The organism is Streptomyces zinciresistens K42 (assembly GCF_000225525.1).
GTDB lineage: Bacteria > Actinomycetota > Actinomycetes > Streptomycetales > Streptomycetaceae > Streptomyces > Streptomyces zinciresistens.
In genome coordinates, this window is record NZ_AGBF01000001.1 from 54,910 (window position 1) to 266,418 (window position 211,509).

Sequence of the window (211,509 nt, forward strand, 5' to 3'; positions counted from 1 at the left end):
CGAGTTCCTGGCTTCCGCTGTCGAGCGCGTAGGCGGCGCGCAGGTGCGCGGGCGTGGGCACGATGCGGGGCCACAGGGCTCTGAGTCCGGCTTCCAGGGGCGGCGAGGTCAGTCCGGCGGCGGCCGTGACTGCGGCGGCGAGGGGAAGGTGGCCGGTCCCAGTCACGGCGAGGACGAGCAGAAACGTGGTGCTGACCAGGGTGCTCGCGACGAGGGGGCGGGTCTGTCCCGTCCGGTCGGCGAGTCGGCCCAGCAGCGGCTGGCCGATCGCGACACCGGCCCCGTACAGGGCGGCCAGGGCGGCGCCGGTGCTGTAGCCCAGCCCGTCGGCTCGGGCAGCGAGCAGGATGGCGACGGGCGCCATGCCGTGCGGAAGCCGCCCGGTCAGGGTCGCGGTGAGCAGCCGTGAGCAGTGCGGCAGGCGCAGCACGGACGACCAGGACACGGTCGTGGCCGCCGCTGCGGTGGCGGGTGCGGTCAGGGTGCTCGTCACCGGCTACCCGCCGAGCGGTGGAGGTACGGATGGGCCCAGGGGCCGTGGATGGCGCTGGCCGGCAGGGCCACCATGCGCAGGTCGTCGCCGAGCGTGGCGTGGAACTGGGCGAGGTCGTCGGCGGACGCCGGCGGGTGCGGGGCTCGGGCGGCGGCGGCGTGGAGGGCGGCCTGTGCCTGCTCGTCGAGGCCCAGGCCGACGCCGCACCAGCGCACGGCGAGTACGCCGTCGCCGGTGCGCTCGGGGGGCATCTGTTCCTCGGCCGCGTTGGCCCACAGCGGCATGGGGTCGAGGACCACCAGGGGGAAGGGCAGGCCCAGGCCGTGGCAGGCGGACTGGACCGGCGTGCCGGGCGCGGCCGGTGCGGGGAGAAGGGGTGGTGGCGTCATGCGGGGCTCCCGTACAGGCCGAGGTTTTCGGCGGCGCGGATCACTTGGTGGTCTTGGTTGATGGCGCGGCTGTCGTCAGCCACGAGGAGGAGCCATCCGGCGATCCGGCCCGCATGTACGGGTGCGGTGGCGGTGAGCTCGGTGGTGGCGGCCACGGTCGGCAGGGTGGTGATGGTGCGCAGCAGTGCTTCGTCCAGGAAGCCGTCGTGCCGGGGCAGCAGGGCGACCTTGGTGACATGGGTGCGCCGGGGCTGGAGGGTTTCGTGGCGTCGGCCGGTGGCCAGCAGCAGGGCGGTGTCGCGGATGGGGTCGTGGTCGGTGGCCCGGCGCAGTACGTCGGAGGCGAAGTCGTCGTAGGGGTCGGTGCGCAGGGACAGCAGGGCCGGTCCGCGGTCGGGGATGTAGGTGACCGTGGCGTGGGCGGAGCCGTAGCGCACGCCCAGGGCGGTGAGGGCCCGCATCGTGTACAGGGCGAGGGCGCGGGCCAGCAGCCCGTGGCGGCTCAGCAGATCGGATCGGCAGACCAGTTGGTCGGCGGTGCGGATCTCGGACCAGATCGCGGTGATGGTGTGGTCGGGAGTGCCGTCGGGTCCGGGTCCGGTCAGGGTGTGGATGCGGTACTGCGTGCCGGCGAGGCCTTCGCGAAGCACGAGGGGTTGGCCGGTGGTGGTCTGGATGCGGGCCCAGGCGTGGCGGAGGTCGTCGGCGGTGCGGCAGAGGTAGGCGGGGTGCGGGTGCGAGGGGTCGGGGTGCTGGACGACGAGGTCGTTGATCTGGGTGAAGGCGGCCCAGGTGAGGGCGTCGGACAGACGCGGGGTGCGGATGCTGCGCGGGGCGGTGATGCCGGCGTCGAGGAGTGCGGCGCTGGTGAAGGCGATGTCGCGCCGGATGTCCGCGGTGTCGGGGGCGTTGCCGGGCAGGCGGAGGCGGTCGGCGAGGCGGTCGGCGAGTTCGGTGCCGGCGGCTGATCCGGCGATGACGGCCTGGACGCCGAGCTGCTGCAGCTGCGCCGCGGTGCGACGCAGGCTGCCGCGGTGCGTGATGTGCCGGAGGTAGCCGTCGCCCGGCGAAGTGGCGGCGGGCGTGGTGACGGCGACGGAGGCCCAGCCGTGCCGGGCCAGCACGGGCAGGTACCGGTCGCCGGGGCCGGCCGGGGCGATGATGGCGGCCGTGCCGCTTCTGAGTGCGGGCGGGGCCGCCGCGGGAAGAGGGGCGGCGAGGGCCATGATGCGGGGCTCCTGAGATGGGTCGGGGCGGGCGGGTCAGGCGACGCAGGCGGTGGTGGCGGTGTCGGCCTGGATGTGGATGCCGCTTCGGTCTTCGGCCGTCTGGAGTCGGTGAAGGCAGGTGTCGGGATCAGGGCCGGTGACGACTGCGAGGGCGGTCCGGTCGCGCACGGTGGCGCGGGGCGGGGCAGTGACGTAGCTGCCGGGTGCGGCGGTCCACTCGAAGCGGTCGAGCCAGGAGGCGAAGAGTCCGGTGTGCACGGCCGTGACGTGGCCGGTGACGGCCGGGTAGAGGAAGCGGACGGCAGCGCTTTGACTCTGGCTGGGGAGCAGTTCGGGGTCGGCGCCGACGGCGAGGTCGGCGGCGATCTGCGGCAGGTTGAGGCCGGTGGCCAGGAGGACCAGGTGCGGGATGAGATCGCCGCCGAGGCGGGCGTTGATCTCGACGATGCGCGGCCCCTGCCGGGTAAGGCGCATTTCGACGTGGAGCACGCCGTTGGAGATGCCGACGGTGGTGAGGGCGTCCAGGGCGACTTCCCGGATCCGGGAGTCGGCCAGGAGAGGATCGGTGGCGTCGACGAGGTGGCCGGTCTCCAGGAAGGCGGGCTCGTCACCGAGGAACTTGCGGGTGATCGCCGCGATGTGCACGTTGCCGTGGCCCAGGGCGATGCACTCGACGCTGATCTCGGGGCCGTCCAGGTACTCCTCGATGAGCACGCCGGAGGTTCCGGCGTGCTCCAGGCCGAACAGGCTGGCTGATTTGGCGCGGTGGAAGGCGGCGCGGACCTGTTCGGGGGTATCCGCGCGGTGGACGCCGGCACTGCCGCCCATGGAGCGCGGCTTGAGCACGACCGGCCCGCCGAGCAGTACGGCGTACTCGACGGCGGTCTCGGCGTCGGCCACGAGGTAGGAACGGGCGGAGGGGACGTGGGCGGCCGCGAGCAGGGAGCGGGTGAGGTACTTGTCCCGGCAGGCCTCCACGGCGGCCGGGGTGTTGCCGGGAAGTGCGAAGTGCTGGGCGAGGCGCGCCGCGAGCACGACGTGGTTTTCCGTGTAGGTGAGCACTCCGGCGACGCCGCGATCGACATCGAGGTCGGCTACGGCCTTGGTGACGGCTTCGCCGTTGGACAGGTCGGCGGTGATGGAGACGTCGACGTGCTCCTCGGCCCAGGCGGGCGGCTGGTTGTCGATGAGCGCGACGGGGTGGTGGGCGGCGATGTGCTTCAGTCCGTAGCCGCGGAAGGTGCGGTTGCCGGCGCCCAGGACGACGAGCAGCGGTGATCGTGAGGAGTGTGGTGTGACGGGCACGGGGGTGTCCTGACGTGGTGGGTGGAGACGGGGGCAGTGGCCGGACTCGGTGGCCGGCCGGCAGCGGGCCGGGTAGTGGTCGTTGAAGACGCGGCAGCTCGGGCTGCAGTCGGGGGCCGGGTCACGGTTCAGACGGAGAACCGGTGGTGGTCGTCCTGAGTCGTGCGGGAGGGCGCGCCGGCGGGGTGGTCATGCCTTGTTCCAGGCGCGGAGCACGTGCTGGTTGAGGCCGGTGTGCAGGGCGCCGAGGCGGCTGATGAGGTGGGGGTTGGGTCGTGTGAGGTAGACCGCGGAGGTCAGGGCGACCGGGAGCATCCCGAGGCGTGCCTTGTAGGCGTAGTTGCCGCGGCCGGCGTCGAGAACGCTCGCCCCGGTGGCGATGGCGTACTGGACGCTCTCGTACATCAGCCAGCCGTAGGTGTGCAGGTCGCTCTCGCGGGCCTGGTGGATGGCGGGGGCCCACAGGTAGAGCGCCGAGCCGTAACGGAAGGCGAAGAAGCCGCCCGCGAGGGTGCCGTCGGCGTGCTCGGCGAGCAGTCCCACGGCGCCGGGGACGCGGGTGAGCGGGGTGAGCATGTCGGTGCCGTACAGGGCCGGCCCGTGGCGTTCGCTGGTCGCGCGGGCCTGGGCTGTGAACTGCGGCAGATACGGCAGGAGCTCGGTGCCACGGGCGACCTTGAGGGTGAGGCCTGCGTCGGTGCCCCGTTGGTGCTGTCGGCGGAATTTTCGGCCGGCCTCGCTCGACGAGGGGAAGTTCGCGATGAACTCCTCGACCGAGGAGCCGACGCGGGCGCGGTGGGCCCAGGACAGGACGACCTCGGCATCGGGGGTGCGGGCCTCGCGCCACAGGCTGCGCTCGGCGGGCGGGATGTTCGCGATGACCAGGGCCTCGGTCCCCAGTTCCCGGGCGAGGTGGCGGCCTCGGTCGACGGTTTCGGCGAGCACGGGCACGGGCGCGCCGGGCAGTCCCCCGTATTCGCCGTAGATCGAGGGTCCGTACAGGACGTCGGCCTCGAAGGTGGGGCGGGTGACGCCGGCGTCACCCTCCATGGCGCGCCACAGCGGGCTGTCGCTGACCTGGTAGAAGGACATGCGGTGCTGGCGCGTGCCGTCCTGGAGGAAGAGGTGGTGACGGCCGCGGACGAGTTCGGTGCGCACCGTCTGCCAGGCAGCGGCCCATTCTCGGCTGTGGAAGGGAGTGGCGGCGCGGTGCACGGCGGGAAGGGCGGCCACCGAGGAGTGCCAGGAGCTTTTCACGGTGCGGGCGTTGGGGCGCAGGGCGGTCAGGGTCATGAGGGTTCTCCGGGCGGTTCAGGACGCGGCGGGCGCGGGGATGCGGGGTGTGCCGAGGGCCGGGCGGCGGGTGAGGCCGATGAGCGGCAGACCGATGGCGGCTCCGAGCGCTCCGGCGGCGAGGGTGGTCAGGGCGGCGAGGCTGTCGCCGCCCGAGGTGAGGGAGGCCGCTGCGAGGACGGGGGCGATGATCACGGCGACGGCGAGCGTGGAGCCCCAGATGCCGGCGTACAGGCCGCGGGCCTCGGGGGGTGAGATCTTGGTGACGATGTCGTTGGCGGCGATGAAGAAGACGATCTCGCCGGGGACAGCGGCCGCCACGGCGATGCTGTAGCCCGCGGTGGTGTCGGCGAGGCCTGCGCCGCCCATGCCGGCGCCCAGCAGGAGGGAGCTGACGGCGAGCAGGCCGGTGGTCGGCTGGGGTCCGTCGCAGCGGCGGCGCAGCCACGGGTTGAGCAGTGGGGTGAGCACGACGACGGCAGCGGCGTTGGCGACCTGTGTCCATCCGTAGGCGTCGGCGGAGAGCCCGTCGTCCTCCATCAGCAGCGGCAGCGCGGTGAACATACCTGCGGCGCAGGTCAGGGCGGCCACGCTGGCCAGCCACAACAGCCACAGGCGTGTGTCACGGACGGCCGACTGCAGCGGACTCCGATCGGCGGAGGTGCCGGGGACAGCGGCGGTTGGGCTGTCGTCGTCGAGGTAGTGGCGGGCGAGCAATGCGCAGGCAGCGCATGCGGCTGCGTTGAACCAGAACAGCGCCGGGAAGCCGAGCTGCCCGGCCAGGAGGCCCCCGGCTGCGCCCGTGATCGCCGCGCCGATGTTCACCGCCCCGTGGCGCCAACCGTTGACCGCGGCGCGCTGCCCGTCGTCGGTGATGAGGTCCGCGATGGCGGCGGAGACGACCGGCCTCGGCGAGTCGTACACAATGCCGGCGATCAGGGCTCCGGCGCACACGGCGGCGAACGCATGCGCCTGGGCCATCACGGGCAGGCAGACGGCGGCCGTGAGCATGGCCGCCACGAGGGTGCGGCGCCGGCCGAGCCGGTCGGCGGCCCAGCCGGTGAGCAGCTGGCCGACGAGCCAGCCGATGCCGAAGACCGCGAGGGCCTGGCCGACGGCCTGGGTGCTGTAGCCCAGGTCCTTGAGGTGGTAGCTGAGGAAGGGATACGCGAAGCCGAAGCCGCGCGCGACCAAGGTGATGACGAGCAGCGCCCAGATCGCTGGCGGCCAGTGCCGCGGTCCGGACGGTTCGGGGTCCTTGGTGGTGGTGATGGGCAGGGTGGTGGCTGACACAGACGCTCCGGGGCAGGGCTGGGGCGAGACGTTCCTGGTGGGGCGGCCGGCGTCAGCTGGTTCGGGCGCCGGACGGGAGGGTGGGGCGGGCGGGGGCGTCGCCGTGGGCGGACGACGCCCCCGCGGGCAGCCGGCCCGTGCCGGTGCCGGAAGGGCACGGGGTGTCGCCCCAGGGGGATGGGAGCGAGGGGCCGGGCTGCGCCTGATGCCGGACCGTCGGGAGCAGTCCCGTTCGGCCGGGCTGTTCTGTGCGGTTACACCGTCGGGGAGGCGCTGAAGTAGGTGTTGCGGTAGCCCTTGCCGTCGTTGTTCCAGTCCAGCTGGATGAAGCCGTCGGCCAGGTACCGGCCCGAGCCGGCCTTGTACTTGATCGTCCCGGTGGTGTAGCTGCCGTTGCCGGCGGTGTTGCCGTGCTCGAGCTTGTACTCGAGACCGGTGTAGTTCGCCCACTTCACGACCGGGTCGGGTCCGGAGACGGACTTCTTGATCTGGAGGTGAAAGCGAGCGGCGTCGAGTACGTCGGTCTGGTTGACGTAGGAGACGGGCCCTTCGAAGTTCACCTTGGCGTAGGCGTAGATGTAGCCGCCGGCGCGCTTGGCGCAGAGCTTGACGTCGAAGTTGTAGTTGTCGGCCCACGGTCCGGAATAGGCCGGATTGTCGACCGAGGCGCTGCTCGTCTTGCAGCGGTAGTCCGCGGCGGATGCCGTGGTGGCGGTGGCGAGCGTCGTGCCGGATATGACGGCCGCGGTGATCAGCGTGGCTGCCATGGTCCGCTTGGAGCTGGGCATGACGGTGCATTCCTCCGTGCAGGTGTGAGCGGGAAGTTGCCGCTGGTGAAGGCCAGGGAACGGGGCTGCTTCAGGTGCCGGCCGGGGGCGAACAAGGCGCTCCGGCCCATGGGGGCGGCCGGTTACACGGTCGGGGAGGCGGTGAAGTGGATCGGGGCCTTGTAGTCCTTGCCGTCGCCCGACCAGTCGAGCTGGATGTAGCCGTCGGCGAGGTAGCTGGCGGCGGTGGCCTTGGTCTTGATCGTCCCCGTCTGGTACGAGCCGTTGCCCGTGGCGCTGCTGTTCTCGAGCGCGCGCTCGAGACCGGTGTAGTTGGCGTACGCCACGACCGGGTCGGTGCCGCGGACGCTCTTCTTGGTCTGGAGGTGGAACCTGGCCTTGTTGAAGGTGAAGTGGTTGTTCGTGCCGGAGGAGTAGGGGCCGTCCCAGTAGACGGTGGCCGTGGTGTAGATGTAGCCGCCGGATCGCTTGGCGCACAGCTTGACGTCGAACGACCAGTTGTCGGAGTCGGGGCCGTTGTACGACGGGTCGTCGAACGTGGGGCTGCTGCTGGTCTTGCAGTGGTAGCTCGCCGCCGCCGAGGCCGTGGTGGCGGTGGCGAGCGTGGTGCCGACGACGGCGCCGGCGGCGAGCAGGGTGACAGCGGTGCGCTTGAACGCGGGCATGCGGATGTTTCCTTCGGATCGGGAGAGGACGCCGGGCCGCGCGGGGGCCAGGCCGGTGACAGGGCGGACAGCGGTCGCGGGTCAGCCGCCCAGCTGGTAGAGGCCGTCGCTGCGCACCCATCCGCGGGTGCCCTTGGAGAGCCCGGACTTCGACCGCTTGGAGAGCTCGGTGTAGTCCCAGTTGCCTCGGCTGCACAGCAGCTTGACGGTGTCCCCGCGGTAGAGGAGGCCCCGGCTGGCGTAGCCGGTGGACGGGCCGGTGCGCAGGTTCCAGCCGTTCTTCGAGATCGTGCCGGTTTCGCCGTGGGACCAGTTCACGGTGCACTTGGAGTGCTCGCCGACGGCGTGGGCGGCGGGGGCGGCGGTGACGGCGAGCCCTCCGGTCACGGCGAGGGCGAGGGCGGCGGAGGCGGTCAGACGTGCGGGAGCGCGGAGTCGCATGGAAGTCCTTACGTCAAGGAATTGGGCAGGTCGGTGCCGGCGGCGGATGTGCCCAGAGCAGGTATGGGTGTCCGGCGCGGCGGGACTGCGGGAGCCGTGGGCGGCATCGGGCACTCGCGGGGGCCGCGGCGACGGGGATGAAGCCGCCGGGGCGGAGCGTGATGCGCGCGGCCAAGGAGGCGCGAAGGTAACGGGCGCCGAGCGGCGAGCGTCGAGGTATGTGCGGCGCGGCAGGAGCAGCTGCTGGGAGGCCGCCTAGCTCCTGCCGCGCGCCACTTCGCTCGGGGGAAGTGGATCCTTCTTCCCCGGGCGGGGGCCGGCCGCGGATCTGGTAATCCGTGGCTGGCTCGGACGCGCCGTCGGGCGTCGGCGGGTGCTAAGCGCCGGGCCCGGCTGCGCCGAGGTCCTGGATGCGGTCCGACTCCGTCTGGGAGAGGCGGCCGCGGGGAGCCGTCACCGCGGTGCGCGGTGTCGGCCGGTTCGTCAGATACCTGGTGATCATGCTGTTCGCCCCGATGACTCAGGGGGCCTTGATGCCAGGACGAAAGCCAGTGGACGCGCTGTTGCAGCGGGCCGTGCTGGTCTATCCTGAGCTCCGCTGACGTGCGCTAACACGTCGGCGAAAGACCCCAGTGGTTCCTCAGATCTGCTGGTGGTGACTCTGCCGAAGAGTCGTTTTGCACAGGCCCGGTGCTCGGGCCTGGTAGTGCACTGGCGAGTGCGGGTGTCCGGCGGGGTGGCTCCACCCACTCCCCCGGCGCCCGCCTCCTGGTGGTCGCGACGGCTGTTGCCCCGTTCGCACCGCGCCTGCTCGCCGCAGGCGTTCTGCCTTCCCCGTCTTCCGAATCCGCCACCCGGCAGCGCTCCCCTGTGCGAGAGCGTCCGGCCTGGTATGCGCCGTCGTGCCCGGCTACTGCCGTGCCCTACCCCGGAAGCTGGGTCTGGCTGGGCTTGCACGGGCAACGTTATGCATATGCCGAATGCACCACCATTACGCACATGCACAAACTGACCGGCATGTCCTATAGGTTGTGCACCACATCGGGCGATCACGGCCTTGAGGTGCACATTCCATAGCGATCCCCTATCGGGCATGCACACCGGTCGCACCAGTGGCGAGAAGGGGCTCTTGACATGCAGAGAGCACCAAAGAGTCCCAACCCCTTTATTAGATGCATTAATTGACGATTCGGACTTTGGCACCTCGGGGCGTACGGGGCGGCTACTGCGGTACACAGCACGGAAGTTGACGCTGCACGGCGGCAGCGAGCGGCGCTGCGTGGAGGATCGCCGGAGAGCGTCGCCAGGGCACCAGGACATTTCTCCGGGCGGGATCTGTCCTGTTCCGCCTCGCCCCGATGGCCGGGGCCGGGTAGGCGATGCGTGGGGCCTTCGGCCGGGGTGGCCGTGAAGCGCGGCAGCACCAACCGCGTGCACCGAGGCACCTGCCGGCCTCGAAGTATTACTGCGGCTCTTGCTGGAGCAGGGACGGAGGACGGTGCGGTATTGCACACCGCGGCGGGATCTGCTCACCGTCGCGAAGGCCGGCGGCGTGCACCGCTCTGCGCTGGGCCCGCGCTGCGGGGCCTTCATGGAGAGAGCCGTCATGGCCGGGCCGAGGCGGCCGGGAGCGACCTCGTCAGGCGGCCGCGCACAGCTGCCGTCCGATGTCGCGGATGTTGGGCTCGCCCGTCACGATGTTCAGGGCGAACTGCAGGTCACGCATGCCGTTCAGTGATGACAGGTCGCGGGCCATGTGCGTTTCCAGAGCCCTGAGGTGAGTGCGGACGGTGACCTCGGACAGGCCCAGGGCGCGCGCAGTCGGTTCCAGGTGAGCGTCGAAGGTGAGCCAGGCCGCGGCTGTGGCGAGCAGGTTGCGGCGGTCTTCGCGGGCGGCGCTCAGCAGCGTCTCGGCCCAGGCCCGGATCTGGGGCGCGGCGAGCAACTGGTGCAGTGTGGGGACTTGGCCGCCGCGCAGGGCTGTCTCGGGAGGTTCCCGGTGGGTGACGAGCTCGAGCGCCAGGCCGACCGCGATCCGGTCCCCGATGGTGGTGAAGTCCATGTCGAGCAGCTGCGCGGCCCGGGCGACCCGGCGGGTGACGGTGTTGCGGTGCAGGTCCAGGCGCCGGGCTGCGACGGTGTAGGGGTAGGCCAGAGCGGTGGGCAGAGTCTCGCGCATCTGCTCCCACTGGACGTCGGACTCCATCAGGGGGTGCAGAAGTTGACGGGCCCAGCGCTGTGCGTCGTGCTGGCACAGCAGGCTGACCAGGTCGGTGTGCTGTACGGACAGGGCTACGGAGTCGGGCTGGTGGAGGGCGAACCGCTGGGCGGTTCCTGCCTCGTTGAGGGCCTCGCCGAGCAGGGACATGGAGTAGACGCCGCTGCCGCCCAGTGAGGAGACCGGTCCGGGTGCGGAGACCAGGCGGATGAGTTCCCCCGGCACGTTCTCGTCGGGCTCGCTTTCACGGACGGGCTGGATGACGACGACTCGGTTGCGCTCGCGCGGGTCTGCGACGGCCAGGGCGCGGCCGGCGGTGGCGGTCTCGCACAGGCGCACAGCGGTGTCCCGGTGGGCAGGTTCGGTCGTGACGACGAACAGACGGGCGGTCTCGGTGTCGAGCAGGCCTGGTGCCATTTGCTCCATGACCCGGCGTGCCTTGTCGACCTCGCCGTCCAGGAGCAGCTGGACGGCGGCGGTACGGACGGCACGAGAGGCGTCGGCCGCCACGTGGTACTCGCGGCGGGCCTGGTCGACGAGCCCGAGGAGCTTGGCGGCGTGCCGCAGCAGGCGTATCTCGGCCTCGTCGAACGGGGTGCGGCGTGCGACGGCGAGGACGGTGTCCGCGCCCGAGGTCGGGGCCAGTGAGATGAGCTGGGTGTGCGGGGCCGAGGGGCTTTCGGGGGCGCCACCTTCGACGGACTGACGGATGATCGCCTGGGCGAGATGCTCGGCCGCGGTGGGGGGCGAGGCAGCCAGGACTCGGTCCGGCTCGCTGACGAGGACCTGGACGTCGAGGGCACGTGCGAGCCACGACGCGATGCGCTGCATGGCCTTCGGATCGGCAAGTTGCGCAGGCAACTGCTGCACCAGGGCGTTGAGTTGGCTGGCCCGCCGCTCGGCGATGGCGAGGCGCGCCTGCTGGATCGAGGTGTGCACGTCCGCCCAGCGGTCCGCGGAGGCGGTAGTCATCAGCAGCGGGATCTCGAGCAGGTCCGACATGTCGCGCAGGGACTGAGGGAAGGGCTGGGACACGCCTTCGGCCACGGTGACGACGAGCCCGACACATCCGTCGAGGGACATCTGCCGGAGCACCTCTTCGATCGCGACCGCGATGCGGCCCCGGATCCGGAACGGCATCGCGCCGGCCACGAAGATCAAGGCGCCCGCGTCCAGGCGGCGGGGCGCCCCGTTTTCCAGCAGTTCGTCCAGGCGCAGGATGGTCAGCCCGGTGATGCGCTCGCCGTGGTGGGGCACGGTGTTCCGCGGCCAAACGAACGTGAGTTCGAGGTCGGGGTGCTGTGTGGGCAACGAGCCAAGGGTCGGCATGTGCTCTCCTCGTTGCGGGCCCGTCGGCGGGCCGGCCCTGACAGGAAGTGGGAAGTGATCGGGTCCTTCGGGTGCGGCGTCCAGGAGTGAGCCGGGCGCGGGTCAGTGCCCCATGCCCGCACCACCGTCGACGGGGATGACGGCACCGGTGATGTAGGAGGCGCCGGGCGAGGCCAGGAAGGCGACGGTGGCGGCGATCTCTTCGGGCGCGGCCATGCGGCCCAGCGGGATCTGCTCGACAAGGGCGGCACGCTTGCCCTCGTCGAGCTGGCGCACCATGTCGGTGTCGGTGAGGCCCGGGGCGACGACGTTGACGGTGATGCCCCGCGAGCCGTACTCGCGGGCAAGGGACCGGGCGAGGCCGATCAGTCCGGCCTTGGAGGCGGCGTAGTTGCTCTGCCCTGCCTCGCCGCGCAGGGCGACGGCGGAGGCGATGAGGATGATGCGGCCGCCCTTGTTGCGCAGCATGCCCTTCAGGGCGCGCCGCGCGGCGCGGGCCGGTCCCAGCAGATTCGTGTCGACGACCGAGGTGAGGTCGGCGTCGTCCATGCGCATCAGGAGCCCGTCCCGGGTGATGCCGGCGTTGGCGACGAGTACCTCGACGGGGCCGTGCGCCTCTTCGACCTCCTTGAAGGCCCGGTCGACCTGTGCGGTGTCGGTCACATCACACTGCACGGCGAGAACGCCGTCGGGTGCCTCACCGGTGCGGTGGGTGATGGCCACCCGGTCGTTCTGCTCGGCGAATCGGCGGGCTATGGCCAGCCCGATGCCGCGGTTGCCACCGGTGATAAGTACCGAACGGCTCATATCGTCCCACTTCCCCGTGCCCGAGTTGGTCTGTCGGCCCGCCCCTGGGCCGATCACTCGGCAGATCTCGAACTAATGAACGTGATGCTGCCAGCCAGCCACTTGTATGGTTACTGGCGCGTAGCGGGTCTTGCTGCAGGTCACCGGATACGCCCCGGGAGAGGGACCCCGGTGGCGGCCCGTCTGCAGCCCCCTGCGGAGTACAGGCATGCCGATCCGGTCCGGAGAGAAGGGAGTCTGGCGATGGCACATGGCGTCCAGCCGTTGCGGGCGACCGATCTGCCGCGCTCTTCGCTCTCCATCCGTGCGTCCATGAGGACGTCGTACCCCCTGCCCCGTTCGCGGAAGGAGGGCCCTTGCCGCTCTACCGATCTTTGCGGACCGGCAAGGGCTGATCTACGGCATTTTTTTTGCACAAATTCATGTCCCTCGCAGACCCGGGCGCGTTGCCGGCATCCTCAGGGAGGACATGTGGCGAAGAAGACGAGGAAGCGTGAACATCCTCTGGGACTGCTGCTGGCGCCGAAGCGGCGCTTGATAACTCCGGAATCGGTGGGGCTTCCCAAGCGAGCCAAGGGCCGTCCGGGCCCCAAGGCCGAAGGGCTCACGCAAGCCCACATGGACATCCTGCTCAACCGTGCGGACCGGACGTACAACCGGCTCGAGAGCGGCCGCTGGCCCAACCCTCCGGAGGAGTATCTCGTCGCAGTCGGCCGGCTGCTGAAGCTCACGCCGGACGAGTACCACCTGCTGTGGCTGCACACCCGCGGGCACCGGCCCGCCCACCCTCTCTATCCGGAGGCCGGCGTGCGAGCGGCCGAACTGTGGCAGGAGGCGTGCGACGGGCAACGCCACATGATGTACGTCACGGACCTCGCCTGGAATGTGATCGCGCACAACCCCGCCTTCGCGGCCATGTTCGTGGGCGGCAAGGCGCCGCAGAACACGGCCCGTTGGATGCTCCTGACCGAGGAGGCGCGCACCACGCTGATGGACTGGGAGACCAGCTGGGCTCCGTCACTGTCGTCCCAGTTGCAGGCCGCGCTTGCCGAGAACGCTCACAGCGAGGACCTGCGCGCCATCGACGCCGACGTGCGGGCCGACCCCGTTGCGGGCCCGATCTACACCGCGCCGGGCAGCCCGTCGATAGCGCCTGACGGCGTGGTGCGCCGGCTGAACCACCCCTTGTACGGGCCGGGCATCGCGAAGATGGTCGCCTCGGCGCCGTACGCCTCCCCGCACGCGAGGGCGATCATCGTGATCTTCCATCCTGACGACGAAAGAGCGAATGCCTCAATAACAGGCGAAATAGGTCACACCGGCTAGACCGTCCCCGGTGGCGTGTGCTCTTCTTCACAACGCAGCGATTCGCGGACCCGCACTGATCACAATGCGCACATGCATATCCCAACTGCCCTTGCCGAGATCGATCCTTGTGTCTCCGCGTGGCTCCCTGAATTCCCCGGAACGTGGGGAATGGCGAACTGTGTTCTCGTTGCCTCCGACGAGGGGGCGCTGCTTGTGGACACGCCCTATACGGCAGAACTGACGAGAACCCTGACGGCGGCAGCACATCGCGTGCTGCCGCCGTCTGCTGCGATATCGACGGTCGTCAACACGCACGCCAACGGCGACCACAGCTACGGCAACAGTCTGTTCCCCGACGCGGAAATCGTCTCGACCGCCGCCAACCTCGAGCACCTGTGCGCCGAGCCGGCGCCCGAGCAGATGCAGACGCTGCTGGACCGGTGCCAGGCGGACGATCCGTTCCAGCGTTACCTGCTGGCCCACTTCGGACGCTACGACTACCGCGGGCTGCGCCTGACCCCGCCCACCCGCACCTTCAGCGAAAGGCTCACTCTCCAGGTCGGTTCCACGTCCGTCGAACTGATCGAGGTCGGGCCCGCGCACACGGTCGGCGACCTGATCGTGCACATCCCGGACAGCGGCGTGGTGTGCGCCGGCGATGTGGTCTTCGTCGGGGACGTTCCGGTCCACTGGGCGGGTCCGCTCGGCGGTGTTCTGGACGCCTGCCAGCAGATCCTCGACCTCGCCCCGCAGGTCGTTGTCCCCGGGCACGGTCCCCTCATCGGCCCGGCCGAAGTCCGCAGCTACATGGAGTTCGTCGGTGAGGTGCGCGACCGCATCCACTCGCTGCATGCCAGGGGACTCCCGGTACAGGAGACCGCCCAGGTGCTTCTGCGCGAGCACCGGCGGGCGGACCTGGGCCTGACCGAGCGGCTGGCCGTGCTCGCCATCACGGAGTACCGCCACCTCGACCAGGCGACGGCCCCGTTCCCGCTCGTCGACATGCTCAGCACGGCGGTACGTCTGGCTCCGGGATGCGTCCCGACCTCCATTCCCGAGCGTCACACCCTGCTCACCGATTTCGGCTCGCGCACCTGACCTGCGCCCGCCCCCTTATCCTTCCCGGAGCTTTCATGCCACCCGCGTACGTCAGCCGTCCGACCATCGCGCTGCCGCCGCATCAGGTCACCACCGACGAGATCTGCGAAGACATCCAGCGCGCCCATCCGACCCTCCCCCGTCTCGGCGTCATGCTGCGCTACGCCCGCCGCACTCAGGTCGCCACCCGCCGCTTCACCCGTCCCCTCGCCCACCGGGCGATCTCGGGCAACGCCCCCATCGCCGAACGCAACGAGATCGCGTTCACCGACGCGGCCGGCCTCGCCGTTCAGGCAGCCCGCCAGTCTCTGCAGGCCGCCCGTCTCACTGCGGCTGACGTCGACTGCGTGGTCACCTCGCACACCACCTCCTGGACGGTGCCGGGGCTGGACGTCCATCTCATCGAAGAGCTGGGACTGCGCCCCGACGTGCGCCGGATCCCGATGAGCACGCTGGGCTGCGTCGGCGGCGCCCACGCCCTGGCCCGTGCCGCCGAACACGTCGCGGCCCACCCCGGGAACACGGTCCTCGTCGTCGTCGCCGAGATGCTGAGCACCGTCTACTCCCATCAGGACACCAGCACCGAGTCCATGATCTACAAAACGCTCTTCGGCGACTCCGGCGGCGCGTGCCTGGTCACGAGCGAGCCCCTGGGGCCGGGCCTGCGCATCGACAGCGTGTGGGAGTACGTCCTGCCGGGCAGCCGGCAGCGCTACTCGGGCCGCTTGGACGCGCACGGGCTGCACTTCGACTCCGAGCGGTCGGCCACCGAGGCCGTCAGCGACATCATGCCGGCCCTGCACGGCCACCTGTCCGAACAGCGGTTGGAACAGGTCGAGTTCACCGTGCTGCACCCAGGAGGCCCGAGGATCATCGAAGACGCCGAGCGAGGCCTCGGCATCGATCAGGAGCCAGGCCTGGAGGACAAGGCCAAGGTGACCCGCCACACCTGGTCCACGATGCGCGAGGACGGCAACCTCGGCGGCGTAGGCGTCCTGTCCGTGCTCTCCCGCACCCACGACGACCCTCCTGCCGACGGCGCCCGCGGCCTGCTCCTCGGTGTCGGCCCGGGCTTCGCCGCCACCGCCGCCACCGCCACCTGGCGGACCTGAGCCCACACCGGCCCGCTCCGAGCCCCACCGCTCGCGACGGGGTCGCCCCACAGGCCCCGTCCCTCAACGCCCGACCGGCTCCGGCTCAACCGAGTCCGCGGCCCACAGCCTCCACACGCCGCGCATATGGTCACGCCCGCGCATCCGTGGGCCGCCGGGAGAATCGTCCCAGCTCCAGGCAACTATCCGGTGGCTGCCGGAATCTGTGCCAGCTACGGCTGCCCGTGGTGAACGGTCGCGCGAGATAGGGCGGTTTGGGCGATATGGAACACTAGCGCGGCGGAGACAGTCCGGCCTTGTGTCGGTGCCCGGGAAGAGGGGCGCCGCGGTGGCAGACCGGGAGTTGCCGCCACGGTGCAAGCACACCCACGGCAGCTTGCGTCGCCGCGCCGGCCAGGCCGCGGGGCCCCTGTCGCCGGGAAGGTTGAGTGTGATGTTCCAGGGCGAGCGGCTCGCCGGCCGGTATGTGCTGCGCGAGGTTCTCGGCGCTGGTGGGATGGGCACGGTGTACCGGGCCGTCGACGAGCGGCTGGAGCGCGAGGTCGCCGTCAAGGTCGTTGCTCTGTCCGCGGCACCCGCGGCCCAGCGGCTCCGCTTCGAGCGCGAGGCTCGGGCGATGGGGCGGCTGCGCAGCGCGCACGTAGTAGCCGTGCACGATGTCGGCGAGGACCTCGTCGGCGGACACCGGATCGGTTTCCTGGTACTGGACCTGCTCCCGGGCGTGCCGCTGAGCACCGTGCTGGCCGGCGGCCTGCCTGCGGTGGAGGACGTGGTGGGGTGGGGACTGCAGCTGTGCCGAGGACTGCGCGACGCCCATGCTGCCGGGGTCGTGCACCGGGACGTGAAACCGGCCAACGTGATGCTGTCGCCCGAGGGCACGGTCGTGCTTGTCGACTTCGGGATTGCCCGGCTCGACGCTGGCATGCAGACGGTCACGGTGATGGGCACGCCCGCGTACATGGCGCCCGAGCAGCTGCGGGCTGGTGCGATCGATGGCCGGTGCGACCTGTATGCACTGGGGTGCCTGCTGTATGAACTGCTCGCCGGGCAGCCGCCGTTCGGGCGGGGCAGGGTGCGGGCCGAGGGTTCGGAGCCTGTGCCGTTGCGGCGAGTGCGGCCGGGGGTGCCGTCCGCGCTCGAGGAGCTGGTGCTGGACCTGCTGCGCGTAGATCCTGCCCGGCGTCCGGATGCGGTGACCGTCGAGCATCGCCTGGCCGCGGCCCTGGAGCCGGTTCCTCAGGTCGCGGCGGTGACGGAGACCGCCATGTGGGAGATGGTGACGCAGACGGTGCCACGCCGCGGGAGCGCCGCGGCACCACCCGCCGTCCCCTTGCCCCGGCCTGCTGCCCCCTCGCCGGGTCCAGCCTCTTCAGCCGCCGCACCACTGCGGCCTGCCGGGCCTGCGCGCGGGATGGGCGGAGGGTGGTCGGCGCTTTCGGGAGCGGCCGGGCTGTGGGGGCAGTTGTCGCTGTTCACCGGGATGCCCGGGTGGGTGGCGGCGGCTCTGGCCGCGGTAGTGGGCGTGACTCTGTGGGCGCTGTGCGGGCCGCATGCCGAGGAGGAGGCCGCCTCGGGCGGAACCGTGCTGATGGCTCTGGCGGCAGACGGCGTGCTGGGCCTGTACCTGGCGTTCTGGTCGCCGGCGCCGTGGTGGGTCGCGCTGACCGTCATGGTGGTCGCGGGCCCGGTGCTGCTCGGCGGGTGCACGCTGATCGGCAGGCTGATCTCCAGGCTGATCGCCGGCCAGCGGGCGCAGGTGGAAGCCGGCGTCACGGCGGGCATGGCCAACGCGGCGGTGCTGGTTGTACTCACGGGGCAGTTGCCGGTGGCCGCAACCGTGACGATGGGAATCGGGGTCTGGCTGCTGATCGCACTTGTCGCCGCGGCCCCGGGACTGCTGCCGCAGCCCGAACGACGAGCTGGACGAAGCAAGGCGGCTTGGCTGTAGAGGCGGCCGCGAGGCCGCGGCGAGGAGTACGACCCGCGAAAAGCACCGCGCCGGCTGCCGGCGATGGAGGTGGCGAAGCGGTATCCGCCGGCCCGAGCATGTGCTCTCTTCCGCCCAGAATCCGCCAAGTACCCAGCGGCAGATGCCCGGCCAAGGAATGCGTGTCGGGAGGTACGGGGTCAGATGGGGGACGCCATCGTGCGCTGCGCGTAATCGCGCAGGCCCGGCAAATCGGGGCGCAGCTCGGCGACCCGGCCGGTCAGCGCGCGCACCGAGGGCCGGCGGGCCTCCAGCGGAGCGGCAAGTTCGACGAGGCGCAGTTGAGCGAAGGCGCCCGCCGTGTCGCCGGCGTCGAGCAGGGCGCGGGCGGTGTCGGTGGCAGCGCGGGCGCGGCGCTCGGCGGTGGGCAGACGGTCGGGGCGCAGTAGGCGGCTGTGGGCCAGAGCGGTGTCGAGGTCGCCGAGGTGGCGGTGGATCCCAATGCGGTACAGGGTGCACTGGCCAGCGGTCAGCTCCCGGAGGCGGCCGTCGGTGTGCGGGCGGCGGTCGAGACGGTGGGCGATCTGCTCGGCCTGGGCAGCGAAGTCGCAGGCGGCGGCAGCCCGCTGAGCCTGGGCGGCGGTATAGGCGGCGGTGAGCGCCGTCATGCCTGCCGCCTCCAGCTCGACGACTGTGGGACGGAGGGCGGACGTCAGGTGGGTGTGCGCCTCGTGAAGCAGGAGCAAGGCTTCGTCGGTGCGGCCGGTGCGGCGCAGCGGGGTCGCAGCCGCACGGGCGGCGGCGGCGAGCACCACCGGGTTGCCGGAGCGGCGGGCGGCCGCGCCGGCTTGTTTCGCATAGACACCGGCGGCCGCGGTACGGCCCTGCTTGACGGCGAGCTGGGAGGCAAGCACCCACACATCGGCCGCCCGGACGGCACCGGCTGTGCTCTGCTCGATGCTGGGCTCGGCGGCGGCCAGGAGCGAGGGCAGCGTCTCGTCAAGCCGCGTATAGGCGCTGGCGGTGAACAGTCGGCGGGCCGCGGCGACGTCGGCGGCGGACAGCCGCGGCGCCGGAGCTGCCACTGCCGACACCGGGGCGGTGAAGAAGCCGGTCCCCAGGGCGACTCCCGCTGCCAGCATGCTCCGTCGCTTCACACCGGACCCCTCTCGTCCTTTGTCGCCGTCGACGGCCGACCGCGGCGTCGTCATGACGCTACGGCCAGCGAGACGGTCCGAGAAGGGCGCACGAGTCGGCCGTGCGCGCCCCGTCGAGCCTGTGCGGGGATGGGCGGGGCCAGCCGTGACTAGTCGGTCGGCTCCTCATTGAGCGCTCGCCGCGTCCGGGGCCGAGACCTACTCGGGCAGCAGGATCACGGCAGCGAGGGCTTCGGAAGTGAGGGGAATCTGTTCGAGGAGGCACTCGCCGCGGTCGTCCTTCCCCCGCGGTGTCCCACGGGCCGGCACTGTCGACTCCGGACCTATTGTTCCGGGATTCCGCGACTCGCTGGCCGCCCGGGGGCCGCACCTGCATGCTCGTCGGCAATCACATTTCCGGGGAGGCAACCAGTGCTGCAGATCGACCAGCGTGAAGCGCTCGCACGCTACGAGCAGGAACTTGTCGAGGAGCAGCGCCGCCGGAAGGAGAGGGAACGGGAGCTGTGGGAGCGGATCACCGCCGCGACGCCGTTCGACCTGACTGTGCGGACGGACACCCACTCCAATCTGGACGCCCCCCTTCGGCACGCCGCAGCAGCCATCGACCTGCTCACCGGCGCCCGCCGACAGCACCCGGCCGGGCGGGCGCTCTGCGAAGGCATCACCCACACGAACCTCATGGCCCTGAGCGAACCCGTCGACGCCCACGCGACGTGCCACCGCTGCGTCCACGCCGCAGCGGTGGCCCGACCCTCCGACGGGCCCGAACCACCGACCAAGAAGGAGCGCCAGGAGCTCGAGAGAGTCGAGGCCGGAGCCGTGTTCACCGTCGAGCACCCCCAGGGGCGCGAGATACGGGACACCAGCGAGCAGAGCCGGAGCCCCGGCGGAGACTATGGTCGGAAGGTGACCGCCGTGATGAAGCGGTTGCACGCCCGAGGCTGGGTCATGAGTGACGCCGAGACAACCGATTCCCCGTGGGGCGGCCGCGGTTGGCGGTGGAACCTGACGAGTCTCGGAGCTGCCGCACTCGCCATCCCCGCCGTGCCTCGGTGGGTGGAAGCTGCGCCGAGCGCGCCCACCGCAGCATGAGGTTCCCATACCCCGCTGACACGCGGGTCGGGTGGCGGTCGACGAGCTCGAGGACGATGCTGCGGATCGCGGGATGGTCCCGTACTTCTCCCGGGTCGGCCAGCCTGGTATGCGACCAGCAGGCTGCGAGCGGTCTACTCGCGCCGGCCCAGCGCGGTGATGCGACAGGCAGCAGCTCGAACAGCAGTTAGCAGCTTGCGGCACAGGGCGGTGGCCGGCGCGGCGGTTACGGCGCTCGCGCCGGGCCACACCGGCTTCCGCATCTGGGTGCGTGCCAAGCGCCCCGTAGAGTGCCGACGTGACTCCCAACGTGTCCCGTATCCAGCGCCTGGCTGGATTCTTGGAAGACGAGTGCCGCCGACGTGGGGTTGACCTTGTTCCCGGACAGGCCGGTCACGTGCTGCGCCATCAGGCCCGGGTGGTGGCTGCCGCACTGCACATCAGCGAATCGTGGGCCCTGCGTTCCTACCTTGATGAGGACGCGGTGCGGGGGCTGGCGGCGAATCTGGTCCGTGAGGTGAATGCCGCTCGCCCTGTACGGGAGCTGGTGCTGGACGTCTTGGCGAAGGTCGGCGGCTGGGCGAGGGACGATCGCCGGGCACGCGATTGCGCCCACCCGCAGAGGCCGGCGGAGGGCCCTGAACTGGGACCGGCGATCGTCGCGGACCTGCGGGCACTGGCGTCGGTGGCGGCACAGCAGATGGCGTGGGATCTGTACACGGACGCCGTGCGCCTCGGAGACCAGCCCTACGCCTACTACGCCGACGAGCGGGACGGTGTGCTTCTGCGGCTGCCGCGGGTGTGCGACGGGATGGATGCCAGCTGGCGGCTGCGGTTCGCCGGGATTCTTGAGCAGGTGGCCCAGCAGCTTCGAGCCGGCACCGAATTCGTCCCGGTCTGCCACGCCTCGACGGTGGCGCTCGCTCTCGCGGTGTCCGCGGCTCCCGAGCTGATGGACGACATGGTCGACTCGGAGGCTGCGGAGTCCGTAGGGCTTGGCGAAGGTTGGTCACCTCGGAGTGCGGACCTGCAGATCGGTAGAGCGCTGAGGGCGATCGCCTGGAACAGTCCGGCGTTGATCGCCTACGACCCGGAGATGACCTACAGCCTGGAGCCCTCCACCGATGGCATTCACGGCCGCGATGACCTTCGCCCCGAGGCCTGGTTCACGCCGTTCACCGATCTCGTGCCGGGGCCGCCATCACCTCCTGATTGGGTGGTCGATGTCCTGGACGGCGGGCTTCCTGCCCGCGAAGACCCGCCGCCTTTCGGCGCAGACGAGGCGGAGCGTGCGGTGCTGGCCGACCTGGCGACCGGCATCGTCGAGCGGGAGGCCGCATGGGGGCGCCACTGCGACAACGCCGGTGGCGTGGAGGAGGAACCGGTAGAAGCCGTCGTCCTGCTGCGCCCACAGCAGCTGGATTACATGACGCGGAAGAGGGCCCGGTCGGAACAGCAGGCTCTGATTGTCGAGCAGAACGGGCGGCTCGTGGAGTCTGCCGCCGTGCGCTACCAGGTCGAGCACGACCTGGACGACGACCGCGACATGTTCGACCCGCTGTGGTCGCCTGCGGAGCAGGACGCGGCACCGCTGTGGGCGATCACGCTCACGCTGGAGGACTTCTCCGGCACGGCAGCGCTGCTGGAGCGGCTGCCGCGCCAGTGCCTCGGCAGCCCGTATGACGGCGGAAACGACTGGCAGTTCGCTTCCTCCGCCCAGATGGCCGACCGGATCGCGGGCGCCGCCTTCTCCCGGCCGGTCGAAGGCGTCATCGTGCACGCGCCGGTGAGTCACGGAGACAACATCCACGCGGCGCAGGCCTGGGGGTTGGTCGTCACCCGCGGCGGCCACACCTTCTGCACAGCCTGCGCTCCGGGGGAAGTCGAGGCGGCCCATCGCGGCCTGATCACCGCGCTGACGCACGCACTGCCGCGGTCCTGAGGGGCACGAGTTGCGTTCGGCGCAATTCGCGCCGTCGCGTTGCATCACTTCTGGCGCCCGCGGCCGTACGACGCGCCACGGGTTCGCCCCGGTCCAGGAGTCGCCGTACGGGGCGTGTGCCCGAGCCGCTTAGCCCGCGGCGCCCGGTGCTGTCAACTCCTCTTTTTCTTGCGGCAGTCGGCGCTCTACGCTCGCGAGGTGACGTATATGACCTGGTCGGACCTGCTGCGGCGGGGAACGGCGGACCCCACCTTGACGTTCGCCCGCGCCAAGTGGACGCAGGCGGGCAAATTCGTGTGGGTACAACCCCGGGCCACGGTCACGGCCCCGACCGGGGGCCAGTACCCGCTCTGCGCCACCGTGTACTTCAAGGACGTCGACGACGTCGTCAAGCCGTACTTTCCGAGCATGGACGGGATGACCGAGGCCGACGACTGGTATGTGGGGGTCTCCGGCCGGCCGCCCGAGTAGCCCCTCAAGCCGCCTGCCCCTCACCGGTGCCGCGCGAGCAAGACGCCAAAGGGCCGGACAGCACGGGTCACGTCTCACTAGTCTCGAAGGATGGTTCTCCACCAGCCCGAGCCCTTGTGGTGCTGCCCGCTGGGCCTGGTCATGGGGGCGGCGTACGAGCGTGCGCGGGCCCGCTACGACGCCGCGGAACAGGCCGGGCGCGACCAGGACGTTCAGGCGGCTTATGCCGCCATGCTGGTCGCCTTGGTTAACTGGTGCGAGCACCAGATCGACGCGCACGACACGGACCCCGGGCCCGTCGAGCAGTGCCCGGACTGCACGCGCTTCGAGGAGGCCGCGCCCGTACAGACGGGATCTGCTGAGTCGCCGATGACTGCGGAGGAGTGGGCGTACGAGCGCCGCGTGCACCAGATCGCGCACCGCCTCGGCCCCCGGGTCGTGACGCCCGTGGGGACCGTCGCCACCGAGCCACCGGGGTCTGCGGCGCTGCGGCGGCACAGCCGGAGGTGAGTGAGTTGTCGACGGCAGCGTGAAACGGGACGGGGAACCCTGGCCGTAATGCCCCAGTCCCTTCGCCATGGTCCGCCCGGTATTCGCCTAGTCTGCCTGGCGGCCATTCACCCGTTCGGGTGTATTCGCCGGTGGAGTGCCGGTCGACGGTGGGCCCTGCGCCCTCATTGTGCCCGCGGCCAAGGCGCGCCACAGGAGGATCAGGAAGGACTCGCCTCTGCTGTAAGGGCGGGGCGTTCGTCGTATTCTCGGCTGCCCGTCGGGGTGAGCTGCACGAGGGTCCGGTCTGGATTCATGGCCAGGAGTCCTAGGTAGGCGTAGTCCAGCAGGACCCACGAGACCACCTCGTCGAATTCGATTCGCTCATCGGCGCGCTCCCCGCTGCCCTGGGTCTGCTCGATGGCGCTGGTGCCAGGTGTGGTCGTGTTCCAGAGCATGCCGGCCAGTTCGGAGACGACGAGGGACGTCTGCCGGTTGCGGGACAGTTCTGTCCACAGGGCGGCGAGGCGAACACGTCCGAGATCGGGGTGTTCGGCTTCAGGGGCTAGCGCTGCTTGAGCGGAGTGGTGGGCGTTCGCTACGAGGAGGCGGCGGACACCTTCCGCAGTAGCTGCTTGCTGAGCGTACTTTTTGACCGGGATCAGGCGGCCCCGCTGGGTGCGCAGCAGCCCGGCGTCCACGGCCTCGGTCAGCAGGCTCTGAACGCCGGGGAGGTTGCGTGAGGAGGAGAGGCGACGCTGGCCGGCACCCCCATGTAGGTCGTCGCCGGTTCCGAGCAGTTTCACGAGTTCGAGGCCGTCAGCCACGCGGAGCTGGCCGGTGGTGGTCAGAGTGCGTCCGTTGCCGACCCATTGAACGAGCCGGTGGATGGCCGTGGCCCACGGAGAGATGTCGCCTTCGGTCACCGCGCTCATGATTTCCTCTCGCTGCTGGAGTCGTGCGTACGCGACTCGTTGATCTCGTTGGTCAGGTTGCCTGTTACGTTGAGCGCAATTCGCGGGCGGCGCGGCGAGGTTGCTTTCAGGGCAGTCTCGGCGGTCTTGCCGTGAGCGCCACTGCGGGGTCGGGCTCGGCGAACTGGAAATTCTGTACATCGTTCGGGATTTCCAGCCGGTGCCGTGCGACCGGGGCGCCGGTCAGCGGGGCACCGTGAACGGCTGGGCCGGAAGAAGCGGGCGCTGGTAGGCGGTGGGAAGGGCGGTGGCCTTCTCGGCGAGATCGTGGCGGCTGAAGCTGCGTTCGCCTTGCCCGAACCCGGAGGGGTCCAGACCGACGACAAGATCGTCGCCCTCGCAGCGGACGATGGTGCCGCGGTCGTGTCCGAGGACCAGACGGGTCCCGACGTCCCACTGGTCCGGTGCGGGCCGGCGGGCCGCCGCGTCGGTACGCAGGCGGGTGCCGGTGGTGATCGGGCGGTGAAGGTCGGTGGTCAGGTCGCCCCACCACAGCAGGTGCTGGATCACGGCCCGCACCATGGGCTGGGGCATCTTTTCGTGGGTGAGGCTCTTCTCGACTGCGTGGATGGGCAATTCCGCGTCGGCGCACAGGGAGAGGGTGGGTTCGATCAAAGCCTGCTGGACCGGGTGCATGGGCCGGCAGAAGCCCCCCAGGGCCTTGATGTTGGTGTAGTGCTGTGCGTCCTTGGGGCCCGTCCACCACTCGTAGGTCCAGCCCCGGGCGTTGACGACTTCCTCGGCCCAGTCCAGCACCCGCTCCGAGGGGCACAGCTCGCCGGCCGTCGGAGAGCTGTCGATGAGGGTGATCGTGCCGTCGCTGCTGATCAGCATCAGGTCGGGAATGTAGCCCGCTTTGCCGGGGCCTTGTTCGGCGCGGAGTTTGAACGGCTGGCCGATCATGGACCGCACGGTGGGGTCGAAGTCCGCCAGTTCCATGCGTTCCCAGATACCGTCCGTGGCCACCGGATTCTGGCCGGTGCTGATCGCGGCATAGATCCCGAGGTCGAGTTGCTCGCCGCGGTAGGTGAGGTGGCGCCGCCAGGGTTGTGCGCGGACCAGGTCGTGGACGTCGACGTCGGTGACGGGCATCCACTGTGCCGGTCGCCCTTCCTCGAACCGCAGTCCGATCTCTACGCCATCGAGCAGTTGGTGGGCCCTCGTTCGTGTCACCGTTTCATGCTGGCAGAGCCGGTTTTGCGCTGCGTGGTGCTTTGCCGAATCCACGGTGCAGGGCTCTGCCCTTTCTCGGCCTACGCACGCAGAAGGTGCTTTCAGCGGCCCTAGAATCCGGGCATGAACGCCGAGACCGCCCACACCATCAATCCGTCGGCCGAGGAGGCGTGGCGCCTGGTCGGCCACTACCTGCACCGGCTGTCGCATGAGCTCCCCGAGCAGTGGCGGCTACGCGATCATGAGGCGTCGCAGTGCCGCGAGCGGGTGTGGTCGCTGCCCACCGAGAACGGGAACGACGCGCAGGTCGCGTTGTGGCTGCGGCTGTCCGACACCGAGGTGCCCTGTGACGATCCCGGGTGCGCGGCGCGCGAGATGTACCTGACGAGCGACGGCAGCGACAGTGTGCCGACGTCCGGCCCGCTGCCAGCGTTCGCCCGGCGCGACGGATTCGGCTACTTCGAGTACCGCACGCATCCGCACCACAACGGGTGGGCCTGCAACATCGACCCGGTCTCGGTGACATGGATGTCGACGGCGCTGGCCCTGTACGGCGGGTACATGCGCATCAACTGGTTCGACATGGGCGGCGCGGACTCGATGGCAGCGGGGCACTCCCTGTGGGAGGTCTCCGCCCACCAGGTCCGTGAGATCAGCCGCTGGACGGCCATCGCCGGGCCCGACGGCGTCCACGACGAGGGGCCGACCAACCCGGGCACCACGCCCGTCCTCCCACTCCCGCCCGAGGTCGAAGTCAAGCTCAAGGCAGCCGCGGAAGCCCGCCGCTGACGCGTCCCCGGCGGGCGGGAGCGGGCATGTCGAATGGGAGATGCGCGACATCCGGCCTGAGGTGGTGTTCCCGGCCGCGGTGGCGACCGCGGATTTGCGAGACCCGCGATTCGCCACTGCCGTCCCCGCGACCGTGGCGGAGGCGCTCGTCCATGCCCGCCTGACGAGCGAACATGCGGTCACCTACGCCGAGCGCGGGCCACAGACGAGGTCCGGTGGGAGAACGAGCGCCCTCTGGCAGTCAGCACGCCCACTACACCGCGGCGCGTGCTCGCGGGCATGTGCGCGGACAGCGCTCGTGAGCATGTGCAACCCGGCCGCAGAGCCTGGTGCTGCGATGGATACTGCCGGGGTGCTGAACGATCTGAAGAGCGCCCTGGCCGCGCTGGAGGCCCACCGACCTGGCTCTCTGCTCGGCCTGCGCGAGACGCAGTGGCTCGACGCGAAGAGCGGCCCGTACCAGCTGGCGGACCCCAGGGCGGTCGAGGAGCTCACGAAGGACGTCTCGGCGTTCGCCAACGGGGGCGGCGGGGTCATCATCGTCGGCATCGCCACCCGCCTCGAGCACGACGAAGAGGTCCTGGACCACATCGTCGGCCTCGACCCGACCGCGGTGAACGTGGACCAGATCCGCAAGCTGATCCGCCAGCGGATCACCCCCGCTCCCCGCGGCGTGCGCGTCGGATGGTCTGGTGCCGACGGCGAGCGGGTGCTGTTCATCGAGGTCCCCGCGCAGGCTGCCGACACGCTCTTCGTCCTGCCGGCCCCGGTGGGAAAACCCGGTGCACCGCGCCAGGACACCGTCGCGGTGCCGATGCGGGACGGCGACAGCACGCACTGGCTGCCCCGGGCCGAGATTCAGCAGCTGCTCTCCGCCGGCATCCGCGCCTCAGGCATGCCCACCGCCCAAGCCCTCACCGAGCTTGTACGGCAGGCCGTTTCCGAAGCCGGACCCGGTGCTGGGCTGCGCGTCGGCCAAGGGCTGCCCGACCGTGAGCGGGAGATGAGGGCGGCCTACGAGCAGCTCGCCGACGCGGGGCTGGGGGAGCCGACCGGGGAGGCGTGGGCGCAGGGCGCGGCCGCGCTGCAGGATCTGCGGCACGAGGTCGACGGCGAACCAGGCTGGGTGCTGTGCCTGGTGCCGGGGCGTCCCCCGGTCGCCGTCGCCGAGCCGGTCTGGCAGGCGATCGTCGAAACCGGCCGGCGGGCTCCCGGCGGTCAGGATCCGCTTGCGGCCGTCGGCTTCCCCCGCGCTCCCGCGGGCACGAACGCTCCGTGGGTGATCCCGGCCGACGCCCTGCGCGTGGACCTCGACGGCGGAGCGTGGGGTCCGGGCCTCTTGGCGTGCTCGGGGCGTGGCGTGTGGCGGTGGCAGCCACTCCCCCGCTTCAGCCTGAACCAGGGCCGCTCTGCCGACATCGGCACTGCCGGCCAGACGCCGGCGCTACGCCTGCGGGCGCTGGTGAACCTGCCCTGGGCCGAGGTGAGCACGCTGGAGATCAGCAAGTCCCGGCGTACGCAGCTGGAGCAGATGCTTCCGCACAGTGCGCTGGCGGGTGCGGTGACCCTGCTGTCCCGCCGTCGGGGCGCCGAGCTGCCCGCCGCTCTCTGGGAGCGGGGGCCTTTCGGCAACTCGGGCCGGTCGGCCGGATACACGTGCTCGATCGCCGGGCCCGACGGCGGCGCGGCTGTGAAGGCCTCCGTCATGCTCGCGCTGCCCACCACGATGGAGTCCACCGTCGTCGCCTGCGCGGACGTCCTGATCGAGAGCGCGGAGGCGTGGGCGGCCGCCATCGGACCCGGATGGGACACGCAGTTGGGTCTCGACGAGATCCAGGCCGTGCTGCTCGCCGCATGGGAGACGGCCGCCGAGCTGCTGCCCGAGGCCGTGGGCGACCCGGCCGCGCTGTCGTGGGCCGCCCCTCCCACGACCGAGCTGCGGATCACGTGCGAACAGCCCGATGACAACGGCGTCCGGCCAGCCCTGGACACGCTCGTCGACCTGAAGCCGCTCGGTCCGAACGACGGCGGCTCCAGGTCGCAGCTGGCCGTCGCCATCACCGCGGCGCCGGCCATGGACCGCGCCGAGCGGCAGCGTCTGCTGCGGGAGGCACTGGTGCACATGGCCCACGCGTTCGGGTACGTCGACGCCGAGGTGGATCTGCTGTAGAGAGGAAGCCTCGGCCTGGTCTGCCAAGGGTTGTGGCGGATCCGTCCGTCGAATCAGCTGGCTGGGCCGGCCAGCCACAGCACCGGGGCGCGGCCGGTGTCCTGGGCCTTGGCGGGCGGCCAGTCGGCCGCGGGCTCGGCTCCGGCCACGACGGCCGCGTCGAACGGTGTCGTGCGATCGGAGGCCAACCAGTCGGCCGCCGCCACCCAGAAGGCGTTCTTCTGCGCGACCAACCGAGCCGCCTCGTCGACGGCACTGCCCGGTGAAATGTCCGGGAGCGTCTCCGTGCCGAGGACCGTGTCGATCCCTGCCTGGACAGACAGCACGGTTCGTCGGGCGGCCTCCGTCACGGTGCCGCCTTCCAAATGCAGGGGCTGGACGGGGATTCGGTCGAGGGCGGCGGTGGGGGCGACGTCCGGGGCGATGCGCAATTCGGCGCGCTGCTCTCGTTCGTCCCACTCGAGGTGGAGGAAGGCGCCCAAGGCGCCGTTGGGTGCCTCGGAGACGACGTAGAGGCCGTGGAGGGGCCAGCGCTGGGGCAGATCTGCGGGCATCCGGTCGCCCGCCTTCCTCAGCTCGAGGATCGTGGCGTCGTGGATGTTGACCATGTGGCGTCCTGCGGCTCGCCATGCTCCGATCGCTTGCAGTCTGGCTGCATCGCCTGCGGCCAGAGCGGCGAGTCCCGGTCCGGTGGCGCCGGGGGCTCGGGTGGTGCGGTGGGGGTAGTGGTCGGTAAGGACCTGCTGAACGTGGGTCACAGGGAGCCAGCACCAGGTCGGGATGGTGTCGCCGACGGTGTCGCGCGCCTGGTCCAGGCGGTCGAAGACGCCGGGGAACTGTCGCTCGGCCTGCCTCTCGAGCTTTTCCAGCCGTGATGCGGCGGCCCGGTACATTTTGGGCACCCATCGGAACTGTTCGGCCAGTTCGCCGTCTCGGCGCTTGGCAAAGTTCTTGGCGTAGGTGTCGCGATCCATCACTGCCCTCGTGCTCGTGGCTGGGCGACGCCGACAACTGCGCCGCCCCGCCACTGTGCCGTACGCCGCTGACACTGGTGGTGGCTTTCCGCCAGGTCGCGGCTGTCAGCCGGAGGCCGGGTATTCGGCTCGCAGGTCGGCGATCAGCTGGGCTCGTTGCACGGGGAGCGGGTGCTCGAACCCGCGCCGCCCTCGGGCTGGGCCGAACTGCGCGACAGGGCCGATCAGGAGGCTGCCCGGCTGGACCAGGAGGCAATGCGGCGGCGGGCGGATCATCCAGTGCCGGTCCCTGCGGTTGCTGGGGATAGCGGCCGGCACTCCGTCGTGGTGGATGATTCCCCGCCCGCAGAGGTCACAGCGACGGTGACTTCCTAGGATGAACGGATGACTCGCTTCAGCGTGGACCTCCCGGTCCCCTCGATCGACGGCGAGTGGGCTCCTGAAGCGGCAGCCGCTCTGGTCGGCACACGGTGGCCTCTCAAGGCAACCCTCGTCGAAGGCCAGGTGGTGAGCATCCCCGCGCGCGTGGTCGCTGCGCAGACGTCCCCGGACGGAGTGACGATGCGGCTGGACCTGGAGACGGATGTCTTGATGGAGGGCAACTTCTCCGTCAGCAACATCAGCGTGGACGACGACTGACGCTGCCGTGCCCCCGTCCTTTGAGCCACGTGGCACCGGGCGGCGCACATGCCGCGCAGTCTTCCTCTCCGGTACGAGCGCGCCGTAGGCGGTCGGAGCCCGGTACGTGGGCTGGCTCCGGCAGGGCTATCCCGCGTGCGGGGCCGCACGTTGGCGCGGTCCGGCGCCAGGGGGTCTGTTCGTTCGGGTGACGCTTGTGGCACCACGGCGCGGGCAGGCGACGTCTGACCGTAGGGTGCCTTGCATGCCCGACCTGACCGAACAGCAGACGAGTGAGCTGAGGGCGGCTGCCGCGGCCGCGGCCGTGCTCCCGTCCCAGCAGGCGGTGATTCCGGTGGTGTGCCGGATGGCCTCCGTGGACCCGGTGACCGGGCGGAAGGAGAACACCGCGTCGCTGCTGAAGCTCGTGCGGGGCGGTGAGGCGGACATGCGGGCCGCATTCGAGGTGGCCGGCCGGATGCTGGCCGGTGATGCCCGGCCTGATGGTCAGGTCGTACCCGTCGGAAGTGCCGCCGGTGATCCGATGATGACGCTGGCGTGCGACGTCATCCGGATGGGCATGCGCGGGGAGCCGGAGCGTGCATGGGCCCAACTCGAGCAGCAGCATCCCGCCCGGCGGGCGGCGGTCTTCTCCATTCTGATCTCCTTCCTCAACTACCACTTCGCCGGGCTCGACCCGCTCGCCCTGGCGGCTGCGGAGTAGGTCTTGCCGTGCGCGCGGCCGGCTCGGTCCGGGGATCCGCCGGGCGGACGCATGCCCGTGCGGGGCGGCCGAGGGTCGGCTGTGCTGAGGCTGTGGACTTTCCGGTGCAGGTGGCTGAGGCGGAGATGGCGAGCGAGCTGCCCGCCGGGGCGGGCTGGGCGTTCGAGTGGAAGTTCGACGGTGACCGGGTGGTCTTGTGGCGCGGGGCTTCGGGGGTGCGGTTGCAGTCGCGCAGCGGGCGGGATGTGACGGCGGCGTGGCCGGATCTGGCGGCGGCCGGGATGGCTCTGCGGCCGGGCACGGTGCTGGACGGCGAGTGTGTGATCTGGCGGGGCGGCCGGGTGGATTTCGGTGCGGTGCGCTCGCGGGCGTCGTCCTCGCCTGCGCGGGCGGCCGAGCTGGCCGAGCGGCTGCCGGCGTCGCTGCCGGTCTGGGACGTCCTGATGCATCCGGAGCTCGGGGACGTGCGGGGGCGGCCGTGGCGGGAGCGGCGGGCGCTGCTGGTGGATCTGGTGGCGGAGCTGGACGGGCCGCCGATCCAGGCCGTGCCGGTGACCGAGGACGCGTCCACGGCGCGGGAGTGGATCACCGCGCTGCAGCCACGCGGCATCGAGGGCGTGGTGTGTAAGCGGGTGGGATCGCCGTACCGGCCGGGCCGGATCTGGGTCAAGGTCCGGGCCGCGGTGCCGGCGGACGCGGTGATCGTCGGGTATGCGGGGCCGGTGACGCGGCCGCGGACGGTCGCACTGCGGCTGCCGAGCGGCGCGGTGCGGTTCTCGCGGCCGCTGACGGCGGCGTTGTCGGCCGAGGTCGCCGCGCACGTCCGGCGGACGGGCGGGGCGCGCGGCCGCCGGGTTCTCGACGGGGTGCCCTACAGCGGGTGCGCGGAACTCGCCGCTGAAGTGGAGGCGGGCACCACACGGCATCCGACGGTGACGGTGCGCCGGGTCCGCCCCGACCTCCTGTGACGCGCCCCGCGTGAGATTTGGCCCCGAAATCGAACACCTGATCTACTGAGGGGCATGCGCAACCAGCCGATCCCTGATGATCTTGTACGTACTCAGGTGGAGTGGATGTGCGCGTATCAGGCACTTGCGCACGGCGAGGGGTCCTACGCCGCGCTGCGGCGCCGGCTGGTCACGCTGTCCGCGCGCGTGGACGCGCATCCGTACTGGGAGGGCCGCACTCCTCCCGCGGGCGCTCGTGCGCAGGTGCGCCGGCTGGCCCGTGAGCGGGTGAGCCCGCCGGACGGGTTCCGGTCGTGAGGCGACGAGGACTGCCGGGGCGGCGCCGCTGTCGGTGCCGCGGGGTTGCCGGCGCTGATCCGCGTGAGACGTCTGGCCTGACCTGGAGCATTCGTCCGCTGCGTCGCCTCGGCCGGGGTGCTTGCGTCCGGGCTGTCGAGCTGGCGGGTTCAGCGGGTTCGGGCTCGGCCGAAGAGCAGCCGGTCGGTGGCGAGTGTGGCGTCCAGGTAGGCGTCGATCCGCGCGGCGTCGGCGGTCTGCGGCAGCGGATCCAGTCCCAGAAGCAGGACCGCCTCTGCGTTGCGTGCGACCAGTTCGGTCCAGGGCCGGCGGGTGGACAGCCGGAGCCGGCGGGAGACCCCGGGCACGTGCAGCAGCACCTGGTCGCCGACGATCTGCAGGCAGCGCTCCAGTTCCGGAACGACCTCCCGGGCGCCGGTCAGGCCTCCCAGGCTGGCGGACAGCCGCCGCATCCCGGCCTCGGCCGTCTCGGCGGTGCCCGAGCCGGTCAGGGCGGGAGCGCGGGTGATCAGGATGTGCGCGGTCTCATGCCCGTCCGGGCGGGTGTCGGCCCAGGTCCAGGTGGCAAGGGACACCAGCAGCCGCAGATCAGGGGCGGGCGGCGTGAGCAGGACTGTCATGCTGTCGTGCCTCCCGCGGCCTTGAAGCAGCACCAGACGATCTTTCCGGTCGGGGTGCGGTCCTGAACTCCCCAGCCGTCGGCGAGCGCGGCCACGAGGATCAGGCCGCGTCCGGAGGTGTCGGTGTCGGCGGCCTGCCGGGCCTTGGGGTGCCGGCGGCGGCTGTCGTGTACTTCCATGCGCACGGTTTCCTCCTGGGCGTCGAGCCTGACCAGGAAGCCGTGTCCGGGAACGGTGCCGTGGACCATGGCGTTGGTGGCGAGCTCGGAGACGCAGAGCCGGATGTCTTCGACACGGTCCGGCAGGCCCCAGTCGGTCAGGGCCTCGGAGGTGAAGGATCTTGCCAGGCTGATCGACTCGGGGCGGGCCTCGAAGAATTGTTGGGTCGTCAGGGCCATCGTGGTCCTCGTGACTCGGCGTCCAGGACGCGGGTGGTGCCAGGTTGGCGGTGGCGGACGGGACCGGTGCGGGCGGCGGCGTGGTGGGTGGTCCGGGGCTTGCGGACCAGCAGCAGCCGTGAGCCGGCCGCCTCGATCCGGCGCCTGCGTTCGGCGGCTATGGCCTTCGGTCCCAGGTGCGACATGGCCGGGGCGATCACGCCGTAGACGTCCGGCAGCGCGAGCACGTCCAGCAGCCCGGTGAACGCCGCCGACGCGGCGCCCGCCGCCGTGTCCCGGTCGGTGAAGACGCCCGACAGCTGCAGTTCGTGGCTGCGGCAGTACTCGGCGAGCGAGCCCACCAGTGCCTCCTGCCGTGCCGGGGAGACCCGCACCAGCCGCAGAAGGCCGTACACGACCGGGCCGTTGACCTGGCGCTGCTCGGTGAGGGGTTCCATGCTGGGGACCATCCAGAAGGCTCGACAGAGAAGTGACGCTCTGAGCGTGGCCGCTGTCCAACTCGTCGCCAACCACCCGTCGTTCTACTTCCGTTCCACTTCCGTCCCGCCGGCTGCACGGACCGTGCTTCGATGACGGGTGGAAGGGAGTGACGACGCGTGGCGACGGTGCACCACTGGACCGGCCTGGAGGCCAAGGCCCTGCGGGGCGCTCTGCGCCTGAGCGTGCGGGCCTTCGCCATGCAGCTCGGCCTGGCCGTCGCGACCGTGTCCAAGTGGGAGAGCAAGCTCGCCGACACCGCGCCCCGTCCCGACACCCAGGCCATCCTGGACACCGCCCTCAGCCGCGCGGACGCCGCCGTCCACCTGCGCTTCGAGACGATCCTGTCCGAGATGACCAGCACCGGGCCGAGCGCCGGCCGGCCTCGCGTCACCGCTTCTGGTCCCAGAGCCTGGGAGTACGAGAGCTGGGCCGACGACCTCGACCGCGTCGTGGTCGCCCTGTCCCGGCAGAACTTCACCTTCGCCGACAGCCTCCTGAACCGGTGGCTCACCCGGTTCCAGGCGTCCGAGCTGGACGAGAAGGGCCTGTATCTCTTCGCCCGGTCCACCGCTCTGCTCGGCGACCTCAAACGCGACCAGGGCGCCGTCCTCGGCCCGCTCTCCGCCCGCCGCTCCTACGCCGACGCCCGCGCCATCTTCTCCCAGCTCGACATCCCCCGCCGCGTCGCCCAGCTCGACCTGTCCCTCGCGGTCGTCACCGAGATGTCCGGCAAGCTGGAGCTCGCCGCCCGCCACTACGAAACCCTCGCCGTCGACGACCGGCTCTCCCGCCGCGACCGCGCCCGCGCGAGGCTGTGGGTGGGCACCTCACTGAGCAAGGACGGCCAGCACGACTACGCGACCCGCGTCATGCAGGCCGCCACCCGCGACTTCGAAGACCTGACCGAACCGGACGACTGGTCGGTCGCCCACCAGAAACTCGCCCTGGCCCGCCGCGGCGCCGGCGACCTCACCCAGGCCCTGCACTTCATCGACATCGCCCGCAGCAGCGGCACCACCGAGTCACCGATGCAACGCGTGCGACTGGACACCGCCCATGGCCACATCCTGCTCTCCGATCCGGCGACCCGGGATGATGGACACCTCGTCCTCGACCAGGCCGCCAGGCAGGCCGCGCAGTACGGACTCGTGCACCAACTGCGCAGCATCGAGGGCATCAGGGCCATGAGCGAGGGGCCAACCGGCCCCCGGCAACGGTGACCAGGGAGAACACACGCGTGAGCAACGACCAGCAGGCCATCACCGAGGACCAGTGGCGCCGGGCCAAGCTGATCTGGGACTACCACCAGATGCACCACGAGCTGCGGCCCGCCGACGCGGCGATCGGACTGGGCAGCCACGACCTCGGCGTCGCCACGCACTCCGCCGAGCTGTACCGCGCCGGTCTCTTCCCCACCCTGGTGTTCACCGGCGGCAACAGCCCCACCACCGCCAACGTCTTCCCCCGCGGCGAGGCCGTCCACTTCCGCGAGCACGCCATCGAGCTCGGCGTCCCCGCCGAGGCGATCCTGCTCGAGCCGAACGCGGCGAACACCGGGCAGAACATCACCCTCTCCCGCGAGGTCCTCGCCGCCGCCGGCATCCGCCCCGCAACGGTGCTGCTGGTCTCCAAGCCCTACATGGAACGACGGTCGTTCGCGACCGCCCGCAAGCTGTGGCCCGACGTCGACATCCGGTGCGCGTCGGAGCCGCTGGAGTTCGACGACTACCTGAAGTCCATCGGCGACGAGAAGCTCGTGCTGGACATGCTCGTCGGCGACCTCCAGCGGGTCATCGAGTACCCGAAGCGCGGCTTCGCCATCGCCCAGGAGGTCCCGGAGGACGTGCATGCCGCGTACGAGTCCCTCATCCGCCACGGCTTCACCAGCCGCCTCATCTCGTGAGCTGCCCGCGCTGGGCGGGCTGTGCGCGATCCATCAGCCGAACATCTTTCCCCGGCTGAGCACGCTGGCCAAGCTGTTCGCGGCGGATACCTGGATCGCCCTGGACGACGTCCAGTTCACCCGCCGCGACTACCAGCACCGGGCCCGTCTCGCCGACCTCGACGACCCGGCCCGCCAGCGCTGGCTGACCATCCCCACCCGCCTGCCCAGCGGCCGCTCCACCCTCATCCGGGACGCGCTGATCGACGATCCAGTTCTCGCACGCCGCAGGACCGAAGGCCTACTGCGCCAGCACTACGGGAACAGCCCCCACTGGCCGGCCCTCGCCCAGGCCCTGGACCCGGTGCTGGGCGCCTTCGCCACCGAACGGACCGCGGACGTCGCCGAGACGTCCACCCGTCTCCTGCTTGACCTGCTCGGCTGGCGCGGGCAGATCCTGACCAGCAGCGATCTGCCCGCCCGGCCGGGCCGCTCCCAGCGGCTCGCCGACCTGGCCGCCGCGACCGGTGCCCGCACGTACCTGTGCGGGACGGGCGGCATGACCTACCTCGACCCCGCGCCGTTCGAGGCACAGGACATCGCCGTCCTCCCGTTCCGGCCGCCGGCGACCGGGATCTGGTCCACCGGCCGACGGGTCAGCGCCCTGTGGGCGCTGGCGGCGCTCGGTCCGCAGGCCGTGGCCGCCCGCTGCCGCGCACTCGCCGCGGCGCCCGACCATGCTGGAGGCCTGACCCGGCCGCTCCCCTGATCCGAGGCGCGCGGTCCGAGGTGCCGGAGCGTCACCGGCCCCGTCTTTCGCCTGATCCTGCCGGGGCGGCGTGGTGCCGGGCCGCAGCGGCGGTGATCACCAGCCGTCCGCCGGATGCCGGGATGCGGCCGAGTGCGCAGAGGAGCGCAGCCTTGCCGATGCCGCCGCCGAGGGCGTTCACGCAGCGAGGTCTGCGGGCGCGGGCGTCGGGCGGGCCGGACTCCTTCAGCTCGGCAGCGGAGCTGTCCCTCACTCCGTCTCGGGGAGGAGCCTGGTTCCCCCCGCAAACATGACGTTGAGCAGCCGTTTGCCCTCAAGTCCAGCAGCCGAGATCGCCTCTTGTTCTGCATGGTCCAGATCGGCATACGGAACGTGGTCACGGACGACCACGATCTGAGGGTCCAGCCCTTCAAGGCGGAGTTCGTCCAGCCACTCCCGTATGCGTGGGGAGGGGTGCTTGCGATGGCCGCCAAGGCGTACTCCCAGGGGCTGGACACTCTGGCCGATGTACCGCGTCTCATCGGTCCTCGGGTCCACCAACGCGTACACCCTGCCGGTGCCAAAAGGAGGCCTCGTCCATCGCATAAGACGATCCTGGTCTCTGCTGTGCGAGCGTGCATGTGGTGTGGGGTGAAGGAGGATTCCGCACACTCGGCCAGCTGGTGGTGCTCCTGTCAGATCGGGCTCCGGATGCCTCTCCGGTGCGCAAGGATGGGCAGGGCGGTGACGGTCCCGCAGTCCCGCGCTTCTCCTCGTCCGATCTGATGGAGCTGCACCAGTGGAGATCAGTCCGCGCGACGTCATCGCCTCGACTCTGGCCGGGGAAGTGGACATGTACGTCGACCTGTCCAGCGCGCCCCGGGCAATGCACCGCGATCTGAAGCCCTGGCATGTCGGGTTCGAGGGATGCCACAACGTGGTGGTCGTCGCCGATCCTGGTGACCTCGGCGATGACCCGTCGCTGGAGAGGTTGATCGGGGAGCTCCTTCCCGCGCCAGTACGGACCGTCGAGCGCGTCGGCTGGCGAGTGGAGAAGGGCTTCATCGTCTCTCCCCTGCCGATGGACCCCGAGCTGGGGCTTGTCGTGCCCGAAGAAGACGATGAGCCGTATAGGTGACGTTGTTGTCGTGGTCCTGCTTGGCGTCGCGTACGAGCCGAACGCTCGCGTGGGCCGGGTCTCCGCCGGCGCGGGACGAGGGAAGATCGCCGCGGGCCGGGCCATCGTGCAGCCGGGGGCGGCCCGGTCCAGCGGGGCTGCCAGTGTGGACAGCATGACTGCCGTTCCTGTTCGAGAAGCTGCTCGGGTCATCGTTCTCGATGACGACCAGCGTGTGCTGCTGCTGCGGTATGACGAGAATGATGGTTTTTGGGCAACTCCTGGCGGCGCTGTGACGAGAGGCGAGACCTATGCGGCTGCCGCGGTACGCGAGCTCGGCGAAGAGCTCGGCGTCGCCAAGGAGGCCGTCACCGTGGAGGCGCAGCTCGCGCAGCGCAGCCGGGAGCACATGGTCGGCGGCCGCACGATCCGCCAGGTCGAGCGCTACTTCCCTGCTCGTCTGACGGCCGGCGACATCAACCCGGACCGCGCCACGCAGCGGGACAACATCCGAGATCACCGCTGGTGGCCGCTGGACGAACTGCGTGCCACCCGTGAAACGGTCTATCCCCGTGGCCTTGCCGCTGTGGTCGAGAAGTTCCTCGAACACGGCGTTCCGGAACGTCCGGTGGTCCTGGAGTGAGCGCGGGACACCAACACTGACTTTTCCGTGGCAGGGGCGCGACGACCGTTCATGGGCTGGGTAGGGGAAGAGAGGCGAACAGGTGTCTGCGCCGCCTCCTGCCGGTGCGGAGGCGATGGTTCGTGGTGACGAGCGGGCGCCGTGGCGGGGCGGTAGTCCTTCTCGCTACCGTCAGCGGATGACCTTTGATGATGAGCCTGCCGCCAACTTACGACCGAGCGAGGCGCCGACCAGCGTGATCGTCAGCGCGCTGCGCTGGGAGATTCTGAACGAGTGGGTCCTGTACCTGAACGACGACAGGCACCCGGACAAGACGGCCGAGATGTCGTACGTCTGGGGCTTCATCAAGCGGGACTTCGGCGGCGACGCGCTGCGGTGCCTGTGGAGCAAGCGCGAGACCGCGTACCCCATGTTCGCCGAGGCGGTGTGGTTGCTGCATCGCGAGTTCAGCGAAGGCGCCGGGCCGGAGCATCACCCTCTGTTCGCCGGCCTTCCGCCGATCCCTGCTGAAATCCTGTTCCAGAAGCTCGCGAGCTCGTCCGCAGTGGCCTTCCGGGACCGGGAACTGACCGAGGCCCAGATGCTCGAGATCCTCCGCAGGGCACCGAAGGACTACGCGGCGATGCGGTAGATGCGGCCCCGAACGCCGGCGGCTCCGCTCCGGGTATGCCCGATGGGCGGGGCCGTCAGGGACTGAACGGATCACGCTGGTGCGCGGGGGGTCACGCGGGGCGTATCGCGGCCGGTTGTTGAGGCTGGCCGGACCGAGGCATGGGTCCGGTCGTCGCACGTCAGGGCTACCACGGGCCTGACTCCTTCAGGTGGACTTTCCCTGATTTCGTCAGGTTTCGCGGTTTCGGGGTCGATACTGGCCCGGCCGGGTGTGCGAGCGAGGAGGGCCGGTGGCGGTCCAGCGTGAACTGGCGGACTACGGCACGGCGTTCTGGCCGTCTGATCCGCCGCGCGGCGCCACGGTGTCGTTCTGGCGGCCGCACTCGTCGATGGGCAGACCCGAGGACCTGAAGGTCCCGCACACCGCGCTGCTGCAGGAGCAGGTCCCGGTGATCCGGATGCGGGGGTCCTTGTGCCGCGGCAGCGTGCGGGGGTGGACGCTGCCGGTGCTGGACGCGCTGCCGGTGCTGGTCAGTGCGCGGCGCCGTGAGCGGGGGCACGAGTCGACGGTGTTCTGGGGTGCGGCGGCGATGTTCGCACTGGATCTGGTGGCGCGCGGCCGGCTGCTGCCCGGGCTGTCGCCGGGCGGCTACGACGCCTGGGTGGCGGGGCCGTTGTCGGCCGAGGACGAGGCGGTGCTCCAGGCCTTGGTGCAGGCGATGCCTGCTACCGCGCATACACCGGCGCCGGCCGCCAGCGGGCTTGGCCTGCTGGAGCCGGCGCACACCGTGCGGTCGTTCCTCGACGCGGTCGCCGACGCGATGGTGCGCTCCCCCGCTTCCGCGCCGCTCGTCCCCGGCCCGTACACCGACACCGCCGTCCATCATGTGCCGCATCTGGCGGTGTGGACCCGGGACGTGGCCGCGGCCCGGGAAGGGAGGACTCCGCTGTCGCTGCGGGTCGACCTGGACTGGCCGGGCGACGGCAACGACGTCGATCCTGGCCCGGCCGTGGGCGGCTGCGGCTGCGACCTCGAGGGTGGTGACGGTCTCAACGAGTTCGGCCTGGCCGGGGTGCCGGTGGTGCTGCAGGTCCACGACCAGGACGATCCGACCGTGGTCCGCGACGCGGACCAGCTGTGGCGTTCTGCGCCGCCGTCGGTGCCCTGGGTCAGGGGTGTGGAGGCGGCCCGGGCCGAGGTCCGCGAGGTCCTTGAGCGCGGAGCCCGCGCCTGGCCTCCGCTGCGCCGGCTGGCCCGCGGGCGAGTGCCCGACAAGCTGCTGTGCGACGCGGAGGAACTGCGGGCGCTGATGGGCGAGGCCGTTCCGCTGCTGGCGGACGCGGGCATCGCGGTGCACTGGCCCAAGGCCGTCATCAGCGAACTCACCTCCCGGGCCGCGCTCGCACCCCGCCCGCGGCCCTCCACGGCCCGGGGGCCGCTGCTGAGCCTGGGCCAGCTGCTGTCCTTCCGGTACCAGCTCTGCCTGGGCGGCAAGGACCTGTCCGAGCAGGAAATGGACCAGCTCGCCCGTGCGCAGCGTCCGCTGGTGCGCCTTCGGGATCAGTGGGTCCTGCTGGACGCGTCGATGCTGCGGCGTCTGCGCCGCCGGGAGCTGGGCCCGCTGACCGGTGACGAGGCCCTGGCCGCTGCACTGACCGGCAGCGTCGACCTCGACGGCCACGACGTTCCTGTCACCGTGCACGGCTGGCTCGCGGACGCGCACTCCCTGCTCACCGCTCCCCATCCGGGTCCGGACGACGTGATCGTGCCCGCGGCTCTGAAGGCCACGCTGCGCCCCTACCAGCGGACGGGTCTGGCCTGGCTGGAACGGCTCACGTCGGCGGGCATCGGGGCCTGCCTGGCCGACGACATGGGCCTGGGCAAGACGATCACCCTCATTGCGCTGCACCTGCGCCGGCAGGAGCAGCCGCACCTGGCCGGCCCGACCCTGGTCGTCGCACCGGCCACGTTGTTGGGCACGTGGGCCGGGGAGGCCGCGAAGTTCGCCCCGGACACGCCCATCCGCCGCTACCACGGTCCCGGGCGCAGCCTCGAACTCCTCCAACGCGACGCGATCGTCGTCACCACCTACGCCACCTTGCGCCAGGACCGCGAACTCCTCGCCGCTGTCGGCTGGTCGCTGATGGCCGCGGACGAGGCCCAGCACATGAAGAACCCCTACTCCTCCACCACCAAGGCGCTGTCCGCCATCGGCGCCCGAGCCCGCGTCGCGCTGACCGGGACGCCCGTCGAGAACAACCTCTCCGAGCTGTGGTCCATCCTCGACTGGGCCGTGCCCGGCCTGTTCGGTCCACTCAAACGCTTCCGCAGCCGCTACGGACGCCCGATCGAGTCGGGCAGCGATCCCCGCGCCGCCGAGCGGCTGGCCGCCGTCGTACGTCCTTTCCTGCTGCGGCGGCGTAAGAGCGATCCGGGCGTCGCTCCCGAGCTCCCGCCGAAAACCGTCAGCGATCACACTGTGGCGCTCACCCGGGAGCAGGCCGGCCTGTATGAGGCGGTCGTCCGCGAGACCCTCGACAAGATCAGCGACAGCAAGGGCGTCAAGCGCCGGAGTCTGATCCTCTCCCTGCTGACCGCCCTCAAGCAGATCTGCAACCACCCCGCCCACTACGGCAAGGAAGACCCCGGATCCGCCCGCCTCCCGGGCCGCTCGGGCAAACTCGCCCTTCTCGACGACCTGTTGGACGTCATCCTCGCCGAGGAGCAGTCCGTCCTCGTCTTCAGCCAGTACGCAGCCATGGCCCGCCTGCTCCAGCACCACCTGGCCCGCCGCGGCGTCCCCGCCCTCTTCCTCCACGGCGCCACCCCGGTGCACCAACGCGACGCCATGGTCACCGACTTCCAGTCCGGTGACGTCCCGGTCTTCCTGCTCTCCCTCAAGGCCGCCGGCACCGGCCTCACCCTGACCCGCGCCGAGCACGTCATCCACTTCGACCGCTGGTGGAACCCCGCCGTCGAAGACCAGGCCAGCGACCGCGCCCACCGCATCGGCCAGACCCGTCCCGTCCAGATCCACCGGCTCACCGCCGAGGGCACCCTCGAGGAGTCGATCCACACCATGCTCCACGCCAAACGAGCCCTCGCCGAGACGGTTCTCGCCCACGGACCAGCCGCCCTGACCAAACTGTCCGACACCGAACTCGCCGACCTCGTGAAGCTCCGATGACCCCCTTCTACGGTCCTGCCCACGTCTTCCGCACCAGCACGCCCCTCGACCCGCAAGGCCCCCACTCCCCCGCCGGCCACGCCTGGACCGCCGCCGTCGAAGAACTCGCCGACACCCCCGCGGCCCGGGCCCGCCTCACCCGCGGCCGCACCCACGCCCGCCAAGGCGCCGTCCGCCACCTCACCGTCCGCCCCGGCGAAATCTCAGCCGCCCTCCAAGACGGGGCCCTGGAGCGCATCGTCACCGTCCGCATCACCCCCCTCGCCCCCACTGCCTGGACCACCCTGCGCGCCCTATCCGACGACCGGACCCACCTCTACCCGGCCCAGACCGCCCAACAGGTCCTCCACGACCTCAACACCGCCGCCCGGAACAGCGGCATCCACCTGTACCCCTCCGCCAGCACAGTCACCGCCCACTGCCCCTGCCGCCACACCCACGCCCTGTGCAAGCACACCGCCGCCGTGCTCCACCACTACGCCCACTGCCTCGACACCGAGCCCTTGAACCTCCTCCTGCTCCGCGGCCTGGAACCCACAGCCTTCTTCAACTCCGCCAACACGCCGCCCTGCAGCTCACGCTCCCCCGCTGCGCCGGTCGTCGACGCGCACGCCGTCTACACCCGATCCGGGCCTCCGGCACACCTTCCTGCGCCACCTCCGCCGCATCACGCCACGACGACGAAGTGGCGCAGATTCCCTGGCCCTGAAGGCCTCAACCCCGCGGCCGCGATCCTCCTCGTCAACGAGGCCGGCCAACGAGCCCACACGCTGCTCCACGGCCGACGGTCAGCGGGACGAAACGCCCGCTGACCGTCGGCACAGCAAGGGCAGCCGGGGCTTCACCGAACCGGTTCGGCCCGTGATAAGGCGGGACGAGCCGGCACGCGAAGCCTCCCCGGCCACAGGCCCCCTGGCGCTCAGGTCCTGGCGGCGAGGAAGTCGCGAGCGCCGCGCAGCGGGATCCGTAGCTTGCGCTGGGTAGCACGGCTGTCGAGACGAACGTCGAGAGCACCGGGAAGCGCCGTGTCAGCCCGCAGGCCCGGAACCAGCCGAGAGGCGTCGAGCCCGTCACGCCGGGCAATGAGCAGCCCAAGCTCGTGCCGGCTGACCGCGTGCGCACCTCCGAGATGATGCACACCACGCTCGTCAGAAGCGGCAAGTTCCAGCAGGGCCGCCGCCAGATCGCCAACGTGGACGGGACAGCGAAAGTCGTCGGTGAACAGCACGCCGCTCCGACGGCCGGCCACGAGGTCGTGAACGAGGCGGACGTGTTCAGAGCCGATGCCCCCGATGATGAGCGAGGTCCGGGCGATGACCGCGTCGGGCGTCAGGTAGCGGACGCTAGTCTCGGCCGCGGCCTTCGCTGCGCCGTATGGGCTGACCGGGTCGGGATAGCAGATCTCGTCGTAGAGGCCACCACGAGTGCCAGAGAAGACTGCGTCACTACTGACGTGAACCAACCGACAGCCGTACCTCGCCGCTGCCAGTGCCAGACGCGCCGGCCCCTCGGCCGTGACCTCCCAATCCGCCCCTCCGCTGGTCGCATTGATAATCACGCTCGGCACAGCCTCGGCGACCACCGCGTCCGCACGATCGGGGTCGCGCAGGTCCAGGGCGTGCCATGTGACAGGGGAACTACCCGGCCTGGTCGCGTAGGTGGCCGCGACGGCCCGACCGCCGGCCGCCGCCTGGCGCACCAACTCAGCTCCGAGAAACCCGCTGCCACCGACAATCAGGACCGTCATGTTACGTAACCGTAGACGGCCGGGCCGCATTGCGGAGGCGGTTGCAGATGCCTGCGCCTGGCGGCATTTGCTGAGCTGGTTCAGCTCGGCAACCATCACACCCTGCCGCCCTGACTGCGTGCACCGCAGACGACAGCGAGATGTGCTCCGGTGGCGACCTTCGAGGGTGTCGCACCCGTCCGCTGCTCGGTCATCCCTTGCAGAGCTGCATGTTCGAGCGCCGGTGAATGTGTAAGTGAATAAAGATTGCGCCTTTGTGAAGGCCCCATTGCGCGGTCAGCAGTGCGGATCCTGGCACATCGCCGCCTACTGCAGGATGAAGAACGACGCACCAGCCGAGCCCCGACAGACTCGAGTCTGAGTCGACACCCGCCCTGACCTGCACTTTCACAGAATCACAATCTTTATTCACTTACACATTCACCCAGCAGGAACCATTTGAACCTACCCGCCAGCAGAGGGGGAGGTCGGCGAGGAGGGGGGCCGCGCGGTCCGGGGAGTCCAGCATGGAACTTCGAAGCGAAGGAGCCTGCGCCGCCACCCCTCTAACGGTGCGTGACACGCGTGACCGTCTCCGTGTACCGTGCCCGATGCAACCGAAGGGGTACATGCACGATGAGGACGCTTTCTTCACGAGCACCGACGTGTGCACCCTGACGCATCAGAGATCAGTGGAGGAGCCTTGGACGAGTCCTTGGATGCACCCGTACAGAGGACACTTGATGACCTACTGGAGCTCGTGAGCTTCACGGACTTGAAGAGTCGTCTGGAGGTAGTGCGACGCTTCCCGGCTCATTACGAAGATGAGCACGATGAGATGCTGGCCGAGGTGGTGCGCCAGATTCGCCCCTACCTTCGGAACGTCATCGGGGTCACCATCGGCAAGGGAGGGCAGGGGAAGACGACCCTCTCTGCGAACATGGCAGGCATGCTCGCTGCAGAGCAGGAGAAGCTTGCGGAGCAGGGAAAGAAGGCACTGCCGATCCTGCATCTCGAGCTCGACCTTCAAGGCGACGGCCTCTCTCACGACTTCGGCCTTGCCCGCTCCAAGTTCAACGACAGGGGTGCGGCCCTCGCAAGTGCTGTCACCAATGACGGGCCCCTCCACGTCATCAAGACTGATCGCCAGTTCCTGCATGTTGTCCCTGCCGGCGCCAACAACGCGCGGATCACTGATGCACTAGGGGCACTTGTTGCCACGCACGGGCGGGCTGCCCACCTCTTGCTCGCTCTCCTGTTGGCTCAGATCAGCCATCTGTACCGCTGGATCGTCATCGACTTCTCGCCTGGCGATCGGAGTCTGCAGCAACTCGGCCTGGCCGCGGCGACGCACCTCACTGCTCCGTTGATGGACTCAGACAACGCGTCCGTCAGCGGTCTTGCGAACCTCGCTGTGTTGGCCAAGAGCACCCGTAAGACCAACCCTGAACTCGGCGTGGCGGCCATGTGCTTCCTGGGCTTCAGGAAGGTACAGGGGAAGCCCACCAGCGACCTGACCATCGTCTGGCAGAAGCTCGGCAGGGCTCTCCAGCAGTACAACGTCTCACCCGATGTCATCCTCGAGGACTATGTTCGCGAAGGCCGCGTACTAGCTAAAGAGGCTCGCAACTCCGGCATGCTCGCCCACGAGTTCGCTAGGGCGGCCGCTGGTCAGTGGATTGACCCGCGAACAGGAGAGGTCGCGGAGCGTCCCAGGGATGAGAACGGACGCCTCATTGACGCCAAGCGGGCCATTGAGCTCGCAAACGACCACGCAGCCATGGCTCGCGCGGTAATCACCAGGGTCCGTGCCCGTAACCAGCAGCTGAAGGAGGCCACCGCATGAGCAGCGGGCCCAGCAAGGATTCGGCCAAGAAGGGCTCAGGGAGGTCACGAGGAGGTTCCGCGGCGCAAGGCAAGGGAGCATCCAACCTGAAGATGCCCGACCTCGACTTCGGCGGCTTCGGTGACGTCGACGAAGACGAAGAGCTGACACCGGGTCTGCCCGCAGACGTCTTCGGGGCGGCACCTGTAGCGTCCTCACCGGCTGTCGAGAGCCCGGTCGAGTCGCAACCTCCGCTGGTACCCCACCAGCCCGTCGAAGAGCCGGGGTCTGCCCCCCAAACTCCCGCTGAGCAGGAACTCAAGGCGGCAGCTGTCCCCCCGGCCAGCACCGAGATCCCTGCCGACACCCTTCTCGCGGCTCCGGCGGAAGCTGATGTTCGCAGCGAGCTGCAGGCAAGCACGCCCGAGGGCGCTGGCCCAACCACCCAGCCTCCGGTTGCCGAGCCCATCCCGAGCCGGTCAGCTCCGGAAGCAGCTCCGCCCGTCGATTCAATCCCGACGTCGGCCGCCGTGGCGCGTCGAGAGTCGACGCATGCCGTTGCCAGTTGGGGTGCATCCACCGGTCTGCCGGCGCGACGACCGCGTCGCAACAGCTCTAAGCCCTTCACGGCTGACCAGCGGCAAGAGAATCGCGAACAGAGCATGCGGGAACTGTTCGAGAAGGCTCCGCGTTATGCATCCCTTCTGAATACGTACGCGGTGGTGAAGAAGAACGATTCGAAGCCGCGGAACATTCAGCTGTACGGCCTTACGTTTGAGCGAACCGCCACTCAGATCGCCATCGATACGGCGGTCATGGCTCGAGTCACGCCGCGTATGCCGACGCCCCGGCTCATCGCGGGACACTATGTGGACACTGCGCTTCAGGGGGCGCTCTCCGCGCTCAATCCCGCAGAGGCTGACGCGGAACGCATCGAGGACGAGAAGGATGTCGTCTTCGCGTTGGCGGACCGGGCCATCGCCTATCGGAACTACATTGCCGATGACGAGTACGCGTCCCAGCTGCGGCACAGCCGAACCATCTGTCCCCTGACCGAGTCTGGGGACGCGCTCCTGACACGGCTGATGACGCTGCTGCGGACCATGCCGTCTGTGAAGGTCCAGCCCTTCGAGATCGTGAGTGTGGCGGTCTCGGACCTCCTTGACGGCATGGCCCAGGAGCAGGACGCCTTCGAAGGATTCCTCGCGCGCAGCGTGGCAACGAGTATCCAGTAGCCGACGTGGGCATCCGGGCGCGAAAGGTTGTGGCGCCCTCGTAACCGCCGTGGGTTTGATCGCTAGCCGGGGCCCGGCCTCTTCTCTGTGAGGGGCCGGGCCCCGGCGCGAGGTAGGTGGAGCCGTCGGCGTTGCACGGCGGCTGTGGGTGAGTGCGAGGGGCGGCCTGCCAATGGCAGCACCTGTGGCTTCAGAGCGGCGCCGACTGGCTTGGTTCACAAGCCCCGGCGCGGGCCAGTGTCGATGGTGGCCGCGCGGCCTGCCGAGACTTGCCTCTTGAGGGCCTGGCCAGCCGCCATGTACGCCCGCTAAGCGCGACGTGCAACACGCTGTGGCTTGCAGCAGGGCAGAAGCAGCAGCCGTGCAGTTACCCAATTACTATGGTCAGAGCGGCACGCAGCGGCTCCGTTACGTTAAGTGACGCTTTCCTTTAATCAGGTGCCAATCGCGTTAAAGGAAAGCGCCCCGAAGGGGGCCCACAGCCCTTCATGGTCGATCGGCAGATTCGACCCCGAGGTCCGGAAAAGACCACTTCGTGTATGTAAGGCGTCTCTCGGCCCCGTTGATGAGGTCGAGTACATCACTGGCCAGGAAGGCTCGCGTGCCCCGTTCGGCGTCTTTCACCTGGACGATGCCAGCACCTGCCAGCTCCTCCAACGCCTTGGACGCGGAGACAAACGATGTCTTGAGCAACGATCCGGCCGCGCGAGCCGTGAGGACCGGGACACCCGGAAGCTGTTCCATCAGCCGCACCACTGCCGCACCCTTCCGCGGGTGAGGCCTCAGTCCACAGCTCTCCCGATAGTTCGCAAGGCGGGCCTGCCACAGGTCCCTCATTTGGCCAAGCTCATCTGTGAAGCGTCGCGCCTCAGCGACGGCGTCACGCGTGGCCGCCAAGAACACTCGGATCCAAGCCTCCGTTCCGTCCATCGCTGCAGCGCTGTCTGCGCTCCCGTTGTATCGGTACGCCTCCAGGCCGGCAATGTACTCACGAGCATGCGCGAGGAGAGACATCGAGATTGGCAGCACGTGCCCTACAGCCAAACCCTGACGTGCAAGCACGGTGTGGATCAAGGCACGCCCCGTCCTCCCGTTACCGTCCGTGTACGGGTGAATGGTCTCGAATTGAGCATGCACGAGCGCAGCTTGAACTAGGGGCAGCGGCTGATCCTCCGAGATGAACGCCGCGAGGTCCTCCATGAGTGGGCCTACCAGTTCCGGGGCGGGCGGAACGTACTCCGCCCCATGAGGGCCGTACGCGTTGCCCCCAACCCAGTTCTGAACCTCACGGAGCTTGCCGGCCAAGTCGTGCTGTTCGGTCTCTACCATGAGGGCGGCCTGCAAACCGTTGATGTCATCAACAGTCACGCATGGGGTGCTGGTCAGTGCTGTGACGGCCTTACGCAGAGCAAGGACGTTGTTCACCACCTCCCGCGCACTATCCCCGATTCCGGCCCGCGGTTCATCGCCGGCCTTGGTCGCGAGCATCAGCTCAAGATGTGCGATCGCCCGGGCCGATGCGACAACGCCTTCGATCCGCGATGAGGCAACTGCCTCAGACCGCAGAAGGAACCGCGCGAGAGACTCGAGGTGGGGGCTGGTGGGCGCTGAGTCGTTGAACTCTCGAACCAGCTGGTCGACCTCAGAGACTTCTGCCGCGAGTTCCGCCGAGAGACGGACCTGCCGCCCGCGGAGGTAGTCAGGTGTATACGCAGCGTAAGCGCGGGGTTGCTGTTCGCTGACGCCAGGGGCGAGGCCAGGCTGTGATTGCCAGCGCCGCTCCGTAAACCTTGCCACCAGACACGCTCCAAAGGTTCAACCTCGGGCCGATCCATTTAAGGATAGTCTGTGCCCGTGATGTTTGGTTTGATGCTAGAGGACGGTGCAGTCGGCGCGGCTTCCGCGCTGGCTGCCATGCCCTCTCCATCTGGCCCGGTGTCACACGCCTCTCGACTTGTGGAAGCGCAGCCACGCCTTCACAGCACCAACAGGGAGATCCCAGCCAGGGTCACCCAACGAGAGCGCGAAAAAGGCGACCCGCAGGTCGCCTCGTGGGGCGACTCAGCCAAGTCGCCCATCGCCACTGCTCGGGGTGCCACCCCGAGTCTCCACATGTCCATCACATCAGCCCGACGTTGTCGGCCGACTTGCCGATCCACGGAGCCACCCGTGTTCGGCGAGGGGAGGAAACACTAACGACTTGACCTGACCCAGCCGTCCATGACGGTTACAAACCTCACCCCCGCTGACCAGGCAATTTGATGTCCTAGGCCGAGCGGTCGGTCGTTTTGTGCCTTCATCCCTGTGTTGTTCTGGAGCAGATCATAGCCGCCAGCCGCAGGGCTAGTCCCGTATTGCCAAAAAGAGACTCATGCGAGTCTCCGCCGGACTACGCCCAAACCACACCAAAAAGGCCGCACGAGCCTGATCGAGGCACGCCCGCTGATCGCTGGCCGTTGACCTTGTCCAGCGAATCTGCGGCACCTGCGCTTCGCCAACCGCTGCTGCTCCGAGACAGCATGCGGCAGCGACTCTCGGCCGCCGTTGCGAGCTTGCTTTCAGACCAGTCGCTTCACCGACGTCCTGCGGCTGAGGCCCTGGCAGCTGTAGTGCTGTTGGCGAAGTCACCAGCGGGGGGGTCGCGGCTGGAGCTGTCGGCGGGTGAGCTGGCCCGGTGGCTAGGTGTGTCGGAGTCGCTAGTTGATCACCGGGTCTTGCCGGGCCTGCGTCATTCCGGCGCGGTATCGACCGAAGTGGTGACAAGAACCGTGGACCGGGTACGGCGAGTGGCCGGCCTGCGTTGGGAACTGTTGCCGCTGACGGCCGCGCACTCTCGTCGGGGTCATCCGCTGGGGCTGGAGAAGCGTGAGTTGGCCGTTCTGCTGTCGTTGTGCGAGGCGCTGTTCGCGCCGGGATGGGCGCCGGTGGGCAAGCCCGCGACGCCGGCTGGTCTGCTCGGCGAGCGACGGGGTCGGGGTGCGGCGCGTGAACGGCTGGCTCTGTTGCGGCTTGTGCTAGCGGCGCGGCCTAACGGCCGGGTGCGGCTTGTTGGCGGGGCTGTGGCGAGAGGGTTCGACCGTGCTGATGCGACGGTTGCCCGGTTGCTGGGGTGTTCGCTGGCGGAGGCGGCTCAGGTGGTGGACGGGATGGTTCGCCAGGGACTGCTGGAGGTTCCTGGCCGGGGGGTGCCTGGGGCTCGGGTGAAGTTGGTGGTCCCGGCGGTCGCGGCCGCGTACGGGCGCGAGCCTGCGAAGACGGTGCGGGCGGTGCCCGGCGGCAATTCAGGCGGGGAGACGCCGGAGGACGAGGTATTCCCCGGTGAGGTGCGGTGCTGCGTGCACTGCACGGAACTTGTCGACGAGCCGGATCCCGGGGAGCCGGGGGAGGGGTGGGTCCAGGAGAGGTTCTTCGAGGTCCTGGACGGCGGTCAGCTTGAGGAGACTGGTGCACTCAGGGGTCAGGAGAGCGCCGAGGGCTCGGAATTTGAGCCCAAGGTTGCGGTTGACCTGCGGAAACGTGAGACCTTGGCGGCATCGGAAGACAAGCTTGGCGGTGCACTGCACCACGCCGACCACGCTCTGGTGGTTGCTCAGGGTGGTTCTGGTGCGGCTTCATCTCGCTTTTCCGGCGAAGCCGCATCGGGGTCCTCAACGTTGCCGGGACGCGCGGGCGAGCGCGAGGACCAGCCGGACACGGTCGTCGACGCGGCTGATGCATGCGGTGGGTCCGGTAGCCCGCTGCGCGGGGAACAGCACCAGAAGGTCGGCGGCCAGACCGGTCAGGGAGTAGTGCCTCCGGCGGCTGGCCGAGGAGCGCCGTTGCGGTGGTCATTGCCGCGGGGGCTGGAGCGGGTGCTGGCGCCGGTGCACTTCGAGTGGGCCCGCATCGGGCGTTCCGGCGGACGGTCCCGTGTCCGGGCGGCGGTAGCAGCCGAGTTGCGTCGCGTCGGCGGAGTCGTCGGGCCGGAGCGGGCCGCGGTGGTGCTGGCCGAGCGGCTCGAGAGGAGGCTGTTTGCCCAGCAGGGTCAGCCGGTGCGAGATCCGGTCGGCTGGTTCCTGGGCCGAGGGCTGCCGCAGCGGGCCGAGTGCTACGCGACCTCCTGCGACGACGGGGTGCGGATGGACACCGGGCTGGTGTGCTCCAGCTGCGAGCTGCTGATCGGCGACCGGAGGGCCTTGCGTCGGCAGGTCGCGCGCGCCATCACCGAGGCAGAGCCCCATCTGTCTCCCGAGGAGTTCCGGGCGAAGGTGGAACGGCGGCTGAGCCAGGAGGTCGCGCGGCAAGCGGCTGAGGCTGCCGTCCGTCGGGAGCGGGCCGTGGTGGAGCGGGCGCGGCGCGAGGAGGCGTGGGCCCGCCACCGTGAGGAGCTGGCGGAGGCCGAGGCGGTGTTGGCGGCGCGCCCGTGCGAGGTGTGCGGGGTGCCGGAGGCCGGCGGGCTGTGCCTGGTGTGCTCGCAGGTGCGTACGGCCCGTCAGGCCCTGGAGCGCGCCGCCGAGATCGCGGCCGCGGTCGGTGGCCCCGTTCGCGACCTGGGTGAGGTGGCCGGTCGGCTGGCCTGCTGCCGGGCCCGGCTCGAGGATGCGGCCCACCGGGCGGAGCAGCGGGCGCGCGAGCAGGGGATGCCGGAAGCTGTGGTGGCCTGGGAAGTCCGGGAGAGGGCCGAGGCGTTGCTGCGCGAGGAACGCGAACGCGCCCTCGCCGTCCTGGCGGTCTCGGCGGAGGCGCAGGCGGAGGCCGAGCGGGTGAGGGCGATCGAGCGGGCCCGGCGGCGTGACGAGCAGCAGGCTGTGGCCGCCGGAGAGGTAGCCCGTCGGCGGTGCGCGGAGGCGCTGCTTACGCAGCAGCTCGGTCACGTGCGCACCGTCGTCCAGGCGCCGAACCCGGAGCCGATCGGCGGCTGGCAGGAGCGGCTGGTCGCGTTGGCGCAGCGTCCCCTTGTTGGTGAGACCGGGATGCTGCCGCAGTGCGCCAGCGAGAGCCGGAAGGCGGTGAGCGCGGCGTGAGCCAGGTGCTGGGCCGTGCTTCGGTTTGGAACGCGGGCGCCGGAAGTCCCTGTTCTGGGACTCGACGAGGGTCTGTGGTGTTGGGTGAGCGGTGCATGGACGGCCGCGGTGTTTCGGAGCGGTCCCGCAGTCGGCGGGTGCCGGGGAAGGTGGGCGAGGTGAGTGCGGGCGAGGTCGAACCGGTGCGAGTCGCGCGGTGGTTCGCGGGGCGCGGGTATCCGGTCTTCCCGCTGGCGCCGGGCCGGAAGACGCCGATCCGGGGCTGTCGCCGGTGCAGCCAGCACAGCGCCGAGTACGTTCCGCACCCGGCACAGGAGTGCGCGTGCCTGGCGCGGGGCGGGTTGTGCCACGGCTTCTACGCCGCGACCCTGGACCCGGACTTGATCGAGCGCTGGTGGACGGTGGGCGACCGTGGGGTCGCGGTGGCGACCGGTTCCGCCGACCTCGTCATCGTCGACGTCGACCGCCACAGCAGCACCCCACCGCAGCAGGCCGACCAGCTGCTGCCCGGAGTCGACCTGACACCCGCCCAGATCACTCAGGTGAAGGACGGGGTCGACGTGCTCCGCCTGCTCGCCCAGAGCCGGGACCAGCCCGACCCGAGCAAGGGCGAGCTGACCATGACGGTGCGCACCCCGAGCGGGGGCCTACACCTGTGGTTCCGGGCCCCGGCCCGCACCGCGTGGCGCGGGTCGGCCGGCAGCGATCACCACGGCCCGGTGCTGGGCTGGCAGTTGGACGTACGGGCCCGCGGCGGCTACATCGTGGCACCGGGAACGCACACCGCGGCCGGCACGTACCGGGTGGTGGGGGAGCGCCGGGAGCCGGTGCTGCTGCCGAGCTGGCTCGCCGGTGAGCTGACCCGCACCGGTCACCTCCTGCCCGGCGCGGCCGACGAGCCGGAAGAACCAACGGTACCCAACCGGGCCCGGGCCGCGGCGCTCGCGGCCCGGCGGAGGAGTGGCGGCGGCGGATCGTCGGAGCCGGGGCGGTGGGCGGAGCGGACGGCCGCTACCGTGCTGGACGCGGTCGCCGACTGCGGCCGCGTCCCCGAGGGCGCGGGCTGGTCCGGCGTTCTCAACCGGGCCGCGTTCACCCTCGGCGGCCTGGTCGCCGGCGGCCACATAACCGAGGAGGCGGCGCGCACGGCGCTGCTCGACGCCGCCCTTCGCGCCCGGCCGGCCAAGCAGGCCGCGGCCTTGGGCATCATCCGATCCGGTCTGGCCGCGGGCACGCGGCAGGCCCTGCACCCGAGAGACGAACGATGACGACCACCGATGCGGCCGCGGCCGGGGAGACCGCACCCACCGTGCCGGCCAGCCGCGCGCCCGGCCCCGACACACCGACGGCGGCGCTGCCCGCGTCCGGGCCCAGCGCGGCGGAGCCGGAACTGCTGATCCCGCGGTCCCTGACCGACCGGGGCAACGCCGCGCTGTTCCAGCGGCTGTACGGCGAGGACTTCCGCTACGTGCCCGGCATCGGCTGGTACCGGTGGGCCGGCTACCGGTGGGCGATCGACCTGGAGGCCCGCGCGGTCTCCGAGGCGGCCTTCGAGCTCGGCGAGAACCTCGCCACCCGCGACCCCCAGGAACGCTTCACTCGCCAGCAGCTGCGCCGGCACATCAACCGGACCCTCAACGATCAGGGCAACCAGGCGTTGATCCGGGTCGCGAAGAAGATGCCCGCCTTCCACCTGCCGGCCGACAAACTCGACGCCGACCCGTACGCGCTCTGCACGCCGGACGGCGTGGTCGATCTGCGCACTGGCGTGCTCCGCCCGGCGCACCCTAGCCAGTTCCACACCCGGGCCGCACTGTGCGCGCCGCGCGCGATGCCGACCCCGCTGTGGGACAAATTCCTCACCGACACCTTCGGGCCCGGCCCGAAAGGCGCGGCCCTGGCCGGCTACATGCAGCGCGTCATGGGCTACACGATCACCGGCCTCACCTCCGCGCAGATCCTCCCCTTCCTCCACGGCCAGGGCGGCAACGGCAAGAGCGTGCTCGCCGCCGTCGTGCAACGCCTCCTCGGCGACTACGCCGACACCGCCCCGCACGACTTCCTCATGGCCAAGCCCTACTCCGACCACCCCACCGAACTCGCCGACCTCCAGGGCCGACGGCTGATCGTGTGCAGCGAACTCAACCCCGGAGCCCGCTTCGACCAGGCCCGCATGACCCTGCTCACCGGCAGCGACCGCATCAAGGCGCGCAAGGTCCGCCAGGACTTCTTCAGCTTCTGGCCCACCCACACCCTCTGGCTGCTCGGAAACCACCGCCCCGCGGTCCCCGCCGGCGGCCGCGGATTCTGGCGCCGCCTGCGCCTCGTCCCGTTCGAGTACACCGTCAGCCGCGTCATCACCGACCTCGACGTCCACCTCGTCGAAGCCGAGGGCCCTGGCATCCTCCACTGGATCATCCAGGGCACCCTGAAGTACCTCAACGGCGACGACCCACACCTGAAGAACTCTGACGCCGTCACCGCCGCCACCCGCGACTACGCCCAGGCCGAGGACACCTTCGGCCGCTTTCTGTCCGACTGCTGCAAACTCGGCGACCCCTCCGCCCTGCGCACCGAACAGCGCACCCTGCGCCTCGCCTACGAAGCATGGTGCGAGGACGAAGGCGTCGACCCCATCAAGCCCCGCCACTTCGGCGAGAAGGTCCGCCTGGCCATCCACCACCCACCCGGCACCAACCTGCCCACCTCCAACGGCCGCAAGATCTACAAGGGCATCGAGATCATCAACCCGCCCGCCGGCCTCCAGGGACCGTCATGACCGGGCCCACCGACCACGACGAGAACAGTCCCTGCCCACGAAAGGCCAGGTCACACCCCATGAACCCCCGCGTCCAGGGACCAACAGAGACCAACTTCCGCAATGTATCCCCCGCGCAAAACGACGACACCACACCAGCCCCCCACACTTGCGGAAAACAGTCCCTCTCCGTCCCTCACCCCCGCCCCGAAGCAGGTCTGACCTGCGAAAACACGGCAGGTACCGACGCAGGTACTCACCAGGGACCGAACGCCATCACGAGTCCCGCCGCACCCACCACACGCCTGCGCCCCGAGCAGCTGGCCGCCGAGACCGAGATCGTCTGGACCGTGCCGATCGACGACCTCGACTACGTCCGCGAGAGCCTGGACATCACCAAACGCCGCTCCGGAAAGCCCCCGTACCACCAGCCCGGCCGCCTCGTCGGATACGCCAACCTCGCCCCTGACACCACCGCCACCCGCGACTCCGGCCGCTACGACCGCCGCACCTTCTGGCTCCTCCCGCGCGACCGCAGCGAATCCGACGACTCGCCCTACACCACCTACGCACCCCTCGAAGCAGTCGACCCCCGCACCGTCGCCCCCGGTCGCCCAGGCCGCCTTACCCGCCGAGCTCTGGGAGGTCCCGTACTGGAACCAGGCCATTCCCCTGCGCCAGATCCCGGCTCGGCCTCCGGCGAGCTTGCGCAGTCGTCGCCAGAGCCAGAGGGCCAGGCAGCAGCGTCCCCAGCCGAACGGGAGAAGACCGCCCCGAGCCCCCCAGGGCCTGGTCTGGGCGAGGAACAAGGCGCTGTGCGGCGCCCACGACACGAAGCAACGGCCGAGGGCTCTGACCTCGCTGAGGAACGGCGCCCATGAAACTTCGGCTGCGTACGCACCCGCCATCGATGTGGTCGGCGTACTACCGTCAGCTCGGAGAGATTACGCGCAGCGTGCACACGGTCCGCGGTCGGAACTTCGGGCCGGTAGCCGGACCCACGTACCGGACGTGGAGCGAGGCGATCACCGCCTCCCTGGACACCATCGCCGTCGACCTGGAGGCTGCCGGTCTCGACGCCGACGATGTACGCACGGTCGCCGCAGCAGCAGCCCGCCACCACACTGTCCTCGACGAGACCCAACCTCGCTTGCTCACAGGGGACTTGTGGCTCCCCAACACCCTGCTCCGCAACGATGCACGGGAACCGACCATTACCGACGTGCACGACCTGGACAGGACCTGGTGGGGCGATCCCGCCAGCGACTGGACCATCCGCATGATCAAGACCAAGCCCGATCAGCGACAGGAGTTCTGGGAGAGCTACGGACGCCCGGACCAGTCCGACGCGGCCATCTGGCGCTCGACGATCTACGAAGCCCGCCACCTCGGCAGCGTCCGCCTCGAACGCCACCGCCTCGGCAATCGGGACGGTGTGCAGAACACCTATGCGTCGATGGCGGCACTCTCTGCCATCGTTGCCTGACTCCCGGCTAGCTTGTGTAGGCCCTCCTGGCACAGGTAGACCGGGCCGGTATCCAACGCATAGAGCAAGGAGACCTTGGCATGACCGGCGGACACGATGTCGAAGTACCGCTGGGGGGTGGGCGAATCACCCACGGTGTCGTCCGGGTCGGGGACACCGTGCGCCGACCTGCCTCACGGTCGTCGCCGTTCGTTGCGGAACTGCTGAGGCACCTTGAGCTGCATGGCTTTGCCGGTGCGCCGCGCTACCTGGGCGTCGACGAGGCCGGACGTGACATGTTCAGCTACCTGCCCGGCCACGTGCCGGCCAAGTTCCAGCAGTGGACCGACGCCCAGGTGACCGCAGCCGGCGCACTGCTGCGCTCCCTGCACGGCGCGACCCGCAGCAGCAGGCTCGCAGGACCACATCCGGTCGTCTGCCACCACGATCCTGGACCGAACAACATGGTCTTCCAGGACGGCACGCCGGTGGCCTTCATCGACTTCGACACTGCTGCGCCCGGGGATCCCCTTGAGGATGTCGGGTACGCAGCCTGGACTTGGTGTATCACCTCCAAGGTGACAGCTCCGCCTGTGTCCGAACAGGCTCACCAGGTGAGGGTGCTGGCCGATGGATACGGACTCGGAACCCGCGAGCGCCGGCGCCTCGTCGACGCGATCCTGGAACGGCAGAACCGCAACGCCCGGTTCTGGGCCGAGCGGGTTTCTGGGCCTTCCGAGCTCCGTGTCGAGGCGGAGGTGATTGCCGCGCGCGTCGAGTGGAGCCGCCGCGAGCACGGCTTCGTCACCGCGCACCGTTCCATGTTCGAGCACGCCTTGCAGTGACCTGCCCCGAGCTGGGGTGCGCGGTTGTCAGAGTGTCCGCCGGCGGGACGCTAGGCTGCCGCAGCATGGATGGTGGCCCGCCCCACGTGGACCCCAAGTCGGATCACGGTCTGTGCGGGATCTGCCCCGCACTGCGGCACCCACGCGAGGGCTTCGTCATCTTTGACCGGCCGTGCCGCGAAGCGTCCTTCAACCCCGTCGACGGCCACCGGTACACCGCGGCCGGTGAGCCGGCCTGCGTGCACCCCGACAAGATCGGCCTCGACGCCGACCGCACTGCAGCAACGACCGAACTGTCCCTGACCGCCACGCCGACAGACATTCACACGCGGATGGCGGCCATGGCCCCGACGAGGGAGGAAGCCGAGCGCACCCTCGAGCGGCTGACGCGATGCCGGTCCACCCCTGCTACAGCGCCTCGCTACGTTCTGGTGCACCTACGATCGAGTGCCATGTGGTCCGTGCCGGACCGTCGAAGATGTCTTCATGCCCTGGGTGAGAGCTGCGCCAGCGAGCGACCTTCGCACGAATGCGGGGTTCCGCGTAGGCTTCATCAGGGTGATCCATGAGGTGTCGAACGCGCGCTCGGGCGCGCATGATGTCAGTGTCCTCCAAAGCACAGGCACCGAGGGCGGCTCGCTCGTCGGAACTTAAGGAAGGTCTCCCGTAAATCCCGCTCGCAAGGCGTGTTGCGGTGGCGCGGTCCGCTGAGATCTGCATTTCGTACCAGGGGCGAAGCTCCTGGAGCGTCCAGCGATGATAGCGGCCGGCAAACTCGTTGGGACTCTCCCCCGTGAGGTCCTGCTGGGTTACCCATTGCGCGGTCCGTAGCGCCAGCGCAGTGCCTTGGCCAAGGGTCGGGTTGGTGTGGATCAGCGTGTCACCGACGCCGACGACTCCTGTCACCACTGGACCCGATGCGTCGGCCAACGGTCTCCATCTGTTGTGCAGCCCGCCCATGGCAAGGACGGGGGAGAGAGGTACGGGCCGGTTGGTGAGCCAGGCGTTCATGGCGGGAAACGTCCGGGCTGCGGCTTCGAACGTGCGCGGATCACTGAGGGCGCCTCTGGTTGGGTCTGCGCACGAGAGCACAAAGGAGAGGGCGAAGATCTCGTTGTCGGAGGGGAAGACACCGCCGATGGCGAACGGGGAGGCAGAGCCGTTTCTCACGCCGCTTCCGGGCCGAGGCGCTCCCACGGCGAATCGGTACCAGCGGCAGTAATAGGCGATGCCGGTCGGGCTGCTCTCGGTCAGGGGCGCTCGGCAACCCGCGCCGGTCAGCCAGCCGGGCACGGGGGAGCGCCGGCCAGCGCAGTCCAGAACCAGGTCCGCCGGGTGATGGCCCTGCTGTGAATGAACGCCGGTGACGTGCGGAAGGTTGCGGGTTGAGTCGACGGCGAGCCCTGTGGCCCCATGGCCGACGAGTAGGACTGCTGTGCGTTCGTTCATCAGCGCACGTCGCAGAGCAACCTCCAAAACCAGTCGCCTCGCCTGGATGGTGACCAGGCGCTCATCTCCCGGACAGTACGGAGGGTGCTGGGTGAAGCAGTCGAACTCGTGGCGCTCACGGGCTCCGAGGGCGAGCATGTCTGCATACACGTCGGGGGCCTCGCGCAGCAGGACGTCGCGGACGGGCCCCAGCAGGCCGTGTGGCTGGACTGCCTGAGGGACTCGAGGGCGACGCCAGGCCAGGAAGTCGTCCTCAAGGTTCGCGCTCAGGTGGTGGCCGTCCTGTTCCAGGACGATGACGTGATGTCCCCGCCTGGACAGGAACAGGGCGGAGGCGAGCCCGCTGATGCTGCCTCCGATGACCACGACGCGCGCCATCTCGCCTCTCTACGCCTGTGATGATGCTCCCTCTCATCCTCCGTCGGGATCTTGGCCGAAGCACGGTGGCTGGTTTATAGGGGTGACCGGGTGGACACGTTCAGTGCGGTACGATCCCGTATGGCGTAATGGAAGTTAGCGCCTGTGCAGCACCGTGCGAATTTCGGGTCCGTAGTGCCTTCGCTGCCGATTCGGCCGCGCGTGCGAGCACTGCCCCGCCGGGTGCGCCCGCTCTCAATCTCCGAAGCGGATTCTTCCGATAGTGCGCTACCGGCTGGCGTCGATCCGCAATGACCGCATGAGTCTCGCCGATTTACCGCGATCGGTTTGCAGGCTCCTTTCTGGAGACGACGTGAAAATCCTCCCCGAGATCTCTCGTACGCTGAGCGAGTACCTCCTCATTCCGGGCCTGACCACAGAAGACTGCACGCCGGACAATGTGGATCTCGGGGCGCCGTTGGTGCGTCACCGGGTCGGCGAGGAGTCGGCTATCCGGGTCGCCACCCCCATGGTGAGCGCCATCATGCAGGCGGTGTCGTCACCGACGTTGGCAGTGGCCTTGGCGCAGGTCGGTGGGTTGTCGTTCATCCACCAGAACCAGCAGATCGAGGACCAGGCCGCGGATGTATTGGCGGTGAAGCGGCACAAGGCTGGCTTCCGGACGAGCGACGTCACCGTCGCACCGCTGACTCCTCTCGGTGAGGTCGCCCAGCAGTTGGCCGCGACCGAGCAGGGCGTGGCCGTCGTGACGGAGAGCGGCAAAGCGGACGGCGAGTTCCTGGGCATCATCAGCCTCGACGACTTCCACCTGGAGCGTCACGGAGCCTCCGAGACCGTCAGCAACCGGATGCGAGGGCGTGACGAGCTGGTCACCGCGTCGGCCTCGGTCTCACTCTCCGACGCAAACGAATTGATCTGGCAGCACCACCTGGATGTCCTGCCGGTGCTTGAAGACGGTCGGGTCGTCTCCTTGGTCCTCAAGAAGGACTACCAGGCTCACAAGACATATCACCGTGCGACCGTGGACAATGAAAAGCGTCTGCGGGTGGGAGCCGGGATCAATTCCCGGGACTTCAAGGATCGTATTCCCGCGCTGGTGGAAGCCGGTGCGGATGTGCTGTGCCTGGACTCCTCCGACGGCTATTCCGAATACCAGGCGAAGACTCTCGAATTCGCCCAGGAGCAGTATGGGGACGACGTTTTCGTCGGCGCGGGGAATGTCGTCGACGGGCGGGCTTTCCGCTACCTCGCTGACGCGGGTGCGGCCTTCGTGAAGGTTGGAATCGGCGGCGGGGCCATCTGCACCACCCGGGAACAGAAGGGCATCGGTCGCGGGCAGGCCTCAGCGCTGCTCGACGTGGTCGAGACGCGCGACGCCTACGCCCAGGAGACCGGCGTGTACGTGCCTCTGTGCTGCGACGGCGGCCTGCTCAACGACTCCCACATGGCGATGGCGCTGGCGATGGGGTCGGACTTCATCATGCTGGGCCGCTATTTCGCCCGGCTCGACGAGAGCCCGTCACGCAAGCTGCAGATCGGCGGCCAGTGGTACAAGGAGTACTGGGGTGAGGGCTCGCAGCGCGCACAGAACGCGGCACGCTACGGCCAGCGCGGCCAGATGGTCTTCGAAGAAGGCGTCGACGGCTACGTTCCCTACGCCGGCAGCCTGTACGACAACGTGGAGCGGACCCGCGCGAAGCTGACCTCCACGATGATCAGCTGCGGGGCGACGAACCTGCGCGACTTCCACCGGGACGCGGTGCTGGTTCCCGTGTCCGCGGAGTCGTTCAAGCAGACCGGCGCGGAGATCCAGGTACGCCGACCCGCCATCGATGCGGCAGAGTGACTGACCGTCCAGGCAGCCGCCTGGACAGCGCGGCCCCGAGCGTGCCGGATGACCGTCGGTACGCGCGGGGCCGTGTGGAGCGACTGGGCTGTACACGCCGCTTGAATGTTGGCGCGGGCGGCAGGCTGAGGCTGGACGATCCCTCTGCTGGTGCTGCCGGGTCAGCCCAGTTGGCTGCGCACCCAGGAGAAGAAGGCGTCCCCGACGGCGGGCTCTTGGTCGGGGAAGCTGCCGAATCCGGTACTCCATTCATCAAGGACGGGCCCTGAATCGGTCAGCAGCCAGTCGACCGAGAGGCACGCTGCCTGAAGACTCGTCGCGATCCTGAGGCACTGCTCTTCTACGTCGTCCCAACCGCGTACGACACTGCCGACTCCTCCCTGGCTGACGTTGGTCATGTAGGCGCCTGCTCCGGTGGACCGATGCAGTGCCGCGATGATCTCCCCCTCCACCAGGTAGACGCGAGTGTCGGCAGTGTGAGGGAGATAGGGCTGCACGAGGTATCCGACACCGGCCTGGGCGACCATGTCGATGGCGGAGGAGAGCTGCTGGAAGGTGTCGATCTTCTGTACCGCGAACCCCATGCCCATTTCCCGGGGTTTGAGGATGTAGGGGCCTCGGCCCAGGCGGTCTTCGACGAGGGGCAGCACGGATCGTGCGTGGCGGCCGTAAGGAACAGCGATGGTCTCAGGGGTGGGAACTCCGAGTGTTGCTGCGCGCTGAGCGATGGCGAGTTTGTCCGTCGCCAGGTACTCGGGTCCGTCCATGGAGCGGTTCAGTAGCAAGGAGTCGCTCTCCTGAATGGTTCGGTAGATCGCCTTGAGGAAATGCGATGCCTGGGGATCCCAGCTGAAATCGTCCACCTGGAAGCACTGTCTTGTGCTCAGCAGGTCTTCGTCTTGGTACCAGAGTGTGGGGCGGTCGGTCGATGCCGGTACCAGCTCATGGACGGGGATGAGCCTCAAGGTGAAGCCGGCGCGCTCGGCGGCCCCGGCGAGGGTTGGCTTCTTCCGGTTGAGGATCTTGTCTGCGAGGCCGGGAAGGAAGTCGTCAGGCCGGTATACAAGGTTGACGGTTTTTACCAGTTTCGACATGGCGCTCTCTGTCGGCATTCAGATCCGCTGGACGGGGATCTCTGGTGAGGTCTGATGAAGGGCGCTGGCATTTGTGGAGACTGAATGCTCGGGATCAGTTCTGCGTGTCGGCCGTCGAGCAGCGCGGTGCGGCGGAACATGCAGCCGGTAGCGGCCAGGGCATCGGGGCGCTGTTTCGTAGATGGCCCCTGCCGTGCGGTCAAGGCGGAAGGGCGCCGCGGCGGCTGTCCGCAAGGGGGCCGGGCAAGCGGATCGGACGTGCACTTTCTCGGCGCAGGCGGTTGGGAGCTGTCAGGCGGGCGCCGGGGTGCGGGCGGTGGCGCGGAGCTTGTGATGCCAGCGCCACAGCGTGAGCAGCGGCCACAGCGTTTCTGGGCCGGCGGACGCCGCGTCGGTGGGGATGGTGAACAGGCGGCTGACCAGCGGGTCGTTGTGGAGTTCGGCGCGATGTTCGGTGACCAGCGCGGCTAGTGCTGCCTGGACGGTGCGCATGTCCGGGAAGGGGAAGACGGCCTTGGGCCGGCGGAGGAGGGCGGGGGGAAGGCGGCGGCGCATGGCTGCGGCGAGGTGCAGCTTGCCGCGGCGTGCGGGCGCGTCGATGTGGGTGGCGAAGGGCTGGGTGAAGGCCCACTCGACGAGCGGATGGTCCAGGAACGGGAAGCGTGCTTCGACGCTGGCACGCATGCCGAGGAAGTCTTCGAACTGCACGACGCGGGTGAGCTGAGTGGTGAACAGCAGGCGGTGGGCGCGTTCGACCGGGTCGCCAGGCAGCGAGGCGTGCAGGTCGAGGACTTCCTGGTGGGCACGGTCACGAAGTGCGAGTGCGTGGTGGGACAGACCGGGGATCTGGCGGGAGGCAGCAAACGTGCGTGCGGTGTCGTACGCGGGGTGCCGGACGTCGACGAGGTGACGGATCGTTGAGGGGCGGCCGACGTAGCCGCCCATGATCTCGTCGGCGCCCTGGCCGTTGAGGACGACGCGCAGCCCGAGGTCGTGGACGGTCCGGTAGTTGCGCCAGATCGCCAGGTGCCGGGGGTCGTCGCCGATCGCGGCCAGATCGCAGATCGCGTCCAGGTCCTCCAATGTGGGCGTGATCGGCTGGGCGACGACGTGGTGGAGGATCCGGCCGTTGAAGCGGTCGGCGAGCAGACGGCTGTGCCGCAGGTCGTCGTCGGCTTCCGGTGACGGGGGTGTGGTGTAGGTGGTGGTGATGCAGGGCAGGGGAGTGTGCTGGGCCGCCAGGGCGGTGATGGCGGAGGAGTCCAGGCCGCCGCTGAGGAACGCGGCCACCGTCACGTCGCCCATCAGCATCCCGCTCACGCTGTCCTCCAGGAGCCGGCTGAACTCCTCTTGTCGCGTAGCTCGGTTGGCGCTGCGTCGCCCGGCTGTGGGGGAGTGGTGCTGGTGGGGGAGGGTCCAGTACGTGCGGGTGTGCGGCCGCGCGCCCGGTCGCAGGGTCATCACGGTGGCGGGCGGCAGCGCCAGGACTCGGTCGATGGGCGTGCGTGCGGGGTCGGCGGGCAGGGTGGTGGAACACAGCAGCTGCCGGGTGAGGGCGTCTAGGTCGGGACGGCGCGGAACGTGTCCGCTGGCCAGGAGCGCTTCGATCTCCGAGGCGAAGATCACGAACCCGTGACCGTGGTGGTAGTACAGCGGCTTGATGCCGATGCGGTCGCGCACCAGCGTCAACTGGCGGGCGCGGGCGTCGAAGACGGCGAAGGCGTACATGCCGCGGAGCTTGTCGAGGGCGCCGACACCCCAGTGTTGCCAGGCCCGCAACACCACCTCGGTGTCGGTGTGGGAGGTGAAGCGGTAGTGGGCGGCGAGTTCGGCGCGCAGCGCGGGGGCGTTGTAGGCCTCGCCGTTGTAGACGATGGTCAGGTGGTCGCGGGTCATCGGCTGCGCGCCCGCCTCGCCGAGGCCGGTCACGGCCAGCCGGCGGTGACCGAGGATCACGCCGTCGCCCTCCCACAGTCCCTCTCCGTGCGGGCCGCGGTGCGCGAGGGCCTGGGTCATTCGCTGCACCGCCGCCGACCATGTCCGGGCCCTGGCTGGTGGGTGCGCGGTGAGGTGGAAGACGCCGGCGATGCCGCAGCCGGAGAACCTCACCGATCCGCTCATGACGGCCTCCGAGCACTGTCGCGGTACACGGCGGCCAGGTGGGGCAGGGCGTCGCCGCGGAGCATGCTGCGGTGGTCGCCGGGCACGACGCTGCGCGCGACGGTGCGGCCGTGATCCAGCCATCCGTCGAGGTGGTGTCCGCCCGTCGAGTTGGGCTGGACCAGGTGCAGGTGCTCCACGGTGCCGTGCGGCTGCCAGGTGGCCAGGGCGCGGTTGTGGCGCAGCAGGACGGGAAGGCGCTGCATGGCGAAGGCGTCGGCGGACTCCGCCAGGGAGAGACGGTCGGTGAGGATGGCGTACTGCGTCTCCGGATGGGCGTCGGTGGCAGCGGCGATGGCCGCCTGGATCTGCTCGATGCTGCGGTCGGGCAGCAGCGCGGCTACGTGCCCGGCCAGCACCCCCACCCTTCCTTCGGTGCTGGGACGGGGCGGGGGCGGGTCGAGCAGCACGAGCTTGTCGACCCGTTCGCCGGCGTCCTCCAGCGCGCGGGCCATGGCGAAGGCGACCGCGGCGCCGAAGGAGTAGCCGGTGAGCGTGTACGGGCCGGTCGGCTGCACCCGCCTCAGGCGCTCCACGTACTGGGCGGCCAGGGCGTCGATGGTGGTGGCCGCGTGGGGGCCGGTGTTGGCAGGCAGGCCGTAGCAGTCCCACCCGGCCGTGTTCAGGGTTTCGGCCAGCGGCCGGTAGCAGTCCACCCGGCCGTCGACGGGGTGCACCAGGAAGTGCGGCCGAGCCACGTCACCGGCCAGTGCGGGAGCGAGCGGGACCACGCGCGCGGCTTCCTCCAGCGCGCCCAGCATCCTGGCGGCGGCTTGCTCGGCCGTGCCGGGCGGCAGCAGATGCGGGTCGACGGAGAAGCGCACGCCCAGCACGCCGTCGGTGATGTTTGCGTTGACGTGCACGGCGGTGGGCAGCACGTTGCCCGCGCCGATCCCCTCACCCGCCGCCATGGGAGCTCTGTTGGACGTACCGCCGGAGTGCGTGTGGCCGAGGTAGTTGAAGGTGACCTCCGGCATGACGGTCTCGGCCAGCAGTGTCCCGAGCGGTGAGGCAGGGGCGAGGTAGCGGGCAGCGGCGAACCCGGCGCCCTGGCGCGGCACCTTCTCCAACTGCCGGGTGAACGCCCGCGCGGTGTCCACCAGCCCCCGCTCCAGGCGGCCGGGGACGAGATGCACGGGGTAGATGCTGGTCAGCCAGCCCACGATCTGGTCCGCGGCCGCAACATCGTGCCGGCCGTGGCCTTCGACGAACACGTACAGGCCGTCTCCGCGGGAGAGCGGAGCCAGGGCGTAGTGCAGGGCGGCCAGCAGCAGCCCCGGTACGGAGGCGCCCTCACGCTGGGCGGTCTCGAGGAGATAGGCGGTGGCGTGGCCGGACAGGCCGCCGGTGTGGTGGTCGAGCTTGCCGTACGGGACCCGCTCGCCCCCGCCGTCACACAGGCGCGGCGTACGGGAGCCCGCCAGGGCCTCCCAGTAGGCAGCCTCCTCGTCCTCGGGCGGGCGGGCGACGACGTCGTCGCTGATGCCCGGCGCGACGGGCAAAGCTCCGGTGCCGCGGCTGCAGGCGGTATTGAGGTCGCGGGCCAGGACCTCCCAGGAGACCGCGTCGGTGATCAGGTGGTGGGCGACCAGGTGCAGCCAGCGGCGCCCGTGCGCGGGGTCGGTGAACAGCACGGCCCGCCACAGCGGCCCGCGCACGAGGTCGAGGCCGCGGTGGGAGCGGTCGAGGATCTCCGGGTCGGGGCCGGTGGCGCCCGGCTGCACCAGGTGCTCCTCCAGTACGGCCGGGCCCGTCGACTCCAGCAGGACGGCGCTCCAGGTGCCGTCCGGGCGGCGGGCGAACCGGGTCCGGAAGGCGTCGTGGCGGGCCAGCACCGCATCCAGCACGTCCCGGAGGTCTTCCGGACGTATCGGCGCATCGTCGGGGAGGGGGAAGAGGCGGGCTTGGTTGAAGTGGTCCGGCTCGGCGAAGCACTGCGCGAAGAACCAGGCCTGTGCCCCGGCCAGCGGCAGGACGGTCCCTCCCGGGCGGCGCTCCAGTCCCCCATCTTCGGTGGGGGCGGCCTCAAGGCGGGCGGCCAGCGCCCGGGGCGTGGCGGCCTGCAGCAGATCGGCCACCGTCACCGGCAGGCCGTTCTCGCGCAGGCAGCCGGTGGCCCGGATGGCCATGAGCGAGTCCCCGCCGAGCGCGAACCACTCCTCATCCAGCCCCAGTTTCTCGCGGCCGAGGATCCGGCTCCACACCGCGAGCACCGTGCGCTGCACGCCGCTGAGCCCGTCACCCTCCGCGCCATCCGTCTCCCCGTCTTCCAAGCCCGGGGGTTGGGGGGCGGGCAGGGCGGCGCGGTCGACCTTGCCGGCCGCCGTCAGCGGCAGCGCCTCCAGGGCCACGACGTCGGCCGGCACCATGGCCGTGGGCAGCCGCTCGGCCGCCCAGGCCCGCACCTCGGCCGCGAATCCGGGCGTGGCGGCCGGGGCGGCGAGATAGGCGATCAGCCGGCCGGCCGGATCCGCCGTGTGATCGGAGATCACACAGGCATCGGTGACGGCCGGATGCGCGGCCAGGCAGCGCTGGACCTCGCCGAGCTCGATCCGGAACCCGCGGATCTTCACCTGGTCGTCCACGCGGCCCACGAGGTCGAACTGCCCGCTGGGCAGCAGCCGTCCGACATCGCCCGTCCGGTACAGACGCACCCCGGTCAGCGGCCCGGCGTGCGGGGTGACGAACCGCTCGGCGGTGAGCTCGGGCTGGTTCAGGTATCCGGCGGCCACTGCGGGCCCGGCCACGCACAGCTCCCCGCGCGCGCCGATCGGCACCAGCCGCAGGTCCGGGTCGAGGACGTACAGCTGGTAGCCCGCCAGCGGTCGGCCGACCGTCACCCGCCCGCCGTCGGTGGGCTGTTGGGGGGAGTGGAGGCGGGCGGCCGCGCACCACACGGTTGCCTCGGTGGGCCCGTACTCATTGTCCAGGACCACGCCCGGCAGCTGGGCGGCGTGGGCTTCGACGAGTTCGCGGGTGCAGCGCTCTCCGCCGATCGCGACGGTGGCGAGCGCCGGGGCCCAGCCGTCCGGCAGAGCGGCCAGGAAGTGCCGGTAGAAGGAGGCCACGAAGTTGACGCGGGTGATGGCGTGGGTGTCGATCAGGCGGCGGACGGCGGCGGGGTCCCGGACATCGTCCCGTGTGTCGGGGAAGACCAGGGTGCCGCCCGTCCACAGGGTCCAGAAGATCATCGAGGCGGCGACGTCGAACTGCAGCGGCAGCGTCACCAGCGTATGCGCCGGCTCGGCGCCGGTGAAGGCGGTGCGTGCGGTGAGCGCGGTGACGGCGCCCGCGTGCGTGGCGACGACGGCCTTCGGGCGGCCGGTCGAGCCGGACGTGTACACCAGGTAGGCGGTGTCGCTGGCCTGCACGTCGGGACGGCGCAGCGGGGCAGGCGCGGGTGGGGCAGGCGCGGGTGGGGCAGGCTCCTCTTCGGCCACCACCAGGGGGTGTCCGGGGGCGAGGTCGCGGACGCGTGGGGCGGTGCGGGGCGTGCAGATGACGGCCGTCGGCTGGGCGTCGGCGAGGATCGCGGCGGCCCGCTCCGCCGGCTCGGCGGGATCCAGGCAGACGTAGGCGGCGCCGCGCCGCAGAACGGCCAGGAGCGCGGCGACGTGCTCCGGGCCGGGCCCGCAGGCCACCGCGACGCGGCCGCCGGGGTCCACCCCCAGGGCGTCGAGCTGGGCTTCGAGCGTGGTCGCGGCGTGGTCGAGGCCGGTGTAGGTCAGCGTGCGGCCGCCCTGCACCACGGCCGCCGCCTGCGGACACTGCTCGATGCGCGCGCCGACCCCTTCGTGCAGTGTCGCCGGGCACGAGGCGGTGGCGGGTCCGGCGGCCAGGTCGAGAATGCCAGCCGCCTGCGTGGGATCGAGCGCCTCCAGCGCGGTGGCGGGCTGTTGCCACGCCTGCGGGTCGGTGAGGGTGTGCAGGATGCGGACGAAGCAGTCCAGCAGGTGCTGGGCGGTCTGCGGGGTGAACAGGTCCCGGTTGTACTCCCACAGCACCTCCACACCGTCATGCCCGGACGTGGAGCCGGGGCCGGGAGGGCGGGGGACGCAGACGACGTTGATGTCGTTCTTCGCCGACCCGTTGTGGTCGATGTGCAGCTGACCGCGCACCCCGGCCGCGTCGAAGACGGGGCGGGGACTGTCGTGGAAGGCGAACATGACCTGGAACAGCGGGTTTCGGGCCGGATCCCGGCGGACGCCGAGGTCCTTGATGATCTCGGTCAGCGGGAACTCTTGGTGGTCCTGCGCGCCGAGCAGGACGTCCATCGCGTGGGCGGCCGCTGCCGCGATGGTGTCGCCCTCACGGATCTGCAGCCGCAGCGGAAGGGCGTTGACGAACATGCCCAGCAGATGTTCGGTGTGCTGCTCGCGCCGGTTGGCCAGCGCCGAGCCGATCACCAGGTCGCTGTCGCCGGTGTGGGAGCGCACCAGCAGAGTGAACGCGGTCAGGAACGCCGCGAACCGGGTCGCGCCGTACGGGGCGGCGAGCGCGTCGATGGCGTCGACCGTCGCGGCCGGGACGTCGGCGCGCACGCAGGCGCCGTTGAAGGTCTGCCGGGCCGGACGCGGGAAGTCCTCCGCGAACGTCACCCCCTGTTCCGGGGCGCCCTGGAGGGTGCGCTGCCAGTACGCGCGCTGGCATGCGTAGTCCCCGGTCGAAGTCCAGGCGTGCTGCCAGGCAGCGAAGTCGCGGTACTGCACCGGAAGATCGGGCAGCTGCGGTGGCCGGCCCGCGGCGAAGGCGGCGTAGGCATCACGGATCTCGCCCAGCAGCCGCACCGCCGACCAGCCGTCGTGCACGAAGTGGTGCTCGGCCTGGAACAGCGTCCACCGCTCGGCGCCGAGGCGGTACAACGTCCAGCGCACCAAAGGCAGCTGGCCGACGTCGAAGATCTGCTGACTGGTGTCGGTGACGTACCGCGCGAGGGCCTCTTCACGGTCCGGCTCGGGCAGGGCGGTGAGGTCGACCGTCTCCAGGCGCACCCGCCACGGCGCGTGGACAGTCTGCACCGGGCCGGGTGGGCGGTCGTGGAAGGTGCTGCGCAGGATCTCGTGCCTTTCCACGATCAGTGACAGCGCCGCCTCGAGCGCCGCCGTATCGAGCGGGCCGTGAAGGTGCAGGGAGCACTGGGTGTTGTAGGCGAGGGAGTCGGGGGCGAGCTGGCCCAGAAACCAGATCTGCCGCTGTTGGGCGCTCAGCGGTGTCCCGTCAGGGTCGTGGGACGCGGCCACGAGCGGGGGCCTGCCGGTGGGCTGGGCGGTGCGCACCTGGTGGGCGATCTGCCGGATCGTGGGCTGGGCGAACAGGGCGCTGACGGGCACGTCGACGCCGAACTCGGCGGTGATGCGGGCGGAGAGCCGGATCAGGACCAGGGAGCTGGCCCCCAGCTGCCGCAGGTCGCACGTCACCCCGGGAGCCCGCCCGCCGAGGAGCTCGGCCGCTGCCGCTGTCAGCGCGCGCTCGATCTCGTCCGCCGGACCGTCACCGTCGCGCCCGCTCCCGGTGCCCGCCGGGGCGGACGGGGCAGGCAGAGCACGTTCGTCGATCTTCCCGGCCGCCGTGCGCGGCAGTTCCTCCAGCACCACCCACGCACTGGGCACCATCGCCGACGGCAGCCGCTCGGCGGCGAAGCCGCCCACCACCGCGGTGTCGGGCGGCGGGCCGTCCGCCCGCGGGGTGAGATAGGCGGCCAGGACCGAGCCCGCCACCGGGTCGCGGCGGGCGGTCACGTGGGCGAGGCCCACGTGCGGGTGGGACATGAGGACGGACTCGACGTGGGCCGGTTCGATCCGCTGCCCCTGGACCTTGAGCTGCCGGTCGACGCGCCCGGCGAAGACGAACCCGACGCCGTCTTCGGTGAGTTCGACCAGGTCGCCGGTGCGGTAGGCGCGTGCGCCGTCATCCAGGGTGACGAACCGCTCGGCGGTGAGCTCGGGCTGTGTGAGGTAGCCGATCGCCAGCTGCGCGCCGGTGATGTACAGCTCCCCGCGTTGGCCGGGCTCGCCGACCGGTTGGGCGTCGGCGTCCAGGAGCCGGTAACCCGTCCCGGAGACCGGGCGGCCGATCGTCAGCGGCGCGCGCTGGCCGGCGCCGTCCCACACACAGGCGCCGCTGCTCCACACCGCCGTCTCGGTGGGCCCGTACTCGTTGTACAGCTCCACTTCCGGCAGGAGCGCGGCGTGCCGGTCGATCACGCTCTCGCCCCACCGCTCGCTGCCGATCATCACCCGCCGCAGCCCGGCCGGTGGGCCTCCAAGGGGCTGGAGGCAGTCGAGGAGGACGGGGTAGAGGGAGGAGAGGTAGACCAGGTCGGTGATTGCCTCGTCGTGGAGGAGCCGGGCGGTGGCGGGCACATCCCGCAGCCCGGCCGGGGCGATGACCAGGGTGGCGCCCGACAGCAGCGTCCAGAACAGGGTCCCGGTGTACACGTCGACGGCCGGGGAGTGCAGCAGCGGCACCCGGCCCGGGGTGCCGTAGGCGTCGATGCGGGCCGCGGTGGAGTGCAGCAGGGCCGTGTGTGGCAGCAGCACGCCCTTGGGCCGGCCGGTGGAGCCGGAGGTGAACACCGTGTACGCCGGATCCGCGGCGCGCGCCGCCGCACCGTGCTGGGGGGTGCTGCGGTCGCGGCCGCGGGCGGCCAAGTCGTCGATGTCCAGCACGGCGTTGGACAGGCAATCGTTCTGTCGGCTGCTGGCGATCAGGGCGTGGGGGCGGGCGTAGGTGAGCACGTCGGCCAGGTAGCCGTCGGGGGCGGCCGGGTCCAGCGGAAGGTAGGGGCAGCCGATGGCGAGCGTGGCCAGGATGGCGGCGACGGCGTCCGCGCCCGGTTCCAGCGCCACCGCGACCAGCCTGTCGCGGCCGGGCGGAGCCGGCAGGGAGGACAGGCCGGCGACGATCTCCTCGGTCCGGCGGGCGAGCTGCCGGTAGGTCACCGACGTCCCGCGGTCACGGACCGCCACCCGGTCCGGGTGAAGGCGGCAGACCTGTGCGAACGCGGCCGTCAGGTTCGGTGCCTGCCGCACGGTGGTCGCGCTGATGGTCACGGGGATGCCTCCGAGGCGGCGATGGATGCGTGGATGCGCTCGAGGTCGGCGGCGGGGAGCTGGCCGTCGAGGTGGTGCAGCAGGTGCTTGAGGTACTGGGTCCGCTGATCGGGTGGGGTGTCGGGGCGGTCCAGGAACAGCACGTCGTGGCGGGTCAGCGCGCGCACGGCGAACATCGGCACCGGGCAGCGCATCACCTCAAGGTCCGGATTGCGCACGCTGGTCACGGTGCTCAGCGGATGGAACTCGCCGATCATCAGGCCGCGCGCCACGAAGTCCATCCGCAGCCGGGCGTGCCCGTCGTCGATGAACTCCGTCGCCGCCTCGGGCGGCAGGCCGGGAAAGAACGCAAGTAACGCGCCAGCCCGGAAGGACTCCGAGTCGGGGAACAGCTCCTGGTAGAGACCGGCCAGGGCATGGCCTGTATCTACTGCCTCGTCCAGAGAGCCCGTGCCGGTGCGGACGGCCACCAGATGGACGAGGTTGCGGCGCAGCGCCGGGGAGAGGCGCGGGCAGATCGCGCCGGGCCGGCCGAGGCGAGGGTGCGGCTGGGTGACGAATTCATCCAGCCACTCCATCGCCTGGCCGTACGCCGGGTAGCGGTCGTACAGGGACGGTGCGCCTTCGGTGTCGGTCAGTGATCCGGGCTCGAACGGGTAGCCCACAGGGTGCGGGCGCACGGCAACTCACCTCTCAGGACAGCGCAGACAGGCGTGGGTGGTGCCGGGCCGCCGCCATCAGCGGGGCGGCCCGGCAGGGTAGGAGCGGGTTCTCCGCGGCAGTGGCGCCGCTCAGAGGTGGGGTCAGGCCGGGCAGGCGGCGAGCTCCCGGCCGGTGGTCTGCGTGGAGGTGAAGCCGTCCGGGCCGACAGGCCGGTCGCCCAGCAGCGTGACCCGGTGCATCACCCGGGGCTCGCCGGTGTGGGCGAAGTCGCCGACCCCCAGATGGGCGGTGGAGCGGTTGTCCCAGAACGCGACGCTCCCCGGCTCCCAGCTGAAACGCACCGTGTATTCGGGTCGGGTGACCTCCTGGAACAGCAGCTCCAGCAGGTGCCGGCTCTCCACCGGGCTCAGATCGACGATCCGGCGGACCCGGGCGGGGTTGACGAAGAGCGCCTTGCGTCCGGTCTCGGGATGCACCCGCACCACCGGGTGGACAGCCACCAGCGGCTCGCTGTTGACCCTCTCCAGGATCTGCCGGTCCGTCTCGTCGTACGGGCTCATGTCGTACGCGGCGAAGAAGGTGTGCTCCGCGCGCAGACCGTCCACGAACTGCTGCAGATCCTGCGGCAGTCCTTCGTAGGCGGCCTCCAGATTGGTCCACTGGGTGTCGCCGCCGTGCGAGGGCACCGTCTCGGCGCGCAGGACCGAGCCCGCCGGCGGATTGACCGCGTGGGACATGTCCGTGTGCCAGGCGCCGATGCCGTGATGCAGGCGGGAGCGGTAGTGCTCCTCGTAGTCCAGCCCGTAGGCGTCGAGGTCGATCTGCGGGGAGATCGTCAGGATCTGCGGGAAGTCGTCGAGCGCCCCGCCGCTCTGCGGCCGGGCCCGTCCGGTCAGCTCCCCGAACCGCGCCGTGAACGCCACCTGCGCGGCGTGGTCGAGGCGCTCCTGGCCGCGGAAGAACAGGACCTTGTGCTCCAGCAGCGCCGCCCGGATCGCGGCGACGACCGGCTCCGGCATGGGAGCGGCCAGGTCCACGTCACTGACGAGGGCGCCGATGTGCCCGGCGACCCGGGCAACCGTGAGTGTTTCCGTGGTGGTGGTCATGCGCGGACTCCCTCGCGGACGGGCAGGGCGGCGAACGGCTTGCCTGCGATGGCACGGGACGGCTCGCCGTCCGGGCCGACCGGGATGTCGCCCAGCAGCGTGACCCGGAAGAGCGTGCGCTTCTCCCCGGGCGGCGCGTCGGCCGGGCCCAGGTGGGCGGTGGAGCGGTTGTCCCAGAACGCGACGTCGCCCGCGCTCCAGCGCCAGCGGACTGTGAACTCCGGCCGGGTGATCTGCTCGTAAAACAACGCCAGCAGCGCGCGGCTCTGCGCCGGGGTGAAGCCGCAGATCCGGTTGGTGGAGGCGGGGTTGACGAACAGCGCCCGGCGTCCGGTCTCCGGGTGCACCCGCACCACCGGGTGCTCGGACACCAGCGGGTGCTCCTGGGCCAGCTTCAGCACATCGGCGTCCAGCAGGTCGTGCAGCAGCATCTGGCAGCCGGCGAAGAACGCATGCTCCGCCCGCAGTCCGTCGGCCAGCGTGCGCACCGGCTCCGACAGGCGGGCGTAGGCGGCCTCCAGATCCGTCCACTGCGTGTCCCCGCCGAACGCCGTGACCGTCTCCGCCCGCAGGATGGACGCGGCCGGCGGGTTCACCGCGGGGGTCAGGTCGGTGTGCCAGCCCGCGGTGTAGTCCAGCCACCGCTGCCGGTAGTGCTCCTCGAAGTCCACTCCGTAACGCGGGTCGACCGCCTCGGCGTCGATTTCGAGGATCTCCGGGAAACCGTCCGGAGCGGCGCCCGAGTGCGGGGCCGGGCGGCGGGTCAGCTCCCCGAACTGCCGGGCGAGCGCCACGTGCTCGGCGTGCCCGAACCGCTGGCCCGGGAAGAACACCACTTTGTACTTCAGGACCGCCGCCCAGATCTTGCGGCGGACGGGATCGTCCAGAGTCCGCGACAGGTCGACACCGGTGATCTGCGCACCGATGTGACCGGCCAGCGGCGTAACGGTCAGCGTGGACAGCGTGCCAGGAGGATGCACCTCGTGACCCTTTCGGAGATCGGGGCCCAGCCCATCACCTGTCCGTGCCGGACGGCGGCCAGGTGGCGCTGCAGCCCGGGAGGTTCGCTCGGGCCCCGGCAGCACATCGCACGCGGCTGTAGCGGATCCAGACTCGGAAGTGTCGCGGTTCGTCGCGGAATGCGCGCGACATCGCGTCGCGCACTGTCGCGAATCAACGCTTCGCATCCACAGGCAAGTTCGGTCTCGATACGGTGTGGGCCACCACCGTTGCGCCACTCGCACCGGAGAGGAATCCAGAGGTGACCCACCCTCGGCGGCGCCGAAAAAAGTCCCCCAACGCAGCCTTACAAGGCTGGATCAAACGGTCCGGAAGGAGCCTCGGCGAACTGGCCCTTGAGGTAAAGAGCGACCTGCTGATCATGGGCTATATCGATGTCACTCCGCCGCACCGCACCCGCATCGGCCACTGGGCCAGTGACGGCGAGATGCCCAGAGACCCCCGGATTTCGGAGGCCGTCGCCCATACCCTCACGCGCCTGTGCGGCCTCGCTCAGGCTCTGACCCCCGCGGATCTGGGTATGAACCCCAGCGCGGCATCCGGTCGCGGCTCTGACCATCCCGCGTCGCCTGTCGCGACGCCCGGCGAAGCAGGTGATGATCCCACGAAGCGACGGACCGCCCTCGCACTGATCGGCGGCACGGCCCTGGCTCCGCTCATGACGCCGGGCGCCGCCAGCGCAGACACCGCCCGCGCCTACACCCACCACGCCACCCTCACCCAGCTCGACCCCACCGGCCTCGCGGAACTCGAGAACACCGTCGACCGCTTAGGCACCACCTACTCTTCCAAACCGCCGCGGGAACTGTGGCCCATGGCCGCCCGCCAGCGGCACCACGTCTTCACCCTCCAGCACGAGCACCGGCACTCCCTGCGCGAAGCACGCGAACTGGCCCGCCACGCCGGCATGCTCTCGGTGATCCTCGCCTGGATCGCACACGACCTTGGCCAAGGCGACCTCGTCCAGGCCTACTGCGACGATGCCTGGACACAGAGCGAGCAGTCGGGCGTTCTTGAGGTCGGCGCCTGGGCCGAAGACGTTCGCAGCACCCATGCCCTGTACGACAACCGGCCCCTGGACGCCCTCGTGGCAGCAACCCGGGGCATGGCCGTCGCCCCCCGCAACGGCAACGCTGCCATACGGCTATCCGCCCAGGTCGCCCGCGCCTACGCCCGGCTCGGCAAGGCAGATGACTTCGAGCAAGCCGCCGTCCGCGCCCACAACCACCAGCAGCGGCTGCCGCTCCACGGGGCAGGGCTGTTCGCCGTGGACGCAGTGCGGATCACCTCCTACGACGCCTCCAGTTACGTCTGGCTCGGCCACGCCCCTCGGGCGCGCGCCGCCGCCGAGGAGGCCATCGGCCACTACCGGGCCTTCCCGGGCCCCTTTCAGGCCCCGACGCGCCTGGCGATCGCCCAACTGGACCTGGCTCAGGCACACTCGGCGCTCGGCGAGCCGGACGCCGCCATCGCCATGGCCCGCGAAGCCCTCGCCAGCGGCCGCCTAGTCGACTCCGTCCGGGGCCGCGCCCAGCAACTCGATCGCACCCTGCAGCGGCGCTACCCCCAGCATTCCGCCGTCGCCGAGTTCGGAGAGGAACTGCACGTCCTCCTCGCAGCGTGAACGAAAGGATCACCAACCGGACGTCACGTACGGGCGCACATCGACCGCGTGCATGCCCGCGGCCCGCGCCGCCGCCAGCCCCTCCTCCGCATCCTCGACCACGAGGCAACGCTGCGGCGCCACCTGAAGCCGCCGCGCCGCCTCCAAAAACAAGTCCGGCGCAGGCTTGCCCCGGTCTGCGTCCTCCCGGGTCACCACGGTGTCGAACAGATGAGCCAGCCCCGTGGCGGCGATGCCCGCCCGCACGACAACACCCCCGCCCCCGGACGCCACGGCGCAGGCCAGACCACGCGCACGTGCGCTCTCGACCCACCCGACGACCGTCTCGAATGCCCTCAGGGACGGCAACTCTTGAATGATCATTTCGCCGCAGCGGTCAAGGACGTCGGCCAGCGGCACCGCGACACCCAGTTCCTCCAACAGGCCGTCCACGGAGGTCCCGAGCCGCTCGCGGTACCAGTCCTCGCGTAAGTCGACAGAGTGCGTTTTGAGCGCTCCTGCCAAACTTCGGTAGTTCAGGGGCTGAGAATCGACCAAGGTGCCGTCCCAATCCATGATCAACGCCTCATACCCGTCTAGATCCAGATCCATGAACGAACCCTTCCCATAAGCACGCCGAGCGACCCACAAGCCCGGCCACGTTATGCCCAACTGGCAATGAGCGGCAGGCACCACAGATACGGGTTCAGACCCGCTGCCGCACTGAACCCTCGCGGACTGCGTGCGCGGAGGCGCCACGCACGGGGCGGCCTGCGGGACGCCCTCGTCAGGATGTCTGCGCCTGCGCGGGCGTGGGGTCCAGGGAGTCGAGGAGCTGGCCGAAGGTGATCTTCTCGTCGTGGTAGTCGAAGGTCATGGCGGCGGCGAGAGCCTCCCACCGGTCGGTGCTGCGGCCGCAGTGGTCCAGCAGGATCTTCAGGGCGACGTCGGGTTCGTTGTGGGCGAGGACCTCGTCGGCGGGGATCTGGCGCAGGTGCTCCAGGGTGCGGTAGCGGGACTTCACCACGGCGCGGTAGACCTCGGAGCGGGAGAGGATTTCACCGGTGGCGGGGGAGTCGAGCCAGGACTGCAGGACGGCCGCGGGGTGGGGGTGCTTGCCGAGTTCGTCGTCGTGCACCAGCCGCACCACACCGTCGTCCTCGTCTTCGGGCACCGGGACGGCGGCCGCCGCGGCCAGGAACCAGTCGGGGCCGCCGGCCTTCTCTGCGATCCAGGCCAGTTCGGCGGGATGCAGCCCGTTCAGGACGTCCGCGACGGCGGCGTGCGGTGTGTGCGGGTTGGCGGCGAGGACGGTCAGTGCCTGGACCCGACGGTGCTCGGAGTGGCGTTCCAGGAGCCGGGCCGGGCGGTCGCGGTCCGGGTCGACGTTGTCGAGGACGCGGATCAGGGTCCGGCTCGGCTTGGGGGAGACGACGGCCGGCGGATCCAGCCGGGCGAGCTGGGCGCAGGCCCCGGCGAGGTGGTCGGGGTTGGCGCTGAGGAGGGCCAGGTCCTCGGCGAGGCGCAGGACGCGGCCGTCGAACTCGTAGTCGCCCTCCTGCTTGTCGGACCAGGTGAGCAGCTGGCCGCGGGTGACGAGCGCGTCGGCGGCCGCGTGCAGCTGGTCGGCGGCGAGGTCGGCCAGGCGCGGGTTGGTGTGGACGCGGTGTGCGATGTGGTGCAGGGTCCGGCGGGCGGTCACCTGCGGGTTGGGCAGGTCAGCCAGTTCGGGCAGGCACAAGGCCGGAAGGCAGGCGCGCAGCAGGTCCTCGCTGAGAGCGGGCGCCGGGTCGGCGGGGACGTCCTCGCAGTCGGGGTCGGCGGTGCGGAGCCGGGCGTCCTCGAGGGCCTGCGTCTCGGCCTGGTCCAGCAGCAGGTGCTGGACAGCCGCCCCGAGCACGGGGTGCGCGGTGAGCTGCGCCCACCGCTCGGGGCAGCGGGTCAGCATCGCCCAGCCGTCGCGGCCGCTCAGCTCCAGCGACCAGTCCTTCGAGTGCGCGGAGACGGCCTCCCAGCCCTCTTCGGGCTCCGGGTGGAGCAGGTACGCGGCGAGCGGGGTGAGGCAGGCTTCCAGGACGGCGTCGAACAGTTCTGGCGGCACGGGCGGGGCCGGAGCGGCGGCCTTGGTGCGGGTGTAACGGTCGGGGTCCCAGTCCCGGACGACCTGCTCCACCTCATGCTGGGGGAGGCGGGGCAGGAGCGCGATCGCCGCCTCGACCTGGTGAGGGTGCCGTGCCAGCGCGGAGATCAGCCCGGCCCAGGCCCGGCGGCGGTGCCGCAGGATGGCGGGCACGTCGGCGGCGGTCACGGTGCCGTCGGCCGCCAGGGCGGTGAGCGTCTTCTCGTCGGCGTGCACCAGGAGCCGGCCGCGCACACGCTTGGCAGAGGTCCGGGCCAGCAGCGCGGGCAGCGCTTCCTTGAGGGCTTCCTCCCGCCACCGGTCGGCCTTCGCGTCGAAGCCGTCCGGCGTCGTCGCCGGAGTGCACAGGGCTTCGATCACCGTCTTGAGCGCTTCTTTGGGGAGGTCCTCGCTCGTCGCGAGCTCCCGCCACAGCGGGTACGTACGGGGGTTGACCATCCTCGGATCCCCTCCACTCCTGACCCGGCGTCACTGCCTGGTCGCCATCCGTGGAACGACCGTACGGCGCACCCGGGCCCGAGCGGGGGGGCGATCCACGAAGTCGCCTCGCCTCCATGCGCTGCGCCCGGTGTCTGCGAGGGCGCGGCAGGTCAGGGATGAGCGCGCGAGTTCCAACGGCCCGGCTAACCCTCGACTCGCTGGAGCGTGCCGTTTGTCCCGGGCGCGTACTCGCGATGGCTGTTCTTCTCGATCTTGCGGGTGACCTCGTGGGCCAGGTCGACGTTCTGCATCTGGGCGAGGGCGACGTGGTACAAGAACACGTCGGCCAGTTCCTCGCCGGCGTCGGGCAGGCCCTTGCGCCAAGCCGTGAAGGCCTCGCCAACCTCAGCGTTGAGCAGGCCGAACTCAAGTGCGATGTCAGTGGTGTTGAAGCCCTTGGTGAGCTTGTTCTCCCAGGCAAGCTTCTGGGCTTCGGCGATGTCCGCGGGGTCCCCTTGACGGTGCTGTGCGACTTCTGGGGAACCTTAGCGAGGCACAGGGCCCTGATGTGGGTAGACGGACGGAGTTCAGCCAGTGGACCGCCCCGCTGCGAATGGTCCGACGCCCGCCCTCCCTTCCGCTCGGAAGAGGTGCGGGTCGCCGGGCCTGCATGGAGCCAGAGCGAGAAGAGATGCCATGAGTGGTCCCGCACACGGTTTCACCGCGGTGGATACACAGCCCGCACCGGCGACATGGGTAGGCGTACTGGACCGCCTGGACAGCGAGCCGTTCTACGCCGACTACAAGAAGCGCCTCCATGAACTCCTCCGCCCGAGCGCCGGCGAGAGGCTCCTCGAAGTCGGGGCCGGGACCGGTGAAGCCGCCCGCGCGGCAGAAGACCGCTACGCGGTTGACGTGGTCGCCGTCGACCGGTCCGTCACCATGGCCGGCGAGTGCCGGGCCCGGGGCACCTCCCGGGTTCTCACGGCGGACGCGCACCGGCTTCCGTTCCGCACCGGACGCTTCTCGGGAGCGTGGGCCGACCGCGTTCTCCAGCACGTCGACGACCCCCACGCGGTACTCGACGAGATGATTCGCGTCGTGCGCCCCGGTGGACGCATTGCGCTCGCCGACGCCGACTACGACACCCAGGTCCTCGACATCAGTGACCAGGACCTCGCACGCCGTGTTCTGCGTTTCCGCGCCGACCACATGCTGCGCCACGGAACTCTCGCCCACCGACACGCGGGACTCCTTGCCGACCGGCGCCTCACCGACATCACCGTGGAGCCCCGCACACTTGTCGTACGGGATCCCCGGGCGGCCGACCGCGTGATGGGGCTCCGGACGTGGGCGCACACCGCCGCGGACCACGGGCACCTTGAGGTCGATGAGGCCGACCGGTTCGTCGCCCTGTTCGACGAGGCAGTCAGCCGGGGCAAGTTCCTCTACGCCGTCACGTTCTTCCTCACCGGTGCAACCCGCCCAGACACGCATGCGCCTGCAGCCACCTGACCGACTCGCGCTGGGGACCGGTCGGCGACGGGTGGGTCTGGCATCCTGACCTTCATGGTCACCACTCGCCTGCACTGGTCAGACCTTCCGGCGAAGACGCGGGCCGCGATCGAGGCGACGACCGGCCCCATCCACCAGGCCGAGACCGTGTCGGGCGGGTACAACAGCGAGATCGCCGTACGGCTCGACACCGCCCGTGGAACGCTCTTCGTCAAGGGGCTGCGCAGCGATCACCCGCGCGCCTGGACCCAGGGCCGAGAAGCCGCGGTCGCCCCGCACACCGGCGGCCTGGCTCCGAGCCTGCTGTGGCGGGTGAGAGAGACTGGCTGGGATCTCCTCGGCTTCGAGTTCGTCGCCGACGGGCGTCATGCCGACTACTCGGCCGGCTCGCCCGACCCTCTGCTCCTGGCCGACGCCCTCACGCGGCTCGCCGAGACGTCCGTGCCGGACATCGAGCTGAAACGCGCCGAGAAGCGCTGGGCCGCCTACATCCCCGAACCGCGGCACCGCGCCGCGCTGGCCGGCGAGCACCTCGCCCACACGGACTTCAACCCGGAGAACGTGCTGATCGCCCACGAGCGGGCCGTGATGGTCGACTGGGCCTGGGCGACCCGCGCGGCACCCTGGCTCGACCCGGCCCTCGCCTGTATCTGGCTCATCGCCACCGGAAAGCAGACCCCCGCCCAGGCCGAGCAGTGGGCTGCGCGGATGCCGGCCTGGCACATGGCCCCCCGCGACGCACTGAACGCCTTCGCACAGGCCAACGCGAGGCTCTGGACCGAGATCGCCGACGAGAACCCCGGACCCTGGTCCGCTTCACTGAGGGACGCGGCCGGACGCTACGCCGCCTTCCGCAGCACGACATGAGCCACGGAGTGATGAGTGGCCCCGACCGGGGCCGACCGCGACAGGCGCCCCGGCCACGTGAGGAGCCCGACCTCGGTGCTCGACCCGCTCACGGCGTCCGTCGGCGAGCGCATCATCCCTTCGAGCGCTCTCGCGGGAGACTCAGCGCCAACTCCCCGCGCGGGCCTAGAGTTGTCGCGTCCGCGACGCGCCCACCCGGGAGGAGGTCCCGTTGCATCACCGGTACCGCCCTGCCGCCGCTCCCACCGTGCCGTGCGCCCGGGTCTCTTCCTCATGAACTCGCCCCGCACCCCGCAGTCCTTACGGATCCTGTGGCTCGGCACCTCGATCATGGAACACCGCCAGGCCCACAGTCCCCGTCTGACCGACCCTGCCACCCTCGCCCAGGTCGGCGAGACGGTCCGGATCACGGAGCACCGCTCCACCGGCTACGTCCACCACGTCCACCTGGCGCTCCAGCTCGCCCACCCCCGCGTCTCCTTCATCTGCGACAACCGCGGACAGGGCGGCGCCACCTCCCGTGACCTCGCCACGGCCGCCCACGCACTGCCACCGCACCCGCGCTACGACCTTGCGGTCTACGGATGCGGCATCAACGACGTCTGGCGCGCCCACCAGGGGCGCACGGCCGAGGCCGTGTCCATCCAGGAGTACGCCGAGCATTACGCCGCCACCCTCGCCGTCCTGACCGGGCGAGCCCGCCGCGTCCTGTGCGTCTCCGAGACCCCGTTCGGTCCGGTCGGCTCCCCGGGCAGCGTCGACTCCATGAACGGCGATCTCGACCGCTACAACCAGGCCGCCGCCCGGACCGCCGCTGCCGCCGGAATCCCGTATATCGACGTCTGGGCACCGTTCACCCAGGTCGCCCGCGAATTCGCGCACCAGTCAGGGCGGGAGCAGGCGACGCTGTGGAGCGACGGGGTCCACCTCTCCGACCTCGGCGTCACTCTCCTCACGCAACACGTGGCAGCGCACCTGCGCGACGAGCGTGTCATCGAGCAGCTCCTGCGGGCACCAGTCGACCCCAGCGAAGGACGGTGACTCCCCGTGCACGGGCGGACGTTGATCACGGTCCTGGCGGCCACCACCGCCACAGCCTTCGCCTCCCCTTTCCCGGGGACCGCCGCACCCGGCCGGATGGAGCAGGCCGTCCTCGGCTCGCTGCTTGTTGCCCGCCTGCGCGACGCCTTGCTCGGGGGCGGCCCCGGCGGAGCCGCCGCCCCAGTCGCTCGCCGGACCCTTCGCTGGCGCGCTCGCCGACTTCGATGCCTGCCGCTACGCCCGAGTCACCGTCAGCCTGCCCCTCCTGGTCCGCGCCGGCCACGTGCTCGCCCTCAGTGGAAGGGACACCGACCAGTACGCGCTGCCGGCCAAGGTCTACCTGCTGGCCACCCGCATGCTCGTCAAACTCGACGAAACCCCCCTCGGCTGGATCGCCGCCGACCGCGCCCGCCAGTTCGCGAACGCGGCCGACGATGCCCTCGCGGTCGCTGAAGCCGCCCGCCAGGCGGCCGTGCTGGCGAGGAGGGCCGGTCGGCACAACGAGGCGCTGTCCCTCCCGCCGCGGACCAGCCCGACTTGCGCCGCGTCGGCCGGGCCGGCACCTCGCTGCGCGGCCTCCTGGTCCAGAGCGCCTCGTACACGCTCGCGCGCCGCGGTGACCGTGTGCAGCTGACAGCTGTCCTGCCGGACTCAGGGCTCGGACAACCTGCCCGGCACGCCGGTCTGCGCGCTCGCACGGTGGTCGGACGAACGCGCGGGCTCTCCCAGCAGGAACCCCGCGATGGGCTACTTGCCCTTCCGCTTACGCTTCGAAGAGCGCTTGGGCTGGTTGCGCACCACGTTGCTGCGGTCCGGCCGGGGAGGGGTGCGCTGCGGGGTTGTTCCTGCCCGGAGGACCGTCTTGATTCGGGCGTCGAGGGCTTGCCGCTGTTCCGGAGTGGTGGCGTCCGCCGGGCACTCCAGGAGGTGCTGTGCTGCGATGGCGACGACATCGTGTTCCCAGACCGTGCGTTCGCGGGGATCGCGCGGGAGCGGGTAGTCGGGTCCGTAGAGCTGTTCGAGGAAGGCAAGCGCCTCCTCGTCGCTGACGGTGATGATCTCGCGATCGGGGACGCGCAGGGCTTTGGCCTCACTCTCACGGATCTCGTTGAGCAAGTTGAGGCGGGTGCGCTCCTTGGGGAGCGGGAGCCGGCGGTTCTGGGTCAAGCCGGCGGCCATCGCGGCGAACGCCACGAGCCCGGCAGGACTGTTCGCGACGGCCTGGTTGAAGTCGACCCCCGGCTCGCCGGCACCCCTGAGCGCTGTGACCAGTTCGCGCGCGGCTTGTTTGTACTCGTTCGGGGCGTATCGGTCGATCAGGGGGGCGGCGCCGTCGGCGGCTTCACGGTTGGTGATGTGAACGCCTGCCATCTCGCCCAGGCGCAGAAGCTGGTTCGCGAAATCCAGAGCTTGCTGGTTGGGGAACTCGAAGCGGAACTGCGGGGGTGGCGTGCGGCCGGGATCGTCGTCCCAGGTGGCGACCCGGTCGATGACCGCAGCGAGTGTCTCGGCGTCACGGTCGATGTAGGCGAGAATCGCGCGACGGGAGAACGCGTACATGCGACCAGTGCGCTCGACGACGTCTGCGGGCAGCTCGTCCATGATGGCGCTGACCGCGCTGCGCAGCGCCTCGTCTTCCTTCGTTTCGCCACGGGCGGCACGCCGTGCCGTCCGTCGGGAGGGAAGGGTACGAACGGCGGCGATGGCCATGGCGAGCTCGAAGCACAGCATGCTCTGGTTGTCGGGCTCCTGATCACGGAACTCGGCGACGGCGTTCTCGATCTGGCGCTCGTCGCCGGTGTGGACGGCCTGCACGGCGCGCAGCCAGAGCCCGACGGGGTAGTGGGGGAGCCCGGGGTCGAGGGGAGCGTCCATTTCGTCCAGGAACGCGGTGGACATCATCGAGGCGGCGACCTTAGGCCAGGTGTGCCACAGGTTGACGCCATGCCCGTCGTCGACCAGGCGCGCGATCCTGTCCGAGGCCAGGTTCGACACGGTGGTGTTCCGGGCGTTCTCGGTCAGCGCGCCCACGATCCATGTGGCGCCGGCGACCCACCCGGCCTCCGTGCCGCCCGCGCACCTGCGGTGGAGTGCGGCCGCATCGAGCAGTTCGTCTAGCCCGCCGACCAGCCGGATCAGCGGGGACACCGCGGTCGCCAGTTGGGCGAGGAGCTTGGCGCGGCCGTCCGGACCCAGTTCAGTGGCACACCGCCGGGCGGCCTGCTCCAGCAGGCCCACGGCGCCCTGGTCGGCGGTCGCGGCGAGTTCGGCGCCGAGCTTCGCCCACGGCTCGTCGGCGTCAGGGTGCTTCGAGAACAGGGGGACCGAGGTATTGGTGCCAGCGGCGTTGACCTGGGCCCAGGCCGCGAGGATCTGCGCGCTGCGCTCGGCGTCGTACACCACGCCTCCGCTCGCCGCCACGAGCGCGTCCGCTGACCACAGGGCCGCGTCCTCCATGAGCGTCTCGGTCAGGCGCCGTTGTTCGGCCTGTTCAATCAGCATGCGAGCCATGCCCCCCACGTCGTGCCTCGCGCTGACCTCCAGAGCGGGGTGCGCGAGCGGTGATCTCGATGCTCCAGCGTTTCAGTCCCGCCGTGATCGCGGCAAGGCGGCGGGCGGAGTATCAGGGCGCAACGCCGTGAAGGGCCTGGGTGATGATGCCGAGCGTGGTCCAGTCGACCGCCGGGGCCTCGGGATGCAGGAGGTGAGCGACGCGTGCCACTTCGACGTGCGTGCGTTCGGTCTCCTCGGCGTTGCCGTGGCCGGCCTGGTCGGCGCGGAGTTCGTCGATCTCGGTGTCGCTGAGTTCGACGGCGTAGACAGCCTGGACATGGACGGAAACGGTGCCCGCCGACTGGCGGACTCCCACCGCGTGCAGACGGCTGGGGTCCAGGCGCAGTCCGGTCTCTTCCGCGAACTCGTCCGCGGCCACCTGCCGTGGGTCGCCGGTCTTCGGCGCGGAGCCGCCGGGAAGTTCACGGATGAAGCCATCCGCTGTGCGGGCGGGAGAGCGGAACTCCCGGACCAGAACGACTTCGCTGTCCAGCCACTGCGCAGCGGGACGGAAAGCGACGACGGTCGAGAGGTCCGGGCGGCCGAGCACAACTTCGTTGGACTTCTCGCGCTGTTCGGCCGCTACCCACACGCGCGCCGCGTACGCCCAGAACAGCACGTGAGCCCGCGCCGGGCCCACACGGAACGTCCAGGCGATCCGGCCGCCGAGCAGCTGGTTACCCGCTTCTTCCTGTGCGGCCAGCCATGCGCGGAAAGAGGAGGTGCGCCACAGCAGCAGCGGCACGTCGCGCTGTCCGGCGATGCGGGCGGCGCCGGGGCCGATGCGGTCCAGAGCGAGGGCGACCGTCTTGGCCAACGTGTCCGCGACGGGCGCCTTCAGGTCGTCGGCGAGTGCCTGGAGAAGGCGCACGTGCACGGCGTGCTCCGGGCAGCCCAGGACGGCGCGGCCGCCGTCCATGTCCTCCCCGAACTCGACGTTCGTGGACAGGCCCGGCAGCGTGTCCATCGCGCGCGGCACCCAGTACAGGATCTCGTCGGCACGCCCTCGGTTGTCGCGTTCCCAGTCGAGCTGCCCCGTGAAGTCGCTGCCGCGTGCCCCGTCCCGGGCCTCGGGGACGAACACCACGAGCGTGCCGGGCTGCCTCCACTGCATGGTGATCTCACGGAGAGCTTCGGGCCGCCACGAGGGGACCTCGGCGGTCCGCGGAGACGGGCCCGCGAGGAAGATGCTGGCCACGTACGTCTCGGGGGGCTCCTCGTCGGCGAAGACGGGCTGGACGTCGCTGGCTGCGGGCATGCTTGTCGTCACTGTCTGTCCTTCATGTCATCCGCGTCTTCCGAGTGTCGGCAGGCCGCCTGACACCGCTCGCACGCTGCGCCCCCTGCGGGCCGACCGCTTCGCGAGCAGCAACTGGCGGGCCAGCGTGCCCCAGTGGGCGGCCTCGTCATCCCGACCCGACGCCCTCCGCAGCGCTCCGGCCGCAAGCATCGCCGCCCGCGTCCGCCCGTACAAGGTGTCGGCCACCGAGGAGACCGCGCCGCGGACCCGGACCGCGCCGGGCGCGCCCCGCGCGCACAGCACCAGCCGCCGGTCCGGGTCTTCCTCGTCCAGGTGCGCGGCGTACAGGCCGGCCCGGCTGCTGCCCAGGGCGATTCTCCCGAGCAGTATCAGCAGTGCGGCGTCGCACGGCAGTAGTACCTCTTCGGGCCGGGCCCCGCGGGCAGGAGCGAGCGCGACCAGGACGGCGTGTTCGTCCTCCCGGCGGACCCACATCTGGAGGGTGGGCCAGGTGGCGCCGGGGGAGAGCGCGGGATGGCGGGGGAGCGCGTCCACGAGTCGGCCTCCGAGGTCACGGGTGGGTCTGCGGCGGGGTGACGGACCTGGGCGCCCGGTCAGAGCAGGAGTCCGGTGTGTTGCTCACTGAGACCGCCCGGAGCCGGTTCCGCCTACGTGGCCACGCGGCGTCTGTCCGCGGAATGCCGCAGCGGCGGCGGGACATGCTCCAGCAGCTCCCACAGCGGACGGCCGGAAGCCCACTGGGCGAGGAGGTTCCGGCCGACCAGGTGGACGCCGAGCATCCGGGCCTGGGGGACGGCCTTGCTGGTGAACTTCCCGTTGGTCACGATCACGGCGTACGTGGCCTTATGGACCTCACCGGCCGCGCCCTTCAGCTCCCGGACAACGCGGACATCGACGGCGTCGCCGCGGGTGCCGTCGCGTCGGTGCTTGCACTGCACCGCCCAGATCCGGCGATCGAGGTCGACGGCACGGACATCGCACACGTCGTCGTTGGCCCCGCCGACGCGCTCCGCTGCCAGGCCGTCGCGCCGCAACAGGTCCCGTACGGCGAACTCGAACTCCTCGTGGCCGAGTCCGTCGAGCTCCTCGAGCGATGTCTCCCGATGAGGGCTGTCCCCGCGGGCGGCGTTCCACTTGTCGCGGTCGACACGCTGCTGCATCCACACGGCGTACGTGAGGAGGATGGGCACGCCGGCGAGGTCGACCGCCTCCGGGTACGGGGAGGGCCACCAGCCAGTCCACCGGCCGGCGAGCAGACCGAGCGCACACACCGTCAGCGCGACCAGGCACCATCCCGATCCGAGGTACACCGCCCGCCACACCACCATCCGGACGTGCTGCACGCGATCGACCGTCCCACGCTGCTTCACCGGGCCTTGCCGAACCATCCGGGCCCGGCGCATGGAGCAGGCGCGGAGATCGCGGAGCCAGTCGTGCGGGTGACGAAGGGACGGCCACCGCCGCCCAAGGCGTCCGTCTGGTCCCGGCGCTGCTGGGCGACGCGGTGCCCGTACCCGGGTTCGGTTGCGGACGCGTTGCTCCATGGGCGATCCCCCTCCCGTTGCGGACACGGCATCCGCACGAGGAATGACAGCATGCGGCACTGACAGGACGTCATGAACGGGCATTCCCAACGATCGGATTCGGCCAGCCGCCCCCGCTCAGGACGGTGACGGCCCGAGCGTTTCGCGGCAGCCGGGTCAGGTCGCCGGACGGCTTCCGGCCGGTGTGGCGACGGCTTGCGGCCGGGTGCGGCAGCTGTCGCACAGGCAGCGCATCCATGTGAAGGCGCCGTCGCCGCGGAAGCGGATGCGGCCCGGGGCGCCGCAGTCCTCGCAGGTGTGTTCAGAAGCGATCGTGGCGACATCGGTGAGCGCGGCGGTACGGTCGGCGAACTCGCCGTCGAACTCACCGTCCACAAAGCGATCGGCAACGGTGATGCGGAGGCCGCCGAGCTTCGTGGTGAACTCCTCGATCCTGTAGTCGGGGTCGAGAGCGGTCAGATCGTGGTGGAGCTGGTCGAGCAGGGCGGCCCAGCCGGGCCCGACGGTGGAGGCCCAGGCGGGGATCTGCCGCTCTGCGGTGCGGTCGGGGTCCGTCGTCATGCCCACGATGGTCGCCTACGGCACTGACAATCGGGCCTGGCAGCCGGGACAAGCGACGGGCTGCGCACGCGATCTGCCAAGGGCTCTCGCGGGGGCGTACGGCTCGGGCCTTCGTCGGGCATTGGCCCTCGTGGAAGGCCACGGCGCGGGTACCGTTCCGGTAGAGGCTGCGTTCCAGGAGGGTTGGTCGAGGATGCCGTACGAGATCGAGGAGCAGGAGGCGATCGGCCGCAGGATCAAGCGGCAGAGGCTCAATCTCGGTATGACGCAGGCCGATCTCGCCGCCGCGGTCGGCAAGACCCAGGGCTGGGTCTCCAAGGTCGAGGCAGGCAAGATCGAACTCGACAGCGCCGGCCTGATCAACCAGATCGCGGCCGCGCTGCACTGCCACCCCAACGTGCTGCTGGAGCGGCCGTACGTCGGAACGATCGGCGAGAACCAGTGGCAGGCCGCGGCCGCGTCCATCGTGCGCGAGCTGCGCCGCTACGACCTCACCCCGGTCTTCGACGGCACCCCGCGCTCGTCCGCCGAGCTCTGGCAGGACATGACCCGGCTGCACCGCCTGCGCGACGCCGCGGCGAACATCGCGATCCTCAAGGCCCTGCCCGACCTGTTCCGCGAATCCCGGGCACTGGCCGAGGTCTCCTCGGGGCACGAGCGCGAGGAAGCGTTCGCCGTGTACGCGGTCTGCTGCAAGTTCGCCCACACCGCCGCCCACGCCCTCGGTCACCCCGAACTCATCGCCATGGCCTGCGAGCGGGCCGCATGGTCCGCGCACCTCTCCGGCGACCCGCTCATGCCCGCCGTGGCCGACTGGATGCGGGTGTGGGACATGTGGGCGACAGCCGACTGGCAGGACTCGATCGCCCTGTCCGACAAGGCGCTGCACAGCGTGCAGCGCGAGTACGACCGCGGCGACCCGCTGGCGCTGCGCGTATGGGGCACACTCCAGCTGCGGGCCGCTGTCTCCTGCGCCCGCGGCGGCAACACGGCCGAAGCCGAGGACCGCCTGCGCCACGCTCGCGCGGCCAGCGACCGGATGGACGCGCTGGCCGGCCCGCCCGTCTACGACCGGCACTCGCTGACCTTCTCCACCGGCAACGTCCAGATCCACCGAGTCAGTGTCGCCCTCGAAGCGGGCGACCAGACGAAGGCACTCGACCTCAACCGCCGTGCCAACCCCGCCCACTTGGCGCCGCTGCCCAAGTCCCGCCGCGGTCACCACCACATGGACCTGGCACGGGCGTGGCTCTGGGACGGCAACCGGGACCAGGCGCTCACCGAGCTGGAGGAGGCCGAGCGCATCGCCCCGCAGCTCGTACGCAACCACCCCATCGCCCGAGCCACCCTCCGCAAGATCGTCTACGCCGAACGCGTCGCCACGCGCGAGAAGCTGAGGGGCATGTCCAGCCGTTTTCACCTCGATGACCAGGCGGTATTCCCCTGATTCATATTCGCCGGTAACCGCGCCCCTACCGTCAGTTGCATGACGGGAAGTCGCACACCCCAACAGGCGCTCCCTACTGTGGAGTTACCTGAGAGTCGACCGACGTGGACTCCTCTGCTCGGCGACCTCGCCCACGACTCCGCGGCCCGCCGCACCGGCGTCGTGGTGGCCCTGCCCGAGGACACCGGCGCCAACGTGTACCACCTGTGCCCGGAGGGCGGCGGCGACCCGTGGCCGGCCTTGCGGGACAACCTCGCGCCGTGCACGGACGATGCCGAGGACGGGTTCTTCCTCGACGAGGCGGCCAGGCCGCCCAGCGGGTTCGCCTCGGGCGAGGACGGTGCGCCGTGAGCAGGCACCCGGTGTCCGCCGTCGCCGCCCGTCTGCGGGTGAATGCCCTCGGCGGGGACAGTGCCCTCACGGCTCTCTGGGTCGCGCTGCACGTTCCCGCCGCGCTGCTGCTCGGCCACGTCCTGACTGACCACGCGACCGTGGCTGCGACTGCGCCGCCGGGGTCCGCCGCGATGGCCGACGACACCGCTCCACCCGAATGAGCTCCGGCCCTGGCCGCCGGTGAGGCGTCCGCCTGGCATCCCCCGAGGCCGACGGGCGCCCGCTCCTCCCGGCGCAGGGCCGGCACCAACGTCCGCCCAGCACGCCCCCAGCAGAAGGACATACGACGCCCCGAGAAGCAGGAGTTCCTGTGGCCGATCACCGTGCACTGGCTCGACGGCACCCCCGTGGACACCAGCCTCATCACCCCGGACGCGTTCGCGGTCCTCGCCGTGCAGATCGACCGGGCGAGGGAACATCTGAGCGGACCGAGCAGCTCCCGGGAGGGCCGGTGACGACCATCGTGGACGCCGCCGACCTGTCCGACTTCTGCTCCGCCCAGATACAGGACGCCGCGTTCTCGCTGTGGCCGGGCCAGGCGACGGTCCTCGGGGCGCTCGCGCCGAGCGTCACGGGGTACGTCCAGCAGATCGAGGTGGCCGGCCGACCCCTGTTCGCCAAGTACAGCCTGCTCGGTGCCTCGCTCGTTTCGGTGATGCGCGGCTCCTGCGGCAGCTGGGAGAAGGTGGCGGCGGAGCAGACCGCGTACGCCGCCTCGCCCACGGCGCTGCTCCAGCGGGAAGCCGCCCAGCTCGACGCCCTGGCCGCGGGCGGCCTGGCCGTCGCGCGGGCGGCCGGATGCGCCGGCGGGGTGCTGTTCACCGAGCCGATCACTGGGCCGACACTGGCCGACCTGGTCTTCAAATCACCCGAGCGGACCGGCGAGTTACTCGGCCGGACGCTGAGGTCCCTGGAGGTTCTCCAGCGTCCCATCGTGGCTGAGCAGGCCGACCGGGCCGCGATCAACGAGCGCGGCATCGACGCGACGTTCCGCCGCAAGTTCCACGGAATCTCCGGCCGGACCTACCTCGATCAGCTCGGCACAGCCCGCCTGGAGGAGCGGACCCAGCACGCGGTCGCGATCGTCGTGCGACAGGTCATCGCGAGGCTTCTGCGGCTCCGCCTCGCTCCCGCGCTCGGGCCCGCCCAGGTCCTGTACGGCGACCTCAAGCCCGAGCACGTGTTCTTCCCCGACGGCCCCGACGGGCCTCCGGTGTTCATCGACCCGGGCCTGCAGCGCGGGCCGGCGCACGCGGATGCCGCCAAGCTCGTCTCCCGCACCGTTCTCTGCCTGATCGCAATGCCCCCGCCGGACGGGACGACGGCGACCCTCGCGGGCATCGACGGCTTCGTCCAGGAACAGCTGCGGCCGATGCGTCGTGCCATGGGCGGGCTGTACCTGCGGAAGCTGCTGGTGACGTGGCTGATGGACACCACCAACATCATGACGACCTACCTGTCCGCCCCGGCCGGTCTGCCGCTTCCCGAGCACGCCGGGGCCGTCATCGAACGCGTCGAGGCGGTGTGCACGCTGCTGGACCGGGTCAGTGCCCTGCTGATGGCCGACGCCGATCCCGCGGCTTCCTGGCGCCTGGCCCTGAGCCACGCGGCGAAGGCAGGACGCGATGAGCGGGTTCACGGTCGGGCTGATCGGCGCCGGCGCGGTCGGGCAGAGCGTGGCCGCGCTCCTGGTCCGGGAACGCTGGTGCGCCCGCCTCATGATCGCCTCCCGCACCCAGGAGTCCGCGACCGGGCTTGTCACCGATCTTGAGGACATGCGGGAGATCACCCGGTCCTCCGTACGAGCGGAGATCGCCCCGGTCGCCGCGATGCCCGCGGCCGACGCCATCGTCGTGTGCCCGCGCGCCTCGTTCACGAACACTGCCACCAGCGACATCCGGATGGCGGGACTGGCCGCCAACGCCCCGTTGATCCGCTCCCTGGCACAGGAAGTAGCCGGGTTTGGTGGGCACGTCATCGTGGTGACCAACCCGGTCGACGTCCTGGCCCGCGTCTTCGCGACCACGGTCGGCCCGGCCGCGCGGGTGTACGGCATCGGGTCCAGTGCCGACTCGGCCCGCTACCGGCTCGCCCTCGCCGCCCACCACCGGGTCCCGCCCGCCGCCGTACGCGGTTGGGTGATCGGCGAGCACGGCGACGGCGCGGTCATCTGTGCCTCGACCACCACGGTCAACGGCCGCACGGCCGAAGTGCCGTCGGAGTACGTCCGGGCCCAGCTGGCGGCACGGCCGCGCCAGATCAACGCCGGGATCGGCCGCACCCGCTGCGGTCCGGCCGGCGCCGTGCTCGGCGCGCTGCGCAAGACGCTCGGCATCAGCGACGGCACCGAAGTGCTCTCCGTTAACCACGACGGCGTGTGGCTCGGAATCCCGTTGCAGTTCTCCGCGGGCCGCCCGACTGTGGCCCTGCCCGACCTCGATCCTGATGAACAGCGGCAGTTCACCGCCGCCCGTACCAAGCTCGACTCCGCCTATCAGCAGACCCGTCAAGGAGCGACCGCGTGCTGAGCGCCACCCGAATCCACGCCGACGAGGCGACCGTCACGGTCGTCAGCGACACCAAGGACATCACCGACTGGGCCCTGCGCTACTTCGGCGGCTGGTGGAACGCCACCGCCGTGAACGCCCCGGCCGCGCCCGGCGGCAGCATCGCCGAGGGCGGTGCCCTGCTCCTGGCCGACGTCGACAGCGACCGTCTGATGGACACCGAGACCCTGGTCGGCGACTACGAGCACGATGAAGTCGACTACGCGAACGCCCGCACTCTGGTCGCCCGGCACGAGGACGGCGTGATCTACGCGATCCAGCCCGCCGAACGCCTCGCCTACCACTACGACCCGGCCACCAGTCGGCTTGTCATCGTCGGCGCCCACGCGGAGCCGGTCGCCGTCGCCGCGTCCCGTCTGGCCCGCGAACTCATCAGAGGCCAGCTGCTGCGTGCCGGGTTCCACATCCTGCACGCTTCCTGCGTCGCCCGCGACGGCCGCGCGCTCCTCACCTTCGGGCCCAAGGGCGCCGGCAAGACCACCACGGCCCTCCTGCTCGCCCGCGAGGGGTACGACCTCCTTGCCAACGACCGGGTGTTCATCCGTCCCGAGGACGGAGGACTGCGGATCCTGCCGTGGCCGTCGGCCGCCGCGATCGGCTTCGGCCTGCTCGAGTCCACCGGCCTGTACGAACCGCTGCGCGCCCGAGTCCTGGACGGCGAGCAGATGCACCCCACCCAGGACCAGCGCGTCACCGACGCCCTGCACGCCGGCAGCACCAAGCCGATCTGGAACGCCAAGGGCAAGGAACTCAAGCCGCAGTTCTTCCCCGACCAGCTCTCCTCGATCCTCGGCATGACGCTCGCGCCCCAGGCCCGCGCCACCGCGCTGCTCTTCCCCCGCGTCGAGACGGACGCTGAGCCCCAGCTCGTCCCGGCGCCGCGCGCGCTGGAGGAAGAGGACTTCTTCACCAGCAAGACCGAGGACCGCTACCCGGACATCTTCCGCCTCGCGCCCGACAAGGTGGCCCCGGCCACCGACCTCGCGGACCGGCTCGCCCTGCTGCCGCGCCGCGCCCTGGTCCTGACCCACGACAGCCGCGCCAGCGCCGAGCTGCTCGCCAAGACCGCCGAGGGCCTGCTGTCCGAGTAGAAGCGCCACAAATCAGGCCGTCCCCCTTCCTGAGAAGGGGCGGCCGGCCCACCGTGAAACACAACCGAAGGGAACGGCTCGTGACGATCGCACCCGAGGCCCCCACCAAGCCCCTTGTCCCCACCTTCCTCGAGTTGGAGATCACCCGTCGCTGTCAGCTGACGTGTCCCTCGCTCTGCTTCGTCCAGGCGGGCCCGACCCAGGGGCACGGCGTCATGTCCGCCGCCGATTGGAAGCGGATCATCACCGAGGCCGCCGCACTCGGCGTCAAGAAGATCCAGCTGATCGGCGGGGAAGCCACGCTCCACCCGGGCTTCGTCGAGATCGTGGAACACGCCCTCGGCGAAGGGCTCAAGGTGGAGGTGTTTTCCAACCTGTTCCGCGTCCGCCGTGACCACTGGACGCTCTTCGAGCGGCCCGGTGTCTCCCTGGCGACGTCCTACTACGCCGACACGGACGAGGGACACGACGAAGTCACGGGGCGCGAGGGCTCCCACGCCGAGACCCGCGCGAACATCATCGAGGCGCACCGCCGCGGGATCCGCATTCGGGTCGGCATCGTGGACGTGCTGGACGGCCAGCGTGTCGAACAGGCCCGCGCAGAGCTGGAAGGACTCGGCATCACGGAGGTGCACGTCGACCGAGTCCGAGCCGTCGGCAACGCGGTCAAGGGCGAGGGTCTGCCGTCCACGTCCGAGCTGTGCGGCCGGTGCGCCACCGGCACGGCCGCCGTGCTCGCGGACGGCACCGTCACGCCCTGCGTGCTCGCCCGGTTCTTGCCCGCCGGACAGGTCCAAGACGCCACACTGGAGCGGGTGTTCACCTCTCCGCAGTGGCAGCAGGTCGCCGCGAGCATCCCGGCCGCCCGCATGGACCCGTGTGGTCCGGACTGCGGTCCCAACGACGACAGTCAGGGCGGCGGCGGAACCTGTGGCCCCGCTGACGACAGCGTCATCCCGAACTCTGCGGGCTGAAAGGCAGGACCCTTTGAAGGACTGGGAAGCGGCAGCAGAGCAGTTGGCCGTCAAGACCGTGGTGAGGGCCGAGTCGCGCTGGTTCAAGCCGCTGGCCACCACACCGAGGCACGTGTTCGTGCCCCGGTGGTGGACCAGGGCCACCGCTGGCGGTGAGCCGGTGTGGGAGTTGCGCGACGGCGCGAGCGACACCGATGCGTGGCTGCGGGACGCCTACGCCGACACCACGCTCGTCACCCGCATCGGTCCCCACCATGCCGACCACGCCCAGGCGGGCCAGCCCCTGACCCGGAGCCGAGAGCGGCGGTCCACGTCATCCTCCACGCTGCCCTCTCTGGTGCTGATGATGTACCGGGCCGCGTTCATCACCGACACCTCCCGGCTCCTGGTGACCTGCGGGAGCGGCTACGGCACCGCTCTGGCCTGCGCTCGCCTCCGCGAGGAGCTGGTCACCAGCGTGGACGTCGATCCGTATCTCGTTCAGGCGGCACGCAAGCGGCTGGCCGAGGCCGGCCATCATCCGCGTGTCGAAGTCTGCGATCTGACCGGCGCCCTGCCTGAGGGCACCTACGACCGGATCATCTCCACCGTCGCCGTGCCCACGGTGCCCGTCTCGTGGCTGGAGGCGCTCGCTCCCGACGGGCGGCTGGTGACCACCATCGCCGACACCGGGCTGGTCATCGTCGCGGACAAGACCCCCGACGGCGGCGCCGTCGGACACGTCAAACTCGAGGCCGCCGGGTTCATGTCCGCGCGTCACGGCGAGGACTACGACGACACCTTCCCGGAGAACCCGCCGCTGTGGCAGACCGTCCAGCACGCCGACGGCGAGAGCATCACCACCGGCCGCTACCCGCTGACGTACGTACCCGACACCTGGGACCTACGCTCCACCCTCGAACTCGAAATGCCCGGCATCGACCACCGCCAACACACCGCGCACGACGGCACCCGCACCATCTACATGCTTCACGCCGACGGCTCCTGGGCCCGCGCCACAGCTACCGGACGCAAGGACTCCCCGACCGTGCACCAGGGCGGGCCCCGCCGGCTGTGGGACCAACTCGACCGCATCCGCACCTGGCTCGTCGTCGACGGCGACCTCCCCATCCACGGCGCCAAGGTGACCATCACCCCCGACGGAGCGGCCACGTTCTCCCGGAGGGGCTGGTCGTCCACCATCATCGGCGCAACCAGCATGCTCAACCCGTAGAGCCTTCCGGCAAATCCAGCGGCGCGTACGCCGAGGTTCGCCAAGGCAACCTCGGCCGCACGTCGGCTTGCCGACCGCGGCTCCATAGGGTGGATCAGCACGGGACGACGCCTTGTCGTCCACGTCCTGGACGCGAGAGGGATGACCCATGACAACCGCTGAGCCGCCGTCGGCCGAGACGTCATCCCAGAGCGTGTGGGAGTGCTCCCTGGTCTGGGCGGACCTGCTGATCGGACTCCACGTGGAATCGCTGGAGCAGGATCGCCACGGCCAACTCTTCAAGTTCTCCGAGGAGGAGACCGCCCTGTACGCCGGGGCGGACCGGCCCCTGGTGTCCTTCCTGATCGCGGCGGCCCTGCACGAGCGGATCCTGGGACTGGACCTGTCCTTCCCCGACGCGGTGTTCGTGCCGATCGCTGCTCCGCACGAGGAGGGCGTAACCGGCACGCTGCGACGGTCGGCGTACAACGCGCTCGAGCTCAGCCCCGACATCGAAGACCAAGGGGGCTCCTCGCGGGCGCTGTTGATGCGCGTCGCCCTGGCTTCCCATCCTGATGACCGGCTGCTGTGGGACCGGGTCCGAACGACCGCCCTCACCGTCGTGGACACCATTGCCCGGAGAACCCATGCGCGGCACACCGGGCCTCGCCATCCCGACGCCCAGCCTGATGGCCCGTACTGGGAGCGCGGCAGCACGATCGGGGACGTCCTTCTCACCGAGCAGCATGGTCGTGAACTTGACCGACTCGCCGAGTTCTGGGGCGACGATCACTGAGCGGCGGGGACAGGTTCCTCGGGTTTCAGGTCCTCGGCCCGAATGATCACCCGCTCGCCGTGCGGGCCCGGGGCCTCAATCCTGATGTCACCTTCCACGGTGGACATCACTGTGCGCCGCGCCTCCACCTGCCCCGGGATCGTGAGGACCACCTCGTACCCAGGGGGAGGCCCTGGCATCACAGTGCGGTTCTCGTCGTCCATCAGCCAGGCCGGAGCGACGACCTCACCGTTCCGTCCCTCGTCCTCGCCGCCGATTACCTGTACCCGCGTGCGTGGCGCCAAGCCTGCCGGCCGCTCGGCGGCAAGCGCCGCCCGCGCAGCCGAACCGGCCCAGAGCGTCACCACGTCGACTGCAGGAAGCGGCGAACCGCGGCCGATGCCGCGCGGCATCCCGTCGCTGTTGGCCAGCGAGGGCTCCTTCGGCCACGGGCGGGTCAGCCAAGCCCACTCGGCGCGAGTCTCCTCTGCTGCCAACCTCAACTCGTCGCCGAGCTCGTACACCATCGCGGGCCCCTGGGCGAGGTGCCACAGCACGCTCCCGATGTCCACTTCTTCAACGGGGCGTTCCTGCCGCTTGGCCAGGCCCGAGAGAGCCACCGCGAGCACGCCGCGAATCGCACGCCCATCCCACGAGTCCGCCGGATGATGTCCGAGTGCCGCGATCTCGTCGGCGCGTTGAACCGCCTGTGCCCAGGCCACGGGACGCTCCTCAGTCATGCTGCGAGCCTCCATACGGTCTCGAACGAGTAACGCTTATCGGCGACTTGTGAGACACGCAGGGAAGCGGGCCACCGCACGCGATCAAGTCCGAACCCACCGCTCTGATGAGACAGCGAGGGTCGTGAGACACCCGAACTGTTCATAACCAGGGCGGGGTCCGGCAGAGCCTCCGCGATCCCGCGGCTCATCCCTTCCCACCGCGGCTCTGGCAGGGGTCCGTCCGCCGCGTTGCGTCCCCGCTGCATCAGGGCCTCCCAGGGCGGGGGCGGCACGTTGCGGCGCCGAATGGGGGCTTCGGGGCCCCACGGCCGGTTCAGCCACCGCCATCGCGCGAGCAGCGGATCCGACAGCTCGTCAACCGGTGTGGTGAGGGCCTGGCCTGCATCCGGGAACGTGTCTTCCACGAGGTGGATGACGTGCTCGTCGTCCCACAGCCACCACAGGACTTTCGACCACGGCACCTCGTTGACCGGCGTCTCGTGGCGCACGTGCAGCGCGTACAGGACCACCACCGTGATGATGTCGCGGATGGCGACGTCGTCCCAGCAGTCTTCGTTCATCCCGCCGGGCCGCTCGCGGTCGGCGACCACCGTCGCGCGGCTCACCGCAGCCTCCCAGGTGCTGGGTGACGTGGTCGTCTCTGCGGTCACCTTCTCCTCCGGTCTTCTCGGGTCGGCGGCGCCGTGAGGCCAGGTCTCAGAAACGGATGTTGTAGACGGAATGCGGGCCCAGGACTGCGGTGAGGCCCACCAGCAGAGCGGGCTGTTGCTTGTCGCTGTAGGAGTCGACGTGTACGTCGGTGCGCAGATGCTGCCACATCCGGGCGACCGGGTCGTCGCCCGCATTGAGGTCGTGGCCGAGGGCCTGAAGCCGCGCGCCCCAGCGGCGCGTCGTCTCGGCAGCCGCGTCGGCTGTGACGCCCGTGCCCTCGAGCCCCATCAGGGCGAGGACCTCGTCCCGGCTGATCTGCTCGACGCTGTTCTCCCCCTCGCGGGCCAGGAGGTAGAGGGCGAGAGTGAGGGCGGCGCAGCCGTCGCTCAGCCTTCCGTCGCGCACCTGGTACTGCTCGAAGCGGCTGCCGGCGACCTCGACCGTGCGCTCCCACGCGTCCTGCAACACCTGCGGCCCGCCTTCGTCCCGCCACAGCTGCAGCCGGTCCGGGACAGGCTGGCGGCTCGGCGCCCACCGGTCACTCTCCTGCTTCAGGTCGGCCAGGAACGCGTGGACCGCCCGCGCCAGCCGCTGGCCGTCGTCGCTGTCCCGGACCGCGGGGGCCGAGAGCGCGTAGGTGATCTCGAGGAGGAGGAGTGTGAGGGCGTTACCGCCGTGCCGCTCGGGCAGCCGCGGGCGCAGGCCCGCTGCCAGGGCCTGTGCGAGATCGTCCTGCTCCAGGTCGATCGCCTCGGCGAGCGCGACCGTATCGGACTCGGGACCCAGATAGGAACGGAAGGAGCGACGGTTCTGCTCACGCTCTTGGAGTTCAGCGAGCGGGGGCATGAGCCGGCGGGCGGCGTAGGCGGGGTCGGCTTCGCACAGGATGAGCCTCTGGAGGAGGCAGTGGCCCAGGTCGTCCGGGGCCCCGTCGACGGGGGACATGATCGTGACGCCGCAGCTGCAGTGCAGCGTGAGCGGGTCGCCCCAGCGCCCCTCGACCAGGAAGGACTCCTGGTTCTTGCAGGCCGGGCAGGCGAACTGCTCCAGGCCCGTCTCGTGGTCGTAGGGAGGGGTGCCGCTGATGGAGGAGTCCTCGGAGATGCTCTCGTTCCACCGGGCGATGCCGGCGTCCCACCGTGTCAGCAGGATCCGGTCGACGTTGATGTGCCAGACGTGATCATCGGGGTAGCCCTCGGGGGCGCCTTCGGTCGGCCGGTCCTCGCGGTAGCCGATCCGGGGCAGTACGACACGGCGTCCTTCTCCCAGCGCACCCGGAGCAGGGGTGGACACCGGGGTCTGGCTGCCGCCGCTGATCGCCTCCAGCCGGTGCTCAACGGTGCACTCGTGGCCGCTCTCACGCAGCCCGTACGGGCAGTGCTCGACATGCAGCGCAAGCAGGTGCCGGGCGTGACTGCACAGGTCGGCAAGGAAGGCACGGTCGCGGCGGGCGAGCCGCTTGATCGGCGCGATGAAGGGGTCCGTCTCCGGCGGTGCCACGAAAACGCGCAGAATCTCCTCGGACCGCTCCGGGTCCTTCAGTACCGGCAGCGCGCGGGTGAAGACGAGTTCCCGGATCCTGTCGGTCGTGACTTCGTCGGTGCGGGCCTGATGGTGGAGGACCGCGCCGAGGAGTAGTGCCACCGCGTCGGCGCCGGTGCCTCTCAGCCCGGCCTCACGCTGGCCGAACTGGTACTGCTGCCACGCCTCGGTCAGCTCCCGCTCGGCCATCGGCGCCGCCTGGGACGACCAGCCGATCACCACCGCACCGACTTGGCAGCACAGCTCGGCCAGCGTCTCCGTCTCATCCAGGCCCTCCACAAGGGGGAGATGGCCCATCAACGCGTCGAGCGCGTCTTCGGCCGCAGCCCGCCGCTCCGCGGGCGTCATCTGCTCGCACAGCTCGACCAGCGGCTCACCGGCGGTCACGGCCCGCACCAGGCGCTTCAACTCGGGGGAGGAGGCGCTCAACCTGTCGTCGCCATCGGTCATGTAGCCGGGCAGCTCGCCGCGATACACGCGCAAAGCCGTCAGCCGGGAGAACGTCACCAGCCGCACGAGGCAGCCCGTGTCGGCGGCGACCTCATCCAGATGCTCGGCCACGCACTCGCAGTTCTTGAGCACGGCGCCCATCAACGCGCCGAGAGCCTCCTCGTTGACCGCCCGCCCTTCGGAATCCGTGTCCGTCGCAACCCTGGGCAATTCCACCGACCCGTGCTGGTGCGTGCCCATCGGGCCCCCTCCTTCGCCCGCCCCGCCCGGAATGCGGATGCACGGCCTTCTCTCGTCTCAGCAGATCACAGCGTAGGCGCCGCCCGCAGGCCCTTCCAGCCGTCAACGACGGTTCAGGAAAGGACAGATGAACCACGGTCGGCGCCATGCCCAGCATCCCCATCATCAGCCATACTCAGCCCACGACATCCGCACACAATCTGCCCGTCGTCCAGAACCTCGAGCACCCCCCGCATGAAGGCGCAGCTCCGCGGCGAGAAACCCCGTGTGACCCACGCGGCTCCACGCACACTCATCAGTGACGCGGCAGATACACGAGAGCGTAAACCGCTCCATTCGGGGCGCTGTTACCGTCCTGGTCTGACGTGAATTCGCGGAACGCACCCGGAGCGATGCGGCACCGCCCGCGGGGCCGTGAACTGTAGGGGGAGGAGCCGGAGGTGCTGACCAGAACCGGTCGCGCGTGGCAGATATCCGTACTGGCGGCCTGCGGGATCGTCCTGACCGCGGTGCTCGCCGGAACCGGGCTGTCCCTCCGCCTCGCGGCGGCGGTGGGTCTCGTGCTGCTGGCGCTGCTGTGGGCCACCGCCCACGTCGTCACCGACCTGGAGCTTGCCTACCCGGTCACCCGGCGCGGCCGCCTGCGAGCAGCTGCCGCGCGCAGTGAGCCCCTCCTCGCGTTCACCGGTGCGGCCCTCGCGGCGCGCAACGCCGCCGGCCGCGCCTGGCACACGGCCCACACCGGTGAGGCCGACCGTCACCAGAAGGCCCGGTCCGATCTCGCGCTGGCCTTGACGGCCCTCGACGAAGAGCTGCCCCGCGTCCAGGGCCTCGGCTTGCCGAAGGCCACGGAGGCAGCCAACCGACTGAACACCGAGCTGCACGCGCTCGGCGCCGGATGCACCCTGTCGGCACTCCAGAACGACCAGGACCGCCTCGCCGCCCAAAACGTGATCGGCACCCACCTCGATGTCCTCCTCGACCTCACCGAGGAGGCCCAGTCGATCCGCCCCTAAAGCCCCGGCGCCGGCCGACGCACGCGGGGGATGCCGGCCGACAGGACATGACGGACCGAGGCGGGGGCCCACCCTAAGTTCCGACGACGAAAGGACGACACACGACGTGCCTGACCTTCCTGAACCCGAAATGGCCACCGTGCGCATCCCGAAGGCCGCCCAGGAGGCGTTCGCGGCAGCCGTCGCCGCCGAGGTCGTCGCGACCTTCAAGGACGACAGTGGCCTGGACTGGTACTACCCCTGGGGGACGCGCGAGGTCGACCACCTCGAGGTCGCCCTCCTGCCCGGCGGCGACGAGGTCATGCTGCGGATGTCCTCCGACCGGGCCGCGACCATCGTCTGCCCGATCGAGCGCTGGTACGAGCTGGTCGGCCGGATGACTCCGCCCGGGCAGGGCCCGCAGGAGGCGTGACCCGGCGTACGCTGCACAGGCGACGGACATCAGGAGGGGGCGGCGACGATGGGCTGGCGGCTCGGCAAACGACGCGGTGGGGACATACGGCAGGCAGCCCACCGTGCTCAGTGGGCCATCGCGGTCAACACCGGCTACATGGCCTGGACGTCGGCGTGGAGCAAACAACCCCGACCGTTCCAGACCGACCCCGCTGGCACCCCCCACACCATCACCGGCCCGCTGCTCGCGCACAGCCAGGAGATCGACGAGGCGCTGGGCGCCTTCCTCGCGTGTACCCCGTCCCCAGAGGTCAGTGAACTCGTGGACCGCACGCGGCGCTTGCTGAAGCCGCTCCTCGATCTGCAACCGTCCTGGACCGCACACCTCGCCTCCCGCCAGGAGGGCCGCCGGCTCTCCGCGGAGGAGCGGGAGAGCGCGCTGGGCATGGATCTCGACTTCGGCGGCTTTCTCCTCAAGGGCTGGCCGCACGAGGAGACCGCGATCAGCGCGGCCCTCGCCGTCGCGCCGCATCTCGATCAGGTGCACGACGCCCTCGTCCCCTACTCAGGCCGGAACTGGACAGCCCCGGTGAACCGTTGACCCCCCGCCCCCTCCTGGGCTGGATGATGGAGACAGGGGATACCCCACGCGGCTTCCCACCCGTGATCGGCGGAAGCCGGGCGGACATCGACCTGCCGCAGCGGGTCGGCGAACTACAGGAGGCGTTGCGGTGCAGCTGGAGCAACAGTCCGGTCGGCTCTGGGGCGGCGGCGTCGCCGCCCGCATCGACGCTCGCATCACCGCGGACCCAGGAGATGCAGAGACGGAGTCCGCGCCGGTCTTCCACCTGAGCCGGCATGACCCAGCTCCCGCGCCCGACCCGGACGACACGCTGCTGACCATGTTCCTCACCGCCGTCGACACCGGCACGTCCGAGGACCGGAGCAGGACTGCCGCTTTCGAGCGCTGGGCACTGACGTCGTCGGCGGTCGCCGTACGTGTTCGCGGGGACGAGGCGCCGGAACTCGTCGTGGACCGGATGATGGCAAGCGTAAGCCTGGTCGCGGTGAACACCGCAGGCGCCCTGATCGACGGGCGGACTTGTCGTGTGGGGCTGCGCTCGTCGATCTTCGGGGGGCGGTACAGCCGAGACGGCGTTCTTCTCACCATGACGAGCGAGACGCCCGACGCGCCGGTGGAGCTGTTTCCGTCGCTGCTGTACGCCTGGCTGTCGTGGTGGCGTCAGCGCGACAGGGCGCGGCATGCCCCGCAGGCCCCGCCGCCTCCGCGGCGCGACAGCGCTGACATCAACGACTTCGCGGGGGAGGTCGCCGCGTGGATCGAGCGGGCCGCAGAGGTGAACCGGTCGCGCCCTGCTCCCAAGGCCAACGTGCCGCTGCCGCCGGAGCGCCTTGACCTGATCGAGGACGGGCACCGCTACACCGTGCACCTGAGGGACTTCGAACTCACCACCTGGCCGGACCTGCCTCCCGCGCCGGACCGCGGGCTGTAATTCAGCGACGGGTGCCGGGACACGCAGCACGCTGCCCATGGCAGCGCAGTGCCCACTCTTCGCAGCCCTCGGACCGTTGCTCCGTTGCTGGCCGCCGATCAGCCAGGAAGAATACGGTCCGTTGCTGATCAGTGCGGATCGTGCGCAGATTCCGGTCTGTGGGTGGGGATGACGTCAGGGAAGTTGTGGACGCATCGGGCCGAGACAGTCGAGTCCGGATAACTTGGTAATCCGAGGTCCGGTGTGCCGATAGCGTGAGCCGGTGGACGACGATCTCTTGCAGCAGATAGAGAAGGCCCGATTCCCCTCTTCGTGGGTTGGCAGCATTGCCTGGGCACAGGCCCTGATCCGGTGGCATTTCATCCTCTCGGCCAACGCCTGGGCCGAGGCTGAAGAGGACCTCGGTGCCGACCAGGACGAGCTGACCTCGGTCGTCACCGCGGTGCTGGCGGCCGCGCTGCACGCGACGGCGATCAAAGAGGGACTGGATGCTCCGGATGGTGCCCGCCTGCTCCAGGTTCCACTCCAGCCGATGATCGAACTCGTCACCCATCCGGACCGGGACGTCCTGCGACAGGCTGTCCCCGAGGACAACGTCATCTGGCCACAGGCGCCTGAACTCCTCGAGGTCATCCTCACTCCCAAGGACCCGGACGGGCTCGCTGTGCAAGGTGCGGTGACCGCGCTGACAAACCGCGTGATCCGGACTCATGCGTCACACGGTGAGACGGTCGGTGAGCGACTGCGCACCATCCCCGATCTGCAGCAGGCGATTGAGCGCCTCGAGTCTCTTCCGTATCCGGTGAACGAAAGCGGTGTACCGGCCCTGGCGCAGCCAGTGGGCGGCCTCTCGCTCGATGCCCACCGTCGGGCGGCCGAATCTCTCAAGGCACACCATCGGGTTCAGCAGATCATCGGGGATATGCATCCGGCCCTGAGCCGTGAACTGCTGCTGGTGCGCGCCGCGTTGCTCGACCGGATCGTCCTCGCGTTCGCCGACTATGCCTCTGCCGAGCAGCAGGACAACGCCCGCGCCACAGCGACCGCTCTGCGGGAGCACGATGCGAGAAGCGGCCTATGGCGCGGAGATGTCCCGCCCATGGACAGCCGGTGGGACGACGTCCCGCAGCGGTATGTCCGTCAGGAGTTCCTCGCCTACCTGTCCCGCACCACGGCCGGTCGGCAGACCCCCGCGCGCTCCGGGCACGTGACCTCCGTCCACCTGATCGAGGTCCCCGCGCATCACACCCTGCCGGCGCAGTTCAGGAACCACCCCTGCGGGCGGGGCCGGCACCGGCATGATTACCGCATCCGGATTGAGGTCGTCGCCCCGCTCGACGTGCTCACTGAGGATGCCTCGGCGCGGCTGCGCACGACGGCTGCTGCTCTGGAGCGCGCGGAAGGTCCGCTGTGGGACAAGGACCTGGAACGGCTGGACGGAGGCGTGGAGGCCGGAACGGACGAGCGGTGGCTGGCCGGGTGGGTCCACCAGTGGGTGGACGCTCAGCTCCCCCCGGGCCTAGGGGAGCACCTTCTGGTCGAGGTCGAGGCCATCGACCTGGCGTCGATCCCGGCTGTGCACCTCGGCAAGGCACGGTAGGTCCTCGCCTTCGGGACACTGGTCCGCTCTGTGAAGGGAAGCGGCTGCTCAAGATCAGCCAATTATCCGGGCCCACCGTTCGAGGGGGACAGTGTCGCGGACCGGGGATCAGCGGCACACGGCGGACACCCGCCTGACCGACGGCTCGTGCAGCTACCGGATCGGATCGACGGTGACGGACAACGAGTGACCGGTGGGCAGCAGTGCCCGATAGCGGCGGCCGGGCCGGTGCCAGCGGGACTCCGTGTCGGGGATCAGGCCCTCGAGCAGGCTGTGCGCCGCGTGATCGTTTTCGGTTATCACGTGCACAGTGTGGGAGCGGCTTTGGTCGGTGACCACCAGTTCGTCCATATGAGATTCCGTCGTCCCGGCCCACGCGGTCAGCGCTCTCAGCGCGCCTGCCGTCTCCTGGGTGGTCGTCGTGCGCTCTGGGAGAGCCGGCATTCCGGGGACATGGGGAGCCGCGTTCGTGACGGCGACGACGAGGGTGTCTTCCCACCGCCCGCGGGCCGACGCGCCGTAGCGGCCCATCAGGACCTCACCCACCTTGGGCACTGCGTGCACACGGGCCGCGATCTGGTCCACCGCCATCCGCTGGTCAGCCAGCGGCAGCTGATTCGGCGTTTCAAGAATGACGTATGGGCCCCCGTCCCCGTCGCAGGTGAAGGTGATGGACAGCGGCGGCAACGACCCGACGTCGTCCAAGAGCCGCGCCACGTCCTCCAGTTGCCGCACAAGATCCCGCATACGAACAGCATCCCGTAAGCGGTGGAGCCTGTCACACCGCGGCGATCGCATACCTATGCTTCCGCACACTCGACGGGCGCCGCTGGATGCGTAGTTGGCCTACAGTCGCAAGGAGGAGACCACCGGCGGGTGCCACTCAGCGGGATCAACGGCAGCACATTGCCGTGATAGCCCGTGGCGGAGCCCCGGGCCACGGCCGGTTCACGGCTGTGAGGGCGGCTGGTACGTGGCGATCGCCCGGTCGAAGACCTCGGCGACGCGCTCACGTTGTGCCGCTGGGCCCACGACGAAGATGACGTGGTAGCGGCCGCTGATGATGGCGGCCTGGTTGCGGGCGTAGAGCACGGTCCCTCGGGCGTCGGCGTACGTGTACCGGCCCTCGGCCAGCGCCTGGTCCGTCCCGATCTCGACGCGCCGGACACCGTCTGCGGTGCAGGCGGGGTCGGCTCGGTAGGCGGCGAGTTCCGGTTCTGCTTTCTGGTAGTCGAGCGGGTCCGGGTGGTCGTCGACGGTGTCGCGGCCGGGTACGACGATCAGGGTGAGGTCGTCGCGGGTGAAGCGGACGCGGGACTGAAGGGGCTCGGCGTGGCGCTTCCACCCGGTCCCGACGGCGAGCTGGAAGCCGGCCGGGTCGTCACGGGCCGAGTCGGCGGGCGGCTGGCCCGAGGGAGGGGCGGAGGCGGCGGGTGGGCCTGTGGGATGTGCCGCAGTGGGCGCCTTCGTGGCCGGGGTGTCCGGGGCACCGGCTTGGCCTGTCCGGGGCAGGGCGGCGAGAGCTACGTAGACCGTCGCGCCCAGGGCCAGGGGGACAGCGGTGGCGATAAGGAGAGTGCGTCCCCGTAGGCGCGGCACCGTCCGTGTACGACGGTGCCGCCCCGGCCGCACGGCCACCGGCCCGGCGGGGCGGCGACGGACCAGGTGGCCGCGGAAACGCAGCACCGGCAGGCGGCTGGCCGGCTCTTCGGCCGGCTCACTGGGAGGCGCGGGTTCACGGGCGGCACGCAGCAGGGACACCAACCAGCGGTCGGTTTCGTCGATGGACAGCCGCTGCGCGGGGTCCTGACGGAGCAGGGACTCGATGACGGCACGCAGTTCCCCGCAGTCCTCGGCAAAGGCGGGCGGGTCCGCGCACACAAGGTCGACGAGCTCCTCAACATCTTCTTCCGGGTAGGGCGGGTGGCCTTGGAGCGCGCGGAAGAGGAGGACGCCGAGCGCCCACAGGTCGACACCCGGCCCGAGTGGCGGCGCGAGCTGCCACGCTTCGGTGACGGGCGCGGCTTGTTCGGGCGCCCACCGTTCGGTGACGGCACCGATGCGCACCATTCGCGCGTCTAGAGCCCGGCGCGCCTCGAGCGCCGTGACCGGACCGGGAAAGTCGTCCGCCGCGTCGCAGGGAGCCGGTGGCGGGTCGGCGCGGTCCCGGCTGGCCGTGGCCGGATGATCGGCAGGGCGGGAGGGGCGGGCTGCTGCCTGGCGCTGGGCGTCGGCGCGTAGCGCGGCCGACCCGCCACCGCCGCGTGCGGGTGTGAACCCAGCCGGCAGCCGCCCCGGCCAGGGCAGCTGCGTCTGAAAACCGGGCTCGGGGGAGGATTCGGGCCGGTGGAGGGGGGTGCGCCGAGCGGTCTCGTCGTCGTGTGGGTGCGGGAGCGGCCGGGGCCGGTGCCCGCACAGGGCCTCCTCGGCGACGCTCTGCGCGAGGCCGTCGATGAGGACGCCGCCGTCGTCGCCGATGAACACGGTGTCCGCCGTGATGTTGCGGTGGAGCCAGCCGCGCGCGTGAAGGTGCCGGAGTGCGCGCAGAATCTCGCGCGCGATCTCGGCGGCCCGCAGCGGGGTCAGTGCCGCACGCCGAAGAAGGACCGACATCGGGCGCGCGGGTACGCGCTCGCTGACGATCCACAACGTCTCGCCCTCGATCAGCACGTCGAAGACCTGGGCGAGATGGGGATGGTCGGGCAGCCGGGTGAGGGCACGCACCGCCTCGTATGCGGTGCGCACAGGCTCCTCCGCCTGCGGGCCGTCTGGCGAAGTATCGGTCGGGGCGTTCACCAGCGGGTCGGTGGTGAGCGTCTCGGGGAGGACGACGCGGGTCAGTGTCACCTCGTGCCCGCTGAGCATGTCCACACCGTGCATGACGGGCGCATCGGCTATCTCCGGCTGGCGCTCCACGGAGAGGCGGTACCGCCCGCCGAGCATGCGCGTCGAGTCGTCGTTCATCGTCGTCCTTCTCGGCCCTCGGCGCTGCCGCCGCCACGCCCATTGAGGGGGCAGCGGCAGCATCGGGCGCCGCCTTCATCGGCTGGCGCCGAGGTCCTCGTCGTGGTGCACCAGCGGTCGCTTCTCGCGCCCGGCCACGATCTCCGCGGCGGCGAAGACCGTGGTGATCTGATAGGTCACCGCCTGGGCCACCGGCACCGGCTCTGGCCGCAAAGCCGCCTGCGCTCGGCGGCACCACGCGCCGAACTCGTTCTCCACCGCCTCGTGTTCGCTGCGCAGGGCAGCGTTGCGGGGCTGGCTGGCGCAGCGGTCCCGGAGGTGGCGCAGCAGCATGCCGGCGGCGCGCAGCGGCACCGTCAGCGTGAGCGGCTGATCCGCGGCCAGGGCGGGGTGCTGCTGCACCTGCCCGATCATGTACGCCATGATCGCGGCCTGGTCACGCACGGCCGCGGTGAAGATGCTCTCTTTGCCGCAGTCGGCCGCCAGCACCCGGTGCAGCGCGTCGTTGACGGCGGTACGGGCCTGGTCCAGGACGGCGATGCTCTCATCCGCGGGCAGGGTGAGCGGGCACGTACGCCACATCGGCACCTCGGGGAAAATGCCCAGGGCGCTGTGCCGGGCGGCGTAGTGGGCGCTGCTCATGCCGGTGGGTTCCCATGCGGCGTCGGGCGGGGCCGGCTGGGGGCGGGGGAGAACGAACACGCCGTGGCCGGGGCTGTCCCAGCCGGCGCAGTCGCTCGGCGCGGAGGCGACGGGCAGCGCGCTGCGGTCGGCCGCGGCGGCGAGCACGCCCACGAGCTGTGGTTCTCCGGGCGTGATCATGTAGTGGCAGTGGTCCCAGTTGCCGCTGTGCAGGGAGACGAGCAGGCGGGGGCGCACGCTGTCGATGACCGTCATCATGGCCCGCGTCTCGGGCAGCGGGGCGGTGAAGTGCTCGGTGGGAAACGTCCATTCGGGCTGGTCCGCTCCGGCCGGCCGGTAGAGCCCGCGGTGGTAGGACTCCATGGTCGGCGGCCACGACGTCCACCATGCTTCGTTGAGCGCGGACCCGTCGGGATCGGTGCACGGTATGAAGTGCCAGGTGTATCTCTCGCGGGTCTCGGCATGCCTGCTGACGTACCTGGCGAGGGCCTCGATGGTGGCCAGGCCGAACGGCTCGTCCGGGTGCGGGGCGCCGAGGAGAAGCACATCGACGGGCCCGCCCTGGACGGTGAACAGATCCACCGGCCGGCCGGAACGGGAGCGGCCGACGGTCCGCAGATGGCACAGCTGCGGATGCGCGGCGCTCACCGCGCGCAGCCGCACGCCGAGCTCTTCCAGCGTGGGCGGTCGATCACCGATGAGATGAGTCGCGGGATGAAGATCCACGAACAACCTTTCCTCGTAGCTGAGCGGGGTGAGACGGAGGGCAGGGTCAGCCGCTGGTGATCGCCCCGAGTGCGGTGCGGATCTGCTGGTCGTGGTGCTGAGCGGCTCCCAGAAGGGAGGTGACCAGGGCGCTGTCGGCAAGGGTCGAGCGCGCCAGGTCGGCAGCCTCCTCTTGGTGGCCGACCTGGTGCAGGAGCACCGCGAGGTCGGCCTGCGCCCGTAGGGTGTGCGGGTGCTCGGGCCCCAGCGTTCCGGCACGGTCGGCGGCCAGTTCGCGGACGACGGCGAGGGCCTCGTCGTAGCGCTCCTGCTCCCGCAACAGCCGCGCCAGCAGATGCCGTGAGGCCAAGGTGGTGCGGTGCCGGACACCGAGCACCCGGGCCAGATCACCGGCCACCGCCCGCAGGACCTCCTCGGTGTCCGGTGCCCCGGTGCGCTGGAGCACCCAGGCCAGGGCCAGCCGCGCGGCCAGGGCTTCCTCGTGCGTCGCCGGCAGTCCCGTCTCAGCGCGATGGACAGCCTCACGGGCCAGCGTCTCTGCCTCCTCCCACCGACCCTGTTCACCGACGGCCTCGGCCAGGCGCGCCATCGCCCCGACCGTCCCGGCCGCCACCGGGCCCGCGAGCTCTTCCCGGCCCTGCACAACTTCCCGCAGCCGGGCTTCCCCGTCGGCCCACCGCCCTTGGCCGTAGCAGACCAGGGCATGATCGTGCAGCGCGGCCAAGTACGGCAGCGTGCCCTGCGCGCCGGACTGCTCCATCACGCTCACCACATGCGCGTACAGAGCGTCCGCGCGTTCGAAGTCTCCGTCGCGGAAGGCGAGTCCGGCCCGCGCCTGAAGGCGCTCCAGGAGACTCCCGCGCCCGCTGTCGCGCTCGGGTGTTGCTGCGCCCGGGGGCGTGGCGGCCCAGGCGGGGCCGGGCGAGCGGCGCAGACGGACGTAGGTGCGGTCGTCGAAGCTGACCGCGCCGGGCTTGACCCCCTTCGTGCCGGGGTTCATGCCGATGCGCAGCGGGTCCTGGGCAATCGCTGCCTGCAGCTCGGCCTCGGCCGTCGTCAGCGTCGCCGCTGGCGACAGGAAGCCGTCACTGGCCAGCACGATCTCCTCCACCTGGTCATCGAACGGAATGACCTCCACGAAGTCGGCCGGCACCGGGGTGCCGTCGAGGACGCCGTAGCCGTACGGGCCCGGCCGGTTGGCCAGCCTGCCCTGTTCCTTCAGGACCGGCAGGATGACCTCGCGGCCCGGGTCCTGCGCCGCGATCTCCTCCTCGGAGCGGCCGCCGGCGATCATGCAGTGCGTGTACGCGGCCCGCGTGCCGGCCAGGACGTCGTCGATCCGCTTCGTCGCGGGCAGGCGGGTCCACGTCGCGCCGCGCCGCAGGGCCACGTGGACATCGCCGACCCGCCAGATGAGACGGAGGGCGGGCACCACAACGGCTGCGGCCGCACTGGGGGCGACCGGGTCATCGGCCGGAACGTTCCACTGCGTTCGCAGCTTGGCCAGTGCCGTGGTGATCTGGTCCACCGCCCGGTCGGGCGCAGTGTCCGCAGCCATGCGGGCGAGGGTGTCGCGGACACATCGGGCGGCACGCGCGCCGCCGGTCAGCCCTCCGTAGTCCCGTCCGCTCTTGTCCGTGGCACCGTCGACCACGGCCACCAGCCCACCGTCCGCGACGAGCAGTTCGTCCTCGTTCGCAGCAGCCCCCTTGGGGACCGTGACGCGCTCGATCACCTCCCAGGCTCCGCCGCCGGGCTCCGGCCCTGAGGCCGGCCGGGGCGCCGGCACCGTCATGCCGGACACGGGGAGGGGGAGCAGGAGGGTGTTGGTGAAGGCGACCGCGCCGTGCCGGGCGTAGAAGTCGTGCGCGGTGTTGCCGTCGATGACGCTGATCCGCAGAGTCGTGGCGCCGTGGGCCCGGCAGTGGTCGTCGACCGCCTGGAGCAGCCGGCGTCCCAGGCCGCGTCCCCGGGCGTCGGCGGTTATGACCAGGGTCTCCAGGACGCCGACACGGTCGCCGAGTTTCCACGATCCGGCTGCCGCAATGACCCGTACGAAGGCGTACCCGAGGAGCTGGTCGTGGTCGCGGACGGTGAGGATCTTCGCGTGGGGCTCGTCCAGCCAGGCGCGGTACTCCGCGCGCCGGATCTGCCATGACTCTTCCGCCGAGCGCACCTCGCCGAGGTCGCCGAGGTGAGGCGCACTGGCCGCATGGTGGTCCAGCAGCTCGCCCCACAGCGGCGCGAGCGCATCGAGATCATCAGAGGGGTGCTCAGCGAGCACAACGGTCGTCGCAGGTATCGGTGATGGCGGCATCGCAGTCCTTGTGGTGGGAGGGGTGCCGGGGGCGCGGCGCACTGGCGCCGCGCCCCCGGCGGGTGGTCAAGCGTTCAGGGGGATCACGGCGACGGAGTTCCAGGAGATCTCCCACGCCGTCTTGCCGTTGTCGCGTGGCCGCTCGTCGAAGCCGACCTCGAGCAGGTGCACCTGACTGACGTGGAAGGGGACGTGGCTGGGGGAGATGCGGCGCAGCGCGCTCTGCAGCGGATCGCTGTTGGCCGTGTCCCAGCTGTATCCGAGGGACATGTGGTGGCGGCCTCCGTCGTGCTGGATCACGTCGGGCCCGCGGGCTTCGATCAACGCATCCTGCACGTGTCCCTTGAGGTCGATCAGCGGCTCGTCGGGCGCGAGGTCCAGCAGGGCTCCGGCCTTGTTGGCGATCGGCGAGCCCGCGGTGATCTGGAAGGGCGCCAGGTCACCGATGTGCTTGTGCAGGGCTTCGACGAGGTCCTGACGTTCGGCCGCGCTGATCCGGTCTGCGGTGGTGTCCGCGATCATCTCCACGGTTGTGTGCAGCAGCCCGCCCGTGAGGAGGGTGATCGGATACGGTGCCATCGCCTCGTGACACGATGCGGTGAGCTGGGCGAGCTCGCGGTCCACCGTGAGGTCGGGTAGCAGGTAGACGTGCAGGACCTTCAGCCCGTCGGACCAGGCGCCACCCCGGAACTGCGGCGTGAACTTCTTCACGATGTGGTCTCCTTACTCAACGCCGCCGTATCAAGGGTGGCTTCACGGGCGCGGGCGCCCGGACCGATTCGCCGATGGTGTTCTTGGGCCCAGACCGGCGCCGGGTCGTTCATGCCGTCGGCCCGAGGTCGATGCACGCCAGGGCCTTGTCGTCGGACACCTTGTAGCGGGGGTGCTTGACGCCGCTCGGGTCGTCGTCGTGCTCGTAGGCGTGGATGGCGTCGACGACCTGCTGGGGTCCGATCGCGGTGCAGGCGTCGGCGAACGCAGCCCAGGACCAGAGCCCGTAGGACTCGATTCCGGCCAGGGCGCCGTCGGTCATGACCCACATGCGCTTGAGGTCCGAGACGGGCCAGGACCGCACCACGGCGTGGCGGGCGGCCGCCGGCGTGGCCTCGGCCACCCAGTACGCCAGCGGGTCACCGACCTGGTTGATGTGCTGCATCTGGTGCTCCCGCAACTGCTGCAGCACCCGGCGGTGTTCGGGCGCGGTGAACCCGCCCCCGGCGCGCAGTTGCTCGGCCATGACGTCCCGGTGGGGGGAGAGCCGGACGAGAGTCTCCAGGCGCTCGTCGCGCAGCACTTCGAAGCCGTCGCGCTGCTCGACGACCACGGGCGTGTCGCAGAGTACGAGTGCGTCGACCATGTGGTCGTGGGGGCGGTGGCGCACGATCGCCGCGGTGGCAGCCGGCGAGGCGCCCGGGACCAGGCCGTGCTCGCCGGCCACAGTGGTGAGGGCCTCGTGGAGCGTGGTGCGCAGGTCAAGGTGCTGGGCGCGCTCGTGTACCGCGATGACCTCCTCGCCGAGGGTCTGGGCGTACCAGCCGCCGCGGGGGGCGTCATCGCTGAGGGTGGAAACGCCGTCGAGGACGACCACCAGGGTGGCGTCGGTATTGACGAGGATGCGGTCCTCGGACGGGCGGCCGCCGCCGCAGACCTCTCCGGTTGTTATCTGCACAGGAGTGCCTTCCATCGTGTGCGTAAGGAATGTCGGGGGCATCGGCGCGCACCGGTGCGCGCCGACGGGAGATGGCTACGCCTGGGCGCCGCCTGCGCCGAGCGGCACTTCGGCGATCACCGTCCACGTGTACCTCTCGCGCCAGGTCTGCTCCTGGTCGACGAGGACGGCTCGGGTCACCGTCATCCGGGGGCGCGGCGGGCGGAGCTTGACCAGGGCCCGGGTCAGGTCGTCGTGATCCCACTGGGCGCCGCTGTAGGCCAGGCTCAGGTGAGGCCAGAACCGCTCGGGGGCCTTGGGCATCGTGTCCACGCCGACCACGTCCTCGGTCGCGCGCCGCAGAGCCCAGTACAGCTCGGAGATCCGCTCCTCGGGATAGATCGCCGGCACGACGCCGTTGTGGATCGCCTGCGCCGGTCCGATCTCGATCTCGAACGGCTCGATCCCCGCCAGTGCCGGCCGCGCGGCATCCGCCACCGCGGCCGCCGCCTCGGCCGTCAGCGGGCCGACGGACTGGAGCGTCGCGTGCAGCCACTCCACCGGAACCGGGCTCAACTCCGGGTGCTGAGACAGGAGGTCGGCGTGCCGACGGACGAAGTCATGCACGGCCGGCTGGTCCTCGAACGTCAGGTGCCAGTGTGCCCGCCTCTCCCCCTTGGGCCAATGGTGGGTCTCCCAGAAGTCCCGCATTACGCCTCCCCGGAGATCCTGGACGGGTCGATCTCGCAGATCACTGGCAGGTGATCCGAGGCTTCCCTCGCGGCCGGACTCGTGTGCGTGCTGTAGCTGACCAGCGCCGGCACGACGGGCCGGGTGGTGTACACCAGGTCGATACGGCGCGCACCCCACGGGTCAGGGTCGCCGCGCCCGTCCTCCCAGTGCCCGACCGTCGCCTGCCACGGCACCTTCAGGTGAGCGGCGGCGTCCACCATGAACCCGCGCCGCAGAAGCACCTCGCTTTGGCGGCGGTCGGCCAGCTGCTCCTTGCCGATCGTCCCTTCCAGCAGCTGGTACTCCAGGTCGTCGTGGTCATGGTCGAGATAGGGCTCGGGGTCGTAGAACTGTTCGCCTTCCGGCTCGTCGACCTTCGCCGCCGACAGGGCGTTGAAGTCCCCCAGCACCAGGCCGGGCTTGGCGCCGCCGGTGGTGCGGAAGACGCTCTTGATGCGGAATGCCTCGTCCCGCCGCCAGTTCCCGCGGAACGGGTCGCCGTGGTACGAGGCGACCGTGACCGGCTCGGCGGCCCCGATATCGAACCGCGCCGTCGTGAACCCGTGCCAGAAGTCCGGCGCCCCGTAGGGGCGGAAGCCCCCCGCGACCGGCTTGACGGTGCTGGGGTTCCACAGCAGCGCCGTGTACCAGCCGCGCGCCAGGTTGTTGGCCATCGCGGTGGGGCCCGGCGTGCCGTCCGCGTGCACGGTGGTGGCGCTCAGCCCGGTCTCGGCGGCGAGCTGCTGAATGACCGTTGACGCCTCGGTCGCCCATTCGGCGGACGGCCGGGTCTCGTCGACGATCACTTCCTGGAGAGCCAGGATGTCCGGGGCGATCTCGCCGATGGCGGTCACGCGCGCTTTCCACGACGCGGTGTCGATGGTGTCGCGGCCGAGCTTGTAGGCGTTGAGGTTGGCAAGACGTATCGTCCGCACGAAGTCCCCTCCCGTTATCGGTTGTTGAGTTGGCTGCTGGATCCGGGCGAGCTAGCGCCGCGGGCGGGGCGCGTGACGGAGTGAACGGCGCGCTCATGCGTGCGTGGCGCGCAATTCGGTGACCGGGCCCGGCGCCGCGTGAGGGATACCCCACCTCTCGTGCGCCCAGCGGGCGGCGAGCTCCGCCTGCCGGTAGCCGGTCTCACCCCAGCCCAGGAGCGCGGCCGCCTGGTCGGGAGTGGCGAGGAGCCGGGCGAAGGTACGGCCGGTGGCCGGATCCACCCCGCCCGGGCCCACGTCCGTGACGGGGGCGGCCAGGCGGAGGCGCGCGCACGGCCCGATACCGCCGTAGACCTCCCCGGTCGCGTCATAGACCCAGCCCAGCCGCACGATGTCGTCGCCGATGGTCACCTGGGCTTCCTCGAACGACTCACGCTTCAAAGCCGCCTCGGGCGAATCATCCGTGCTTTCGATGGTTCCTCCCGGAAGGGCAGGGAGCCGGTTCGCGGGATCCACGACGAGGACCACGCGGCCGTCCGGCACGAACAGCCACCCCCACGCCTGCTTCACCTGCATGGCGTCCGGCACCGGTTCCGGGTGCCAGGGCCATGCCCGGCCGGCCCGCGGCCGTACGTACACCTCGTGGCGGTCCAGCGCCGGCGCCTCCCCGACGTGCCGGCCGCTTTCCAGGTGCGCGGTCGTGCCGGACAGGCGGGCGCGCAGCGCGGCGAGCATGATCTGCGCGTCGACCGGGATCATCCGCTCGTGGGCCTGCGTGGAGTCGACGAACTCGAAGCCCAGCAGCTCATCGGCGGGTACGCGCAGCGCCGCGATCTCCTCCTCGGTGAGGGTGCCGCCGTCCAGGACGTAGCGGACCTCACCGGGCACGATCTTCCCGGCATCGATGTCCGGATGATCCGGGGGAAGCCAGTGCACGGCCAGCAGCCGGCCCGGCGTCCGCTCCACGCCGAGCTCTTCGCCGACCTCCCGCACCCACGCCTGCGCGGCGCTCTCCCCGGGCTCGGCGCCACCACCGGGCAGCAGCCACTGCTCACGGTAGGTGGGCTGGACCAGAAGGATGCGCCCGAGCGGATCGGTGAACAGGGCCGCGGCGCTGAGCCAGACCGCGTGCCGGGAACGTGAGTACTCGGCGTGCGACATCAGCCGCGGGGCGGGAAGAGCGGCGGGACTTGTGTCGTGTGAGGCGTCCATCAAGGGCTCCTTCTGTGCGGATCACGCGGGGCGGTCCGCTGGCGTGGCGCCCCCGGAGGAGGGCGGCGGTCCGGTGCACCGACCGGTGACGGGATCAGGGCGCAAGGTGCGTCAGGCCGGGGGAGTGGGCCAGGCTGATGCGGGTGTAGTACTCGGTGCCGATGACACGGTGACGGACCTCTTCCGGGAGCCGAGACAAGATTCCCGGCAATGGCCGCTCCCGCTCTACCTGGCTGCGATGCGCAAGGATCGCGGCCCATTTGCGGGCCAGCCACGGCCGTACGTCCACCGTCGCGCTGACGTGCTGGTCGGGGACGCTCAGCACCGACTTGCCGACCTGGTGCAGCAGTTCGCCGAGGTCTGCGGTGCCCGAGTCGGGATGGGTCGCAAGGTAGAGGGCGGACGGCTGCCACGGCGGGCCTGCATCCGGGTATCGCCGGGCGAGCCCGGCGGCGGCCACCGCGAGCAGGGCCATCTGGTGGGTGTACCGATGGTCGGGGTGGCCGGTCAGCTGCCCGTAGGCGTCGTGCGTGACGACGACGTCGGGCCTCACCTGCCGGATGTGGGCGACGAGCTCACCGACGGCGTTCTCCAGGGGCACATCGCACCACCGCGGGCGCCCGGGAGCGGACTCGGGAACGCGGTGGTCGGCGTAGCCGAGCATGCGCGGCGCCTCGCCCAGCCCCAGGGCTGTCAGGGAGTCGGCGAGCTCGCCGGCGCGCGGGCTGTCCGCCGCCCAGGTGGCGGTGACGACGGCCGCGCGGGCGCCCCCTTCGGCGTGCTGAGCCAGGACACCCCCGCACATGAGTGCCTCGTCGTCAGGGTGCGCGAGCACAGCAAGCAGGTTCGGCAACACACCTGGCTCCTTTCGTCGTTGCGCCGCGGCAGGCCGGCTCATGCGGAGCCCCCGAATGGGGTTTCGGGAATCAGCGGCAGCAGGGAGCGAACGTCGCGCAGCAGGTTGCATTCGGAGAACGTGCGCTTCAGATCCAGCACCGGTGTGCCCGAGCGGTTCTCCACCCGGACGGTGACCGTCACCTCACCGAGGCCGTCGCGGGGCCCGTCCTCGGCCGCGAACTGCCGGTACAGACGGGCTTCCTCGGCGCTGGTGGGGAGGGAGCGTTCTCCGGCATATGCGCAGGGCTGCCCGCCGTGGGGTTCTTGAAGTCGGGAGTGGATGTGCCCGAACGTCATGCTGTTGGAGATGTGCGCGCGGGGCGCGTGGTCCTCGACGAGCACGGTGTGTTCGCGGGACCGTCCGGAGGGCACCTCCATGCGGATCGACAGCAAGAAGTACGGGCGGCCGTTGGGGCCGACCGGCGCATGCTGGCGTAATTGCAGCGGCCAGTGCGCTATCCCGCTCCTGACCGCGGGCAAGGGCGCACCCTTGCGCGGGCGGAAGCGCAATACGTTCGGCGGGTACTCGGCGTCGTTCATCCAGTTGTCCTTGCAGGCCCCCGACAGCGGGGAGCCGGTTGGTCGCCGCCTCCGCGCCGGCGCGGAGCGACGATTCCGCCATGTGCCGCGGGCAGAAGGGGTCTGCTGATGTGGCTCATCTGAGGGCGTCACGCAGGACCCCCTCCACCTCGGGCAGCCGGTCCAGCAGCATCAGCGCGGCCTCGTGCCGCGCCCGCCCGTACGCCTCGAGCGGCGCGTCGACGGCAGCCGGGTCGTCCAAGGGCTCGGCCAGCGGGTACGTCGAGGCCAGCGTGTAGGCACAGCCCACAGTCACGCTGCAGAGCAGGTCGTCCAGGGGTAGGCCCGGGTACTCGTCCCGGTAGGCGGCCAGGAGCGCGGGCAGCCCGGTGAGCCACTCGTCGCCGAGGAGAACCGTCCGCGGATCGCACCCGATCCGGGCCACCTCCCACGCGAGGTAGCGCGGCCGCGGCGGCTGGAAGTCCACCACGGCCGCCACCTTGTCCCCGCGCAGCAGCAGATTCGGGGCGGCGAGGTCCCCATGGACGACTTGCTCCGTCAGCGCGGGCAACCCGTCCAGGATGACTGCGACGCGATCGAGTAGGGCCAAGCGCTGCCGGGCGGCGTCCAGGGCCCACTCCTCGAACGGGCTGAGTCGGCCACGGCGGCCGTACTCGCTGACCAGCCGTTCGAACCGCGCCCGTGCCCGCTTCAGGTCGCATACCCCGGCACCATCCCGCAGCCGCGGAACGGCCGCGGGATGGGTGCCGAGATGGCGGTGCAGCCGTCCCAGAACCGTCCCGACCGCCGGCCACCGTGCACCGGCAAGTCCGCCTTCAGCGGTCTCGGAATCGGCCACGTACTCCCACAGGGACATCGGCAGCCGGCCCACCTCCTCGACCAGGGCGCCCTCGCGGGTGGGATGCACAGCGGGCACCGGCACCCCGCCGCTGCGCGCGAAGGCGGCGAGCTCCACCGCTTGTCGCTCCCGCTCCACGGAGGCGTGGTCGAGGTAGACCTTGGCGAAGTACCGGCGCCCCGACCGGGTGGTCACCATGTAGTTCCAGGTCGCGGTGCCGACTGGGATCTGGGTCACCTCAGCCGGGTGCACGCCGTACGCCAGGATCAGCGTCCCGGCGACGGCGGTGATCATCTGCTCTGCGACTCTCATGCTGACGTCGTGTCCGGCTGCGGGGCGCGGGGGTCGGGGGCCAGAGCGATGGCCATCCACGGCACCGCCTCCTTGCTGTGCGAATGACCGACGGGATCGGTGCCGCTGCGGTCGTCGAGGCTGAAGCCGGTCACCATGACCATGTCCGAGCCGTCGGCGACCGAGACGAGCTGGCTCCCACAGCGAGGGCAGAAGCCGCGGTGCAAGGTCGGCCAGCTCGGATACCAGGTCGGCTCGCCGCCCGGCCCGACCCACTTCAGGCTGTCCCTGCGGAATCCGACCCACAGGACGGCGGGCCCGCCGGAGATGCGCGTCTCGTGCCGGCACGAGCACAGATGCGGGTCGTCCGGATCGCCCGTCACCTCGTACCTCGTGTGGCCGCACTCGCAGCGCCCGGTTCGCACCTTGGACGTCGGTTCAGTCGCGCTGGCTGCCGATGCCGCATCACTGTCGGAGCGGTCGCCCGAGTCGGCGGGGCCGGTGGGGTGGTCGGGTCCGGGCGGGTGGGGTGCGGTGGACATGGTCTCCTCGTTCGGTGTCGTTGGCCGGGGTGAATGGCGCACGGTCGGGCTCCGGGTTGGTCAGGGAGCGGGTACGGGGGTGCCGGTCAGGTGCTCGGCCCGGCGGGCGATGAGCGGGGCGAGAACCGGGTGGACGCCCCTGTGGCACGTCTGCAGGAGCTGGCCGAGCGCGACGAGTTCCCCGGCCCGGCCGGCAGCCGTGTCAAGGACGTGGGCGAACTCGCGGCGAATCCGCGCCGCGGTCACGGGGGCGGCAAGGGAGTAGGCGTGCAGCAGGCCCACGTCATAACCGACGGGCAGGCGGCCCCAGTTCTCCCAGTCGAAGATCAGTAAGGGGGACTTCGTGAGATTCGCCCAGTGCAGATCACCGTGGCCGGTGGTGTAGTCGTGAACCTGAATCGGGTCGATGCCGAGGAATCGGCGGAAGTTGGTGTCGACCCACCGCTGCCGTACCGACTCCCGATCCGTTGGCACGGTGGCGAGCATGTTCAGAGCGGCGCGCAGATCCGCCCACCAGGCGTCGGGGAGAGACACGTCCCCGACGAGCGCGGGGGTGCCGTCAGCGAGCGGGCGCGCGCTGATGTATTCGGTGAGCTCGGCACGGTAGGCGTGCTCGTCGGCGCTCCAGTCGACCAAACCCCGAAGCCGGGGCCGGGGCACCGGCCGGGGGACTGCCGTGTCCGCGAGCGCCGTGCCCTCCCACAGCCGTCCCCCGGCCTTGTCCACCGCGGCGGCGACAACCCGCAGCCAGCAGTCCCCGGCCCGGCGTCCCAGGGTGCGGCCCTGCCACCCCCACACCTCCGGCCCCGACACCGGCACCTGGAACTGGCGCGCGGCAGCCGCGTGCGCGCGCCGCATCCGTTCCCTGTCGTCGTGCTCCGTCGGCGCGGCGAACACCACCTCGCGTACTGCCGGTTCCACCGTCACACCCCCTCCGCCGCCACGGCGATCCCCGGGCGCTCAACGGGGCGGGGGAGCAGCGCGTCACGCCCCGGCCACCGGAACACCAGGCGGCAGTGCTCCTTGTCCAGGACCTCCCCGGCGGGCAGCAGATCGTCAGGCGTCCCGGCCGGGTAGACCGTCAAGGCGGGATCAGCGTGCTTGCTGTTGTCGTCGGCGCGCACATGGCGGTCCCAGGCCCGGACCGTGACCGCCAGCTGCTCGGCCAGTCGCGGGCCCTGCTCGCCGAACGCGCGGACCACCCACTCCCACTTCTTGTCCTCGCGGCGCTCGCCGTCCTGGATCTGGACATGGGTGAGGTAGGCGAGCGAAGCGCCGCCGACGATTGCGGGTACGTCACGGCCCTTCACGATGCCGGTCACGTCCTGGTCCGGGTCCCGGTGGGCGGCCAGTCGGCAGAAGCCGGGCAGCGTGGTGGCCGCGTACAGCTGCAGGGAGCCGAAGAAGGCTCCCGCCCCCATGGTCACGCCGGTGGCGACCTCATGCCGCGTCCCCTGCAGCGCCTCCTCCAGGCCGTCGGTGTCAGCGGCGGTGCCGTGCTCGAAGCGAAGCGTCAGCCCGCCGTCGAGCAGGGAGACAACCGGAATGGTGCGGGCCTGCTGCCCCTGGTCGCGGACGAACCCGCAGTACGTGAAGTGCCGGGCCTCCAGCACTGGCCCGCGCCGCTCGAAGGCGATCGCCCGGGTGTAGCCGCCGATCTCCAGCGGCAGAACCAGGCGTCCGCCCTCGGCCAGCTGCTTCCACCAGGCCGGGGCGATGTCCCAGCAGTTGTAGGTGACCACGCTGGCGTCGAAGCCGCCGCGGGGCACGAGGCGGGCGGGTGCGCCGAGGGCCGCGTCGGCTTCGACGACGGTGACGCGGCCGCTGCCGGCCTCAGCAAGGGCACGGCGGGTGCGGCGCACGACCCATGGGTCGATGTCGGCGGTGATCACGAGTCCGTCGGGCGCGGTGACCTGGGCGATCAACTCGGCGTTGTAGCCGCCGGATCCCGCCTCGAACACGATCGCGCCCGGCGTCAGGCACAGAGCCTCGATCATGTCGGCCTGGAGCCACGCCGCGGACACCGAGCTGATCGGCGCTCCGGTCTCATCGCGCCGGGTGATCACGGCCCGGTCGCCGCCGTCGTACGCGTCTGCGAGGCTCGCCTCCGGGGCGAAGCGGTGACGCGGCACGGTTCGCAGCGCATCACGGACCGGCTCGGACGGGGCCCAGCCGCCGTCGATCACCTGCTTGGCCATCGCGCGGCGCAGCCGGGGCGCCGCGGCCGGCTCACCCGGTACGGTCGGCTGCTCGACGGCGAGCGGGTAGGAGACCACGGGCGGCAGGTCGGGGATCACTCCGGGCCACACGGCATCCAGAGACTGGGCGGCGGGGACGAACACTGCACCGATGCAGGCAAGGGCGTGCAGGTCGACGAACTCCCAGCGGGCGAACTTGTCCGGCTCCGGATTGGCGAGGGTGCCGGACCAGTTGGTGATGCGGACGACTGCCGTCAGCCGCGGGACGTCGCTGGCGGCGTCGGCGAGCATCGTCACCACATACGCGTTCTCGGCGTCGGCGGTGAGCCCGGTCTCCTCGGCGAGTTCGCGCACCGCGGCCGCCTCGAACGACTCCGATCCGTCACTCTTCCCGCCCGGCAATTCCCACATTTCCCGGTGCGAGCGGCCGAGCAGGACTCGGCCGGCTTCGTCGGTGACGACCGCGAGGGCGCCCGTCACGGCCAGACCAGTGGGCGGTCGCTGCCGCTCCACCGCCCGGGTGCCGGTGTGGCAGGGGCCGCGCAGGACCAGGACGGCGAGCTGGTCCGCCTCCAACCGCTCGACCGTCTCCCACCCCTCGGTGAGCAGACCGATCTCGTCCTCATCGAGAGCGATCCTGCGGCGCTCCTCAGGCGTGTGCTCGACCACTGGGGTGATCACGACGAGGGCGCCGCCGGGCCGCAGCCGCTCACCGAGCGCGTGCACGGCACTCATCCGGTTGGCCAGGAAGGGATACATCAAGCGCAGCGTGACCAGGTCGTACCCGTCCTCGTGCAGCGGTTCCGGGTCGTCGCGTTCAAGGTCCAGACACAGCCAGCGCACCCCCTCGACCGCGGCGTGCTCCGCCCGGGCCCGCTCGAGGGCGCCTTCGGCGAAGTCCAGGGCGTCCACGGTGTAGCCGAGCGAGGCCAGGAACACCGCCAACTCGCCGGTGCCGCAGCCGGCATCGAGGGCCCGGCCGCCGGCAGGGGCGGGCGCGTGCTCGGCGAGCAGGGCCTTCTCCTTGTCCCCGAGCTGTCGGAAGCCGTTCCCATCGGCGTAGTGCTTGGACCATTCGGTCCGCGTGTATCCCACAGATCCCTCTCCTGGTACGTCAACGGCGGGTAGTGCCGTGCTGCCGCGGCAGCACAAGGGGCCCGTACAGAGCGAACGGTTGTTTAGTGGTGAATGCCCAATATCGGTCGCCGTAGGACCAATGCCAGTATTCCGTCGGGTAGTTGACCAGTCCGGCCGCGGACAGCGCGGCCTTGAGGGTGCCCCGGTTCGTACGGGCCTGGTCGCTGAGACCGACGGCGTCGGTGTAGCAGGCGCCCGCCGACTCCTCCGGCGACGCATTGACTCGGACACCCATGTCCAGCTCGCGGCCCTGGTGGTCGACGAGCGTCACGTCGACGGCCGCACCGGCGGAGTGCGGCGCGATCTCCGGAGGCGACACGAAGCGGCTGGCGGCCTCCCGGATCGTGGCGGCCTGCCAGTCGGGATGGGTGCGGGCCAGCTCGTCGGAGTACTCCTCGAAGTACCGCCGCTGCAACGCCGGCGGCCGATACCCCTCGACAAAGAGCAGTTCCACCCCGGCGGGCAGCAGTGACTGGGCATGCAGCAGCCGGGTCAGCACCCCCTGTCGCACGTGGGCGAAGGCCCCGGCCGCGTCCTGCTTGCGGGCATCGACCTTCAGACCGTGCGCCCGCACGTCCACGAGCTCCTCGCCGCAGTCCGTGAAGGGGATCGCGGCGATCCTCCGGTCGGACATCAGCACAATGCTGCTCACTTCGTCCCCCAGTCCCAGGCGTCGAAATAGGCGGCCACACCGGTGCGGCGGGCCTCGGCCACGGCGCTCAGCCGGGCGAAGTCGCGAGGCGGCATCAGCGCCTCCCACTCGGCCAGGGGAAGCACGCGCGCCTCGTCGTGCTCACGCGGATCCAGCGCGATGCCGCGGATCTGCTCCGACGTGAGGCGGCCGCCGTCGAAGACCAGGCCGAGCGTGCTGTAGGGCCACTCGGCACCAGGCAGCCCGTACACCGTCGCCAGCAGACGCGGCGGACCGGACACCGTCAGCCCGGTCTCCTCCCGGCACTCACGCACCGCCGTGCCAAAAGGCCTCTCCCCGGGATCCATCGTGCCGCCCACCAGCTGCCACGGGTGCACGGGCGAGTAGACGGAATGCAACTGCAGGGGCCGGTCGTCCTCGTCGGTGAAGTACAGGCACGCGAAACAGGTCGCCTTCAGCACCGTCTCGGCATAGACCTCGGGCGGCATCCACCCGGAACCCTCGCCACCCTCACCGCCCTCCGGCAGACCGCGGCCGACTGCCTGCTCGTCCTTGGCGGCCGGCGCTTTTAGGCGCGTCATCCGCATCAGCGCCGCACTGCTGGCGAACCCCAGGTCGCGGTACAGCGGGGCGGCCTCCTCGCTGGCGTGGAGCTCGAACAGCGTGACATGTTCGGCATGGAGCTGCTCGAGGAGCGCGGTCACCACCGCCCGGGCGTAGCCGCGGCGCCGGAAGCCCGGGCGTGTGGCGACGGCGTGCACGCGCGAGGCCAGCCCCTTGGGATAGGCGGGCGCCGGGAGCACGGGATGGATCAGGCCGAGGGCGCAGGCGGCCATCGAACCATCCGGGGCGTCGATGACGAACGCCCGCGCGTCCCCGCCCGCGGTCAGCCGCGGCGCCAGCTGGGCCGTGCACCGCCGGATCCACTCCTCGCTCAATGGCTCGGACAGGATGTACTCGGAGCGCATCCGCACGATGCCCTCGGCATCGGCCGGCGCCGCCGCGCGGACCGGCGCCTGCTGCACGGCGCCCGGCACCCCGATGGTGAGTGCGGGCGAATTGTCGCGGCTCATGAAGGTTCTCCCGCAGGCGAGTTGGCTTCGTGCTCGGCGCGCAGGCGGGCCAGCGTCCGGTGGCCCCGCTCGACCAGCTCCGGATCGCCGTGGGCGGCACCGAACTGGATGCCGCTCACCGCATCGAGCGCCGTGTCGATGACCAGGCGGGCTTCCTCGGCAGCCGTCAGGGGCCTGCCGTACCCGGCCATGAACGCCTCATACAGGTCAGGCCGGTTGGCCCAGGCGTCGGACAGACGGACCAGGTCGCGCACCGCGGGACCCGGTTCGCTCCGCTCCAGATCGATCACGGCCACGCTGTCCTCGGAGTCCTCGGAGTCATGGGGGGTGTCGGCGTCGTCGTGCAGGATGTTGCGGAGCTGGAAGTCGCCGTGGGTCTCCACCCACTCCAGTGGCGCCAGGTCCTCGGCCTGGCGGACCAGCTCACGAACGAACTCCTCATCACCCGGGACGAGATGAGGGCGCGCCGCTTCCAGGTGCCGGTCGGCCTTGGCGACGGCCGGGCCGCTGCCTGCGGGAGCCGGCCGCGGAGGCGAGGCCTCATGGATACGGCGCGCCAGCACACCAATCTGGCGGAAGACCTCCCGCTCCCGAGCCGGGACGAGGATCCTGCCGTGCAGGGGCCGGCCGGGCAGCGCGGTGATCACGACGGCCCGCAGTTCCCCGTCGGCGGCCACCAGCCGGGGCGCGGCCGAACCCAGAGATCCGGCCCAGGTCCGCAGCGCCCGGACCTCCCGGTCATGGAACTTGTCGTTCTGATGGGCTTTCACGTACCAGGTGCCGCCGGCGGCACCCCGCACACGCCAGACGCGGCTGTTCTCCCTTGTCCATGAGGTGTCGGTCCACTCACTGATCCGGCCCACCGCGCGCTGCGCGAAGGCCTCGAGCGCAGCATCGGGACGGGTGCCGCGGTCCGGGCCGGTCGCGTCCGGGACCAGGCGCAGACGGTCAGCGCCGGGGTCGTAGGCGATGGCGTCACCGGACATTTGGAAGTGCACGGCGATCCTGGCACCGGCCCGGTAGGCGTCCAGGCCGGCACGGCAGTACGCCACCATCCCGTGCGGCAGTGCGTCCAGCCGCGCCCACATCATCGCGTCGCACACGTCCTGCTCGGCGACGTGCGGCTCCCCGAGCCAGTTGCGGACTTCGAAGAAGTAGCCGGTACGCGAGGTGCCGCCTGGGCTGCGGTGGTGCACGACGACGGCTCCCCGTACGTTGGCCGGGGCGATGACGACGCCGGTCTCCTCCCGTGCCTCACGCACCAGAGCGTCGACGACGTCTTCGTGCGGGCCGTCCAGGTGCCCGGACGGCAGGTGCCACAGCCCGGCCGCATACACCTGCCCGGCCCGCCGCGACAGCAAGACCTCCAGCCCCTGTGCTGCCTCGCGCAGCAGCATCAGATGAACGTCCACCGGTTCGGTGTGCCGCTGCCCCGGGTTCACCGCGCTCCTCCGCCGCGCCGGGCGAGGAGGACCGTGAAGACGGCGTGCTCCGTGAGGGATCCACCGCAGGCGTGGGAGTCGAGCAGCGTCCGGGCCTCGTCCTCGAAGGCGGCGTGCCGCTCACCGAAGAGCTCCGGGCTCGCGAAGGACGTGCTGCGCAGGTAGCCGATCACGTCCTTCGGCGCCCAGGCACGGTCCACGGAGTAGGGGTGCTCGGTGACGTCATTCCACGCCGATGCGGCGAGGTCCTCCTCGTACGAGCGGTCAGGCTCACGGTAGGCGGCATCGGTGCCGGCCCGGCGCTCGGCGCCCAGGTAGTGCTGGATGAGTTCGCGCAGAGCCCGGGTCCAGTCCGCCTCGTAGGTCCACAGGCTGCCGTCTCCCATGATCGCGACGGCAGCGTCCGGTGCGGCCACCTGGTCCGCCATCGCCAGCACCGCTGGACGGTCCATCCAGTGGAACGCCCCGCAGCAGGTGATCAGGTCCGGGGCGTGCGCCTCGGCTCCGGGCAGCGGTGCGTACGCGTCGGCCGCGGCGTGGACGAGGCGGAGGGTGCAGCGGCCGAGAACCGGCGCGAGAGCGTCCTGGGCCTGGTCCAGCATCTGCTGGCTGACGTCGACCGCCTCGATGTGCGCCAACCCGGGTGCGGCGGACAGGAGCGCTCGGGGCACCTGCCCGGTGCCTGTGCCCAGGTCCAGGAGGGCCGGGTTCGGCCGGCCCTGCAGTACGCCGGCCAGCAGTTCGGCCGCGGCCGTCGGAACACCGGGCCGGTAGCGCTCGTAGTCGGGGGCCGCAGCCCCGAACAGGGCTGGCTGCTCCGGCGTGCGGCCTGGAGAGGACGTGTGGGGACCGGTCACGAGGCAACTCCTTGAGCAGCTGGGCGGGGGACTGGCAGGTGCCAGGTCAAGCCGCCGCACGGCGACGTGACGCGCTGCCCGCCGTCCGGGGCGATGACGAGGCCGTAGCGGTCGGGCGAGCCTGCCGCCCGCCATCGAACGGCGAGGTCTTGGATTTCCTTCCAGATGTCGCGCGGCCCTTGGATGGTCACGTTCCACCGCGTCGCGCCGGTCGGCTCGACCCGCAGCCAGGATCCGCAGCCGGGCGCCCCGATCACCAGGTGGTCGGCGCCGAAGTCTCGCACTAGCCCGCCGAGTAGGTGGTCGGCCGCGAGCCACAGGCCCCGGTCGCTGTCGGCCGGCGGGCTCAGCTTGCTCCGCTGCGTCCAGGTGCCCGGCTCGGCGGCGATACGCTGCCGGAACTCCTCGCTGAGCCAGATCCTCTCCAGATCACGGCCGGCCTGGTGGGCAAACTCCACGGCCCGCAGCTCCGCCCGGATCTGCCCGTCGGCGGTGCGCTCGACGATCGCAAGGGCGGGCCACGACGGGGAGGCTGTGGTCACATGCGCCAGCAGCCGCCCCCCGGGCGCGAGCTGCGCGACCAGGGCGGGCGGTACGTGATCGACCGTGTACGAGATGAGAATCCTGTCGAACATCCGCCCTGGCACGCCCTGTTCACCAGCGCCACACACCACCTCGGGCCGGAAGCCGAGGTCGCCAAGCCGCAGCGTGGCCGCTTCGACGAGGTGCTGGTCCCGGTCGAGGGTGACCACTCCCTGGTCGCCGCACACCTGGCAGGCCACTGCGGCCGTCACCCCCGCGCCCGTGCCGACGTCCAGCACCCGCTGACCGGGGCGCAGATCCAGCTCCTCCAAGAGCGTGGTGGTCAGGCTCATCAGCGTGGCCGCCGACGTGATCGACGCGCCCGACCGCGAGCCGCGTACTCGTTCCACCAGCCGTTCCCCGTTGTGCTGGACGAGCACGCTGGCCCCGCCGTACAGAATCCCGAGCAGCTCGGGCCGGTCTTGCGGCTCCGCCCAGTCCAACAGGTCCCAACGGCCCGGCCTTTCCTCCCGGGCGTTGCGACGCACGTAGGCCTGCGGCATCAGTCGCTCACGAGGAAGCACCAGCAGCGCATCGCGCACGGGCCCCGCGCCCAGCGCGCCTTCCGCTTCGAGACGGGTGACCATCGTCGCCCGCGCGGCCGCTGTGTCCACGGCCGCGTCCCCATCGGCTGGCTGCGCCTCCTGCCTTGCGCCCGGGCCGGACTGTGCCGGGCTCGTGTCCAGGGTGCTCACCGCCTACTCGCCCCATCCCGTCTCCGAGTACAGACGCCCGGCGACAATCCCTTCGATCGCCACTCGGCTGTACGGCACCACGGCGGCGGGAAGATCCGTCGGGTCCCACCACCGCCACTCCACGCACCGGTCGGGCTCCAGGAGCCTCGGGGTGCCAGACCAGGAGTGGGCTCTGAACACGAGTCCGATGCGCGGCCGCGCAGTCGGCGAGTCGCTGTGGTGGATTACGTGTACGAGCTCGACGCTGTCGGGATCGACGAGCAGACCTGCCTCTTCCTCCGCCTCTCTGACCAGGCATCTGATCGCGGCCTCTCGCTCACAGTGCCCGGCCAGGAAGTGCCACTCGTTCGCCCCGAACTTGGAGTCGGGGTGTCGCAGACCCAGCAGGATCTGTCCGTGCGAGTTCTGGAGGTAGAGGTGGACTCCGATGATGTGGAGTTCGGTCCCTTCGGGCGCCTCGTCACACGGCCGACCAGCGGCGGACGGAGCGTCGCGTTCCTGAGGATGCCCGTCCGGCGCGGTGTCGACGACCGTCCGGACGTGGGTGCGGGTGGGCGGCACGCTGGTTCCTTACCTTCTCGGGGAGGCTGGGGGGGGAGGCTTCTGTCCAGGTCGGCGGACCGTAGACACCTGGACACGGGTGAGACGGTCATCGGGCTCGTCAGCCGTCCGCCGGGGGGGACGGGCAAAGGGTGGCGTCATGTGTCCGCGATCTTGGTGGCCTGGTAGCCGGCGGCCTGAAGGGCGAACATCGCGGCGTACTCGCCCTTGAGGGTGAGCAGCTCCTGGTGTGTGCCGGACTCGATGATCTTGCCGTTGTCGAAGACGTAGATGTGGTCGCAGTCGATGACGGACGCGAGCCGGTGCGAGATGAGCACGGTGATCCGGTCGGGGCGGCGCTTGCCGCGCAGTACCGTCTGGTAGACGGCGTGTTCAGCACGCGGGTCCATGCTGGCCGTGGGCTCGTCCAGCAGCAGCACCGGAGCATCCTTGTATTCGCCGCGGCCCACCGCGACCTTCGCCCACATGCCCGCTGACAGCTCTTGGCCGCCGCGGAAGCGCTTGGACAGCGTGGCGGACCAGGTGCCCGGAAGGCCGGCGATGACCTGGTCGGCCCCGGAAGCGACAACGGCGTCGAGGACGCGCTGAGGTTCCGCCCTGGTCAGGGTCCCTCTGGAGACAGTGATGTTGGACAGGGCGGAGAAGGGGTACCGGGTCGGATCTTGCAGGACCGAGGCGACCTGGGCCTGTAGGGATTCCGTGTCGTAGTGCGTTGTGGGCACGTCGTCCCATCGGATCTCGCCGTCCGTGGGGTCGTACAGGCCGGCCAGCAGTTTCGAGCAGGTGCTCTTTCCTGATCCGTTGGCTCCGACGAAGGCGACCGTCTGCCCGGCGTGCAGAGTCAGGCTGATCCCGGCGAGAGCGGGTGTGTCCTTGCCGGGGTAGGTGTAGTGCACGTCCTCGAGGGTGATGGTCGTGATGGTGTCGGGGGCCGCGACGCCGGTTCGGCGCGGCAGCAGGCTTCGGCAGCGTTGCTGATGTTCCAGCAGGTCTCCCACCCACAGGCTGGTCTCGTACAGCAGGTGGGCGACGTCCACAACGCGGGTCATGGACGAGCGGGCACTCTGCAGTGCCAGGACGGCGCCCGCGCCGGCGGCCAGCGGCAGCCAGCCGTGGATCAGCATCAGGCCGAGAACCACGTAGGTGATGCCGGTGCCGATTCCCCCGGCGCTCCTGCCGATCAGGGACATGCGGGCCTCGGCGAGGTTCAACCGGATGTCCTCGGCGGTGATCTGCTCGGTGAGCCGGGCGTGCTCGTCCAGCAGTGCCCGCTGGGCGGTGTGGGAGCGCAATTCGGCTGCCGTGTCGCGGTCCAGCATCAGCCACGAGAACACGTCGGTGCGCCGGGACATCTCGTTGAAGCGGCGGAAGCTGTGGAACCGGGCCTTCGCCGACTTCACCGCGGCCGCGCCGACGGGCAGGACGGACAGCGGCAGCAGGAGCAACAGCAGCGGATGCAGGACAGCAAGGACGCTCGCGGTGCCGACGAGTACGAGCGCGGCAGCGGCGAGCGTCACGACGTGACCGACGATCTGCCGTGCGTAGTGCAGCCCTTGGTTGCGGGCTCGGTAGCACTCGTCCTGCCAGGTCGGACTGTCGACCGCCTCGAGCTTCACATGTGAGGTGAGGCGGTAGAAGTCGCGCTCCAGGGCGGCCCGGATCAGAGGAGTTAGCTTCCCCTGCGCGACCGTGACTCCGTACTCGAGCGCCGCGCGCAGGGACAACAGGACGACAACGAGCAGCAGTTGTGGTGCAGCCGCGCGCACCCGGTCTGGGGTGGGGCCATCGGCGAAGATGTGCTGCGCCACCCCCACCGTGGCGACGAGCCCGAAGGCGGACAGGACGGCCGAGGCGGTCTGCAGCAACACCAGGGCGACGGTTGCCGTCCGGTTCGCCCGCCAGGCGAAGCCGCCGACCTGCCGCACGGTGCGGGGCAGCTCGCCCAGGATCTGCCACACGCTGGCACGGGCGGCCGCGCCCTGGTGCAGCAGCCACCAGGCCTCGACCATCTCCTCCTCGTCCCCGTTCTGCACGATGCTGGACGTCGTGGCGGGCGGTGGTGGGAGGACTTCGGCGCGCGGGCGCGGCACCTCGGCCGCTGCCTCGCCGTTTTCGACCTCGGTCTGTTCACTCATCGCCGCCTCCCGACGGATTCGCCTGCCGCGGCGCCAGCCGGCACCGGAAGCGACGTGCAGGGCGCCGTCCGCGGGCGCGCTGCGCACGATCTCCTTCTCAAGGCCAGCGGCCACGTCCCGGCGTGCTGCCGTGTGGAGCGGGGCACCGGCCGGGGGCGAGGGGAGGGGGTATCGAGGCCGGGAGCGGAAGATTCGGGGGCGTGCATGGTGAGGACTGCCTCCAGCAGGTGACGGTACGGGGCGCGGCGTCGGAACGGGCGGGGGCGCTCCTTGCTGCGGACGGGCCGAACGGACAGGTCAGAGCAGTCGGGCACTCACCCGCTCGAGGATGGTCACCGCCCGGGCGATCTCGGCACCGTCGTTGTTGCGGTGCGCCCACTGCAGGTCGTCGAGGGCGGCCAGCACCGAGTAGGCGTCCAGGGCACGGGCCTCGTCAGCGGAGAAATCGCGGCCGTACCCCGCTTGGCACGCGGTCTGGAGATGAGGTTGCGATGGCCATGTGTCGGCGGCCAGCCACACGAAGTCCTCGACCGCTATGCCGCTGCCGGACTCCTCGAAGTCGAAGAGCCCGAGGGCTCGCGCCGCCCCGTCCCACTGCCAGTTCCTGGCCTGGAAGTCACCGTGGCGAAATCCGAGCGGCAGGTAGGGAGCGAGTAGCCGCAGTACCTGTCCGGCCCGCTCAATCCCGCTCCTGTGCCGGTCGGACAGGAGATGAGTGATCTTCGGTACATGGGCGGCCGCCGCCTCCACCTTTTCGTCGACGTCCGCGATCGCGCGGGCGCGGGCCGCGGGATGGGGGCGCTCCAGCTCGTGCCAACGCCGCAGCAGGCCGCCGGCGAGCGAATGCACCGTCCGCTCCTGCCCCGTCCGCAGTTTCAGCCCCAGAACCCGGGAGCCCGGCAGCGCCGACGTCATGATCACGCCCAAGCGGGGATCGGTGTCGAGCAGCCGCGGCGCCCGGCCCGCGCCGAGCGCTGCCGCAGCATGCCGGTAGGCATACACCTCACGCTGGTAGCGGAGCGCGTTCCGGCTCACCTTGACGTACACGGAGTGCGTCCGCAGGTGCACGCGCCACACCCGCGAGCTGGACCGGCGCGGCCAGGGCGCGTCGGCGATAAACTCCACACCGGGCACCTTGCGCTTCACCCAGAGGTCCACCTCGGGCGGCATCACCGTGTTTCCGCTCACCGGCCTGCCTCCAGGCGCACGCCTGCCGGAGGAGCCGGGTTGACGGGGCAACGGCCGCGTTCGAATACCTGGCTGCGCATCCGGTGATCGGGTCTGCACTGCATCGCACCCCTTCATGTCGAACGAATGAGTGGAACACCGGGGGAAACGACCCCCTCCGGTGTGGCGTCACGGCCAATTCCGGGCGATCTGTCGCACTGGACTTCGATTCGCGTGGTCTGGCCGTGACGGGGCAAGGGCGGCCTGTGCCGCAGCCGTCGAACAATCACCCTCGCGGTGGTCGTGTCATCCGATTCGGCGATGGCGTCCGCAGGCCGCCTTGTGCCCCGTCCTTGCCGAGCCGTCAGTGCGCCGCGGCGAAGGGGGCTCTCAGGGCGTCGATCAGCGCGTCGGCGTCCAGGCACACACGCACGATGTGGTGGTCGGACAGATCGAGGGGGACCTCGATCACATCGACCGACACGACGGCCGGCAGCAGCTCCGGCGTGGCGTACACGCGGTCGATCCGCGAGTCCGGCCCGTGCGTGTCACAGGCGTTGACTGTCCGCGCCACCGCGCCTGCATCCCCGGCCAGGGCTCGATGCCGGGCAACGTCCTGCAGACCAGCGGTGCGCAGCGCTTCGTCCGGGCGCGTATCCATCCGCCGGACACCGTCCGCGCCGACGTAGGACCGGTGCAGGCGATGCGGCTGGTCCCGGATTGCTTCCAGTTCCGGCAGAACCGGATCACCGGGAATTCCCGGGACCGGGTAAGAGTTGTTGTCACCTCCCATGAGCGCAGGCAGGGTGACGGAAGGACCGTCGGGAATCTGCCACTTCTTGTCGGCCCATGTGCTGAGCCACTCTATCTCGGCAAGCCGATGGGCCGTGCTGGCGTAGTTGAGGTGATAGGACACCGCAACAAGGGGGAGTGCTCGCTCTCCGGCAGGGGTGTACCGCAAGGTCAGTGCGGTCGGCGGCAGCACGTACGGAAAACTGGTGGACCATTCACGCATGGGCGTGAATTCGGTGCTCGCGAAGATGGCCGTACAACTGGAGGCTCCGAGCCAGCCTCGCATTCCGAGCAGGTTCTCGGCCTCGGACATGACCTGCTTGCCGTCCTGCCCTGCATCCCACATCTCCTGCCGAAACACCAGGTCCGGGCTCAGGCGAGCGAGCAGCTGATAACCGTCGCGGCGTCGCGCCGGATCCTTCTTCCCATTGTTCTCAAAATTCCAGCTCAGAGCAGTGATGGCGTTCATGGTCCCCCTCTGTTGAGGTCTCGCTTGGCAGGGCAGGAATCAGTTTTCGGGGAGCCTTGTTCGGCGGATGCCTCCGCGCTTGCGGAAGGTCACCCCGGCTTCCTCCAGGAGCTTGTGTATGAATCCGTAGGAGCGGCCGGAGGCGGCCATGAGGGTGCGGATGCTGGCGTTGTTGTTGTAGTGCTTGGCGAGTTCAGCCGCGTATTCCACGCGTGCTTCTCCGACAAGGCGTGTCTTGGGAGCGAGTGGCGTGAGCGCCATGGTGGGTTGCCTTTCGGTGGCATAGGGACGGAGGCTGCGGGATTCTGCATGGCAGGCCGGGCACAGGAGAGCTTTCCCGAGACTCAGGCGACGAGCTCTCCTGCGGCCAGGGGCTCGAAGGTCCGGCGCAGTGCTTCGACGAGCGCCGGCCGGGATAGGACCACCTCCAGGGCGTGGTGGTCGCTGACGCCGGTCATGTCGATCACGTTGACGTCCTCGACGGCCTGCACGGTCCAGGCGTCCATGTAGCCACGGTCGATGCGCCGACCGCCGCCCTGGCCTATGGCACGGTGCCCGGCGGTCGCGTTCAGGGCCTCCGGCTTGTCGTTGCGGCGGGCGGCGAAGCGAGCGGGGTCGTGCATGCCGCAGTCCGTCATCAACTCGTCCAGGAACGTACAGCTCTTCCACGTCCCGTCGGACTGCCTGCGGGCTCGGTGCCGCCGGTGCACGAGGTCGGTGATGTCCGGTGAGGCCCAGTCGATCTCGGGTACGACCTCGCCGGTCGGCACCGGGTACTCGTTGGTGTCACCGAACAGCCAGCATCCGGCCCGGGAGCGGTCCGGGTCGCGGCCGTGCTGGGCTTTGACCTTGTCGACGAGGGCTGTCAGTTCCTCATACTCCCGCTCCCGGCCCTGGGGGGAGCAGAACGAGCCGTGGAAGGAGGCGGTGACGATCGGTGTCTCGGGCACGTCCGGCAGGCCGATGACCACGTTGGTGGGCGGAGTGCGCCAGATGAAGCGGTGCTCGTAGTCGGCGTGGATGGTGAACGTGCTCTCCCGGACGAGCAGACCGGTCGGGTTGCGGCCCTGCCCCATCGGGGCACGGAAACCCCGCATGCCCAGGGAGCGTTGGGCGGCGTCCCACCGCCGGGTCGCGGCGGCGATGTCCTCGGTGCTCGAGCGGGGCCCGGTCTGGGAGTACGTCAGCTCGGTGACCGCCAGCCAGTCCGGCCTCCTGGGCGCGAGGATTCCCTCGTACGCCTGGCGCCACCGTTCCGGTAACACACCAGGGGAGGGTTCCGGCCCGCCGTCGTGCTCAAGGTTGACCAGCATCAGACGCAGTTCGTCAGCGTGCGATGTCGTCATCGAAGCCCTTTCGCTGCATGCGGCGCACGGCCCCGGCTCGCCATGGCCTGGTAGGCCTGCCGCGGGCGCGGCGCGTGGCCGCCTCGTGAGATGGATGCAAGGTGTGCACGGTCATGAGCGGTGTACCTCCCGCGGGTCGGGGAGGTGCCGCGTGGCCGCCGAGCCCAGATGACTCGGGTCCCAGGGAAAGAGGACGGCGGCGCTTGTCTTCCAGACCGACCAGTCCGGCCTGGGTTCACAGGCACGGTGGGATACCAGAACGGCTGTCTCGACGCGTCCGCCTTGGGCGAGTCCTCTCTCCAACTCGTCGACAACGCGCCGCAATTCGGGAGAGCGGTCGCTGTCGCAGACCACCAGGATCCGGTCGGACCAGCTCTGGTCCGGCAGTTCGCCAACCGGATGGAACGGGACCCGATGATGGGCGGCCAGGGTTTCCGCCGGGGTCAGCGCGCCCGAGGGACCGGGCACCCCGATCACGCAGGTGATGGAGCCGCCGGCACTGGTGGCCGCGGCAAGCAAGTCCAGCGCATCGAGCACCTGCTGCACGGTCAACCGGTACGGAGGAGAGGGAGCCAAGAGCGTCTGAAGACGCTGCGCGGAGTACCCCGGGGCGGGCAGGGCGCACCCCGGTGGCTCAGTGAGAAACGTCGGCTCTGCCCTCACCGTGCCACCTCCTTCCGCGCAGCCACGGGGATGCGCACCGCTGCGGCCGCAGCAGCGAAGGCGTCCCGGGCTTCGCGCAGGCGGGCGAGGCTGGCTTTGGGGCTGAGGGCGTTGTTCAACGCGGCCTCCAAGAACCGATGCCGTGCTGCGCCGTGGTTGTGCCCGGTGGAGTAGATCGCGCCTTGGACCTCCTGCACGTAAAGGCGCTGCCGGGTCAGGAAGAGCTCGCTCAGGGTGCCGAGGGGAAGAACGAGGGGCGCGGCCAACGGGACGATGAGCATGCGAATGGAGCCGTCTGTGGCGGCCTCGAGGACGTGAGTGAGCTGGTTGCGCATGAGGACGGGGCCGCCGATGGCACGCATCAGGACGGACTCGTCCAGCAGGACGGTCATGGTCTTGCCGCAGTGGGCCGGAAGGCGGCGGGCCGCGGCTTCCGCCCTGCTCGGCGGGTGTCCGCCGTGCTGGACGGAGCGCCACACGGCGGCGTAGGCCGGAATCTGGAGGAAGCCGGGGATGAACCAGGCGCTGTAAGTGACGAGCGCGTGGGCGGCACGTTCACAGGCGCTCAGCCGCGACAGCCACCCCGGCCCTCCATCGTAGGTGACTTCCTGCCCCCGGGCTGCGTCGTCGAGGAGCCGCATCAGGACCTGAGCATGATGGGGTGCGGTGACGCCGTAGGCCTTCAGCAGCGCATCGACCATCACCTCGTCCGGACACAGATTCCCGGTCTCGATCTCGCGCGCGGTCGCACAGGGCTCGCTGAGAATGTCGGCGGTGCGGCTCAGCGGCAGGCCTTGCTCCTGGCGCAGCGTGCGCAGGTAGGTCCCCGTGACCAGTGCCCCGGCCGGCGCGAGATCCTCGGGCGTGCTCACGCCGCGGCCCCGGCGGTGCGGCATGGCGCGATGATCCGTCCGTCAGGCAGAAGTTCGCCAGTGTCTTCGAAACGAACAATGCCGTTGCACAACAGGCTCCAGCCCTGTTCCGGATGGGAGGCCACGATGTGGGCCGTGTCGCGTTCGGGGGTGTTGGCCGCAGGGCAGGGCGGCTGGTGCAGGCACATCTGTCGACGTCCTTGTCGTCTATCGGATAGGCAGGCTGGTGGTGCGCCGATCCCGTCGATGGGGAGCGGGCGGCGGAGGTGTGCGGCCGTCGAGGGCGGCACGGAGGTCGTCCGGTCGGGTCGTGCCGCGGCCGGGCAGGACGACCCAGCGGACATCGCGGCCGGTGGTGATGAAGGCCGGCGGGACCGAGATGATCGTGCCGGGGCGCAGCAGGCGGCTCCCGCGAACCTCCCAGGAGCCGGGCGCCACAGCGCCGGGCTCCAGGAGGAAGAACCAGGTCCGCGTGTCGCTGTTGGCGAGGACCGGGCCGGAGTGGGAGCCAAGGATCTCGTGGGCGCTCGCGGCGCTGTCCGCGCCGGCCCGCACCGCGTCGAAGTACTGCCCGCACGGCAATCCGAGGGTTTGGACCCGGGGCACCCACGCTGGCTCCAGTGTGCTGTCGGCCCAGCCCCACGCGTTGTCGAACATCCTCGTGCCCCCTTTACATCAGGCCGCCGCGCCGGTGTTGCCGGCTTGGGCGGTGGTGAGGACGACGGGCAGTTCGCGGTAGTCGTTGCCGATGAACGACGGCTGCGGGAGCAGGCCGTCCTCGTCGGTGGCGAGCCGCAGGCGGGGGAAGCGGGCAAAGAGCGCCGGCAGGGCGACGCGGGCTTCGAGCCGGGCGAGGGGCGCGCCGAGGCAGAAGTGGATGCCGTGGCCGAAGGCGAGGTGCTGCCGATCGTCGCGGTCGATGTCGAAGTGATCGGGCTGGGGGTTGGTCTTCGGGTCGCGTCCGTGCGCGCCGAAGCCGATCAGGATGAGGTCGCCCTGGCGGATCGTGACGCCCTCGCCGAGGTCGATGTCGGCCGTGGCGTAGCGCAGCGGCAGGTGCATGATCGGGGGGTGTTTGCGCAGCGTCTCCTCGGTGACGTCGTCCCAGCGTGTGGGGTCGGCGATCGCGGCGGCGAGCTGGTCGGGGTGGGCGAGCAGTTCGACGACCGCGTGGTTGATAAGGGAGACGGCGGTCTCCGAGCCCGCCCCGATCATGAGGATGAGGGTGCTGACGAGTTCGTCCTCGCTGAGCCGGTCGCCATGGGCTTCGTGGGTGGCCAGCAGGATGCTGGTCATGTCGTCGCCCGGGGTGGCCCGCTTGGTGGCGATCAGAGTGCGCATCGCGGCGAACATGTCGTCGCGGATCTGGGCGGCCGTCTCGTCGGAGGCGCTGGTGTCCAGCACGGCGTCGATGACCCGCAGCATCTCGGGCCGCTGCTCGTCCGGCACGCCGAAGAGGTCGCAAATCACCCGGGTGGGAACCGGGTAGGAGAAGACGGCCCGCAGGTTGACGGGCTGGTCCGGCTCCAGGGCCTCCATGGCGTCCAGGAGGCTGGTGACGATCGCCTCTACCGCGGGACGCATCGCCTCGATCCGGCGGGCGGTGAACGCACGGCCCACGAGGTCCTTCAGGCGCTTGTGGTCGGCGCCGTCGCTGGTGAACATGCTGACGACGTCGACCCAGGCGGCCAGCCACGGTATGGCGAAGGGCCGGTAGCCGGGCCAGCTCTTGCGGGCGTCCTTGGAGACCCGCGGGTCCACGAGCAGCGTCCGTGCGATGTCGCCGCGGGTGACGGACCAGGCGGTCAGGTTGCTGGGCATGGTGACGCGGACTGCGGGGCCCTGGGCGCGCAGCTGGTCGGCCTGCGCGTACAGGTGTCGTCCGGTGGTGTCGAGGGTGATCGGCGAGCTGGTCACGCGGTACCTCCTGCGGATGTGGTGGCGGTGAGGACATCGGCGGGCTGCTTGCGGAAGCTGACGTTCAGCGAGACGGGGCACTGGTGGAACGGGCCCGGCCGGTTGGGGACGTCGGGGTCGGTGAGGTCGAGGTCCCAGAGGCGGTCCAGGATCGTCTCGATGGCGGTCTGGGCGATGACGCTGGCCTGGCCGTCGGCCGGGCAGCGGTGCGGGCCGGCCGACCAGGCCAGGTGCGAGCGGTTGTCGTAGCCGAGGCCGGGCGGCAGCGCGGGGTCGGTGCCGGTGGCCGCGTGACTGATGAGGACCGGCTCGCCTTCGGGGATGGCGACGCCGTGCAGCATGGTGGCGTGACGGGCGAAGTGGGCGCTGAAGTTTGCCATCGGGCTGCGGGTCCACAGCACCTTCTCCATGGCGCGTCGGACGGTGACGGTGCCGCCGGCGAGGTCGCCGGCGTAGGTGTCGTCCTCCAGGAGCAGGCCCAGGCCGGAGGCGATCCACGCCGCAGTGGGGATGGTGCCGGCGCCGACGAAGCAGAAGAGCTGGTGGACCATCTCCTCATAGGTGAGGCGGGCGGGATGGGCGAGCATCCAGGACGTGAAGTCGGCACCGGGCCGCTGCTTCTTCGTCTGGATGAGCTCGAAGAGGATCCGCGCGAAGTCCTCCGCCGCCTGCGCGGCCGCAGCACCGGCGCTGATGATGCCCTGGCATGCGGTGACCATCCGCCCGGCCAGCTGGGTCGGGCAGCCGAGGATGTCGGCGAAGATCAGCAGCGGCAGGGTGTCGGCGAAGTCGACCATCAGGTCGGCGTGCCCGCGGGGGGCGATCCGGTCGATGAGCCAGTTGGCGTGGGCCTGGGTGGTCTCGCGCAGCATGTGGACGTCGACGCGGGCCAGGCACTCCTCCAGGGCGATGCGCAGCCGCTCATGGCGCTGCCCGTCGGCGTACAGCAGGCTGGGGCGGAAGGCCATGAGGGCCAGGACCGGGCTGTCCGGCGGGACCCGGCCGTTGTTGAGCGCGGCCCAGCGGCGGCTGTCCTTGCTGTAGGTGGTCGTGTCGTTGAGCAGGGTGATCGCGGCCCGGTGGCTGGTGACGACCAGGGCGTACACGTTCTCCGCGATCTCGGCCCAGCCGACGGGACCGGCGGCCCGCAGTTCGGCGTAGGCGTCCTGGGGCCGCAGTGCGAAGGCGTCGCCGAACAGGCGAGGCGGGCGCGGGGAAGCAGTCATCGGGCGGGCTCCAGGCGGGGGTGGGTGAGGATGTCGGTGACCAGGGCGATCAGGCCTTCTTTCGCCGAGTGGCGGAAGCGGGCGTCCAGCCACACCAGCGGGCGGTCGTCGGCCATGGTCAGGGAGTCGCGGATCTCGGCGTCGCTGTAGCGGGGGGCGCCTTCCTCTGCGAAGTGGTTGATCGCGACGGTGTACGGCAGGCCGGCGGACTCCAGCAGGTCGATCGCGTCGAAGCTCTCTTCGATGCGGCGGGTGTCGACGAGGACGAGGCCGCCCAGAGCGCCGTCGAGCAGGGAGCGGACCATGCGGTGGAAGCGCGGCTGGCCCGGGGCACCGAAGAGGTAGAGCACGATGTCCTCGGCCAGCGTGACGCGCCCGAAGTCCATCGCGACGGTGGTGGTGGTCTTGTCCTTCATGCCGCCGAGGTCGTCAATGAGTTCCCCGGCCTTGGTCATCTGCTCTTCGGTGCGCATGGGGCGGATTTCCGAGACCGCACCAACCAGGGTGGTCTTGCCCACCGCGAACGGACCGAGGACGACCACCTTGACTGAGCGGGCCCCGGCCGACACATAGCGGTCAGAGCTTCTGTAGTCCATCCAAAACCCTTCTCAGGAAGTCCTCATCGTGCTGCTCCGCAGCGGGAACGAACGGTGCACGGGCGACCAGGTGACCGCTGTCGACGAGACCGGAGACGACGACCTTGGTGACAGCCCCGGGCAGTTCGAGGTGGACGGCGACCTCGGACACGGCCAGGACGCCGGGAAGGCACAGGTCCATCACCCGGTACGCCTGTGCACCCAGGCCGGCCAGTGGCACATTGGGGTCGGCGATCAGCAGGGTGGCCTCGTCCAGCGTGGTGCGCGAGGGTGTGGCGCGGCCGCCCGTGGCGGTGTAGGACCGCACCATTCCGCGCCGCTGGCGCCCGTGCGCGGTCATACGGTGCTGCTCCGCTCGCGGGCGCCGAGCACCGGGCGCAAGCCCTGGATCATCTTCAGCGTGGCCGTGATGGCGAGTGAGGCCTCCTTGCTGAGCGCGTCGCCTCGCACGGAGACACCGACTCCGGTGCGCTCGCCCGCCGCGAACAGCAGCACGGTGGCGTCCTTCAGATCGCTGACGACGTGCCGCATGACCAAGGAGCTCTTGTTCTGGTCGGGGTAACCACAGAACGCGCCGAGGTCGGCCTGCAGAGACTTGACGCCGGAGAGGGCGGCTGCCGTGCGCTCGGCGTCGTCGCGTGACAGGTCGTCCGACTTGGCGATCACCAGTCCGTCGCTGGAGAACAGGACTGCGTTCATGACGCCCGGCTCGTCGCACAGTCGGTTCAGGGCCCAGGTCATGTCGGTGGAGTCGGCGGTGTGCTGATCGGCGGTGGTCACTGTCACAGTCCTTCGGGTTCGGTATCGGTGGCCTCATAGCCCGTGCGGAAGGCCTGGTGCAGGCTGTCGAAGCCCGCGGTCAGGGCATCAGGGTCGGCGGAATCGGTCAGCGCCTCTTGGGTGGGCCCCTGAGGCGCGGGCATCAGGTGTTGTGGCGTGCGTTTGGGCAGGCCCGAGACTGTGGTTCGCGACGCCGGGCGCGTCGTGGCCTCCGCCGGCGCAGACGCGGAAGGTCCGGGTGCTGGGGCCGCGAGCGCTGCAAGGGGTGCGCTGGGCGCGACCGGTGCATGTTCGGGCTCTGCCGTCCTCGGGGGCTCGCCCATCAGGGCGCTGGGGACCAGGAGTGCGGCCTTGACCCCACCGCTCGCAGAGGGGGCACCCACGTCGACGCGGAACTTGTAGTCGTAGGAGAGACGCCCGATGACGGCGAACCCGAGCTTGCGCTCGTCCTCGAGGCCCGCCGCGTCCAGCAGAACCTTGTGGGACAGAAGCCGTTCGGCGTGGGCGAGTTGGTACGGGTTCATGCCCAGGCCCGTGTCCTCCACGACGATGCGATAGCCGGCCTGGACCCGCTGAACGTAGACCGTCACCTCGTCGCTGGAGTAGGTGGTCGCGTTGATCATCAGCTCGGCGAGGGCGACAGCGATGGGCTCGACGACCCGGCCCTCGACATACTGCTCGCCGACGTCGGGCAGGTAGGTGTAGTTCACCCGGTCGTACGGGCCGATGCGTCCGCGCGCGCTCTCGATGATCTCGCGGAAGGTGGCGTTCGCCCGCTGAGTGCCGGGCCATGAACCGGCGAGAATCCGCAGGCGCTGGACCATGTGCAGGGCTCGCGTAGCGAAGTGGTCGATCTCGATCAGGCTCTGGTGGTAGGTGCTGGCTTGCGAGTGCTTGCCCAGCTCCTCGTCGATCTTCATCTGCAGCTTGGTCAGGAAGGTCTGGACTTCGTCCGCGGTTCCGCGGACGCCGGCCCGGGCCGAGCGGCCGATGCCCTCATGGGTCACGGCCACGGCCTCGCGCACCATCTCCACGACCGCCTGGTGGAGCTTGTCGAACTCGGTACCGGACAACATCTCGCTGGCCAGGCCGGGGACCAAGACACCCGGGTGTCGCCGGGCCTCCGCATCGACCACCGCCGGCAAACGCTGCTCCACCAGATGGTGGAACTCTTCACGGAGGGCCTCGTACCAGCTCCAGTTCGTGGTGAGCTGCTCCTGCAGCGCCTCTTGCTCGGCGGCCGCCTGCCGTCGGACCTCGCCCACTTTCTGGTCCGTCGCCGCGTCGGCCTTGGTGGCGCGCTCCTCCGCAGCCAGGCGGTCCCGGATTGCCTGACGCTTACCGCGGGTCTGGAGGACGAGCGCGCCGGAGACAGCGGTGAGTCCACCACCAAGCGCTATCTCGGCCACAACGTGCGGGAAGAGATTCATGACAGTCCTTCAGGTGCGGGGGCATGGCGGGTGCAGAAGCCGCGGTGGCACGGCTGGCGGGCACCGTGCGGGAGGAAGGTCGCCGGGACGGGCCTCACCGAGCGCTGCGGCCACGGGGGGAGGCCTTCACGCTCGGGGGTGCGCACCCGCCCCGGCGACCGGTCTAGGGGGAGATGCCGCCGATGACGTCCGCAACGCCCTGGACGGCTTCGCTGATGGTCGGGGCCAGTGTGGAGTCGTGCAGGTAGAACCCAAGCAGCACGGCGGCCACCGCGTGCGAGGGCCTGAGCCCTGACTTCCTGACGAGCAGCACCACGACGACGCCGAGGACGACCACGAGCGGCAGAGTGAGAAACACGCGGATCCTTCCTCACGCGGCCACCATCCTCAACTGGGCACGGCTGGCGCTGAGTTGCTGGTGGAGGCTGCCGGGCGAGGTGGTGGGAAACGACGTCTCGTACGGCAGTAACCAGAACCGACGGGGACACCGGGACCATCCCGACCCGTACGCCGCGCCGCAGACCCAAGAGTCCCGCAAGCACTGGGAATGCGCGGCGCCCCAGCGGTGGCTGGTGCCGGCCTCCACGGGGATGAACATGGATCCGTGGGCCGGGCAGCAGAGCACCGGACCTACGGGCTCACCCTCGGAACGCAGTGCCTCGAGTGCGGGCATCCCCACGCGCAGCGCGGTGACAACGACGTCAACGCCCGTAGCAGCTTCCGCTCGCGGCCGGGGGCTTTCCGCGAACTGGACGTGCCAGGGAAGGCGAGTGGCCAGGATCATCGGAACTCCATCAGCGGCAACGTGGACGGTTCGACAGGCGGAATGATCGTGAATCCAGCGTGATGCGTTTCGCGTGCCACCGATACGCCAAACTGCCGCCACTTCTTCGCCACTTCGCAGTCGCGGACAGTGATCGACGGACTCAGGAGGCCAGAACAGACGGCGCGAATCGGACGATCTCTCCTCGTGGGCTCTGCAGCTGCGCATAAGGGCGACGGTGTCGCCACTTGTTCGCCACTTCCCAGCTTCCTCTTGACGCAGCGGCGGAACTCCGGTAGTGAGCGGCTTCCGTGTCCTGCCTCACCTACCTGGCTCCCCCTCACAGTGGGCGTTGGAGCGAAAGGGGTGCGGCTGTTCATGACACCGTCCCGGCGGACAAGACGGGGGCCGGATCGATGCGATTTGGGCGGGTGGACACGGGCCCCGTCATCAACACCACACGGAGGATGGCCAAGTGGCTGAAGCCCTGAGGGAAGTTCCCCAACTGGCGTCTGGCGCGCAGGTCGTACTCCTCGGCGAGCAGGCCCACCTCGTTGCGCAGTGAAAGCAGACGCTCGCGGACCGCGGCGGCCTCCTCATGGCGGCCAATCCTGTCGAGCGACTCGGCCAGCCAGCCGGTGCAGATCACGAAGTAGCCCTCGTCGCCGGCCAACCCGTCAACGCCGGCGCCTTCGCCCTCGGTCCGGTACCGCAGCACCAGCCCACCGGTGGTGCTCAGTTCGTTCTGAACCGCCTCGACCGTGCCAATGACCCGTTTGTCCTCTGCGGGCAGGAAACCGCTGAGTATGGCGTGCAGGAGCGACGCGTCGAGCGTGCTCCCCCCGTAGTACTGGGTGAAGGTGTTCCGCTCGGCGTTGTACCCGTTCTCACACACCTCACGGTGGATCGTCTCGCGCAGCGCCTTCCACCGCTCGAGCGGGCCGGTGGCGTAGCCGAGTTCGATGAGCCGGACGGCCCGGGCTACGGCGACCCACGCCATGATGGCGGAGTGCGTGAACCGGCGGCGCGGCCCACGAATCTCCCAGATGCCCATGTCAGGCTGGTCCCAGAGCGTCTCCAGCTCCGTGACGAGCTCCACGATGATGGCGGCGATGCCGGGCGCCTCGTCCGGGCAGGCGAGTGCGATCTCGTAGAGCGCGTCGGCGACCTCGCCGTAGACATCGATCTGGAGCTGGCCAGCTGCATCGTTGCCGATCCGGACCGGCGCCGAGCCCTCGTATCCAGGGAGCCAGGGCAGTACCTTCTCGCGCAGGTCGGATTCGCCGCCGATCCCGTACATGATCTGCCGACGGCCTGGGGTGCCGGCGCAGGCACGCACCAGCCAGTCTTTCCAGGCGAGAGCCTCGGCCAGGTACCCAAAGCGCGCGAGGATACTGGCGATGAACGCGTCGTCACGCAGCCATGCGTAGCGGTAGTCCCAGTTGCGGACGCCGCCGAGCTCCTCCGGCAGTGACGTGGTCGGCGCGGCCACGATCGCCCCGGTCGGGCTGTAGATGAGAGCCGCAAGGGTCAGCAGGGAGCGGACTGCCGTAACCCGGTCCGGGCCGGTGTAGGTGCAGCGAGCCACCCACGCCTCCCAGTGGTCGAGGGTGTGCTTCAGCAGGGCATCGGGGGACGGATGCGGCGGAGGGCTATCGGCGCCCTCCCGCCACGAGAGCGCGAACGAGACCTGCTCTCCTTCGACGACGGTGAAGTCGGTGTGAATGTCGCCGGCGTTGACCTGGACGGGCCTGGTGGTGTCGAGCCAGAGCCGCCCATCGCCGTCCCCACCGGGCACGACGGCGAGACGTTTGTCGTCGATACGTTCGAGCCGGGGGACGGTGCGCCCATATCCGGGCCGGGCCCGAAGCAGCGAGAGCATCGTGACCTGCCCCTGCATCCCGGTCACAATGCGGACGACCTGCGGCGCTTCGTCGCCCGGGACCATGAAATCGGTGACCTTCACCGTGCCGGACTCGGTGGTCCACTCCGTTTCCAGGACCATCGTGTCACCCACGTACCGGCGGACCGCGACGGGCGCGGAGACGCCATTCGGGAGGATGGCGGGAGCGATCTGCCAAAAGCCGTGCTCGGAGGTGCCGAGGAGACGGGTGAAGACAGCAGCCGAGTCGAACCGCGGCAGGCACAACCAGTCGATGCTGCCATCCAGGCGGACCAGAGCAGAGCCCCTCTGGTCGCCGAGCAGGCTGTAGTCCTCGATCCGCCCCGCACTGCCGTCCACCCCTGGTGCTCCGGTGGCCACACACAGGCGGAGACCCCCGGGCTCGCTCCGGTTCACGAGCAGCCCGTCGGCAAGAAGCGGCCGGCACACCCGCGCCATCCGACGCGCGCCGAGGCCATGCCGATGGGCGAGCAGCCCGACGGGCAGTGGTGTGCCAGCCCGGTAGCGCCCGGAGCGGATTCCGTCACGGATCTCCCGCACGAACTTCCTGTCCTTCGGGTGCGCCTCGTTCGGGCGCAGGCGCCGAGTCGCCCCGCGGCGCGGTACGGCGATCTCGCCGTCCGCGTCCAGCTCACGCAGCACAGCTCGGGTCACCTTCACTGACTGGCCTATACGGTGCGCCAGTTCCTCAACAGGTGGCAGCGCCTTGCCGTACGGGTGCTCCCTGACGAAGCCCCGTAGCGCGGCGCACGCCTCGTTCAGGCCCTTTTGCGCGGTGGCGGGCGTCACGCGGCCACCGCCTGGGCGCGAGCGGTGCCTTCGAAAGCGACCCGCCGCAACGCGGTGGGGTCCTTCGCCAGTAAGGCCGCCGTCTGCACGACGGCAGCAACCGCCGACCGGCGGCGGCGCAGAGCATGGAACACGGTCACTCCGAGGGGACGTGGGTTGCGACGGTGGGGGCCGGTGGTCACCGCGGTCGTCAGGCAACGACGGACCGGGCGCGTCTTCCGCACGGCTGTTCCAGCACCGGGATGGGCGCGCTGGCCCTCTCGCCACCCGGCCGGGAAGCGAGCACGCGCACCGAACGGTGAGCTGCGCGCCGGCGGTGAATCGCAAGCCCCTGCCAGCGCGTGGCCTCCCCGCCCAGAAGTGCGCGGGGAGGCCACGTGCTGGTCCATCTCCACGATGACGGTGATCTCTTCGCATCGGTACGCCAAACCGTCGCCACTTCTTCGCCACTTGGGCGGGGGACAGCCTCAAGCCGGACTCTCATTTGTCATGTTTTGCCGTTCTTTCCTGGAGTGGAATTCCGTGTCGCGGGGCGCGAAGTGGCGAAGAAGTGGCGACGGTTTGGCGTACCGATGCCGCTCGTCTTCCGCCACCGTTGAGGCAGGCCGCGATCGTGGCCACGCCCCAGGGCGTCTCGAACACGAGGAGACGAGGGTGCCCTCAACAACCGCCGAGCTGATCCGTGACCGGAGCCTCGGAGAGCTGGTGAGACACAGCAACGTCGAACTCGCCGGCCTCGACGCCCCGCAGCGCGTGGCCCGCGCGGCAGTCCACGACGCGCTGGATGGCGATGCCGATGACGCCTTGCTGGACGACCTGGACATCGTCGCCAGCGAGGTCGTCACCAATGCCCTGAAGCACACACCTGGAGCGGTCCGGATGCGCCTGGAGATCTACGAGCGGGGCGTGGCCATGGGCGTGATCGACCGCGGCGCCGACTTCGACGCGCTCACCGTGGCCCCGGCCAACGAAGACCCCGCGGCGCTCATCGAGGCCACCAGCGGCCGCGGTCTGCTCATCGTCAGCTGCCTCACCCGGTGCCTGAAAGTGGAGCCGGCCACCGACGGAAAGATGGTCACTGCCATCCTCGACCGTCCGGCAGGTGCGCGGTGACGGGCGAACACACCCTCACACCTCGGCACCTCGGCCGAGGCCTGAGGGCTCATCCGCTGGGCGTCAACACCGGATCCATAGGCATGACGGATGAGCGAGAACTGGGAAACCCCTCCAACGACGGCCGACTGCTCGACGGCCTACGCCGTGCGGTGGAGCTCGGCGCCAACCTCCTGGACACGGCCGACTCCTACGGAGCAGGCCGAGCGGAACGGATACTCGAACGGATCCTGCGCGAGTACCGCAATGAACGTCTGATCGTGAGCAGCAAGGTCGGACGCATCCGCGGATCCGCACCGCACGCCTACGCCGACCGCAACATCCACCGACAGTTCCAGCAGACCCGCGACAACCTGTACGTCGACCAGGTCGACATCTACACCCTCGACTCCTGGGACTTCGGCCCCCAGGACCGTTACCTGGGCGGCGCCATCGACCAGGTGCGCACATTGCAGGAACTGGGAGACATCAAGGCCATCGGCATGCGCGGCCCGTACATCCACTACGGAGCGACACTCGCCGAGCGCAGCGCGTGCGCGGAGCGCTTTCTCTACCTCTTCCGTCTCATCAAGCCGGATGTCATCTGGACCCGGTTCAACGCCCTCACGCCGGTGATCTCCCTGGAAGGCGAAGACCTGTTCGGCTTCACCGCCCGCCACAGAGTCGGCGTCATCCTCGCCGCGCCGCTGGCCCATGGACTGCTCACTGGCAAGACACTGCCCAGCGCCATGCCCCGTCTCGGTCCCTCTGGCTCAGCGCCGAGCGGCCGCGCCTTGTCCCCGCGGGCGCTAGAGGCCATCTCTGCCGGCCTCCGCACACTCCGCGACCACTTCGGCGACGCGCCCGGCGTCTTGACCCGGCTCGCTCTGCGGTCATGTCTGCAGAAGGCCGACCACGGCGCAGCAGTCGTCGGCTTCACACACGAGGACCAGATCACCGAGAACTTCCGCTGCCTCGGCCCACCCCTCACGTCCACCGAGCTCGCCCTGGTCGACGAGGTCTACGCCCAGATCCGCACAGGGATAGAGGGATCGACCGAGGGACAAGGCGCGCGCAGGGCCAGGGTCTGACCCCGCCGCGCGCACCAGCCCCCAGCGCCCACCCCGCATTGAGGAGGACGACGACCATGAAACAGGCCCCGGACGGGACCTTCACCATCAGCAAGCGATTCGCTTTCGACGCTGCGCACCAGCTCACCAGCCTCGGGCCGGACCACGTGTGCGCCCGCCTGCACGGGCACGGCTACCGCGTCGAAGCGGTCCTGTCCTGCACCGAGGACGAACTCGTACCACCGGGATTCGTCGTCGACTTCAAGGACCTCGAGCCGCTCGCGCGGTACATCAAGGACACGCTCGACCACCGAAACCTGAACGAGGTGCTCGACTTCGAGCCGACCTCGGAACTGCTCGCCCGCCATCTCGCCCACTGGTTCCTCACCCACTTCACTCCCGCCGTCGCGGAGCGGTTGATCCAGATGCGCGTCAGCGAGACCGAGAAGACCTGGGCCACCTACACCCCGAACCGGAGGACGGCGTGACTGCCAACCTGCTGCTGGACACGGACCACGAGTTCGAGCTGATCATCGCCTACACCTTCGGCGACACCCAGCCCACCTTCCAGGGCGAGGGCCCGAGCGCCGGCACGCCCGCCGTCTTCATCCGCCTGTCGCGCTGCAACCTCACCTGTGGCTACTGCGACACCAAGGAGACCTGGGACTGGGCCAACTACGACATCAAGAAGGAGTCCCACAAGCGCACCGTCGACGACCTCGCTGCCTGGGCCCTCGCTCAGGATGTCGAGCTGGTCGTGATCACCGGCGGTGAACCGCTGCTGCAGCAGAAGAAGCTCGTCCCCCTCGTCCAGCGCCTCCTCGCCGGCGGCAAGCGCATCGAGTTCGAGACGAACGGGACCATCGCCCCCCTCTCGGAACTCCTTATCGACGGCGTGCAGTTCAACGTCTCGCCCAAGCTCGCCAACTCCGACGTCGCCGAGCACAAGCGCATCGTCCCGGTGGCGCTGCGCGCCTTCGCCGCGAGCGGTCAGGCGATCTTCAAGTTCGTCACCCGCACCGTCGACGAGCTCGACGAGATCGCCTCCTACGCCGAGCAGTTCGGGCTCGCCCCGATCTATGTCATGCCGGAGGGCACCACCGCGGAGGGGCTCGTGGCCACGACCCGTCTGCTGGCCGACCACGTCCCCGCCCGCGGCTGGCACTTCACCCAGCGGATGCACATCTTCGCCTTCGGCGACAAGCGCGCCCGCTGACCCGACTGCCTTCCCCCTTCGGAGGACTCACGTGACCCAGCCCCTCACCCGTACCGAGAGTGCGCCCGTGCAGCGCGTCTTCGAGCACAAACGCATCTGGAACCTGGACCAGGAGGCCTTCCAGACGGCCGCCGCTCTGATCGCCGCCCACGAGCCCCGCCCCGACGCCGTAATTGGCATCGCCCGCGGCGGCGTCCCGCTCGCCCGGGAACTGGCGACGCACTTCGGCGTCGAGGCCATCGAGATCACCGCCCGGCACAACACCACCGACGACCTCTACCTGGAGGCCACCGGCCGCGTGCAGCTGCCCACCACGACCGCCGATGCCCTCGGCCGACTGGCGTCCGGGCAGCGGCTCCTGGTCGCCGACGACATTTGCGGCACCGGCGCCACCTTCAAGGCCGTCCTGCCCTTCCTCACCGAGCGCCTCGCCCCCGGCCAGCTGCGCAGCGCTGTGCTGTGCCGCAGCCGGGCGGCCGACTTCATCCCCGACACCTGGGTGTGGGACACCCTCGACTGGGTCCTCTTCCCCTGGAACGAGCCGACCGACCAGCACACCGAAGACCTTGCGGCGCCCGCCGCCGTGCGGACGAAGGAGTCGCTGTGAGCACGATCGCGTTCTGCCTGCTCACCTACCGGCCCGACCACCCCTCGGGCATCGAGCGAAGTATCGCCGCCCTCGTCGAGGGCGTACGCCGGCTCGGCCACACCCCCCTCATCCTGGCGGCCGGCCCCGCCTCGCCCAGCGACGTCGCCGAGCCGGGCATGGTCCGGTTGGACTCGGTCCGCCTCCCCCGTCCCGCCCTCAACGACGACGTCCTGCGGGCCCTCGCCGACCCGCAGCCGGTCATCGAGGAAGTGCGCGGCATCCTCGCCCGCCACCAGGTGGACGCGGTGTGCTGGGCGGACACCTTGTGGGGCCTGGGCTACCTGAACCCGGTGCCGGACGGCGTCCGCTCTGCCCTCATGGTTCACAAGATCCGCCGCAGCAGCGAGGACCGCTGGCAGCAAGCCCTGGCCGCCGTCGACGTGGTGTGCCCGGCCAGCGACTACCTCGCCGCGGAAGGCGCGCAGGCCGGCCTGGACACCAGCCGCTGGGTGACCGTCCCCAACGCGCTGCTCACCGACCCCGCACCCGTGCCCGCGGACCAGCGCGAAGCGTTGCGAGCCGCCGGACCCATTCGCATCGCCTCCCGCGTGGAGCCTGCCAAGGGCCTGGCCGAGCTCCTCAAGGCCATGCCCGCCGACTGGGGGCGGCCGATTGAACTCGTACTGGCTGAAGCCGACTTCGAGTTCTTCCCCGGCATGCAGCGCGACGTCATCGCCGCCTGCAAGGAACAGCAGGCCGCCCGGCCCGAGCTGATCCGCATCCTGCCCGCGCTCGGCTGGCGCGAGGTCCCGCAGTTCCTCGCCGGAGCCGCCGCAACCGTCATTTCCTCCACCGAACCCGAAACCTTCTGCCACACCGCCGCCGAAGCCCTCTCCGTCGGCACACCCGTGATCACCTTCGACTTCGGCAACGTGCCGGGCATGGCGGGCCCCGCCGGCCGCGCCGTCCCCCTCGAGAACGGCGCGGACGCCCTGTGGAAGGCCCTGCGCGCCCTGCTGACCAGCCCCGACGACTACCGGGCCGCCAGCCAGTCCGCCCCCGACCGTGTCGCCGCCTTCAACCCGGCCGCAGCCGCCCGGACGCTGCTGGCCGCACTGCAGATCTGACGCGATCAGTCTCCGCCTTGCCGCACGGGCGCGCCGTGCGGTCCCGTCGCTCCCTTCCCACGGACAAGAGGAGGGCCTTCATGTTCGGCCTGAAACCCGGTGACCGCGCCCTCGTGGTCAGCACCCATCTCGACGACGAGACCCTCGGCCTCGGCGGCACCATCGCCAAGCTGACCGAGCACGGCGTCGACGTCGATGTCCTCGCCGTCGCCTGCACCACCGCGCCCATGTACGGCGGCAGCTCCGACGCCGGCACCCGCCGCGCCGAGTTCGACGCCGCCTGCTCCGTCCTCGGCGTCCACCAGCACCACGTGGCCTGGGTCGACACCGACCGCGCCGCCCATCCCGGAACGTACCTGCCCGAGTTGGTCGCCCTTATCGAATCCGGGCCCGGCCCGTGCCTGCACACCAGTCGGCCGCACGTCCTGTTCATCCCCACCGTCGACGCCCACCACCAGGACCACCAGGCCGTCCACACCGCCGCGCTCGCCGCGGCCCGGCCCGGCGCCGCGGACATACGGTGGATTCCGCCTCTCGTCCTCGGCTACGACGGACCCGAGGACCGGTCCTGGCGCGCCGCCGACGAACCGCGGACCGTCGTGGTGGACACCAGCACCGCCTGGCCGACCAAGGAGAAGGCGCTGCTCTGCTACACCAGCCAGCTCCGCGAGGCCCCGCACCCGCGCAGTACCGCCAAGATCCGCGCGCTCGACGAAGCGGCTGGCGCCACGATCGGCACGGAGACCGCCGAGCGGTTCCTTCCCTACCGGATGGCCTTCTGATGACCGCCCGCACCGACGTACTGGTCGCCCACCAGCCCGCGTACCTTCCGTGGCCCGGTTACTTCTCCCGCCTGCTCGACGTCGACCGGCTCATCCTGCTCGACCACGTGCAGTACACCGAGCGCGGCTGGCAGAACCGCAACTTCGTCCGCAATGCCCGCGGTGAGCGGGTGCGCCTCACGGTGCCGGTCACGGGCCGGTTCGGGCAGCCGATCCGCGCGGCCCGCATCGCCGACGACCGCTGGCGCGCCCGCCACTGGCGCACCCTCACTGAGTGCTACCAGCACGCCCGCTACTGGCCGCAGTGGGAAGGGCCGCTGCGCGCGGTCTACGGCCGCTCCTGGACGCACCTGGCCGACCTGAACCAGGAGCTGATCCGGCTCCTCCTCGACGCGTTCGGGCTGGAGATCGAACTGGTCCGCTCCTCCGCCCTCACCCCTGCTGGGGCGAAGACGGACATGCTCATCAACCTGTGCACGAACACCGGCACCCGCGTGCTGCGGGCGGGCACCGGCGCTGCCGAATACCTCGACGCCGGCCTCCTCGCGCAGGCCGGGATCGGCGTCGAGGTCGCCACCTACAGCAGCCCTCCGTACGACCAGGGACGCGGGCCCTTCACTCCCGGCCTCTCCGCCCTGGACCTGCTGCTGCACCAAGGGCCCCAGGCGCGCGCAGTCCTCACCGACAGCGCCCACCTGCGGCCGTGGGCCCCGGAGATGGCGGTGCTCGGATGACCGCAACCGACACCCGCCTCCCCACCACCGACGGCATCGACCTCGGCGAGGTCGAGGCGCTCTACCGCAAGCTCCTGGTCGCGCTCGGCCAGGACGTCGACAGCGAAGGCCTGCGCGACACCCCCGCTCGAGTCGCCCGCTTCTGGAAGGACTTCCTCCAGCACGACCCCGGCACCACCGACACCGCCTTCACACACCAGGAATCCGGCGGCCAGTACGTCGTCGTCAGCGGCATCCGGGCCTGGAGCCTGTGCCAGCATCATCTCCTCCCGTTCCGGCTGGATGTCCACATCGGCTACGTGCCGGCCGGGCGGGTCCTGGGCCTGTCGAAACTGCCGCGGATCGTCCAGACCTACGCCCACCGGCTGCAACTCCAGGAGGCGCTGACCGCGCAGGTCGCTCACGAAGTCGCCGCGCTTTCGGGCAGCGGCGACGTGGGAGTGTGGTCGGTCGGTGAGCACCTGTGCATGGCCATGCGTGGCGTCCGCGACCAGGCCGCCCGCACGACGACAGCCTGTCTGCTCGGCCGGCTCGAGAGCGACGACCGACTCGCCGAACGGCTGCGCACCGCCGCCTTCCTCCCTCTGGGGGCGCGATGAGCAGGCAAATCGCGCTGGTGAACGTCGAGGGCACCAACGGGGTCGGCAAGACCCACCTCAGCCGCCAGGCCGCAGAGCGCCTCGGTCCCCGTTGCGTCCCGCTGGTCGAACTACCCGACGCCCCGCCCGCCGGATTGCCCGGCCAGGTGATCGCCGCACTGCACCAGGACGGCGACCTCTTCCTGCGCACCGGCCACCCGCGCACCGAGACCCTGCTCCTCATGGGACTGCAGGTCCACCGCTTCGAGAGCCTGGGCCCGGTGACACCGGGACAGGTCGTCCTGGAGGACCGCGGCCCGCACTCCGTGGCCATCTACCAGGCCGCCGTGCTCGCCGAGACGGAACAGCACTCCGACGAACAGGCCCTGACCACCGCCTGGCACATCCTGTCGACGATCGAATCCTGGCGCCCGCAACCCACCGCCACGATCTTGCTGTTCGACGACCCTCGCCGCTGCCTCCAGCGATTCGAGCAACGCATCGGCCGTACCGCCACCGCCAGCGAGCGCTCCCTGATGGCCCGGGCCGACCGGCTCTACCGTCTGCTCGCCCACACCCAGCAGGGCCAGTACTACGTCCTTGACCGCCAACAGGTCGACGAGCCGCACGCCGTCGCCTTCATCACCGATGTGTGCCAGCGCGCCGCGGCCGCCGCCACGCCGAAAGGAGCTGTCCCGTGCCCGACCGGAACGTGACCGTACTGTGGGCGTTGCGCTCATGGTGCGCCTCCCACAAGTGCCTGCCGTGCTACTTCAACTGGCCCGAGAACGCCACGCTCCAGGCCCTGCCGCGGTCCGGCGTGCTGGACCATCAGTCGCCGGACGACGTCCCCACCCAGCAGCTGTTCGCCTTCGCCCGCACCCTGGGCGACTCGCCTGTCCGCCGCGTCTTCCTCGCCGGCGGCGAGCCGTTGCTGTGGGCCCCGGCCCTGAAGCTGATCGAGATCCTCAAGACCCAGAGAATCGAGGTCGTGGTGTGCACCAGCGGCCCGGCCCTGAACAAGCCGGGCATGGCCGAGCGGCTGGTCGACCTCGGCGTGGACGCGTTCTCGGTCTCGCTGGACTCCACCGACGCCGAGTACAACGACCGCTGGCGCCCGCCGCGCAAGCCCGGCTTCGGCTGGGAGGGCGTCGTCAACGGCATCCGTACCGTCCTGACGGCACGCGGTGACCGGCCGCAGCCCCGAGTCGGCATCTACAGCATGATCACCAAGCTCAACCTGGACGCCATCACCACGGTGCCCCGTCTGGCCGCCGAGCTGGGCTGCGACTACTTCGTCGCCCAGCCCGTCTCGCTGCCCGCCGACCACAATCTCCACGACGAGCTCGTGCTCACCGAGACGGACATTCCGCGCCTGCGCCGGGAGTTCGGGCAGCTCTACGCCTCCGGCCTGCCGCTGACCCTGCCTTCCGTCGACTACCCCGGCCAGTTCGTCTCGGCCGTCCAAGAGTCGACCGGCCTGGTCCGCGACTGCTTCGGCGGCAACGACCTGTTCTTCGTCGAACCCGACGGCTCGGTATGGGACTGCCCCTCCGCGCTGCGCATTGCCCAGACCCCGCCCCAGCGGCGCCGCAACATCCGGGAGACCACCGCGGCGGACGCGTTCCGCCCGGCGGGCTGCGCGGACTGCGCGCTGTTCAGCGTGGACTGCGTCAACATGTGGCCCCTCATGGGATTCGACCGTGTCGTGGACCCCGCACCCGCCGGGAGCACATCATGAACGCCGGAGTCGATCCCGCGCTGATGCAGGCCCTGGAACAGGTTCTGGCCCGCATGCCCGACCCGGCCGGGCGCCGCGAGGCCGAAGCGCTGGAGAGCGAACTGGCGTCCGTCTTCGGCGCGCGGCACGCCGTTGTCGTGGCCTCGGGCACTTCGGCGCTGCACACCGCGGTCGTGGCCTGCGGCATTGGCCCCGGCGACGAGGTCCTCATGCCTGCCACCACCGTGATCATGACCGTCGAGGCCGTCGCCGCGACGGGCGCCACGCCCGTCTTCGTCGACTCCGCCCCAGGCGGAGGCGGCATCGACCTCAAGGACCTGTCCGCCAAGAGGACCCGCGCCACACGGGCGATCCTCCCTGTCCACCTCGCCGGCCGCACCGACGGCATCCACGAACTGGCCGCGTACGCCCAGGCGACCGGACTACGCCTGATCGAGGACGCGTGCCAGGCGCAAGGCAGCCGCACCCGCGGCCGCCAGGCCGGCACGATCGGCCACATCGGCTGCTTCTCCCTCAAAGACGGAAAGATCATCTCCAGCGGAGAGGGCGGATACCTCCTCACCGACGATCCGGAACTCGCCGCGCGCGCCGCCGCCTTCCGCACCCACTGGCACACCCCGGCCCCCGAGGCTCCGGCCGGCAGCCGACTGGGGCTCGGCCTCCGGCTCGCCGAGCCGCTGGCCGCCATCGCCCGCCACCAGCTCGCCGCGTTCGATGACGCGCTCGCCCGCCGCCGACACCAATGCAGGATGCTGCACGAACTCGTCGACGACACGCCCGGCCTCGTCCCGAACCATCCCCCGGACGAGCAGGAACCCAACGGCTACAGCGCCCTGTGGCACCTCACCCTCGACCGCCCGCGGGCGTTCAGCGCGCGCCTTGCCGAACAGGGGGTGACCAACAGCGTCGGCACCTTCGGTCTGCGCACCGCCCCCGAGCATCCGGCATGCCGCGAGCTTGGCCAGAATCCGTGTCCGAACGCAGCCCGTGCGGTAGACCGGCTCCTGGCCGTGCCCTTCACCGCCCGCATGGACGAGGAAGACCTCCACCAGATCGCGGCCACGATCCGCCGGGAGGCCGCACAGTGGACATCCTGACCCGCCTGCACTGCACCTTCGTCGTGATCGACTTCGAGGCCCTGACGCCCGCGGGCCGGCCCGCCGAGCCCACCGAGGTCGCCGCGATGGCGCTCGTCGTGCGGGACGGCAAGCTGGTGGAGGACGGCCGCTTCGAGTCGCTGATTCAGCCGCCGGCCGACGTGCCGGTGACCTCCCGCGACATGAGCCACGGGATCACCGAGGCGGCGCTGCGGTCCGCCCCGACCGCTGCCGCAGTGCTCGGCGAGCTGGACGGGTTGCTGTCGACACCCCCCTACCGGCTGGTGGCGCAGCACGCTTCGACTGAGGCCGGGCTCATCGCCCGACAGGGGGAGCACTGCCCCACCCTGGCCACGACGCCGCTCGTGGACACGGTGAGGATGGCCCGGAAGACCGTCCGCGGCATGTCCTCGTACGGGCTGGACGAGCTGCTGCGCTACTACGGCATCCCCAAGCCCGTGCAGCGGCACCGGGCCATGCCGGACGTGGAGGTGACCGCCGAGGTCTTCCGGTTGCTGCTGGAGGAGGGAGCGGCCGCGGGCCACTGGTCGACGCTTCTGGAACTCGACGCGGCCGCCGGTCTTCAACCGCGTCCCAAACCGGCTACGGAAGCCACCGTTCAGGACACGCTGTTCGGGCCCGACGGCGGGTAGCTCAGATGCAGTTAGCCCCGACGACGTCATCGATCCGTCCGAAGAGCTCCTTGGCCTGCAGCCGGGAGTCCTCGGCGATGCTCGGCGCCTCGGCCAGTTCCTGCTCGGTGAACCAGCGGACCTCATGGACCGGCTGCCGCGACGGCGTGGTGTCGTCCACTACGGCCACGAAGACGTGGTCGACGTGCCGGTGCGGCGCGCGCGTGTGGTTGTCGGCGCCGGCCCGCATCTCGCACACGTACCACGGCGCGATGACCTGCGTGTGCGGGAAACCGGCGGGCAGTGGCAGCGCCGGCCCTGGCAGCAGCCGGGCGGTCAGGCCGGTCTCCTCGTCCACCTCACGCACCGCCGCCTCGGCGGCGCTCTCGTCGCTCTCCACGTGTCCGCCGGCGGGAAGCCACTCCTCCAGACGCGGATGCCACACCAGCGCGCAGCGCCACACCCCTTTCTGGCCACGGTTGAAGACGAACACGCTCGCGGTGGATTCCTTGACGACCATCAGCGCACATCCCTCGGCTCGACAGGCACTTCCCGGCCCAACGGGGCACGGCCGCCCCAGGCCCGCATCGAGCCTCCCACAGCACCCAGGGCCACCACCGCAGATTCGCGCCACATCACCCGCGCCTTCGCCGATCCGACCCCCAGCCCCCGGGAGGACCCCCATGGAACCCGTCTGGAACGGGATGCTGACCTGCGACTACGAGCGCAGCCGCCCCGCGAGCACGCTGCTGGAGTGGGATCTTTACACCACGTCGCTCATAGCCTGGCCGAGGGTGCTCCTGGAGGATCCGACCCCGTACGGGCGGCTGCGGCGGCCGGGCATCGTCGACATCGACGAACCCGTACACCTTCGGCTCGTCGCCGCCTTGGAGAAGTTCCTGTCCGACCCCGATCGCGTCCGGGACCTGGCCGATCGCACGGCCCTCCACCGGGAGCAGACCGCCAGCGCACTGGACCAGGCCGAACAAGCCCTGAGCGACCGGGACGTGAAGGCAGCGGACGAAGCCATCGGGCGGGGGACGGCGGCGTTCTTGAAGGTCATGTCCGCCCACATCGTCAACTGGCTGCTGCCCGAGCAGCAGTGGGAGGACCTCCTGAGCCAGGTGCTGTCCAGCCGGGCCCGCGCCCGAGACTGCACGCTCGCCCTGGCCACCCCGAACCGCACCGGCCACCTGCTGCAGGCGCACCGTCTCCTCCTGGAAGCCGCCGCCAGCATCCGTGACGGACGTCCCCTTGCCCTGGCCGCGGCCGACGTCAGCGCCCGGGCCGGAACTCTGTACGGGGCGGGCTCACCGGCAGCTGCCGCCATGCCCCTTGAGGACCCCGACCGCGCCGCCGACCTGCTGCGAACCCTGTCGGCCAGCGCAGACCCCGAATCCGAGCTGGCATCCCTCACCGGCTCCCTGGACCGTTCTGCCGCCGTACGCGAGGCATGGGAGACCGCGGCGCTGCTGGCTGCCGGCGGCCGGCCCGGCCAGCTCGCCGCGGTGCGCGCCCTGAGCACCGCCCTCGCCTGGGCCGCCGACAGCGAGGAACGGCGCAAGGAGTTGCGCCACAGCTACCTGTCGCTGGTGCGCCGCTGGTGCACGGCCAGAGAGCACGATGCCACCCGCGTCACCACACCCGACTTGCTCGCCCTGGGAGACGGCCGATGACCCCCACCCCCCTGCTCCCCCTCGACCAGGCCCACAATGCGGCGCGCGTCGGCGGGAAGGCCGCCGCCCTGGCCCGGCTGCTCCGCCAAGGTCTGCCGGTTCCCGAGGGCCTGGTGGTCCCGGTCGGTACACCGGAGAGCGCGGTGCCGATCCTTGTGGACCACATCCTGGCCTGGGCGGAGGGGCGCGCCCCGTACGGCCTGATCGCCCGGTCCTCCGCCGTCGCCGAGGACGGCGCCGCCGTCTCGTTCGCCGGGATGTACGCCTCACGCTTCACCCCCGCCCGCTCCGGCCCGCTGCACGCTGCGATTACCGAGGTCCGCTCCTCCGCACTGCAGCCGACGGCGCAGGCCTACGCGCGGGCCCACGGCATCACCGCAGCTCTCGGGATGGCCGTGGTCATCCAGCCCGCGCTGCGCCCCACTGCCTCCGGCGTACTGGCAGCCGAGGTGCTCGCCGGCCGGTGCGTCCGCTGGAGGATCGAGGCCGTCCGCGGCCTGGCCGAACCACTCGTCAGCGGCACCCAGACCGGCGAGGTCCACTCCGGCCTGCGTCACACCGCCCACCCTGTCCAGCCCGCCGAGCAGCGGATCATCCTCATGCCGGGTGCCCCCGACGAGCTGCGGCTGCCACCGGGGGAGTGGACGACGATCACCGGCGTCAACCAGGACGAGACACTCGCGAAGATCAAGACGTCACAGGAAGGCGTCCTGCACCTCCACGCGCCGACGCCATGGGCGGCTGATCCCGTGCTGAGCGAGGAACACCGCCTGACCCTCCTGGACAGCGCCGTTGTCGCGGCAGCCGCGTTGAGCCTCGAACGTATCGACCTGGAGTGGGCCTTCACCGCCGACGGCACCCTGCACCTGGTGCAAGCACGCCCGCTCACCCGCCCCCTCCACGAAGCCCGCGCAACCGGTCGGCACTGTGAGGACGGCTGGACCGGCATCCCTGCTGTCGCGGGCACCGCAGCGGGGCCGGCTGTTCGCATCGGCGAGGGCACAGCCCTGACCGGTGCCGTGCTGATCTGCGGCGCGCTCGGTCCCGAGGCGGCCGGCGCCCTGCTGGAGCAGCCCGCCGCAGTCGTCTCCACCACGGGGGGACCGCTCTCCCATACCGCGATCATCGCCCGCGAGCTCGGCATTCCCTGCGTCACCAACGTCAAGGCCGCGACCGCGATCCCCTCGGCGCGCCTGATCGAGGTCAACGGAACTGAAGGCACCGTGCGGCCCGTCGCGGGCATTCCGGAGCAACGGACCGAGCGCGCCCGCCTGGACGGAGCGGCCGTCGTGCTCCAGCGCCTGCCGACCACCGCCGCGCACGACGGGCGTGCCGCTACCCTCCTGCTGCACTCACCGGCAGAGCATCACCCTGTGCTCCCCACCCTCACGGCGTCGGCCGAGCACGGGACGGTGGGGGTGCTGATCGTGGACGAGGACGTCGCCACTCCAGAGCTGCCGGGGTTCCAGGTGATTCGTTTGAAGTCCCTCGGACGCCTGCTGTGGCCGGTGGACGGCGGAGACGTGCCGGAGACTCTTGTGACCGTCGACCCGAACGGCCGGGTCCTCCACAGCCGAGGCCTCCATGACTGATCTCCTGGGCGACACCGCCGGCCTCATCGTGGACTGGGACGGCACGGTCGTCGACAACGGCCGGCGGCGTCTCGACGCGCTGCGCCAAGCGCTCGTGCCGTACGGACTCACGGTCGAGGAGGACTGGTACACGGTGCATGCCGGGCTGCCGGTACGCGACCTCCTGCGGGTCCTGGCCGGCGAGCGCGAGCTCCCGGTCGAAGAGGTCGTCCACGCCAGCCGGCAACGCCTGCTGAACGGGCCCCCGCCTGCAGTGATCACGGCGACCCTGGAACTGCTCGAGCAGGCCCGTGCACGCAGGATCCCCCGGGCCGTCGCGTCCAGCGCGGCCGCAGTCCTGGTGCACACCGGGATCGAGCGCCTGGGACTGAACGGGCTCCTTCCGATCGTGGTCACTGCCGAGTCCGTGGCGCGCGGCAAACCCGCTCCCGACGTCTACCTGGAAGCGGCGCGACAGCTGGGCGTGGCGCCCTCGCACTGCCTGGCGGTGGACGACGCATCCGACGGCATCGCCGCGGCCCGATCAGCGGGCATGCGGCTGCTCACCGTGAGCGGCACCACTCTGGTTCCGGTCACATGAGCCACCGCGAAGGATCACTGCGCACCTGGTGCGGCTCCCTCGGCAGCCGAGGCCAATCCCGTTGGGCGCAGCGGAAGCGTGCGGATGGTCTCCCACCGGTAGGTCCTTTCCTGGCGGCGGAGCTTCACCAGGTCCACTGACGAGACATCGAGAGCTACCGGGGGAAGCGAGCGCAGTTGCGACACCACGTCGACGACCGGCGCTGCCGGGCGCTCGGCGTTGTTGTAGGCCACTCCCAGATGCGGCCGGAAGGTGCTGGTCGGCTTGCCGCCGGGCACGCCGGCTTGAGCACCGAGCGCGCTGAGCGCAGCGTGGAGGCCGACGAGCGGTCTCCACGGGGTGAGGCTGAAGCGGACGGCACCGCGGCTGCCGGCAAGGGGATGAGCCAGAATGCGGAACTCACCTACGGACAAGTGCTCCGCCATGGAGATCAGGTGCTCGAGCTGGGGATGTGACACTCCTTCCGTGGCACCGATCCGGAGCAGGGTGACGTGCAGGCCGTCGGCGGGCACCAGGTCCATGCTGAGATGCTCGAGCGCGCCCTGGCAGTGCTCCGTGCGTCGCACCAGGGCGGTCGCGTCGGCGAAGGTGAGCATCCAGTAGTAGGCCTGCTGCCGTTCCGACCATCCCGGGCGATCCCAGTGGTTCTTCATGCGGTCGACAGCTTGGAAGGCCCGCCAGTCGTGCTCGACAATCACGCGGGAGTCGTCGAGGTCGGCGGGGGGTGCGCAGGGGAAGGCCCTGGTGTCGACGGCCAGCTCGGGCGCCACGGATCTCCTAGATATGTCAGGGCGCGATCTGAGCGCGCGAGCCGACCACGATCATTCCGGCCTGCGGCTGTGACCGCCACGTCCGCAGCTCCTCGGCATAGTCCCCCACATCGGGTTCGTCATGCCACCGCTCGGCGCATTGGTAGAGCTCGTTCGCGCGTTCCCACACAGACCTGATGGGCGCGGTGGTTCCGGACCTGAGGGCTCGCCGGCCCAACGCCATGGCCTGCTCGACCTCGGGAGATGGCTGCTGCAGTAGGGCCGTTGCCGTATCGAGCCCTACCAGGGCGCGGCTCCAGTCGGAGTCGGAGTGTGCGATCAGCTCGTCGATCTGCTCCGCGTGCGTCAGGACCTCGGCTGTGTCGCCGAGCGAGAGGCGTGTGGTGATGGCGTTGGCCAAGGTGCGAGCCATGGAGTACGGCTCGAAGCTGATGCACGACGTGAGGCCGCCGGGCAGGGCGGCTTGCCGGTCGGAGAGCTCCAGGGCCTGGCCGATCGCCTGCTCGGCGCCACGCCGATCGTCGAGTCGGGCGAGCGCGCGGGAGCGCCCGTTGACGAGCAGCCGGATCGCCTGCGGGTCGTCCGGGGCGAGAGCGATTCCGGCCAGGGCTGCGTCGTCGGCTTCCGCGTACCGCTTCTGGTAGTACAGCCCCAGAGAGCGGGTCCCGCTCGCCCACATCTCCATGGGGACGTCGCCGACCTCGCGTGCCAGGGACTCCGCCTCCGAGCAGTACGCGTTCACCAGGTCATAGGTCGCACCAGCGTTGACGGCCATGTACCCCAGAAGCCCGGCGGCTTGGGAAGCGAGGCGGAAGAGTTCCGTACGGACCCGCGGGGGCTGCTGGCCGGCCAGGACGCCGTGCAGCATTTCGCGCACGACTCGGGCTTCGCCCGCCAGCTGCTGTGGCCCCTGCGCTTCGTAGCGGTCGATGATGCCCGAGATGGACCGTCTCACCATGACCAGGACCGGGTCGTCCGCGTTGGAGCTGGTCAGCTTGTGCGTCTGGGCGACGACGGCCAGCGGGTCGTCGAAGCCGAGGCTGGCCGCCGATGCACTGGCGAGGTCAGCGCTGGCCCGCAGCGAGACCAGCGCCCCAGGTTCCACGGGCTCGAAGAGCCGCTCGGGGGCCATGTTGAACATGTGGCGGAGTACGAGATAGGCGTCCCGCCGGGGTGTGCTTTTGATCGAGCCGCGGCGGCCCATATACCGGTCGAAACTGCTGCGGGACACTTCGACGCGGGCGAGCCGGGGATCGTTCTCCTTCTCGGCGGCGCGCGCAGCGGCTTTGGCGAAGTGGATACAGAACTTCTCGTACGAATCCCACTGGTTCTCCTGGACCAGGAGCGCGAACCGCGTGGTGGTCGTGCTGGTCACCGGGCTCCCCCCTCGGGTTCGGTGCGGACGGTCGGCTGCTGCTCTTGTGCCGGAGTACGGCCTGGGTTCCAGAGCGGCTGCCCGTTCTGGAGGTATCGGGGGATGCTCTCCCCCAAGGCAGCCAGGGCCTGCTCCGCTCGGCGCCGCTGACGGTCCCGGAGCAGGGAAAGCGCCTGGTCTTCGGGGAAGAAGGCGCACTCCGCAAGCTCCTCGTCGTGCGGTCGCAGCGTGGCGCACGTGTCCCAGGACAGTTGCCCGGCGTCGAAGACGAACGCCATGAGGTCGTCCCACGGCCCGTGGGGAGGCACCCAGTCGATGCACAGGAGTGCGTACAGCGTGACGTCGAGCCCGAGCTCCTCGCGGAGTTCCCGCCGCACGGCATCGGTGGGGGCCTCGTTGGACTCCGCCATCCCGCCAGGAAGATCCCACCCCGGCTTGTAAGTGGGTTTGACCAGGAGAAGCCGACCGTCGGGGTCGCGAAGCAGCGCGTCGGCAGTCACCCGCTTGCGAGCCTGCTTGGCGTTGCCCTCGGCCAGGTAGGCATCCCACGCCGGCGTTCCGGGAGGAGGGGGTTTCGTCATGGATGCCTGCCCATTCCGGGACGAGCGTCGAAGCTGGCCAGCAGGGCCGAACGGCGACGGTTGACCTGTACCAACTGCTCCAGCACGTCCCGCACCTGCGGGACGTCTCGGAAGGGAGTGAGAGTTCGACTAAGGGCGTGCAGATGTTCGGTGACCCGTGACGAGCCGAGCGGCTCACAAGCGGCCACAAGCTGCACCCCGGTGGCACAGGCCGCTTCGAGGTCCCCACTTTGGACGAGAAGCTCGGCGAGCGCGGACTGGCTGAATGCCCGACTGCGGGCACGGTTCTCTCCACGCAACGCCACGGCGCGCTCGGCTTCGATGGTCGCCACACTGAGCATGCCCAGGTCGCGGAGGGCGAGCGCTGACTCGCTGGCGAGTGCAGCCTGATCGAAGGGGGCAATCCAATGCGGGGGCGGCACAGCGGAGGCGTCTTCCAGAATTGCGCGCGCTGTTTCCAGAGCGCGTTGGGCGGCCACATCGTCTCCGATCCTGGCGTGAGCGCGACCCTCCATGGCGTGAAGGCGGGCGGTGAGCACCGGGATAGGTTCGGTGGTCGCCATGCGTTCATGTCCGCGGCGGGCTAGGGCCAGTGCCTGCCCGGCGTCGCCGAGTTGCAGGGCCAAGTGGCTCGTGCTCGCCAGGACGTTCGCTCCCACAGATGTTTCAGGAGTCGCGTGCGCGAGACCGAAGGCGACCCTGAAGTGTTCGGAGGCCTCCGTGTCGCGTCCCAGGTCATGGGCCATCCAGCCCGCCATTTCCGTGAGGACTGCTGCGGCCAGAAACACGTCAGCTTCGGGGGACCGCCCCTTGGGCCCGAACAGATCAACCGCGATGGAGGTCTGAAGATACTGCTGGAGCGACGAATAGACATGTCCAGCGCCGAGTTGACGATCCGCGTGCCTGAACGACTCCAGCGCCCCCAGGTAGGGCAACGGGCCGGCGCTCTCGGGCGGTGCAGCTCCGGGCAGCGTGAGCAGGGGAGCGAAGTCAGGGGTGGGTGTTCCTGGCCCGGCCTCGGCTGTCGCGGCATCGGTGGTGCTGGGAGGCTCACCGGTTGGTGGTCCGAACAGCGCCACTGCCGGCTCCCCGAGCAGATGCTCCAGCACACGGCAGGTGGGAGGCCAGGGCATCCTCTTGAGGTCCCCGGCCAACCACCGGTCGAAACTACGAGACGAGACCGTGACCGCCGCCAGCCGCGGGTCGCCGTCGATACGGGCGACGTCGCGGGCGGCACGCTGGAAGTGGATGCTGAACGTGGCGAACACCGTCCAGTGGTTCTCCTCCACCAACTGCCGGAACCGGGTCGCGCGCCGCATCGCCTTCTCCCTGGCTCAGTTCGAGTCGCCGAAGGTGAGAAGGGGAACGTCATACAGATCCGGGCTCTGCGGCCGGGTCACCGTAGGGGCGGTCCACTCCTCGATGACGAGCTCGCTGATGAACTGCACGGTGCCGCCCAGGAGGTGACTCGTTAGTCCATCGGCAGAGGCCCCTTTCAGGCCGGCGGTCACGTGGATGTGAGGTGCGACCTTGCTGTTCACGGTGTCCCACGCGAGCGTGCCGGCTCCGAGCACTTCGAGGGTCTCGACCTTGATCTCGTCCCACAGAGGGCGCTCCGGGTGCTCGAGTGGGCCGCACGAGCCCACCAGCCGGACACTGCTGAAGCCGCCGATGAACGTCGGGATGTGGCCAGCCCGGATCCCGGTGTCGCGGCAGAAGGCGTCCAGCGCAGGGAAGAAGTCTTCGCCATCATCGAGAGCGACGACGAACCGCCGCCCGGTGGTGACTTCAGTGGCACGCATGTGGCTCCTCGATCTCAGAATTGGATCTTGTGGGGGAAATCAGCGTCGGCGGAATTCGAAGGCGTCCCTGATCTCCGGCAGCTCTGCTCCGGAGCGCAGAAGGGCCAGCAGGAGGAGCCGGGCTTTACGCGGCTCCAGGCCGCCGCCGCTGATGAGGCCTCGCTTGAGCAGGTCTGTCTCGGAGCCGGGGCCGAAATCGTAGGTGTTGCTCAGGACGCTGCCCGCGCCGGTGCGGGAAGCAAGGATGACCGGCATACGGGTTGCCAGGGCACCCAGCGGTTCAGCCCATGTCTTGGGGGCGTGCCCGGCTCCGAAGGCTGCGATGACCAGGCCGTCCGCGAGGCCGGCGGCGGCATCCAGAAGGGCCACGGAGGCACCCAGGGTCGCCTGGATTACCTCCACGGACGCCGGACGGACCTGCGGCAGTGCCACCGGTGCCTGCCGTGGCACGGCGAAGTGAAAGCGGGGCTGGCCTTCCACCACGTGCCCGACGGGACCGGCGCCGGGCGAAACGAAGGCCGACGTGCTGGTGCTGTGGACCTTCTGCACGTGGCGGGCGGCGTGCAGTTCGTCGGCGAAGGCGACGAGTACGCCGAGGCCGCGCGCGGAAGGGCTGGCCGCGGTGTGCACAGCGGCCACGAGATTGGCCGGGCCGTCGGCGCCGGCCATCTCCGCGGTGCGCATGGCGCCTGTGATCACGACCGGGGCTTCCCCTGTGTACAGGAGGTCGAGGAGGAAGGCGGTCTCCTCCAGGGTGTCGGTGCCCTGGGTGATGACGAAGCCGGCCGTGCCGGATTGCGCCCGCTGATTCAGCAGTTCGGCTATGGCGACGATGTCGTCGATCTCCAGCCAGGCGCCGGGGATCTGCCGGAAGTCCTGCAGCTCCAGCGTCGCAGCATCTGCCAGCTCCGGCACAGAGGCAACGAGATCGGCAGCCGCCAGACGGGGGGTCGCCCCGCTTCCGCCGCTCGGTGCCGACATGGCGATCGTGCCGCCGAGTGAAAGCACCAGGACGGTGGGGCGCTGGGACCGCGGGGTGGAGATCACGGCGGCTGCCTTTCGGAGAAGTGGATCACGCAGTACGGGTCAGCGTCGGGCTCTCACCGGTCCGGGGCAAGGGCGCCGAGAAACTGGAAGACGTCGTCGAGTGCGCTCACGCTGAGGTGCCGACTGCGTGGACGCACGATGCTCGCTGTGCCGCACTCGCTCAACTCGCGGCACCGGCGAACCAGCCATGGCCACGGGATATCCAGAAAGCCGGCCAGTGTCCGCAACCGGGCTTCCGGGTCAGGGCCCGTGGCCACGCTGTGTGCGCGCGCCTCCCTGAAGGCCTCGTGATACGCCCGCAGCGCGGGGCGGTGGGTGACGGTATCGGCGGCCCAGATCGCCTCGGTCCGGACCCAGTTGGCGACGGCCGCGCGCTGGCTGGGGACCAATGCGAAGCCGTCGACCTCGGAGTACTCCGGGTCAGCGAGAACGTCGACCTTGATTCCGTGCAGTTCCATCAGCGCGATGGCCAGAAGCAGCAGGATGCGTTCGTACCGGCTGCTGCGGGTTACCTCGGCCTCCGGAACGCAGAAGACCCGGACCATGGGCGTCGCAGCGTCGGTGTACTGGGCCGCCAGAGTCTTGAGGTAGTCGGCTTTGTGACGGAACCACAGCCACGGGGCGGCCTGCTCACCGGTCTGTTCCCGAGTCCAGAAGACAGGGGATGTTGTCACCCCATCGAGTCGCCGCACGATGTGCCGGGCGCAGAACGCAGATCCGAGCCACTGTGCTCCGGCCGTCGTGAGATCGGGCAGCGCCACCCGGCTCGGCGCGGAACGCGGCAGCGAGAGGTAGGTGTCCAGCGCCTCCTGTTCCTCGGCGAGGGCGAGGTCGTCCGCCAGGAGCCCGTCATCGAGCTGAACCAGGGACCACAGCAGTCCGTACGTCAGATCGTCCAGCAGGTGCGCGGCCGGCAGGGCAAGCATTTCGGCGTCGGAAGACACCGTCAGCGCGCGGCGGGCGTTCGCCGCGTCGATCACGTAGAGCTGGGTGTCGTCGCCCTGCTCAGCGACGCCTACGAGCATCCCGCGGCGGGCCGGTCGTAAGAACTGATGCAGCGCTGGGTCGGAGGCTTCGATATAGGCGGAGCTGTCCCGGACTGTGGCAGCCCGGATGCCGATCGCAGCGGTTGTGCCGTCGAGCACCTGCCGACCAGCGAGTTCCCACGAGTCGGCGACTTCATCGGAACTGGACAGGAACACCCTGCTGGTGGGCCAGCGCTCGGTGATCGTGGCGGCGGCGCGTATGTCTCCCCGGCTGTGCGGCAACGAACGCACCTGCATGACGGATGGCGCGGGACTGAACAAGTCGGAGCAGGGGACTCCGAACAGGCGCTCCAGAATCAAAGCCGCATCTGGCCAGGGCTGTCCGAACCAGTAGCCCTTCGCCCACCGGTCAAAGGTGGAACGTGAGACCGAGACGGTCGCCAGGCGCGGCGAGTCGGTCTCGTTGGCCAGCTCCCGTGCGGTCCGCTCGAAGTGGGTGCAGAAGACCACCCATCGGTCCCATCGGCGTTCTTCGAGGAGAACGCGGAACAACGTGGGGCGGGCGGACATCTCGGACCTTCCTGGGGCGAAGGCGGGGGAGCGTGCATCCGGGCTACGTGAGCTGGGTCACCACGCAACTATGCTCGCTACTCTGTGGCGTTGGCAAGCCTCACTCTGCAACCTGCATAGTTCGGGCTGCAGTCTGTTCGCCTCGTGGGTGCCGTGGCACACTTCAGCGAACGACAGCTGCCGGCCGAAGGGGAGAGGAACCGGCGTGAGCGAACCGAAGTCCGCCCCGACCGTGCTGGCCATCGTCTTGGGCCGGCGCCTGGCCGCCCTGCGCGAGGCGGCCGGCTTCACCGCTGCACAGGCCGCCAAGCCCCTGCGGATCGCGCCGACGACGGTCACCAGGATGGAGAAGGCCGAGACTTCTCTGAAGTACGCCACCGTCAAGACGCTTCTCGAGATCTACGGCGTCCCCCAGGCCGAGATCCAGGAATTTCTCGTCCTCCTTGACCAGGCGAGTACGCCCGGCTGGTGGCAGAGTTTCCGCGACGTACTCCCGGGCTGGTTCGGGGTGCACGTATCGCTGGAGGGGGCTGCGACCAGCCTCCGCGGCTACGAGCCTGGCGTCCTCCCTGGTCTGCTGCAGACACCCGGATACGCCCGCGCCGTCATGGAGCGAGGACTCCCTCGCATGGCGCCTGATGTTCTTGAACGAAGCGTCGACCTGCGCATCAAGCGCCAGGAGATCCTCACGCGCGAGAAGCCGGCCCCACCCCAGCTGTGGGTTGTAACGGACGAGACGAGCCTACGGCGCCCCGTCGGCGATGCGGCCGTCATGCGCGAGCAGATCGAGCACCTCTTGGATGTGACCGACCTCCCGAACGTCACACTGCAGGTGTGCCCCTTCGCAGCAGGGCTCCACCCAGGCGCCTTCGGGCCATTCACCATCTTCCGATTCGAAATCCCCGAACTTCCCGATATCGTCTGCACCGACAGCCTGAGCCGCGCCGGATACAGCGAGGACAAGGAAGAAGTCGCCCTGTTCCGTGAAGCGCTGGGCGAAATGAGTGTGTACGCATTCTCAAAGCAAGAAACCAAGAAATTCCTTGGTGATATTCGCAAGGAGCTGTACCTATGAGTCACGTCCTGCGCGCCGCCACAGAGCTTGGAGCGGCAGAGTGGGTGAAGCCTTGGAGTGGTAGCAACGCCGGAAACTGCGTGGAGGCGAAGCCCCTCGACGATGGCCGCGTGGCGCTGCGCCAGTCGACCGACCCTGACGGCCCCGCGCTGATCTACACGCGGGGAGAAATCGCGGCCTTCATTATCGGGGCAAAGTCCGGGGATGCGGATTTCCTCCTCTCCTAAGCCCCACGTAGCTCGCAATACCGCGCCAAAAATCCGACACGAAGGGCAAGCAGAATAGCGATGACGTTAAAGCCCATCGATACCAGCCGCCCCCACCCGGCCCGCATGTACGACTACTACCTCGGCGGCAAGGACAGTTACCCGGTCGACGAGGAGGCTGCCGAGAGAGTCATATCGTTCCTGCCGGCCATCAGGGTCGCTGCCCGCACCAACAGGGGCTTCATGAATCGGGCTGCCCGGCTCCTGGCCGACCGCGGCGTGCATCAGTTCCTCGACATCGGAACCGGCATCCCGACCGAACCCAACCTTCACCAGGTCGTCCAAGCGGTCAACCCGCAATCACGTGTGGTCTACGTCGACAACGACCCCGTCGTTCTGCGCCATGCGGAGGCGCTCCTGCGGAGTACGCCCGAGGGGGCGACGAAGTACATCGAGGCGGATGTCCGCGAGCCCGGGAAGATCATCGAAGGCGCCCAGGAGATCCTCGACTTCGAGGAGCCTGTCGCCCTCTCGCTCGTAGCCCTCCTGCACTTCGTCTCCGACGAGTACGGGCCCTACGATCTTGTCAATGAGCTCTTGGCCCCGCTCCCCTCAGGTAGCTTCCTCATGCTCTCGCACGTGACGGGAGACTTCGACCCTGCCGGGTGGGACAAGGCCGTCGAGATCTACCGGAAGAGCGGCATACCCGCGCAGGTGCGGTCGCGAGACGAATTCGCCCGTTTCTTCACGGGACTTGACCTGATTGATCCGGGCGTTCAGGTCGTCACCAACTGGCATCCGGAGCCTGATCAGGAGTTCGCCGACGAACAGGTGCCTCTCTACGTCGGCGTCGCGCAGAAGCCGTAGACGCCTGGCGGCATGGCTGGGCCGAGAGCCTGTCCAGCATCAGTCCGGACAGAGCACGGTGATGATGTGCGGAGAGGCCCTATGGAAAACAGCAGGGGGTATGTCTGATGGGCGACCGAGGTCTGGAGGACTCGCGTGCCAGCATGCTGGTCGCCGTCGACGAGCGAGACCTTCGCTTCGTTCCCCGCGCCCAGGGTTCGTTTTCCGTGTACTGGCGGGACGTTCACGCACGTGCGGTCCAAGCCCTGTCGGCGGGGGAGCCGGTCTTGCTGGCCCCGCTTGTCGACTTCGCCTACGTCAAGGGGTGCGAGGAAGCCGGACTGGATCCCCGTTCGGAGAAGGGTTTCCGCGCCTACGCGAGCCGATGGGTCCCGAGGAACGAGCTGTGGTCCTTCGCGGGAGAGACGGCTGACGAGATGCTCCTGCAGATGAAGCGGGAACAGCAGGCATGGGCCACGGCTGTTCGCTGCAGGAGCGTGTTCGACGCGGTGAACGCGCAGCACCCCGGTGCGGAGGCCTGGGCGAGAAGCTACTCGGCGGGCGTTCTGACGGCGCTGACCGAGGAGGCGGTGCGGCGCGCCGAGTCGCGCGGCGGTGCTGGCGGCCGGATCGCCTTGGTCGCCAAGGCCGGAGACCTGGAGCTCGGTAGTTACGCGATGCCGGTCGGCGTCATCGGCGGGGAGATCCGTGTACCGGATCGGGACCGGGAGCGATTCGTCGCGCTGCTGGGTGCCTCGCTCGTCGCCGCGTCGAGCGGCGTTCTGACGCTGGTGACCGGTGACGACGGCCCGGTGCACGTATGGACCGTAGGGAGGCAGGGGTTGGTGCCGAGCGAGCACGGCGAACTCATCCTCGAGCCGAATGACGCGCACGGTCGGTCGGCGACGTACGTGCCCGGGTTTCCGCTGCCGTCGCCCGCGTAGCTGAGCGTCCCGGTCACGAGCGCCGCAGTCAGAGGGCGCTGTAGGGGATCGAGGCCGCCACGAACCGGCCTCGTTCGGCCGCAGCCATCAGCTGACGCTGAAGTTCCTGTTCGCCACCGCGGAGCGGCAGCCCGAGGTCATCGGACACGTACAAGACGACGTATCCCACCTTGGTCGCGAGATAGTTCCAGCGCGGTGGCACGTCGCCCGCCAGTGTGAGCAGGGGTTCGTCTTCGTTCGGCATGTGGACTTCGATGGTTCGGGCGTCCTGGTGCAGGGTCATCCGCCAGCCGTGCGCTTCGCGGATGCGCATGGGGTGCCCGGCCTTGACCAGGGGGAGGCCGGCGGCGAGGAGCACGGCCAGCAGCTTGGGCATCAATGGTCCGTTCGGGCCGAGGCGTACTTCCTCATGCGGATCCTGAAGGGCGTACCAGGCCAGCTTGTCCTGCGACATACCGGCAGACCATGCCCTGGTCTTCGGTTCGGTGGTGCTCATGCAGCTGCCTCATCTCGCGCGCGGTCTGGTGGCCCCGGCCGGTTAACGATCGGCTGTCCCGCTGGCTACGGGAGCGGCGACCCGGCGGGCCGGGTCACGAACCGAGTGACGTTCCGGCCGTCGACGGAGGACTACGACACGCAGACCGACACACCGAGCGCACCAATGATCATGTACGGGCCGAAGGCGATGCGACCGCGGGTGCGTCCCTGAAGCAGGTTCACTGCGGCGCCGAGGGCGAACATCGCGAAGGTGCCCACGAGCACGGTGGCCCAGTTGTGCCAACCGAGCAAGGCCCCGAGGGTGGGGGCGAGCTTCACATCGCCGAGTCCGATGCCGCCGAAGGTCATGAGGGCGAACGCGGAGCCGAGCGCGGCGGCGGCTGCAAGACAACGGGCGAAGCTGCCGGGTTCTCCGGCCACTCCTGCGGCTGCCAGCAGGGTGATCGTCCCGGCGAAGGCGGGAACGGTGAGGATGTTGGGGAGCCGGTGCACTTTGGCGTCGATCAGGATGAGCGCGGTGCCGCAGGCGGCGACCCAGTAATGTGCGGCGGCCAGCCAGCCCGTCAGGCCAGTGGCGGCGACGAGGGCGAAGGCGAGCGCGGTCATGGCCTCGGGGAGGCCGCGGGCCGGGTACCAAGGCGTGCGGCATGACGCACAGCGGCCTCGGGGCGGCGCGAGGAGCCGGATGGCCGCTGGGGCTGGTGCGTCACACGAGGGGCAGGCGTGCCGGAGCGGTGCGCCGGCGGGCACGGTCCTGGTGAAAAGCAGCGGGCGGGTGGCGGTGCCGGCCAGGGCGCCGGCGAGAAGGGCGACGGTCGTGGTCAGCACGGTCATCACGGCGGCTCCCGGTGTCGTTCTGCCCCGGCATATGTCGGGATCTTGGAGCCTATGCGAGTCGCCCCCTCGGTTCGATGGGGTATCGGGGAGCAGGTCGAAAGCAACGACCAGGTCACGGCGCGAGCAAGGGCCCTGATCACGGTGGATGCGCCGGGCCGGCGCTCCTACCGTTCAGATTCAGAAGCGCGATCACCTAACCGCGGAGGGGCGGAATGTCACACGGCGGCGGCTGATCGCACCTCTATAGGCGACAGCGCCGAGCGCACGGGCACGACGAAGGGGGCATGGGTCCATGACGATCACCGCCGATCTCGGGAAGGCGGGGGCGGTCGGGGGCGGCCGCCGCCGGGTCGTGTGGACACGTGGCCGCCGCATCACCTTCGGGATCATCGGGTTCGGGTCCCTGCTGATCGCCTTGACCGGCTTCGTCGGCTCCTACACGGCCGTACGCGACCTCGCCGAGGAGAAGGGTTTTGGCTGGTTTGCCACTATCTTTCCCCTTGGGATCGATATTGGCATCATCACGATGCTTGCCCTCGATCTTGCCCTGACCTGGGTCGACTTGCGGTATCCGCTCCTGCGGCACATCGCCTGGCTGCTGACCGTGGCAACGGTGGCATTCAACGCGTTCTCTTCTTACCCGGACATACTTGCATCTTTTATGCATGCGGCGATTCCCTTGCTGTTCATCGCGATCACCGAGGCGGTCCGGCATGCGATCGCCGTCGCGACGGCGCGCGAGGAAGGGCGGGAGGATTATGCGCTCTCGCTGGGCCGGTGGCTTCTCGCCCCCTGGTCGACCTGGTTGATCTGGCGCAGCAGGAAGCTGTGGCCGAGCACGATCTCCTCGTACGAGGTGGCGCTGGCGCTGTACCAGGAGAAGCTGGACTACCGCCGGGAGTTGCGGGACGCCTACGGCTGGCGCTGGCGAAGGAAGGCCACGCGCGAGGAACTGCGGCCGCTGCGCCGCAGCCGTCTGGGATACGCCGTCCGCCCGGCAGCAGAGCTGCGCCATCCGGAGCGGGAGGACCTGGCCGAGCAGTCCGCGCCTACCGCGCTCACCACGCCGGGGGTCGTGCTGGAGAAAGTGCCGGCCAGCCATCCGCCTGCCCTGTCACCGGCCTCCGCCTCGGCGTCGCCCGAGCCGGAGGATGCCGCCGAGCACGAGCGCGCGCAGTGCCCGCCGGCGGACCGCGCACGAGCCGGCACCGAGCCTGCGGAGGAGCCGCTGCTCGAGCACCCGCGCGAGGACCTCTTTGCCGGCGACACCCCTGTGAACCAGGAAGCCGAAGCAGCCGAAGACGAAGACCCCCTCGAGCAGCGAGAGCCCGACACGGGGCAGGCCGGCCACCCGGCCGGGGGCCAGGCCAACGTGGACGTGGACGAGGCCGAAGACGAGGAAGGACCCGTAGAAGACGAGGAAGGCCCCGACGAGGGCGATGATCCCGCCGCTGCCCCGCCGCCGACGATTGAACTGGGACCTGCTCCGGCGAACGAGAGCAAGAGGCAGCGGGCCGAGCGGATATACCTGGCGCACCAGAAGGCGGGCGTCGAGCTCACCCGCAAGGACCTGACCCGGTGGGCCGGATACCAGAACGAGGGGTCGGGACGGAGCGCCTACAACGACCTGGAGCGCAAGCACGGGCCGATCGTGGCCGGCGAGGCGGCGTGGGAGACCGATGGCGCCGAACTGGCCACGGTGCCGTCGTAGAGAGCGGCCGCGCGCAGCAGGCTGGCACCTACTGGCGATCATTCCTGCCGCAGCAAGCCATCCCCACCGGGACGGGCGCCGGGAACCGACCCGAGGCGCTGACCTCCCCGCCCGTGGTGGGACACGGTCTTCGCCAGCGCAGGGAGCCTTGGTCCGTCGGCCGGTTCACGTCTCGCGAGCGCGCCGCCGTCGAGTGCCGGACTCCTGTGCTGGAGCGGGTGATTCACGGCCGGTCTCGGGTACCGCGATCATGGGCGTCGGCTGCGCCTCAACCCATCCGTCGGCCGTGTGCTCGACCAGGTACTGGCGGGAGAACGGCGCCTCGCGCAGCGCGTTGAGCACCTCCTCGTGGTCGTAGGAAGAGGCGATAACGTGCTCGTCGGCGAACTCGTCCTCCTGTACAGCGACGCCGTACAGCACTGGGTCCGTCATCCCGTCCCTCCTGGGCAGATCCCACCACGGTATTCCGGCACGCTTGTGCGCGGTCCGGCCGCTGCTGCGCCGGGCAGCACCAACTACCTCTGGGCCGTCCTTGGTTCAGCCATCGGCACGCATCGGCGCAATGAACCGGCGCATCGCGACCATGAGCAGGCCGGCAGATGCGAAGCCGACCAGCAGCCCGGCCGCACGCACCGCCAGGTCCGCCGCACCGGCAAGGTCCAGGGTGCTCGCGACCGAGACGGCGCCGATCCATCCGGCACCCCACAGCACCATGCAGCCCAGGAACAGCAGGGTGACCCGCATGCCGAGCGATACCCGGGACGCAGGCTGCGACGCGGGCCCGAGGCAGCGCCGGGCGTGAGCGGCATACGCCGCCCACGCCTGCTGCGGTGTACCTGGGCGGTGGGGAGGCAGACGGCCGCACGAGCACAGTGCCCGGTGCTGGGCCTCGCCGGCAGCCGCGGAGGCGTCCCCGTCGATGACGATCTGCGGCTCATGCCGCCCGTCGTCGACGACGAACTGGTCATAGTCCACCACGATGTGACGTCCCTTCGGTGAGGAGGGCCCGCGGGCTCGGTCCGGCCGCCTTCGTCCGGGGCCGGTGGCCAGGCAGGCTCTCAGACTGAGCCGTGGAACTGCCAGGAGACGATGGCAAAGGAGTGCCGCTGCGCCCGGCACTTCTTACTGGGCACCGGCCTCATCGGCCGCTACGACGCACTCGGCCTTACCCATCCAGCTCCTCCACCATACGGTTCCCGGCATTCCACAGTTCGGCCCGACCTTGTGCCGATCGGCGTAGACGTATGAATCGCTTACGGCGCGCATGTGGCCGTCGCAAACGAACGCGCATTGCGCCCCGCCGGTTGGCGACGCGAGCTTCCAGGCGATGTGCCATGCAGGGTTCTGTCCGCACGGTTCAGTGCCGCTGGTGCCCGGCTCGGCCTCGATGTAGCCGCACGCGGGTGCACTCGTGTCCGGCGAGGGTGTGAGGTCCGGGAAGAACTCAGAACCGGTGTTGTCGCTCACATGCTCTCCGTGGACAAATGGCCCGGCGTGGGATGAAGGCGGTTAGAGGGAAGTGCGGACTGTTCCGTCGGCGCAAAGGCCATTCTTTCATCGGCGCCCCGATTCAGGGCAGTTGGCAGCCGTACCGTTCCAGGACCTCGCGGGTGCCGCGGTCCTGCGGCCGCAACGGGTGTGTCCCGCCGTCCTCGGCCGGACCGAGCCGCAGCGTCGTATCCCCGCTGATCGGGCGGATCACCAGGGTCCCGCCCGCGACCTCGGACTGGATCGCGTCGTCGCGGTAGGGACTGGCGGCCAGGCAGCCGTCGCTGAACTCACGCTCGTAGCGCTCGAACGGGCCCGCGAAAAAGTGGCCCGCGACCGGCCCCTGCACCTGCATCACCAGGTAGGCCGCCACCCCCGCGGCAGCACCCGTCAACGCGATCGTCCGGCCGGACTGCCGCATCAGACGCGGCCCAGCCCGGTGAATGCCATAGGCGCCGAGCCCCGCCAGGGCAACAGCGCCGAGCAGTATCGGCTTGGGGTGGTCGGTGAGCACCCGGGCTTTCATGCCGACCGTCCACGGGATCGCGGCGATCACGAGTACCAGCCACCCGAGTACAGCGAGGGTGAACCCCTGGACGGCGGTCAGCTTCTGCGGCCACGGCGTCAGCCGGGGCACCGCCTGCTGCTCCCGGCTGATCCAGCGGGCCGCCCCCCGGAGACGGGCAGCCCGCCCCGGGGCCGCGGGCCCGTGATGGTGCTCCAACAGCCGCAGCACCGCGGAGCCGAACGCCTCCACCCGCTCGTGCACGGCACGCTCGCTGTCCTCCAGGGTGCGCAGGGCGCCCTCGCGGCCCGGCTGGATGCGCCAGCCGTCACCGCGGGCGAAGGTCTGGTTGACCCAGTGGCCCGGATCGGGAAACCCCGGCAATGTGCGTGCCGTTCGGCCGTCGGAGAACCCGAGGGACGAGCGAGACGAGCGGTCGGGGATGTAACGCTCGTACAACCGGGGGCTGGTGCGGTGACCGTGGTGACTTGCCTGCAGATCCCTGATCGCTTCGATGACGTCCACGAGGACCTCGTCGTGGCCGGCGGCCTCGGCCTGGGCGAGCAGCGATGCTCGGGGGATTGCCCGCCACACACCGCCGCTGCGATCGTGCGCGTGTTGCCTCCACATGTGTCGCCACGGACGCGGCCACACCACCGCAACCGGTCTGCGCAGCGGCGGCCGGTCCCGGGACAGATGGGCGCGCAGCAGGGCGGTGGCACAGCGGAGGTAGTCCGCCTCGCACACCTGCCACACGGCCTTCGCCGTGGTCAGCCGATCCCGGTGCTCGTCGAGGTCCGTGGCGTCGTCCGCGAGGGCGTCCATGAACTCCTCGACGCGGCGGCGTGCCTCGCGTACGGCTTCATCCTGGGCGCGCAGTGATGCGATCGCCGTCCCCCACCGGGCGTGTGTCATCTCCGCCTGCCCTCCCTGGCTGCCTGGGCCGACAGTACCCAACGGCATCCGCCCGGGTCAGGTCTGTTCGTGCTGGTCGCACTGCGGGCCGGACCCGAACGGCCGGGCACCCCCGGTAGCCGTCAGCCCGCCAGAACGGGCCGTCGTCCCAGTGCTCACCGGCGCCGGGCGAGCCGGACCAGCCGTTGCCACAGTCGGGGCGCGGGCACGGGTGCCGACGGAGCCGGCACGGGCGGCGGAGGACCGGCTGGCCGCGGAGGCGGCACGATGCCCGCTGACGTCCCGGTCCCCGCGGGCGGCGTCGCGCCGGCCGGGTGTTCCGCCGCCCCCGTCGCCGGCAGGGACTCGGGCTCCGGCTCGGGCTCTGGGGGCGTGCGCAGTTCGGCGGCCTCCCCGTCCGAGGCTGCGACGGGCTGCTGTGGCTCGACTTCCGCTTCCGGTTCTGCGGGCGGCGTGGCGCGCGCGGCGTAGACCTCACGCGCGTGCTCGTTGCGCCAGGTTATCCGGCGCTCCTGGGCGGCGTAGAGGTCGCCCATCACCTGGTAGGCGTCGGCGGGCCGGAACGCGCCCCGGGTGCGAGTGAGCGAGACGAACGCGACCGGCACCAGGCCCCAGGTGTCGGCGTCGGGGGCCGGGCGCGGCTTGCTGATCCGCCAGTCGTCGCGCGGGTCCGACCGCCACTTCCAGTTCGTCCAGTCCTGGCCTGGCTGTACCGGGTGCTGGAATCGGCGGATGCCGTAGGGGACGAGGACCGCCTTCCCGTCGAGCCAGTACACGTGGCCGCCGGCCTCGTTGATGGCCTTCTGCCGCTCGTTGGGCGCCACCTGCTCGTGCAGTGCCTTCTGCCCCCGCAGCCACACGGGGTGCGGGGCAAGCTGCTGGAACTGGGCGAGGTCGCGTTTGAGGAACCACACATGCGCGGCCCCCGCGTGCTCATCCCGCACCGCGCGGATCCTGCGCCGGATCGCCTCCGGGCCCGGCAGCGCCGACGGCGCCTCGATCACCACCGTCGTGGTCCCGCACTGGGCCAGGACGGCCGGCGGCAGGCCGGATGGGTGCTCAGGGTCCTCTCCTGGGGAGGCGGTGACGCAGTGCGTGACACCGGGAAGCGCGCGTATCTGCTCCCGCAGCTGGATGACGACTTCGTCGGCGGCGTCCAGGAGCGCCTCCTGCTCCGGTCTGCTGCAGCCGTCGTTGCTGCGGTGTGCGAAGTGCGGCTGGACCTTCGCGCTCGGGCGCGCCCCCTTGAGGATCAGTCGCTCGCCGCAGGCGCGGCACCGATAGCGTCCGCCGGCCATGCCGGGCGGCAGGCCCTCGACGCCGTCGTCGACCCATACGGTGGTTCTTCTCTCGGTATCCCAGGCACTCCTACCCATGCGGCTGATCATGTACGGCGTGGGCCGGCGCGCGCCAGAGTGCTGTCCGCCCGGCGGGCGCCACCACATCCCCGGCGCCACAGGGCGGGAGATGAACTGCCGTGGCGTCCCGCCCGGCGGGCTCGTGCCAGTCGCAGCGCCGCCGATGGCCTCCAGGCTCGGCGCCGCGGTCGGACCGGCCGGACTAGGCCGGATCGCTGGCGCGTTGCGCTGAAAAGGGGATGTGGATCGGGCGAGTGCCGAGGCCGCGGCGCGGGCGGAAGAGTGTGTCCAGCAGGTCCGCTGTCTTCAGCCCGTGGCAGGCCGGCCCGGAGACTGCAGCGGCGTGCTCGAGGTTCTTGACCAGCTCCCACATCTCGTCTTGCACGACGAGCGTGTTGGCAACGGCAGGCGACTGTTCCACGTCGATTCCTTCGGAGGGACGGCAAGGGCCCGGGCACGGCGGCCTGCAAAGGCTGGCGACGCGAAAGCCGGGCCCTGGGAGATCGTCCTGTCAGGGTAGTTCGTCAGTGTCACCAGGTCCGGCGCTGCCGGGACCGTCCTCGACCAGCGACTTCGGCCCCGGCACGGGAGCGCGGGTCTGCTGCTCACCGTTCCGTCGGCCCGCCTGCGAGAGGGCGGTGGTAAGGCCGACACGAAACGGCCCCGGCCGTCATGCACGGGGGGACGCGACGGCCGGGGCTCGTTCATTCCAGCTTAATGATCACAAGACGCGTAGGAGGGTATTTCAGTCGGATTGGCGCATTTTCTCTGAGGGTTGATCGGTTCGGCCGATTCAAGTCCGTGCTGCTCTCCTGCCGTCCGGAGCCTGCCCGCTCCGCGCTGTTCAGCAGCGTCGCGGGCGGGATCCCAGGACATCCAGGATGAATGCCGGCCGTGCGCGTGCGTCACGGGTCCCGAACGCCTCGGGCTCGGCGGTCGGCATCCTGCTCTCGATGGCCGGAACGCGCCGGGTCAGGGCTGACCGCACGGCTACGCCCCTTGGGTGCCGGTGGCTGCGGGGTGGTGGAGGTAGACGGACAGCGACCGCTCCAGGTCCAAGACCACATCCGTTGCGTCTCCGGTCACCGGCGGGTCCTGCACATAGCCGTGGGGCGGGCGCCAGTTCCGGCCGGGCTCTTCCAGACCCGGCAGCGGCTCACCCACGGGTGCTCCTCCCCACAGGTGCGCGACCTCGGCGGCGACGTCCTCCGGCAGTGCCATGACCGGGCAGGCCAGATCACTCAGGCAGCTGCCGAGAGATTCGTCCGGTGCTGCTTCGAGAAAGGTGAACCAGCCGCTCGTGTCCATCCACCCCACCACCCAGCGCAGCGGCCGGTCCTCGCCCGGTTCGCGGTCCTCGTCGCCCTCGCCCAGGGTGATGTAGATGCGGCGGTCCTCATCGACGTGCACGTCCCAGTCGGCGATCCGGCCGCCGCGACCCCGGATGGCGGCGACGACGGCCAGGGCGTAGGCATCGGCGGTCTGGTGGAAGGGAACCGTGCCCCACAGCTCCGTGGCCTGGTCCTCGAGCATGCCCCGCTCGCTGCGGGTGAGCTGCAGCTGACCGCCGTCGGGAAAGAGGTCCTGCAAGTCCTGGCCGGCCGCGACGTCCCAGCCCGTCCAGGACAGGCTGTTGCGCAGGCTGTCCGTGTTGTACGCGGTGCGGACGTGGCCGTCGAGCGACATCTCCAGGGCGCCCCGCTCGCCCGGGGTCAGCCGGGCGGTCGCGGTGCGCGGGGTGTGGTGCTGGCGCAGAGCCGATGTGTACTTCGCGCCCTGGCGGGTCGTACGGCGGGCCTTCTTGGCGGCGGTGGACTGCTTCTTCGGCATGACGTACTCCTCGGCGCGACGGCCCCACGCTGCCGTCGGCGCTCGGTACTCACACCAGGCAGAGATCAGCGCGGGCCCCGGGAGACCTTGACCGGCAAAGTCACCGTGCGGCGTGGGGCGCCGGTGACGACGGCGGACGGCAGTACGCGGCTAGCCGTTGGATCATCAACGGTAGCGGGCACCACTGACACCGACCCCGAGCCGGCGATCCGCCGGTACGCCGTATGTGCGGTGTGCGGTGTGCGGTGTGCGGTGTGTGGAGAGGCCCGCAGTGGCTTCGCGCGTGAATCCGTCGCCTTCTTCAACCACCGGGCCGGGCAGCGGATCGGCCCGCCCATACCCGGGTGCCGGCTGTCCGGCCAGGTACGCGCACGAGGCATCAAGCCGCCCCACCATCGCTCCCGCAGGTCCACCCGCCGCCGCCCGGGCGGCCCCGGTCAGAGGCTGCGCAGCACGGCGACGACTTTGCCGAGGATGGCGGCATCGTCTGCCGGCAACGGTGCGTAGGCCGGGTTGTGCGGCACCAGCCAGACGTGGCCGCCCTCGCGGCGTAGGCGTTTGACCGTGGCCTCACCGTCCAGGAGCGCGGCGACGATGTCGCCGTGGTCGGCGGAGTCCTGGCGGCGGACTGTGACGATGTCGCCGTCGCAGATCGCGGCGTCGATCATGCTGTCGCCCCGCACTTTCAGTGCAAACAGCTGGCCCTCGCCGACAAGGCGGCGGGGCAGGGACAGTACGTCCTCGACAGACTCTTCCGCGAGGATCGGTGCGCCTGCGGCGATCTGGCCGACCAAGGGGACGTCGGCCGTCTCGGGGGTGGTGCCGGTGGGCGCCTGGTCGAAGCCGGTGTCACGGTGGGGCCGGACGCGGTAGGCGCGGGGGCGGTGGGGGTCGCGGTAGAGGATGCCCTTGCGCTCCAGAGCCATGAGCTGGTGCGCGACGGATGAGGTGCTCTTGAGGTGGACCGCCGCGCCGATCTCGCGCATTGACGGGGGATACCCCTGGCGGGCGACGGTGCGCTCGATGAAGGTGACGATGTCCGCCTGTCGGGTCGTGAGTCCGTCGGGGCCGGTGACGATTCCGGGCGGGCGTCCGGCCCGGCCCGCTGATTCGGTGACGTGCATGGTGCTTCCCCCCTGGCGGGATCTTGCTTGACGTGGACCGTAACCCCGAAACCACAGCAAAGGGAACACCAATTCGATGAACGCTCTCCGGCGCTGGTCAGGAGGCGGCTCGGTAGGCGGCGGGGCCGATGACGCCGGCGCCGAACTTGTCACGGACCCGGTCGACGGCGGCTTCGGCCACCAGACGCGCCTCGCGGGCGTGGTCCAGCGTGATCTGCCGGGCCACGGTGCCGGCGTTGCACAGCTCCTCTGCCCGAAGGGACAGTGCGGTCAGGCGTCCTCGCTGCAGACCTGCGGCGTCCATGAGCCGGTAGGCGGCAGCGCGCAGATCGTCCTCGTGCGCGGAGGGCTCGGGCAGGCGGTGGGTCTTGCTCCAGCGGCCGGTCCCGGCGAAGGACAGTGTCAGCGTCAGCGCCTGGGGTGATTGCCTGCGGCGACGCAGCGTCCGTCCGAGCTGCACGACCAGGCGGAGCAGGGCGGAGCGCACGTCGGGGCCGTCCAGCGCGTGCCGGGCAAAAGAGCAGCTGACGCTCACGGAGGCGGGCAGGGAGCGCGGGACGACCGGACGGGGGTCGGCGCCGCGCGCCCGGTCGCGGGCCAGGCGGCCGGCGCGCCCGCCGAGCAGCCGCTGGACGGTCTGGGCGGGGACGGCAGCGAGCAGACCTGCGGTGTGGATGCCGTAGTGGTGGAGCACGCCCGCCTGCCGGGGGCCGACGCCGTGCAGGGCTTCCACCGGCAGCCCGGCGAGCCACTCCGCAGCCCGGTCGGGGGCCACGACCAGCACCCCTCCAGGCTCGGGGACCTGAGCAGATGCGGTCGCGGCCACGCTGATCGTAGGACCGATGCCGATGCGAAGGTCGGCGCCACAGCGGGTCAGCGTTCGCACACGCAGCATCTGGCCCAGTCGGTCCACGTCCGCGCCGACGCCGTGGTAGCGCAGGGCGCCCTTCAGCTCGGCGAGGGCCGCGGTGGGCGGCAGAGCCTGCACGACGGGGGACAGCTCGGCCAGCTGCTCGAGGACGAGGCGGTACAGCTCCTCCGGGAGACGGTCCGGGCAGCGCACGTGCATCACGGTGGGGACCCGCCGCGCAGGTGCCTGGTCGATCGTCACGTCGTCGCCTCCTCTCTCCTCAAGGATATCGAACACATGACCGAATGACTGTGTGAGGATCTCACCACCGGACGAATCGTCCCGTTGCGTGCTGCTCCGCTTCGCCCGTCGGGTCGTGGTGTAGAGACTGCGACGTACCTCGCCCCACCCGCCCCGCTCCGGCCGGCGGGCCCATGCCTCCTGCGGCGCGGCGGGCGGTTACGCGATCGCGGTCCCCACCACTGAGTTCGCTGCCAGCAGCGCATTGAGCAGGGCCACGGTCTCGGGCGAGCTGTCGAGCCCGGTTTCGGTCGAGATCCGGTTGAGCTGATGGGCGGTGCGCTCGAGGCCGGCCCGGTCGCCGGTCTCGCTGTAGATCTGGAACAGGTCGCGGTAGAGAAGTTCGGCCTGGATGTCGCAGGTCAGTCCGATGGAGACTGCGCTGGCCGCGGCGCGGAAGTCACGGGCGGACATGCGGCGCATTGCCAGCTCGTGGGCGACGTCGACGCTGGCGGAGATCATTTCCTGGATGTTGTGCTCGGCCCAGGCGTAGCGGCTCTGGTCTATGCCGGAGAACGGCCGGCCCCGTACGAGGGCCAGGGCATGGGCGAGTGCGGTGTCGGCGTCCTCGCCGTGGTGGTGCATGCCCTTGGCGTACAAGTCCTGGAACTGGTGCCAGTCGGCGGTGACGTCGGCGTTGAAGCTGTAGACCCCGTCGGTCACCGGCAGCAGGTAGGTGCTGTCGGGGGCGTCGGCGGGCAGGCGCGGGTCACGCCCGAGCCAGGTCCGCAGCTTGCTGATGGAGGTGTTGCGGGTCTTGGCGTTCACCCGCTGGCCGGGCCAGATGGCCTCGTCGAGTTCGTGGCGGTTGCGTCCGGGGTGCAGCACGAGCCACGCCGCGATCTCGGTGAGGCTGTTACGGCGGTAGGACTCGACACGACCCAGCGCACCGACCACGTCGACCGTGCCCAGGACCCGGATCTGTGGTGCTGCCGGCGGGTCAGGCGGGGTGTTCAGCGCCGCGAGGATGTGGGAGGTGACGGCGGTGACCCGGGCCAGGGGCGGCCTGGGCGCCTGCACGGCTGCAGCTTCGGGGGACGGGTGCTGCTGGTGTGCCTCGTCGGCCGGCGCGCCTTCAGGGCGGGCCGCGCCGTCGCTGGTCTCGTCTAGCTCGTCCGCCATGTCCGTGCTGGAGGCGGTGGTCTGCTCGTCGAGGACTTCCGCGATCACCTCGTCGAAGTCGAGAGGGGCTTCGCTGTCCGGGGCAGAGGGCGTCACCTGCTCGTTCAGGTCCTCCGACGTAGGGACAGCAGCGCTGCTGACGGCGGGATTCAGGGCGCTGTCCTCGTCCGTCCGCCAGATGTCCTCGGAGCCCTCGTCTTCCCCACGGTCCTCGGGGGCGGGGGGTTCCCACTTGGGCTCGAAGTCGTCGTACGCCGATTCCTCTTCCGGGTACGTGGCCGCATCCGGTGCGAGGGCGCTGTCGCCGGAGGCCTCGGGCGACAGGCCTCCATCGCCTGCCGTCTCCGCCTCGCCGGGTGCGGCCGGCGCTTCTGCGGCCGGGGCGAGGGCGCTGAAGTCGGGCAGTGCTGTGGCGAAGTCGCCTGCGGTGGTGGAGGAGACGTGGACCGGCACCTCGCGGGACGGCCGGCCGGCGGCCTGCATCTCGCCGGCCGCCCCGGTCGCGGCGGTGCTGTCCTCGGCGGCCTTGGTCCATGCCGGGGCAGGGACGTCGTCGGTGCGGTTGGCCGTCCCCAGCAGATCCAGGAGGGGGCCGTAGGCGTGGGGCTCCAGGCGCTGCAGGGTGACGGTCAGGTCGAGGCCGGGCAGCTGGACTGCGGCGCCGGGGGCGGCGGGAACCAGCCAGGCGCCGGGCAGCTGGAGGGCTTCCTCGGCGGAGGTGATCACCGCCAGGGCGGTGCGGGGGCGTGAGGAGAGCAGGTCGGACAGGGTCTCGGCGTGTTGCCCGCTGGGGGCGGTCGGGCACATGAGGACCCGGGGGATCCAGGTGTCGCCGCCGTCGGCGGACAGGCGGGCGTCCAGCAGGCTGTCCGCGCCGGCGGCGTCCAGGGCGCCTCGCTGGAGGGCGTCGTGTGCGCGCAGTTCGTCCAGCGCGGCGGCGAGCTGAGCGTGGTGCTGGATGCGGGCGGGGAAGACGGCCTCGAGTTCGGCCCCGAGCCCGGACAGCAGCAGGGCCGTGTCGTCGGTGAGCGCGGAGGAGGCGAGTTCGACCGCCATCCCGAGCATGACCGAGGTCACGTCGTCGGTGCTGCCGTGGAGTTGGAGCAGGCCGATGGTTTCGAGGTTGACCAGGACGGGGTCGCCGGCGGGGGTTTCGCCGATGCTGACCAGGGCCGGGTAGGGGGCGGTGATGTCGCGGCCCTCGTCGGGGCCGAGCAGGGAGGTGCCGCGGGCAGGGCACCACCACACGGCGGGGTCGGACTCGCTCTCGGTGAAGGGAGCGATCGCCGGGGCGGGCGCGGACAGGTGCAGTTCGAGGCCGCGCGCATCGAGGCGGGCGGCCTCGATCTCGGGCAGGGGCCGCCCGCTGCGGGCGCAGTTGGCGGCCAGGGTGCGCAGGGCCTGGTGGAGGAGGTCGAGGCCGTCGGCGGAGGAGTTGGCGCGCATCTCCTGCTCAAGTTCGGCGCTGGGGGTGTTCGCTTCGGGCATGGGGATACGCCGCTTGTGGCGCCGGCGGCGCTGCTGGTGGGCGCGGCGTGCGCCGAGCACGGCCAGGACGGTGGCGGCGAACAGGCTGGTGACGGCGGCTGCCGTGACGGCGACGCTCGGTCCGGCCTCCTCGCCCGCGGGCTCGGCGTCCGGGGTGTGGTCGTCGGCGGGAGCCGGCGAGGCCTGCTCGGGCGCGGTCTGCTCGGGGGCGGGGGTGGAGGGCATGGTGTCCCGGTTGGTGTCGGAGCCGGCCGCGTCGCGGTCGGGGGCGGCGGGCTGCTCGGGCGGGGCCGTGTCGGACGGGTCCTTCGCGCTGTCGTCCTGCTCGGCGGGGGAGTCGTGGTCGCCGTCTTCGTGTTCCTCGGCGGGCTTGTCCGGGGCGGGGGAGCCGGTGTGGGGCAGGGCCAGCTGCCATCCGGGGTGGATGTCGTCCGGGTCGGTGAAGGTGCGGCCGTCGACCTGCTTCTTGCCCTGGTTGAGTTGGGCGATGTCCATGTAGTCCGCGGCGTCGCCGAGTTCGTCCTCGGCGATCTGGGAGAGGGTCTCGCCGGAACGTACGGTGTGCTCGCGGTGCCCGGCGTCCTCGGTGTGCTGCGCGTCCTGGGGCTGCGTGTGCTTCCAGTCCTTGGGCATGAGCAGCTTCCAGCCCGGCTGCAGGACACCGCGGGCGGAGAAGGTCGTGCCGTCAACCATGGTGCGCCCGTCGTTGGCCTGTGCGATCTCCGTCCAGCGGTTGGCGTCACCGAGTTCCTGCAGCGCGATCTTCGTAAGGCTGTCGCGGGGCTGGACGGTGTAGCTCGACGCGGACGCGGACGCGGCGGACTGCTGGGCGCTGGCGGGCGCGCTCTGCGGCGCTGTGGCGGTCACCGACGGAGCGTGTGCAGGGGCGTGGGACGGGGCGGCCATGGCGGCCTGGGCCGGCAGCAGGAGCAGGACGCCGCCGACCAGGGTGGCGGCCAGCCGCTGAACGCCCAGTGTCGGCATGGACAGGCTCGGCCGGCCGCGCAGCTGCGCGGGGATCTCCAGCAGGGTGCACACGGCGAAGACGGCCCAGCCGGCCCACCCGCCGGCCATCACCACGGCGAAGAACGGCGCACCGAGGTTGCGGGACGTCATCAGGGCGGTGATCTCGTCCAGGGAGACCCCGTGCGGGAGCAGCACGCCGGTGAGGAACCACAGCAGGGCGGGCAGCCCGGCCAGCAGGGCGAGCAGGGCCAGGAGGCTGGCCAGGCCGCGCGCGAGGTTCGCGGCGAGGCTGCCGGAGCGGCGGGGTGTCATGGCAGGTCTCACTCCTCAGGGGCGCCGACGCCGTGGAGCAGCTCGGCCGAGGCGTGGCCTTCGACGTCCAGCGAGGGCTGGCCGAGGATCTGCAGGAAAACGGTGGGGCGTTGGGTGGTGACGTCGACGGTGATGGTGGTGCCGTTGCCGGCGACGGTGACGGTGCCGTCCACGCCGGCGGCGGACAGGTAGCGGCGGGCCTCGGCTGCGGCCTTGCCCGGGTCGAGGACGACGGCGTCGCCGGGAACGGCCTGGCTCTCGTCGATGGCCTGCGCGCCGGCCCGGGCGGCTTCGGCGGCGAGCGCGTCGGCGTGCTCGATGTCGCGCAGTTTGCCGCCCAGGTCGTAGGTGATCCCGAGCATGATCAGCAGGGGGATCACCATGAGGATCCACCACAGCGACAGGGAGCCGTCATCGGCGCGCAGCCGGGCGCGGAGCGGGTGAAGGCGCATCGGGAGTCTCATCGCTGGCGGTACCTGTCGATCACGGAGGTGAAGGACGACTCGACGGTCTTGGAGCCGAATCCGCTGCCGAGGTCGGCGAGTTGGACGGTGCACCGCACGCGTGCGGTGACCGCTCCGTACGCGCCGAGCGGGGCGGAGAAGCCGGAGGTGTCCACGGTCACGGACGTGCTCGAGCAGTGGAGCTTGCGTTCGGCGAACGCCGCCTGGGCCGCGGCCACGGCGCGTGGGTGGGCCTGGCCGGCGGTGCGTGCGAGGGAGGCCTCGCGGGCGGCGTCGGCGGCCGCGGCGTCGACCGCGTTGTCCGCGGTGATGATGCGCCCGGCGGTCATGGCCAGGGCGAAGAACACAAGCACGGCCGGGACCCAGAGAACGAACTCGAGCGCGATACGGCCCGAGTCGTCGGCCAGGTCCCGGCGCCACGGCGCCATCACGGGTTGGACCACCTCTCCACCGGGCCCGCCGCGTGCTCGGTCACGGTGATGTTCAGACCGAGCACGGACTGGGCCTTGCCGGTCACGGTGAATTCGATGCGGTCGGCGCTGCTGCGCGCGCTCACGCTGGGGGTGAGGAGGGTGTCTCCGACGCGGTCGAAGACCGCGTCGGCCCGCCTGACGCCCTCGCCGGGGGTGCTGCCGTAGCCGCGGGCGCCGGCCACCGCCTCGCGGGCGGCGGTGGTCGCTGCGGTCTTGGCGTAGTAGATGTTGCAGGCGTCCACCACGAGGAACAGCAGCATCAGGACCGCGGGAAAGCAGATGAGCATCTCCAGCGATGCGTCACCGTCGTCCTGACGCAGCCGTCTCGCCTGGCGGCGGAGCCATCTGGGGCACCGGATCACAGGTCACAGACCCGTCATGCCGTCGAGCTTGCCCTGGCCGAGGATCTTGAACGCGGCGATGGCGGCGCCGGCGAAGACGACCACGGCGACGATCCACATGATCATCGAGACGTCGTTGTTGCCGCGGTCGTCTTCCTCGCGCAGCTCGTCCAGGTGCCGGCCGAGTCGCTCGGCGAGGTGGAGCACGGCGGCGTGGGCGTGGACTGCTATCCGCAGGTTCAGGTTTCCGGTCATGATGCTGCCTTCCTTGCGTGGATCAGATGGCGAAGATGCGGGCGAAGGCCGGGAATCCGAAGAACACCAGCAGCACCATGGACAGCAAGCTGACGGGCACTACGAGACTCTCGGATGCGGCGTTGGCGCGCGCCTGGTCGTCGGCGGCTTGCTCGGCAGCCAGGCTCTCGGCACGGCTGCGCAGGGTGGCGTAGATGGCGGCGCCATCGGTGCCGGCGCTGGAGACGATGTCGGCGATGTCGTCGGCGGCCGGCAGGTCGAGCTCGTCGGCGATCTGACGCATCGCCTCCCAGGCGGGTGCACGGTCGAGGCGCGCGCGCAGCAAGGCGGCCTGGATGCGCTGGAAAACCCAGCCGCTGCCGACCTCCGCGGGCCGCTCCAGGGTGTCCTGCGCACCGGCGCTGGAGATCCGTTCCATCGCGGCGAGTTCGGCGTACGCCATGATCGCCTGGGTGGCCTCGGCGCGGGCGCGCGCGGCGCGCCGGGCGAGCTGCCGGTCGGGCAGGAACCACATCGCCGCGCCGGTCAGCAGCCCGACCAGGCCGGACAGGGCGATGGGGAACTGGATGCCGGCCATCGCGACGATCAGGGTGAACAGGGACGGCAGCAGCAGGCCCACGGTGAAGTGGAGCAGCTTCGCGCCGAACAGTTCACCGACTGATTCGCCCACCAGGTTCAGGTTCTTGACCGGGATGGTGATGCCGGGCCAGTGGCGTACGCGCTCGGCCACCGCCTCGCCCGTGCGGGTGAGGAAGGGCGCCTCGTCCTGGTCGCTCTTGCGGGAGCGGGGGGCCGGGGTGCCGTGCAGGCGTTCCAGGGCGGGGCCGAGAGCGGGCCCGGACGGGAAGAGCTCGCGCACGAGCAGGAACAGGCCGGCGCCCATACCGGCACCGATGAGCAATGACAGGGCGAGCGGGGTCACTTGGCTCCCTCCGGCTGCACGGCCGGCGCAGCCGCGGCCGTGGGTGTGGCGGGGACGGCGCTGCCCATGAAGCCCGGCAGGGTGACCGTGGCTCCGAGCCGGTTCATCCACCAGAACAGGGCGATGACGGCGGCGACCAGCAGCAGCATGACGATCATCCCCAGGGGGGTTCCGTAGGGGGCGACCTGCTCCTTGTTGAAGGAGGAGGCGATGACGACCACGACGGTGATGGCGCAGATCCAGCGGACCGTGGTGCGGTGCTTGGCCCGGTGGGCCTCGGTGTCACGGCGGCGGCGGACGATGTCCTTGGTCCGGGCCGCCATGTCGGACAGGACATCGGCCAGGCCCGGGCCGCGGTCGCGGATGCGCAGCAGCAGGGCCGCGGCGACCAGGTCGGCCCGCGGGTCGCCCAGGGCCCGGGCGAACGCGGTCAGGGCCTCGCGCGGCTCCATGCGCGAGTGCAGCCGCACGGCAAGGTCGGCGACCTCCCGCTCGATCGCCTTGGGCGCGGTGCGTACCGAGGTGGCGATCGCGTCCTCGATGCCGGTCCCGGTCATGACCAGGTCGGACAGGCGCTGGGTCCACTGGGCGAGCGCTTCGAGGCGCTCGATCTGCTCGGTCGCGGTCCGGTTGGGGTTCAGCAGCCACGGCAGGAAGAACACCGCCAGAGCCGTGAGCAGCGCCGAGGGCAGCCAGCCGGTGACCGTCCAGGTGAGCATGGCTCCACCGGCGGCGCCGGCGAGCTGCAGGCGCAGGACGCGGCGGGCACGGGGCGGACGGGCGGTGCGGACCTTCACCGGGCGGGCGGCAGCCGGGGCGCGGGTGCCGCGCACCCCGGCGACGATCAGCAGCAGGCCGGCCACCGCACCGGCGGCGGCGAATCCGGCAATCAGCATCCCCATCTCAGGCCACCTTGCCGTTCGGGCGGGCCGTCCAGGCCCCGATGTTCTGGTACGTGGACAGCCACTCCGGGTGGAATCCCGCCTGGAGCAGGTCGTCGAGGCAGGCGGGCTGGATGCCGGTGGGCACCGCGCGCCCGTCGGGGCCGGGGCTGTAGATCCGGTTGAAGGACGGAGCCCCGGTCAGTTCGCTGAACTCGCCGGTGACTTCCAGCACCTGGTGGACGAAACGTTCCTTCGTGCCGCCGTGCTCGGTGCGGTCGTCCATGTGGATGTGCACGACGAAGTCCAGTGCCATGGCGGCGGTGAGGTAGGCGAGTTCCTGCGTCATGCCGCCGCCGTGTTGGATGCACAGCTGGGCGATCCGGGCGAAGACCGCGTCGGCCCGCTTGACGTGGATGGTGCACATCGAGCCGCCCTCGCCGGCGCTCATGGCCTGCAGCATGGGCACGATCTCCCTCGAGCGGACCTCCCCGACGATCATGCGGCGCAGCATCATGCGCAGCGACGGCGCGATCAGGTCGGCCAGCTCGATCTCACCGGCGTCCCGCCCGTCGACCCGTTCCCCGTTGCCCTCGCGGGCCTCCATCGGCACGACCTGCTGAAGGTGGCCGATCTCGTGCAGGAACAGCTCGTACTCGGTCTCCAGGGTGCCGACCCGCTCCTGGGGGTCGATCTCGCGGGCGAGCGCGATGAGCATGGTCGTCTTGCCGACGCCCTGCGTCCCGCTGATCATGATGTTCTTGCGGGCGGCCATCGCGGCCTTGAGGAAGTGCATCAGGCTCGCGTCGATGGTGCCGAGTTCCACCAGCTTCTCCAGGCTGGCGTCGCGCACCCGCTGCTTGCGGATGACGACGTAGGGCCGCGGCGTGACCTCGGTCAGCGCCTGCAGACGCGAGGTGTCCGACAGGCGCAGGGCCAGCGTGGGGGAGGCCTTGGACAGGCTGCGCTCACCGGCTCCGTGGCGCCGGGCGAGCATCTGCAGCAGCTCGACGAGCTCCTCGTCGGACTCGGCGATCGGAGCGACCTTGCGGTTGGGCTGGTTCGCGTAGTCCACCCACACGTCGTCGCAGCCGTTGATCAGGATGTTCTCCACCGCGTCGTCGTCCAGGTAGGGCTGGAGCCGGCCGTGGGCGAACTGCAGGTCGAAGACGGCCTGGGCCAGGCTCGTCTCGTCCGCGGACGTCGGCGAGATCTGCCGGGCCGCGGAGAAGTCGGCGGCCCAGCGCGCCACGAGGTCCTGGATGATCTCCCAGCCGCGCTGCTCGGCCTCCTCGGCCGACATCTCCGTGCCGGCCGACTCCTTGTACGTCTGGTACTCCGGCGCGATTCGCGCGCTGAGCTCGTCCCGCAGGGACCGCACCGTGGCCCAGTCCCACAGCGCCGCGCGGCCGGCGGCCGTGGGCGCGCCGGGCAGCGCCGCCGGGGTGCGCTCGGCCGGCGCGGCCGTTCCGCCGTCCGCTGCGACGGGAACATCGGCCGGTGTGCCGGAAGGCGAGACGGACGCAAACTGGCTCGGCCCGGGGGAGGTGGCCCCCGGGAACAGCGGCCTACCGCGCTGTGTCATGAGCGGCTCCCTTCGTCAGGCGGCGCAGGACGGTGGACGGGCGCAGTTCGGCCGGGGCGTGCAGCCGCAGGTGTTCCTGCACGGCCAGGGCCTGGAGAGTGCGGGCCATCTCCGCGCCCTTGCGCATCAGCGGCGCGCCGGCGAAACCGCGGCCGCCGTCGCCGCCGTGGGTCAGGACACGGGCGGCCTTCTCGTCGAACGGCAGCTCCGCGAAGATCGGCAACTGGAGCTGCTCGGCGACATCGCGTGCCCGGTAGGGGCCTTCGCCGATCACGACGAGGCCGATGCGGCTGCTGTCGCGTCCGTGCAACTGCAGCGCCGCGCGCAGGGCCTCGACCCTGGGCTTGGCCGCGTGGACGGCGCGCAGCGTGGTGCGGACCACGATGGCGGTGAGGTCGGCGCTGCGGGCCAGGGCGCTGGCGGCGCCCGCGGCGCCGGAGCGGCCGAGGTCGACGAGGATGTCGTAGCCGCTCTCGCGCTGCTCCAGGTCGCGGAACAGCTGGGCAAGGCGGGGCCAGGTCTGGTGCAGGCCCGCGGCCTGGGCCGGGCTGGCCAGTCCGGGCAGCAGCAGCCGGTTGGCCTCCGCCTCCGGCTCGGACAGGTTCAGCAGCTGCTGCCAGAACACCTCCTCCAGGTGGCCGCGGCGGTCAGCGATCTGCAGGTGGTGCAGGCCGTGGTCGCCGAAGACGCGGGACTCGAGGTAGCCGGCCGCCACCGACCCGCCGTCCGGGTCGCATTCGGCCAGCACGACCCGCCGTCCGCCCGGCAGCGGCCAAGTCAGCAGAGCGGTGAGGGCGGTTGTGGTGGTGCCGGGACCACCGCTGGCGCCGCAGAACGCGATGACGGCCATCTCAGCCCTCCGCCGGGACGATCGACAAGGTGACCTCTCCGGCCGCGGCCCAGATGGCCAGCCGGGTGCCGTCGAGCTGGGTGACGGCGAGGTCGACCACACGGGCGCCGGAGTTGTCCGGGCGGCCCACCTCGATCACCGTGGCCTGCATCGACTGCCCGGTCTCCTTGTCCTCATCGGTTGCTCCGGTCGCCGAGTCCTTCGGCGTATGGATCACCTTGACCTTCTGGCCCGGGCTCAGCCGGGTCGCCAGAAGCCGCGAGGGGGTGAGCGAGACACCGACCAGCTGCTCCCCGGCCTTGACGAGGGGTTCGTCCGTCACCGACGAGCGGGTCAGCAGGCTGCCGCGGGCCAGGCCCACCGTGGTGCGCTTGCCGATCAGCTTGTTCAGGTCGCGGGCCGGAACAGGGGTGAGCGCCGGATCGGTGGCGATCTGTGCTTCGACGAGGTCTTCGGCCTTCAGCTCGGCGCCCATGGGCACGTCCCGGGCGACGGCGACGACCGGCTCGCGGTGGCTGGTCTCCGTGTACAGCCAGCCGCCGGCGGCACCGGATATGCAGATCACGGCCACGCCGAGCGCGATCCAGCTGGAACGGCGCCGGCGAACGACGGGCTGGCGCACCAGCGACTGCGGAGCCGGCGCCGGGGGCGCAGTGTCGGGTGCTGACGGCTTGGCGGTGGTGCTCATGAACGGCTTCCTTCGCGGTGCGGGAGCATCAGGGCTTGGCGACGGCCTGGGCCTCGCCGATGGTGATCTGGGCGGGCTCGGCCTCCCGCGTCGTGGTGATGTCGCCTTCCTGGCCACCGCCCACCCAGTGGACGACCCAGGTCGTGGTCGCCTTGACGGTGAAGGCGTTGTCCGGCTGAGAAGCGGATGTCTTGGTGTAGAGGTAGCCGCAGTCGGGGCTGGGCCGTCCGCCGAACCGCTTCTCGTATGGTGTGCCTGCGGTGGTGCATACCTCGGTGCCGCCGTCCCCCATCACGTATTCGATCTTCTTCACGGTCGCGGTCGCGGTGACGGTGATGCCGGGCGCGGAGGCGCTGTCGGTGATGGGCCCCCAGGTGCGCAGCGTCTTGTTGTTCCAGATCCACACGGGCATGCCGACCAGGCCGGTCTTGCCGGCCCCCGGCGCGGTGCGGATGTCGGCGCCCAGCAGGCGCATCTTCTTGATCGCTTCCTGGGCCAGTTCCTCGGCCGTGGGACCGCCTCCGAACCCGGGCGGCGGGTTCAGGGACCAGGTGCTGCCACCCATGAGCTCCCGACCCGCGCCGGGGCAGGTCACGTTGTAGACCTTGCCCTTGGCGCGCTCGGCGTCGCTGTCGGGTGCCGCGGTACCCCATTCCCAGTCGGCAGCGTCCTTCGCCGGCTGTGGCTCGAGGATCTCCCAGTAGCACTGACCGACCGGGTTGAACCAGCCCATGTCCTCGTCGTAGCAGGGCACTTCACCGATGTCGTCCCACTCGATGTAGCACTTGGCGGACCCGCCGCCGCCCCCGCTCGGCTTGCCGCCCGGTTTCGGCTTGTCCGGCTTGTCCTGGCCGCCGCCCCCGCCCGCGTTGATGTCGCAGTCGGGGACGAGCTCGGGGCACGTGACGCCGCCGCTGGGCTTGTCCCCGTCCTCAGCGAAGGCCGGAGCGGCGAACAGGCCGAGGTGGAGGGGGACGGCCGCGGCGGCGGCCGCGAGGAGCACCCCGCGGCCGCGCAGGTTCAGCATGTCGACCCCTTGTCGATCGTGGAGTCGGTGATCATCCACCTGCCGCTGCCGTACTGGGCCTTGGACGTCTGCACCTTGCGCCGGCTGGTGCTGTCGAGCTCGGACTTCTTGCCCGTCTTGCGGTTCTCGGGCACGAAGTTCGTGCTGTCGACGCAGTCGACGATCACCGCGCTCTTCGACGAGCCGCCGAGGCTGAGCGTGACCTTCGGGTCGTCCTTCAGCTTCGGCTCGCCCTTCACCACCAGGTCGTTGTTCTGGTAGTAGAAGGCCGCGGCGCGCACCTTCGCCAAGGCCTTGTCGGCGGCGTACTTCTCCAGCTGCGAGCCCTTGAACGACCCGCTGGCGTAGATCTTGACCTGTTCGGCCCACATGCCGCGGTAGGCCGCCAGCACCTGCTCCCGGGCCTGCTGCTCCGGATCAGCGGAAGGAGACGTGCTGGTGACGGGTGCAGCGGACGTCTTCTTGGCGGCCGGGGAGTCGGAGTCGGTGCCGCAGCCGGCCAGGAGCACAGCGGCGCCCAGACCCAACGCGGCCGCCGTGCGGATCTTCGCGGCCTTCGTGACGTCGGCCTTGGACAGTGCCATTGACATATCCCCCTCAATCGTGGTCGTGGAAGTACACCGTCCGGCCCCCGGAGAGGCCCGGGTCAGCCGGCGGGGCCCATGCGAACTAAGGAGCGTACGCGGCCAACCTGCGCCCCGGCATGGTCATTTCTCTCGCCGCTCGTGTTCCGCAGCGCTTGGGCCGCGCAGGCGCCCTCAGGGCGCGGCGCCGGGTGTGGAGAGCCGAGCGGGCCACCACGTCGAAGGGTCTGCCGAGGAGCTCGGCCAGCTCGCGCAGGAGCGCCGGCTCCGGTATGAGGACGCCCCGTTCGATCCTTGACCAGCGGGCCTGCGGCAGACCGAGCGACCTCGCAAGGTCGCGCTGCCGGACGCCGCCCTCCACTCTCAGCCGGGCCAGATCCTCGGTCTCGACCGGCACCAGCAGTGACCGAATCTCCACACCGAGCGCCCTGGCCAACGCAACGAGCGTGCTCAACTGCGGCACGCGCGCTCCGACTTCGTACAGGCTGACATGGGCAGCGCTCAGGCACGGCTCGTACTGTGACGCGGACCGGGCCAACTCCTCCCGCGACAGATTCACGCCTGTGCGTTCGCTCAGCAGCGCGGCCGGAGCAAAGTCGGTCACTCCGCGACCGGCCACCGTCACGTCCTTCCCGCACGAACACGGTCCGGCGAGTCCGCGCGCTCCCCATCGCCGCGGCCGACATCGACGCAATTGAGCGCATCTGACACCCCCTCCGCCCGCAACAGCACAGCCTTCGACAACCACCGCTCCGCCGTGAATCTGAGCGGTGATCAACCCGAATCTGACACCGAACCCCAAGCCCGTCAAGATCGTTTTGTGATGGTTTGTCCGCTTTGATTGTTCGAGTATTTGCAGGCAAGCAGCATTGCGCGGACGTCACTTCGCAGCCGCCGATGTCTGGTCCTTCCCGCGGCGTGACGCGCTGCGCTTCACCGCGGCACCGGCCGCCGAGGCGCGCCGGTGTGCCGCGTCGACGACGGCGAACGAGGCGAGGAACGCGTAGAGGCACGCGGCGACACCCGCGCAGAAGGCGCCGACTGCGGCGGGCAGAACCAGCAGGCGGCCCCATGGCGCCGGCAGGTAGATCGTCGTCATCAGCGTGCCGACGAGGCTGACGGCGAGCAGCGTGAAGAGCACGGCCCGCCCGATGGCGCGCGCCGTGGTCATCTCGGCGGGTGCCCCTCCAGCGCCGGCCCCACGCCACAGCAGCCGGCGCACACGTGCCGCCTTGCCACGTGCTGCGGAGACAACGACCTCAGAAACTGGCTTCATGGGAATCCCTTGGACGGTGAGTGGGTGCCCGCTCCTACTGGGGGGCTGGGGGCGTGGGCGGGATGATCCGCCCGGGCAGGACGGCACCTATGCGGCGACGGCCTCGGGATGGCCTGCGGGCAGCGTGGGGTACCGGGACTGGACCAGGGCGAGCGCCGCCAGCGTCACGCCGCAGGTGATCCGGCCATCGGCCAGCCAGCGGGGCAGCTCCGCAGGTGCGATCCAGACGGGCTCGCTGACGGACTCCATGGCCTCCGGGCGGGCCGACTGCGTCTCCGTGGTGTCCACCGGCGCGACGAAGACATGGATCGAGGAGGCGATGATGCCGGTGTCGGCATGAATGAGGCCGAGCCGGCGCGGCGCCTCGCAGATCAGGCCTGTCTCCTCGCGCAGCTCGCGAGCGGCGGCCGCAGCGAGTTCCTCGTCGCCCTCGACGCCGCCCCGCGGGAACTCGATAGACGCGGCATGGACGGGGTAGCGATAGGAGGGCACGAGGGCGTACCCAGCCGAGCTGACCGGAACAACGACGACGCCGTCCTGGTTCCATTGCCACCGCAGGTACTGGCCGGCGGTGCCCGACGGTGCGACCACATCGTCGTTGAACAGGGTGCCGAAGCGGTTACGGAAGACAGCGACCTCCCGGACCCGTCGTATGGGCGCCGGAACGTCGACAGGCTGCGCGGACCTGGGCCCGGTCACTGTGGTCACTTTTGCCTCCTTCGGGGATTCCAACGCCTATAGAGGTGTCGGGATCAGACGGCGTGTGACACAGCTGGCGGAACTTTTCCCGCGAGCGGCGGCCGGGGCGCGGCCGCTGGCCGAGTACCTGGACACGGGTGAACCTCGGCGGGAGGCGCCTGCCCACCTCACCCTCGGGGCAGGCGCCTGAGATCTTGTCCGCCGGGTTCAGGCCACCAGTCGGCGCAGCCCGCTCATCACGTCTGCGTCGGCGCCGTCGAGGAGGACGGCGAGCTGTGGGAACAGCAGCAGAGCGACAACTTCGGTGGGGGCGTGGAACCACGCGTCGTCCGGGGGCAGTTGGGTGAGCCGGGGGGCCTGTAGTGTCAGCCGCCCGTGCCGGTCGGCGTACATGGCGGGAGCGGGGGGAAAGTCGACGGAGCCACCGCGGCCGAGGGCCTGCACGAGGCGCCCGCCGCGGCCGCAGCGCACCGCGGTGGCCTTGCCGGCGGCCAACTGCTGCTGCAAGGCCTCGTCGGCGCGACCGTCGGCGGGGGAGGGGGACAGGCGGATCTGCTCGAAGACGGCGGCGTTCACCGATTTGGTGATCTCTGGTGCGCTGTCGAGCACGGTGACGGGCTTGACGGCGATGCGGGCGCCCGCCTTCGTCAGGACGACGTCCTGCTGCAGGGCTTGCCGGAGCACGTCGACGACGTCCGTACGGACCGCGGCCTCGGAGGGTTTCGTGCCCGACGCCTGCGCCCACGTGGCGGAGCCGACGGTGACGGTGACCTGTGCGGATGCCTGGATGCGTTTGCTCTGTCCAGCCGTCCCCCCATCGTGACGGGTTCTCTGGACGGCTTGGTGTTGGCCGGGTGCCGTGGCCGGGGCGGATCCGATCACTTGAGAGCCCCCTCGAACATGAGGCGGTCCCCGCCGCGCTGTTCCGCGTCGACGGTCACGGGGCCCGGGACCGCGCGGGAGGGAACGGAGACGTCGACGGTGCTCGTGGCGGTGCGATGCGGTGCGATGGGCGCGTCGTGGTAGCCGAGGCCGGCCGACGCCGTGTCCGCGGTGGTGAGCTCGGCGCCGACCAGAACCCGCACGGTGACGCCCATCCCGGGTCGGGGGTCGTCACTGTCGTTGCGCACCGACAGCTCGAGGGAGGCCTCGCGGCGTCCGTTGTCGTCCGCGGCGAGCTGCAGCGGGGAGATCCGGACGCCGTCCGGGGACCACTGACCGAGCGAGAGCCTCGCGCCTGCGGCCGCGGTGGCCGCGGGAGGGGACGAAGCGGGGGCGGTGGCGCCCGGAACCTTGCCTTCGAAGAACACCGCGTCGGCCTGGGCCAGGCCGGCCTGCGTCGCCTCGAGCGTGACGGTGGCCCGCTGCCCTGCACTGTGCGGAGGAACGGCTACACCGACGTCGGCGGTAAACGTGGCTCCGGGCTTGACCTTGGCGCCGACGTCCGGCTTGGGGAAGCCGGCAACGCCAGGGCCGGTGAACGGCTTCGTCTCGAGGCCGAGTTCTCCGACGCGGACGGTCACCGAGGTCTCGGGCAGCAGAGCGATATCCGTCCCGGTGTTGGTGAGCGCCACCTTTACGCGGGCCGCGGACCAGCCGGAGGGCACCGAGTCCTTCGCGGGCGGTGTCATCTCCTGCAACGAGCGGACCGTCGCCGTCCACGGTCCGCTCTCGAGCGGCTGGGCGGCACCGAAGGAAGCTATCCCGGCCGGCAGTTCGGCCGAGCCGGCCGTGGCCGGCTGCCGGGACCCGGAAGGAGCAGCGGGTGCCGGGGCGTCGTCCTGGCCGCATCCGGTCAGGACGAGGGCCAAGAGCACCGAGGCGGCGCCGACCAGAGGGGCGGTCTTCATGGGTAAAACTCCGTTGATGTGGGCGAGGCTGAGGCTGCGATAGGGATCATGCCAAAGCACCTGATCGCTCGACAGGCTGTCCGCCCTGCATCAGGTCCACGCGCTCATCTTGGCCGGATAAGGCCTACGAAGGGCGGGACGGTACGGGAGGGCGGCCAGGCGGGGTGCCGGAGGGCTGTCCGGAGATGGTGCTGCTCCTGGGGTGCAGATGGTCCGGTTCGTGGAACGGCTGCGGGGGAGGCTGCGCCGGTGCGCAGCCTCCCCGTGCCGGAGGGGGCAGGAGGTCGTAGCCGTCAGGGAGTGGCGGGGATGGCGATGAGGTAGAACTCGTTCCCGTCCTCATCCGAGACGAGGACCGGGTGCCCCTGGTCGACCGCGGTGAAGACGCGGTCCTTGATGTCGTCGGCGCGGTCGGCCGCGGTCAGCGGGGCCTTGAGGCCGGACCGCACCGCCTCGTAGGTGGCGGGCTGCGGCCTGTAGCGGTACCGCTCGCCCTTCACCACCCGGAAGCACTCGTCGATCTCCTCGGTGCTGATGGTGTCGTCGTAGCCCTGGAGTCGGGCGACCTGGCACGTGTTGACCGCGAGGAGCTGCCGGTTGTGGATGTTGCACAGGGCTCCGGGAGTGCCCTGGGGGTGAAAGTGGACGGCGGTGTCGATCGACGTGGGCAAGAGTAATCCTCCGCGATGGACGGGCAGTTGAGGCTCTGTCGAGCTCATGACATATAGAGTACGTCAGTAAATCCAATTAAGCAACCCCCGGAGTTGCCTCCGAGGGTTGTCGTCACGCAGAAGGCTCCGCTGTCAGCGGCCGAGATCGTTTCTGCGCGTATGGCCAGCACCTGTCCGCTGGTCTCGGCCCTACATCGCCGGGGTGTCGGTGGCTTGGGCGTTCGGCGGGAGGGGGGTGGTCCCGGCTGTCGGGAAGCGGAGCTTCTCCACATCGGTGACCGGGGGCTCGTCCTCTCGCGGGTCGTGCTCCCAGTAGTCGAAGCAGTAGCGGGCCGGAGCGTCATCGGGATGTTGGGGCGCTGTGGCGATCGTGCCGCGGCATCGCGCGAAGCGCCGCCCGTCCTGGTAGACGAACCCGGCTGTTCTGCCGCCGCTGACGGTGAAGAGTTCGGGCGACGTGCTGCCGCTCTCCAGCAGGAGCAGATTCGCGGGCGGAAGGCGACGCCATCTGCTGTAGCTCGCTTCGCGCGACCAGTGGTCGCAGAACCACGACAGATCGCGGACCTCAACGGTGTGTGCGCTCAGGTAGAGGAACTCGATGTGCGCGGCAGGGTTTCTCTGGGCGTGGTTCCTCGGCACGTTGTCTCCTGAGGTCACCGGGGGGAATGCGGGCCGGGCGTCAGCCGCTGCCGGAGCTGGCGCGCGAGCCGGCCGAGTGTGTGGCGGAGTACCCCCCAGCGGGGGCGTGCCGCGTACTCGGTTGAGGCGTTGCGCGCGTCGAGGTAGCGATCGCCGGTGGACTGGGCGGGATAGGGGTTGAGTCGGCGTCGGGAACAGAAGGAGTTCCAGGCGCGGATGAACGCCTGCTCATAGGCGTCGTAGTCCTCGTCGGGGCGACGAGGGCGGAAGCAGAACGAGGGCATGACGCTCTCCGGGAGGGGTTATGCGGGGCGGGGGCGCGGCCACGTAGGGGCCTAGTGGGCCTTCGGGCTCTCGGCGGCCTCCGGCCCGTGGGCGATGCGGATGGCGTCGCTTAGCGCCTGGTGCTGTTCCTCGCTCAGCATGCCGAAGAAGGCGATGAGGGCGGCGGTGGGGTTGTCGCTCTGCGACCAGGCGTCGTTCATCAGCGCGGCGGCGTAGGCGGCGCGGGTGGAGACCGTCTCATATCGATAGGCCCGGCCTTCCGGCTGGCGGCGTACCAAGCCCTTCTGATGGAGGTTGCCGAGAACGGTCATCACCGTGGTGTAGGCGATCGACCGTTCCAACTGGAGGTCTTCCAGGACTTCTCGAACGGTCACCGGGCGGTTCCACTTCCACACCCGTGTCATGACCGCGTCTTCGAGTTCTCCCAACGGGCGAGGTGGCTTCAGCACTCAAGTTCCTTGGTGTGGTCGGACGAAGGGAGTTCGTGCAGCCGCCGGCCGATGGTCGGGCCGGGGGCTGCATGGGGGAGGGGTATGGGTGGCACCTCCAAGGGGGGCGAGCCACGGGCGCGAGGGCCGCGGCTGGAGAAGATGTGCGTTGTGTAGCGCTGGCGGGACTCGAACCCGCGACCCAGGACTTATAGGATCCGCGCTCTTCCAACTGAGCTACAGCGCCGGGGGTTGACGGCCCGTACCCGGCGGGTGGGGGGGGTACCGGGTACGGGCCGTGAGGGCGGTGGCCTCTCGCCGACCGCCTAGATAAACTATACAGCATGCAATCCAATTAAGCAATCCTTGGTTGGGGTGGATGCACGGACCCTGGTGCGATCCCGCACGCTGCCTCGTGGGACGCGGAGTGCGGGATCGCCGAGCCGCACGGGTGCTTGGGGTAGGGGCGCGGAGTGAAGCCGATGACCGTCCGCGTCCGTTCTGCCCGCGTACGGCCAACCCGCAGCAGGTAGCGGTGGTTTCCTGGGTGCGCCTGGCGTCGGGCGCCGATCTGGGCGAGGGCCTGATCCAGCCACTGCTTGAGCGCCTCGCCAGGGCCCGGGGGCGGCGGTGGCGCCCCCATCTCCTCAAGGCGCCGAGCGACGCCGGCCGCCCCCGATTCCTGGCGCAGCAGCTTGGACCGCGCCCGTGCGGTGAATGTGCTGCCGTCCGGGAGCACGGTGAGCGTGCGGGCCGTCCCCAGACCGGTGTACGTCGCCGACAGCGCCTGATACACGATGCCCAGATGACCTCTGGTCTGGATGACATGGCCGTGCTCGGTCCGCCGCCATCGTGGGACGGGATCGCTGAACATGACCGCGCCGCGCAGGCCGGCGGCCGCGGCGGATCTCAGCGCGGCCGAGGTGAAGAAGCTCTCGCCGTTGCTGGGTACGGACTCGCTGAGGACGAGGCGCGCGATCTCGGCACTCTCCCGGTAGGGCTCCAGGTGCGGGAAGGCGCCTGTGAGAACACGGGGGTTCATGGGGCTGGCCAGCACCAGGACGCCCACCAGCGGCAGTCCCTCGACCGCGAGGTCGCCGGCACCCAGCGGCGCCTCCTGGTCGAGGAGTCCGTAGGGGTGGTGCAGGACGGCGGGCCAGCCGGACAGGTAGTGGTGCCGCTGCACGAAGGCCTTCGCGGTGGCCTCCGGGATGGCGGTCACCGCGTAGCGCTGGGCTCGGAACCCGCCTTCGGAGACGTGGCGCCACGTTGGGGCTCCGTAGCGCCACCGCTGGGTGAAACCGCGGGGGTCGCCGAGCTGCATGGCCCGCAGGTCGGCGGGCCGCGGGGTGATGATCGAGGTCATGGGCACCTGCGCTGGGCGTCGGTGATGTGGTCGAGCAGGTCCTGACGCCACCACAGGGCGTGGCGCATGCAGTTGTTCTCGCGCTGGTGGGACTCACTGCATCCGCGCTCGTGGCGGCCGCCGTAGGACCAGGCGAGGCTGTCGGCCGAGACCACGCTCTTGTGTGCGATCTTCAGCCCGGCCTTCTTGAAGCCGAACGCGTGGATGCGGATGCCGGCCCGCGCGAGGTCCGCCAGCAGCATCACGGGCAGGTCCAGGCGTGGACGGCGGCAGATGCTTCCGACGCCGACGAGCGGTTCCTTCGTCAGGTCCACTCCGGCCTTGTCGAACATGTCGACGCACTGGAAGTAGCTGACGGACGTCCACCCCTGGATCACGGGGATGATCGGCAAGTCGGGAGCGAGCGAGCGCAGTTCGACGAAGTTCGCGACGGTCAGCTCGAGATGCTGCTTCAACGTCTTGCCCGTCTTGCGGAGCACATCCCATTCGCACATCCAGTCCTGCTGGGCGGCGGCGTGGAGCTGGCCCACCTCCTCGTGGTAGCGGCGGACCGCCGCCGCGTAGGTGCGGGCGTCCTGGCGCCACCCTCCGTGGAGCGAAAGCTCGCTGAATCCCCCGCTGTCGAGGAACCATCTGTGCCGGGCGCGTGGCAGGGCCCGCCGGCCTGTGAGGCGGCGGTGTGAGACACACAGGGGGACGTCGGCCGTCTCGAGCCAGGCCGGGTGGTGGGCGCCCAGGAAGAACTCGAAGGGCGGTGCGGGCGGTGGTGCGGTGGTGGTCACGGCGTGCGGTCTTCCGATGGAATCGGGGCGGACGGGTCGGGATCGGGCCAGGGCGCGGGCAGGGTGGGGTCGTCGTCGCGCTCGCGGACCTTGTCCAGGGCGCCGGCGGCCCGGAGGCGGGGGACGTGCAGTTCGGCGGCCTCGTGGCCGCTGGGCCTGCGGCAGCGTCGGCCCGCAGGCGCCGCGCACCCGGGGCAGTCCAGCGACAGGGGGCAGGTGTAGCCGTCGACCCGACCACCGCAGCGGCACGGTGCCCCGAGCGGTGTCCCGGCCCGGTCGATGAGAATGCCGCTCGCCAGAAGGGCCTGAAGCTCGGACAGGAGAGCGGGACAGGGGACCGGCTGGGTCAGGGCCGCGTCCGGGCGGTTCACGCCGGACACCGGGTGCCCTCGCAGAAGTCTGCGCCCCTGGGCCACAGCCAGGCGATGCCGAGCCTGCTCAGCAGCCCCGTCAGGTCGCTGTCCGGGGGCTTGGGCACCAGAAGGGTCTTGGTGAGGGTGTCGCCGAACAGTCCGCCCAGGTCGAGGAGTTCGCCGATGGCTTCCTGGAGGGCCGGGCGGCTGGTGGTGCCCCGGGCGACGACGAGCCTGCCCGAGGAGAGATCGACCAGGTCGACGGCCAGGGGGTGCGGCTCACCGGCCATCTTCAGGGTGCATCGGCTCAGTTCGTGCCCGGCCGCCAGGAGGTGGTCACGCAAGGCGCAGAGCAGCAGCTCCGCCGCCGCGTCCTGCGGCGCCGGCTCGACTCCTGGGTGGGGGCGGAAAGGGTGGGAGAGGGGAACGGGGGCGACGCGGGCATGGGCCGAGCGCGGCCCCAGGGGGAGGAGTGGAGCGGGCTGAGACGGCAGAGCCGGATCGTGCATGGCGGACCAATCGGGGTGATGACGTGGGGTGGGGCGGGCCCGGCCAGTGAGTCCTGGCCGGGCGAGGGGTCAGTCTGAGATCAGACGCATGCGCTGGGCTTGGGCATCCCACCGGCACTCGGTGTAGAGCCGGTTGAAGTCAGGCATGGCGTCCGGGTGGTCGGCCGGGCATGGCTCCCAGCCGCTGGAGCCCAGTCGCGCGTAGAACCCGTACTCGTGGCACTCGGCCTCGCCGGGCAGGCGTCCGGTCCACGGCGTCCTGCACCGGTCGGTGAAGTGGCCGCAGCCGGAGCGCTGCAACCCGGTGAAGGCGCACCGGGCGAGGTCGCAGAGATCCGTGTGCAGTGATCCGGCCGTCACGTAGCAGCTCGGGCAGGGCCCGTCGGCGGACTGGGTGCCCGCGGCGACGTTGACCAAGTGCTGCAGCCGGGCGCCGATCCAGGCCTCCTTGTACGCCACGAAGGTCTTGACGGTCTCGTCGGTCAGGCCGAGCGGGCCCGTGACCGTGATCTCCCCGGTGTCCGTGACGGCGAGTTGGGTGTCGGTGTAGCTGGTGCTGGCGATGACGGTAATGCTGAACGAGCCGCTGGTGAGCGTGCGGCGGGCGAGTGTCACGGGAGGGCATTCCTCTGGGCGGGGCGGGGCAGTCGTGGGGCGATGGGAGCGGAGGGGCGCGAACTTCGAGGTGCGGGGTTCGTCGGCTGGCCGGGAGCGCCCCGGCGGCTGCTCGGGGCGGTGCTCCCGTGCCCCGCGCGACCACTCTCAATGACGTCGAAGTAAATCCAGTTATGCGACGTCGTCCGGGTGGATGGTGTGGTGCGCGGCCTCGGCGACCAGCGTGCCGAGGCCTGTGCGGAACGGGGTGCCGTCTCCGGGGGCGGGGTTTCCCTGCTCATCGCGGAACTCGACGAGCAGAAGCCGCGCCAGGGTCTGCTGTGTCGGCCACGGCACTCCTCGGGCGAGCCGCCCGTCAGGCCCGATCTCTTCCGTCAGGGCCTTGATCTGCCCCCTGTTGAGGGCGGCGCGACGGCCTGCCGCGGTGATGATGAACGGGCGGGAGTCGTCGGCACGGTTCAGGTCCTCGAGGGCGGCTTGGCCGTCGAGAACGAAGCCGTCGGTGTCGTTGCGGTAGGCGTACTTCTCCGTGACGAACAGGCGCAGCATCCTCGGGCCCACCTTGGGCAGGTGGCCGTCGGGGTGCACGGAGGCCGTCCGCAGACGGGCGACGGCCGTTGCCGTCAGCGTGGTGGAAGGCATGAAAAGCTCCCGGATGTCGGGGTGGAACGAGGGGTGATCCTTCAGCGGAGGGTGAGCCGGGGGGCGTAGTGTCGGCCGATGTCGCCGCACGGGATCTCAGCGCCCGCGCGCCGGGCCTGGTTCAGAAGGCCTTTCAGGGTCCGCTTCTTGGAGTCCGCGTGCGCACCGAGGTGTGGCCGTGTGATGCGCTTGGGCAGCCGGTCCAGCGGCCACTCCCACACGAGGTGGTGGGGGTACTTCGGGTTCCGCTGCCGGTCCAAGGGACCGATCGTCCGGCGGCCCTCCGCCGTGTAGACGGACAGGGAGTTGGCGCAGAGGAACTTGCCCTCGGGGAAGAGCTCCGCCACGACGGCACAGATCGCGTCGAGAACCTCGGGGGTGGTCTCCTTGAGAGCGGCCCGGGCGGCGTCCATCTTGCTGATGGCATCTATCTCTGGGGTGTTCACGGGTCTCCCGGGGATGTTGGCTCTGGGGCAGTGGGTGCCGTCACGTGCGGCGGGGGCAGCCGCCCGGGGCACTCACCAGCATCACCCACACAATACATCCGTAAATCCAGTTATGCAATCTCTGGGTGTCCGACACCCAAGGTCTCTGACTGATCGCCGACCGCCAGACCAGGACGTCGGGGCCGGGCCGCCATCGCCGTCCCCGATACCTGGCCGCCCACCGGCCCGAGCACCCTCCGCAGCGCGAACCGGGTCAGCTCTCCGGCGGAGTTGGGATGGGCAGCTGTCCGGGATCTCCGACAGGGCATCCGTCACAGTGAAGGGCGGCCCGCCGGGGCAGGCGCCGGCGGCGCCTGCCGCTCGCTCCCTCGGGTGGTCAGCCGCCGTCCTTCTGCCGGCGGAAGGAGGCGGGTCCGCTGCGTTGAACCCGGAGCGTCTTCGCGCGTGCCGGGTAGATCAGGCGACCAGGCCGTACAGCGCAGCTTGACGGGCTCGGTACTTCGACGTCATCGCCCGCCCGACATGCGCTGCCATCGCCGTACCTGCTGGAGGCCGCGCGGCGGGTCCCTCGGCCGCCTCCAGTGCTTCGGCGCGTCGGATGATCTCCCGCATCGACAAGCCCTTCTTGAAGTCGGCGCCGATCTTGGCCTCTGTCCGGGCGAACGCCGCGGCGAGCTCCGGCACGCGTCGCGCTCCGTTCACGAGGTCGCTGTTGCATCCGAGGACACAGAAAACGCAGCTCAGGCGCCAGTTTCCCCAGTCGTAGGCCGGGTGGTACGGCAGGCGGGAACGGGCGATCTCCCGCCAAACTCTCCGGTCGTTCCACGTGTGAATAGGTCGCCATGTCGTGATGTGCCGGCGCCCGTTGCTCGCCCCGCGATCGATCTCCACCTCGGCGAGCCTCGCCCGCTGGGTGCTTTCGGCAGCGCGCTGCCCGATGCACGCCAAGATCCGCACGGGACGCCCCAGGTGTGCGAGCTCGTTGGTGAGCCGGGTGTAAAGGGTCCGGATCGGCCCCCGCTTTTCACCGCTCGTGCACCAGCGCGCCGAACTCGACGGCCAGGCCGGCGCGACCTTCGCCTGCGTCGGGTCCTCGCCGCGCTCGAGAGCTTCCTCCTCCGCCTTCGCCTTCAGTTTGCCGTGGCGGGTTTCGACCCGGTCGAGGAAGTCGACGCCAGAGGTCACCACCTCGAACCGTCGGACCCCGCACAGGCGGGCCTGCAGCTCGGCGAGCTCGCGGGTACCTTCCCACTCGGCCCGGCCCAGGTCCGCGTGCACGACGACGACCTTGTCCAGCATCCCCAGAGCCTTCGCGCGGCGGACGACATACGAGAGCATCGCCTGGCTGTCCTTGCCTCCGGAAGACGACACGACCACCCAGTCCGCGTCCCGGATCAGGTCATCGGGAACGGTCGTCGACGGCGTGAACGGCACGGACGGGTGCACAACCCGCCTGCGCCTCCGCTTCGGCTTGGGCTTCGGAACGACCAGGACGGCCGCGGGGACCTCCTGCGGGTCCTCGAGGCCGCTCAGGCTGAAGAGGGCGTCTGTATGCATAGCGGGGCGTCCTTGAGGGTCGGTGCGCATCGGGCCGGGGCGAGGCCTGGGCCGTGCCCCGGGAGCCGGTGGTCGAGCCCGTAGTGGGGTGGGAGGGGCGACCGCCCCAGACCGGGGCGATGAGTCGAAGGCACGGCACCGGAACGGCAGCTCCGGTGCCGTCTGGACGAGGCCACGGGCAGCCCGGAGCTGCCGTGTCAGCCCGCAGTCGTCACGACCCGCCCTCCTGCGCGGCGGCCTGGGGCCCGCAGCCCGGCTCCCACGAGAGGTGGATGACTGCCGGACGCTCACCGGGTTCGTACGCGAAGTGCCACCTCAGACCAGCCTCGTCCGTGGCACGCCGACGGCCTGCGTGGTTCGACGGAGGGTCGGGCTGTACGTGGGTGCTGCGGCTGTACGCGGCCTCGACCACCTTCTTCCCCGTCGAGCGGGTGAACTCCGTGCCGAGTACGTCCCGGGCGAAGCGGCGCAGCACCAGGGTGGTGAAGCGGACCGGGAGGCCGTCTTGCAGCGCGAGGACCCAGCCCTTGTCCCTCCGGTGGCCGCTTCGGCTTCGGCTTCGGCTTGGCACACCGGCCTTGACCTGGCCGTAGGTCCGGTCGCGGTGCGCGGTGCTGTAGCCGAGGACGCGGTTCGCATCAGCGGAGAGCAGGAGGGAGAACCCTTCTCGGGCCAGCAGCCGCCAGGCACCGCCCTCGACGCGCTGATGCGTGCCGGTGGCGATGAGGTTCTCCAGCAGCGAGCGGATCTCCGCTTCCGCCGTCGCGCGGTCGCCCCCGTGCGTGGCGCAGTACCGCTCGATCGCCGAGCGGGTCACACCGAGCTGCGGATCGTGCGCTTCGTCGGAGGTCAGAGGCAGTCGATCCGTGGCGGCCGTGACCGGCTCGCGCGTGGAGGGAGCGGCCGGGCACGGGACTACCGGGTCGGTGGGCTTCTGTGGGCGCCGGAAGCCGGCGCACGTGCCGCACCACCCGTCGGCGCGCCGTGTCGGCCGGTGGCAGCGGCTCCCGCCCCGCTCGTAACGGGAGCAGCGACTGTTGCTCGTGAGAGCCGCCAGGGAGGAGGGGTTCGGTCGGTTGAGCATGCGTGGTCCTTGCGGGCGGAAGGCAGATCGAAGGGGGACGGCGCCCCTATCCGGCGAGTCGGACGTCGAGGCTGAACACCAGGTGATCCGGCGGCAGTTCGTCGAGGTAGCGGTTGGCCAGATCCAGGTAGCGCGTGCTGCCGGTCTCGGCGTCGTCGTCGGCGTCGATGAAGGACGGGTTGATGTGGAGGGTGCCGTCGACCGTCAGGAGAAGGTCGCCGGGAACGGCCCGCTGCCGGGCGCGTTCGACGAACGCATCATGGCCCAGCGCGACCAGGGCGGCAGTATCGGCTTTCCGGCGGTGCGACCGGGGCACGTCAAGGTCGGTGAGGACCTGGAGCTGCGGTTGGGCGCGGAACTCCTGCAGTGCCCGGCCGGGGTCCTGCGGATGGCGCTGGTGGAAGGAGCTGAGAGGGACGGCCGGGGGCAGGATGGCCGTGGCGCTCTTCCACGCACGGTGGAGCCGCGAGGCCTGCGCGGCACGGTGTGTGCGCATCGCGGGGAAGTCCAGCAAGTCTCGGCGGCCGCCGCTGCACGTGGGAAGGCGGGACTGGCGTGCCCGTGAGCTCTGGACGAGACTCCCGTCGCTCGGTGTGACGTCCGGGCGGACGGCGAGATGAGTGTCGTATCGCCCGTAGGCGGTCCAGGTGTAGAGGTCGTCGGGGTACGGCGCGATCGCCTCGTCGATCGCGTCCGCCCAGTCGTGCGGGTCGTTCAGGGGCGGGAGGCAGACGAGCGTATGGCGGGAGGTCATGGTTCCTGCATGGGTGAAGGGCAGCGGCCCGGCACACCGGGCGGCCGGTCGCTGCCGGTCGGTCGTGTTGCTGGGCCCGGTGTCACGGGAGCTGGAGGTAGAGCTCTTCGCCGGGGGCGAGGGAGCCGACTGCGGCATTGGTGAGCCCGCGGAGGATCGCTTCCGCCTGCGGCTGGAGGTCCTGCGGCACCGTGAGCTGTTCGATCCACTCGCGTCCGTGCCGGGACGCGAGCGGCAGATACAGCCCGTCTGCGCTGTAGCGGACCGGCTGCGGCTGGGACCGGGTCGGCTCGAACGCGACCGCGCGGACGACGAGCTGCCGGGCGTGGGCGTCTTCCCGCGCCTGGACCCCGGAGATGACCGGAGTGAGCAGCCGGGCGAGCTTCGCCAGTTCGAGCCGGGTGAGACGCTCGTGGGCGGCGACCAGGATCTCGTGGACGGCGTAGTCGTCCTGAAGGCGGCTGATCTGGTCGAGAACCGGACGGATATCGACGGCGCGGGACGTGGTGGTCATCGGCGGACCTTCCGTGGTGTGAGCGGCGGTGCCAGCGGGCAGCGTTCCGGGCCCGCTGGCCCCCCCTGGTACAGCATCACCCTACCGCAATAAATCCAATTACGCAATCTATCGGGGTGGGTGGAGGCTGCTCAGGAACGCATCCCGGCGGGCGATCGCCTCCTCGCGTTCCTGGTGCGCCTGCGTCAGACCGCTGTCGCCGGCAAGTGCGTCCGCGCAGGCGATCAGCACATCGGTCCCCAAACGCCACAACAGGCTGTTCGCGCCGAGTACAGCCGCCGTAAGCGGGTCGATCTCGACGCCGACCCACCGGTACTGCGCAGCGTCGCGACCCTGGTCATGCAGCAGCCGGGCCTGCGCGCGCCACATGGCGCCCGAGCCGGCCGCCGCCTCGCCGATGACCGTGCCCGGCGGAAGATCGTCGGCGAAGTACTCGACCATGTGATTGGTAACGACGTCGGGCGTGTGGAAGGCGCCGCGGCGGCTCTTCTCCCCGCGGTTGCTCAGCGCCTGCAGCAGCCGGCCCAGCAGATCGGTCGCCAGATAGCGCTTCGGATCGGCGCCGTACTCGAGGATGCCGCCCTTGAACAGATGGTGGGTCATCTCGGTCACGGCCTGCGCGGTCTGCTGAGGCGGATCGGCGAGCCACCGCCACAGCAGGCCGGCCCGCTCCACGAGATACGGCTGGCTCTGCCACAGGTGGGCCCACATCTGCCGGAGCACGACGATGAGGTCGTCCGGATCCAGAGCGGCGACGTCGTGGGCGAGTTCCGGGCTCTGCGCATCGGCCAGCGGGAGCAAAGCGAGCGCCGCCGTGGTGCCCAGGGGGACCTCCAGCGACGAGGAGGGCCACAGCGCCGTGATCGTGTCGATCAGGCGCCGGGCGTGCTCCTGGGGATCCTCGGGGAGGAACGCCCGTCGGGCGTGCGCGGACGGAAGTCAGGTCAGGTCACGCGGGCGGGTGGTCATCGTGTTCCTGTTCATGCGGCGCGGGCGGAGAAGAGGGTGTCGAGCTGGCGGAAGGCGTCGTGGGTGGCCTTGGCGAAGGCGGCGACGCCGCGGAGTCGGTCTCGGTGGGCCTGCATCTTCCGCTGGTGCGCAAAGGCCTGCTGGCTCAGGTCGCTGTCGGCCAGCGTGTTGCCCACCGCGACGACCGCCTTGGGGCCCAGATCCCAGACGACGGTGTTCACCGCTGCTCCGGCGGCCGCGATCGGGTCGAGTTCCTGCATGACCCACTCGTGCTTGTGCGGATCCCCGCCGCGTTCGCGCATGGCCTGCACCATGGAGCGGAACATGCCGCCGGTACCCGCAGCCGGCTCGTTGAACGACTGCCCCCGCCCCGGCTCGGCATCGGCGTCTGATGCGCCGTCATAGAGGAGACGGGCCATCATGTCGGCGACCTCCGGAGGCGTGTGGTACTCACCCAGGCCGCGGCGCGAGCTGTGATGCCGCAGATTGGTGATGGTCCACGACATGAGGTCGATGTCCGAGCGGTAGTACGGATCCTTGTCGCCGGTGTACTGGAGTACGCCCGCGCGCAGTGCGGCCCGGGTGACGGCCGCGACGCCGCGCAGGGCCTGCTCGTCGAGGTCCTCCTCCGTCCAGCGGAAGATCGGTGCGGCCACATCCATGAGCTCGGGGCGCAGCATCCACGTGGCGGCGTACACCTCGGCGTAGCCCTTGGCAAGGACGCGAGGAGGCTGGGCGGCAAAGTAGCGGGAGAGCTGAGCGGCATGGAGCGCGCCCGGGGACTTGATGGGGCACAGGGCCAGGGCCGCGACCACGCCCGCTGGAATGTCCATACGGCTACTGCCGCAGCTGCGGTACCAGGCGTCGGCGACGGATTCTCCGAAGTCGGAGCCGCGCCGGCGTGTGATGGGGAAGGGCGGACAGTCGGTGGTGCCGGCGTGCCGGGCGCATCCCGGATCGCTGCAGTCGGCGGTGCCGTCGGGTTGCGCGTGGCCTGCTGGGGCGAGAGCCGCCGGTGCGGGCCGCTGGGCGGAGGCGAGGGCTGCGGTGAGGCGGGAGCCCAGGTCGGATGGTGCCATGGGTGAAGCTGACTTTCGTGCGCTGTGCTGATGGATCGTGCGGCCGGCGCTGCGTTTCAGCGCGGGTCGGCGGGAAGCCGGGTGGCGGGTGCGACCTTCGGCCATACGACGGTGTCGGGTTCCACGTGGGCGCGCTGGCTGCTGAACCGGCGCCGGGCTGCGAGTTCGGCGTCGTCCGCGCAGGCAGCCGTGGTCTCGTACGACGAAAGGCCGCTGGCGTACAGCACGTTGTAGAGCGCGTCGTAGGCCGCGGCGTCCTCGTGCGGAGTGCGGTAGACGGCGAGCACGGCCATGCCATGGCCGTGGTCGGCGAAGGCGACCGTCCACGCGTCCGGGGCCGCCGGCGGGTATCCGCCGGCCTGCGCCTCGTCGAGGGCCCGGGCGAACTCCGCCGGGTCGGTGGTGGTGTGCTCTCGCCAGGGCAGGAAGCCGTGGCCCAGGGCGTAGCGGCCTTCGGCGTCGGGCCGGCAGCGTTCGAGGACCTTCGGAGGATCGCCGAGGCCGAGGATCTCGATGGCTTCGCCGGTGAACCGGAGGTTGAGGGCGATCGAGGCGTCCGAACGGAGTTCGGCTGCGATCCGGCCCGTCACCTCGCTGGTGAAGCGGGGCTGGATCATGCCGTCGTGCCGGTGGCCGAGGACTTCGGCCGGATATGGCCCGCAGTCCTTGAGGGTGACGGAGGAGGGGAACCATTCGGCCGGTCGGCCAGGAGGCTGGGTGTGCATGCTGCTGTGTTTCTGCGTCGGAGAAGCGCGCCGGGGGGCGCGACTGGCGAGGCGGCGTTCAGATCCGGCAGCTCCAGAGGCGCCGTGGGTACGCAGCCAAGAACCTAGACGTTACCTCCTTAATTCCAATTACGCAATCTAGAGAGTGGTGCCGATCCACAGGAACCGGAACGCCGCCTTGAACTGCTCGTGACGGATCAGCGCGTCGGGCATGGCGCGCAGCAACCGGGCCCGGAACTCCGGGCCATGGGATCGACCCCGCGGGCGCGTCCCGTGGACCAGCTCGTGCACCAGGACGTACTCCAGCAGCGCCGGCGGGAGCTGGAAAACCGCCCAGTGCAGAGTCAGCCGGTGAGCGCGCTCCTGGTAGATGGCCCCGTTGCAGCGGCCGAGGTCGCGCACCGCCAACTGCGGGAGCCGGCGCCGGGTCCGCATGCGCGACCAGTGCGCCGGCGCCTCGCCCTCCAGCCAGGCCCGGCCCGCCCGCGCGTACCAGTCGATGACTGGCTGCGCGCCGTGCCTCTCCAGGTCACCGCGGTAGACGACGAGCAGTCCCGTTCCGTCCTCCTGCTGCCGCATGCGGACCGCAACGGGAGTGTCGACCAGGTGCAGTCGGATGGTGCGGCCGAGCCAGAGCAGCTCACAGCCGTCCACCAGGCGCCTGTTCGGGTGCTGGGGCGCCCTCTTGGCCATCTGCCGGGCGTGGGCCTCCAGGCGCGGGGCGTTCTGGCGGACGAACTGCGTGATCTCGGCGGCCGTCGACGTCGGCAGGATGCGCACGACACGGCGCCCGTCCGGTCGCGTCGTCACTGCATGCGTGGTACGCCGATGTGACACCACGACGTCGAAGGTGCCGGAGGCGAGGATTCCGTCGGCTTCCAGGGCCGCGGTGACGCCTCGGATGAGGACCTCATCCGAGGCGGCGGTCGGGTTCATGAAAAGGGGCTCCTGTCGGTCGGTCCGGCGGGCGGGGCGCCGGCGTCGGCCGGCACGCCCTGCCGGCACCGGGCGCCGGTGGCGTGCCAGCGGGGCAACGCGCGAGGCCCCGGCGGGAGCTGAGCTCGCCGCCAGGGCCATGCAATCGGGGAATGATGGGGTTGGGTCGGGCCGTGTTCCTCCGGTACGGATCGGGCCCGTGACGGACCCGGCCCGGCCCGGTCGGGGCGGTGCGGGGGCCGGGCGCCGCTGCCGATTACGCAGCGCCTCGTGATCCGTCGCCGCCTCCACTGACCATGGCGCGGACGTAGCCGTGCGCAGCCGTGGTGTCCTGCGGGTTGCCCAGGGCGGTGGCGAGGGCCGTGACCAGGGCGCGGAGCTGGTGGCTGAGACTGTCACGGGTGATCCAGTCCCAGGCCGCGTCGTGCCGTTCACGCAGCGGGAGGATCTGACGGGCCAGATCCTGCGCGATCTGGTCGCGGGCGGCCTCGCACAGGGCGTCGACCAGGGCGGCCGCCCGGGGTTCGGGCAGACCGCCGTCGGCAAGCCTTTCGATCATGTCGTGACGCTGGCTCTCCAGGTCGAATGCCTGTTGCCTCGCGCGGCTTCGAGCGGAGGGATGCATGGGGTACTGGGCTTCTCTCTGGGTGGGCGGGGGCGCGTTCTTCTGCGTGGCTGGCTGTGTGTGGCGCCGCCCAGCGGTGGCTGCCCGGCGGAGGGCGTCCCACCAGGCAGCCACCGCTCATGCGGCCATGCGTTCCAGGAGTGCGCGCGTGGCGTCGCTGCGGGTCGAGTCGAGGATCCGGAAGTACGTGTCCTCGTGCCGCCGGAAAGCCTCGTCGAGAGCCTCTTGCAAGTCCGTCTCGGCCAATTGCCCGAGCACTTGCCTCTGTTCGCTGCTCAAGTCGGGGGCGTCGTGCCAGTCGGCGCGCAACTCGGCGACCGTGATCGGATTCATGAGGTCTCTCGCGTGCCGTCGTTGGTCGGCGCCAGGGGCGCGGCCTCGAAGGCGACGCACGCCGGGGTCTCCTTGTGGAGGTCGGGACCGCCGTTCCGGCGGCCCGTGCCGATCACCAGAGCGCACTTCAAGTGCCGCGAGTCGTCGGCAAGTTTCTTCATCTGGAGATGAGCACATCCTCCGCAGTGCTGTCCGGCCTGGAGCGGGCGCCGGGTCGCCGGGTGGATACCTGCGTCCAGGGCCTGTCGTATGAACCCGCGGCCGCGCCCGGTACGGCCCTCGGCCGAATCGGTGCGCTGCGTCGGGGCGCTCGCGGTGGTGGGCGAAATGGTCATGGCAGATCCTTGTAGCTACTGGGAGACGACGGCTGCGGGCGCTTCCGCCGCCGCACCGCGGTGGTGACGGCTGCGAGCGCCGTGGCGCTGACGATGGCGAGCCCGTACGCCGAGTGCATCGCGGCGCGCGCCAGGAAGTCGACGGTGACGGCTCCGTCGGCGAACCGTGCCGGGGTGATGCCGGTGGCCGCCTGAGCCGTCATGCCCGCCCCGGTGGCGGCGGCTGCCGTCACGGCCAGCCCATGGCCCGAGCGGCGTGAGGTGCCACGGCGCGCCTGGACAGCTGTGCGCTCACGGGCTGGAAAAGGTACGGACATGGTTCTCCGGAAGTCGGACGACCGGACGGCGCCTGGCCGTGTCGGTGGAACGCGGCGACCGCATCGGACTGCGGGTCACCGTCACAACACAAGCCTACCGCCATAAATCCAATTATGCAATCCAACGGGGATGGGCGAGGGCTTCCTTCAGCCGGTCCTCGGCGAGCCTGCGGCGAACGGCTTCGGCGATCGCCGACCACACCTTCCCCCGGGCCGGGTCCGCCGGGATCGCCGGCTCACCCTGTACCCCCCGGACCGTGATCACCGTGTCGCCCTGGGGCGGGCGTACGCGATGGCACAGGATGACCGTCGGCGTGCCGTGGCCAGGGATGTACGCCCCGGAGGTGTCAATGACCCACCGCATATCGAA

At 70.5% G+C, this 211,509-nt stretch carries 205 protein-coding genes, 1 tRNA gene and 2 pseudogenes (1 of these 208 only partly in view); 71 read left to right on the forward strand and 137 right to left on the reverse strand.

The annotated features are described in order from the left end of the window. The 11 genes from SZN_RS00315 to fabG form a co-directional block, all read right to left on the reverse strand. On the reverse strand, nt 1-493 hold the 5' end (the start) of the coding sequence (locus tag SZN_RS00315; protein ID WP_007490427.1) for an MFS transporter. The gene continues 734 nt to the left of window position 1, outside the view; the window shows 493 of its 1,227 coding nt (coding positions 1-493); its start codon is at nt 491-493; its stop codon lies off the left edge, out of view. Then, a complete protein-coding gene (locus tag SZN_RS00320; RefSeq protein ID WP_007490429.1) occupies nt 490-882 on the reverse strand; it encodes a hypothetical protein in 393 nt (130 codons plus the stop codon). Before SZN_RS00320 ends, SZN_RS00315 begins: the two co-directional genes overlap by 4 nt. Beyond that, nucleotides 879-2,108, reverse strand: a complete 1,230-nt coding sequence (locus SZN_RS00325) for a hypothetical protein (protein WP_007490431.1) — start codon at nt 2,106-2,108, stop codon at nt 879-881. Before SZN_RS00325 ends, SZN_RS00320 begins: the two co-directional genes overlap by 4 nt. A 36-nt stretch (nt 2,109-2,144) precedes the next feature. Continuing rightward, on the reverse strand, nt 2,145-3,416 hold the full coding sequence (locus SZN_RS00330; RefSeq protein ID WP_007490433.1) for an ATP-grasp domain-containing protein: 1,272 nt from the start codon (nt 3,414-3,416) through the stop codon (nt 2,145-2,147). Nucleotides 3,417-3,605: 189 nt separating this feature from the next. Continuing rightward, nucleotides 3,606-4,709, reverse strand: coding sequence for a GNAT family N-acetyltransferase (locus SZN_RS00335; protein WP_007490434.1), 1,104 nt, complete (start codon nt 4,707-4,709; stop codon nt 3,606-3,608). A gap of 18 nt (nt 4,710-4,727) precedes the next feature. Further along, on the reverse strand, nt 4,728-6,002 hold the full coding sequence (locus SZN_RS00340; RefSeq protein ID WP_007490435.1) for an MFS transporter: 1,275 nt from the start codon (nt 6,000-6,002) through the stop codon (nt 4,728-4,730). Between the two features lie 254 nt (nt 6,003-6,256). Then, nucleotides 6,257-6,790, reverse strand: coding sequence for a hypothetical protein (locus tag SZN_RS00345; protein ID WP_007490436.1), 534 nt, complete (start codon nt 6,788-6,790; stop codon nt 6,257-6,259). A 122-nt stretch (nt 6,791-6,912) separates the two neighbouring features. Further along, complete coding sequence (locus tag SZN_RS00350) at nt 6,913-7,455, reverse strand: hypothetical protein (protein ID WP_007490437.1); 543 nt, start codon at nt 7,453-7,455, stop codon at nt 6,913-6,915. An 81-nt stretch (nt 7,456-7,536) separates the two neighbouring features. Then, entirely contained in the window at nt 7,537-7,896 is a 360-nt protein-coding gene (locus SZN_RS40780; protein ID WP_007490438.1) for an SH3 domain-containing protein, read from the reverse strand. Nucleotides 7,897-9,535: 1,639 nt separating this feature from the next. Then, entirely contained in the window at nt 9,536-11,443 is a 1,908-nt protein-coding gene (locus SZN_RS00365) for a helix-turn-helix domain-containing protein (RefSeq protein WP_007490440.1), read from the reverse strand. A gap of 102 nt (nt 11,444-11,545) precedes the next feature. Next, nucleotides 11,546-12,250 carry a 3-oxoacyl-ACP reductase FabG gene (fabG, locus tag SZN_RS00370; RefSeq protein ID WP_007490441.1) on the reverse strand — a complete coding sequence of 235 codons (705 nt, stop codon included), beginning with the start codon at nt 12,248-12,250 and terminating at the stop codon, nt 11,546-11,548. A gap of 471 nt (nt 12,251-12,721) precedes the next feature. Between fabG and SZN_RS40785 the strand changes: the two genes are divergently transcribed. From SZN_RS40785 to SZN_RS37480, 4 genes are all read left to right on the forward strand, one after another. Continuing rightward, nucleotides 12,722-13,576, forward strand: a complete 855-nt coding sequence (locus tag SZN_RS40785) for an MmyB family transcriptional regulator (protein ID WP_167546266.1) — start codon at nt 12,722-12,724, stop codon at nt 13,574-13,576. Nucleotides 13,577-13,648: 72 nt separating this feature from the next. Further along, nucleotides 13,649-14,656 (forward strand): MBL fold metallo-hydrolase, encoded by a 1,008-nt coding sequence (locus SZN_RS00380; protein ID WP_078508309.1) that lies wholly within the window; start codon nt 13,649-13,651, stop codon nt 14,654-14,656. Between the two features lie 35 nt (nt 14,657-14,691). Then, nucleotides 14,692-15,768 (forward strand): beta-ketoacyl-[acyl-carrier-protein] synthase family protein, encoded by a 1,077-nt coding sequence (locus SZN_RS00385; protein WP_007490447.1) that lies wholly within the window; start codon nt 14,692-14,694, stop codon nt 15,766-15,768. A 433-nt stretch (nt 15,769-16,201) separates the two neighbouring features. Next, a complete protein-coding gene (locus SZN_RS37480; protein WP_007490448.1) occupies nt 16,202-17,716 on the forward strand; it encodes a serine/threonine-protein kinase in 1,515 nt (504 codons plus the stop codon). Between the two features lie 179 nt (nt 17,717-17,895). Here SZN_RS37480 and SZN_RS00395 read toward each other — a convergent pair whose 3' ends face one another. After that, a complete protein-coding gene (locus SZN_RS00395; protein ID WP_007490450.1) occupies nt 17,896-18,837 on the reverse strand; it encodes a hypothetical protein in 942 nt (313 codons plus the stop codon). Between the two features lie 426 nt (nt 18,838-19,263). Between SZN_RS00395 and SZN_RS00400 the strand changes: the two genes are divergently transcribed. The 4 genes from SZN_RS00400 to SZN_RS00415 all read left to right on the forward strand — a co-directional run bounded on the left by SZN_RS00400 (nt 19,264) and on the right by SZN_RS00415 (nt 22,867). After that, entirely contained in the window at nt 19,264-19,944 is a 681-nt protein-coding gene (locus SZN_RS00400) for a hypothetical protein (RefSeq protein WP_007490452.1), read from the forward strand. 298 nt (nt 19,945-20,242) lie between these two features. After that, nucleotides 20,243-21,886 (forward strand): hypothetical protein, encoded by a 1,644-nt coding sequence (locus tag SZN_RS00405; protein WP_139063494.1) that lies wholly within the window; start codon nt 20,243-20,245, stop codon nt 21,884-21,886. A gap of 207 nt (nt 21,887-22,093) precedes the next feature. Beyond that, nucleotides 22,094-22,357, forward strand: coding sequence for a Thoeris anti-defense Tad2 family protein (locus tag SZN_RS00410; RefSeq protein ID WP_007490456.1), 264 nt, complete (start codon nt 22,094-22,096; stop codon nt 22,355-22,357). Between the two features lie 90 nt (nt 22,358-22,447). Beyond that, on the forward strand, nt 22,448-22,867 hold the full coding sequence (locus tag SZN_RS00415; RefSeq protein ID WP_007490458.1) for a hypothetical protein: 420 nt from the start codon (nt 22,448-22,450) through the stop codon (nt 22,865-22,867). A 200-nt stretch (nt 22,868-23,067) separates the two neighbouring features. On the opposite strand, the gene SZN_RS00420 is transcribed toward SZN_RS00415, so the two are convergent. Together SZN_RS00420 and SZN_RS00425 are read right to left on the reverse strand one after the other, a co-directional pair. Further along, complete coding sequence (locus SZN_RS00420; RefSeq protein WP_007490460.1) at nt 23,068-23,781, reverse strand: hypothetical protein; 714 nt, start codon at nt 23,779-23,781, stop codon at nt 23,068-23,070. A 222-nt stretch (nt 23,782-24,003) separates the two neighbouring features. Continuing rightward, nucleotides 24,004-24,993, reverse strand: coding sequence for a TnsA-like heteromeric transposase endonuclease subunit (locus tag SZN_RS00425; RefSeq protein WP_244313258.1), 990 nt, complete (start codon nt 24,991-24,993; stop codon nt 24,004-24,006). Nucleotides 24,994-25,116: 123 nt separating this feature from the next. Here SZN_RS00425 and SZN_RS00430 point away from each other — a divergent pair, with 123 nt between their 5' ends. Both SZN_RS00430 and SZN_RS00435 read left to right on the forward strand, forming a co-directional pair. Beyond that, nucleotides 25,117-25,782: a hypothetical protein gene (locus SZN_RS00430; protein WP_007490468.1), complete on the forward strand. Its 666-nt coding sequence runs from the start codon at nt 25,117-25,119 to the stop codon at nt 25,780-25,782. Between the two features lie 352 nt (nt 25,783-26,134). Then, complete coding sequence (locus tag SZN_RS00435) at nt 26,135-27,952, forward strand: AlbA family DNA-binding domain-containing protein (RefSeq protein ID WP_007490471.1); 1,818 nt, start codon at nt 26,135-26,137, stop codon at nt 27,950-27,952. A 53-nt stretch (nt 27,953-28,005) separates the two neighbouring features. On the opposite strand, the gene SZN_RS00440 is transcribed toward SZN_RS00435, so the two are convergent. Continuing rightward, entirely contained in the window at nt 28,006-28,926 is a 921-nt protein-coding gene (locus tag SZN_RS00440) for a hypothetical protein (RefSeq protein ID WP_007490472.1), read from the reverse strand. Nucleotides 28,927-29,310: 384 nt separating this feature from the next. On the opposite strand from SZN_RS00440, the gene SZN_RS00445 reads away from it, so the two are divergent. The 4 genes from SZN_RS00445 (at nt 29,311) to SZN_RS00460 (ending at nt 31,533) form a co-directional block, all read left to right on the forward strand. Beyond that, the gene (locus SZN_RS00445; RefSeq protein ID WP_007490474.1) at nt 29,311-29,565 is read left to right on the forward strand and encodes a hypothetical protein; all 255 of its coding nucleotides are present in this window, start codon (nt 29,311-29,313) and stop codon (nt 29,563-29,565) included. Nucleotides 29,566-29,809: 244 nt separating this feature from the next. Continuing rightward, the gene (locus tag SZN_RS00450; protein ID WP_007490475.1) at nt 29,810-30,268 is read left to right on the forward strand and encodes a hypothetical protein; all 459 of its coding nucleotides are present in this window, start codon (nt 29,810-29,812) and stop codon (nt 30,266-30,268) included. Between the two features lie 104 nt (nt 30,269-30,372). Next, nucleotides 30,373-31,236, forward strand: coding sequence for an ATP-dependent DNA ligase (locus SZN_RS00455; protein WP_043727114.1), 864 nt, complete (start codon nt 30,373-30,375; stop codon nt 31,234-31,236). A gap of 54 nt (nt 31,237-31,290) precedes the next feature. After that, on the forward strand, nt 31,291-31,533 hold the full coding sequence (locus SZN_RS00460) for a hypothetical protein (protein WP_007490478.1): 243 nt from the start codon (nt 31,291-31,293) through the stop codon (nt 31,531-31,533). Nucleotides 31,534-31,682: 149 nt separating this feature from the next. On the opposite strand, the gene SZN_RS00465 is transcribed toward SZN_RS00460, so the two are convergent. From SZN_RS00465 to SZN_RS00475, 3 genes are read right to left on the reverse strand one after another with little or no spacing between them, the layout of a single operon-like run. Continuing rightward, nucleotides 31,683-32,153 carry a hypothetical protein gene (locus tag SZN_RS00465; RefSeq protein WP_007490480.1) on the reverse strand — a complete coding sequence of 157 codons (471 nt, stop codon included), beginning with the start codon at nt 32,151-32,153 and terminating at the stop codon, nt 31,683-31,685. Further along, nucleotides 32,150-32,551 carry an ATP-binding protein gene (locus SZN_RS00470; protein WP_007490482.1) on the reverse strand — a complete coding sequence of 134 codons (402 nt, stop codon included), beginning with the start codon at nt 32,549-32,551 and terminating at the stop codon, nt 32,150-32,152. Before SZN_RS00470 ends, SZN_RS00465 begins: the two co-directional genes overlap by 4 nt. Next, entirely contained in the window at nt 32,542-32,988 is a 447-nt protein-coding gene (locus SZN_RS00475; RefSeq protein ID WP_007490484.1) for a hypothetical protein, read from the reverse strand. The genes SZN_RS00470 and SZN_RS00475 overlap by 10 nt, the downstream gene beginning before the upstream one ends. Before the next feature lie 159 nt (nt 32,989-33,147). Here SZN_RS00475 and SZN_RS00480 point away from each other — a divergent pair, with 159 nt between their 5' ends. The 8 genes from SZN_RS00480 (at nt 33,148) to SZN_RS00520 (ending at nt 42,033) form a co-directional block, all read left to right on the forward strand. After that, nucleotides 33,148-34,251: a helix-turn-helix domain-containing protein gene (locus SZN_RS00480; protein WP_007490485.1), complete on the forward strand. Its 1,104-nt coding sequence runs from the start codon at nt 33,148-33,150 to the stop codon at nt 34,249-34,251. Between the two features lie 17 nt (nt 34,252-34,268). After that, nucleotides 34,269-34,934: a YdcF family protein gene (locus SZN_RS00485; protein ID WP_007490487.1), complete on the forward strand. Its 666-nt coding sequence runs from the start codon at nt 34,269-34,271 to the stop codon at nt 34,932-34,934. Further along, the gene (locus SZN_RS00490; protein WP_007490489.1) at nt 34,879-35,682 is read left to right on the forward strand and encodes a WbqC family protein; all 804 of its coding nucleotides are present in this window, start codon (nt 34,879-34,881) and stop codon (nt 35,680-35,682) included. The genes SZN_RS00485 and SZN_RS00490 overlap by 56 nt, the downstream gene beginning before the upstream one ends. A gap of 778 nt (nt 35,683-36,460) precedes the next feature. Next, nucleotides 36,461-36,799: a hypothetical protein gene (locus SZN_RS00500; RefSeq protein ID WP_007490493.1), complete on the forward strand. Its 339-nt coding sequence runs from the start codon at nt 36,461-36,463 to the stop codon at nt 36,797-36,799. Between the two features lie 10 nt (nt 36,800-36,809). Further along, nucleotides 36,810-37,421, forward strand: a complete 612-nt coding sequence (locus SZN_RS00505) for an NUDIX hydrolase (protein ID WP_167546267.1) — start codon at nt 36,810-36,812, stop codon at nt 37,419-37,421. Between the two features lie 178 nt (nt 37,422-37,599). Further along, nucleotides 37,600-38,052, forward strand: coding sequence for a hypothetical protein (locus tag SZN_RS00510; RefSeq protein WP_139063495.1), 453 nt, complete (start codon nt 37,600-37,602; stop codon nt 38,050-38,052). Nucleotides 38,053-38,323: 271 nt separating this feature from the next. Beyond that, nucleotides 38,324-41,221: a DEAD/DEAH box helicase gene (locus SZN_RS00515; RefSeq protein ID WP_007490499.1), complete on the forward strand. Its 2,898-nt coding sequence runs from the start codon at nt 38,324-38,326 to the stop codon at nt 41,219-41,221. Continuing rightward, nucleotides 41,218-42,033, forward strand: coding sequence for a hypothetical protein (locus SZN_RS00520; RefSeq protein ID WP_007490501.1), 816 nt, complete (start codon nt 41,218-41,220; stop codon nt 42,031-42,033). The genes SZN_RS00515 and SZN_RS00520 overlap by 4 nt, the downstream gene beginning before the upstream one ends. Before the next feature lie 107 nt (nt 42,034-42,140). On the opposite strand, the gene SZN_RS00525 is transcribed toward SZN_RS00520, so the two are convergent. Beyond that, nucleotides 42,141-42,968 carry an SDR family oxidoreductase gene (locus SZN_RS00525; RefSeq protein ID WP_007490503.1) on the reverse strand — a complete coding sequence of 276 codons (828 nt, stop codon included), beginning with the start codon at nt 42,966-42,968 and terminating at the stop codon, nt 42,141-42,143. A gap of 682 nt (nt 42,969-43,650) precedes the next feature. Between SZN_RS00525 and SZN_RS00530 the strand changes: the two genes are divergently transcribed. Together SZN_RS00530 and SZN_RS40790 are read left to right on the forward strand one after the other, a co-directional pair. Further along, entirely contained in the window at nt 43,651-44,793 is a 1,143-nt protein-coding gene (locus SZN_RS00530; RefSeq protein ID WP_007490505.1) for a ParA family protein, read from the forward strand. After that, nucleotides 44,790-46,007 (forward strand): hypothetical protein, encoded by a 1,218-nt coding sequence (locus SZN_RS40790; protein ID WP_139063496.1) that lies wholly within the window; start codon nt 44,790-44,792, stop codon nt 46,005-46,007. The genes SZN_RS00530 and SZN_RS40790 overlap by 4 nt, the downstream gene beginning before the upstream one ends. Nucleotides 46,008-46,493: 486 nt before the next feature. Here the strand turns inward: SZN_RS40790 and SZN_RS00540 are convergent, their stop codons facing one another. Next, the gene (locus SZN_RS00540) at nt 46,494-47,804 is read right to left on the reverse strand and encodes a Fic family protein (RefSeq protein ID WP_063741713.1); all 1,311 of its coding nucleotides are present in this window, start codon (nt 47,802-47,804) and stop codon (nt 46,494-46,496) included. 917 nt (nt 47,805-48,721) lie between these two features. Between SZN_RS00540 and SZN_RS40240 the strand changes: the two genes are divergently transcribed. From SZN_RS40240 to SZN_RS00565, 6 genes are all read left to right on the forward strand, one after another. Continuing rightward, nucleotides 48,722-51,010: a hypothetical protein gene (locus tag SZN_RS40240; protein WP_139063497.1), complete on the forward strand. Its 2,289-nt coding sequence runs from the start codon at nt 48,722-48,724 to the stop codon at nt 51,008-51,010. Between the two features lie 158 nt (nt 51,011-51,168). Further along, nucleotides 51,169-52,278 carry a bifunctional DNA primase/polymerase gene (locus tag SZN_RS42170; RefSeq protein WP_007490513.1) on the forward strand — a complete coding sequence of 370 codons (1,110 nt, stop codon included), beginning with the start codon at nt 51,169-51,171 and terminating at the stop codon, nt 52,276-52,278. Next, nucleotides 52,275-53,789 (forward strand): DNA primase family protein, encoded by a 1,515-nt coding sequence (locus SZN_RS00555; protein ID WP_007490515.1) that lies wholly within the window; start codon nt 52,275-52,277, stop codon nt 53,787-53,789. Before SZN_RS42170 ends, SZN_RS00555 begins: the two co-directional genes overlap by 4 nt. 59 nt (nt 53,790-53,848) lie before the next feature. After that, nucleotides 53,849-54,649, forward strand: a complete 801-nt coding sequence (locus SZN_RS42175; RefSeq protein WP_244313259.1) for a DUF6009 family protein — start codon at nt 53,849-53,851, stop codon at nt 54,647-54,649. Continuing rightward, the gene (locus tag SZN_RS00560; protein WP_007490517.1) at nt 54,646-55,254 is read left to right on the forward strand and encodes a phosphotransferase; all 609 of its coding nucleotides are present in this window, start codon (nt 54,646-54,648) and stop codon (nt 55,252-55,254) included. Before SZN_RS42175 ends, SZN_RS00560 begins: the two co-directional genes overlap by 4 nt. Before the next feature lie 80 nt (nt 55,255-55,334). Beyond that, on the forward strand, nt 55,335-56,078 hold the full coding sequence (locus SZN_RS00565; RefSeq protein ID WP_007490519.1) for an aminoglycoside phosphotransferase family protein: 744 nt from the start codon (nt 55,335-55,337) through the stop codon (nt 56,076-56,078). 408 nt (nt 56,079-56,486) lie between these two features. Here the strand turns inward: SZN_RS00565 and SZN_RS38005 are convergent, their stop codons facing one another. After that, complete coding sequence (locus SZN_RS38005) at nt 56,487-57,905, reverse strand: FAD-dependent oxidoreductase (protein WP_007490522.1); 1,419 nt, start codon at nt 57,903-57,905, stop codon at nt 56,487-56,489. A 262-nt stretch (nt 57,906-58,167) separates the two neighbouring features. Here SZN_RS38005 and SZN_RS00575 point away from each other — a divergent pair, with 262 nt between their 5' ends. Then, entirely contained in the window at nt 58,168-59,751 is a 1,584-nt protein-coding gene (locus SZN_RS00575; protein ID WP_244313260.1) for an IMP dehydrogenase, read from the forward strand. Nucleotides 59,752-59,912: 161 nt separating this feature from the next. Here the strand turns inward: SZN_RS00575 and SZN_RS00580 are convergent, their stop codons facing one another. The 6 genes from SZN_RS00580 to SZN_RS00605 form a co-directional block, all read right to left on the reverse strand. Beyond that, the gene (locus SZN_RS00580; RefSeq protein WP_167546268.1) at nt 59,913-60,845 is read right to left on the reverse strand and encodes an ATP-grasp domain-containing protein; all 933 of its coding nucleotides are present in this window, start codon (nt 60,843-60,845) and stop codon (nt 59,913-59,915) included. 291 nt (nt 60,846-61,136) lie between these two features. Next, entirely contained in the window at nt 61,137-62,966 is a 1,830-nt protein-coding gene (gene asnB, locus SZN_RS00585; protein WP_167546269.1) for an asparagine synthase (glutamine-hydrolyzing), read from the reverse strand. Continuing rightward, the gene (locus SZN_RS00590) at nt 62,963-70,057 is read right to left on the reverse strand and encodes a non-ribosomal peptide synthetase (protein ID WP_007490531.1); all 7,095 of its coding nucleotides are present in this window, start codon (nt 70,055-70,057) and stop codon (nt 62,963-62,965) included. The genes asnB and SZN_RS00590 overlap by 4 nt, the downstream gene beginning before the upstream one ends. After that, entirely contained in the window at nt 70,054-70,737 is a 684-nt protein-coding gene (locus SZN_RS00595) for a DUF6875 domain-containing protein (protein WP_139063499.1), read from the reverse strand. The genes SZN_RS00590 and SZN_RS00595 overlap by 4 nt, the downstream gene beginning before the upstream one ends. Nucleotides 70,738-70,860: 123 nt before the next feature. Then, on the reverse strand, nt 70,861-71,826 hold the full coding sequence (locus tag SZN_RS00600; protein WP_007490534.1) for a TauD/TfdA dioxygenase family protein: 966 nt from the start codon (nt 71,824-71,826) through the stop codon (nt 70,861-70,863). After that, on the reverse strand, nt 71,823-72,806 hold the full coding sequence (locus SZN_RS00605; protein WP_007490536.1) for a TauD/TfdA dioxygenase family protein: 984 nt from the start codon (nt 72,804-72,806) through the stop codon (nt 71,823-71,825). Before SZN_RS00605 ends, SZN_RS00600 begins: the two co-directional genes overlap by 4 nt. A gap of 281 nt (nt 72,807-73,087) precedes the next feature. Between SZN_RS00605 and SZN_RS00610 the strand changes: the two genes are divergently transcribed. After that, on the forward strand, nt 73,088-74,470 hold the full coding sequence (locus SZN_RS00610; protein WP_483027197.1) for an NsdA family TPR-like regulatory protein: 1,383 nt from the start codon (nt 73,088-73,090) through the stop codon (nt 74,468-74,470). Nucleotides 74,471-74,479: 9 nt separating this feature from the next. On the opposite strand, the gene SZN_RS00615 is transcribed toward SZN_RS00610, so the two are convergent. From SZN_RS00615 to SZN_RS42180, 3 genes are all read right to left on the reverse strand, one after another. Then, on the reverse strand, nt 74,480-75,061 hold the full coding sequence (locus SZN_RS00615) for an HAD family hydrolase (RefSeq protein WP_007490541.1): 582 nt from the start codon (nt 75,059-75,061) through the stop codon (nt 74,480-74,482). A 175-nt stretch (nt 75,062-75,236) separates the two neighbouring features. Then, complete coding sequence (locus SZN_RS00620; RefSeq protein ID WP_007490543.1) at nt 75,237-77,027, reverse strand: hypothetical protein; 1,791 nt, start codon at nt 77,025-77,027, stop codon at nt 75,237-75,239. Nucleotides 77,028-77,212: 185 nt separating this feature from the next. Next, entirely contained in the window at nt 77,213-77,350 is a 138-nt protein-coding gene (locus tag SZN_RS42180; RefSeq protein ID WP_007490545.1) for a nucleoside triphosphate pyrophosphohydrolase family protein, read from the reverse strand. Between the two features lie 355 nt (nt 77,351-77,705). Here SZN_RS42180 and SZN_RS00630 point away from each other — a divergent pair, with 355 nt between their 5' ends. The 4 genes from SZN_RS00630 (at nt 77,706) to SZN_RS00645 (ending at nt 81,066) form a co-directional block, all read left to right on the forward strand. Next, nucleotides 77,706-78,524 (forward strand): methyltransferase domain-containing protein, encoded by an 819-nt coding sequence (locus SZN_RS00630; protein ID WP_007490548.1) that lies wholly within the window; start codon nt 77,706-77,708, stop codon nt 78,522-78,524. Between the two features lie 54 nt (nt 78,525-78,578). Further along, the gene (locus SZN_RS00635) at nt 78,579-79,391 is read left to right on the forward strand and encodes a hypothetical protein (protein WP_007490551.1); all 813 of its coding nucleotides are present in this window, start codon (nt 78,579-78,581) and stop codon (nt 79,389-79,391) included. 273 nt (nt 79,392-79,664) lie between these two features. Further along, the gene (locus SZN_RS00640; protein WP_007490553.1) at nt 79,665-80,432 is read left to right on the forward strand and encodes an SGNH/GDSL hydrolase family protein; all 768 of its coding nucleotides are present in this window, start codon (nt 79,665-79,667) and stop codon (nt 80,430-80,432) included. A 124-nt stretch (nt 80,433-80,556) separates the two neighbouring features. Further along, nucleotides 80,557-81,066, forward strand: coding sequence for a hypothetical protein (locus SZN_RS00645; RefSeq protein WP_007490555.1), 510 nt, complete (start codon nt 80,557-80,559; stop codon nt 81,064-81,066). 113 nt (nt 81,067-81,179) lie between these two features. Here SZN_RS00645 and SZN_RS37485 read toward each other — a convergent pair whose 3' ends face one another. The 5 genes from SZN_RS37485 to SZN_RS00670 all read right to left on the reverse strand — a co-directional run bounded on the left by SZN_RS37485 (nt 81,180) and on the right by SZN_RS00670 (nt 86,351). Continuing rightward, on the reverse strand, nt 81,180-82,934 hold the full coding sequence (locus SZN_RS37485) for a hypothetical protein (RefSeq protein WP_007490557.1): 1,755 nt from the start codon (nt 82,932-82,934) through the stop codon (nt 81,180-81,182). Nucleotides 82,935-83,055: 121 nt separating this feature from the next. Then, on the reverse strand, nt 83,056-84,243 hold the full coding sequence (locus SZN_RS00655) for a nucleoside 2-deoxyribosyltransferase domain-containing protein (protein ID WP_007490559.1): 1,188 nt from the start codon (nt 84,241-84,243) through the stop codon (nt 83,056-83,058). A 27-nt stretch (nt 84,244-84,270) separates the two neighbouring features. Then, nucleotides 84,271-84,780, reverse strand: coding sequence for a hypothetical protein (locus SZN_RS00660; RefSeq protein WP_007490562.1), 510 nt, complete (start codon nt 84,778-84,780; stop codon nt 84,271-84,273). 113 nt (nt 84,781-84,893) lie between these two features. After that, entirely contained in the window at nt 84,894-85,589 is a 696-nt protein-coding gene (locus SZN_RS00665; RefSeq protein WP_007490564.1) for a restriction endonuclease, read from the reverse strand. A 357-nt stretch (nt 85,590-85,946) separates the two neighbouring features. Next, complete coding sequence (locus SZN_RS00670) at nt 85,947-86,351, reverse strand: hypothetical protein (RefSeq protein ID WP_007490566.1); 405 nt, start codon at nt 86,349-86,351, stop codon at nt 85,947-85,949. Nucleotides 86,352-86,544: 193 nt separating this feature from the next. Here SZN_RS00670 and SZN_RS00675 point away from each other — a divergent pair, with 193 nt between their 5' ends. The 9 genes and pseudogenes from SZN_RS00675 (at nt 86,545) to SZN_RS00715 (ending at nt 94,811) form a co-directional block, all read left to right on the forward strand. Beyond that, nucleotides 86,545-87,798: a helix-turn-helix domain-containing protein gene (locus SZN_RS00675; protein WP_007490568.1), complete on the forward strand. Its 1,254-nt coding sequence runs from the start codon at nt 86,545-86,547 to the stop codon at nt 87,796-87,798. A gap of 78 nt (nt 87,799-87,876) precedes the next feature. Further along, nucleotides 87,877-88,149 (forward strand): hypothetical protein, encoded by a 273-nt coding sequence (locus tag SZN_RS41200; RefSeq protein ID WP_167546270.1) that lies wholly within the window; start codon nt 87,877-87,879, stop codon nt 88,147-88,149. Continuing rightward, entirely contained in the window at nt 88,146-88,352 is a 207-nt protein-coding gene (locus SZN_RS41205) for a hypothetical protein (RefSeq protein WP_007490572.1), read from the forward strand. Before SZN_RS41200 ends, SZN_RS41205 begins: the two co-directional genes overlap by 4 nt. A gap of 494 nt (nt 88,353-88,846) precedes the next feature. Further along, nucleotides 88,847-89,452: pseudogene (locus SZN_RS43315) on the forward strand (phosphotransferase); the annotation flags it as partial. A 364-nt stretch (nt 89,453-89,816) separates the two neighbouring features. Beyond that, nucleotides 89,817-90,719, forward strand: coding sequence for a lactate/malate family dehydrogenase (locus SZN_RS00695; RefSeq protein ID WP_007490576.1), 903 nt, complete (start codon nt 89,817-89,819; stop codon nt 90,717-90,719). Then, the gene (locus SZN_RS42190) at nt 90,713-91,849 is read left to right on the forward strand and encodes a phosphoenolpyruvate carboxykinase (ATP) (protein WP_007490578.1); all 1,137 of its coding nucleotides are present in this window, start codon (nt 90,713-90,715) and stop codon (nt 91,847-91,849) included. Before SZN_RS00695 ends, SZN_RS42190 begins: the two co-directional genes overlap by 7 nt. An 80-nt stretch (nt 91,850-91,929) precedes the next feature. Continuing rightward, nucleotides 91,930-92,823, forward strand: coding sequence for a radical SAM/SPASM domain-containing protein (locus tag SZN_RS00705; protein WP_007490579.1), 894 nt, complete (start codon nt 91,930-91,932; stop codon nt 92,821-92,823). Between the two features lie 13 nt (nt 92,824-92,836). Continuing rightward, nucleotides 92,837-94,036: a methyltransferase domain-containing protein gene (locus tag SZN_RS00710; protein WP_043727135.1), complete on the forward strand. Its 1,200-nt coding sequence runs from the start codon at nt 92,837-92,839 to the stop codon at nt 94,034-94,036. A 148-nt stretch (nt 94,037-94,184) separates the two neighbouring features. After that, the gene (locus SZN_RS00715) at nt 94,185-94,811 is read left to right on the forward strand and encodes a hypothetical protein (protein WP_007490583.1); all 627 of its coding nucleotides are present in this window, start codon (nt 94,185-94,187) and stop codon (nt 94,809-94,811) included. Here SZN_RS00715 and SZN_RS00720 read toward each other — a convergent pair. Genes SZN_RS00720 through SZN_RS00730 form a run of 3 tightly spaced genes read right to left on the reverse strand, consistent with a single transcriptional unit; the run spans nt 94,805 to nt 98,416 of the window. Continuing rightward, nucleotides 94,805-95,530 (reverse strand): hypothetical protein, encoded by a 726-nt coding sequence (locus tag SZN_RS00720; RefSeq protein ID WP_007490585.1) that lies wholly within the window; start codon nt 95,528-95,530, stop codon nt 94,805-94,807. The two genes, SZN_RS00715 and SZN_RS00720, sit on opposite strands and share 7 nt — an antisense overlap. Beyond that, on the reverse strand, nt 95,527-96,183 hold the full coding sequence (locus SZN_RS00725; protein ID WP_007490587.1) for a hypothetical protein: 657 nt from the start codon (nt 96,181-96,183) through the stop codon (nt 95,527-95,529). The genes SZN_RS00720 and SZN_RS00725 overlap by 4 nt, the downstream gene beginning before the upstream one ends. 46 nt (nt 96,184-96,229) lie before the next feature. After that, nucleotides 96,230-98,416 carry a hypothetical protein gene (locus SZN_RS00730; RefSeq protein WP_139063501.1) on the reverse strand — a complete coding sequence of 729 codons (2,187 nt, stop codon included), beginning with the start codon at nt 98,414-98,416 and terminating at the stop codon, nt 96,230-96,232. Nucleotides 98,417-98,856: 440 nt separating this feature from the next. Between SZN_RS00730 and SZN_RS00735 the strand changes: the two genes are divergently transcribed. The 5 genes from SZN_RS00735 (at nt 98,857) to SZN_RS00755 (ending at nt 102,939) form a co-directional block, all read left to right on the forward strand. Continuing rightward, nucleotides 98,857-99,432, forward strand: a complete 576-nt coding sequence (locus SZN_RS00735; protein ID WP_007490592.1) for a hypothetical protein — start codon at nt 98,857-98,859, stop codon at nt 99,430-99,432. A gap of 106 nt (nt 99,433-99,538) precedes the next feature. After that, a complete protein-coding gene (locus tag SZN_RS00740) occupies nt 99,539-99,844 on the forward strand; it encodes a hypothetical protein (RefSeq protein WP_063741715.1) in 306 nt (101 codons plus the stop codon). 48 nt (nt 99,845-99,892) lie between these two features. Continuing rightward, nucleotides 99,893-100,426, forward strand: a complete 534-nt coding sequence (locus SZN_RS00745; protein ID WP_007490596.1) for a hypothetical protein — start codon at nt 99,893-99,895, stop codon at nt 100,424-100,426. 130 nt (nt 100,427-100,556) lie between these two features. Next, nucleotides 100,557-101,339, forward strand: a complete 783-nt coding sequence (locus tag SZN_RS00750) for a hypothetical protein (RefSeq protein WP_007490598.1) — start codon at nt 100,557-100,559, stop codon at nt 101,337-101,339. Nucleotides 101,340-101,601: 262 nt separating this feature from the next. Continuing rightward, nucleotides 101,602-102,939: a hypothetical protein gene (locus SZN_RS00755; protein WP_007490600.1), complete on the forward strand. Its 1,338-nt coding sequence runs from the start codon at nt 101,602-101,604 to the stop codon at nt 102,937-102,939. 153 nt (nt 102,940-103,092) lie between these two features. Here SZN_RS00755 and SZN_RS00760 read toward each other — a convergent pair whose 3' ends face one another. The 38 genes from SZN_RS00760 to SZN_RS00950 all read right to left on the reverse strand — a co-directional run bounded on the left by SZN_RS00760 (nt 103,093) and on the right by SZN_RS00950 (nt 143,121). Continuing rightward, nucleotides 103,093-103,686, reverse strand: coding sequence for a hypothetical protein (locus tag SZN_RS00760; RefSeq protein WP_007490602.1), 594 nt, complete (start codon nt 103,684-103,686; stop codon nt 103,093-103,095). Nucleotides 103,687-103,887: 201 nt separating this feature from the next. Then, nucleotides 103,888-105,903: a protein kinase domain-containing protein gene (locus SZN_RS00765; RefSeq protein WP_007490604.1), complete on the reverse strand. Its 2,016-nt coding sequence runs from the start codon at nt 105,901-105,903 to the stop codon at nt 103,888-103,890. Between the two features lie 75 nt (nt 105,904-105,978). After that, nucleotides 105,979-107,271, reverse strand: coding sequence for a M14 family zinc carboxypeptidase (locus tag SZN_RS00770; RefSeq protein WP_167546271.1), 1,293 nt, complete (start codon nt 107,269-107,271; stop codon nt 105,979-105,981). A gap of 46 nt (nt 107,272-107,317) precedes the next feature. Further along, nucleotides 107,318-109,555 carry a tetratricopeptide repeat protein gene (locus tag SZN_RS37490; RefSeq protein ID WP_007490608.1) on the reverse strand — a complete coding sequence of 746 codons (2,238 nt, stop codon included), beginning with the start codon at nt 109,553-109,555 and terminating at the stop codon, nt 107,318-107,320. 99 nt (nt 109,556-109,654) lie between these two features. Next, nucleotides 109,655-110,299 carry a 2'-5' RNA ligase family protein gene (locus SZN_RS00780; RefSeq protein WP_007490609.1) on the reverse strand — a complete coding sequence of 215 codons (645 nt, stop codon included), beginning with the start codon at nt 110,297-110,299 and terminating at the stop codon, nt 109,655-109,657. A gap of 109 nt (nt 110,300-110,408) precedes the next feature. Continuing rightward, nucleotides 110,409-111,257: a hypothetical protein gene (locus SZN_RS00785; protein ID WP_007490610.1), complete on the reverse strand. Its 849-nt coding sequence runs from the start codon at nt 111,255-111,257 to the stop codon at nt 110,409-110,411. 75 nt (nt 111,258-111,332) lie between these two features. After that, a complete protein-coding gene (locus tag SZN_RS37495; RefSeq protein ID WP_167546272.1) occupies nt 111,333-111,863 on the reverse strand; it encodes a 2'-5' RNA ligase family protein in 531 nt (176 codons plus the stop codon). Nucleotides 111,864-111,946: 83 nt separating this feature from the next. Next, nucleotides 111,947-112,903 carry an endonuclease/exonuclease/phosphatase family protein gene (locus SZN_RS00795; RefSeq protein WP_007490612.1) on the reverse strand — a complete coding sequence of 319 codons (957 nt, stop codon included), beginning with the start codon at nt 112,901-112,903 and terminating at the stop codon, nt 111,947-111,949. Between the two features lie 93 nt (nt 112,904-112,996). After that, entirely contained in the window at nt 112,997-114,115 is a 1,119-nt protein-coding gene (locus tag SZN_RS00800) for an NUDIX hydrolase (RefSeq protein WP_007490613.1), read from the reverse strand. 94 nt (nt 114,116-114,209) lie between these two features. Beyond that, nucleotides 114,210-114,968 carry a PIG-L deacetylase family protein gene (locus SZN_RS00805; RefSeq protein WP_043727265.1) on the reverse strand — a complete coding sequence of 253 codons (759 nt, stop codon included), beginning with the start codon at nt 114,966-114,968 and terminating at the stop codon, nt 114,210-114,212. 41 nt (nt 114,969-115,009) lie between these two features. After that, the gene (locus SZN_RS00810) at nt 115,010-115,552 is read right to left on the reverse strand and encodes a hypothetical protein (protein ID WP_050814972.1); all 543 of its coding nucleotides are present in this window, start codon (nt 115,550-115,552) and stop codon (nt 115,010-115,012) included. Between the two features lie 115 nt (nt 115,553-115,667). Beyond that, nucleotides 115,668-116,702, reverse strand: a complete 1,035-nt coding sequence (locus SZN_RS00815) for a phosphotransferase enzyme family protein (protein ID WP_106432570.1) — start codon at nt 116,700-116,702, stop codon at nt 115,668-115,670. Further along, nucleotides 116,699-117,223, reverse strand: coding sequence for a GFA family protein (locus SZN_RS00820; protein WP_007490617.1), 525 nt, complete (start codon nt 117,221-117,223; stop codon nt 116,699-116,701). Before SZN_RS00820 ends, SZN_RS00815 begins: the two co-directional genes overlap by 4 nt. A gap of 60 nt (nt 117,224-117,283) precedes the next feature. Then, a complete protein-coding gene (locus tag SZN_RS00825) occupies nt 117,284-118,150 on the reverse strand; it encodes a hypothetical protein (RefSeq protein ID WP_007490618.1) in 867 nt (288 codons plus the stop codon). Then, nucleotides 118,147-120,516, reverse strand: a complete 2,370-nt coding sequence (fxlM, locus tag SZN_RS00830) for a methyltransferase, FxLD system (RefSeq protein WP_007490620.1) — start codon at nt 120,514-120,516, stop codon at nt 118,147-118,149. Before fxlM ends, SZN_RS00825 begins: the two co-directional genes overlap by 4 nt. 19 nt (nt 120,517-120,535) lie before the next feature. After that, nucleotides 120,536-121,192 carry a M15 family metallopeptidase gene (locus SZN_RS00835; RefSeq protein ID WP_030587849.1) on the reverse strand — a complete coding sequence of 219 codons (657 nt, stop codon included), beginning with the start codon at nt 121,190-121,192 and terminating at the stop codon, nt 120,536-120,538. 14 nt (nt 121,193-121,206) lie between these two features. Then, a complete protein-coding gene (locus tag SZN_RS38010; protein ID WP_007490622.1) occupies nt 121,207-122,283 on the reverse strand; it encodes a bifunctional GNAT family N-acetyltransferase/NUDIX hydrolase in 1,077 nt (358 codons plus the stop codon). Beyond that, on the reverse strand, nt 122,280-123,725 hold the full coding sequence (locus SZN_RS00845; protein ID WP_007490623.1) for a phosphotransferase: 1,446 nt from the start codon (nt 123,723-123,725) through the stop codon (nt 122,280-122,282). The genes SZN_RS38010 and SZN_RS00845 overlap by 4 nt, the downstream gene beginning before the upstream one ends. Next, nucleotides 123,722-124,582, reverse strand: a complete 861-nt coding sequence (locus tag SZN_RS00850; protein WP_007490624.1) for a class I SAM-dependent methyltransferase — start codon at nt 124,580-124,582, stop codon at nt 123,722-123,724. The genes SZN_RS00845 and SZN_RS00850 overlap by 4 nt, the downstream gene beginning before the upstream one ends. Continuing rightward, complete coding sequence (locus SZN_RS00855) at nt 124,579-125,778, reverse strand: methyltransferase domain-containing protein (protein WP_244313262.1); 1,200 nt, start codon at nt 125,776-125,778, stop codon at nt 124,579-124,581. Before SZN_RS00855 ends, SZN_RS00850 begins: the two co-directional genes overlap by 4 nt. 84 nt (nt 125,779-125,862) lie before the next feature. Further along, nucleotides 125,863-126,420 (reverse strand): NUDIX hydrolase, encoded by a 558-nt coding sequence (locus SZN_RS00860; RefSeq protein WP_007490626.1) that lies wholly within the window; start codon nt 126,418-126,420, stop codon nt 125,863-125,865. A gap of 137 nt (nt 126,421-126,557) precedes the next feature. Further along, on the reverse strand, nt 126,558-128,555 hold the full coding sequence (locus SZN_RS00865) for an ATP-binding cassette domain-containing protein (protein WP_043727284.1): 1,998 nt from the start codon (nt 128,553-128,555) through the stop codon (nt 126,558-126,560). A gap of 297 nt (nt 128,556-128,852) precedes the next feature. Continuing rightward, complete coding sequence (locus tag SZN_RS00870; protein ID WP_007490629.1) at nt 128,853-129,743, reverse strand: aminoglycoside phosphotransferase family protein; 891 nt, start codon at nt 129,741-129,743, stop codon at nt 128,853-128,855. Between the two features lie 343 nt (nt 129,744-130,086). Further along, entirely contained in the window at nt 130,087-130,983 is an 897-nt protein-coding gene (locus tag SZN_RS00875; protein WP_007490631.1) for an endonuclease/exonuclease/phosphatase family protein, read from the reverse strand. 39 nt (nt 130,984-131,022) lie between these two features. Next, nucleotides 131,023-131,244 (reverse strand): helix-turn-helix domain-containing protein, encoded by a 222-nt coding sequence (locus tag SZN_RS00880; protein ID WP_043727146.1) that lies wholly within the window; start codon nt 131,242-131,244, stop codon nt 131,023-131,025. An 83-nt stretch (nt 131,245-131,327) separates the two neighbouring features. After that, nucleotides 131,328-132,329 (reverse strand): hypothetical protein, encoded by a 1,002-nt coding sequence (locus SZN_RS39600; RefSeq protein WP_007490635.1) that lies wholly within the window; start codon nt 132,327-132,329, stop codon nt 131,328-131,330. A gap of 111 nt (nt 132,330-132,440) precedes the next feature. After that, on the reverse strand, nt 132,441-132,875 hold the full coding sequence (locus tag SZN_RS00890) for a hypothetical protein (protein WP_139063502.1): 435 nt from the start codon (nt 132,873-132,875) through the stop codon (nt 132,441-132,443). 113 nt (nt 132,876-132,988) lie between these two features. Further along, complete coding sequence (locus SZN_RS00895; RefSeq protein WP_139063503.1) at nt 132,989-133,864, reverse strand: DUF5753 domain-containing protein; 876 nt, start codon at nt 133,862-133,864, stop codon at nt 132,989-132,991. Continuing rightward, nucleotides 133,861-134,052: a DUF5999 family protein gene (locus SZN_RS00900; RefSeq protein ID WP_043727153.1), complete on the reverse strand. Its 192-nt coding sequence runs from the start codon at nt 134,050-134,052 to the stop codon at nt 133,861-133,863. The genes SZN_RS00895 and SZN_RS00900 overlap by 4 nt, the downstream gene beginning before the upstream one ends. Nucleotides 134,053-134,071: 19 nt before the next feature. Further along, on the reverse strand, nt 134,072-134,521 hold the full coding sequence (locus SZN_RS00905; protein ID WP_007490641.1) for a hypothetical protein: 450 nt from the start codon (nt 134,519-134,521) through the stop codon (nt 134,072-134,074). Between the two features lie 18 nt (nt 134,522-134,539). After that, nucleotides 134,540-135,781: a cytochrome P450 family protein gene (locus SZN_RS00910; protein ID WP_007490644.1), complete on the reverse strand. Its 1,242-nt coding sequence runs from the start codon at nt 135,779-135,781 to the stop codon at nt 134,540-134,542. After that, nucleotides 135,778-137,007 carry a cytochrome P450 family protein gene (locus SZN_RS00915; RefSeq protein WP_007490646.1) on the reverse strand — a complete coding sequence of 410 codons (1,230 nt, stop codon included), beginning with the start codon at nt 137,005-137,007 and terminating at the stop codon, nt 135,778-135,780. The genes SZN_RS00910 and SZN_RS00915 overlap by 4 nt, the downstream gene beginning before the upstream one ends. Beyond that, entirely contained in the window at nt 137,004-137,603 is a 600-nt protein-coding gene (locus tag SZN_RS00920; RefSeq protein WP_043727156.1) for a GTP-binding protein, read from the reverse strand. Before SZN_RS00920 ends, SZN_RS00915 begins: the two co-directional genes overlap by 4 nt. Further along, a complete protein-coding gene (locus tag SZN_RS00925; protein ID WP_007490650.1) occupies nt 137,584-137,943 on the reverse strand; it encodes a DUF742 domain-containing protein in 360 nt (119 codons plus the stop codon). Before SZN_RS00925 ends, SZN_RS00920 begins: the two co-directional genes overlap by 20 nt. After that, complete coding sequence (locus tag SZN_RS00930) at nt 137,940-138,383, reverse strand: roadblock/LC7 domain-containing protein (RefSeq protein ID WP_007490652.1); 444 nt, start codon at nt 138,381-138,383, stop codon at nt 137,940-137,942. Before SZN_RS00930 ends, SZN_RS00925 begins: the two co-directional genes overlap by 4 nt. Nucleotides 138,384-138,385: 2 nt before the next feature. Beyond that, the gene (locus tag SZN_RS00935) at nt 138,386-139,813 is read right to left on the reverse strand and encodes an ATP-binding protein (protein ID WP_007490653.1); all 1,428 of its coding nucleotides are present in this window, start codon (nt 139,811-139,813) and stop codon (nt 138,386-138,388) included. A 163-nt stretch (nt 139,814-139,976) separates the two neighbouring features. After that, on the reverse strand, nt 139,977-140,171 hold the full coding sequence (locus SZN_RS00940) for a hypothetical protein (protein ID WP_007490656.1): 195 nt from the start codon (nt 140,169-140,171) through the stop codon (nt 139,977-139,979). 781 nt (nt 140,172-140,952) lie between these two features. After that, nucleotides 140,953-143,121 carry a glycoside hydrolase family 15 protein gene (locus tag SZN_RS00950; RefSeq protein WP_007490660.1) on the reverse strand — a complete coding sequence of 723 codons (2,169 nt, stop codon included), beginning with the start codon at nt 143,119-143,121 and terminating at the stop codon, nt 140,953-140,955. Nucleotides 143,122-143,922: 801 nt separating this feature from the next. On the opposite strand from SZN_RS00950, the gene SZN_RS00955 reads away from it, so the two are divergent. The 13 genes from SZN_RS00955 (at nt 143,923) to SZN_RS01020 (ending at nt 153,947) form a co-directional block, all read left to right on the forward strand. After that, a complete protein-coding gene (locus tag SZN_RS00955; RefSeq protein ID WP_030587915.1) occupies nt 143,923-144,381 on the forward strand; it encodes an ATP-binding protein in 459 nt (152 codons plus the stop codon). Nucleotides 144,382-144,464: 83 nt separating this feature from the next. Continuing rightward, on the forward strand, nt 144,465-145,451 hold the full coding sequence (locus SZN_RS00960; RefSeq protein WP_078508332.1) for an aldo/keto reductase: 987 nt from the start codon (nt 144,465-144,467) through the stop codon (nt 145,449-145,451). A gap of 56 nt (nt 145,452-145,507) precedes the next feature. Next, a complete protein-coding gene (locus tag SZN_RS00965; protein ID WP_007490666.1) occupies nt 145,508-145,918 on the forward strand; it encodes a 6-pyruvoyl trahydropterin synthase family protein in 411 nt (136 codons plus the stop codon). Continuing rightward, nucleotides 145,915-146,646: a 7-carboxy-7-deazaguanine synthase QueE gene (locus SZN_RS00970; protein WP_007490668.1), complete on the forward strand. Its 732-nt coding sequence runs from the start codon at nt 145,915-145,917 to the stop codon at nt 146,644-146,646. Before SZN_RS00965 ends, SZN_RS00970 begins: the two co-directional genes overlap by 4 nt. Before the next feature lie 31 nt (nt 146,647-146,677). Beyond that, complete coding sequence (locus tag SZN_RS37505) at nt 146,678-147,253, forward strand: phosphoribosyltransferase (protein WP_007490670.1); 576 nt, start codon at nt 146,678-146,680, stop codon at nt 147,251-147,253. Then, nucleotides 147,250-148,362 (forward strand): glycosyltransferase family 4 protein, encoded by a 1,113-nt coding sequence (locus SZN_RS00985; protein ID WP_007490672.1) that lies wholly within the window; start codon nt 147,250-147,252, stop codon nt 148,360-148,362. Before SZN_RS37505 ends, SZN_RS00985 begins: the two co-directional genes overlap by 4 nt. Nucleotides 148,363-148,442: 80 nt before the next feature. Next, complete coding sequence (locus SZN_RS00990) at nt 148,443-149,144, forward strand: PIG-L deacetylase family protein (protein ID WP_007490674.1); 702 nt, start codon at nt 148,443-148,445, stop codon at nt 149,142-149,144. Then, on the forward strand, nt 149,144-149,878 hold the full coding sequence (locus SZN_RS00995) for a WbqC family protein (protein WP_007490675.1): 735 nt from the start codon (nt 149,144-149,146) through the stop codon (nt 149,876-149,878). Before SZN_RS00990 ends, SZN_RS00995 begins: the two co-directional genes overlap by 1 nt. Then, nucleotides 149,875-150,477: a GTP cyclohydrolase I gene (folE, locus tag SZN_RS01000; protein ID WP_007490677.1), complete on the forward strand. Its 603-nt coding sequence runs from the start codon at nt 149,875-149,877 to the stop codon at nt 150,475-150,477. The genes SZN_RS00995 and folE overlap by 4 nt, the downstream gene beginning before the upstream one ends. Next, a complete protein-coding gene (locus SZN_RS01005) occupies nt 150,474-151,172 on the forward strand; it encodes a nucleoside/nucleotide kinase family protein (protein ID WP_139063504.1) in 699 nt (232 codons plus the stop codon). Before folE ends, SZN_RS01005 begins: the two co-directional genes overlap by 4 nt. Beyond that, a complete protein-coding gene (locus SZN_RS01010) occupies nt 151,154-152,197 on the forward strand; it encodes a radical SAM protein (RefSeq protein WP_007490682.1) in 1,044 nt (347 codons plus the stop codon). Before SZN_RS01005 ends, SZN_RS01010 begins: the two co-directional genes overlap by 19 nt. After that, on the forward strand, nt 152,194-153,294 hold the full coding sequence (locus tag SZN_RS01015) for a DegT/DnrJ/EryC1/StrS family aminotransferase (RefSeq protein WP_007490684.1): 1,101 nt from the start codon (nt 152,194-152,196) through the stop codon (nt 153,292-153,294). Before SZN_RS01010 ends, SZN_RS01015 begins: the two co-directional genes overlap by 4 nt. Then, nucleotides 153,282-153,947, forward strand: a complete 666-nt coding sequence (locus SZN_RS01020) for a 3'-5' exonuclease (protein ID WP_007490686.1) — start codon at nt 153,282-153,284, stop codon at nt 153,945-153,947. The genes SZN_RS01015 and SZN_RS01020 overlap by 13 nt, the downstream gene beginning before the upstream one ends. 1 nt (nt 153,948) lies before the next feature. On the opposite strand, the gene SZN_RS01025 is transcribed toward SZN_RS01020, so the two are convergent. After that, nucleotides 153,949-154,446 carry an NUDIX hydrolase gene (locus tag SZN_RS01025; protein WP_007490688.1) on the reverse strand — a complete coding sequence of 166 codons (498 nt, stop codon included), beginning with the start codon at nt 154,444-154,446 and terminating at the stop codon, nt 153,949-153,951. Nucleotides 154,447-154,609: 163 nt separating this feature from the next. Between SZN_RS01025 and SZN_RS41210 the strand changes: the two genes are divergently transcribed. Genes SZN_RS41210 through SZN_RS01040 form a run of 3 tightly spaced genes read left to right on the forward strand, consistent with a single transcriptional unit; the run spans nt 154,610 to nt 157,774 of the window. After that, nucleotides 154,610-155,602, forward strand: a complete 993-nt coding sequence (locus SZN_RS41210) for a hypothetical protein (protein ID WP_007490690.1) — start codon at nt 154,610-154,612, stop codon at nt 155,600-155,602. Next, nucleotides 155,599-157,194 carry a PEP/pyruvate-binding domain-containing protein gene (locus SZN_RS42195; protein ID WP_007490691.1) on the forward strand — a complete coding sequence of 532 codons (1,596 nt, stop codon included), beginning with the start codon at nt 155,599-155,601 and terminating at the stop codon, nt 157,192-157,194. The genes SZN_RS41210 and SZN_RS42195 overlap by 4 nt, the downstream gene beginning before the upstream one ends. Further along, a complete protein-coding gene (locus SZN_RS01040; protein ID WP_007490692.1) occupies nt 157,187-157,774 on the forward strand; it encodes an HAD family hydrolase in 588 nt (195 codons plus the stop codon). Before SZN_RS42195 ends, SZN_RS01040 begins: the two co-directional genes overlap by 8 nt. A 14-nt stretch (nt 157,775-157,788) precedes the next feature. On the opposite strand, the gene SZN_RS01045 is transcribed toward SZN_RS01040, so the two are convergent. Genes SZN_RS01045 through SZN_RS01075 form a run of 7 tightly spaced genes read right to left on the reverse strand, consistent with a single transcriptional unit; the run spans nt 157,789 to nt 164,905 of the window. Continuing rightward, nucleotides 157,789-158,544, reverse strand: coding sequence for a 2'-5' RNA ligase family protein (locus tag SZN_RS01045; protein ID WP_007490693.1), 756 nt, complete (start codon nt 158,542-158,544; stop codon nt 157,789-157,791). Nucleotides 158,545-158,560: 16 nt separating this feature from the next. Next, complete coding sequence (locus SZN_RS01050) at nt 158,561-159,919, reverse strand: NsdA family TPR-like regulatory protein (protein ID WP_007490694.1); 1,359 nt, start codon at nt 159,917-159,919, stop codon at nt 158,561-158,563. Then, nucleotides 159,916-160,500, reverse strand: coding sequence for an NUDIX domain-containing protein (locus SZN_RS01055; RefSeq protein ID WP_078508334.1), 585 nt, complete (start codon nt 160,498-160,500; stop codon nt 159,916-159,918). Before SZN_RS01055 ends, SZN_RS01050 begins: the two co-directional genes overlap by 4 nt. Continuing rightward, nucleotides 160,497-161,819: an NsdA family TPR-like regulatory protein gene (locus SZN_RS01060; RefSeq protein ID WP_007490696.1), complete on the reverse strand. Its 1,323-nt coding sequence runs from the start codon at nt 161,817-161,819 to the stop codon at nt 160,497-160,499. Before SZN_RS01060 ends, SZN_RS01055 begins: the two co-directional genes overlap by 4 nt. Before the next feature lie 15 nt (nt 161,820-161,834). Then, on the reverse strand, nt 161,835-162,302 hold the full coding sequence (locus SZN_RS01065) for a PPC domain-containing DNA-binding protein (protein ID WP_007490698.1): 468 nt from the start codon (nt 162,300-162,302) through the stop codon (nt 161,835-161,837). Between the two features lie 39 nt (nt 162,303-162,341). Further along, a complete protein-coding gene (locus SZN_RS01070; protein ID WP_007490700.1) occupies nt 162,342-163,349 on the reverse strand; it encodes an asparaginase in 1,008 nt (335 codons plus the stop codon). Nucleotides 163,350-163,402: 53 nt separating this feature from the next. Continuing rightward, nucleotides 163,403-164,905, reverse strand: coding sequence for a hypothetical protein (locus SZN_RS01075; protein WP_007490702.1), 1,503 nt, complete (start codon nt 164,903-164,905; stop codon nt 163,403-163,405). Nucleotides 164,906-165,110: 205 nt separating this feature from the next. Here SZN_RS01075 and SZN_RS01080 point away from each other — a divergent pair, with 205 nt between their 5' ends. The 4 genes from SZN_RS01080 (at nt 165,111) to SZN_RS01095 (ending at nt 167,976) form a co-directional block, all read left to right on the forward strand. Beyond that, the gene (locus SZN_RS01080) at nt 165,111-165,980 is read left to right on the forward strand and encodes a helix-turn-helix domain-containing protein (RefSeq protein WP_007490703.1); all 870 of its coding nucleotides are present in this window, start codon (nt 165,111-165,113) and stop codon (nt 165,978-165,980) included. Continuing rightward, a complete protein-coding gene (locus tag SZN_RS01085; protein WP_030587981.1) occupies nt 165,977-166,207 on the forward strand; it encodes a DUF397 domain-containing protein in 231 nt (76 codons plus the stop codon). The genes SZN_RS01080 and SZN_RS01085 overlap by 4 nt, the downstream gene beginning before the upstream one ends. Before the next feature lie 60 nt (nt 166,208-166,267). After that, nucleotides 166,268-167,053 (forward strand): SAM-dependent methyltransferase, encoded by a 786-nt coding sequence (locus SZN_RS01090; RefSeq protein WP_007490709.1) that lies wholly within the window; start codon nt 166,268-166,270, stop codon nt 167,051-167,053. A 143-nt stretch (nt 167,054-167,196) separates the two neighbouring features. After that, nucleotides 167,197-167,976: a hypothetical protein gene (locus tag SZN_RS01095; RefSeq protein WP_007490710.1), complete on the forward strand. Its 780-nt coding sequence runs from the start codon at nt 167,197-167,199 to the stop codon at nt 167,974-167,976. Between the two features lie 28 nt (nt 167,977-168,004). On the opposite strand, the gene SZN_RS01100 is transcribed toward SZN_RS01095, so the two are convergent. Both SZN_RS01100 and SZN_RS01105 read right to left on the reverse strand, forming a co-directional pair. Continuing rightward, nucleotides 168,005-168,472 carry a hypothetical protein gene (locus SZN_RS01100; protein WP_139063505.1) on the reverse strand — a complete coding sequence of 156 codons (468 nt, stop codon included), beginning with the start codon at nt 168,470-168,472 and terminating at the stop codon, nt 168,005-168,007. Nucleotides 168,473-168,603: 131 nt separating this feature from the next. Beyond that, nucleotides 168,604-169,308, reverse strand: a complete 705-nt coding sequence (locus tag SZN_RS01105; protein WP_007490714.1) for a prepilin peptidase — start codon at nt 169,306-169,308, stop codon at nt 168,604-168,606. Nucleotides 169,309-169,603: 295 nt separating this feature from the next. Here SZN_RS01105 and SZN_RS37510 point away from each other — a divergent pair, with 295 nt between their 5' ends. After that, nucleotides 169,604-171,022, forward strand: coding sequence for a DUF2637 domain-containing protein (locus SZN_RS37510; protein WP_007490716.1), 1,419 nt, complete (start codon nt 169,604-169,606; stop codon nt 171,020-171,022). Between the two features lie 165 nt (nt 171,023-171,187). Here SZN_RS37510 and SZN_RS01115 read toward each other — a convergent pair whose 3' ends face one another. The 51 genes and pseudogenes from SZN_RS01115 to SZN_RS41840 form a co-directional block, all read right to left on the reverse strand. Then, complete coding sequence (locus tag SZN_RS01115; RefSeq protein WP_007490718.1) at nt 171,188-171,454, reverse strand: hypothetical protein; 267 nt, start codon at nt 171,452-171,454, stop codon at nt 171,188-171,190. A 105-nt stretch (nt 171,455-171,559) separates the two neighbouring features. Further along, nucleotides 171,560-172,000: a hypothetical protein gene (locus SZN_RS01120; protein WP_007490720.1), complete on the reverse strand. Its 441-nt coding sequence runs from the start codon at nt 171,998-172,000 to the stop codon at nt 171,560-171,562. A 144-nt stretch (nt 172,001-172,144) separates the two neighbouring features. Next, nucleotides 172,145-172,489, reverse strand: a complete 345-nt coding sequence (locus SZN_RS40800; protein WP_139063506.1) for a hypothetical protein — start codon at nt 172,487-172,489, stop codon at nt 172,145-172,147. 103 nt (nt 172,490-172,592) lie between these two features. Continuing rightward, on the reverse strand, nt 172,593-173,930 hold the full coding sequence (locus SZN_RS01125) for a hypothetical protein (protein WP_007490722.1): 1,338 nt from the start codon (nt 173,928-173,930) through the stop codon (nt 172,593-172,595). A 155-nt stretch (nt 173,931-174,085) separates the two neighbouring features. Continuing rightward, nucleotides 174,086-175,306, reverse strand: coding sequence for a competence protein CoiA family protein (locus tag SZN_RS39610; protein ID WP_139063507.1), 1,221 nt, complete (start codon nt 175,304-175,306; stop codon nt 174,086-174,088). A 184-nt stretch (nt 175,307-175,490) separates the two neighbouring features. After that, on the reverse strand, nt 175,491-175,709 hold the full coding sequence (locus tag SZN_RS01135; RefSeq protein ID WP_007490726.1) for a hypothetical protein: 219 nt from the start codon (nt 175,707-175,709) through the stop codon (nt 175,491-175,493). A 569-nt stretch (nt 175,710-176,278) separates the two neighbouring features. Next, the gene (locus SZN_RS01140) at nt 176,279-177,118 is read right to left on the reverse strand and encodes a DUF6292 family protein (RefSeq protein ID WP_007490727.1); all 840 of its coding nucleotides are present in this window, start codon (nt 177,116-177,118) and stop codon (nt 176,279-176,281) included. Between the two features lie 437 nt (nt 177,119-177,555). Next, nucleotides 177,556-178,242 (reverse strand): transcriptional repressor LexA, encoded by a 687-nt coding sequence (gene lexA, locus SZN_RS01145; RefSeq protein WP_007490728.1) that lies wholly within the window; start codon nt 178,240-178,242, stop codon nt 177,556-177,558. 97 nt (nt 178,243-178,339) lie between these two features. Next, on the reverse strand, nt 178,340-179,311 hold the full coding sequence (locus SZN_RS01150) for a DNA polymerase Y family protein (RefSeq protein WP_050814982.1): 972 nt from the start codon (nt 179,309-179,311) through the stop codon (nt 178,340-178,342). 240 nt (nt 179,312-179,551) lie between these two features. Beyond that, nucleotides 179,552-183,280, reverse strand: coding sequence for a LysM peptidoglycan-binding domain-containing protein (locus tag SZN_RS43110; RefSeq protein WP_007490730.1), 3,729 nt, complete (start codon nt 183,278-183,280; stop codon nt 179,552-179,554). Between the two features lie 8 nt (nt 183,281-183,288). After that, a complete protein-coding gene (locus SZN_RS01160; RefSeq protein WP_007490731.1) occupies nt 183,289-183,732 on the reverse strand; it encodes a pilus assembly protein TadG-related protein in 444 nt (147 codons plus the stop codon). A gap of 8 nt (nt 183,733-183,740) precedes the next feature. After that, a complete protein-coding gene (locus tag SZN_RS01165; protein ID WP_244313263.1) occupies nt 183,741-184,187 on the reverse strand; it encodes a TadE/TadG family type IV pilus assembly protein in 447 nt (148 codons plus the stop codon). Then, complete coding sequence (locus SZN_RS01170) at nt 184,172-184,579, reverse strand: TadE family protein (protein ID WP_279627005.1); 408 nt, start codon at nt 184,577-184,579, stop codon at nt 184,172-184,174. Before SZN_RS01170 ends, SZN_RS01165 begins: the two co-directional genes overlap by 16 nt. Nucleotides 184,580-184,582: 3 nt before the next feature. Continuing rightward, entirely contained in the window at nt 184,583-184,813 is a 231-nt protein-coding gene (locus SZN_RS01175; protein ID WP_007490734.1) for a hypothetical protein, read from the reverse strand. A 22-nt stretch (nt 184,814-184,835) separates the two neighbouring features. After that, nucleotides 184,836-185,735: a type II secretion system F family protein gene (locus tag SZN_RS01180; protein WP_007490736.1), complete on the reverse strand. Its 900-nt coding sequence runs from the start codon at nt 185,733-185,735 to the stop codon at nt 184,836-184,838. Continuing rightward, nucleotides 185,732-186,637: a type II secretion system F family protein gene (locus SZN_RS01185; RefSeq protein ID WP_050814974.1), complete on the reverse strand. Its 906-nt coding sequence runs from the start codon at nt 186,635-186,637 to the stop codon at nt 185,732-185,734. The genes SZN_RS01180 and SZN_RS01185 overlap by 4 nt, the downstream gene beginning before the upstream one ends. Nucleotide 186,638: 1 nt before the next feature. Then, entirely contained in the window at nt 186,639-188,201 is a 1,563-nt protein-coding gene (locus SZN_RS01190) for a TadA family conjugal transfer-associated ATPase (protein WP_007490740.1), read from the reverse strand. Further along, a complete protein-coding gene (locus tag SZN_RS01195; protein WP_007490743.1) occupies nt 188,185-189,051 on the reverse strand; it encodes a hypothetical protein in 867 nt (288 codons plus the stop codon). The genes SZN_RS01190 and SZN_RS01195 overlap by 17 nt, the downstream gene beginning before the upstream one ends. A gap of 1 nt (nt 189,052) precedes the next feature. Further along, a complete protein-coding gene (locus tag SZN_RS01200; RefSeq protein WP_007490745.1) occupies nt 189,053-189,739 on the reverse strand; it encodes an SAF domain-containing protein in 687 nt (228 codons plus the stop codon). A gap of 28 nt (nt 189,740-189,767) precedes the next feature. Next, nucleotides 189,768-190,766 carry a hypothetical protein gene (locus tag SZN_RS01205; RefSeq protein ID WP_007490747.1) on the reverse strand — a complete coding sequence of 333 codons (999 nt, stop codon included), beginning with the start codon at nt 190,764-190,766 and terminating at the stop codon, nt 189,768-189,770. Beyond that, nucleotides 190,760-191,350 carry a hypothetical protein gene (locus SZN_RS01210; RefSeq protein WP_007490749.1) on the reverse strand — a complete coding sequence of 197 codons (591 nt, stop codon included), beginning with the start codon at nt 191,348-191,350 and terminating at the stop codon, nt 190,760-190,762. Before SZN_RS01210 ends, SZN_RS01205 begins: the two co-directional genes overlap by 7 nt. An 85-nt stretch (nt 191,351-191,435) precedes the next feature. Next, nucleotides 191,436-191,969: a helix-turn-helix domain-containing protein gene (locus SZN_RS01215; RefSeq protein WP_139063508.1), complete on the reverse strand. Its 534-nt coding sequence runs from the start codon at nt 191,967-191,969 to the stop codon at nt 191,436-191,438. A gap of 261 nt (nt 191,970-192,230) precedes the next feature. Continuing rightward, a complete protein-coding gene (locus SZN_RS01220) occupies nt 192,231-192,521 on the reverse strand; it encodes a hypothetical protein (protein WP_007490752.1) in 291 nt (96 codons plus the stop codon). A gap of 192 nt (nt 192,522-192,713) precedes the next feature. Continuing rightward, nucleotides 192,714-193,334, reverse strand: coding sequence for an NUDIX domain-containing protein (locus SZN_RS01225; protein WP_244313264.1), 621 nt, complete (start codon nt 193,332-193,334; stop codon nt 192,714-192,716). A 198-nt stretch (nt 193,335-193,532) separates the two neighbouring features. Continuing rightward, nucleotides 193,533-194,009 (reverse strand): hypothetical protein, encoded by a 477-nt coding sequence (locus tag SZN_RS01230; protein ID WP_139063509.1) that lies wholly within the window; start codon nt 194,007-194,009, stop codon nt 193,533-193,535. Between the two features lie 194 nt (nt 194,010-194,203). Beyond that, on the reverse strand, nt 194,204-195,175 hold the full coding sequence (locus SZN_RS01235) for a hypothetical protein (RefSeq protein ID WP_007490756.1): 972 nt from the start codon (nt 195,173-195,175) through the stop codon (nt 194,204-194,206). Nucleotides 195,176-195,468: 293 nt separating this feature from the next. After that, nucleotides 195,469-195,846 carry a hypothetical protein gene (locus SZN_RS01240; RefSeq protein WP_007490758.1) on the reverse strand — a complete coding sequence of 126 codons (378 nt, stop codon included), beginning with the start codon at nt 195,844-195,846 and terminating at the stop codon, nt 195,469-195,471. Nucleotides 195,847-196,035: 189 nt separating this feature from the next. Then, entirely contained in the window at nt 196,036-196,485 is a 450-nt protein-coding gene (locus SZN_RS01245) for a hypothetical protein (RefSeq protein ID WP_007490759.1), read from the reverse strand. 14 nt (nt 196,486-196,499) lie between these two features. Then, the gene (locus SZN_RS01250; protein ID WP_007490760.1) at nt 196,500-196,769 is read right to left on the reverse strand and encodes a hypothetical protein; all 270 of its coding nucleotides are present in this window, start codon (nt 196,767-196,769) and stop codon (nt 196,500-196,502) included. A 51-nt stretch (nt 196,770-196,820) separates the two neighbouring features. Further along, nucleotides 196,821-197,144, reverse strand: coding sequence for a BlaI/MecI/CopY family transcriptional regulator (locus tag SZN_RS01255; protein WP_244313265.1), 324 nt, complete (start codon nt 197,142-197,144; stop codon nt 196,821-196,823). A gap of 228 nt (nt 197,145-197,372) precedes the next feature. After that, nucleotides 197,373-197,445 (reverse strand) — tRNA-Ile (locus SZN_RS01260). Nucleotides 197,446-197,553: 108 nt separating this feature from the next. After that, nucleotides 197,554-198,564: a Mom family adenine methylcarbamoylation protein gene (locus SZN_RS01265; RefSeq protein WP_007490762.1), complete on the reverse strand. Its 1,011-nt coding sequence runs from the start codon at nt 198,562-198,564 to the stop codon at nt 197,554-197,556. Next, nucleotides 198,561-199,346: a deazapurine DNA modification protein DpdA family protein gene (locus SZN_RS01270; RefSeq protein WP_007490763.1), complete on the reverse strand. Its 786-nt coding sequence runs from the start codon at nt 199,344-199,346 to the stop codon at nt 198,561-198,563. The genes SZN_RS01265 and SZN_RS01270 overlap by 4 nt, the downstream gene beginning before the upstream one ends. Then, nucleotides 199,343-199,717 (reverse strand): zinc finger domain-containing protein, encoded by a 375-nt coding sequence (locus SZN_RS01275; RefSeq protein ID WP_139063510.1) that lies wholly within the window; start codon nt 199,715-199,717, stop codon nt 199,343-199,345. The genes SZN_RS01270 and SZN_RS01275 overlap by 4 nt, the downstream gene beginning before the upstream one ends. Continuing rightward, nucleotides 199,714-200,043, reverse strand: coding sequence for a hypothetical protein (locus tag SZN_RS01280; protein WP_007490765.1), 330 nt, complete (start codon nt 200,041-200,043; stop codon nt 199,714-199,716). The genes SZN_RS01275 and SZN_RS01280 overlap by 4 nt, the downstream gene beginning before the upstream one ends. Nucleotides 200,044-200,277: 234 nt before the next feature. After that, a complete protein-coding gene (locus SZN_RS01285; protein ID WP_007490766.1) occupies nt 200,278-200,823 on the reverse strand; it encodes a DUF45 domain-containing protein in 546 nt (181 codons plus the stop codon). 171 nt (nt 200,824-200,994) lie between these two features. Next, nucleotides 200,995-201,465 (reverse strand): hypothetical protein, encoded by a 471-nt coding sequence (locus tag SZN_RS01290; protein ID WP_007490768.1) that lies wholly within the window; start codon nt 201,463-201,465, stop codon nt 200,995-200,997. Nucleotides 201,466-201,506: 41 nt separating this feature from the next. Further along, nucleotides 201,507-201,911, reverse strand: coding sequence for a hypothetical protein (locus SZN_RS01295; protein WP_139063511.1), 405 nt, complete (start codon nt 201,909-201,911; stop codon nt 201,507-201,509). A gap of 456 nt (nt 201,912-202,367) precedes the next feature. Further along, nucleotides 202,368-203,468 carry a phosphoadenosine phosphosulfate reductase domain-containing protein gene (locus SZN_RS01300; RefSeq protein ID WP_007490772.1) on the reverse strand — a complete coding sequence of 367 codons (1,101 nt, stop codon included), beginning with the start codon at nt 203,466-203,468 and terminating at the stop codon, nt 202,368-202,370. Between the two features lie 211 nt (nt 203,469-203,679). Beyond that, the gene (locus SZN_RS01305) at nt 203,680-204,285 is read right to left on the reverse strand and encodes a hypothetical protein (protein ID WP_139063512.1); all 606 of its coding nucleotides are present in this window, start codon (nt 204,283-204,285) and stop codon (nt 203,680-203,682) included. 313 nt (nt 204,286-204,598) lie between these two features. Beyond that, entirely contained in the window at nt 204,599-205,306 is a 708-nt protein-coding gene (locus SZN_RS01310) for a hypothetical protein (protein ID WP_007490776.1), read from the reverse strand. An 82-nt stretch (nt 205,307-205,388) separates the two neighbouring features. After that, a complete protein-coding gene (locus SZN_RS01315) occupies nt 205,389-205,820 on the reverse strand; it encodes a hypothetical protein (protein WP_007490778.1) in 432 nt (143 codons plus the stop codon). A gap of 108 nt (nt 205,821-205,928) precedes the next feature. Then, on the reverse strand, nt 205,929-206,621 hold the full coding sequence (locus tag SZN_RS01320; RefSeq protein WP_007490780.1) for an N-6 DNA methylase: 693 nt from the start codon (nt 206,619-206,621) through the stop codon (nt 205,929-205,931). 179 nt (nt 206,622-206,800) lie between these two features. Beyond that, a complete protein-coding gene (locus tag SZN_RS42205; RefSeq protein WP_007490782.1) occupies nt 206,801-207,868 on the reverse strand; it encodes an N-6 DNA methylase in 1,068 nt (355 codons plus the stop codon). A 56-nt stretch (nt 207,869-207,924) separates the two neighbouring features. Then, a complete protein-coding gene (locus SZN_RS01330) occupies nt 207,925-208,593 on the reverse strand; it encodes a hypothetical protein (RefSeq protein ID WP_007490784.1) in 669 nt (222 codons plus the stop codon). A gap of 138 nt (nt 208,594-208,731) precedes the next feature. Further along, the gene (locus tag SZN_RS37515; RefSeq protein WP_007490785.1) at nt 208,732-209,529 is read right to left on the reverse strand and encodes a M48 family metallopeptidase; all 798 of its coding nucleotides are present in this window, start codon (nt 209,527-209,529) and stop codon (nt 208,732-208,734) included. A 256-nt stretch (nt 209,530-209,785) separates the two neighbouring features. Further along, nucleotides 209,786-210,088 carry a hypothetical protein gene (locus tag SZN_RS01340; RefSeq protein WP_007490788.1) on the reverse strand — a complete coding sequence of 101 codons (303 nt, stop codon included), beginning with the start codon at nt 210,086-210,088 and terminating at the stop codon, nt 209,786-209,788. Nucleotides 210,089-210,271: 183 nt separating this feature from the next. Beyond that, nucleotides 210,272-210,487, reverse strand: a complete 216-nt coding sequence (locus tag SZN_RS01345; protein ID WP_007490790.1) for a hypothetical protein — start codon at nt 210,485-210,487, stop codon at nt 210,272-210,274. Continuing rightward, complete coding sequence (locus SZN_RS40805; protein ID WP_030590007.1) at nt 210,484-210,822, reverse strand: hypothetical protein; 339 nt, start codon at nt 210,820-210,822, stop codon at nt 210,484-210,486. The genes SZN_RS01345 and SZN_RS40805 overlap by 4 nt, the downstream gene beginning before the upstream one ends. Next, the gene (locus SZN_RS01350) at nt 210,819-211,055 is read right to left on the reverse strand and encodes a hypothetical protein (protein WP_007490795.1); all 237 of its coding nucleotides are present in this window, start codon (nt 211,053-211,055) and stop codon (nt 210,819-210,821) included. The genes SZN_RS40805 and SZN_RS01350 overlap by 4 nt, the downstream gene beginning before the upstream one ends. A 196-nt stretch (nt 211,056-211,251) precedes the next feature. Further along, nucleotides 211,252-211,509 (reverse strand): annotated as a pseudogene (locus SZN_RS41840) (Eco57I restriction-modification methylase domain-containing protein); the annotation flags it as partial.

Excerpts from the sequence above, each read along its gene's own strand:
- SZN_RS00440 (WP_007490472.1), bottom strand. The coding sequence starts at position 28,926 with ATGGATCGCGACACCTACGCCAAGAACTTTGCCAAGCGCCGAGACGGC.
- SZN_RS00380 (WP_078508309.1), top strand. The coding sequence starts at position 13,649 with ATGCATATCCCAACTGCCCTTGCCGAGATCGATCCTTGTGTCTCCGCG.
- SZN_RS00470 (WP_007490482.1), bottom strand. The coding sequence starts at position 32,551 with ATGGCCCTGACGACCCAACAATTCTTCGAGGCCCGCCCCGAGTCGATC.
- SZN_RS00600 (WP_007490534.1), bottom strand. The coding sequence starts at position 71,826 with ATGACCACCACCACGGAAACACTCACGGTTGCCCGGGTCGCCGGGCAC.
- SZN_RS40805 (WP_030590007.1), bottom strand. The coding sequence starts at position 210,822 with ATGACCATTTCGCCCACCACCGCGAGCGCCCCGACGCAGCGCACCGAT.
- SZN_RS37510 (WP_007490716.1), top strand. The coding sequence starts at position 169,604 with ATGACGATCACCGCCGATCTCGGGAAGGCGGGGGCGGTCGGGGGCGGC.
- SZN_RS01290 (WP_007490768.1), bottom strand. The coding sequence starts at position 201,465 with ATGCCTTCCACCACGCTGACGGCAACGGCCGTCGCCCGTCTGCGGACG.
- SZN_RS01005 (WP_139063504.1), top strand. The coding sequence starts at position 150,474 with ATGAGCAGGCAAATCGCGCTGGTGAACGTCGAGGGCACCAACGGGGTC.
- SZN_RS00865 (WP_043727284.1), bottom strand. The coding sequence starts at position 128,555 with ATGAGTGAACAGACCGAGGTCGAAAACGGCGAGGCAGCGGCCGAGGTG.
- SZN_RS00475 (WP_007490484.1), bottom strand. The coding sequence starts at position 32,988 with ATGGAACCCCTCACCGAGCAGCGCCAGGTCAACGGCCCGGTCGTGTAC.
- SZN_RS01200 (WP_007490745.1), bottom strand. The coding sequence starts at position 189,739 with ATGAGCACCACCGCCAAGCCGTCAGCACCCGACACTGCGCCCCCGGCG.
- SZN_RS39610 (WP_139063507.1), bottom strand. The coding sequence starts at position 175,306 with ATGGGTAGGAGTGCCTGGGATACCGAGAGAAGAACCACCGTATGGGTC.
- SZN_RS00990 (WP_007490674.1), top strand. The coding sequence starts at position 148,443 with ATGTTCGGCCTGAAACCCGGTGACCGCGCCCTCGTGGTCAGCACCCAT.
- SZN_RS00670 (WP_007490566.1), bottom strand. The coding sequence starts at position 86,351 with ATGACGACGGACCCCGACCGCACCGCAGAGCGGCAGATCCCCGCCTGG.
- SZN_RS00410 (WP_007490456.1), top strand. The coding sequence starts at position 22,094 with ATGACCTGGTCGGACCTGCTGCGGCGGGGAACGGCGGACCCCACCTTG.
- SZN_RS00450 (WP_007490475.1), top strand. The coding sequence starts at position 29,810 with ATGCCCGACCTGACCGAACAGCAGACGAGTGAGCTGAGGGCGGCTGCC.
- SZN_RS00875 (WP_007490631.1), bottom strand. The coding sequence starts at position 130,983 with ATGAACGCCATCACTGCTCTGAGCTGGAATTTTGAGAACAATGGGAAG.
- SZN_RS00620 (WP_007490543.1), bottom strand. The coding sequence starts at position 77,027 with ATGGTCAACCCCCGTACGTACCCGCTGTGGCGGGAGCTCGCGACGAGC.
- SZN_RS37515 (WP_007490785.1), bottom strand. The coding sequence starts at position 209,529 with ATGAACCCGACCGCCGCCTCGGATGAGGTCCTCATCCGAGGCGTCACC.
- SZN_RS01115 (WP_007490718.1), bottom strand. The coding sequence starts at position 171,454 with ATGACGGACCCAGTGCTGTACGGCGTCGCTGTACAGGAGGACGAGTTC.
- SZN_RS01100 (WP_139063505.1), bottom strand. The coding sequence starts at position 168,472 with ATGAGCACCACCGAACCGAAGACCAGGGCATGGTCTGCCGGTATGTCG.
- SZN_RS00965 (WP_007490666.1), top strand. The coding sequence starts at position 145,508 with ATGAAACAGGCCCCGGACGGGACCTTCACCATCAGCAAGCGATTCGCT.
- SZN_RS00935 (WP_007490653.1), bottom strand. The coding sequence starts at position 139,813 with ATGAATCTCTTCCCGCACGTTGTGGCCGAGATAGCGCTTGGTGGTGGA.
- SZN_RS00815 (WP_106432570.1), bottom strand. The coding sequence starts at position 116,702 with ATGAGAGTCGCAGAGCAGATGATCACCGCCGTCGCCGGGACGCTGATC.
- SZN_RS01205 (WP_007490747.1), bottom strand. The coding sequence starts at position 190,766 with ATGCTGAACCTGCGCGGCCGCGGGGTGCTCCTCGCGGCCGCCGCCGCG.
- SZN_RS00420 (WP_007490460.1), bottom strand. The coding sequence starts at position 23,781 with ATGAGCGCGGTGACCGAAGGCGACATCTCTCCGTGGGCCACGGCCATC.
- SZN_RS00905 (WP_007490641.1), bottom strand. The coding sequence starts at position 134,521 with ATGTTCGACAACGCGTGGGGCTGGGCCGACAGCACACTGGAGCCAGCG.
- SZN_RS00730 (WP_139063501.1), bottom strand. The coding sequence starts at position 98,416 with ATGGGCACGCACCAGCACGGGTCGGTGGAATTGCCCAGGGTTGCGACG.
- SZN_RS01160 (WP_007490731.1), bottom strand. The coding sequence starts at position 183,732 with ATGCGCCTTCACCCGCTCCGCGCCCGGCTGCGCGCCGATGACGGCTCC.
- SZN_RS01025 (WP_007490688.1), bottom strand. The coding sequence starts at position 154,446 with ATGGTCGTCAAGGAATCCACCGCGAGCGTGTTCGTCTTCAACCGTGGC.
- SZN_RS43110 (WP_007490730.1), bottom strand. The coding sequence starts at position 183,280 with ATGACACCCCGCCGCTCCGGCAGCCTCGCCGCGAACCTCGCGCGCGGC.
- SZN_RS00345 (WP_007490436.1), bottom strand. The coding sequence starts at position 6,790 with ATGCCCAGCTCCAAGCGGACCATGGCAGCCACGCTGATCACCGCGGCC.
- SZN_RS01065 (WP_007490698.1), bottom strand. The coding sequence starts at position 162,302 with ATGCGTGCCACTGAAGTCACCACCGGGCGGCGGTTCGTCGTCGCTCTC.
- SZN_RS00675 (WP_007490568.1), top strand. The coding sequence starts at position 86,545 with ATGCCGTACGAGATCGAGGAGCAGGAGGCGATCGGCCGCAGGATCAAG.
- SZN_RS00835 (WP_030587849.1), bottom strand. The coding sequence starts at position 121,192 with ATGTCCGACCGGAGGATCGCCGCGATCCCCTTCACGGACTGCGGCGAG.
- SZN_RS00560 (WP_007490517.1), top strand. The coding sequence starts at position 54,646 with ATGAAACTTCGGCTGCGTACGCACCCGCCATCGATGTGGTCGGCGTAC.
- SZN_RS00320 (WP_007490429.1), bottom strand. The coding sequence starts at position 882 with ATGACGCCACCACCCCTTCTCCCCGCACCGGCCGCGCCCGGCACGCCG.
- SZN_RS00565 (WP_007490519.1), top strand. The coding sequence starts at position 55,335 with ATGACCGGCGGACACGATGTCGAAGTACCGCTGGGGGGTGGGCGAATC.
- SZN_RS38010 (WP_007490622.1), bottom strand. The coding sequence starts at position 122,283 with ATGAGCCGCGACAATTCGCCCGCACTCACCATCGGGGTGCCGGGCGCC.
- SZN_RS01340 (WP_007490788.1), bottom strand. The coding sequence starts at position 210,088 with ATGATCGAAAGGCTTGCCGACGGCGGTCTGCCCGAACCCCGGGCGGCC.
- SZN_RS00615 (WP_007490541.1), bottom strand. The coding sequence starts at position 75,061 with ATGGATCTGGATCTAGACGGGTATGAGGCGTTGATCATGGATTGGGAC.
- SZN_RS00490 (WP_007490489.1), top strand. The coding sequence starts at position 34,879 with ATGCCGCGTACGAGTCCCTCATCCGCCACGGCTTCACCAGCCGCCTCA.
- SZN_RS01210 (WP_007490749.1), bottom strand. The coding sequence starts at position 191,350 with ATGGCACTGTCCAAGGCCGACGTCACGAAGGCCGCGAAGATCCGCACG.
- SZN_RS00695 (WP_007490576.1), top strand. The coding sequence starts at position 89,817 with ATGAGCGGGTTCACGGTCGGGCTGATCGGCGCCGGCGCGGTCGGGCAG.
- SZN_RS37485 (WP_007490557.1), bottom strand. The coding sequence starts at position 82,934 with ATGCTGATTGAACAGGCCGAACAACGGCGCCTGACCGAGACGCTCATG.
- SZN_RS00415 (WP_007490458.1), top strand. The coding sequence starts at position 22,448 with ATGGTTCTCCACCAGCCCGAGCCCTTGTGGTGCTGCCCGCTGGGCCTG.
- SZN_RS01185 (WP_050814974.1), bottom strand. The coding sequence starts at position 186,637 with ATGGGGATGCTGATTGCCGGATTCGCCGCCGCCGGTGCGGTGGCCGGC.
- SZN_RS01125 (WP_007490722.1), bottom strand. The coding sequence starts at position 173,930 with ATGACACACGCCCGGTGGGGGACGGCGATCGCATCACTGCGCGCCCAG.
- SZN_RS01265 (WP_007490762.1), bottom strand. The coding sequence starts at position 198,564 with ATGACCTCGATCATCACCCCGCGGCCCGCCGACCTGCGGGCCATGCAG.
- SZN_RS00335 (WP_007490434.1), bottom strand. The coding sequence starts at position 4,709 with ATGACCCTGACCGCCCTGCGCCCCAACGCCCGCACCGTGAAAAGCTCC.
- SZN_RS00925 (WP_007490650.1), bottom strand. The coding sequence starts at position 137,943 with ATGACCGCGCACGGGCGCCAGCGGCGCGGAATGGTGCGGTCCTACACC.
- SZN_RS42175 (WP_244313259.1), top strand. The coding sequence starts at position 53,849 with ATGAACCCCCGCGTCCAGGGACCAACAGAGACCAACTTCCGCAATGTA.
- SZN_RS38005 (WP_007490522.1), bottom strand. The coding sequence starts at position 57,905 with ATGGCGCGCGTCGTGGTCATCGGAGGCAGCATCAGCGGGCTCGCCTCC.
- SZN_RS01150 (WP_050814982.1), bottom strand. The coding sequence starts at position 179,311 with ATGCACGTGCGCTGCCCGGACCGTCTCCCGGAGGAGCTGTACCGCCTC.
- SZN_RS00350 (WP_007490437.1), bottom strand. The coding sequence starts at position 7,455 with ATGCCCGCGTTCAAGCGCACCGCTGTCACCCTGCTCGCCGCCGGCGCC.
- SZN_RS00430 (WP_007490468.1), top strand. The coding sequence starts at position 25,117 with ATGAACGCCGAGACCGCCCACACCATCAATCCGTCGGCCGAGGAGGCG.
- SZN_RS00920 (WP_043727156.1), bottom strand. The coding sequence starts at position 137,603 with ATGGACTACAGAAGCTCTGACCGCTATGTGTCGGCCGGGGCCCGCTCA.
- SZN_RS41210 (WP_007490690.1), top strand. The coding sequence starts at position 154,610 with ATGGAACCCGTCTGGAACGGGATGCTGACCTGCGACTACGAGCGCAGC.
- SZN_RS00640 (WP_007490553.1), top strand. The coding sequence starts at position 79,665 with ATGAACTCGCCCCGCACCCCGCAGTCCTTACGGATCCTGTGGCTCGGC.
- SZN_RS01220 (WP_007490752.1), bottom strand. The coding sequence starts at position 192,521 with ATGACCACGGCGCGCGCCATCGGGCGGGCCGTGCTCTTCACGCTGCTC.
- SZN_RS39600 (WP_007490635.1), bottom strand. The coding sequence starts at position 132,329 with ATGACGACATCGCACGCTGACGAACTGCGTCTGATGCTGGTCAACCTT.
- SZN_RS00760 (WP_007490602.1), bottom strand. The coding sequence starts at position 103,686 with ATGCGGGATCTTGTGCGGCAACTGGAGGACGTGGCGCGGCTCTTGGAC.
- SZN_RS00810 (WP_050814972.1), bottom strand. The coding sequence starts at position 115,552 with ATGAACGACGCCGAGTACCCGCCGAACGTATTGCGCTTCCGCCCGCGC.
- SZN_RS00820 (WP_007490617.1), bottom strand. The coding sequence starts at position 117,223 with ATGTCCACCGCACCCCACCCGCCCGGACCCGACCACCCCACCGGCCCC.
- SZN_RS40780 (WP_007490438.1), bottom strand. The coding sequence starts at position 7,896 with ATGCGACTCCGCGCTCCCGCACGTCTGACCGCCTCCGCCGCCCTCGCC.
- fabG (WP_007490441.1), bottom strand. The coding sequence starts at position 12,250 with ATGAGCCGTTCGGTACTTATCACCGGTGGCAACCGCGGCATCGGGCTG.
- SZN_RS00765 (WP_007490604.1), bottom strand. The coding sequence starts at position 105,903 with ATGAACGACGACTCGACGCGCATGCTCGGCGGGCGGTACCGCCTCTCC.
- SZN_RS00555 (WP_007490515.1), top strand. The coding sequence starts at position 52,275 with ATGACGACCACCGATGCGGCCGCGGCCGGGGAGACCGCACCCACCGTG.
- SZN_RS00445 (WP_007490474.1), top strand. The coding sequence starts at position 29,311 with ATGACTCGCTTCAGCGTGGACCTCCCGGTCCCCTCGATCGACGGCGAG.
- SZN_RS40790 (WP_139063496.1), top strand. The coding sequence starts at position 44,790 with ATGAGCAGCGGGCCCAGCAAGGATTCGGCCAAGAAGGGCTCAGGGAGG.
- SZN_RS00995 (WP_007490675.1), top strand. The coding sequence starts at position 149,144 with ATGACCGCCCGCACCGACGTACTGGTCGCCCACCAGCCCGCGTACCTT.
- SZN_RS00385 (WP_007490447.1), top strand. The coding sequence starts at position 14,692 with ATGCCACCCGCGTACGTCAGCCGTCCGACCATCGCGCTGCCGCCGCAT.
- SZN_RS01095 (WP_007490710.1), top strand. The coding sequence starts at position 167,197 with ATGCTGGTCGCCGTCGACGAGCGAGACCTTCGCTTCGTTCCCCGCGCC.
- SZN_RS42195 (WP_007490691.1), top strand. The coding sequence starts at position 155,599 with ATGACCCCCACCCCCCTGCTCCCCCTCGACCAGGCCCACAATGCGGCG.
- lexA (WP_007490728.1), bottom strand. The coding sequence starts at position 178,242 with ATGCACGTCACCGAATCAGCGGGCCGGGCCGGACGCCCGCCCGGAATC.
- SZN_RS00800 (WP_007490613.1), bottom strand. The coding sequence starts at position 114,115 with ATGGACGCCTCACACGACACAAGTCCCGCCGCTCTTCCCGCCCCGCGG.
- SZN_RS01105 (WP_007490714.1), bottom strand. The coding sequence starts at position 169,308 with ATGACCGTGCTGACCACGACCGTCGCCCTTCTCGCCGGCGCCCTGGCC.
- SZN_RS00510 (WP_139063495.1), top strand. The coding sequence starts at position 37,600 with ATGACCTTTGATGATGAGCCTGCCGCCAACTTACGACCGAGCGAGGCG.
- SZN_RS00635 (WP_007490551.1), top strand. The coding sequence starts at position 78,579 with ATGGTCACCACTCGCCTGCACTGGTCAGACCTTCCGGCGAAGACGCGG.
- SZN_RS01250 (WP_007490760.1), bottom strand. The coding sequence starts at position 196,769 with ATGCCCTCGTTCTGCTTCCGCCCTCGTCGCCCCGACGAGGACTACGAC.
- SZN_RS01090 (WP_007490709.1), top strand. The coding sequence starts at position 166,268 with ATGACGTTAAAGCCCATCGATACCAGCCGCCCCCACCCGGCCCGCATG.
- SZN_RS01310 (WP_007490776.1), bottom strand. The coding sequence starts at position 205,306 with ATGACCTCCCGCCATACGCTCGTCTGCCTCCCGCCCCTGAACGACCCG.
- SZN_RS00395 (WP_007490450.1), bottom strand. The coding sequence starts at position 18,837 with ATGCTGGCAGCGGGAGTCGCCCTGGGGACCGGCTTCTTCACCGCCCCG.
- SZN_RS00900 (WP_043727153.1), bottom strand. The coding sequence starts at position 134,052 with ATGTGCCTGCACCAGCCGCCCTGCCCTGCGGCCAACACCCCCGAACGC.
- folE (WP_007490677.1), top strand. The coding sequence starts at position 149,875 with ATGACCGCAACCGACACCCGCCTCCCCACCACCGACGGCATCGACCTC.
- SZN_RS00915 (WP_007490646.1), bottom strand. The coding sequence starts at position 137,007 with ATGACTGCTTCCCCGCGCCCGCCTCGCCTGTTCGGCGACGCCTTCGCA.
- SZN_RS00720 (WP_007490585.1), bottom strand. The coding sequence starts at position 95,530 with ATGACTGAGGAGCGTCCCGTGGCCTGGGCACAGGCGGTTCAACGCGCC.
- SZN_RS01140 (WP_007490727.1), bottom strand. The coding sequence starts at position 177,118 with ATGCCGAAGAAGCAGTCCACCGCCGCCAAGAAGGCCCGCCGTACGACC.
- SZN_RS00880 (WP_043727146.1), bottom strand. The coding sequence starts at position 131,244 with ATGGCGCTCACGCCACTCGCTCCCAAGACACGCCTTGTCGGAGAAGCA.
- SZN_RS00520 (WP_007490501.1), top strand. The coding sequence starts at position 41,218 with ATGACCCCCTTCTACGGTCCTGCCCACGTCTTCCGCACCAGCACGCCC.
- SZN_RS01055 (WP_078508334.1), bottom strand. The coding sequence starts at position 160,500 with ATGACGAAACCCCCTCCTCCCGGAACGCCGGCGTGGGATGCCTACCTG.
- SZN_RS01075 (WP_007490702.1), bottom strand. The coding sequence starts at position 164,905 with ATGTCCGCCCGCCCCACGTTGTTCCGCGTTCTCCTCGAAGAACGCCGA.
- SZN_RS01315 (WP_007490778.1), bottom strand. The coding sequence starts at position 205,820 with ATGACCACCACGTCCCGCGCCGTCGATATCCGTCCGGTTCTCGACCAG.
- SZN_RS01085 (WP_030587981.1), top strand. The coding sequence starts at position 165,977 with ATGAGTCACGTCCTGCGCGCCGCCACAGAGCTTGGAGCGGCAGAGTGG.
- SZN_RS01040 (WP_007490692.1), top strand. The coding sequence starts at position 157,187 with ATGACTGATCTCCTGGGCGACACCGCCGGCCTCATCGTGGACTGGGAC.
- asnB (WP_167546269.1), bottom strand. The coding sequence starts at position 62,966 with ATGAGCGGATCGGTGAGGTTCTCCGGCTGCGGCATCGCCGGCGTCTTC.
- SZN_RS01195 (WP_007490743.1), bottom strand. The coding sequence starts at position 189,051 with ATGGCCGTCATCGCGTTCTGCGGCGCCAGCGGTGGTCCCGGCACCACC.
- SZN_RS01345 (WP_007490790.1), bottom strand. The coding sequence starts at position 210,487 with ATGAATCCGATCACGGTCGCCGAGTTGCGCGCCGACTGGCACGACGCC.
- SZN_RS00655 (WP_007490559.1), bottom strand. The coding sequence starts at position 84,243 with ATGCCCGCAGCCAGCGACGTCCAGCCCGTCTTCGCCGACGAGGAGCCC.
- SZN_RS00325 (WP_007490431.1), bottom strand. The coding sequence starts at position 2,108 with ATGGCCCTCGCCGCCCCTCTTCCCGCGGCGGCCCCGCCCGCACTCAGA.
- SZN_RS01175 (WP_007490734.1), bottom strand. The coding sequence starts at position 184,813 with ATGACCGGAAACCTGAACCTGCGGATAGCAGTCCACGCCCACGCCGCC.
- SZN_RS37480 (WP_007490448.1), top strand. The coding sequence starts at position 16,202 with ATGTTCCAGGGCGAGCGGCTCGCCGGCCGGTATGTGCTGCGCGAGGTT.
- SZN_RS00365 (WP_007490440.1), bottom strand. The coding sequence starts at position 11,443 with ATGCCGACCCTTGGCTCGTTGCCCACACAGCACCCCGACCTCGAACTC.
- SZN_RS00525 (WP_007490503.1), bottom strand. The coding sequence starts at position 42,968 with ATGACGGTCCTGATTGTCGGTGGCAGCGGGTTTCTCGGAGCTGAGTTG.
- SZN_RS00960 (WP_078508332.1), top strand. The coding sequence starts at position 144,465 with ATGACGGATGAGCGAGAACTGGGAAACCCCTCCAACGACGGCCGACTG.
- SZN_RS01235 (WP_007490756.1), bottom strand. The coding sequence starts at position 195,175 with ATGAAGACCGCCCCTCTGGTCGGCGCCGCCTCGGTGCTCTTGGCCCTC.
- SZN_RS01330 (WP_007490784.1), bottom strand. The coding sequence starts at position 208,593 with ATGCACACCCAGCCTCCTGGCCGACCGGCCGAATGGTTCCCCTCCTCC.
- SZN_RS00715 (WP_007490583.1), top strand. The coding sequence starts at position 94,185 with ATGACAACCGCTGAGCCGCCGTCGGCCGAGACGTCATCCCAGAGCGTG.
- SZN_RS00460 (WP_007490478.1), top strand. The coding sequence starts at position 31,291 with ATGCGCAACCAGCCGATCCCTGATGATCTTGTACGTACTCAGGTGGAG.
- SZN_RS00630 (WP_007490548.1), top strand. The coding sequence starts at position 77,706 with ATGAGTGGTCCCGCACACGGTTTCACCGCGGTGGATACACAGCCCGCA.
- SZN_RS01190 (WP_007490740.1), bottom strand. The coding sequence starts at position 188,201 with ATGACACAGCGCGGTAGGCCGCTGTTCCCGGGGGCCACCTCCCCCGGG.
- SZN_RS01060 (WP_007490696.1), bottom strand. The coding sequence starts at position 161,819 with ATGCGGCGCGCGACCCGGTTCCGGCAGTTGGTGGAGGAGAACCACTGG.
- SZN_RS42205 (WP_007490782.1), bottom strand. The coding sequence starts at position 207,868 with ATGGCACCATCCGACCTGGGCTCCCGCCTCACCGCAGCCCTCGCCTCC.
- SZN_RS00580 (WP_167546268.1), bottom strand. The coding sequence starts at position 60,845 with ATGTCGAAACTGGTAAAAACCGTCAACCTTGTATACCGGCCTGACGAC.
- SZN_RS01300 (WP_007490772.1), bottom strand. The coding sequence starts at position 203,468 with ATGCATACAGACGCCCTCTTCAGCCTGAGCGGCCTCGAGGACCCGCAG.
- SZN_RS00745 (WP_007490596.1), top strand. The coding sequence starts at position 99,893 with ATGGGCTGGCGGCTCGGCAAACGACGCGGTGGGGACATACGGCAGGCA.
- SZN_RS00465 (WP_007490480.1), bottom strand. The coding sequence starts at position 32,153 with ATGACAGTCCTGCTCACGCCGCCCGCCCCTGATCTGCGGCTGCTGGTG.
- SZN_RS01015 (WP_007490684.1), top strand. The coding sequence starts at position 152,194 with ATGAACGCCGGAGTCGATCCCGCGCTGATGCAGGCCCTGGAACAGGTT.